194 protein-coding genes, 3 tRNA genes, 2 pseudogenes and 1 riboswitch (1 of these 200 cut by a window edge) are annotated in these 228,664 nt (G+C 73.3%); of the genes and pseudogenes, 82 read left to right on the top strand and 117 right to left on the bottom strand.

Annotated features, from left to right (window positions below):
• Positions 1–46 (bottom strand) — tRNA-Lys (locus FYW95_RS05730); it reaches 27 nt to the left of the window's first position.
• 116 nt (positions 47–162) lie between these two features.
• Positions 163–942 carry an MFS transporter gene (locus FYW95_RS05725; RefSeq protein ID WP_236567693.1) on the bottom strand — a complete coding sequence of 260 codons (780 nt, stop codon included), beginning with the start codon at positions 940–942 and terminating at the stop codon, positions 163–165.
• Here FYW95_RS05725 and FYW95_RS28025 point away from each other — a divergent pair.
• Complete coding sequence (locus FYW95_RS28025) at positions 932–1,477, top strand: hypothetical protein (RefSeq protein ID WP_236567692.1); 546 nt, start codon at positions 932–934, stop codon at positions 1,475–1,477. The two genes, FYW95_RS05725 and FYW95_RS28025, sit on opposite strands and share 11 nt — an antisense overlap.
• 453 nt (positions 1,478–1,930) lie before the next feature.
• Positions 1,931–3,073 (top strand): undecaprenyl-diphosphate phosphatase, encoded by a 1,143-nt coding sequence (locus FYW95_RS05720; RefSeq protein ID WP_159941733.1) that lies wholly within the window; start codon positions 1,931–1,933, stop codon positions 3,071–3,073.
• A 51-nt stretch (positions 3,074–3,124) separates the two neighbouring features.
• Here the strand turns inward: FYW95_RS05720 and FYW95_RS05715 are convergent, their stop codons facing one another.
• Positions 3,125–3,376, bottom strand: a complete 252-nt coding sequence (locus FYW95_RS05715; protein ID WP_236572061.1) for a hypothetical protein — start codon at positions 3,374–3,376, stop codon at positions 3,125–3,127.
• Between the two features lie 382 nt (positions 3,377–3,758).
• On the opposite strand from FYW95_RS05715, the gene FYW95_RS05710 reads away from it, so the two are divergent.
• From FYW95_RS05710 to FYW95_RS05680, 7 genes are all read left to right on the top strand, one after another.
• On the top strand, positions 3,759–4,163 hold the full coding sequence (locus tag FYW95_RS05710) for a hypothetical protein (RefSeq protein WP_236567690.1): 405 nt from the start codon (positions 3,759–3,761) through the stop codon (positions 4,161–4,163).
• Positions 4,164–4,633: 470 nt separating this feature from the next.
• The gene (locus tag FYW95_RS05705; RefSeq protein ID WP_159941731.1) at positions 4,634–5,437 is read left to right on the top strand and encodes an ABC transporter ATP-binding protein; all 804 of its coding nucleotides are present in this window, start codon (positions 4,634–4,636) and stop codon (positions 5,435–5,437) included.
• A 14-nt stretch (positions 5,438–5,451) separates the two neighbouring features.
• A complete protein-coding gene (locus tag FYW95_RS05700) occupies positions 5,452–6,291 on the top strand; it encodes an ABC transporter permease (protein WP_159941730.1) in 840 nt (279 codons plus the stop codon).
• A 9-nt stretch (positions 6,292–6,300) separates the two neighbouring features.
• Positions 6,301–7,413: an ABC transporter substrate-binding protein gene (locus FYW95_RS05695; protein WP_159941729.1), complete on the top strand. Its 1,113-nt coding sequence runs from the start codon at positions 6,301–6,303 to the stop codon at positions 7,411–7,413.
• Between the two features lie 159 nt (positions 7,414–7,572).
• The gene (locus FYW95_RS05690) at positions 7,573–8,661 is read left to right on the top strand and encodes an LLM class flavin-dependent oxidoreductase (RefSeq protein ID WP_159941728.1); all 1,089 of its coding nucleotides are present in this window, start codon (positions 7,573–7,575) and stop codon (positions 8,659–8,661) included.
• A 323-nt stretch (positions 8,662–8,984) separates the two neighbouring features.
• A complete protein-coding gene (locus FYW95_RS05685; RefSeq protein ID WP_159941727.1) occupies positions 8,985–9,320 on the top strand; it encodes a DUF2795 domain-containing protein in 336 nt (111 codons plus the stop codon).
• 75 nt (positions 9,321–9,395) lie between these two features.
• Positions 9,396–10,280: an aminoglycoside phosphotransferase family protein gene (locus FYW95_RS05680; protein ID WP_160050055.1), complete on the top strand. Its 885-nt coding sequence runs from the start codon at positions 9,396–9,398 to the stop codon at positions 10,278–10,280.
• Positions 10,281–10,528: 248 nt separating this feature from the next.
• On the opposite strand, the gene FYW95_RS05675 is transcribed toward FYW95_RS05680, so the two are convergent.
• Positions 10,529–11,431: an alpha/beta fold hydrolase gene (locus FYW95_RS05675; RefSeq protein WP_159941725.1), complete on the bottom strand. Its 903-nt coding sequence runs from the start codon at positions 11,429–11,431 to the stop codon at positions 10,529–10,531.
• A 236-nt stretch (positions 11,432–11,667) separates the two neighbouring features.
• Between FYW95_RS05675 and nhaA the strand changes: the two genes are divergently transcribed.
• Positions 11,668–12,939 carry a Na+/H+ antiporter NhaA gene (gene nhaA / locus FYW95_RS05670; protein WP_159941724.1) on the top strand — a complete coding sequence of 424 codons (1,272 nt, stop codon included), beginning with the start codon at positions 11,668–11,670 and terminating at the stop codon, positions 12,937–12,939.
• A 476-nt stretch (positions 12,940–13,415) separates the two neighbouring features.
• On the opposite strand, the gene FYW95_RS05665 is transcribed toward nhaA, so the two are convergent.
• On the bottom strand, positions 13,416–14,981 hold the full coding sequence (locus FYW95_RS05665) for an SLC13 family permease (RefSeq protein ID WP_159941723.1): 1,566 nt from the start codon (positions 14,979–14,981) through the stop codon (positions 13,416–13,418).
• A gap of 282 nt (positions 14,982–15,263) precedes the next feature.
• Here FYW95_RS05665 and FYW95_RS05660 point away from each other — a divergent pair, with 282 nt between their 5' ends.
• Positions 15,264–16,214: a TAXI family TRAP transporter solute-binding subunit gene (locus tag FYW95_RS05660; RefSeq protein ID WP_159941722.1), complete on the top strand. Its 951-nt coding sequence runs from the start codon at positions 15,264–15,266 to the stop codon at positions 16,212–16,214.
• A 36-nt stretch (positions 16,215–16,250) separates the two neighbouring features.
• Here FYW95_RS05660 and FYW95_RS05655 read toward each other — a convergent pair whose 3' ends face one another.
• The 4 genes from FYW95_RS05655 to FYW95_RS05640 all read right to left on the bottom strand — a co-directional run bounded on the left by FYW95_RS05655 (position 16,251) and on the right by FYW95_RS05640 (position 19,621).
• Complete coding sequence (locus FYW95_RS05655; RefSeq protein ID WP_159941721.1) at positions 16,251–17,648, bottom strand: HAMP domain-containing sensor histidine kinase; 1,398 nt, start codon at positions 17,646–17,648, stop codon at positions 16,251–16,253.
• A gap of 5 nt (positions 17,649–17,653) precedes the next feature.
• Entirely contained in the window at positions 17,654–18,331 is a 678-nt protein-coding gene (locus tag FYW95_RS05650; protein ID WP_159941720.1) for a response regulator transcription factor, read from the bottom strand.
• A 156-nt stretch (positions 18,332–18,487) separates the two neighbouring features.
• Positions 18,488–18,928: a DoxX family protein gene (locus FYW95_RS05645; protein WP_159941719.1), complete on the bottom strand. Its 441-nt coding sequence runs from the start codon at positions 18,926–18,928 to the stop codon at positions 18,488–18,490.
• 186 nt (positions 18,929–19,114) lie between these two features.
• The gene (locus tag FYW95_RS05640) at positions 19,115–19,621 is read right to left on the bottom strand and encodes a MarR family winged helix-turn-helix transcriptional regulator (protein ID WP_159941718.1); all 507 of its coding nucleotides are present in this window, start codon (positions 19,619–19,621) and stop codon (positions 19,115–19,117) included.
• Positions 19,622–19,694: 73 nt separating this feature from the next.
• Here FYW95_RS05640 and FYW95_RS05635 point away from each other — a divergent pair, with 73 nt between their 5' ends.
• The 4 genes from FYW95_RS05635 to FYW95_RS05620 all read left to right on the top strand — a co-directional run bounded on the left by FYW95_RS05635 (position 19,695) and on the right by FYW95_RS05620 (position 22,873).
• The gene (locus tag FYW95_RS05635) at positions 19,695–20,483 is read left to right on the top strand and encodes a dioxygenase family protein (protein ID WP_159941717.1); all 789 of its coding nucleotides are present in this window, start codon (positions 19,695–19,697) and stop codon (positions 20,481–20,483) included.
• Between the two features lie 156 nt (positions 20,484–20,639).
• Complete coding sequence (locus tag FYW95_RS05630; RefSeq protein WP_370462363.1) at positions 20,640–21,107, top strand: NADAR family protein; 468 nt, start codon at positions 20,640–20,642, stop codon at positions 21,105–21,107.
• A gap of 56 nt (positions 21,108–21,163) precedes the next feature.
• A complete protein-coding gene (locus FYW95_RS05625) occupies positions 21,164–21,910 on the top strand; it encodes an SDR family NAD(P)-dependent oxidoreductase (protein ID WP_160050054.1) in 747 nt (248 codons plus the stop codon).
• A 720-nt stretch (positions 21,911–22,630) separates the two neighbouring features.
• On the top strand, positions 22,631–22,873 hold the full coding sequence (locus FYW95_RS05620; protein ID WP_159941715.1) for a hypothetical protein: 243 nt from the start codon (positions 22,631–22,633) through the stop codon (positions 22,871–22,873).
• A 7-nt stretch (positions 22,874–22,880) separates the two neighbouring features.
• Here the strand turns inward: FYW95_RS05620 and FYW95_RS05615 are convergent, their stop codons facing one another.
• Positions 22,881–23,636 (bottom strand): SDR family NAD(P)-dependent oxidoreductase, encoded by a 756-nt coding sequence (locus tag FYW95_RS05615; protein WP_159941714.1) that lies wholly within the window; start codon positions 23,634–23,636, stop codon positions 22,881–22,883.
• Between the two features lie 123 nt (positions 23,637–23,759).
• Between FYW95_RS05615 and FYW95_RS05610 the strand changes: the two genes are divergently transcribed.
• Together FYW95_RS05610 and FYW95_RS05605 are read left to right on the top strand one after the other, a co-directional pair.
• Complete coding sequence (locus FYW95_RS05610) at positions 23,760–24,647, top strand: helix-turn-helix transcriptional regulator (RefSeq protein WP_159941713.1); 888 nt, start codon at positions 23,760–23,762, stop codon at positions 24,645–24,647.
• A gap of 485 nt (positions 24,648–25,132) precedes the next feature.
• Positions 25,133–25,741 carry a TetR/AcrR family transcriptional regulator gene (locus FYW95_RS05605; RefSeq protein WP_159941712.1) on the top strand — a complete coding sequence of 203 codons (609 nt, stop codon included), beginning with the start codon at positions 25,133–25,135 and terminating at the stop codon, positions 25,739–25,741.
• Positions 25,742–25,826: 85 nt separating this feature from the next.
• Here the strand turns inward: FYW95_RS05605 and FYW95_RS05600 are convergent, their stop codons facing one another.
• Positions 25,827–27,128, bottom strand: a complete 1,302-nt coding sequence (locus FYW95_RS05600) for a L,D-transpeptidase (RefSeq protein ID WP_201294715.1) — start codon at positions 27,126–27,128, stop codon at positions 25,827–25,829.
• A gap of 271 nt (positions 27,129–27,399) precedes the next feature.
• On the opposite strand from FYW95_RS05600, the gene FYW95_RS05595 reads away from it, so the two are divergent.
• Together FYW95_RS05595 and FYW95_RS05590 are read left to right on the top strand one after the other, a co-directional pair.
• Positions 27,400–27,723 (top strand): DMT family transporter, encoded by a 324-nt coding sequence (locus tag FYW95_RS05595; RefSeq protein WP_159941710.1) that lies wholly within the window; start codon positions 27,400–27,402, stop codon positions 27,721–27,723.
• 29 nt (positions 27,724–27,752) lie between these two features.
• Complete coding sequence (locus FYW95_RS05590; protein WP_255459331.1) at positions 27,753–28,331, top strand: TetR/AcrR family transcriptional regulator; 579 nt, start codon at positions 27,753–27,755, stop codon at positions 28,329–28,331.
• On the opposite strand, the gene FYW95_RS05585 is transcribed toward FYW95_RS05590, so the two are convergent.
• On the bottom strand, positions 28,270–29,079 hold the full coding sequence (locus tag FYW95_RS05585; RefSeq protein ID WP_236567689.1) for a helix-turn-helix transcriptional regulator: 810 nt from the start codon (positions 29,077–29,079) through the stop codon (positions 28,270–28,272). The two genes, FYW95_RS05590 and FYW95_RS05585, sit on opposite strands and share 62 nt — an antisense overlap.
• Positions 29,080–29,201: 122 nt before the next feature.
• On the opposite strand from FYW95_RS05585, the gene FYW95_RS05580 reads away from it, so the two are divergent.
• Positions 29,202–29,753 (top strand): TIGR03086 family metal-binding protein, encoded by a 552-nt coding sequence (locus FYW95_RS05580; RefSeq protein WP_159941709.1) that lies wholly within the window; start codon positions 29,202–29,204, stop codon positions 29,751–29,753.
• A 66-nt stretch (positions 29,754–29,819) separates the two neighbouring features.
• Here FYW95_RS05580 and FYW95_RS05575 read toward each other — a convergent pair whose 3' ends face one another.
• The 6 genes from FYW95_RS05575 to FYW95_RS05550 form a co-directional block, all read right to left on the bottom strand.
• Positions 29,820–31,823 (bottom strand): ABC1 kinase family protein, encoded by a 2,004-nt coding sequence (locus FYW95_RS05575; protein WP_236572060.1) that lies wholly within the window; start codon positions 31,821–31,823, stop codon positions 29,820–29,822.
• Between the two features lie 307 nt (positions 31,824–32,130).
• Positions 32,131–33,678, bottom strand: a complete 1,548-nt coding sequence (dacB, locus tag FYW95_RS05570; protein WP_159941755.1) for a D-alanyl-D-alanine carboxypeptidase/D-alanyl-D-alanine endopeptidase — start codon at positions 33,676–33,678, stop codon at positions 32,131–32,133.
• A gap of 322 nt (positions 33,679–34,000) precedes the next feature.
• The gene (locus FYW95_RS05565; protein WP_159941708.1) at positions 34,001–36,208 is read right to left on the bottom strand and encodes an ABC transporter ATP-binding protein; all 2,208 of its coding nucleotides are present in this window, start codon (positions 36,206–36,208) and stop codon (positions 34,001–34,003) included.
• On the bottom strand, positions 36,205–37,125 hold the full coding sequence (locus FYW95_RS05560) for an ABC transporter permease (RefSeq protein WP_159941707.1): 921 nt from the start codon (positions 37,123–37,125) through the stop codon (positions 36,205–36,207). The genes FYW95_RS05565 and FYW95_RS05560 overlap by 4 nt, the downstream gene beginning before the upstream one ends.
• Positions 37,118–38,128, bottom strand: a complete 1,011-nt coding sequence (locus tag FYW95_RS05555) for an ABC transporter permease (protein WP_159941706.1) — start codon at positions 38,126–38,128, stop codon at positions 37,118–37,120. The genes FYW95_RS05560 and FYW95_RS05555 overlap by 8 nt, the downstream gene beginning before the upstream one ends.
• A gap of 84 nt (positions 38,129–38,212) precedes the next feature.
• On the bottom strand, positions 38,213–39,910 hold the full coding sequence (locus tag FYW95_RS05550) for an ABC transporter family substrate-binding protein (RefSeq protein ID WP_159941705.1): 1,698 nt from the start codon (positions 39,908–39,910) through the stop codon (positions 38,213–38,215).
• 663 nt (positions 39,911–40,573) lie between these two features.
• On the opposite strand from FYW95_RS05550, the gene FYW95_RS05545 reads away from it, so the two are divergent.
• On the top strand, positions 40,574–41,047 hold the full coding sequence (locus FYW95_RS05545; protein ID WP_201294713.1) for a hypothetical protein: 474 nt from the start codon (positions 40,574–40,576) through the stop codon (positions 41,045–41,047).
• 121 nt (positions 41,048–41,168) lie between these two features.
• Positions 41,169–41,783: a rhomboid family intramembrane serine protease gene (locus FYW95_RS05540; RefSeq protein ID WP_159941704.1), complete on the top strand. Its 615-nt coding sequence runs from the start codon at positions 41,169–41,171 to the stop codon at positions 41,781–41,783.
• A gap of 48 nt (positions 41,784–41,831) precedes the next feature.
• Here FYW95_RS05540 and FYW95_RS05535 read toward each other — a convergent pair whose 3' ends face one another.
• From FYW95_RS05535 to dcd, 4 genes are all read right to left on the bottom strand, one after another.
• Positions 41,832–42,758, bottom strand: a complete 927-nt coding sequence (locus FYW95_RS05535; RefSeq protein WP_159941703.1) for a glycine betaine ABC transporter substrate-binding protein — start codon at positions 42,756–42,758, stop codon at positions 41,832–41,834.
• 40 nt (positions 42,759–42,798) lie between these two features.
• On the bottom strand, positions 42,799–44,016 hold the full coding sequence (locus tag FYW95_RS05530) for an ABC transporter permease (protein ID WP_159941702.1): 1,218 nt from the start codon (positions 44,014–44,016) through the stop codon (positions 42,799–42,801).
• The gene (locus FYW95_RS05525; RefSeq protein WP_159941753.1) at positions 44,013–45,008 is read right to left on the bottom strand and encodes a quaternary amine ABC transporter ATP-binding protein; all 996 of its coding nucleotides are present in this window, start codon (positions 45,006–45,008) and stop codon (positions 44,013–44,015) included. Before FYW95_RS05525 ends, FYW95_RS05530 begins: the two co-directional genes overlap by 4 nt.
• 403 nt (positions 45,009–45,411) lie before the next feature.
• Positions 45,412–45,987: a dCTP deaminase gene (dcd, locus tag FYW95_RS05520; RefSeq protein WP_159941701.1), complete on the bottom strand. Its 576-nt coding sequence runs from the start codon at positions 45,985–45,987 to the stop codon at positions 45,412–45,414.
• A gap of 138 nt (positions 45,988–46,125) precedes the next feature.
• Between dcd and FYW95_RS05515 the strand changes: the two genes are divergently transcribed.
• A tRNA-Gly gene (locus FYW95_RS05515) sits at positions 46,126–46,199 on the top strand.
• Positions 46,200–46,312: 113 nt separating this feature from the next.
• Here the strand turns inward: FYW95_RS05515 and FYW95_RS28020 are convergent.
• A complete protein-coding gene (locus FYW95_RS28020) occupies positions 46,313–46,804 on the bottom strand; it encodes a tyrosine-type recombinase/integrase (protein ID WP_236572059.1) in 492 nt (163 codons plus the stop codon).
• The gene (locus tag FYW95_RS28015; RefSeq protein ID WP_236567686.1) at positions 46,801–47,349 is read right to left on the bottom strand and encodes an N-terminal phage integrase SAM-like domain-containing protein; all 549 of its coding nucleotides are present in this window, start codon (positions 47,347–47,349) and stop codon (positions 46,801–46,803) included. The genes FYW95_RS28020 and FYW95_RS28015 overlap by 4 nt, the downstream gene beginning before the upstream one ends.
• On the opposite strand from FYW95_RS28015, the gene FYW95_RS05505 reads away from it, so the two are divergent.
• From FYW95_RS05505 to FYW95_RS28010, 3 genes are all read left to right on the top strand, one after another.
• Complete coding sequence (locus tag FYW95_RS05505; RefSeq protein WP_236567685.1) at positions 47,348–47,587, top strand: substrate-binding domain-containing protein; 240 nt, start codon at positions 47,348–47,350, stop codon at positions 47,585–47,587. The two genes, FYW95_RS28015 and FYW95_RS05505, sit on opposite strands and share 2 nt — an antisense overlap.
• Before the next feature lie 266 nt (positions 47,588–47,853).
• A complete protein-coding gene (locus FYW95_RS05500) occupies positions 47,854–48,492 on the top strand; it encodes a hypothetical protein (protein WP_201294709.1) in 639 nt (212 codons plus the stop codon).
• Entirely contained in the window at positions 48,489–49,052 is a 564-nt protein-coding gene (locus tag FYW95_RS28010; RefSeq protein WP_236567684.1) for a hypothetical protein, read from the top strand. Before FYW95_RS05500 ends, FYW95_RS28010 begins: the two co-directional genes overlap by 4 nt.
• Positions 49,053–49,429: 377 nt before the next feature.
• On the opposite strand, the gene FYW95_RS05490 is transcribed toward FYW95_RS28010, so the two are convergent.
• From FYW95_RS05490 to FYW95_RS05465, 7 genes and pseudogenes are all read right to left on the bottom strand, one after another.
• Positions 49,430–50,422 carry a YihY/virulence factor BrkB family protein gene (locus FYW95_RS05490; protein ID WP_370462366.1) on the bottom strand — a complete coding sequence of 331 codons (993 nt, stop codon included), beginning with the start codon at positions 50,420–50,422 and terminating at the stop codon, positions 49,430–49,432.
• A 220-nt stretch (positions 50,423–50,642) separates the two neighbouring features.
• The gene (locus FYW95_RS05485) at positions 50,643–51,044 is read right to left on the bottom strand and encodes a hypothetical protein (protein WP_236572110.1); all 402 of its coding nucleotides are present in this window, start codon (positions 51,042–51,044) and stop codon (positions 50,643–50,645) included.
• Positions 51,045–51,125: 81 nt separating this feature from the next.
• Positions 51,126–51,206, bottom strand: a pseudogene (locus FYW95_RS28005) (DUF3618 domain-containing protein); the annotation flags it as partial.
• Positions 51,182–51,592, bottom strand: coding sequence for a phage holin family protein (locus tag FYW95_RS05480; RefSeq protein WP_159941698.1), 411 nt, complete (start codon positions 51,590–51,592; stop codon positions 51,182–51,184). The pseudogene FYW95_RS28005 and the gene FYW95_RS05480, both read right to left, overlap by 25 nt.
• Positions 51,593–51,602: 10 nt before the next feature.
• Entirely contained in the window at positions 51,603–52,292 is a 690-nt protein-coding gene (locus FYW95_RS05475) for an ATP synthase subunit B family protein (RefSeq protein WP_201294707.1), read from the bottom strand.
• 105 nt (positions 52,293–52,397) lie between these two features.
• Positions 52,398–52,538: a hypothetical protein gene (locus FYW95_RS28000; RefSeq protein ID WP_236567683.1), complete on the bottom strand. Its 141-nt coding sequence runs from the start codon at positions 52,536–52,538 to the stop codon at positions 52,398–52,400.
• Between the two features lie 263 nt (positions 52,539–52,801).
• Positions 52,802–53,446 (bottom strand): NAD(P)H oxidoreductase, encoded by a 645-nt coding sequence (locus tag FYW95_RS05465; protein ID WP_159941697.1) that lies wholly within the window; start codon positions 53,444–53,446, stop codon positions 52,802–52,804.
• 81 nt (positions 53,447–53,527) lie between these two features.
• Between FYW95_RS05465 and FYW95_RS05460 the strand changes: the two genes are divergently transcribed.
• The 5 genes from FYW95_RS05460 (at position 53,528) to FYW95_RS05440 (ending at position 59,929) form a co-directional block, all read left to right on the top strand.
• Positions 53,528–54,454, top strand: a complete 927-nt coding sequence (locus FYW95_RS05460) for an AraC family transcriptional regulator (RefSeq protein ID WP_236567682.1) — start codon at positions 53,528–53,530, stop codon at positions 54,452–54,454.
• A gap of 51 nt (positions 54,455–54,505) precedes the next feature.
• Positions 54,506–55,099, top strand: a complete 594-nt coding sequence (locus FYW95_RS05455; protein ID WP_159941696.1) for a TetR/AcrR family transcriptional regulator — start codon at positions 54,506–54,508, stop codon at positions 55,097–55,099.
• A gap of 68 nt (positions 55,100–55,167) precedes the next feature.
• Positions 55,168–56,337 carry an SDR family oxidoreductase gene (locus tag FYW95_RS05450; RefSeq protein WP_159941695.1) on the top strand — a complete coding sequence of 390 codons (1,170 nt, stop codon included), beginning with the start codon at positions 55,168–55,170 and terminating at the stop codon, positions 56,335–56,337.
• Positions 56,338–56,428: 91 nt separating this feature from the next.
• Positions 56,429–57,175, top strand: coding sequence for a hypothetical protein (locus FYW95_RS05445; protein ID WP_159941694.1), 747 nt, complete (start codon positions 56,429–56,431; stop codon positions 57,173–57,175).
• 159 nt (positions 57,176–57,334) lie between these two features.
• Positions 57,335–59,929: a glycoside hydrolase family 9 protein gene (locus tag FYW95_RS05440; RefSeq protein ID WP_159941693.1), complete on the top strand. Its 2,595-nt coding sequence runs from the start codon at positions 57,335–57,337 to the stop codon at positions 59,927–59,929.
• A 116-nt stretch (positions 59,930–60,045) separates the two neighbouring features.
• On the opposite strand, the gene FYW95_RS05435 is transcribed toward FYW95_RS05440, so the two are convergent.
• The 4 genes from FYW95_RS05435 to FYW95_RS05420 are packed head-to-tail and all read right to left on the bottom strand — an operon-like array spanning position 60,046 to position 64,585.
• Positions 60,046–61,188: a PQQ-dependent sugar dehydrogenase gene (locus FYW95_RS05435; RefSeq protein WP_159941692.1), complete on the bottom strand. Its 1,143-nt coding sequence runs from the start codon at positions 61,186–61,188 to the stop codon at positions 60,046–60,048.
• A gap of 45 nt (positions 61,189–61,233) precedes the next feature.
• The gene (locus tag FYW95_RS05430) at positions 61,234–62,403 is read right to left on the bottom strand and encodes an FUSC family protein (protein ID WP_236567681.1); all 1,170 of its coding nucleotides are present in this window, start codon (positions 62,401–62,403) and stop codon (positions 61,234–61,236) included.
• A gap of 29 nt (positions 62,404–62,432) precedes the next feature.
• Positions 62,433–63,830, bottom strand: a complete 1,398-nt coding sequence (locus tag FYW95_RS05425) for a hypothetical protein (RefSeq protein WP_159941690.1) — start codon at positions 63,828–63,830, stop codon at positions 62,433–62,435.
• A gap of 8 nt (positions 63,831–63,838) precedes the next feature.
• The gene (locus tag FYW95_RS05420; RefSeq protein WP_159941689.1) at positions 63,839–64,585 is read right to left on the bottom strand and encodes an alpha/beta fold hydrolase; all 747 of its coding nucleotides are present in this window, start codon (positions 64,583–64,585) and stop codon (positions 63,839–63,841) included.
• A gap of 218 nt (positions 64,586–64,803) precedes the next feature.
• Here FYW95_RS05420 and FYW95_RS05415 point away from each other — a divergent pair, with 218 nt between their 5' ends.
• Positions 64,804–65,262 carry a hypothetical protein gene (locus FYW95_RS05415; RefSeq protein WP_159941751.1) on the top strand — a complete coding sequence of 153 codons (459 nt, stop codon included), beginning with the start codon at positions 64,804–64,806 and terminating at the stop codon, positions 65,260–65,262.
• A gap of 83 nt (positions 65,263–65,345) precedes the next feature.
• Here FYW95_RS05415 and FYW95_RS05410 read toward each other — a convergent pair whose 3' ends face one another.
• Positions 65,346–65,873: a DUF1360 domain-containing protein gene (locus tag FYW95_RS05410; RefSeq protein WP_159941688.1), complete on the bottom strand. Its 528-nt coding sequence runs from the start codon at positions 65,871–65,873 to the stop codon at positions 65,346–65,348.
• Positions 65,866–67,734 (bottom strand): glycoside hydrolase family 15 protein, encoded by a 1,869-nt coding sequence (locus FYW95_RS05405; RefSeq protein WP_160050053.1) that lies wholly within the window; start codon positions 67,732–67,734, stop codon positions 65,866–65,868. Before FYW95_RS05405 ends, FYW95_RS05410 begins: the two co-directional genes overlap by 8 nt.
• A gap of 171 nt (positions 67,735–67,905) precedes the next feature.
• Between FYW95_RS05405 and FYW95_RS05400 the strand changes: the two genes are divergently transcribed.
• Together FYW95_RS05400 and FYW95_RS05395 are read left to right on the top strand one after the other, a co-directional pair.
• Positions 67,906–68,925 (top strand): SDR family oxidoreductase, encoded by a 1,020-nt coding sequence (locus FYW95_RS05400; RefSeq protein WP_159941686.1) that lies wholly within the window; start codon positions 67,906–67,908, stop codon positions 68,923–68,925.
• Positions 68,926–68,961: 36 nt separating this feature from the next.
• A complete protein-coding gene (locus tag FYW95_RS05395) occupies positions 68,962–69,330 on the top strand; it encodes a DUF3140 domain-containing protein (protein ID WP_159941685.1) in 369 nt (122 codons plus the stop codon).
• Here the strand turns inward: FYW95_RS05395 and FYW95_RS05390 are convergent.
• The 6 genes from FYW95_RS05390 to FYW95_RS05365 form a co-directional block, all read right to left on the bottom strand.
• On the bottom strand, positions 69,281–69,646 hold the full coding sequence (locus tag FYW95_RS05390) for a hypothetical protein (protein ID WP_159941684.1): 366 nt from the start codon (positions 69,644–69,646) through the stop codon (positions 69,281–69,283). The two genes, FYW95_RS05395 and FYW95_RS05390, sit on opposite strands and share 50 nt — an antisense overlap.
• 96 nt (positions 69,647–69,742) lie before the next feature.
• Positions 69,743–70,777: an MFS transporter gene (locus FYW95_RS05385; protein ID WP_236567680.1), complete on the bottom strand. Its 1,035-nt coding sequence runs from the start codon at positions 70,775–70,777 to the stop codon at positions 69,743–69,745.
• A gap of 237 nt (positions 70,778–71,014) precedes the next feature.
• Positions 71,015–72,382, bottom strand: a complete 1,368-nt coding sequence (locus tag FYW95_RS05380) for a DUF4407 domain-containing protein (RefSeq protein WP_159941683.1) — start codon at positions 72,380–72,382, stop codon at positions 71,015–71,017.
• On the bottom strand, positions 72,372–73,583 hold the full coding sequence (locus FYW95_RS05375; RefSeq protein ID WP_159941682.1) for a hypothetical protein: 1,212 nt from the start codon (positions 73,581–73,583) through the stop codon (positions 72,372–72,374). Before FYW95_RS05375 ends, FYW95_RS05380 begins: the two co-directional genes overlap by 11 nt.
• Positions 73,580–75,949 (bottom strand): hypothetical protein, encoded by a 2,370-nt coding sequence (locus FYW95_RS05370; protein ID WP_159941681.1) that lies wholly within the window; start codon positions 75,947–75,949, stop codon positions 73,580–73,582. Before FYW95_RS05370 ends, FYW95_RS05375 begins: the two co-directional genes overlap by 4 nt.
• A gap of 9 nt (positions 75,950–75,958) precedes the next feature.
• Entirely contained in the window at positions 75,959–76,690 is a 732-nt protein-coding gene (locus FYW95_RS05365) for a hypothetical protein (RefSeq protein WP_159941680.1), read from the bottom strand.
• A 208-nt stretch (positions 76,691–76,898) separates the two neighbouring features.
• Between FYW95_RS05365 and FYW95_RS05360 the strand changes: the two genes are divergently transcribed.
• A complete protein-coding gene (locus FYW95_RS05360) occupies positions 76,899–77,360 on the top strand; it encodes a Pycsar system effector family protein (protein WP_159941679.1) in 462 nt (153 codons plus the stop codon).
• Between the two features lie 6 nt (positions 77,361–77,366).
• Here FYW95_RS05360 and FYW95_RS05355 read toward each other — a convergent pair whose 3' ends face one another.
• From FYW95_RS05355 to FYW95_RS05320, 8 genes are all read right to left on the bottom strand, one after another.
• Complete coding sequence (locus tag FYW95_RS05355) at positions 77,367–78,068, bottom strand: Crp/Fnr family transcriptional regulator (RefSeq protein ID WP_159941678.1); 702 nt, start codon at positions 78,066–78,068, stop codon at positions 77,367–77,369.
• Between the two features lie 475 nt (positions 78,069–78,543).
• Positions 78,544–78,675 carry a hypothetical protein gene (locus FYW95_RS28600; RefSeq protein WP_255495185.1) on the bottom strand — a complete coding sequence of 44 codons (132 nt, stop codon included), beginning with the start codon at positions 78,673–78,675 and terminating at the stop codon, positions 78,544–78,546.
• Between the two features lie 14 nt (positions 78,676–78,689).
• Positions 78,690–79,139 carry a helix-turn-helix domain-containing protein gene (locus FYW95_RS05345; RefSeq protein WP_159941677.1) on the bottom strand — a complete coding sequence of 150 codons (450 nt, stop codon included), beginning with the start codon at positions 79,137–79,139 and terminating at the stop codon, positions 78,690–78,692.
• A 105-nt stretch (positions 79,140–79,244) separates the two neighbouring features.
• The gene (locus FYW95_RS05340) at positions 79,245–80,399 is read right to left on the bottom strand and encodes a VWA domain-containing protein (RefSeq protein ID WP_159941676.1); all 1,155 of its coding nucleotides are present in this window, start codon (positions 80,397–80,399) and stop codon (positions 79,245–79,247) included.
• Positions 80,396–82,702: a DUF5682 family protein gene (locus FYW95_RS05335; protein ID WP_159941675.1), complete on the bottom strand. Its 2,307-nt coding sequence runs from the start codon at positions 82,700–82,702 to the stop codon at positions 80,396–80,398. Before FYW95_RS05335 ends, FYW95_RS05340 begins: the two co-directional genes overlap by 4 nt.
• On the bottom strand, positions 82,702–83,817 hold the full coding sequence (locus tag FYW95_RS05330) for an ATP-binding protein (RefSeq protein ID WP_159941674.1): 1,116 nt from the start codon (positions 83,815–83,817) through the stop codon (positions 82,702–82,704). Before FYW95_RS05330 ends, FYW95_RS05335 begins: the two co-directional genes overlap by 1 nt.
• The gene (locus tag FYW95_RS05325) at positions 83,818–85,377 is read right to left on the bottom strand and encodes a DUF5691 domain-containing protein (protein WP_159941673.1); all 1,560 of its coding nucleotides are present in this window, start codon (positions 85,375–85,377) and stop codon (positions 83,818–83,820) included.
• Complete coding sequence (locus FYW95_RS05320; RefSeq protein WP_159941750.1) at positions 85,374–86,618, bottom strand: SWIM zinc finger family protein; 1,245 nt, start codon at positions 86,616–86,618, stop codon at positions 85,374–85,376. The genes FYW95_RS05325 and FYW95_RS05320 overlap by 4 nt, the downstream gene beginning before the upstream one ends.
• A 536-nt stretch (positions 86,619–87,154) precedes the next feature.
• Here FYW95_RS05320 and FYW95_RS05315 point away from each other — a divergent pair.
• Positions 87,155–88,531: a cytochrome P450 family protein gene (locus tag FYW95_RS05315; protein ID WP_159941672.1), complete on the top strand. Its 1,377-nt coding sequence runs from the start codon at positions 87,155–87,157 to the stop codon at positions 88,529–88,531.
• Positions 88,532–88,619: 88 nt separating this feature from the next.
• Here the strand turns inward: FYW95_RS05315 and FYW95_RS05310 are convergent, their stop codons facing one another.
• Positions 88,620–89,240 (bottom strand): TetR/AcrR family transcriptional regulator, encoded by a 621-nt coding sequence (locus FYW95_RS05310; protein WP_159941671.1) that lies wholly within the window; start codon positions 89,238–89,240, stop codon positions 88,620–88,622.
• Between the two features lie 117 nt (positions 89,241–89,357).
• Here FYW95_RS05310 and FYW95_RS05305 point away from each other — a divergent pair, with 117 nt between their 5' ends.
• Both FYW95_RS05305 and FYW95_RS05300 read left to right on the top strand, forming a co-directional pair.
• The gene (locus FYW95_RS05305; RefSeq protein WP_159941670.1) at positions 89,358–89,963 is read left to right on the top strand and encodes a flavodoxin family protein; all 606 of its coding nucleotides are present in this window, start codon (positions 89,358–89,360) and stop codon (positions 89,961–89,963) included.
• Positions 89,960–91,081 carry an NAD(P)H-dependent flavin oxidoreductase gene (locus tag FYW95_RS05300; protein WP_159941669.1) on the top strand — a complete coding sequence of 374 codons (1,122 nt, stop codon included), beginning with the start codon at positions 89,960–89,962 and terminating at the stop codon, positions 91,079–91,081. Before FYW95_RS05305 ends, FYW95_RS05300 begins: the two co-directional genes overlap by 4 nt.
• A 64-nt stretch (positions 91,082–91,145) precedes the next feature.
• Here FYW95_RS05300 and FYW95_RS05295 read toward each other — a convergent pair whose 3' ends face one another.
• The gene (locus FYW95_RS05295; protein ID WP_159941668.1) at positions 91,146–92,114 is read right to left on the bottom strand and encodes a TIGR03557 family F420-dependent LLM class oxidoreductase; all 969 of its coding nucleotides are present in this window, start codon (positions 92,112–92,114) and stop codon (positions 91,146–91,148) included.
• Positions 92,115–92,143: 29 nt separating this feature from the next.
• Positions 92,144–94,234 carry a catalase gene (locus tag FYW95_RS05290; protein ID WP_159941667.1) on the bottom strand — a complete coding sequence of 697 codons (2,091 nt, stop codon included), beginning with the start codon at positions 94,232–94,234 and terminating at the stop codon, positions 92,144–92,146.
• 234 nt (positions 94,235–94,468) lie between these two features.
• On the opposite strand from FYW95_RS05290, the gene FYW95_RS05285 reads away from it, so the two are divergent.
• A complete protein-coding gene (locus FYW95_RS05285) occupies positions 94,469–95,323 on the top strand; it encodes an SDR family oxidoreductase (protein WP_159941666.1) in 855 nt (284 codons plus the stop codon).
• A 72-nt stretch (positions 95,324–95,395) separates the two neighbouring features.
• On the opposite strand, the gene FYW95_RS05280 is transcribed toward FYW95_RS05285, so the two are convergent.
• Positions 95,396–95,809, bottom strand: coding sequence for a ChaB family protein (locus FYW95_RS05280; RefSeq protein ID WP_159941665.1), 414 nt, complete (start codon positions 95,807–95,809; stop codon positions 95,396–95,398).
• A 405-nt stretch (positions 95,810–96,214) separates the two neighbouring features.
• On the opposite strand from FYW95_RS05280, the gene FYW95_RS05275 reads away from it, so the two are divergent.
• Entirely contained in the window at positions 96,215–97,153 is a 939-nt protein-coding gene (locus FYW95_RS05275; RefSeq protein WP_159941664.1) for a dienelactone hydrolase family protein, read from the top strand.
• Here FYW95_RS05275 and FYW95_RS27565 read toward each other — a convergent pair.
• The 7 genes from FYW95_RS27565 to FYW95_RS05240 all read right to left on the bottom strand — a co-directional run bounded on the left by FYW95_RS27565 (position 97,146) and on the right by FYW95_RS05240 (position 105,524).
• Complete coding sequence (locus FYW95_RS27565; protein WP_201294703.1) at positions 97,146–97,607, bottom strand: hypothetical protein; 462 nt, start codon at positions 97,605–97,607, stop codon at positions 97,146–97,148. The genes FYW95_RS05275 and FYW95_RS27565 overlap by 8 nt on opposite strands.
• A gap of 177 nt (positions 97,608–97,784) precedes the next feature.
• The gene (locus tag FYW95_RS05265) at positions 97,785–99,110 is read right to left on the bottom strand and encodes an ABC transporter substrate-binding protein (RefSeq protein ID WP_159941663.1); all 1,326 of its coding nucleotides are present in this window, start codon (positions 99,108–99,110) and stop codon (positions 97,785–97,787) included.
• Positions 99,111–99,142: 32 nt separating this feature from the next.
• Positions 99,143–100,228, bottom strand: a complete 1,086-nt coding sequence (locus FYW95_RS05260; protein WP_159941662.1) for a branched-chain amino acid ABC transporter permease — start codon at positions 100,226–100,228, stop codon at positions 99,143–99,145.
• Between the two features lie 3 nt (positions 100,229–100,231).
• Positions 100,232–101,083, bottom strand: a complete 852-nt coding sequence (locus FYW95_RS05255; protein ID WP_159941661.1) for a branched-chain amino acid ABC transporter permease — start codon at positions 101,081–101,083, stop codon at positions 100,232–100,234.
• An 11-nt stretch (positions 101,084–101,094) separates the two neighbouring features.
• Positions 101,095–101,814 (bottom strand): ABC transporter ATP-binding protein, encoded by a 720-nt coding sequence (locus FYW95_RS05250; RefSeq protein WP_159941660.1) that lies wholly within the window; start codon positions 101,812–101,814, stop codon positions 101,095–101,097.
• On the bottom strand, positions 101,811–102,632 hold the full coding sequence (locus FYW95_RS05245) for an ABC transporter ATP-binding protein (RefSeq protein WP_160050052.1): 822 nt from the start codon (positions 102,630–102,632) through the stop codon (positions 101,811–101,813). The genes FYW95_RS05250 and FYW95_RS05245 overlap by 4 nt, the downstream gene beginning before the upstream one ends.
• Positions 102,633–102,716: 84 nt before the next feature.
• Positions 102,717–105,524, bottom strand: coding sequence for a helix-turn-helix transcriptional regulator (locus FYW95_RS05240; RefSeq protein WP_236567679.1), 2,808 nt, complete (start codon positions 105,522–105,524; stop codon positions 102,717–102,719).
• Between the two features lie 432 nt (positions 105,525–105,956).
• On the opposite strand from FYW95_RS05240, the gene FYW95_RS05235 reads away from it, so the two are divergent.
• On the top strand, positions 105,957–107,150 hold the full coding sequence (locus tag FYW95_RS05235; protein WP_159941657.1) for a carboxylate-amine ligase: 1,194 nt from the start codon (positions 105,957–105,959) through the stop codon (positions 107,148–107,150).
• A gap of 243 nt (positions 107,151–107,393) precedes the next feature.
• On the opposite strand, the gene FYW95_RS05230 is transcribed toward FYW95_RS05235, so the two are convergent.
• Entirely contained in the window at positions 107,394–108,389 is a 996-nt protein-coding gene (locus FYW95_RS05230; protein WP_159941656.1) for a carbohydrate kinase family protein, read from the bottom strand.
• Entirely contained in the window at positions 108,386–109,672 is a 1,287-nt protein-coding gene (locus FYW95_RS05225; protein ID WP_160050051.1) for an AGE family epimerase/isomerase, read from the bottom strand. The genes FYW95_RS05230 and FYW95_RS05225 overlap by 4 nt, the downstream gene beginning before the upstream one ends.
• A gap of 225 nt (positions 109,673–109,897) precedes the next feature.
• On the opposite strand from FYW95_RS05225, the gene FYW95_RS05220 reads away from it, so the two are divergent.
• Entirely contained in the window at positions 109,898–110,734 is an 837-nt protein-coding gene (locus FYW95_RS05220) for an SDR family oxidoreductase (protein WP_159941654.1), read from the top strand.
• Between the two features lie 112 nt (positions 110,735–110,846).
• Here FYW95_RS05220 and FYW95_RS05215 read toward each other — a convergent pair whose 3' ends face one another.
• The 5 genes from FYW95_RS05215 to putP form a co-directional block, all read right to left on the bottom strand.
• Entirely contained in the window at positions 110,847–111,710 is an 864-nt protein-coding gene (locus tag FYW95_RS05215) for an alpha/beta fold hydrolase (RefSeq protein ID WP_159941653.1), read from the bottom strand.
• A 59-nt stretch (positions 111,711–111,769) separates the two neighbouring features.
• Positions 111,770–113,104: an acyltransferase family protein gene (locus FYW95_RS05210; RefSeq protein WP_159941652.1), complete on the bottom strand. Its 1,335-nt coding sequence runs from the start codon at positions 113,102–113,104 to the stop codon at positions 111,770–111,772.
• Between the two features lie 517 nt (positions 113,105–113,621).
• Positions 113,622–114,452, bottom strand: a complete 831-nt coding sequence (gene nadE / locus FYW95_RS05205) for an ammonia-dependent NAD(+) synthetase (protein ID WP_159941651.1) — start codon at positions 114,450–114,452, stop codon at positions 113,622–113,624.
• A 144-nt stretch (positions 114,453–114,596) separates the two neighbouring features.
• Positions 114,597–115,181, bottom strand: a complete 585-nt coding sequence (locus tag FYW95_RS05200) for a putative glycolipid-binding domain-containing protein (RefSeq protein WP_159941650.1) — start codon at positions 115,179–115,181, stop codon at positions 114,597–114,599.
• Positions 115,182–115,282: 101 nt separating this feature from the next.
• On the bottom strand, positions 115,283–116,851 hold the full coding sequence (putP, locus tag FYW95_RS05195; protein ID WP_159941749.1) for a sodium/proline symporter PutP: 1,569 nt from the start codon (positions 116,849–116,851) through the stop codon (positions 115,283–115,285).
• A 421-nt stretch (positions 116,852–117,272) separates the two neighbouring features.
• Between putP and FYW95_RS05190 the strand changes: the two genes are divergently transcribed.
• Positions 117,273–119,171: a S1 family peptidase gene (locus FYW95_RS05190; RefSeq protein WP_236567678.1), complete on the top strand. Its 1,899-nt coding sequence runs from the start codon at positions 117,273–117,275 to the stop codon at positions 119,169–119,171.
• 336 nt (positions 119,172–119,507) lie between these two features.
• Positions 119,508–123,299: an FxSxx-COOH system tetratricopeptide repeat protein gene (gene fxsT, locus FYW95_RS05185; protein ID WP_159941649.1), complete on the top strand. Its 3,792-nt coding sequence runs from the start codon at positions 119,508–119,510 to the stop codon at positions 123,297–123,299.
• A 36-nt stretch (positions 123,300–123,335) separates the two neighbouring features.
• Here fxsT and FYW95_RS05180 read toward each other — a convergent pair whose 3' ends face one another.
• Positions 123,336–123,551 carry a DUF397 domain-containing protein gene (locus FYW95_RS05180; RefSeq protein WP_159941648.1) on the bottom strand — a complete coding sequence of 72 codons (216 nt, stop codon included), beginning with the start codon at positions 123,549–123,551 and terminating at the stop codon, positions 123,336–123,338.
• 146 nt (positions 123,552–123,697) lie between these two features.
• Here FYW95_RS05180 and FYW95_RS05175 point away from each other — a divergent pair, with 146 nt between their 5' ends.
• Positions 123,698–124,036, top strand: coding sequence for a CU044_2847 family protein (locus FYW95_RS05175; RefSeq protein WP_159941647.1), 339 nt, complete (start codon positions 123,698–123,700; stop codon positions 124,034–124,036).
• Positions 124,037–124,221: 185 nt separating this feature from the next.
• Here FYW95_RS05175 and FYW95_RS05170 read toward each other — a convergent pair whose 3' ends face one another.
• The 4 genes from FYW95_RS05170 to FYW95_RS05155 form a co-directional block, all read right to left on the bottom strand.
• Positions 124,222–125,304 (bottom strand): ribonucleotide-diphosphate reductase subunit beta, encoded by a 1,083-nt coding sequence (locus FYW95_RS05170; protein WP_159941646.1) that lies wholly within the window; start codon positions 125,302–125,304, stop codon positions 124,222–124,224.
• A gap of 151 nt (positions 125,305–125,455) precedes the next feature.
• Positions 125,456–128,008: a ribonucleoside-diphosphate reductase subunit alpha gene (locus FYW95_RS05165; protein WP_160050050.1), complete on the bottom strand. Its 2,553-nt coding sequence runs from the start codon at positions 128,006–128,008 to the stop codon at positions 125,456–125,458.
• A gap of 158 nt (positions 128,009–128,166) precedes the next feature.
• Positions 128,167–128,348, bottom strand: a riboswitch (cobalamin riboswitch).
• 448 nt (positions 128,349–128,796) lie between these two features.
• Positions 128,797–129,369 (bottom strand): hypothetical protein, encoded by a 573-nt coding sequence (locus tag FYW95_RS05160; RefSeq protein WP_159941644.1) that lies wholly within the window; start codon positions 129,367–129,369, stop codon positions 128,797–128,799.
• A gap of 26 nt (positions 129,370–129,395) precedes the next feature.
• Positions 129,396–131,075, bottom strand: coding sequence for an NYN domain-containing protein (locus FYW95_RS05155; protein ID WP_159941747.1), 1,680 nt, complete (start codon positions 131,073–131,075; stop codon positions 129,396–129,398).
• 955 nt (positions 131,076–132,030) lie between these two features.
• On the opposite strand from FYW95_RS05155, the gene FYW95_RS05150 reads away from it, so the two are divergent.
• Complete coding sequence (locus FYW95_RS05150) at positions 132,031–132,249, top strand: hypothetical protein (protein WP_160050049.1); 219 nt, start codon at positions 132,031–132,033, stop codon at positions 132,247–132,249.
• A 77-nt stretch (positions 132,250–132,326) separates the two neighbouring features.
• Here FYW95_RS05150 and FYW95_RS05145 read toward each other — a convergent pair whose 3' ends face one another.
• The 6 genes from FYW95_RS05145 to FYW95_RS05120 all read right to left on the bottom strand — a co-directional run bounded on the left by FYW95_RS05145 (position 132,327) and on the right by FYW95_RS05120 (position 138,216).
• Positions 132,327–133,244, bottom strand: a complete 918-nt coding sequence (locus FYW95_RS05145; protein ID WP_160050048.1) for a hypothetical protein — start codon at positions 133,242–133,244, stop codon at positions 132,327–132,329.
• 903 nt (positions 133,245–134,147) lie between these two features.
• The gene (locus FYW95_RS05140) at positions 134,148–135,071 is read right to left on the bottom strand and encodes an ATPase (protein ID WP_159941641.1); all 924 of its coding nucleotides are present in this window, start codon (positions 135,069–135,071) and stop codon (positions 134,148–134,150) included.
• Between the two features lie 12 nt (positions 135,072–135,083).
• Positions 135,084–136,409, bottom strand: a complete 1,326-nt coding sequence (gene eccD, locus FYW95_RS05135; RefSeq protein ID WP_159941640.1) for a type VII secretion integral membrane protein EccD — start codon at positions 136,407–136,409, stop codon at positions 135,084–135,086.
• 136 nt (positions 136,410–136,545) lie between these two features.
• Complete coding sequence (locus FYW95_RS05130) at positions 136,546–137,523, bottom strand: TNT domain-containing protein (RefSeq protein WP_159941639.1); 978 nt, start codon at positions 137,521–137,523, stop codon at positions 136,546–136,548.
• A gap of 50 nt (positions 137,524–137,573) precedes the next feature.
• Complete coding sequence (locus tag FYW95_RS05125) at positions 137,574–137,870, bottom strand: pore-forming ESAT-6 family protein (RefSeq protein WP_159941638.1); 297 nt, start codon at positions 137,868–137,870, stop codon at positions 137,574–137,576.
• 16 nt (positions 137,871–137,886) lie between these two features.
• Positions 137,887–138,216 (bottom strand): hypothetical protein, encoded by a 330-nt coding sequence (locus tag FYW95_RS05120; RefSeq protein WP_159941637.1) that lies wholly within the window; start codon positions 138,214–138,216, stop codon positions 137,887–137,889.
• Between the two features lie 449 nt (positions 138,217–138,665).
• Between FYW95_RS05120 and FYW95_RS05115 the strand changes: the two genes are divergently transcribed.
• The 3 genes from FYW95_RS05115 (at position 138,666) to FYW95_RS28695 (ending at position 145,325) form a co-directional block, all read left to right on the top strand.
• Complete coding sequence (locus FYW95_RS05115) at positions 138,666–140,096, top strand: DUF6177 family protein (protein ID WP_159941636.1); 1,431 nt, start codon at positions 138,666–138,668, stop codon at positions 140,094–140,096.
• A 124-nt stretch (positions 140,097–140,220) separates the two neighbouring features.
• Complete coding sequence (eccCa, locus tag FYW95_RS05110; RefSeq protein ID WP_160050047.1) at positions 140,221–144,210, top strand: type VII secretion protein EccCa; 3,990 nt, start codon at positions 140,221–140,223, stop codon at positions 144,208–144,210.
• 299 nt (positions 144,211–144,509) lie between these two features.
• Positions 144,510–145,325: an RDD family protein gene (locus FYW95_RS28695; protein WP_159941634.1), complete on the top strand. Its 816-nt coding sequence runs from the start codon at positions 144,510–144,512 to the stop codon at positions 145,323–145,325.
• A 62-nt stretch (positions 145,326–145,387) separates the two neighbouring features.
• On the opposite strand, the gene FYW95_RS05100 is transcribed toward FYW95_RS28695, so the two are convergent.
• The 3 genes from FYW95_RS05100 to cutA all read right to left on the bottom strand — a co-directional run bounded on the left by FYW95_RS05100 (position 145,388) and on the right by cutA (position 147,056).
• A complete protein-coding gene (locus FYW95_RS05100) occupies positions 145,388–146,047 on the bottom strand; it encodes a GNAT family N-acetyltransferase (protein WP_159941633.1) in 660 nt (219 codons plus the stop codon).
• 86 nt (positions 146,048–146,133) lie between these two features.
• A complete protein-coding gene (locus FYW95_RS05095; RefSeq protein ID WP_159941632.1) occupies positions 146,134–146,718 on the bottom strand; it encodes a hypothetical protein in 585 nt (194 codons plus the stop codon).
• On the bottom strand, positions 146,715–147,056 hold the full coding sequence (cutA, locus tag FYW95_RS05090) for a divalent-cation tolerance protein CutA (RefSeq protein WP_159941631.1): 342 nt from the start codon (positions 147,054–147,056) through the stop codon (positions 146,715–146,717). The genes FYW95_RS05095 and cutA overlap by 4 nt, the downstream gene beginning before the upstream one ends.
• 73 nt (positions 147,057–147,129) lie before the next feature.
• Here cutA and pyrE point away from each other — a divergent pair, with 73 nt between their 5' ends.
• Positions 147,130–147,663 carry an orotate phosphoribosyltransferase gene (pyrE, locus tag FYW95_RS05085; protein ID WP_159941630.1) on the top strand — a complete coding sequence of 178 codons (534 nt, stop codon included), beginning with the start codon at positions 147,130–147,132 and terminating at the stop codon, positions 147,661–147,663.
• Positions 147,664–147,773: 110 nt separating this feature from the next.
• On the opposite strand, the gene FYW95_RS05080 is transcribed toward pyrE, so the two are convergent.
• Positions 147,774–148,151, bottom strand: a complete 378-nt coding sequence (locus FYW95_RS05080) for a RodZ domain-containing protein (protein ID WP_159941629.1) — start codon at positions 148,149–148,151, stop codon at positions 147,774–147,776.
• 406 nt (positions 148,152–148,557) lie between these two features.
• On the opposite strand from FYW95_RS05080, the gene fbaA reads away from it, so the two are divergent.
• From fbaA to FYW95_RS05025, 11 genes are all read left to right on the top strand, one after another.
• Positions 148,558–149,580: a class II fructose-bisphosphate aldolase gene (gene fbaA, locus FYW95_RS05075; RefSeq protein WP_159941628.1), complete on the top strand. Its 1,023-nt coding sequence runs from the start codon at positions 148,558–148,560 to the stop codon at positions 149,578–149,580.
• Positions 149,581–149,809: 229 nt separating this feature from the next.
• Complete coding sequence (locus tag FYW95_RS05070; RefSeq protein ID WP_201294701.1) at positions 149,810–150,232, top strand: hypothetical protein; 423 nt, start codon at positions 149,810–149,812, stop codon at positions 150,230–150,232.
• 141 nt (positions 150,233–150,373) lie between these two features.
• Complete coding sequence (locus FYW95_RS05065; RefSeq protein ID WP_159941627.1) at positions 150,374–151,171, top strand: ATP-binding cassette domain-containing protein; 798 nt, start codon at positions 150,374–150,376, stop codon at positions 151,169–151,171.
• A gap of 101 nt (positions 151,172–151,272) precedes the next feature.
• Positions 151,273–152,568 carry an ABC transporter permease gene (locus FYW95_RS05060; RefSeq protein WP_160050046.1) on the top strand — a complete coding sequence of 432 codons (1,296 nt, stop codon included), beginning with the start codon at positions 151,273–151,275 and terminating at the stop codon, positions 152,566–152,568.
• Positions 152,556–153,218, top strand: a complete 663-nt coding sequence (locus tag FYW95_RS05055) for a hypothetical protein (RefSeq protein ID WP_236567676.1) — start codon at positions 152,556–152,558, stop codon at positions 153,216–153,218. Before FYW95_RS05060 ends, FYW95_RS05055 begins: the two co-directional genes overlap by 13 nt.
• Positions 153,219–153,246: 28 nt before the next feature.
• A complete protein-coding gene (locus FYW95_RS05050) occupies positions 153,247–153,663 on the top strand; it encodes a DUF3151 domain-containing protein (RefSeq protein WP_159941625.1) in 417 nt (138 codons plus the stop codon).
• Between the two features lie 207 nt (positions 153,664–153,870).
• Positions 153,871–155,154: an adenylosuccinate synthase gene (locus tag FYW95_RS05045; protein WP_159941624.1), complete on the top strand. Its 1,284-nt coding sequence runs from the start codon at positions 153,871–153,873 to the stop codon at positions 155,152–155,154.
• A 41-nt stretch (positions 155,155–155,195) separates the two neighbouring features.
• A complete protein-coding gene (gene purD / locus FYW95_RS05040) occupies positions 155,196–156,446 on the top strand; it encodes a phosphoribosylamine--glycine ligase (protein ID WP_159941623.1) in 1,251 nt (416 codons plus the stop codon).
• 203 nt (positions 156,447–156,649) lie between these two features.
• Positions 156,650–157,555: a phosphoribosylaminoimidazolesuccinocarboxamide synthase gene (locus FYW95_RS05035; protein WP_159941622.1), complete on the top strand. Its 906-nt coding sequence runs from the start codon at positions 156,650–156,652 to the stop codon at positions 157,553–157,555.
• A gap of 368 nt (positions 157,556–157,923) precedes the next feature.
• A complete protein-coding gene (gene murA / locus FYW95_RS05030; RefSeq protein ID WP_159941744.1) occupies positions 157,924–159,219 on the top strand; it encodes a UDP-N-acetylglucosamine 1-carboxyvinyltransferase in 1,296 nt (431 codons plus the stop codon).
• A 250-nt stretch (positions 159,220–159,469) separates the two neighbouring features.
• On the top strand, positions 159,470–160,735 hold the full coding sequence (locus FYW95_RS05025; RefSeq protein WP_159941743.1) for a transcriptional regulator: 1,266 nt from the start codon (positions 159,470–159,472) through the stop codon (positions 160,733–160,735).
• A 114-nt stretch (positions 160,736–160,849) separates the two neighbouring features.
• Here FYW95_RS05025 and hisC read toward each other — a convergent pair whose 3' ends face one another.
• Positions 160,850–161,932, bottom strand: coding sequence for a histidinol-phosphate transaminase (gene hisC, locus FYW95_RS05020; RefSeq protein WP_159941621.1), 1,083 nt, complete (start codon positions 161,930–161,932; stop codon positions 160,850–160,852).
• 210 nt (positions 161,933–162,142) lie between these two features.
• Here hisC and FYW95_RS05015 point away from each other — a divergent pair, with 210 nt between their 5' ends.
• Positions 162,143–162,808 carry a hypothetical protein gene (locus FYW95_RS05015; RefSeq protein ID WP_159941742.1) on the top strand — a complete coding sequence of 222 codons (666 nt, stop codon included), beginning with the start codon at positions 162,143–162,145 and terminating at the stop codon, positions 162,806–162,808.
• A 102-nt stretch (positions 162,809–162,910) separates the two neighbouring features.
• On the top strand, positions 162,911–163,138 hold the full coding sequence (locus FYW95_RS05010; RefSeq protein ID WP_159941620.1) for a hypothetical protein: 228 nt from the start codon (positions 162,911–162,913) through the stop codon (positions 163,136–163,138).
• A gap of 99 nt (positions 163,139–163,237) precedes the next feature.
• Here FYW95_RS05010 and FYW95_RS05005 read toward each other — a convergent pair whose 3' ends face one another.
• Together FYW95_RS05005 and FYW95_RS05000 are read right to left on the bottom strand one after the other, a co-directional pair.
• Complete coding sequence (locus FYW95_RS05005; protein WP_236572105.1) at positions 163,238–164,299, bottom strand: MauE/DoxX family redox-associated membrane protein; 1,062 nt, start codon at positions 164,297–164,299, stop codon at positions 163,238–163,240.
• A 2-nt stretch (positions 164,300–164,301) separates the two neighbouring features.
• The gene (locus tag FYW95_RS05000; RefSeq protein WP_159941619.1) at positions 164,302–165,273 is read right to left on the bottom strand and encodes a hypothetical protein; all 972 of its coding nucleotides are present in this window, start codon (positions 165,271–165,273) and stop codon (positions 164,302–164,304) included.
• Between the two features lie 393 nt (positions 165,274–165,666).
• Here FYW95_RS05000 and FYW95_RS04995 point away from each other — a divergent pair, with 393 nt between their 5' ends.
• Positions 165,667–166,194, top strand: a complete 528-nt coding sequence (locus FYW95_RS04995; protein ID WP_159941618.1) for a SigE family RNA polymerase sigma factor — start codon at positions 165,667–165,669, stop codon at positions 166,192–166,194.
• A 186-nt stretch (positions 166,195–166,380) separates the two neighbouring features.
• Positions 166,381–166,469, top strand: a tRNA-Ser gene (locus FYW95_RS04990).
• An 849-nt stretch (positions 166,470–167,318) separates the two neighbouring features.
• Here FYW95_RS04990 and FYW95_RS04985 read toward each other — a convergent pair.
• Both FYW95_RS04985 and FYW95_RS04980 read right to left on the bottom strand, forming a co-directional pair.
• Positions 167,319–167,858 (bottom strand): TetR/AcrR family transcriptional regulator, encoded by a 540-nt coding sequence (locus FYW95_RS04985; protein WP_201294699.1) that lies wholly within the window; start codon positions 167,856–167,858, stop codon positions 167,319–167,321.
• A gap of 149 nt (positions 167,859–168,007) precedes the next feature.
• Positions 168,008–168,661 (bottom strand): TetR/AcrR family transcriptional regulator C-terminal domain-containing protein, encoded by a 654-nt coding sequence (locus FYW95_RS04980; protein WP_159941616.1) that lies wholly within the window; start codon positions 168,659–168,661, stop codon positions 168,008–168,010.
• A gap of 539 nt (positions 168,662–169,200) precedes the next feature.
• Here FYW95_RS04980 and FYW95_RS04975 point away from each other — a divergent pair.
• A pseudogene (locus tag FYW95_RS04975) lies at positions 169,201–169,967 on the top strand (transposase family protein).
• A 136-nt stretch (positions 169,968–170,103) separates the two neighbouring features.
• Here FYW95_RS04975 and FYW95_RS04970 read toward each other — a convergent pair.
• On the bottom strand, positions 170,104–171,699 hold the full coding sequence (locus tag FYW95_RS04970) for an MFS transporter (protein ID WP_159941615.1): 1,596 nt from the start codon (positions 171,697–171,699) through the stop codon (positions 170,104–170,106).
• 103 nt (positions 171,700–171,802) lie between these two features.
• Here FYW95_RS04970 and FYW95_RS04965 point away from each other — a divergent pair, with 103 nt between their 5' ends.
• The gene (locus FYW95_RS04965; RefSeq protein WP_201294697.1) at positions 171,803–172,036 is read left to right on the top strand and encodes a hypothetical protein; all 234 of its coding nucleotides are present in this window, start codon (positions 171,803–171,805) and stop codon (positions 172,034–172,036) included.
• A gap of 461 nt (positions 172,037–172,497) precedes the next feature.
• Here the strand turns inward: FYW95_RS04965 and FYW95_RS04960 are convergent, their stop codons facing one another.
• A complete protein-coding gene (locus tag FYW95_RS04960) occupies positions 172,498–173,334 on the bottom strand; it encodes an alpha/beta fold hydrolase (RefSeq protein ID WP_159941614.1) in 837 nt (278 codons plus the stop codon).
• A gap of 121 nt (positions 173,335–173,455) precedes the next feature.
• On the opposite strand from FYW95_RS04960, the gene FYW95_RS04955 reads away from it, so the two are divergent.
• The gene (locus tag FYW95_RS04955; RefSeq protein ID WP_159941613.1) at positions 173,456–174,067 is read left to right on the top strand and encodes a TetR/AcrR family transcriptional regulator; all 612 of its coding nucleotides are present in this window, start codon (positions 173,456–173,458) and stop codon (positions 174,065–174,067) included.
• A 103-nt stretch (positions 174,068–174,170) separates the two neighbouring features.
• Here the strand turns inward: FYW95_RS04955 and FYW95_RS04950 are convergent, their stop codons facing one another.
• From FYW95_RS04950 to FYW95_RS04930, 5 genes are all read right to left on the bottom strand, one after another.
• Positions 174,171–174,959, bottom strand: a complete 789-nt coding sequence (locus tag FYW95_RS04950) for an ABC transporter permease (RefSeq protein WP_159941612.1) — start codon at positions 174,957–174,959, stop codon at positions 174,171–174,173.
• The gene (locus FYW95_RS04945) at positions 174,956–175,921 is read right to left on the bottom strand and encodes an ATP-binding cassette domain-containing protein (RefSeq protein WP_159941611.1); all 966 of its coding nucleotides are present in this window, start codon (positions 175,919–175,921) and stop codon (positions 174,956–174,958) included. The genes FYW95_RS04950 and FYW95_RS04945 overlap by 4 nt, the downstream gene beginning before the upstream one ends.
• Before the next feature lie 19 nt (positions 175,922–175,940).
• On the bottom strand, positions 175,941–176,735 hold the full coding sequence (locus tag FYW95_RS04940; RefSeq protein ID WP_159941610.1) for a DUF4097 family beta strand repeat-containing protein: 795 nt from the start codon (positions 176,733–176,735) through the stop codon (positions 175,941–175,943).
• Between the two features lie 76 nt (positions 176,736–176,811).
• Positions 176,812–177,345, bottom strand: a complete 534-nt coding sequence (locus tag FYW95_RS04935; protein WP_201294695.1) for a histidine kinase — start codon at positions 177,343–177,345, stop codon at positions 176,812–176,814.
• Between the two features lie 315 nt (positions 177,346–177,660).
• Positions 177,661–178,911, bottom strand: a complete 1,251-nt coding sequence (locus tag FYW95_RS04930; RefSeq protein WP_159941608.1) for an FAD-dependent oxidoreductase — start codon at positions 178,909–178,911, stop codon at positions 177,661–177,663.
• 226 nt (positions 178,912–179,137) lie between these two features.
• Here FYW95_RS04930 and FYW95_RS04925 point away from each other — a divergent pair, with 226 nt between their 5' ends.
• Positions 179,138–180,733: an FAD-binding oxidoreductase gene (locus FYW95_RS04925; RefSeq protein WP_159941607.1), complete on the top strand. Its 1,596-nt coding sequence runs from the start codon at positions 179,138–179,140 to the stop codon at positions 180,731–180,733.
• A 127-nt stretch (positions 180,734–180,860) separates the two neighbouring features.
• Here the strand turns inward: FYW95_RS04925 and FYW95_RS04920 are convergent, their stop codons facing one another.
• Positions 180,861–181,172 carry a hypothetical protein gene (locus FYW95_RS04920; RefSeq protein WP_159941606.1) on the bottom strand — a complete coding sequence of 104 codons (312 nt, stop codon included), beginning with the start codon at positions 181,170–181,172 and terminating at the stop codon, positions 180,861–180,863.
• A gap of 76 nt (positions 181,173–181,248) precedes the next feature.
• Complete coding sequence (locus FYW95_RS04915) at positions 181,249–182,001, bottom strand: L,D-transpeptidase family protein (protein WP_236567675.1); 753 nt, start codon at positions 181,999–182,001, stop codon at positions 181,249–181,251.
• Positions 182,002–182,214: 213 nt separating this feature from the next.
• Here FYW95_RS04915 and FYW95_RS04910 point away from each other — a divergent pair, with 213 nt between their 5' ends.
• Both FYW95_RS04910 and FYW95_RS04905 read left to right on the top strand, forming a co-directional pair.
• Positions 182,215–182,919 carry a response regulator transcription factor gene (locus FYW95_RS04910; protein WP_159941605.1) on the top strand — a complete coding sequence of 235 codons (705 nt, stop codon included), beginning with the start codon at positions 182,215–182,217 and terminating at the stop codon, positions 182,917–182,919.
• The gene (locus FYW95_RS04905) at positions 182,903–185,014 is read left to right on the top strand and encodes a sensor histidine kinase (RefSeq protein ID WP_159941604.1); all 2,112 of its coding nucleotides are present in this window, start codon (positions 182,903–182,905) and stop codon (positions 185,012–185,014) included. The genes FYW95_RS04910 and FYW95_RS04905 overlap by 17 nt, the downstream gene beginning before the upstream one ends.
• A 101-nt stretch (positions 185,015–185,115) precedes the next feature.
• On the opposite strand, the gene FYW95_RS04900 is transcribed toward FYW95_RS04905, so the two are convergent.
• Positions 185,116–186,657: an ABC transporter substrate-binding protein gene (locus FYW95_RS04900; RefSeq protein WP_159941603.1), complete on the bottom strand. Its 1,542-nt coding sequence runs from the start codon at positions 186,655–186,657 to the stop codon at positions 185,116–185,118.
• Positions 186,658–186,685: 28 nt separating this feature from the next.
• Positions 186,686–188,737, bottom strand: a complete 2,052-nt coding sequence (locus FYW95_RS04895; protein ID WP_160050045.1) for a hypothetical protein — start codon at positions 188,735–188,737, stop codon at positions 186,686–186,688.
• A gap of 324 nt (positions 188,738–189,061) precedes the next feature.
• On the opposite strand from FYW95_RS04895, the gene FYW95_RS04890 reads away from it, so the two are divergent.
• From FYW95_RS04890 to FYW95_RS04880, 3 genes are all read left to right on the top strand, one after another.
• A complete protein-coding gene (locus FYW95_RS04890) occupies positions 189,062–190,816 on the top strand; it encodes an ABC transporter ATP-binding protein (RefSeq protein WP_370462976.1) in 1,755 nt (584 codons plus the stop codon).
• The gene (locus FYW95_RS04885) at positions 190,813–192,591 is read left to right on the top strand and encodes an ABC transporter ATP-binding protein (protein ID WP_159941601.1); all 1,779 of its coding nucleotides are present in this window, start codon (positions 190,813–190,815) and stop codon (positions 192,589–192,591) included. The genes FYW95_RS04890 and FYW95_RS04885 overlap by 4 nt, the downstream gene beginning before the upstream one ends.
• A 94-nt stretch (positions 192,592–192,685) precedes the next feature.
• Positions 192,686–193,249 (top strand): DNA-3-methyladenine glycosylase I, encoded by a 564-nt coding sequence (locus FYW95_RS04880; RefSeq protein WP_159941600.1) that lies wholly within the window; start codon positions 192,686–192,688, stop codon positions 193,247–193,249.
• A 13-nt stretch (positions 193,250–193,262) separates the two neighbouring features.
• Here FYW95_RS04880 and FYW95_RS04875 read toward each other — a convergent pair whose 3' ends face one another.
• Entirely contained in the window at positions 193,263–194,873 is a 1,611-nt protein-coding gene (locus FYW95_RS04875) for an ABC-F family ATP-binding cassette domain-containing protein (protein WP_159941599.1), read from the bottom strand.
• Positions 194,874–195,026: 153 nt separating this feature from the next.
• Here FYW95_RS04875 and FYW95_RS04870 point away from each other — a divergent pair, with 153 nt between their 5' ends.
• Entirely contained in the window at positions 195,027–195,638 is a 612-nt protein-coding gene (locus FYW95_RS04870) for a TetR/AcrR family transcriptional regulator (protein WP_159941598.1), read from the top strand.
• Between the two features lie 221 nt (positions 195,639–195,859).
• Here the strand turns inward: FYW95_RS04870 and FYW95_RS04865 are convergent, their stop codons facing one another.
• The 3 genes from FYW95_RS04865 to FYW95_RS04855 form a co-directional block, all read right to left on the bottom strand.
• The gene (locus FYW95_RS04865; protein WP_159941597.1) at positions 195,860–196,645 is read right to left on the bottom strand and encodes a LuxR C-terminal-related transcriptional regulator; all 786 of its coding nucleotides are present in this window, start codon (positions 196,643–196,645) and stop codon (positions 195,860–195,862) included.
• 270 nt (positions 196,646–196,915) lie between these two features.
• Positions 196,916–198,145 carry a cytochrome P450 gene (locus FYW95_RS04860; RefSeq protein WP_159941596.1) on the bottom strand — a complete coding sequence of 410 codons (1,230 nt, stop codon included), beginning with the start codon at positions 198,143–198,145 and terminating at the stop codon, positions 196,916–196,918.
• Between the two features lie 47 nt (positions 198,146–198,192).
• Complete coding sequence (locus FYW95_RS04855; protein ID WP_160050044.1) at positions 198,193–199,122, bottom strand: DUF6895 family protein; 930 nt, start codon at positions 199,120–199,122, stop codon at positions 198,193–198,195.
• A gap of 270 nt (positions 199,123–199,392) precedes the next feature.
• Between FYW95_RS04855 and FYW95_RS04850 the strand changes: the two genes are divergently transcribed.
• Positions 199,393–200,118: a class I SAM-dependent methyltransferase gene (locus FYW95_RS04850; RefSeq protein WP_159941594.1), complete on the top strand. Its 726-nt coding sequence runs from the start codon at positions 199,393–199,395 to the stop codon at positions 200,116–200,118.
• A 10-nt stretch (positions 200,119–200,128) separates the two neighbouring features.
• On the opposite strand, the gene FYW95_RS04845 is transcribed toward FYW95_RS04850, so the two are convergent.
• The 8 genes from FYW95_RS04845 to zwf form a co-directional block, all read right to left on the bottom strand.
• The gene (locus FYW95_RS04845; RefSeq protein WP_159941593.1) at positions 200,129–203,839 is read right to left on the bottom strand and encodes an ABC transporter ATP-binding protein; all 3,711 of its coding nucleotides are present in this window, start codon (positions 203,837–203,839) and stop codon (positions 200,129–200,131) included.
• The gene (locus FYW95_RS04840; RefSeq protein WP_159941592.1) at positions 203,839–204,996 is read right to left on the bottom strand and encodes a lanthionine synthetase C family protein; all 1,158 of its coding nucleotides are present in this window, start codon (positions 204,994–204,996) and stop codon (positions 203,839–203,841) included. The genes FYW95_RS04845 and FYW95_RS04840 overlap by 1 nt, the downstream gene beginning before the upstream one ends.
• Positions 204,993–207,953, bottom strand: coding sequence for a lantibiotic dehydratase (locus FYW95_RS04835; RefSeq protein ID WP_160050043.1), 2,961 nt, complete (start codon positions 207,951–207,953; stop codon positions 204,993–204,995). Before FYW95_RS04835 ends, FYW95_RS04840 begins: the two co-directional genes overlap by 4 nt.
• The gene (locus FYW95_RS04830; protein WP_159941590.1) at positions 207,950–208,912 is read right to left on the bottom strand and encodes an LLM class flavin-dependent oxidoreductase; all 963 of its coding nucleotides are present in this window, start codon (positions 208,910–208,912) and stop codon (positions 207,950–207,952) included. The genes FYW95_RS04835 and FYW95_RS04830 overlap by 4 nt, the downstream gene beginning before the upstream one ends.
• A gap of 189 nt (positions 208,913–209,101) precedes the next feature.
• Positions 209,102–209,281 (bottom strand): hypothetical protein, encoded by a 180-nt coding sequence (locus FYW95_RS04825; protein WP_159941589.1) that lies wholly within the window; start codon positions 209,279–209,281, stop codon positions 209,102–209,104.
• Between the two features lie 446 nt (positions 209,282–209,727).
• On the bottom strand, positions 209,728–210,360 hold the full coding sequence (eda, locus tag FYW95_RS04820) for a bifunctional 4-hydroxy-2-oxoglutarate aldolase/2-dehydro-3-deoxy-phosphogluconate aldolase (RefSeq protein WP_159941588.1): 633 nt from the start codon (positions 210,358–210,360) through the stop codon (positions 209,728–209,730).
• 37 nt (positions 210,361–210,397) lie between these two features.
• Positions 210,398–212,239: a phosphogluconate dehydratase gene (edd, locus tag FYW95_RS04815; RefSeq protein ID WP_159941587.1), complete on the bottom strand. Its 1,842-nt coding sequence runs from the start codon at positions 212,237–212,239 to the stop codon at positions 210,398–210,400.
• Positions 212,236–213,714, bottom strand: a complete 1,479-nt coding sequence (zwf, locus tag FYW95_RS04810) for a glucose-6-phosphate dehydrogenase (RefSeq protein WP_159941586.1) — start codon at positions 213,712–213,714, stop codon at positions 212,236–212,238. Before zwf ends, edd begins: the two co-directional genes overlap by 4 nt.
• A 201-nt stretch (positions 213,715–213,915) precedes the next feature.
• Here zwf and FYW95_RS04805 point away from each other — a divergent pair, with 201 nt between their 5' ends.
• The 3 genes from FYW95_RS04805 (at position 213,916) to FYW95_RS04795 (ending at position 218,160) form a co-directional block, all read left to right on the top strand.
• Positions 213,916–215,103 (top strand): ROK family transcriptional regulator, encoded by a 1,188-nt coding sequence (locus tag FYW95_RS04805; RefSeq protein ID WP_159941585.1) that lies wholly within the window; start codon positions 213,916–213,918, stop codon positions 215,101–215,103.
• A gap of 313 nt (positions 215,104–215,416) precedes the next feature.
• Positions 215,417–216,145 (top strand): hypothetical protein, encoded by a 729-nt coding sequence (locus FYW95_RS04800; protein WP_370462362.1) that lies wholly within the window; start codon positions 215,417–215,419, stop codon positions 216,143–216,145.
• 449 nt (positions 216,146–216,594) lie between these two features.
• Entirely contained in the window at positions 216,595–218,160 is a 1,566-nt protein-coding gene (locus FYW95_RS04795; protein WP_159941584.1) for an LCP family protein, read from the top strand.
• A gap of 323 nt (positions 218,161–218,483) precedes the next feature.
• On the opposite strand, the gene FYW95_RS04790 is transcribed toward FYW95_RS04795, so the two are convergent.
• Together FYW95_RS04790 and FYW95_RS04785 are read right to left on the bottom strand one after the other, a co-directional pair.
• Positions 218,484–219,623 (bottom strand): hypothetical protein, encoded by a 1,140-nt coding sequence (locus tag FYW95_RS04790; RefSeq protein ID WP_160050042.1) that lies wholly within the window; start codon positions 219,621–219,623, stop codon positions 218,484–218,486.
• A gap of 349 nt (positions 219,624–219,972) precedes the next feature.
• Positions 219,973–221,151 (bottom strand): hypothetical protein, encoded by a 1,179-nt coding sequence (locus tag FYW95_RS04785; RefSeq protein ID WP_159941582.1) that lies wholly within the window; start codon positions 221,149–221,151, stop codon positions 219,973–219,975.
• 315 nt (positions 221,152–221,466) lie between these two features.
• Between FYW95_RS04785 and FYW95_RS04780 the strand changes: the two genes are divergently transcribed.
• Positions 221,467–223,206, top strand: coding sequence for a sensor histidine kinase (locus FYW95_RS04780; RefSeq protein WP_160050041.1), 1,740 nt, complete (start codon positions 221,467–221,469; stop codon positions 223,204–223,206).
• 90 nt (positions 223,207–223,296) lie between these two features.
• On the opposite strand, the gene FYW95_RS04775 is transcribed toward FYW95_RS04780, so the two are convergent.
• The 3 genes from FYW95_RS04775 to FYW95_RS04765 all read right to left on the bottom strand — a co-directional run bounded on the left by FYW95_RS04775 (position 223,297) and on the right by FYW95_RS04765 (position 226,788).
• A complete protein-coding gene (locus FYW95_RS04775) occupies positions 223,297–223,968 on the bottom strand; it encodes a response regulator (protein WP_159941580.1) in 672 nt (223 codons plus the stop codon).
• 257 nt (positions 223,969–224,225) lie between these two features.
• Positions 224,226–225,734, bottom strand: coding sequence for an amidase (locus FYW95_RS04770; protein ID WP_160050040.1), 1,509 nt, complete (start codon positions 225,732–225,734; stop codon positions 224,226–224,228).
• 28 nt (positions 225,735–225,762) lie between these two features.
• Positions 225,763–226,788 carry a D-2-hydroxyacid dehydrogenase gene (locus tag FYW95_RS04765; protein ID WP_159941578.1) on the bottom strand — a complete coding sequence of 342 codons (1,026 nt, stop codon included), beginning with the start codon at positions 226,786–226,788 and terminating at the stop codon, positions 225,763–225,765.
• 315 nt (positions 226,789–227,103) lie between these two features.
• On the opposite strand from FYW95_RS04765, the gene FYW95_RS04760 reads away from it, so the two are divergent.
• Complete coding sequence (locus FYW95_RS04760) at positions 227,104–227,586, top strand: DUF3830 family protein (RefSeq protein WP_159941738.1); 483 nt, start codon at positions 227,104–227,106, stop codon at positions 227,584–227,586.
• 139 nt (positions 227,587–227,725) lie between these two features.
• Positions 227,726–228,517 carry a maleate cis-trans isomerase family protein gene (locus FYW95_RS04755; protein ID WP_159941577.1) on the top strand — a complete coding sequence of 264 codons (792 nt, stop codon included), beginning with the start codon at positions 227,726–227,728 and terminating at the stop codon, positions 228,515–228,517.
• Positions 228,518–228,664: the final 147 nt, after the last annotated feature.

Below are 228,664 nucleotides of genomic sequence, written 5' to 3'. Positions count from 1 at the left end.
CCCACGGATTAAAAGTCCGTTGCTCTGCCAATTGAGCTAGGGGCCCGCGATCGGGCCGGAACCGGGGTCCCGGCCGTCGCCGGGGACCACTCTACCCCAGCGGTAGGGGCCGTGGACGGCTGGTGGGGCCGTGCGGGGGACGCCTCCGGGCCCTGACGCGGGTCAGCCGCGTCGGGCGGACAGCGCGACGGCGGGCGGCACGGCCAGCGCCAGTACGCCCCCGGCGGCGGACAGCAGGGCGTAGCTGCCCGCGGCCACGACCAGCCCGGAGGCCAGTCCGCCTCCGGCCCCGGCCACGGCGATGGCCACGTCCACCAGCCCCTGGGTCCTGGCGCGGTTGGCCAACGGCGCGTTCGCGGTGACCAGGGCGGTGCCCGCGACCAGGCCAAGGCTCCAGCCCAGGCCGAGCAGGGCCAGCGCCAGGGCCAGCAGGGCCACCGAGTGCGGCGGGGCCAGGAGTCCGGCGGACAGCAGGGTCAGGCCCGAGGCGGCGACCACGGGCAGCGGGCCGTGGCGGTCGACGAGGAACCCGCTGATCGGGGACGGCAGGTACATCGCCCCGACGTGGACCGCGATGACCAGGCCCGCGGCGCCGACGGAGTGCCCGTGGTGGGTCATGTGCACCGGGGTCATGGTCATGATCGCGACCATGACGAGCTGGGACAGCACCATGACCGTGGCTCCCAGCAGGACCCCCCGGACGTTGCCGGGCACGTCCCCGGCGGCCTCGGGGACCGCCTCGGCGCGGGCGGCGGCCGAGGCGCGGGCGGTGGTGAGCGGGTCGGGGCGCAGCAGCACCCACAGGACGGCCCCGGCCGCTGCGTAGGCGAGCGCGGCGAGCAGGAAGGGACCGGCCAGGGCCGGGATCCCCAGGGCGAGGGCGATCCCGCCGAGCGGGGTGACGAGGTTGGGCCCCACGACCGCGCCGAGCGTGGTGGCCACCAGGACGGTACTCAGCGCCAGCCGGGGCCGACTCGGCGAGGGGATCGCGGTACGCACCGCCCACGGGGCCTGGGATCTCACCGGAGCCGGACGCGAGGTGGCGCTGGGGGTGCGGGACGTGGTCGGGGCCACCGCCGCCGAGGTGTGGTCGAGGCGGCCGATCGGGACCCTGCCGGGACCGGACGCGGTCGACCGGCTGTGCGAGCTGACCGGCCGCCTGCTGGCGGCGGGGAGGGCCACGGGCGGGCCCGCCTTCGCCGCGATGGCGCCTCCGTTCGAGGAGGGCGGGGACTCCGTGCCGCAGGTACTGATGTCCCGCCTCGGGGCGCTGCGCCACCACCGGGCCGACGCCCACCGCGCCGCCTGGGCGGCGGCGGGCCTGACAGCCGAGCAGGTCCGCCGGGAGCCGCCGCGCCCGGCGGTCGAGGCGGACACCGACCGGCGCGACGAGCCCGTCTACGCGGCCCTGAGCCCGTCGGAGCGGTGGGAGTTCCTCGCCGTCCTGGGCGCGCTGCCCGACGGCCTGGGCTCCTGACCGCTCAGGCGCGGCCGCCCCGGCCTCCTCGCGGTGGAGTATCCGCAGGGCGCGCGTGTTTCCTCCGTGTCAGTTACCCGGCGCGTCCGGTTTCCTGCGAAATCCTTCCGATTCCGCAAGGCCGCCGGCGGATTCCGGGCAAAGATCCGGCCCGTACGGCGCCGTGAGCTGCCCGGAAAGTCAATGGCGCTCTTTTTTCACCGCGAAAAAGACCCCTCCGGACCATCCGAAAAGCACCGCCGAGGGAGGAAACCCCACCTTTGCCCTCCACCCCGGGTTCTCCCCCGGGACACCCGGTGCCCGCCCTCCGGACACCTGAACCGACCACCGCGATGACGTGCTGGTCCGGAGTTCTCAGTAAGCTTCGGGGGCCGTCCCCCTTGAGCGCGCCGCGTCGCGCGCCGACAGCCGCCCCGGTCGGGGCATCCGAAGCGTCCTGGAGCAGACTCTGCCGTGTCCATCTTCGAAGCAATCGTCCTTGGCCTGGTCCAGGGGCTGACCGAGTTCCTCCCGATCTCCTCCAGCGGCCACCTGCGCGTGGTGTCCGCCTTCTTCGGCTGGCCCGACCCGGGCGCCGCCTTCACCGCCGTCACCCAGCTCGGTACGGAGCTGGCCGTGCTGATCTACTTCCGGCAGCGGATCTGGGCGATCGTGTCGACGTGGACGAGGTCGCTGTTCGACCGGGAGCTGCGCGGGGACATCAACGCGCGCATGGGCTGGTACGTGATCCTCGGCTCGATCCCCATCGTCGTGCTCGGCCTGCTCCTGGAGGAGCAGATCGACAGCGTCTTCCGCGACCTGCGCCTGATCGCCCTGACCCTCATCATCTTCGGCGTGATCCTCGGCGTGGTCGACAGGTACACGCGCAAGCACCGGGAGCTGGAGGACCTCACCGTCTCCCGCGGCCTCACCTTCGGTCTGTTCCAGGCGCTGGCCCTGATCCCGGGCGTCTCCCGCTCCGGCGGCACCCTCACCGGCGGTATGCTGCTCGGCTTCAAGCGCAAGGACGCGGCCGAGTACTCCTTCCTGCTGGCCCTGCCCGCGGTCTTCGGCGCGGGCCTGTACAAGCTGACCGACATCGGCAGCAACGAGTACGCCGGCTGGGGCGCCACCATCGTGGGCACGGTGATCGCGGGCGTCGTCGGCTTCGTGGTGATCGCCTGGCTGATGCGGTTCATCTCCACGCACAGCTTCATGCCGTTCGTCTACTACCGCGTCGGGCTGGGCGTCCTCATCCTGGCCCTGGTCAGCTGGGGCGTGCTCGACCCGGAGGGCGGTGCGCACTCCCAGCCGGGCCGGAGCGAGATCGTCGGTGTGGAGGAGACTCCCGGGGAGGAGGAGTCCGAGCCCGCGGCCGAGCCGAGCCGGGAACCCTCCGAGGCGCCCTCCGCCGAGCCCTCCCCGGAGCCGGAGACCGCGGCCGTGGACCCGGCCACCGGCTGGGAGATCGACCCCGACGTGGGTCTGCCGCGCAACCCCGAGACCGGGCTGTACCACGACCCCGCGCTGGGGATGGACGTGGACTACGACCACGCGACCGGCCTGGCCACCAACCCGATGACCGGGGAGGCCTACGACCCCCGGGCCACCGGCTGACCGGGGTTCTCCGGCCGCCGGCCGACCGGGCCGGGCTCCCCGGCGTGCGGCTCAGCCGCCGAGGTTGCTCACCGCGGCGTCCAGCCGCCGCGCCAGGTCCTGCGCCCGCTCCTCGGTGAGCGGCTCGCCGCCGACCTCGGCGCCGAGGTCGGCGCGATCGGTCACCCGCAGCGCGCCCGCGTAGCGCGGGTCGGAGAGCCGCTCCGCCTCCACGACCTCGGCCCGGCCCTCGTGGACGATCAGCACCGGGTTCCCGCCCTCGGGACCCAACAGCCGGGTCACGTGTTCGGCACGAATGGTCACCACGCCCGCCTCCCTGGTCACTCGTCGGTTCCTGCCCGCCGCCTACCCGGGCGGGCGGGGGCCGACACACGGCGGACTTTCCGGGCCCGCGGCAGACGAATTCCGCACGCGTTCCCCTCATCCTTCCCGGTGGTGCCCGAGCACTCCCCCAGAGGGCTCGGCGCGCCCGCCTCGGGATCCGTCCCGGGAACGCCTCCCATAGCGGAACCCGGTCCCCGGAGCCGCCGGTGTGAAGCGCACCACGAAGCGAACCCGAAAAGGCAGGTCGGGCCTACCGGAACCCCTCTTGACCGAAGTGCGCAGAGTTAACTCCGGTGCCCGTGGAACCGGTGTGCATTAAAGTCTCTTTGCTATGGGGCATTCAGCGAGGAGTCCGTCGTCGGTGGACATCAAAGCGACGCGGCAGGGTCATTCCGAACTCGCCCGGGCGCTCTCCCACCACCTGGGCATCGACCTCGTCCCGCGTGAGTTCACCCTGCCCGACGGGACACGGATCGGAGTCGACTGCGCCGACGCGGACCCGCCGTCCGTCCTGGTCCAGTTCTCACCCCTGCACGGGCCCGTGAAGTCGGCCCAGCGCAACAAGATCATCGCCGACGCCTTCAAGCTCGTCTGGCTGCGCGACCACCACTTCCCGAACGCACACGCCCTCCTGGTGCTGGGCGAGCCGCTGGCCCGGCTCTTCGGACGCGGCGCCTGGCTGCCTGCGGCGTTCGCCTCACAGCGGATCACCGTCGCCCTCACGGACGACCAGCACCGCATTCGCGCGCTTGATATCAGTATGTGATCAAGGCTTCATAACGCGTTAATAAGCAATCTCTAACGTTCGTCCCGTCAACGATCCCCGCGGGCCGTCGACCCACCTGCTTCCGCCCGCTCTCCATCGAAGGTCCCCGGTCCGTCGTGCCCGGGGACAACTGTCTGGAGGGTGTCCCATGGGCCGTCCCCATGAGGTTGCCGCCGGCGGTGCCCCCCGCACCGCCGCGGCCTCCCCCGCCGTGCGCCCGAGCGCGGCCGCGCCGCACCGCCCCGTTTCCGCCGGCCCCCCGTTCCGCCGATGACGCCCGAGGAACCGCACGCCCCTTTTCGCCCCTCCCACAGCCATTCACAGAGTGAACACGTTGTGCAATCATCCGATCACATGCCTCGAGGAGCAGGTATGGCATCCCCGCCACCCCGCCGAGTGACCGGAGGCGGCACCGCCCCGCACGGACCGGAGCACCCGCGACCGCCGAGGCCTCGACGCCGGGACAACGTGTGAGCGAGGACCGGATCGAGGTACACGGCCTCACCAAGACCTACGAGGGCGGCGATCCGCGCCGCCCCGCGCTCGACGACATCCACCTGGAGATCCCGCGCGGCCGCTTCGTCAGCCTCATCGGCCCGAGCGGCTGCGGCAAGTCCACGCTCCTGCGCGTGATCGCGGGGCTGGAGGAGCACGACACCGGCGAGGTCACGGTCTTCGGCTCCACCCCCAGGAGCATGTGCGAGGCCAAGGCGGTGGGCCTGGTCCCCCAGACCCCCGCGCTGCTGCCGTGGCTGAACGTGCGCCGCAACGTCTCCCTGCCCGCCCGGGTCAACCGCCGGGCCGGAAGGGGCAGCGAGGACCCCGACCACCTGCTGCGCATGGTCGGGCTGGAGGACTCCGCGCGCAAGTACCCCGGGGAGCTCTCCGGGGGCATGCAGCAGCGGGTCGCCATCGCCCGGGCCTTCGGTCTGCGGCCCGACCTGCTGCTGATGGACGAGCCCTTCTCCGCCCTGGACGAGTTCACCCGTGAGGCGCTCCAGCTGCAGCTGCTCGGGCTGTGGGAGCGCATGGCCACCACGGTCGTCTTCGTCACCCACTCGGTTCGCGAGGCCGTCACGCTCTCCGACCGGATCGTCGTGATGTCGGCCCGGCCGGGCCGGGTGCACGAGGTCCTGCCCGTCGACCTGCCCCGCCCCCGCGGCCGGGACGTCGTGACCGGCCCCCGTATGCACGCCCTGGAGGACCGCGTCCGCGCGTCCCTGCAGTCCGCCTGGGAGGCCGGAGCCGCCCCCGACGACCTCATCCCCCTGTGAGAGGAGGACAGACCATGGCCACCAGCGCACCCGTGCGCGCCCGCCGCGACGGCGGGGCCCCCGCGCGCCGCCGGGCGGCGCGCGGCAGCCGCCTCGGACCCGGCGTGTGGCTGCCCACCGCCGTGGCGGTACTGACCGTGGGCCTGGGCTGGTCCGCGGTCGCCGCGGACCAGCCCTACCTCCTGCCGCCGCTGTCGGAGGTCGGCGCGATCCTCGTCGAGGACCCCCTGCTGTTCCTCTCCAACGCCTGGTCGACCCTCAGCATCGCCCTGCTCGGCGTCGCCTGCGGCGCGGGGACGGCCTTCGTGCTCGCGCTGCTGATGTCGGAGATCCCGGTGCTGCGCCGCGCGGTCATGCCTCTGGCGGTGGTCCTGAACGTGACTCCCGTCGTCGCCCTGGCCCCCGCCCTGGTGGTGGCCTTCGGCTTCGGCATGACCCCCAAGGTCATCGTGACCGCGATCATCACGTTCTTCCCCGTGCTGATCAACGTCACCACCGGGCTTCGGTCGGTGTCCCTCCCCGTCCTGCACGTCTTCTCGACGCTGCACGCCTCCCGGCTGGAGGTGCTGCTCCGGCTGCGGATTCCCAGCAGCCTTCCCTACACCCTCGCCGCGCTGCGGGTGGTGTTCCCCCTGTCCATCGTGGGCGCCGTGGTCGCCGAGTTCGTCGCGGCCGGGTCCTCCAGCGGACTCGGCACGATGATCCGCAACGCGGCCGCGACCGCCCGGTTGGAGTACGTCTACGCGGCCGTCGCCTGTCTGGCCGTGATGGGCGTGCTGATGCTCGCACTCATCACCCTCGTCGAACGCCGACTGCTGTTCTGGCACGAGTCACAGCAGCGAACACCCTCCTAAGGAGACCCCTTGAGTACCCCGCCTCATCATCACCGGCCCCGCCCCCTGCGCCCCGCGCTGGCGACCGCGGCGGCTTCGGCCCTGCTGCTCACCGCCGCGTGCGGCGGAGAACAGGCTCAGGAGGAAGCACCGGAGGCCGCCGCCGTCGTGGTCGACGACGAGCGCTGTGAGACCAACAAGGCGGCCGGAACGGTCACCTACATCACCGGCTACCAGTACCAGGCCTCCGTCAGCATCCTGGAGGCCATCGCCGCCGACGCCCTGGGCTACTTCGAAGCCGTGTGCCTGGACGTGGAGATCCAGCCCGGCAGCGGCGACACCATCGGCAACTCCCAGCTGGTGTCGGCCGGCACCGCCCACTTCACCTCCCTGGGCAACGAGGCCGAGGTCCTTCAGGCCAACGAAGCCGGGCACGAGGTGATCGGCGTGGCCACCTACGGGCACGTCCCCATCGCCACGCTGCTGACCGGCACCGACATCGGGGAGCTCAAGGACCTGGAGGGCAAGACCCTGGGCCACAAGGGCATGCTCCCCGCCCCGCTGGAGGCCATGCTGGTCGCCGACGGCGTCGACGTCGACTCCATGGAGATCGTCGAGGTCGGCTACGACCCCAGCGTGCTGCCCCGCGACCAGGTGCAGGCGCTGACGGGCTTCCGCTCCAACGAGCCGTTCCTGCTCGCCGACATGGGCGAGGAGTACAACGAGTGGCTGCCCGAGGACTACGGGGTCGTCGGGTCGTTCGGGGTGATGGCCACCAACCCCGAGTGGGCCGAGGAGAACCCGACGGTGGTCGAGGACTTCCTGCGCGCACTCGCCCGTTCCTTCGACTACTGCCAGGACAACGGTGAGGAGTGCGTCGGCTACGCCGCGGAGCTGGACGAGGCCGGGTACGACGTCGAGCACAACCTGCGCGTGTGGAACACCGAGCACGAGCTGGTGAACGCCTCCACGCCCGACGACGCCGTGGTGGGCTACATCGACCTCAACCTCACCGAGGCCGAGGGCGAGACGCTCGTCGACAACGGCCAGCTCGACAAGCTGCCCTCCCTGGAGCCCCTGTTCGAGCCCCGCTACCTGCAGGCCGTCCACGTGGCCACCGAGGTGTCCTGGCCCGACCAGTAGGACCCCGCAGCATCCACAGACCCGCCCGGTGCCGCGCGCCGGCCCCACAACGGCCGCGCGGCACCGGGAACGCGCCGCGCGCACCAGAGCGCACCACGCGCACCAGAGCAGCACACCGCGCACACCACGCGCACCAGAGCAATGACCGAGGAGCCAAGGATGGCAGCAGCAGGCGAGCCGACGGCCGCCGACACCGAGTACGGAATCTTCCTGCCCATCGGGAACGGGGGGTGGATCGTCTCGGAGACCGCGCCGCACCCGGAGGCGACCTACGAGTACAACAAGAAGGCCGCGGTCCTGGCCGACGCCTACGGGCTCGACTTCGTCATGTCCATGGGCAAGTGGCGCGGCTACGACGGCGCGACCGACCACTGGGGGCGGACCCTGGAGTCGATCACGATGATGTCGGGCCTGGCCGAGGCCACCGAGCACGTCAAGGTGTGGGCGACCGTCCACACGAACCTGTTCCACCCGGCCATCGCCGCCAAGATGTACACCACGCTGCAGGACGTCAGCGGCGGCCGGGCGGGGATGAACATCGTCGTGGGCGCCTACGCGGACGAGTTCCGGCAGATGGGCCTGTGGCGGGAGGACCTGGAGCACGGCGACCGCTACCGCTACACGGAGGAGTGGACCAGCGTCCTCAAGCGGCTGTGGACCGAGGACTCGGTGACCCACCACGGCGAGTTCTTCCAGCTCGACGACTGCCGTTCGCGCCCGCACCCGACTCCGGCGCCGACCCTGATCAGCGCGGGCCGCTCCGAGACCGGCCTGGAGTTCCAGGCGCGGCACTGCGACGGCTCGTTCCTGACCGCGCAGGACCTGCCGGGCCTGCGCGACGCCAGCCGCGACGTCAAGGAGCGCGCCGCCAAACAGGACCGGCGCATCAGGACGTACTCGATGCTCACCGTCATCATGGCCGACACCGACGCCGCCGCCGAGGAGCGCAGGCTGACGTACGGACGGGGCGCCGACGTCGACGCGATCGTCAACCTGAAGATGTCCTGGGGCCTGCCCCTGGACCGGGCCCTGTCGCTGACCTCTGAGCGGCCCGAGGACGAGGCGTTCCAGACGCCCTTCGTCACCGGTTCGCCCGAGACGGTGGCCGCGCGGATCCGCGAGATCGTGGAGTACGCCGAGCTCGACGGCCTGATGCTGATCTTCCCCGACTACCACGCGGACATGGTGGAGTTCGGGGAGAAGGTCATGCCGCTGCTGCGCCCGGAGACGCAGGCGCCGCGGAGCTGACGGCGGGGGCGGTCCCGGCGGCGGCGGGGAGGGGCCGTCGACGGGACGAGGAGGCCCGCCGCCGGGAAGGCGAGTCCGCCGCCGCGTCGGCCGCGCGGCGGGCCCCCACGGCCGGGACCTCCGCGGTCGAACCCCCGACGGCCGGGACCCCCGCGCTCGGGCCCCGACGGTCGGTCCGCTGGCGGTTGGAGCCCCCACGGTTGAGCCCTCCACGGTTGGAGCCCCGCCCGACCGGGTAGCAACCCCCGTGTCCTGGCAGGTCGGGCCGCTCGCCGCCGCTGACGTGGGCGGTCCGGCCCGCACACGCGTCGGAGGGACCGAACATGAGCGTCAAGCACGGCATCAGGGGACTCCAGGAGATCCTGGGCGAGGTGGGCTTTCCCGCCGGCAAGGACCGCATCGTGGCGCACGCGCGGGACGCGGGGGCCGACGAGGAACTGCTGAGCGCGCTGCGGGCGATGCCGCCCGCCGACTACAACGAGCCCAACGAGGTCCTGCGCTCGGTGCCCCTGCCCCGGTCCGACACCGACTCCTCGCCCGAGTCCGCCCGCGCCCAGCACCGCAGGGAGCACACCAAGCCCGGTATGGCGGAGTCGATGAAGGAGACCCGGCCGGTCAACCCGATCGAGGAGGAGCTGGGCGAGAACCGCAAGGCCTGAGCCCGTTCCCCGGACCCGGCGGCGCGGTGCCGGGTCCGGCGGCGCCCTCCCGGGGCCTGCCCGATCATGGGGGGTATGGACACCCCCGCCGCGGAGTTCGCGATCACCGTCCCCCTCGTCCGGTGCCTGCTCCGGGAACAGCACCCCGACCTGGCCGCGCTCCCCCTCACCCCGTTCTCCAACGGATGGGACAACGCGATCCTGCGCCTGGGCGACCGGCTGGCCGTGCGGCTTCCGCGCCGTGAGCGCTCCGCCGGGCTGATCCTCGGCGAACAGCGCTGGCTGGGACCGATCGCCGACCGGGTCGGCGTCCCGCTCCCCGTACCCGTCCGCGTCGGCGTCCCCGGCAGCGGCTACCCCTGGCACTGGTCGGTCATCCCCTGGTTCGAGGGGAGCCCCGCCGCCGCGCTGCCGGTCGCCGCCCGGCGCCCACTGGCCGCGCCGCTGGCGGAGTTCGCGGCGCTCCTGCACGCCCCGGCGCCGGCGGAGGCGCCCGCCAACCCCTTCCGCGGCGTGCCCCTGGAGCACTGCCGCGACCGCGTCCACGAGCGCCTGCGCGGGAACACCGTGCCCCGGGCGGACGAACTCCTGGCCCTGTGGGAGCGGTTGAGCGCGACCCCGCCCTGGCCCGGGCCGCCCGTGTGGCTGCACGGCGACCTGCACCCCGCCAACGTCCTCGTCACCTCCGGGGACGAACCCCGACTGGCCGCCGTCCTGGACTTCGGCGACCTGACAGCGGGGGACCCCGCCACTGACCTGGCCGTGGCCTGGCTGCTGTTCGACGGCCCCGGGCGGGCCGCCTTCCGGGCCCGTCTGGAGGCGCTCCGCGCCGTGGACCCCGCCACCTGGGACCGCGCCCGGGCGTGGGCCGTCCTGTTCGGAGGCCTGCTGGGCGCGCTCACCGACGACCCCCCGCTGGCCGCGGTGGGCGCGCACGCCCTGGAACAGGTCCTGGACTGAAGGTCCGCCGCGTCGCGCCGGACGGTCCGCCCCCCTGCCCCGCTGCGGCGAGGACACCCCCGTGGCCCTCGGCGCGCGGGGGGACCGCCGCTCCGGACCTCGTCGGGGACGGGCCCGGCCGGGCCCGCGACCGGTGAGGCGGGGGCGCGAAGGCCCAGCTCATACGCTCGGCAGACATAACGGTCACCGTGCCAGGTGTCCGGACTCCCGTCCACCGGACGCGAGGCCCGTCCGCGGAACGCGGGCGGTCAGTCCACCGAGCGCAGCAGTTCGGCGATCCGCTCGGGCTGCTCGTCCGGGGCGAGGTGGCCCGCGCCCTCCAGGACCACCACGTCCGCGTCCAGGAGGCGGTGCGCTGGCCCGTGCAGGCGCGTGGGCGAGAAGAACGCGTCGTGGGAGCCGGTGGCCACGACGACCGGGGTGGACTCCCAGGGGCGCAGGCACTCCAACGGCAGCGGACCGGGTGCCAGGCTGGTCCGGCAGTGGCGGCCCACCAGCGTCATCCACTCGGCGTGGGGGTGCGTGCCGGAGGAGGCGTAGGCCGGGCCGCTCATGAAGTTGAGCATGCGGGTGCTCTTGTCCTCGCGCGGACCGATCATCCACGGGAGGGCGACCCGCATGAGTTCCGGGCTCTTGGCGGCCGCGGTCAGGCCGGCGGGGCCGACGAGGACCAGGGCGCGCACCAGGGGCGAGGGCCGGGCCGACAGGGCCACGGCGGCGCCGAGCGAGTGGGCGAGCACGGTGACCGGCTGCTCGGTGAGGCGGGGGAGCACTTCGTCGAACCAGGAGCCGTAGGCCGCGGCTCGGTCCGTGCGGGGGCGGAACCCGGCGCTGAGACCGGGCTGTCCCGGAAGGTCGACGAGGATGACCTCGCGGTCCCCGGCCAGGACCCGGGCGGTGCCCACTGAGGTGGCGGAGTTGAAGTTGGTGCCGCTCAGGACGACCACCGGCGCGCGCTCCCCGCCGCGGGCGTCCCCGCCCGGCCCGGCGGGGGCGCGAAAGGCCCGGGTGGCGCCGAGCGCCGTACCGCACTCGGGCAGGGCGGTGAGCTCCGGCCAGTCGGCGATCCTGCGCTCGCACCAGGCGCGTACGGCGCGCGCGCCGGCCTCGGAGCGGTAGATGCGCGCACCCTGGAGTGGGGAATCAGGCATGAGACACCTGTTGTTTCACGTTAGGCGACAGTGAGTGACCGCCGACCAGTCTTCCCGGCACACCTGGCGAAGACTGTACCGGTCCGGGTTCGGGCGTGCCGCACAGGACCGGACACATGCCCTCTGGGCTGGACATTTGCCCCACCTTGGGCGAGCATGGGCGAGGCGCACTGGCGCCTAGGTGTGCCGGGAAGACTGGTCGGCGAGTCCCTGCCAGCCGTACCCGAAAGGTGCATATGAGCATCGACCCGATCGAGCATTCCCCCAGTTCCGGGGTCACCTCCCGACTCGCCGACGCGCTCCGCAGTGACAGCGTCGGCGGTTTCTTGTTGATCGCCGCCGCCGCGCTCGCCCTCGTCTGGATCAACTCCCCGTTCAGCGAGTCCTACGAGAACCTGCGCGCGATCACCATCGGGCCGGAGTCGCTGCACCTGAACCTGTCGCTGGAGACGTGGGCGGCCGACGGCCTCCTCGCGATCTTCTTCTTCGTGGTCGGCAACGAGCTCAAGCAGGAGTTCGTCAACGGCGAGCTGCGCAACCCCAGGCGCGCCATGCTGCCGATCGTCGCCGCCATCTGCGGCATGATCGTGCCCGCCGGGATCTACGTCGCGATCAACATCACCTCGCCCGACACCATCCAGGGGTGGGGCATCCCGATGGCCACCGACATCGCCTTCGCCCTGGCCATCCTCGCGGTGGTCGGCCGCGGCCTGCCCCCGGCGCTGCGCACCTTCTTGCTGACGCTGGCGATCGTGGACGACCTCGGCGCGGTCATCGTCATCGCGGTGTTCTACACCTCGGGCATCAACTTCCTGGCCCTGCTCGCCGCCGCCGCGGGCCTGGGCGTGTTCTGGTACCTGCAGCGGGGCCGCGGCCTGGCCGCGAAGCTCAACGCCTCGGTGGTCCCCAACTGGGTGGTCTACGTGCCCCTGGCGGTGCTGATCTGGGTGCTGGTCCACGAGAGCGGCGTGCACGCCACCATCGCCGGTGTGGCCATGGGTCTGCTGATGCGCACCAACAAGCTGCCCGGTGAGCACCACGACCCCAGCCACGGCGTGGAGCAGCTGCTGCGCCCCTGGTCCGCGGGTCTGGCCCTGCCGATCTTCGCGTTCTTCTCCGCCGGTGTGGTCTTCGACGGCTTCGGCGACGTCCTCACCGACAGCGCCGCGCTGGGCATCATCGCCGGCCTGATCCTCGGCAAGGTGATCGGTATCGCGGGCGGATCGTGGATCACCACGAAGCTGACCAGCGCCGAGCTCAACCCGAGTCTGCGCTGGATCGACATCGTCGGCATGTCCCAGCTGGCCGGTATCGGCTTCACCGTGTCGCTGCTGATCAGCGAACTGTCGTTCCTCGACTCGCCGGGGCACCTGGCCCACGCCAAGACGGGTGTGCTGGTCGCCTCGCTGATCGCCACCCTCCTGGCCGCGGTCATCCTCGGCTCCCGTTCCCGGTACTACCAGAGGGCGGGCCGCCAGCCCGACCCGACGGGCACCCCCGCCGAGTAACCGGAGCGCATCCCCGCCGGGCTCTCCGTCTGGGAGGGCCCGGCGGAGTTCTGGAGGTCTCGGAGCGCGCCTTCCGATGGACGAGGGCGGTGCGCGAGAGGAACGAGGCTCTCCGGCCGAAGACGGCGCGGAGGGGGCGCGTCCCGCATCAGGGACGCGCCCCCTCCGTGCGTCACGGGCCCCGGAAGGGCGGCCGGGAAGGCGCCCAGGCCCGCCGCCAGACCTCGCGGCGCGGGGGCGCCCGGCCCGTCCGTGCGCAGGTCCCCGGCTCGGGGCGGTTCCGTGGGCGGGGCGGCCATGCGGTGGCCGTGGCCGGTGAGGGCCTCGGCCAGGGCGGGGCGACGGGCCCGGGCTCGAACGGGCCCTCCCACGCGAGGCGGCCGGGGATGCGCCCGCGTACGCGAACGGGCGCCCCGGCCCGGCGAACGCGCTGCGGGCGTCCACCGGGCCCCGGCGCCCGTCAGGGGCCGCCCCGGTCAGAGGGCGATGCCCAGCGCCCAGCTCATGAGGGCGTACATCGCGCCGAGGATGAGGACGAGGGCGATGAGGTTCAGCCACAGGCCGCCGCGCATCATCTGCCCGATCGTCACGTGGCCCGAGCCGAAGGCGATGGCGTTCGGCGGGGTGGCGACCGGGAGCATGAAGGCCATGGTGGCGGCCAGGATGGCCGGGACGATGAGCAGCATGACGTCGACGTTCATCCCGACCGCCACACCGCCGAGGATCGGGAGGAAGGTGGCGGCGGTGGCGGTGTTGCTGGTGAGCTCGGTCAGGCCCAGGACCAGGGCGGCGACCGCCAGGATGATGACCCACACCGGGACGCCCGCCAGAGCGGAGACCTGGCCGCCGATCCAGGTGCTCAGGCCCGAGGCCGTGAACTGCGCGGAGACCGCCAGGCCGCCGCCGAAGAGGAGCAGGATGCCCCAGGGGAGCTTGACGGCGGTCTCCCAGTCGAGCAGGCGGTGCGTGCGGTCGGCCGGGAGCAGGAACAGCACGATCGCGGCGGCGATCGCGATGACCGCGTCGCCGACGCTGCCCAGCCAGGGCGCGACGGAGGCGACGGCCCCGATGTCGGCCAGGATCGGGACGAAGATCCAGCAGAACGCGGCGGAGGCGAAGACGGCGAGCACCAGCTTCTCGGCGCGCGACATCGGGCCCATCTCGGTGAGCTCGTCCCGGATGAGCTGCTGGGCGCCCTCGACCCTGCTGATCTCGGGGCGGAAGACGCGCACCAGGACCAGCCAGGCGATGAGCAGGAAGACGGCGGCCAGCGGGACACCGGCCGTCATCCACTGCCCGAAGCCGATGTGGATGTCGTGGTTGTCGGCCAGGTAGGCCACCATCAGCACGTTGGGCGGGGTGCCGATGAGGGTGGCGACGGAACCGATCGAGGCGGCGTAGGCGATGCCGAGCATGAGCGCGGTGGCGAAGTTCGCGTCGGTCCTGCCGTTGCGGAACTGCGCGATGAGGGTGATCACCGACAGGCCGACCGGGAGCATCATGACGGCCGTGGCCGTGTTCGACACCCACATGGAGATGAACGCGGTCGCGAGCATGAAGCCGCCGACCAGCCCGGCCGTGTTGGAGCCGACCTTGGAGACGATGGTCAGCGCGATCCGCTTGTGCAGGTTCCACCGCTGCATCGCCAGGGCGAGCATGAACCCGCCCATGAACAGGAAGATGATGTCCGATCCGTAGGAGGTCGCCACGTCCTTGGCGCCCGTGCCCTCGACCATGACCGGGAAGAGCACCAGCGGCAGCAGTGAGGTGACCGGGATCGGGATCGCCTCGGTGGCCCACCAGACGGCGATGAACGCGGTGATGCCCGCGACGGCCGCGCCGTTGGCCGACAGGACCGGCTCGCCCTCCTCCCCCTCGCCGAGGGGCAGCGGCATGTCCGGCATGAGGAAGTAGACCAGCAGGCCGAGCAGCGGACCGGCGACCAGTCCGATGGCCCGGGAGCGGGGGAAGCTGTTCGCGGGCTTGCCGTCCTGTGTGGGCGACGTGGTGTCCGGCGTGTCGACACCCTTCTGGGACGCCATGGGTTCCTCCTGTTGTGGGCGGTGGGGGCGAACGCCCGCCCGGGATGAACCCGGCGTCTCTTCGGGTTTTCCGCCTGGTTTCTCCCGGGTTACTCCGACTTGATACAGCGATGGTGGTGATCTCACCGAGCTGTGTCCAACACCTCACCAAAACTTGGGATTCCTCTGACATTGGGCCACGGTGGGTCGGTGGACCTGGACGCAGGGTGATCCGCGGGCGGTACTCGGAAGGGGCCGTCTCCCCTGGTCCGGCCGCGTTCCCGCACTGTCTAGGCTGCACGTATGCAACCGAGCGGACCGGACCGGCGCACCGCCCTGAGGGGGGCCGCGGGCGCCCTCGTGGCGGCCGCGGCGGTCGGCTGCGCCTGGCGGGAGGATCCGTCCGCCCCCGCGACCCTGGTGGTGGCCACCGGCCCGCCCGGTGCCGTGTACCGGGAGATCGGCGCGGAGATCGCGCGCCTGCTGGACGAGCGGCTGCCCGACACGCGTGTGGAGGCCGTCGAGACGGGCGCCTCGCACGACAACCTACGCCTCCTCGACGCGGGCGGGGCGCATCTGGGCCTGTCCAGCCTGGACTCGGTGCTGGCCGAGGATGTGGCCGAAACCGACCCCCTCCGCGCGATCGGCCGCCTCTACGACAGCTTCACGCACCTGGTGGTGCTGGACGCCTCGCCCGTGCGGCGGCTGGCCGACCTGGAGGGGCGCAGGGTGTCGGTGGGCGCGGTCAACTCCGGCACCGAGTTCACCTCCGAACAGATCCTCACCGAGACCGGCGTGGAGCTGGAGGCGGTGCGCATGGACCAGGCGGCCTCCGCCGAGGCGCTGGGGCGCGGGGAGATCGACGCGATGTTCTCCCTGACCGGACTGCCGACCCCGGCCATCGCCGACCTGGCCGAACGGCACGTGGTCCGCCTGATCGACCTCTCCGACGCCGCGGTCGCGATGGCCGAGGCCCACCCCGAGGCGTACTTCCCCGCCAGCGTCCCGGCGACCACGTACGAGGGCGTGCCCGCGTGCCCCACCATGTCCGTGCCGAACCTGCTGCTGTGCTCGGCCGACCTGCCCGAGGACCTCGCCTACCTGGTCACCGACACCGTGTACACGCGCGCCGGACGGATCGCGGACACGCGGCCGGAGGCGGCGCAGATCAACGTGCGCACCGGCATCTCCACCGGTGTGGTCCCCCTGCATTCCGGGGCCGCGCGCTGGTACCGGGACAACAAGCCCTCCTGAGGCGGCCCGGGCCCGCCGGTCCGGTCAGCGCTCCGGTCAGTCGGCCCTCGGCGCGGTCGGCAGGGTGATGACCACGCCGAACCCCGGACCCGCCCCGCCGGGCAGGCCCTCCCCGAGCTCCAGTCCCCCGCCCGCCTCGCGGACCAAATCCGCGACGATCGCCAGCCCCATGCCGGTGCCCTCGACGTTCTGGTGCCGGGGTGAGCGCCAGAAGCGGTCCAGGGCCGCCTCGCGCTCCCGGGGCGGGAGCCCCTCCCCGTCGTCGAGCACACTGATCCGCGCCGGGCCGGCGGCCCGCGCGCGCACCTCCACCCGGGTGCCGCCGGACAGGCGCAGGGCGTTGCTCACCAGTTCGTCGAGGATGCTGCCCAGGCCCCCCGCGGGTGCCTGCACCCACAGGTCCCCGGGGACGTCGGCCGACACGGCGATCCCCCGGGCCCGGCCCAGGGCGCGCCAGCGCTCCACCCGTGTCTCCAGTAGCTCCGCCACCTCCACGGCCTCGGTCCCGGTGACGCTCTCCAGCCGGGTCGCGGCCAGCAGGGAGTTGAGCATCCGGTGCATGGCGGTGGTCTCCTCCACCGCCACGGCGTGCGCCTCCCGGGCCTCCTCCGTGGTCAGGTAGGGCGCGAGGTTCTCCACCGACAGGCGCAGGCTCGCCAGCGGGTTGCGCAGCTGGTGGGAGGCCTCCGAGACGAAGGCCCGCTGGCGCTCCAGGGCCCGGCTCACCACGCCGACCATCGTGTTGAAGGACTCCGTGAGGCGGCGCAGCTCCGGCGGTCCGCGCTCGGCGTCCACCCGCACGTCCAGGTCCCCCGACGCGACCGCGGTGGTGGCGGCGTCCAGCCCGACGATGGGGCGCAGCACCCAGCGCGACAGCGGCAGCGAGGCCGTCACCAGCAGTCCCAGGGGCACCAGGCTGAACAGGCCGAGCCAGCCCCACGAGACGAGGATGTCGGTGCCGAGGCGGTCGGTGGGGGCCGCCAGCACGACCGCGCCGACCACCTCGCTGTCACGGCCGATGGGCTCGGCGACCACCAGGGGCGCGGAGGTCCAGGGCCAGACGGTGGTCGGCGGCGCGGGGCGCTCGCCCGCCAGTGCCGCGGTGACCGGGGCGGACGACTCCAGGTCCGCCAGCACTCCGCGCAGGTAGGGGATCCCGCCCGAACCGGTGACGGTCTCCCCGTCGGGGGCGACCACGACCACCGGGATGCCGTACAGCTCCTCGTAGCGGGACATCTCCCGCACGAGCGCGTCCCGTCGGTCGGTCTCCAGGGCCGTTCGGGACAGGGCGGCGAAGCGGCCCGCGTCGCCCAGCCGGTCGACGTAGACCTCCTGGGTGCGCTGCTGGGCGATGACCCCGCCCACGGGGACGACGACCGCGGCGACCAGCACGAAGGCGGCGGGCAGGAGGACCGCGAGCAGGCGGCGGAGCACGTCCCTCAGCCCTCGTGCAGGACGTAGCCGACGCCGCGCACGGTGCGGATGCGCGCGGCGGGGCCCAGCTTGGCGCGCAGTGAGCCGACGTGGGTGTCCAGGGTCCGGGACGAGGTCTCCCAGGAGGCGCCCCACACCTGGTCGAGGATCTGGTCGCGGGGCACGACCGACGGAGAGCGGGCGGCCAGCAGGGCCAGCAGGTCGAACTCCTTGCGGGTCAACTGGAGCTCGGTGTCGCCGACCCGGGCCGCGCGGGAGCCGGGGTCGACGCTGAGCGTGCCGATCAGCAGCGGGGGCTCATCCTCCACCGCGCCGGCCCGCGCGGTCCGGGTCCGGCGCAGGACCGCGTCGATGCGGGCGAGGAGTTCGGCTACGCCGAAGGGCTTGACGACGTAGTCGTCGGCCCCGGCGCGCAGACCGCGCACGCGTTCGCGCTCCTCGCCGCGCGCGGTGACCGCGATGATGGCGGTCTGCGGGCGCTCGCGCAGCCGGCGCAGCAGGTCGATCCCGTCGGCGTCGGGGAGGCCGAGGTCGAGGAGCACGACGTCGGCGGGGGGCGCACTGAGGGCGCGCTCGGCGGTGGCGACCCGCTGGACGTCGAAGGAGGCCGACTTCAGGGCGGTCACCAGACCACGGGCGACACGGTCGTCGTCCTCGACCACGAGAATGCGCATGACCAGCATGGTAGGCAGTCGCCGTTCCGCCCGCGCCGCGGCGCGGGCGGAACGGGCCGGCCGAACCGGGCGAGCGCCGCGGGGCGGAGGCGCCCCGGCGGCGGAGGGTCCCCGGATCGGGACCCGGGCCGTCCGTTTCCGGCGACGGACGGTCCGGGCACCCGGTCAGGAGGCTGGCGCGGGCTCAGGGGTGCCGCGGCGGGGGCGCCCCCAGGGCGTGAGGCGGTCCAGCGCGTAGCGGCCGCCCGTGAAGCCGAGGGCGAGGGAGCAGGCGCCGAGGATGAGCAGGTACTCGTAGCCGCCGACCAGCGGGTCGCCGAGGTGGGCGAAGAAGTAGGCGTTGGCCATCATGAACGCCAGCAGCAGGCCCGCCAGGGGCAGGGCGATGCCGACGATGAGCGCCAGTCCGCCCCCCACCTCGATGAAGGCCCCGAGCAGGGCGGCGAACCCGGGGAAGGGGATCCCGAGGGCGGCGAAGCCCTGGGCGGTGCCGTCGAGGTCGGTGGCCTTCGGCCAGCCGTGGGCGATGAAGACGACGCCGACGGCCACTCTCGCGAGCAGTGTCGTGACGTCGCCGACGCGGGACACGAGCGTCTTCTCGGTCATGGGGATTCCTGTTCTGTGAGCGGGTACCCCAGGCGGAGGACGCACCCCCACATGACGCTTGAGGGTGCAACCTTTTCCCAGGAAGGTAAATGGTAATACCAAATCAGGCGAACACATAGGGTGCCAAGGCCCAATATTTTCCCCGTCCGCCGTCCGGCCTGGTCAGGCGGCAGAACAGAACGTGGTTCAGTCCTGACGCACGGTGCCGTCCGGGTCGTCGTACCGGAACCGCTCACCGCGCGGGTCGAGGGCGCCGAGCATGGACTCCGAGATGGCGCGCAGCTGGCGGACCTGCTCGTCGGTGAGCGTGTCGAAGAGCACCCGCCGGACCTCGTGGACGTGGCCCGGCGCCGCCGCGCGCAGCGCCTCCAGCCCGCGCGGTGTGAGCGCGGCGATGGTGGTCCGCCGGTCCGCCGGGCGCTTGAAGCGGCGGATCAGCCCCTCCTCCTCCAGGCGCGTCGCCGCGTGTGACAGGCGACTGGGCGAGGACCGCAGCAGCCGGGCCAGCTCGGTCATCGTCAGCTCGCCCCCCGGGGCCTCGGAGAGCATCGCCAGCGCCTGGTAGTAGGCGTGGGGCATGCCGGAGTCGCGTCTGAGCTGCCGGTCCAGCTCCCCCTCCAGCAGGCGGACGGCGGCCAGGAAGGTCCGCCAGGTGCGCTGCTCACCCTCGTCGAGCCACCTCGTGTCGGCCATCAGGCCCGTGCCCCCAGGAATAACTTGAGAGTTCAACTGTGTTCTGGTCAAAATAATCTCCCCGGAGGACGCCATGGCACAGCAACCACCACGTATGCCGACCCTGTACCTCAGCCACGGGGCGCCGCCCCTGGCGGACGACACCGAATGGACCCGGCAGCTGGCCGACTGGTCCGCTGGCATTCCCCGCCCGAGCGCGATCCTCATCGTCTCGGCGCACTGGGAGGACACTCCGCTCACCGTCGGCGCCACGGCGGACGGGGTACCTCTGACCTACGACTTCTGGGGCTTCCCGCAACGCTACTACGGAGTCACCTATCCGGCCCCGGGAGCGCCGGGACTCGCCCGGCGCGTCGGCCGACTCGTCTCCGGTCCGGGCCGGGAGCCGCACCAGGACCCGGGGCGCGGGCTCGACCACGGCGCGTACGTTCCCCTGAAGGAGATGTACCCCGAGGCCGACGTCCCGGTCCTGCAGGTGTCCATGCCGACGCTGGACCCGGCGGAGCTGCTGGCTCTCGGGCGTCGCCTCGCCCCGCTGCGCGACGAGGGGGTCCTCATCGTCGGCAGCGGGTTCACGACGCACAACCTGCGCGAGATGTCGCGGCAGGCGCACGGTCCGGCCCCCGCCTGGTCGGCGGAGTTCGACGACTGGGTGCACCGCGCCGTGGTCGGCCATGACGTGGACGCGCTGCTGGACTTCGGGAACAAGGCCCCGGCCGCCGCGATCGCGCACCCGCGCAGCGACCACTTCGCGCCCCTGTTCGTGGCGATGGGCGCCAGCCTGGACGGGCACGAGCGCTCCCTGTCCACGGTGGACGGGTTCTGGTACGGCCTGGCAAAGCGGTCGTTCCAGTTCGACTGAGCACCCCTGCCCCGGACGTGGCGCCGCCTGGGAGACTGACCGCATGACGGACACACACGCACCCGCCGGCGCGCGCACGGTCCAGGAACTGATCGCCGCCGGGGACGGGCCCGGTACCTGTTCTTCTGGAGCCACCGGCCGCCCGCGTCCGGCGGTGTGTCGGCGAGCTGCCTCTCCCAGTGGTGGCCCGCCGGCCTCACCGTGAACGGGGTCTCCTACCGCACCGCCGAGCACTACATGATGGCCGCCAAGGCCCGCCTGTTCGGCGACGGCGAGGCCGAGGAGCGGATCCTCGCGGCGGGGCACCCGCGGGACGCCAAGGAGATCGGCCGCCGGGTGCGCGGCTTCGACCAGCGGACCTGGGAGGCGCACCGCTTCGGGATCGTGGTGGAGGGCGGCGTCGCCAAGTTCGGCCAGAACCCGGACCTCCGCGCCTTCCTGCTCGGCACCGGTTCGCGGGTGCTGGTGGAGGCCAGCCCGCGCGACCGGGTGTGGGGCATCGGCCTGGACGCCCGGCACGACGACGCGGAGGTTCCGGAGCGCTGGCGGGGCCTGAACCTGCTGGGCTTCGCGCTCATGGAGGCCCGGTCCCGGCTCGCCGCGGACGGTCTCCGGTCCGGCTGAGAGCCACGTCCGTTTTCCGCCGGACTCGCGCGGCCCCGAACGCCATGATCGAAGCCATGACCGAACAGAATCTGACGAACAAGGTCGCGCTCGTCACCGGCGGCGGCCGCGGAATCGGTGCCGCCGTAGCCCTGCGCCTGGCGCGGGCGGGCGCCGACGTCGCCCTCACCTACCAGCGGGACGAGGACTCCGCCGCACGCGTGGTGGCCGGGATCGAGACGCAGGGACGCAAGGCCCTGGCCCTGCGCGCGGACGGGGCCGACGCCGAGGCGGTGGTCGCGGCCGTGGAGGGCACCGCGGAGACCTTCGGCCGCCTGGACATCCTGGTCAACAACGCGTCCGCCTTCCCGGTCGGCCCCTACCAGGAGGTCACCGCGGACGAGATCGACCGGGTCCTCGCCGCGAACGTGCGCGCGCCCTTCCTGGCCGCGCAGGCGGCCCTGCGCCACATGGGCGAGGACGGGCGCGTCATCACCGTGGGCAGCAACGTGGCGGAACGCGTTCCCTTCGGCGGCCTGACCCTGTACACCCTGAGCAAGTCCGCGCTCAGCGGGATGACCCGGGGCCTGGCCCGGGACCTGGGCGCGCGCGGGGTCACCGTCGTCCAGGTCAACCCCGGCCCCATCGACACCGACCTGAACCCGGCCGATGGCCCCAACGCCGACGGCGTCCGCTCGCTCGTGCCCCTGGGGCGGTTCGGCCTCCCGGAGGAGGTAGCGGAGACGATCGCGCACCTGGCCGGTCCCGGCGGACGGTTCGTCACCGGGACGGTGGTGAGCGTGGACGGGGGAATCAGCGCCTGACCGGCGTCCGGCCGGAAACCCGCCCCGACCGGACGCCGGTCGGGGCCTCGGACCTCGTACCCCCCGCAGACGCGGACCTGCGCGGTGTCGCGCGTGCGCACGCCCGGCGGCCAGCCCGCCACGCCGTCCCCGGTGGTCACCCGGTACAGGGTGGAGGTCCCGCCGCTCTCGTCCGTGACGGCCACGCCATCAGTGACCGGGCACGACGCCTGGAGGACGTCGCCGTGCCACACCCGCCCCGCCCGGTTTCCGGGGTCGGCGTAGGGCGCGTAGGGGTCGTGGACGATCCTCAGGCCGCACTCCCGGGTGCGCGGGGCCGCTGACGCCGGTGTCTTCCGCGCCGGCCCCGTCGGGGTCGCGCGCCGCCGTTGACGGCGGCGGTGCGGACCGCGGTGGTTCCCGGGGGCTCGCGGAACCGGGGCCACCGACAGTGCCGGCATCACAGGCGGACACAGGACAATGGGAATGGGATGTTTGTAGCTTCTCGCGCTTTATGCCGGCCTTTTTCCGAATCGCAGTCGGTGCTCACCGACGCATCACGCGAATTTCACCCGTCATACCTTCCGCGAGGGACGTGCCGTGCTGCGGACCGGAGTAGAGTCCGAGGACGCGGGCAGTACGCGACCGCGATTCCCGGCACTCTCGCCGTCGGACGGACCGCTCCGCCGCGTGTCACCGTCCTCATCCGACAGGACGAATCCACACTTCCAGGGACTTCCCATGGCCTATTACCGCATCGAGTTGCGCGACGGCTCTTCCCACACCCTGCAGGCGACGCGCCTGCGCACCGACGCGCGCAGCCTCTACCTCGAGGAGCGCACCGCCGGTGCGTGGACCGAGGTGTTCACGAACCCGCTCACCGACGTGGAGCGCGTCCAGCGCCGCTTCACCGAGAACGACGGCACCTGGACCTGGCTCAACGAGCGCCTGCCCGCGCCGATCGGCGGCGTCCGGTCCTGGTGAGGCCTCCCTACCAGGGCAGGACTCCGTAGCTCTCCGGGTCCGCTTCCGAGGCCAGGTGGCCCCACAGCACCCCGGTGGGCCCGTCGTCGGGCAGGTTCGCCAGGTGCAGGCTCACCCGCGCGCCCTGCTCGGGGGTGCGCGGCCCCGTGCGCGCGTTGAGGTCGGTCGCGCAGTACCCGGGGTTGGCCGCGTTGACCTTGGCTCCGGCGGGGGCCAGGGCCTTGGCGTACAGGGCCGTCACCATGTTCACCGCCGCCTTGGAGGCGGGGTAGCCCGCGTTGCCCCGCATCGCGAAGAACGGGCTGTCCGGGTCGGTCATCGTGCGGATCGAGCCGATCTCGCTGGACACGTTCACCACCCGCGCCGACTCCGAGCGGCGCAGCAGGCCGAGGAAGGCGTCGGTGACCGTCACCAGGCCCACCACGTTCACCTCCAGCATGCGCAGGAACGCGTCGGGGTCGGACTCACCGAACCCGCCCCACCCCATGGCCACGCCCGCGTTGTTGACCAGCACGTCCAGCCGCCCGAACTCCTCCCCCACACCGGCCGCGGCGGTCCGGACGCCGGCGGCGTCGGTGACGTCCAGCGCCAGCGCGCGGGCGTCCAGGCCCTCCTCTCGCAACGCCCTCTCTGCCTCGGCTCCGCGCTCCGCGTCCCGCGAGCCGAGAAGCACCGTCATCCCCTCCAGGCCGAGCAGCCGCGCGGTCTGGAATCCGATTCCCTTGTTCGCCCCCGTCACCAGGGCGATCCTCGTGTTCGTCATGGCACCAGCGTGCGGGGGGCCGGGACGGCGGGGAAGGCACAACCTAGGGTGGTATCGGCGGTACCACTGTCAGGGGCGCGTTCCCGGGGCATCCTGGAGGGAGGCGACCGAGGAGGCGACACCATGGTGGACCGCGGCGAACTCGCGGCGTTCCTGCGCGACCGACGCGCCAGGCTCGTCCCCGGTGACGTCGGGCTGCCCGACACCGGGCGCCGGCGCACACCGGGGCTGCGCCGCCAGGAGGTGGCCCAGCTGGCCGGGATGTCGGTGGAGTACTACGTGCGGCTGGAGCAGGCACGCGGCCCCAACCCCTCCCGGCAGGTGCTGTCGGCGCTCGCGCGGGCCCTGGTGCTCGACGTGGACGAGCGCGCCTACCTGTTCCGCCTGGCGGGCGCGCAGCCGCCCCCCGTCCGGGGGGTGAACCGGGAGATCACCAAGGCGGTGCGCTACCTGTTGCACGGGCTGGCCGCCACCCCCGCCTACGTGCTGGACGCCAAGTACGACGTCCTGGCGTGGAACCGGATGGCCACGTACTTCATCGGGGACATGGCGTCACTGCCGGAGGGCAGGCGCAACATCATCGGGTGGATGTTCTCCCGGCCGGACGACGACCCGCACTGGGACGACCCCAACACCGACTGCTTCACCCGCCACTCGGTGGCCGACCTGCGCGCCTCCTACGCCCGCTACCCCGGTGACCCCGACATCTCCCGTCTGGTCACCACCCTGCTGGGCACCTCGCCCCGGTTCGCCCGTATGTGGGAGTCACGTGAGGTGCGGGAGCGACGGGCGTTCACGAAGAGGGTGGAGCACCCGCTGGTGGGAACGCTGGAGCTGGAGTGTCAACTGCTCTCCGTGGCCGAGACCGACCAGCAGGTCATGATGTACTGCCCCGAGCCGGGCTCGGCCACGGAGCGGGCGCTGGAGCGCCTGGCCGCCGGGTTTCCCCCGCCCGCGCCCGAGCACGTCCCCCCGCTGTCCGCCCCCCTGGGCCCGGTGCGCCGCGCCTAGGACGGGCCGTCGAGACCCCGCCGTCCGCCGCGGAGTACGGGCGGGGTCCCGAAGGGCTCGGTCGGAGGCCCCGCCCGCGCGGGTCGGCCCCTGAGGGCGCCCGCGGTCATGCCCCGCGCCAGCGGCGCTCCAGCCGGGCCGACCCGGTCGCGGAGCCGGGTACCGAGGCGTCGGCGCAGACGCGGCACGGGTAGGGCCCGAACGAGTTGAACGGGTCCGGGGCGGACCTGGCCGCGGCCACCAACACCCGGCAGACCGGCACCGGGAAGTGGGCCGCGGCGACCGGGGTTCCGGATCGGGCGGAGGTCAGAGGCGCCCGCGCGGGTCTGCGGCCGCGCCCTTCTTTCCCGTGACGTACGTCTCTTGAGCCGGAACCATACTTACTTAATATTCATTAAGCAAGAGGGTGACGGAAATCTCGATACCGTAGAAAACGGGTCCCGGCCCCGGAACAGACCCGAAGCGCAGGAGGCGGAGAGCTACAGATGAGTGAGACGAGCCCGGAGCCGCGCAGGCGGGTGAACCGGCGCGAGCAGATCCTGCGCACCGCGGCCGACGTGTTCGCCGCGCAGGGGTTCCACAACACCTCGCTGGCCGACATCGCGGCGACGCTCGACATCACCCCGGCGGGGGTCCTGCACCACTTCGGTTCCAAGACCGACCTGCTCACCGCCGTCCTGGAGCTGCGCGACGACGCCGAACCGGCGCCCCGGGGCGGCCCGATGCTGGACCACCTGGTGGCCACCGCCGAGCGCAACGCGGCCCGCCCCGGCACCACCCAGCTGTACGCGGTGCTCTCGGCGGAGAGCGCCACCGACGACCACCCGGCCCAGGAGTGGTTCCGGGACCGCTACACGGTGCTGCGCCAGGAGATCGGGGAGGCCGTGCTGGACCGGCTCGGTCCGGAGCACCGCGAGGCCGCCAGCACCCCGGGGGCCGACGGGCGCACCCCGGCGCAGGCCGCGGCGGCGGCGGTCATCGCCGTGATGGACGGGCTCCAGGTGCAGTGGCTGCTGGACTCCGAGGCGGTGGACATGGCGGCGGTGACCCGGTTGGTGATAGACGCCCTCGTGGCCCGGCTGTCCGGGGACTGACCGCGCGGGCGGGGCCACGCGAACGCGAGGGGGCGCCGGGGAACCGTGGGGTTCCCGGCGCCCCCTCGCGGTGCGCGGCGGTCGGCTACTGCTCGCCGTGGACGGAGCCGGGGGTACCGGAGCCGTCGGTGACGTGCGGCTCACCGGTGGCGCTGCCCGCCAGCCACTCGTCCCAGGACTTCTGCCAGAAGCCCCAGCCGTTGTCCCACTCGAACTCGCGGTCGGTGCCGGTGGTGTCCAGGATGTCACCCATCAGGGTGTTGTTGAAGAACCACTGGGCGTCCTCCATGCGCAGGTTGGTGCAGCCGTTGGAGGTGTTGGCCGTGCCGATGTTGGGGTTGTAGGACGCCTCGTGCACGAACTCGCCGCTGTTGGAGGTGCGAACCGCGTACTGCACGTCCACGTTGTAGGCGCCGGGGTCGTCCTCGGGGATGCCCACGGTGGTGGAGTCCATGGTGATGTGCTCGTAGCGCTCCATGAGCACGTGGACGCCGCTGCTGGTGGTGTCGAAGCGGCGGTTGGCCTTGCCGTTGCTCACCTCGATGGTGCGCTCGTGCTCGCCGTCCACGGTGATGACCATCTCGTGGTCGGGCACGTGCATGGTGGCGATGAGCTCGCGGCCGATCTCGAAGTCGATCCGGTAGTTGCGCACGCCGTAGACGCCCTCGGAGGCCTCCACGCCCGCCAGGTGCAGGTCGACGCTGACGGCCTGGTAGGGGTCCCAGTACTCCTCGGGGCGGAAGACCGCGGTCTGGTCGTTGGTCCAGTTCCAGGCGCCTTGGACGCCCTGCTCGGAGACGACCTCCATGGAGTTCTCGACCTGGGCCTTGTTGGTGACCGGCAGGTCGAAGTTGATCACGATCGGCATGCCCACGCCGACGGTGTCGCCCGAGACCGGGTAGTTGGAGGCCAGCTCCAGGCGCTGCCCGGGAACCGCTTCCAGGGTGGTGAACTCGTGGACGAGTTCGGTGGTCTCACCGGCCTCGTTCTCGGCGGTGGCGGTGACCACGACCTCGGAGCCGGGGCGCAGGTTCCAGTCGCTGACCCACTCGGTGCCGTCGCCGTTGAGGGTGCCGGTCATCTCGTAGAGCGCGGGGTCGTCCTCCGCGGCCTGTCCGGCGGAGGCCTCGTCCACGACGGCCTGGTCGACCCTGACGTCGGTGATGACGCCGTTCTCCGCGGTGACCGTGACCGGGGAGTTGGGCGCGACCTCCTCGGAGCCGTCCGCGGGCGTGATCGCCAGCACCGCGGGGTCGGCCTCGGGCACCTCGGAACCGCCGCTCTGTGTCTCGGCCTCCCCGGACGTGCAGGCGGTGGCGGCAAGCGCCAGCGCGACCAGTCCGATACCGAACCGGCGCATCGCCACCGGGGGTGTCTTGCCCGTCACGTCTGGTACCTCCATGTCAAGCCTCGAACGCCGTGTACTACCACTAGGACGCGCGTGCGCCCGAAAGGTTCTGAAATCCCACGCATCGGTTATGGAGTGGTGACCTCCGGGGGCGGGGGTGAGGACACCGGAACCGACGACGATACACCTGAGGGGGTAGAGGACGGCCCCCGGGGTTAAGAGATTACGGCCATCCCCCCGCGGCGTTGTACTCCGAGGACCGCGAGCCTAGAATCTTGTTCAGATGCTCCACTTTCTCCCGGGAGGTACCATGCCGTGGCTCTGGCTGGCCGGGGCGATCGTCTCCGAGGTGATCGCCACCACCTCGCTGAAGCTCTCCGAGGGCTTCACCCGGCTGGTCCCCTCCATCGTGGTGGGAGTCGGCTACATCGGGGCCTTCCTCATGCTCAGCCAGTCCCTCACCCGGGGCATGGACCTCGGGGTGGCCTACGGCGTGTGGGCGGCCGCGGGCATCGCCCTGGTGGCCGTGATCGGCACCGTGCTCTTCGGTGAGACGCTCACCTGGATCCAGGTGGGCGGGATCGCCCTGATCATCGCCGGGGTGATGGCCCTGGAGCTGGGCGGCCACCGGTGAGCGGGGACGGCGCGCGGGACGCCGGGACGGTGACCGACGGACGCAGGATCAAGGGCGAGCGGCGGCGCAGGGCACTGTTGGACGCCACCATGCGGGTGGTCGAACGCGACGGCGTGGCCGCGGTCAGCCAGCGGCGCGTGGCGGCCGAGGCCGGGGTCCCGCCCAGTGCGGTGACCTACTACTACGCCACCGTCGACGACCTGCTCGTGGACGCACTCACCCGGGTCAACGACACCTACGTGGCCGCACTGGCCGCCCTGCCCGAGGACGCGGACGCCGCCCTGCGCGCCCTGGCCGGGATGGTCGCGGGGGGCCCGGGCTCCGACCGGGCCCACGTGATGGCCGAGTGCGAGCTGTTCCTGCTCGCCGCCCGGCGCCCGGCCCTGCGCCCGCAGATCGAGCGCTGGAACCGGGCCGTGGACGCCTTCTTCGCGCCCTACCTGCCCGACCCCGTCGAGCGCGCGGGCGTGTGCGCCGCCCTCGACGGCCTGTTCGTGCGGGGCTGCGCCGACCCGGAGCTGTCCGCGGAGGAGGTGTACCGCACGCTCAGCCTCCTGGTGCGGCGCGCGCGGCGTAACGTGCGGGCGGGGTCCCCAGAAGCGCGGTGAACTCCCTGGTCAGGTGGGCCTGGTCGCTGAACCCGAGCTCGGCTGCCAGCGCCCCCCAGGACACGGGGGCTCCCCGGCGGGCCCGCTCGGCCGCCTCGTACAGCCGGTACCTGCGGATGACCGTCTTGGGGCCCAGACCGAGGTGGTCGCCGAAGCGCCGCTGGAGCGAGCGGACGGTGACCCCCTCCCGGCGGGCGAGCCCGGACACGTTCACGGTCGAGGGGTCCGCGGCCACCCGTTCGGCGATGTCACGGGTCTCCTCGGCCGGGTGGCGGGCGTCGGGCAGCAGCCCGCCCAGAACCCGGTCCAGCTCGGCCCTGAGCGCCGCCGGATCCGTCGTGCGATCCGGGGACGCGAAGACCGGGGAGCCGTCGAGCAGCCGTGAGGCCGGGAGCACGGCGTCCACGAGGGCGCTCATCGGCCCCCGGGCCAGGGGGCGGAAGCCCGCCGGGCGGAACATCACCCCCAGCGCCCACCCCCGTCCCTCCAGCAGGCGCGAGGTCACCCCGGTGCTGGGTCCGTGCACCGTCGCGGTCCCGCCGGTGAACACCAGGTTCACCACCGGGTGGGCCAGGACCCGCTGGGTGTGGGGCTCGCGGCCGGTGAGGTCCCACGAGGCCAGCCAGTAGCGGTCCACGAAACGGGCCGCCTTGGCCGAGGGCGCGTACCGGTCCAGCCGGAACCGGGTCAGCCCGAACTCCGGATCGAGGATGCCGCGCGCGTCGGCCGTCACGGGGTGCGGTTCCACGGGCCCCACAGTAGACCCCTCCGGATCGAACTGGAGTGCGACGCGTCGCTTTTCTTCAAGACGCGCGGGGGCGGGGTCACGAGGATGGGGGTGTTCCGCGCGAATCCGGAGGTAACCCCGACATGAGCGACATCCGCGCACGCTACGCCCGCCTGTCCGAGGACTTCGCCGCGACGGTGGCGGCCGTGCCCGCCGACCGCTGGTCGGCCGACTCCCCCTGCCCCGGGTGGGACGCCCGCGGTGTGGTCCGCCACGTGGTGGACACCCAGGGCATGTTCCTCGGCCTGGTCGGCCGGGAACTGGGCGAGATCCCCTCCGTGGACGCCGATCCCGCCGCCGCGTGGGAGGCCGCCCGCGCGGTGGTCCTGGCCGACCTGTCGGACCCCGACCGGGCTGCCGCCGCCTTCGGCGGGTTCTTCGGCCCCACCACGTTCGCCGAGGCCGTGGACCGGTTTCTCAGCTTCGACCTCGTGGTGCACCGCTGGGACCTGGCCCGCGCCACCGGGCAGGACGAGCGCCTGGACCCCGGGGACGTGCGGTGGGCGCGCGAGGCCGCGGCGGGGTTCGGCCCCCACCTGCGCCGGGAGGGCGTGTGCGGCCCGGAGCTCACCCCGCCCGGGGGCGCCGACGAGCAGACCCGGCTGCTCGCCTTCCTCGGCCGCCGCGCCTGGTAGCCGACCGCCCGGTGGCGCGGCACCCGGCGGCGGGCCGCCCGGCGGGCGGCCTCGTCCTCTCCGGGGTCATCTCCCGCGCCCGGCACCGTCCCGGGAGACGCCCACCAGCAGGTGCAGGAGCATCAGCGCCGCCACCGCCAGCAGCAGCCAGGCCGACACGTTGAGGAGCTGGACCCGCACGGACAGCTCCCGCCACTCCACTCCGGGCCCGTCGGTGACGTGGAACAGCCCCACCGACATCAGCCCGGTGGCCACCACCAGCACCGTGAGGACCGCCCGGTGCGCGAGCACGCGGACGAGGTGGCGGTCCTCCGGGTGGGCGAACGGCCGCACCCGGACCGTGAACCGGCCCCGGTGCAGCTGGTCGGTGATCTTGTCGAGTCTGCGCGGCAGGCGGCGCAGCGTGGGCAGCATCGCCACCACCTCGTCCACCGCCAGTTCCCGCAGGTCCTGCGCGCCGAGCCGCCGGGACATCCGCTCCTCGGCGAACCGCTTGGCCTCGGTGACGGTGTCGAAGCCCGGCGCGAGGTGCACCAGCGTGCCCTCCAGGGTGGCCAGGGCCCGGAAGACCGCAGCGAGCTCACCGGGCAGTGCCAGGCCGAACCGGGTGACGATGAGCAGCAGCTCGGTGAACATCCGCGTGCTGGCGGTCATCCCCTGGTGCAGGTAACGCGCCATGAACTGGCCCAGGGCGCGCCGCAGCCGCTCCTCGTCCACCTCCCCGGGCTCGGTGACCACGTCCAGCAGGGTGTCGGTGAGCAGCACCGCGTCCGAGCGGTCCAGGGCCAGCAGCATGAGCTGGAGGGACTCGCGGGTCTGGCCGTCCAGGCGGCCCACCGACCCGTAGTCCAGCAGGCCCACGCCGCCGTCGTCGAGCAGCAGGATGTTGCCGGGGTGCGGGTCGGCGTGGAAGATCCCGCTGACCATGACCTGTTCGAGCAGGCACTCCAGCAGGGTGACGGCCAGGGCGCGCCCGTCGGTCCCGGCGGGGTCGGCCGCGCCGACGGGGACGCCGCGCAACCGCTCCATGACCAGGACGCGCCTGCTGGTGTGCGCCTCGTGCACCCGGGGGACGCGCACCGGGGAGTCGGGGGCGGCTCCGGCCACCGCGGCGATGTTGGCCGCCTCCACCTCGAAGTCCAGCTCCTCCCGCAGGGCCTCGGAGAAGCCCTCGGCCAGGTCCACCACGCCGATCGCCCGCCCCCAGTCGGTGCCCGCCTCGAAGCGCAGCGCCAGCCGCCGGATGATGTCCAGGTCGCGCCGCACGACCGGGCCGATCCCGGGCCGCTGCACCTTGACCACGACCTCCTCGCCGCCGCGCAGCCGGGCGGTGTGCGCCTGGGCGACGGAGGCCGCGGCGAGGGGCTCGGCGGAGAAGTCCTCGAACACCTCCTCCATCGGGTGGCCCAGCTCCTCCTCCACGACCCGGCGGACCTCGGCGAGGGGAACGGGGGCCACCTCGCTGTGCAGCCGCCCCAGTTCCTCGACGAAGACCGGGGGCAGCAGGTCGCGCCGCGTGGCGAGCACCTGCCCGAGCTTGACGAACACCACCCCGGCCTCCTCCATGGACCGGGCCAGGGAGCGGGCCAGGCGGCGCTGGCCGGAGGCGCCTCCGGCACCCTCCCCGCGGCCGGTGACATAGCCCCACAGCCCGTGTCTGGCCAGGATCCAGGTGATCTGCCGGTAGCGGCGCATCCGGCCGAACCCGTCCAGCGCCGCGCGGACCACGTGGACCGGCCGCAGCCGGGTGTGTCGGGGCAGAGCCAGCTCCAGACCCACGAAGACGAACAGGGCGCCGACCGCCGAGAGCAGCATGACGGTCACGCCGAACCCGGCCGGGAGCGGCCCCTCCGCCGAGATGTGCCGGGCGAACTCCTCGTAGGAGCCGTAGTACAGGGGCCCCGCGGCGGCGGGGCCCAGCACCGCGCCGAGGAACCCCGCCAGGGCCAGCCTCGGCAGGCTGAACGGAACGCCCATCATCCGGCTGGCCAGTGCGCCGAGCCAGAGCAGCGCACCCGCGAAGACGAACAGGGACAGGATCTGGAGCAGGACCTCGACGAGGAGGGACACGGCCGGGGGGCTCTCTTTCCGTCGTCTCCGCGGACGCGGAGCGGGCGGGCGGGGGTGAACGGGCGCGAGCGCTCGCGCCGACCCCCCACAATGCCATCGCGGAGGCCGTGGCGGCAGGGCCGCCCCGGATCCGTGGAGAACCCGGAGGGCCGCGGGGGGACTCCCCCCGCGGCCCTCCGGCGGCGGGCTCAGCGCTCCGCCGAGCCCGCCGTACGCCGGCGCCCGCGCACCGACGGCCCAGCGCCCCGGGCCGCGGTGCCTCCACCGCCCGGCACCTCGGCAGCCAGCACCTCAGCGGATGGGCGCGTCAGCAGGTCAGCTCCCACGAGCACTCCAGCTCACCGCCGCCCTGCGCGGGAGCGCTCTGGGAGCGCACGCCCAGGGGCGCCTGGTGGCCCAGGTGCTCGGCCAGGCGGACGGCGATCGCGTCCTGCACGCCCGTGGGCGCCGGGCCGCTGTGGCCGTTGTTGACGACGCTGAACACCAGCCCGCCGCCGTCCGGCCCGGGGACGTACCCCGACAGGGCGCTGACGCCGGACATGGTGCCGGTCTTGGCCTCCACGACCCCCTCGGCCGCGGTCCCGCCCATGCGGAACCTCAGGGTGCCGCCCGTGAACGGGTCGCTCGCGCCCGCCACCGGCAGGGACTCCTCCCACATGCCGTGCCAGTCGGCCGCGCGCGAGCGCACCAGCAGGTCCACGACCGTGTCGGCGGTGACCAGGTTGCTCCGGGACAGGCCCGAGCCGTCGTTGAGGACCAGGTCGGAGGTGTCCACCCCGAGCCCGGCGACGGCCTCCTCCACCCCGGCGAGCCCGGCGGCCCAGCTGCCCTCGTCCGCGACCTCGCGGCCGATGCTCTTGACGAGCATCTCGGCGTGGCCGTTGTTGCTGAACTTCATGAAGGGGACGAGGATCTCCTCCAGCGCCGGGGACTCGTGCTCCGCGAGCACCCGGACGCCCCGGCCGCCCTCGGGGGCCGCGCCGAACTCCACGCCGCCCCTCACCGCGACCCCGTGCCGTTCCAGGGCCTGCTCGAAGAGGTGGGCGGCCAGCCCGGCGGGTTCGTCCACGGTGCGCAGGACGCTCACGGTCGCACCGCCCGCGGGGATCGACCCGCTGACCGTGATGGTGTTGGTGCCCACCGGTCGGTCGACGACCAGGGTGTTGCCGCTGCCCGGGGCGCCGGTGACGGCCCGGTTGTCCAGTTCGGCGTAGCCCTCGGCCGCGCCGAGGTCCACCTCGGCGGGCTGGCCCTGCGCCGCCGGGGAGACCGAGACCTCCGTGACCCCGGTGTCGTAGCGGTCCCCGTGGGCGACCGTCAGGGCCGAGATCTGGGCCGAGTAGGCGTAGGGCTCGTCCTCGGGCCACCAGTCGCCGACGAGGCGCTCGGAGTCGAACCAGGTGTCGTCGGCGTACACGTCGCCCCGCACCGTCGTGACCCCGGATGCGGCCACGTCGGCGGCCAGCGCGTCCAGGTCGTCCGCGGACAGGGTCGGGTCGCCGCCGCCCACCAGGTACAGGTCCTCCACCGAGCCGCGGTGGCCGCGTCGCCCGTGGCGTCCGTCGCCGCCCCGGGCGACGACCTCGGTGGTGAAGGTGCGGTCGGCGCCCAGCACCTCCAGGGCGGCGGCCGAGGTGAACAGCTTGGCGTTGGACGCGGGCAGCAGCCGGGCGCCGCCGTCGCGGGAGTAGAGCGTCTCCCCGGTGCCGGGGTCGACCACGACCACACCGGACACCGCCCCCTCCAGTGCGGGGTCCGCCAGGAGGGCGTCGATGTCCTGGCGCAGGCCGCCCAGGCGGTCCTCGGGCGTGTCCGCGTGCGCGGGGGAGGCGGCCAGCACCGACGCCGCGAGCAGCGGGGCCGCGAGGAGCGCGGCGGTCGCGCGGCCGGGGCGGTGACGGTCGCCGGAGCGACTCGGGGACCCGGGGGTCCGGGTCGGGGCGAGGGCTTTCAACGGGGTGTCTCCTACCGGTCACGGGCAGAAAAGGGCACCGCACCCTAACCCGCGCGCCGCTCCCGTTGCCAGGACCTCGCGGGTGGGTCGCCCTGGAACGGCGCGCGCCCGGGTGGGTGGACCCCGCCAACCAGCGTGAACCCCGACCGCTAGTGGGAAAGTTGTCCGATTCCGGCCATCCGGGGGCCGCCGCAGGGGGCGACCCCCGCGGCGGCCCCGGGCCTCAGATGAGTTCGACCGCCTTGGAGTAGTGGCACGCGTCCTGGTGGCCGGTCCCCCGGTCCAGCAGCTCGGGGGGCTCCTCCACGCACTTCACGCGCTCGTTCTCGGACAGTTCGCCCGCGAACTTCGGGCACCGGGTCCGGAACCGGCAGCCCGAGGGCGGGTTGGCCGGGTTGGGGACGTCCCCGGTGACCACGATCCGCTCCCGGGTGCGCTCCTTGACGGGGTCCGGCAGCGGGATCGCCGAGATCAGGGCCTGCGTGTAGGGGTGCGCGGGCGCGCCGAACAGCTGGTCGGTGGTCCCCGTCTCCACGATCTTGCCGAGGTACATCACGGCCACCCGGTCGGCGATGTGCTTGACCACCGACAGGTCGTGCGAGACGAACAGGTACGACAGCCCCAGCTCGTCCTGGAGGTCCTCCAGCAGGTTGATGACGCCCGCCTGGATGGACACGTCCAGGGCCGAGACAGGCTCGTCCAGGATGAGCACCTTGGGGTTGAGCGCCAGGGCCCGGGCGATGCCGATGCGCTGGCGCTGGCCGCCGGAGAACTCGTGCGGGTAGCGCGAGCCGTGCTCGGGGTTGAGGCCCACCAGCTCCAGGAGCTCCCGGACCCTCCGCTTGGCGGTGCCGTTGCGCTGGCCGTGGATCCGCAGCGGTTCGGCGATGATGTCCGAGACCGTCATGCGCGGGTCCAGGGAGGCGAAGGGGTCCTGGAAGACCAGCTGGAGGTCGCGGCGCAGCGGCCGCATCTGGCGCGGGGACAGCGTGTGCAGCGGCTGGCCCCGGTAGCTGACCTCGCCCGAGGTCTGCCTGATCAGCTGGAGCATGAGCCGGGCGGTGGTGGACTTTCCGCACCCGGACTCGCCGACCAGGGCGAGGGTCTCGCGCTCACGCAGTTCGAGGGAGACCCCCGACACCGCCTGCACCTCGCCGATCCTCCTCCTGAGCAGGCCCTTGGACCGGATCGGGAAGTGCTTGACGAGGTCCCGGACGGTGAGGATGACCTCTCCGGTGCCCGGGTCCGCGGCCCCCTCCGGGTCCGCGCCCGGGGCTCCCTCGGCGACCTCGGCGAGGGCCTCCCCGGCCCCGTCCTCGGCGGCCTCAGTCGCCACCGCGGTGCCCCGGAACAGGTCGGTGGGCCGCGCGCCCTCCAGTTCGTCGCTGAAGTGGCAGGCCGCCGCGTGCGCGCCGGTGTCCTCCACGGCGACGGGGACGCGCTCCCCGCTCCCGTCGGCGGCCAGCAGGCGCGGCTCCTCCTGGTGGCACAGCTCGCGCGCCATCGGGCAGCGCGGCGCGAAAGTGCAGCCGGTGGGCAGGGAGAGCAGGGAGGGCGGGGTTCCCACGATGGGGGTGAGCCGCTCGTGCCGCTCCTCGTCCAGCCGGGGCAGCGACCCCAGCAGGCCGAGGGCGTAGGGCATCCGCGGCCGGTAGAAGACCTCCTCCACCGGTCCCGTCTCCACGAGGCGGCCGCCGTACATGACGCCGATCCGGTCGACGTGCCCGGCCACCACGCCGAGGTCGTGCGTGATGAGCACCAGCGCGGCGCCCGTCTCCCTGCGGGCCGCCTCCAGCGCCTCCAGGACCTGGGCCTGGACGGTCACGTCCAGGGCGGTGGTCGGCTCGTCGGCGATGATGACGTCCGGCTCGTTGGCCATCGCGATGGCGATGACCACGCGCTGGCGCATACCTCCCGACAGCTCGTGGGGGTACTGCCTGAGCCGCTGCTCCGGGTTGGGGATGCCCACCAGTTCCAGCAGTTCCAGGGCGCGGGCCTCCGCGGCCTTCTTGCCCACCTTCCGGTGCGCGAGCACGGCCTCGGCGATCTGGTAGCCGATGGTGTAGACGGGGTTGAGGGAGGTCAGCGGGTCCTGGAAGATCATCGCGATCTTGTCGCCGCGGACCTTGCTGATCTGCGCGTCCGTGAGGCCGATGATCTCCTGCCCCAGGACCTTGGCCGAACCCTCGACCCGGGCGCCCTTGGGCAGCAGTCCCATGATCGCCATGGAGGTCACGGACTTGCCCGATCCGGACTCGCCCACGATCCCCAGGGCCTCTCCCCTGCGCAGGACGTAGGACACCTCGCGCACGGCGGGCAGCGGCCCGTCGTCGGAGCGGAAGGTGACGCTGAGGTCGCGGACCTCCAGCACCACGTCCGCGGTGCCCGCCGCGGCGGTCCCCTCGTTGCTCGTGTGTTCTGTCGTGGTCATCGCCGCACCATGGTCTGTCGTGGGTCGAGGGCGTCGCGGAGGCCGTCGCCGATGAAGTTGATCGTCAGGCAGACCACCAGCAGCAGCACGCCGGGAGGGTAGAACAGCCAGGGCCGGGTGGACGCGGCCGTGCGGGCGTCACCGATCATCTGGCCGAGCGAGATGTCGGGCGGCTGGATGCCGAACTGGAGGAAGGACATGCCCGCCTCCAGCAGGATCGCCACGGCGATCAGCAGGGTGGCCGCGACGATGATCGGCCCGGCCGCGTTGGGCAGCAGGTGCCGGACGATGATCCAGCTGGGCGAGGCCCCGGCGGCCTTGGCCGCCTCCACGAACTCCTGCTCGCGCAGGGACAGGACCACGCCGCGCACGACGCGGGCGATCTGCGCCCAGGCGAAGAACCCGATGATCAGCGCCACCGCGTACCAGGTGGTGCCGCCGCGGACGTTGCCCGCGATCGCGGCCACCATCACCAGCAGCGGGACGATCATGAACACGTCCACGACGCGCATCATGAGGGCGTCGACGCGCCCGCCGTAGTAGCCCGAGGCGGCCCCCCACAGGGAGCCGACCACGGTGCCCATGATGGACACGGTGAAGGCGACCTTCAGCGTCTGCTGGGCGCCGCGCATGAGCTGGCCCAGGACGTCGTGCCCGGCGGTGGTGGTGCCGAGCGGGTGCTCGGGTCCGGGCGGCACGCTCGCCGGGATCTCCAGGTGGACCAGGTGGTCCCACCGCCAGAGGAACGGGCCGAGGAAGGCCCCCAGGACGATGAGGACCAGGACCACCAGGCTCACCATGGCGGCCCGGTGCCGCACGAACCGGGACAGGATCATCTGCAGCTGGGTGCGTTCGGCGCCGCCGACGCTCTCGGCGTCGGTGCTCCGGGGCGCCGGGGGAACCTTCGTCTCACTCATAGCGGATCCTCGGGTCGAGCACGCCGTACAGCAGGTCGGCGATGAGGTTGGCCAGGATGACCAGGACGCCGCTGAGCAGCAGCCAGGCCATCAGCGCGTAGGAGTCGTTCTTCTCCACCGCGGCGATGAAGAACTCGCCCAGGCCGCGCCACTGGAAGACGCGCTCGGTCAGGATCGCGCCGTCGATGATCCCGGCGATGCCGACCGCGGCCACGGTGGTCAGCGGGATCAGGGCGGTGCGCAGCGCGTGGCGGCGGATGACGACGCGGTTGGGCAGGCCCTTGGCCCGGGCCAGGCGGACGTAGTCGCTGTTGAGCACCTCCAGCATGGAGGTGCGCTGGTACCGGCTCCAGGAGGCGAAGCTGGTCAGCATCAGCACGATGGTGGGCAGGGTCATGTAGGCGAAGGCGTTGGTGATCCGCCCCCACAGGTCCTGGCCCTGGGCCTGGTAGGTGCCGTCCCCGATCGTGGCGAAGACCTGGCTCCCCACGAGTTCGTTGAAGCCCACCCCGGCCTGCTGCATGATGCCCGCGAACCAGAAGACCGGCATCGCCAGGGCGAGGAACCCGATGAACGTGAGGGTGTAGTCGAGCTTGGAGTACTGGCGCATCGCGCTGACCACGCCGGCGAGGACGGCCAGGCCCAGGGCGAAGACCATGGCCGCGCCGACCAGGCGCAGGGTGGTGCCCAGGCGCAGGAAGAGGTTCTCGCCGATGTCGTAGGTGGCGCTCTGGGTGGAGGGGCCGAACTTGCCCTGGAGCAGTCCGATGTCGCCGTTGCCGCCGATGCCGGTGATCCAGAGCCAGTAGCGCTCGGGCATGGAGCGGTCCAGGTAGAGCCGCTCCTCCTGGAGCTGGATGACCGAGGGGTCCGGCGGCGGCTGCTGCATCCGCAGGTCGGCGAGCGGGTCGCCGGAGACGTCGATGAGGACGAAGGTGAGCACGGAGGCCAGGAGCAGGATGGGTATCGCGCCCAGGACGCGCCGCACCGTGTAAACGAGCATGGGTGTGATCCTTCAGGGGTGGACGAGGACCGGCCCGGGTCCGGACGGGGTGGTCCGGACCCGGGCCTGGGACCTTGAGCCGAGTTACTCGGCGATGTCCCACTCACCGATGTTGTAGGTGGCGCGGTAGCTGGACTGCAGGTTGTCCTCGACGTTGGCGAGCCTGTCGCTCACGAAGAAGTAGTTGGGCTCGGCCATGATCGGCAGCGAGTAGGCCTCGGGCACCACGGCGGCCACGGCCGCGTTGGCGTGCTCGGCCGCCTCGTCCAGGCTGGGGGCCGTGCCGGCGGCGATGGCGTGCTCGTCGACCTCGTCGTTCTCCAGGCCGCCGAAGTTGCTCTCGCTCTCGCTGTGCCAGAACTGCTGGGGGCTGGAGGTGAAGTAGGGGGTGCCGCTCCAGCCGAACTGGACGATGTCGTACTCGGTGCCGCCCAGCATGCCGCCCAGGTCGTCGGTCATCTCGATGGTGGTCTCGATGCCGATCTCGGCCAGCTGGGCCTGGATGAGCTGCAGGGAGTTGCTGCGCACGACGGTGTCGGTGCTGCGCAGGCGGAAGGGGCCGACCTGCTCCCCGTCGAGGGTGAGGGTGTCCCCGTCGAGCTCGTACCCGGCCTCCTCCAGGATCTCGGTGGCGGCCTCGATGTCACCGCTGCCCTGGCCGCTGTCGGTGATGTGGTCCTCGTAGTACTCGCTGTCGCTGGAGAAGATGTGGTTGTTCTTCAGCTCGTAGTCGGGGTAGCCGGCGCCGAAGTTGCGGCTGGCGATCTGGTCGCGGTCGATCGCGGTGAAGATGGCGCGGCGCAGCTCGACGTCCGAGAGGAACTCGTTCTTGGTGTTGATGTCGATGTGCTCCCAGATGTTGCCCTCGCCGACGGTGAGGGTGGCGCCGATGCCCTCGATCTGGGTGATGACGTCCTCGCTGTACTGCGCGGGGTTGGCGCCGTCGATCTCACCGTTCTGGAAGGCGTTGACGAAGGTGCCCTCGTCGGTGTTGTACGACATGATGACGCGGTCGAGCTTCGGCGTCTCGCCCCACCACTCCGGGTTGGGCTCCTTGACGACCTGGTTCTCCAGGTCGCCGTCCACGATCTGGTACGGGCCGCCGGACCACTCGGGGCGCGTCTCGTGCAGCCAGGTGTAGTACTCGCCGAGCTGGTCGGGGTCGTCGACGTCCCAGCCGTTCTCCTCGGCCAGGTGCGCCGGGTAGAAGCCGCCCCCGGCGCTGTGGGCGTCGAACATGGCCATCCACTCGGGGTTGGCCAGGCCCTCCTTGAGGCGGAAGGTGGCGGTCTTGCCGTCGACCTCGACCTCCTCCACCATGTCGGGCCCGGTGGTGCCGCGGGAGTCACAGGTGGTGCAGTAGCCCTCGGTGGGGGAGGCGGACATCATCATGGTGACCCGCAGGTCCTCGCCCGTCATCGGGGTGCCGTCGCTCCACACCGCGTCCTCGTGGAGGGTGAAGCTGAACTCGAAGGGACCCGCCTCGGGGTCTTCGTTGATGAGCGTGGGCTCCTCGGCGAGCACGTTCAGGTCGTACTCGTACGTCGCGTCGGGCTGCCACTGTCCCGTGTAGGGCAGCACACCGGAGAGCATCTGGACGGTGTAGACGCTGCCCCCGGCCGCACTGATGGAACCCCAGGCGGCGGGAAGGCTGTTGATCACCCAGGTGACCACCTTCTCGCCCTCCCCGTCGCCGCCACCGCCGCCGGAGCACGCGGTCAGCGCCATCAGCGCGGAGGTTCCCGCGGCGGCGAGCGCGAGCGTCTTCCTTCGTTTGTGCATCAGTTACACCCTTGATCACTAATACGAGCCGAACCTGGGGGGTTCGCGTGGTTCGCACACGCCCCGCAGAACTTAGGCGATTAGTCGATCAGAAGACCATTGAGCGAAATGTCTGTATAGCCCCACTGCCGGATTCGTGACCCATCCGCAACCGGTTCGCGCCCATGGTCACCGGAGGCGGACACACACCCCTAACACCCTGGCAACACGAATGTCATCGCAGGTCAGAGCACCACAACAGGCCCAGATGCCCCGATTCTGGATTCGGACGTGCCAGAAATGCATTGCGGAAAGCCATCGCCCGTCAACACTGTTTATGGTAAAGTAAACGTCGTTTAACTACGGAATCACATCGAATAACTACACAGAGCGATACCGACAAAGGTGCCAAAGCTCTCACATAACGCCATACCTCCACCCGTCGAGGTCGGCGATCCACGCTCAGACTCCATGACAAGCCAGAACATGTCATCCATAGGATGATCTGATGATCACCAGATAAATCCGGCAAGGGACCCCTGGGCTGCCAAAGCACGGAGGAACCACGCTGGAATCCGCATACTCAGCTGTCCGAAACCACCTGCCGCACCCCGCGGGAGCCGATAGGGTTTCGTTCGGCGATCGCCGTCACCACCGCAGCTCCCAGCGAGAGAGGCCACTGCCGTGTCCGAAACAGTCCGCCTGGTCTGCCCCGCAGGCCGCAAACACGTGGAGCTGTGGGCTGGTTACGCTCTGGTGGCGCTGGGTGCCGCGGTGGTCGCGGTCGACCCCTCGCACTGGGCGAACATCACCCTCGGCGTGCTCCCGGCCCTGGTGGGCGCCGCGCTGGCCGTGCACGGCCACATGATCAAGTCCCCCGTCCTGGAGGTCTCCGACGGGGAGTTCCGCTACGAGCGCGGCCGCTACATCGTGCGGGTGCCCTTCCAGGACATCGGCTCCTACTACGTGCTCCCCGGCCGGATCCGCTCCCTGGGGCTGTGCGACACCAGCGGGCGGCCCAAGCGCTTCCCCTCGCTGAAGAGCCGCCGCACCTCGCGCACGTACCTGCCGCTGACCGGCCTGACCAGTCCGGCCAAGGTCGAGTCCTTCATGGCGATGGCGGGCATCCCGCCGCGCAACCAGTCCCTCACCTCCTGAGGAACCGCGTTCCGCGTGCCCGCCCGCTGAGCTGCGGACAACTCTGGGCACACACGACAATTACCTCCCACGCGCCTCACGGACATACCGTCGCAAGGCCGTGTCCTCTACCCTCGATGGGGTGAAGCAGTCCAGAATCACCGCCATCCTGACCGTAGCGGGGATGCTCGCGGCCATGTGGGTCTTCGAGATCCTCGACAGCTTCCTGCTCTTCGGGACACTCGACCAGCGGTTCGGCCTGCGGGCCTGGGACTTCCAGGGCCCCTGGACCGTGTTCACCGCGCCCTTCATGCACGGCAACCTGGAACACCTCATCGGCAACTCGCTGCCGTTCCTGGTGCTGGGCTCGCTCGTCGCCTTCAGCGGTCTGGGACGGTTCCTGCTCACCACCCTGATCGTCATCCTCGTCAGCGGTGTGGGCGTGTGGCTGTTCAGCGCGCCGTTCTCGCTCACGGTGGGCGCCAGCGGTCTGGTCTTCGGCTACTTCGGCTACACGGTCCTGCGCGGCATCATCGAGCGCAAGACCGTCGACATCGTCATCATGATCTGCGTGGTCCTCTTCTACGGGACGATGATCTGGGGCGTGCTGCCGCAGTACCCGGGCGTCTCGTGGCAGGCGCACCTGTTCGGCTTCGTCGGCGGCCTGCTCGCCGCCTACCTGCTCCCCAGACGCGAGCGCAGCCGGCAGCTCAACCAGGGCTACGGAGGCGCGCAGGGCGGTTACTACGCCCCCTGAGACACACGGACGGGCCGCTCCCGCGGGAGCGGCCCGTCGGCGTTCGCGCTAGAACTCCAGGCCCTCGGCGTCCTCGCCCAGGACGCGCTCCAGGAACTCGGGGTTCTCCGACAGCCAGACGCGGGCGCCCTCCTCGGGCTCGCCCTCGTACTCGTCCAGGGTCATCGACTCGAGGGTGGCCAGCTCGTCGTCGGTCATCTCGAAGTCCCCGAGCCAGCCCGCCAGCTCCGGGAAGTCCTCGGTGAAGCCCGACCGGCCGACGGCGTGGACACTCTCGGCGTCGCCCATGAGGCCCTCGGGGTCCTCCAGGTCCTTCAGGTCGTGCTTGGCGTAGGCCGGGTGCGGACGCCACAGGGTGACCACGATGGGCTCCTCGTCGGCGATCGCGGAGTCCAGCTCGGCGAGCATCGCCGCGGTGGAGGACTCGACCAGCTCGAAGTCGCCGTCCAGCCCGTAGCCCGGCATCGCCTCCTCCCGGGTCACCCGGGTCAGGCCCGCGCCCGGGTCGATGCCCACGATGCGGCCGTCCAGCTCCTCCGCGTGGTCGGCCAGGTCGGCGATGCTGTTCACGTCCTCCATGTAGGAGGGCACGGTGATGGTCAGCTTGGCGTTGTCGTACCAGGAGCCGAGGTCCTCCAGCTGGTCCCCGTAGTCCTCCCAGTAGTCGGCGTGGGTGACGGGGAGCCAGGTGTCGAGGAACAGGTCCACGTCGCCATTGGCGGCGCCCTGGTACATGGGGGCGACGTCGACGTCGGTGACGGTGACGTCGTAGCCCTTCTCCTCCAGGATGACCTTCCACATGTTCGTGGTGGCGATCGCCTCCTCCCAGGCGATCAGCGCGATGTTGACCTCCTTGGCGTCCTCGCCGCCGTCCGCGGGACCGGTGAGGTCCTCGCCGCCGCCACAGGCGGTCAGGAGGAGTGCGGCGCTCATACCGGCTGCGCTGAGGGACGCCATGCGCTTGCGGCTGTACATCTGGGGATTCCTTCCCTCGGGGAACTTCGGTGTGCGGGGTTCAGGCGGCCCGCGGGCTGTTGCGGGTGACGGCGGCGGTGAGGCGGTCCAGGAAGATGGCCAGGACGACGACGGAGATGCCGGCCTCGAAGCCGAGAGCGCCGTCGTTGCGGGTGATGCCCTGGTAGACCTCGCTGCCCAGGCCTCCGGCGCCGACCATGCCCGCGATGACGACCATCGACAGGCCGAGCATGATGACCTGGTTGACCCCGGCCATGATGGTCGGCAGTGCCAGCGGCAGCTGGATACCGGTGAGGATCCTGCGGTTGGAGGCGCCGAAGGACTCACCCGCCTCGACCAGCTCCCGGTCGATCTGGCGGATGCCCAGCTCGGTCAGGCGCACGCCGGGCGGCATCGCGAACACTATGGTGGCGACCACGCCGGGAACGGCGCCGATGGAGAAGAAGAAGATCGCCGGGATCAGGTAGACGAACGCGGGCAGCGTCTGCATCAGGTCCAGGACCGGCTTGACGATCTTGCTGACCGGGTCGCTGTAGGCGGCCAGGACGCCGATCGGGATCGCGATGACCACCGCGATGGCGCTGGCCACCAGCACGAGGCCGAGCGTGTCCATGGCGTTGGTCCACTGGCCGACCGAGGCCACCAGGGTGAGCGCGAGCAGGCCGAACAGGCCCATCCGCCACCCGGCCACGGACAGGGCCAGCAGGCTCATCAGCAGGATCATCAGCAGCGACTTGGGCTCGGTGACCAGGGCCGGGAAAACCAGCCAGCCGAGCAGCACCGCGACCAGCCAGCCTCCCGCGACGACGCCGGTCCGCACACGGGTGCCCCGGTCGAGCGCGCCCAGCACCGTGACGGCCGCCAGGAAGAGCAGCGAGATGCAGAAGTAGGCGTCCACGTACCGCTGGTCGAACAGGTCCATCGCCCACAGGAAGAGCTGCGGCGGCAGGCTGTTGACGACGGTGTTCCCGAAGGCGAACTGCGCGTGCAGGACGTACAGCGCCGAGACCGCCGCGACGACGACCGCCAGCGGCAGTCGGCGGGTGCGCAGCAGCGGGACCGCGAGGATCACCGCGGCCACGAAGGCGAGCTGGCCCGCCGCAGGATCGGTGAAGAACCCGGCCAGGGAGCCCACGGCCCAGCGGACGAACCCGCCGATGGCGTCGAAGACGGGACCGAAGCTGTTCTTGAGCCACGTGTTGAAGGCCTCGAAGCCCTCGCCGACGGGCAGGCTCGGCGGGAAGTCGACGGGGTTCACGACGTCTCCCTTCCGGTCGCGAGCGCGGCGAGCACCGACTCGCGCGTCACCGCGCCCAGGACGCTGCCGTCCTCGGCGACCACCCGGAGGCGGTCGGAGGCGGCGGCGCTGGCGTACAGGTCGGCGACCGGGGTGTCGGCGCCGACCTCGGGCGCCGAGGAGTCCGCGGGGGCCTCAGGGTCGATGGCCGAGGCCGCCGTGAGCACCCGGGTGCGGTCGACGTCCTCGATGAACCGCTCGACGTAGTCGTTGGCGGGCCGCCCGAGGATCTCCTGGGCGGTGCCGACCTGGGCGACGCGGCCGTCGCGGAGCACGCAGATCCGGTCGCCGATGCGCATGGCCTCGTTGAGGTCGTGCGTGATGAAGACGATGGTCTTGCCCAGGCTCGCCTGGAGCTCCAGCAGCTGGGTCTGCATGTCCCGGCGGATCAGCGGGTCCAGGGCGCTGAAGGCCTCGTCCATGAGGATGATGTCGGTGTCGGCGGCCAGGGCCCTGGCCAGGCCGACGCGCTGCTGCATTCCGCCGGACAACTGGTGCGGGAACTTGTCCTCCCAGCCGGCCAGGCCCACCAGCTCCAGGGTCTCGCGGGCCTTGGCGTGGCGCTCCGCGCGCGGCATGCCGCGCAGCTCCAGGCCGTAGGCGGCGTTGTCCAGGACCGTGCGGTGGGGCAGCAGCGCGAAGTGCTGGAAGACCATGCTGATCTTCTCGCCCCGCAGCTTCAGGAGGTCCTTCCTGCCGAGTCCGGTGAGGTCCACGCCGTCGATCTCGACCGTCCCCGCGGTGGGTTCCAGCAGGCCGTTGAGCATCCGGATCAGGGTGGACTTCCCCGATCCGGACAGGCCCATGACGACGAAGATCTCGCCCGGTTCGACCTCGAAGGAGACGTCGATGACGGCGGCCGTCACGTCGAGGTCGGCGATGGTGTCACGGTGGCTGCCGTCCGAGAGCCGCTCGACGGCGGCCCTGGACTGTCTGCCGAACACCTTGTACAAGTGGTCTGCGCGTACTGCTGGCACGGTCTCCTCGTGGGGCTGTCCCGGCCGCGTGGCGCGGCGGGGCGCAGTCCGCCCCATCGCCGACCCGCGGTTGTCACAGGTAGTCGGCTTGCGCAGAGCCCCCGTACGCGCCCCTTCACGAGGCCGAACCGCTACCTGGTTCACGTCGGGGCGCAACCTTACCGAGGCGTGTACACACAGGTCAGATCGGTAGATCACCGACAAATAACATGTTTAAACCGTGTAAAAACGGTCCGTCGACCTATGACGGCGGATGTCGGCCCCCGCGGACAGCGATATGTGATCTATACCACTGTCTTTTCAAACGTGACCTTGGCCACACTCAGAAGAAGCCCAGGTCAGACGACGGAACGTGGCAGTCCATGACCGTACCGTAGCCCTAGATCCGGGCGCGGGTGAAGTTCTGGTGCGACCTGGAGGGGGTCGGTCCGCGCTGGCCCTGGTAGCGGGAGCCGTACCCGGCCGAACCGTAGGGGTGCTCGGCGGGCGAGGAGAGGCGGAACATGCACAGCTGGCCGATCTTCATGCCCGGGTAGAGCTTGATCGGCAGAGTGGCCACGTTGGACAGCTCCAGGGTCACGTGCCCGGAGAAGCCGGGGTCGATGAACCCCGCGGTGGAGTGGGTGAGCAGCCCCAGGCGCCCCAGGGAGCTCTTGCCCTCCAGTCTGCTGGCGATGTCGTCGGGAAGGCTGACGACCTCGTAGGTCGACGCCAGCACGAACTCGCCCGGGTGGAGGATGAAGGCCTCCTCGCCGTCGGTCTCGACCAGCCGGGTGAGGTCCGGCTGTTCGGCCGAGGGGTCGATGTGCGGGTACTTGTGGTTCTCGAACACCCGGAAGAAGCGGTCCAGCCGTACGTCGATGCTGGAGGGTTGGACGAGGCCGGGGTCGAAGGGGTCGATCCGGACCCGCCCGGCGTCGATTTCGGACCTGATATCGCGATCGGAGAGCAGCACGCTCCGAACCTACCGCCTGGGGCAACGCACGGTAGTCGGGCGCCCCTGGGGTGCGGAGCTCCGCGCCGACTTGCCCACGGGACCCGGAGTTGGGCTAGGATGACATGCGTCGCCAGCCGGTACTCCCGGCGGTGCCACGCGGATGTAGTTCAATGGTAGAACTTCAGCTTCCCAAGCTGATAACGCGGGTTCGATTCCCGTCATCCGCTCCAGACACACAGACGGCCAGGTCGTTCGGGGTTTTCCGAACACCTGGCCGCACTGCTTTCCGGGGGTCTGGGCCGAGGTCCGTGCCACATACGTGCCACACGCGCGGACGCCGACCTCAGCGACGGGCACCTGTGGAGGACGGTTCGTCCCCGTCCCCCTCGGCCCGGTTCGCCCTCAGCTCCTCGGCCACCCTCTCCCCCAGACGGTCCGCGATCTCACGTTCGCGTTCGTCGCGCGCGTGGAGGTAGATCATCGCCGCGCGGGCACTGGAGTGCCCCATCCGCCGCATGAGTTCACGCACGGAGGCACCGGCCTCGGCCGCGTAGGTGTTGCCGGTGTGCCGAAGGTCGTGGAGGTGGACGTCCTCCAGGCCCACGGCCGCGCAGGCGTCGGCCCAGTACTTCGTGAAGTTGCCCCGTCGGAGCTGGTTGCCGCGTACGCCGACGAACACGAACCCGTCCGGCTCGGGTGCCGAGTACTCGTCCAGGTGGCGGCGCAGGTCCGGAACGACCAGTTCAGGAAGGGACACCGTCCGGTGGCCCGCCCGGGACTTGGGCCTGCCCCTGTAGAGCCCTCCCACGTCCGAGACCGTCTCGCGCACGGTCACAGTCCGCCTGTCCAGATCGGGGTGTCGGCGGCGCGGCCCGCCAGCTCTCCCCATCGCAGACTGCCGAACGTCGCCAGCAGCACCAGCGCCCGGTACCGCGGTTTGATCGCCTCGGCCAGCTCGAAGACCTCGGCCACCGACAGCACCGGGCGTTCCTCGGTCTCCTCCAAGCCCGCGCCGTCGATCTGGCAGGGATTCTCGCGGATCAGCCTGTCCTTGACGGCGGTGTTCAGTACCGCCCGCATGAGCCGGTACGCCTTGGGCACCTGGGCCTTTCCCCTCTTGCGCCGGAGCCGGGAGGAGCGCCAGCGGCGGATGTCGGCCTCCTTGATCTCGCTCAGGAGCATGGTGCCGAACGTCGGAGCCAGGTGGAGGCGGAGCAGGTCCTCATAGGTGCGCCGGGTCTTGCGCGTCAGGTCACGGTGCTCGATCCACTCGGCCGCGTACTCACCGAAGGGCAGGGCACCGGCCTCGGGGGCGAACCAGTCCCCCTGTGCGATCTCCGCCTCCTTGAGCGTCAGCCAGCGCTGGGTGCGTGCGGCCATGGACCGCGGCTGGAGCGTGCCGGGCGACCTCAGCGTGACGGGATGGGACAACAACCCGGTGGGCGCCTACCTCTCCCCCTCCCTGACCACGGTCGACGTGGACCTGGAGCGGCTGGGCGGCGGCGCCATGGATCGCCTGGTCGCCGCGGTCCGCGGCACCGAGCCCGCGACCTCGCGCACACCGCTCAACCGGATCCTGTGGCGTGAGTCCACCGGGCCTGGGCCCTGGCACCGGTAGTGCCGTCCGCTCACATCGGGGCTGGCGCACGGTGGACACCGTCTCCCCCGGCCGACTGGACCTGCGGACGGGCGGCGTTCGCGGAGCGGCACCGGAAGCGTGGGAAGCCAGCCTCACACGCGGCCGCGAGCCCCTGTGCGTGAGCTGCGAACGAGGCGCGACGGGCCCGGAGCACCTCGCGGACGGGGCCGGAAGCGGCGGCCCTACCACGAGAGCGTTTCGGGGCGCAACTCCGGGGCAGTGGGGGCCAACAGGAGGTGCCCCCCGTGGATACCACAACCATCATCATCGCCGTAGTAGTGGCGGTCGTCGTCATCGCCGCCGTGATCGCGTTCGCCGTGTTCTCCTCGCGCCGTCCGGCTCGGCGCACCGCACAGCTCAAGAAGCGGTTCGGGCCGGAGTACGACCACGCCGTGGAAGTGCACGGCGACAAGGGCGCCGCGGAACGCGACCTGTCCGAGCGGCTCCGCCGACACGACAACCTGAGGCTCCGCGAGCTCACCTCCCGGGAGCGGGAGGCACACTCGGTGGCGTGGTCCTCGGTCCAGCAGGAGTTCGTGGACGACCCCGTCCGCGCCATCAGGAACGCGCGCCGCGTGGTGGAGTCCGCCATGGCGGACCTCGGTTACCCCGAGGTCCGCACCACCGGCGACCCCGACCAGGCCTTCGAGCAGCGGGTCAGGGAACTGTCGGTGGAGCACCCCCGCGCGGTCGCCCGGTACCGCCGCGCGCAGGCCGCCAGACCCGCCGCGGACCCGAGCGGAACCGAGCACATGCGTGAGGAACTGGTGGCCTACCGCGGCCTGGTGGACGCCCTCGTGGGCGGTCTGCCGAAGGTCGGCGCCACCACTTCGGACCCGGCACGACGGTCCTCTCCGGGCAACGGAACGGAGGAGGCCCGATGACCAGATCGGACGACATGGGAACCCCCGAACACCGAACGGGCCGGAGCGCGCACGCGCGTGACGGCTATGAGGACGCGGGAACGACCGGAGCGACCGCGCCGGGACCGGTGGCGGTCGACGCCGAGGTGGCCGACGCCCCCGGCGGGTCCGCGGGCGACGACACGGTGGTCGCGGACGACCGCCGTGAGGCCGAGCGCCGGGCCGCGGCGGGCGGGACCGGCCGCGGCTCCGTGCCGCGCCAGGCCGGGTCCGACACCGGCCGCTCCGGCGGCCAGGAGTGGAGCCCGCGGCCGCGCGGCGTGGACCCCGGTGAGGTCCGCGAACGCTGGACCACGGTGCAGGGCGGGTTCGTCGACGACCCCGCGCGGGCCGTGCGGGAGGCGGACACCCTGGCCGAGGAGGTCGCGGCGGCCGTGGTCTCGGAGATCGAGGCGCGGCGCTCGGTGCTGCGCTCCTCGTGGAGCGGCGCGGGCGCGGCGGACACCGCCGACACCGAGTCGCTCCGGGTGGCCCTGCGCGACTACCGCTCCTTCGTGGAGCGCCTGCTCGCCAGCGCCTGACCGCCCTCGGCGGGGGCGGCCCTCTCGGACCGGACCCGGAAGATGCGGAACCGGGGCCCGGGGCGGCGCGACAGCCGCCCCGGGCCCTCGCCTGTACCCGGACCCCCGCACGTACGCGGACCCCCTCATGTGCCCGACGATCCCCACGCGCTCCCGGCGGCTCCCAGGCCGCGGCCCCTCTCGGACAGCGGGCCGCCCCCTTCCGGGTCACCGGCCGCACCCCGGGGCCTTCCCCGCACGGCTGTTCCTCCCCCGCCGCCCGGGACCGCCCCTCCCGGGACGCGCCCAGGCGACCCGGACACGACGGGGTCCCCGGTGCGGAAGACGTCTTCCGCACCGGGGACCCGCCGAGAACCCCGGTACCGGCCGCGAGGAGCTCAGTAGCGGTGCTGCCCCCGGTGCTGCCCCTCCTCCTCGCGGTTCCCCTGACGCGGCACGCTCCCCTCGCGCCCGCGCTCCTCCTTGTGGCTCCCCTGCCTCTCCTTGGGCTCGTCGCGCAACTCGACGTAGGGCTCCTCGTCCTCGGGGAGCCCGCCGGAGATGGCGCGTCCGCGCTCGATCTCGGCGTTGAGCTCCTCGCCGAACAGGATCGCGATGTTGGTGATCCACAGCCACACGAGGAAGATGACCACCGTCGCCAAGCTGCCGTAGGTTCTGCCGTAGGAGGCGAAGTTGGCGACGTAGAGGGCGAAGGCGGCGGAGGCGAGCATCCACAGCACGATCGCCAGGACGCTCCCGGGGCTGACCCACCGGAACCCTCGCCTGGCGTTGGGCGAGGCCCAGTACAGGAGCGCGATCATGAACACCACCATGAACAGCAGCACCGGCCACTTGGCGATGTCCCAGACCGTCACCACGATCGGCCCGAGTCCCAGCAGGTTCCCGAGCCACTCCGCCACGCCGCCCGTGAGGATGACGCCGACCACCGTCAGGCTCAGCAGCACGACCATCAGCAGGGTGACGCCGACCCGGATGGGCAGCGTCTTCCAGATGGGCCGACCCTCGGGAACGTCGTAGACGACGTTGGAGGCGCGCATGAAGGCCGCGACGTAGCCGGAGGCCGACCACAGGGCCACCGCGAGGCTGACCAGACCGAAGATCCCGGCCGCCGCCTGGTTGCCCTGCAGGTTCTGGATCGCCGTCGTCAGGAGCCCGCCGATGTCGGCGGGCATCGTCCCCGCGACGTTCTCGGTCAGGAACCGCGTCGCCTGGGGGCCCGCGAGGCCGAGCAGGGACACCAGCACGAAGAGCGCCGGGAAGACGGACAGGATCGCGTAGTAGGTGAGGCCGGCGGAGAGGTCGGCCAGACCGTCGGACCGGAACTCCTTCACGGCCCGGCGCAGGGAGGCCCACCAGGAGGTGGCGGGCATGTCGGTCGGTGCGTCGGCCTCCTCACGGGTCGAGCCCCGCTCACGCGCTCTGCCGGGGTCACGTTCCACCATCGTCTGCTCCTTCCCTGGCTTCTCCCCGGGGCGGACCGGGCGGCGGGCGGGAGCCGGACGGTCGTCGGTTCCCGCCCTCTCACATGCCGGTCCGCCACCGGCTCAGCGGTGACGGACCGGCGCGAACCGGTGGAAACGCATGGCGGGATCAGGAACCGCGCATCTCGTCGGCGGCCGACTTGGCCTCGTGCCGGGCGTGCTCACCGGTGGTCTGCGCGGCCTCGGTGGCACTGCCCTTGAGGTGTTCGCCCGCGGACCGCGCGGACTCCGCCGCCTGTTCCTTCACGTGGCCGGCGGACTCCGCCATCGCACGCCGGACCGGTTCCATCGCCTCTCCGGCGCGTTCGCTCACGCGCTGGGCGGCCCTCTGCTCGGCACGGCTCTCGGAGATGACCGAGGCGGCCAGCAGACCGGCGCCGAAGGCGATCAGCCCGGCGGCGATGGGGCTGCCCTGGGTCTGGCGCACGGCCCGCTCCGGCACCGACCTGGCCATGTCAGCGGTGTGCCGGACCTGCCCGGACATCTCCCCGCGCGAGTGTGTGACACCCATGACCCGCTCCCTCAGCCGACGGCCCCTGTCCCGGACCCGCCGGGTGCCCCGATGCGCGATGCTGCCGGGGCGGGCTCGGTCCACGAGTCGGTCGGTGTCGTGGACCAACTCGGTGCGGGTCCGGTCGATGTCCTGCCTTATCTGGTCGGGTGTTTCGCCCATTGGACATCCTCCTTCAGCGTCTCTATGGTGCGTTCGGGTTTGGGCGAGACCTCGCGCATCCGCTTGCGGCCCGAGGAGAACAGGACCGCGGCGGCGATGGCCCACAGCAGGGCCACGAGCAGCGCGGCCCAGGCCGGGCCGATGAGTTCCGCCAGCCCGAACACGACGGCGAGGCTGAGCAGCAGCACCGCCGTGTAGGCGGCGAGTCCGGCCCCGCTGAGCAGGCCCGCGGCCTTCCCGGCCTTGACCCCCTCTTCGCGGAGCTCGGCCTTGGCCAGGGCGATCTCCTGCCGGAACAGTGTCTGGAGGTCGCCGGTCACCTCACCCAGCAGTTCGGAGAAGGAGCGGTCCTCCCCGCGCGTCGGTCTCTCCGGAGCTGTCGCCATGTGGCCTCCCTCAGTACGGCCGCCCCGGCGTACCGGGGTCGGCGGGCGGCGGTGTGGGATCGTTCGACAGCGGCGTGCCGTATCCGGGCGACTCGTACCCGCTCGCCTCGGGACGGGACATCTCCGGGCGGTGGAACCGCGCGGCCACGTCGTCGGTCGCGGTGTCGCCCTGACGCGGCATCGGCGTCCGCTCATCGGGTCCGAGCGCCTCGGGCTGACCGTTCCCGGTCTGGTCGGAGACGGCCGACGACGCCTTGATCGCGCGCCCGACCACGAACCCGGCGAGCACGGCACCGGCCAGGAAGGCCACCGGCCTGCGTCGGGCGAACTCCTTGGTCTCCTCGACCAGGCCCTCGATTCCCCGCTCATCCAGGAAGTCGGCGGCGCTCTGCCCGCCCTGGGCCACCTGGCGCACGACGTCGCCCACCGGCGAACCGGGAGACCCCTGGTCCGCCATGGACGAAAGCTCGTCGGACCACTCGCGTAGGTTCTGCGAGGTGCGCCGGGTCTGTTCCCTGGCCTCCTCCCGCAGCCGCGACTGGACGTCCTCCGCGACGTGTGCGGCTTCCGAACGGGCCTCGCCGGCGAGGGAGCGTGCCTGCTCTCCGGCCGTGGACGCGACCTCTCCGGCCGCCTCTCGGGCGCTTCTGGTCAGCTGTTCAGCCTTCCCGGGTCCGCCCGTTCCCTCGTTCGAGTGCATCACCAAGCCTCCTCGAAGCCGGTTGTCTACTCGGTTGGAACCGCGCCTACCCCGAGCGCGCACGGCCATACATCGATTGCGGGATATATCCGCAAAATCCGCTGGTCAGCAGCGTGTCGAACGCGCCGCGGCGCGGCGGAGGGCGCCACCGGACGGCACCAGTTCCACCTGGTTCCCGTGGATGGGCGGCGCGGGCTCGTCGTCGGCGAGGAGCAGCTTGGGCCGGTAGGCCATCACGGCGGCCACCGGGGCGTCGCCGGGAACCCGCCCCTCCGTCCGGTCGGACCAGAGCCGGGAGTCGCGCCGGAAGGCGCGCGTCCCGGTACCGGACGGCGATCAGCGCGTAGTCGGCGACCACCCCGGCCCGGATCCGGGGAAGACGGAACCGCGCCAGTCCGGTGGCGCGGCTCCCTCCCCTGCCCTCGCGACCCCGCGTGGTCCGGGTCACGGCTCTCGTCACATCTCCTGGCCGCTCCCGGAGGAGCGGCCGGGGCGCACCGCGGCGCCGCTCACCCCGCGACGAGCTTGTCGACCGCCGCCTCGGCCTCGGAGAAGAGCTCTCGGTAGTGGCGGTCCCGGGCCCCGCCGGAGAGGTCCTCGCCCTCGCTGTCGAACAGCACGGCGGTGCGGACGTCGGAGACACCGCAGTACTCCGAGGTGCCCCGGCGCAGCGGTCCGTCGAACAGTCCGCGCACCAGGTCGGCGTTGGGGTCGTGCGCGGGGATTCCGGCCAGGCCCAGCCACAGCATCCGCTTCTCCGCCATCGGCGACCTGCTGCGCCCGTACGCGAGACCGTAGTTCCACACCCGGTCGAACCAGCCCTTCAACAGGGCGGGGAGCCCGAACCACCACACGGGGAAGACGGGGACGATGACGTCGGCGGCGCGGACCCGGCGAAAGTGCGCGTGTACCTCGTCGGAGTAGGTCTTGTCGCGGTTTCCGTAGTCGGGCTCGTCGGCCACCCGGTTGCGCGGGTCGAAGCCCTCGGCGTGCAGGTCCAGGAGGTCGACGGAGTATCCGGCCGCCTCCAGGCGGCTCGCGGCCCGTCCGGCCACGGCCGCGGTCAGCGAGTCCGGACGGTGGTGGGAGACGACGACCAGGGCGGTGCCGCCGTGCGCCGCGGGAGACTGCCCAACGGTGTTCTCGGAGTTCATGAACCCAGTACAGACCAGCGGCCGTGGACGGTCCATGGTCGAGAATCCGCGTTTTCTTGGTATCCGTCTACGCTCGTCCGCATGGACCCCCTGAGTGACATGCTCGGCGGCATCCGATCCGAGGGAGCCGTCGTGAGCCGCACCTCGCTGGAAGCGCCGTGGACGCTCCACTTCACCGGAGGCGCGCCGCTGACCATGCTGACCGTGGTCCGCGGCGGCGGCTCGGTACTCCTGGCCGACGGCACCGCTCTGGAGATCGCGGCGGGCGACACCGCGCTTGTGCGAGGCCCCGAAACCTTCCACCTGACCGACGGAGCCGACGCCTCCCGGGGCCCGCGCCGTACCGGCGAGATCGCCTGCCTGGGAACGGCGGATCCGCACGGCTGGGAGCCTGACGACCGCTGGGAAAGCGCCTCCGAGGGTTCCACGGCCCTGGTCGTGGGCGCCTATCGGACGACGCGCGGCCGCCACGAGCGCCTGGTGCGTACCCTGCCGCCCGCGCTGGTACTGCGCGAGGAGTCCGACGACGTCCTCTGGCTCAACGCGGCCAGGGACACCCTGTCGCGGTGGCACCTGCCGGGCAGCCAGGCCCTGATCGACCGCATCCTGGACTGGGGCCTGGTCTGCACCTTGGGCTGCTGGTTCGACCGCCGGGGCGACGACGCCCCGACGTGGTACCGAGGCGCCATGGACCCGGTGACCGGTCCCGCGCTCGAAGCCATCCACGAGCGCCCCGGCCACACGTGGACGGTGAGCTCCCTGGCCGCCAGGGCGAGGGTGTCGCGGTCGCTCCTCGCCAAGCGCTTCACCGAGGTCATGGGGCAGCCTCCCCTGACCTACCTCACCGACTGGCGCATGCACACCGCCGAGGAACTCCTGGCCGATCCGGACCTGAGCGTGGCCCAGGTGGCCGGGAGCGTCGGCTACGCCGATCCGGCCGCCTTCAGCACGGCTTTCAAACGATGGCGGGGGATGAGCCCTCGGGAGTTCCGTTCCGGGAGGGGATGACCGCCCCGAGACGGTCTTGTAAAAATATGCAGACCGGTTTACTGTTTTTTCATGGGAACCAAGGGTGCCGCGACCAGGGCGCGGATTCTCGACGGCGCGCGCGAACTGCTCGAAGTCCACGGGTACTCCGGAACGGGCCTCAACCAGGTGCTGGCCGCCAGCGGGGCGCCCCGCGGCTCGCTCTACTTCCACTTCCCCGGCGGCAAGGACGAACTCGTCACGGCGGCCCTAGAGGCGGCGGGCGCCGAGATCGACGCCCTGGCCCGGGAGATCTCCGCCGGGGCGGCGGACGCGGTCGGCCTCGTCCAGGGGGTGATCGACCTCTTCGCGAACAGGATGGAGGCGTCGGACTTCACCCGGGGGTGCCCCGTGGCCGCCACCGCGCTGGACGCCGCGGCCACCAACGACACGGTGTACGCCGCCTGCCGGAGGGCGTACGCCTCCTGGCACCGCACGCTCGCGGAACGCCTGGCGGCCGAGGGGCGCACCCCGGAGGCGGCCGGCGCCGACGCCTGGGCCGCGCTCTCCCTCCTGGAGGGGGCGCTGCTCCTCGCCCGTGCGACCCGCGACCGCGCCCCCCTCGACCACGCCCGGAACACCGTCACGCGCCTGCTGGGAGAGGCCCGCCCGCCGGAAGCGGGCTGATCCCGCACGCCCGGCGGGGCCTCCGCCTGGGCAAAAAATATGTAGACCGATCTATAAAAGGAATACACATGCCGAACCGACAGGTTCCGACACCGCCGCCCCCGCAGGCGCTCGTCCTCGGCTCGACCGGGTTCGTCGGCCGCTGGCTCCTGGCCGAACTGCTCCGCGGCGGGCGGCCCGTGGCCGCCGCCACCCGCGGCGGACCGCGCCGCGAGGAGCTCCTGGCCTGGCTGCGGGCGCACGGCGTCCCCACCGAGCGGCTCACCACCGTCGGCGTCGATGTCACCCGCCCCGACCTCGGCCTCTCCGGGAGCGACGCCCGGGCCCTGGCGGAGGTCCGCGACGTCTACAACTGCGCCGCGCTGTTCCGCTTCGGAACGAGCCGCGAGAGGGCCCGGGCCGCCAACGTCGACGGAGCCCTGCACGCCGCCGCCTGGGCCGCCCGCCGCCCCGGGCTCCGCCGCCTGGTGCACGTGACCGGCTACCGGGCGGGCGGGCTCCTGGCCGCCCGCCCCTCACAGGCCGAGCTGGCGCGGCTCTACCGCGCACACGGCGCCTACGAGTCCTCCAAGAGCGAGGCCGACGCGGCGGTCCGGGACCTCGCCGACCGCGAGGGCCTGCCGCTGACCGTCGTCAACCCCGGGTCGGTCATCGGGGACTCCGCGACGGGTGAGGCCGGGCAGTACATCGGCCTGGCCGAGACCGTACGTGACCTGTGGCACGGTCGGCTGCCCCTCCTGCCCGGCAGCGCCGCGACCTTCGTTCCGGTGGTCACCGTCGACCACCTCGCCCGGTTCATGGCCGCGGTACCCGAACACGACACCGGGGACACCCGCGCCCACTGGGTGCTCGACGAATCCACCCCCGCCCTGCACGCGCTCCTGCGCGGCCTCGCCGACCACCTGGGGGTGCGCCCGCCGCGCGGCTCCGTGCCCGTGGGGCTGCTGCGCCTGCTGCCCCGCGCGCTGACCCGGGTCGAACCGGAGACCCTGGCCTTCCTCACCGAGGAGCGCTACGACACCGCGTCGGCCGACGCCCTCGCACGCGCGGCCGGACTGGCCCACCCCCCGGTGTGGCCCTCCCTGACCCGCTGGGCCGACCGGCTGGTGGCCGAGGGCTTCGGGAACCCGCCGGCCGGGAGCGCCGACGGGGACCGGCCCTCCCGTGGGGCTCCCGGCTCCCGGAAGGGCGCGGTGGCAGGGGATCCTGGCGGCGCCCGCACCCCTGGTGAGCTGTAGCATCGTGGCCGGACTCTCCCCGCCCGCGTGCTCCCCGGTTCCGGAGAAAGCCGTGCGGCGGGGCTTTCGACACACACGGGAACGGACGTTGATGGACGCTGAAGAGACCCAGGTCATGGCCAGGACCGGCGAGTTCACCAGCACCACCCTGAGCTGGGACACCGCGGTCCACGGGCGCGTGGCCGCGGCGGTCGACCGCCTCTCCGGTCCGCTGAACGACCTCATCGAGCGCGACGCCAACGACGGCGACACCCGGATGCTCGTCGCCGACTTCTTCAGCGTCGGGCTCAACTTCAGCAAGTACCAGGACATGACCACCGAGTACCGCACCAGCGGCGACTCCATCGACTACGCGCTGGTGCTGGAGGGCGAGCTGTTCGCCCCCGTGGAGGTGCGGCGGGTCGGCCAGGACCTGGACCAGCGCAACATCCAGATGGCCCGGCGCCTGGCCGCGGAAAAGGGCGCCGAGTGGGTGGTCCTCACCAACGGCCGCCTCTGGCGCGTCTACCACCTGCGGCCCGACGGCGACGGCGGCAACCGTCCGGTGGAGGTGATCAGCGCCGACCTCACGGACCCCGAGGCCTACCACCGCAACATCGACGCCCTGTTCCACATCACCCGCGAGGCGATCGAGCACGGCCGCCTGGACGCGCTGCGCCGCTGGCGCGAGGCGGTCGAGGCGGCCCCGGTGGCCGAGGTGCTGCGCGGTGACGCCGTGGTGGAGACGGTCCGCGCCGAGCTGCGCGCCGCCACCGGCCACCCGGGGCACGCCGGGGACGCCGACGAGGTGCGCCGCCTCCTGGCCGAGGAGGTCATCACGCGGGGCCTGCTCGCGTAGTGAGCCCGGCCGCGCCCGGCCCGGGGCCGGGCGCGTTCGCCCCCGTGAACCACTTCTGTTACCCCCGTTGACATATGTGATGGCCGACACAACAATGGTCATACTTTTGGGAGCGCTCCCAGCGCTTCCGTCCGCTCACCCCCCAGCGGAAGGACCCCCGTGAACCCGGCACGCAGGACAACGGCGACGGCGCTCGGCGCCGCGGCCGCGCTCGGCGCGAGTCTTATCGCGGCCTCCCCCGTACAGGCCGACGACGAGCCCGTGGAACAGATCACCAACGGCGACTTCTCCGACGGCACCACCGGCTGGTGGGCCAGCGCGGGACTGGACCTGGCCGTCAACGACGACGGCGTCCTGTGCGTGGACGTTCCCGGCGGCACCAGCGACCCCTGGGACCAGATCATCGGGCAGAACGACGTCCCCCTGGTGGCCGGGGAGTCCTACGCCTTCTCCTTCACCGCCTCCGGCGCCGGACGCCCCGTCCGCGCCCTGGTCCAGGAACCCGTCGACCCCTGGCGGACCCAGCTGGACGAGCGGCCGGTGCTCACCGCCGACACCTCCTCCTACGAGTACGTCTTCACCGCGTCGGCCGACATGGACGACGCCCAGGTCGCCTTCCAGATCGGCGGCGCGGCCGAGGACTGGACCCTCTGCCTGGACGACGTGTCGCTGCTGGGCGGCGCCGAGCCCCCGGTCTACCAGCCCGACACCGGCCCCCGGGTGCGGGTCAACCAGGTGGGCTACCTCCCCCACGGCCCCAAGAACGCCACCGTGGTCACCGACGCCGAGGAACCCCTGCCCTGGGAGCTGGCCGACGCCGACGGCGCGGTCGTGGCCACGGGCAGCACCGTCCCGCACGGCCTGGACGAGTCCTCCGGCCAGAACGTGCACACCGTGGACTTCGGGGGCGTCACCCAGCGGGGCCGGGGCTACACGCTGACCGCCGACGGGGAGACCAGCCACCCCTTCGCCATCAGCGCCGACCCCTACGCGGAGCTGGCCACCGACGCCCTGGAGTTCTACTACACCCAGCGCAGCGGCATCGAGATCCTCGACGAGATCGCCCCCGGCTACGGCCGCGAGGCCGGGCACGTCGGGGTCGCGCCCAACCAGGGCGACACCGAGGTCACCTGCCACCCCTCCGCCCCGTGCGACTACGCCCTGGACGTGTCCGGCGGCTGGTACGACGCGGGCGACCACGGCAAGTACGTGGTCAACGGCGGCATCTCCGTTCACCAGCTGATGAGCGTCTACGAGCGCGCGCACACCGCGCCCACCGGGGACACGGACCGCGTCTCGGACTCGTCCCTGGCGGTCCCGGAGCGGGACAACGGCGTACCGGACGTGCTGGACGAGGCCCGCTGGGAGATGGAGTTCCTGCTGTCCATGCGGGTGCCCGAGGGCGAGGAGCTCGCGGGGATGGCGCACCACAAGGTCCACGACGAGCGCTGGACCGGCCTGCCCCTCATGCCCGCCGACGACCCCCAGCCCCGCTACCTGCACCCGCCCTCGACGGCGGCCACGCTGAACCTGGCCGCGACCGCGGCCCAGTGCTCCCGGGTGTTCGCCCCCTACGACGCCGGCTTCGCCGACGAGTGCCTGTCGGCCGCCGAAACCGCGTGGGAGGCCGCCGTGGCCAACCCCGAGCTGTACGCGGCCGAGGGCGGCGAGGGCGGCGGCCCCTACGGCGACGACACCCTGGCCGACGAGTTCTACTGGGCGGCCGCCGAGCTGTACCTGGCCACCGGGGACGACGCCTACGAGGAGGCGGTGACCTCCTCGCCGATGCACACCGGGGACGTCTTCACCGCCTCCGGGTTCGACTGGCGCTGGACCGCCCCGCTGGGCCGCCTCCAGCTGGCCGCCCTGCCCAACGGCCTGCCCGACCGCGACGAGGTCCGCGCCTCGGTGGTCGAGGGGGCCGAGCAGTACCTGGCCAACGTCGGGGAGCACCCCTACGGGCTGTCCTACGCCCCCGACGGCGGCGTCTTCGCCTGGGGCTCCAACAACCTCGTGCTCAACAACCTGGTGGTGGTCGCCACCGCGTACGACCTCACCGGCGAGGCCCGCTTCCGCGACGCCGTGCTGGAGGGCATGGACTACGTCCTGGGCCGCAACGCCCTCGACCAGTCCTACGTGACCGGGTACGGCACCAACGACGCGGTCAACCAGCACAGCCGCTGGTACGCCAACCAGCTCGACCCGGACCTGCCCAACCCGCCCGCGGGCACCCTGTCCGGCGGGCCCAACTCCGACACCGGCACCTGGGACCCCGTGGCCCAGGCCAACCTGGCCGGATGCGCCCCCCAGTTCTGCTACATCGACCACATCGACTCGTGGGCGACCAACGAGCTGACCATCAACTGGAACTCCACGCTGGCCTGGGTGTCCGCCTTCGTGGCCGACCAGGGCGACGCCTCCGCCCCGGCCGCGGCCTCCTGCGAGGTCGACTACGTGGTGCACGGTGGGTGGACCGACCGCTTCAACACCCAGGTCACCGTCCGCAACACCGGGGACGAGCCCGTCCAGGGCTGGAACCTGGCGTGGTCCTTCCCCGGGGCGCAGTCCCTGGACCGCCACTGGAGCGGTGAGCTCACCCAGTCCGGCCGCGCCGTGACCGCGGACGACGCCGGCTGGAACGCGAGGATCGCCCCCGGCGGGAAGGCGACCTTCGGCTTCATCGGCACGTTCCCCGCCGGTACCGCCAACGCCGCACCGGAGAGGTTCACCCTCAACGGAGCCGTCTGCGGCTGACCCGGCGCGGCGGACGCCGCCGCTTCCGAACCCCTCCCGGGAAACAGGGCGGGGCCCCGCAGGAGAGCGCGGGGCCCCGCCCGCCACCGTCGGCGCGGGCCCCCGGCACCGCCGGGCTACTCCAGCGGCACCCGCAGCACGCGGTCGTCGTCGGCCTCCGGGGACCCCAGGTCGTCGCGGTTGCTGGTGGTCAGCCACAGCTCCCCGCCGTCCGGAGCGGCCACCACCGTGCGCAGACGGCCGTACTCCCCCTGGAAGTGCGCCACCGGCTCGCCCACCTCACCGCCGCCGGAGAGGGGCACCTCCCACAGGCGCTCACCGCGCAGCGCGGCCACCCACAGGGAGCCGCCCGCCACGGCGGCGCCGCTGGGCGAGGCCTCCGCCGGGCTCCACTCCACCAGCGGGTCGGCGTACTCGTCCCCGCCGCCGGAGCCCTCGACCTCGGGCCACCCGTAGTTCTCCCCCGCCTCGATGAGGTTGACCTCGTCGCGTTCGTCGGACCCGAACTCGCTGGCGTAGAGGTTGCCCTCCCCGTCCCAGGCCAGGCCCTGCACGTTGCGGTGCCCGTAGCTGTAGACGTGGTTGCCGAAGGGGTTGTCCGGCGCCGGGTCCCCCCCGGGGGTCATCCGCAGCACCTTGCCCGCGAGGGAGTCGGTGTCCTGGGCCAGGTCCGGGTGCGCGGCGTCCCCGGTGCCCGCGTACAGCAGGCCGTCGGGGCCGAAGGCGATCCGGCCGCCGTCGTGCCTGGAGGCGGCGGGGATGCCGTCGAGGAGGACCTCGGGCTCCCCCAGGCTGTTCTCCCCCTCGTCGTACTCCATCCGGACGATCCGGTTGTCGGATCCGGTGGTGTGGTAGGCGTACACGTACGGTTCACCGGGGAAGTCCGGGTGCACGGCCAGCCCCATCAGACCGCCCTCGCCCTCCGACGAGACCCCTGCGACGGTGCCGACCTCCGTGGTGGCGCCGTCCGGCGCCACCCGCACGACGTCGGCCGTGTCGCGCTGGGTGACCAGGGCCGAGCCGTCGGGCAGGAAGGCCAGCCCCCACGGCACCTCCAGCCCCGTGGCCACGTCCCCGGGCTGACCGGGGTCGAGCGAGGCCGGGCCCTCATCCTCGGTCGCGCCGGGCGAGGCGCCCGGGTTCGCCGTGTAACCGCCGCCACCCCCCTCCGACGCGGAACCGCACCCCGCGGCCAGCAGCAGGGCACCGAACGCGAAGACCGCGCGCGTCCGGGACCGGCGGGTTCCTGGAACAGGCATGTTCCCTCCTTCGTACCGCGTCTTGCCGTCCTGTTCGGGGCGTCCTCACGCGGTGCTGTCGCGCTCATTCCACTCGGTGTCCTCGTGCCCCGCGTACAGCTCCTCGAAAAGGCGGGCCAGGTCGGTGAGCATGGCGCTGTGCACCGACCACAGTTCGCCGCCCCCGTACTCGTCGATGCGCTCCCTGGCCCGGGAGATCCGGTGGAACCCCTCCTCCAGGCAGGCGCTCAGGTCGGCGGAGAAGGTCTCCCTCGCGGGTTCCTCGGTCTGGCGGACGGTCTCCAGGGCGTCGGCCGAGGCGTCCAGGAGCGGGGCGAAGTCCCGCAGGAAGTCGTCGCTCGGTTCGGGGAAGCGGGAGTTGGAGCTGCGGGCGGAGGACAGGGTGCGGGTCAGGGACTGCAGGTGCCAGGAGGCCCGGCTCAGCGCGGTGATCCAGTCGCGGTAGGCCACCGGTGCGCCCGGCACCGGAGAGTCGTCGAGCAGCCGCCTCGGGTTCATGCGCATCCGGTACTCCTGCTCGGAGACCGACTCGCGGGCGTTGCGGGCGGTGTCGTCGAAGCCGTCGGCGTTCTGCCTCCAGTAGCCGATGCTGTGGAGCCCCCGCCTCCCCTCGCGGAACCCGTCGGCCATCTGGCGCGCGAGGTGGGCCAGGGAGTCGGCGAAGTCCAGCACGGCGTTCTCCGCGTCGCGGAAGCGGATGGCGGGAGCGAAGACCATGTTCGTCAGGACCGCGGAGACGGCCCCCACCAGGACCATGAGCAGCAGGGTTCCCAGGTTGGTGAGGTTGTCCGCGGTACCCCCGGCGAGCGCGAACGAGGCCACGACGGGGATCTGCTGTCCCTGTTCACCGAAGACCGGGAGCTGCCCCAGCACCATCGCGACCAGCACGGCCAGGGCGAACACCCACAGGTCCAGCGGTAGGGGCAGCCCCGACACCCCGGCGATCAGGGCCCCGACGAAGACCGCGGGAACGTAGCGCGCGGCCTGGAGCACCGAGCCGTACACGCTGGGTCGCACCATGAGCAGGGCGGAGAAGGGGGCGAAGCCCACCTGGGGGGAGTCCACCAGAAGAGCGCCCACGGCCCAGGCCGCGGTCGAGGCGATCACGCACTTGACGATGATGACGGCGGTCTCGCGTTCGCGCCCCCGCCGCCGCACGACCCGACTCAGCCGACCACACCACTGCTCCGCGTTCTCCCGCAGCCACTCCCTCACCACCTGATCCCCCGGACGCTCTCGCCTCTTCAGTCCCGCTCCTTGAGCACCTCGACGCCGTCGGCCTCCGCCAGGAACGCGGCGGCCTCCGACCACCGCATCGGGGGCGGCATGGGCTGCCTCCCGCGCACCCGGGTCAGCTCGCGGTGGAACCGGGCCAGGACCGCGAAGTCGCGCGGGAAGACCGACGGGTCGGTGCCCACGAACGACCCCACCTTGGTGGCCCGGTCCAGCACGCGCGCCCACTCCTGGGCCCGGGCCAGACCCACCGACTCCACCCCGTGGGAGAACAGCGCGAGCCGGATCTCCTCGTAGTCGGACACCCGGTCCAGGTACTCCTCCAGGTTCCGGAGCGAGGGCTCCTTGTTGAACACGGTCCAGAAGGGCACCGAGCCGGTGCGCAGCGCCCAGTAGGGCTCGACGAGCATGAAGGACTCCACCAGAAGCCGGTCCGGCGACAGCCCCCGGCGCCGGTACCAGTCCCGGTACAGGTCGGCGACGGCCGGGCTGGGCGACTCCGGTTCGGCGTAGCGCAGTCGCCGCAGCGTCCAGCCCTCCTCCTCGGCGAGCGCGCGCAGGTCGTCCATGAGCTCGGGGGCGAACCCCCACTCCGCCTCGGGGCTGTCGCCGTCCGGCTCCGGCCCGACGAAGCGCGTGTAGTCCGAGCCGTAGGCGCGCAGGAACTCGCGCACGCGCTCGCCGCCGTGCCGCAGCTCCTCCGGTTCCGCCCCGCCGAAGCCCCCGTGCTGGAAGACGTAGCGGTCCGAGACGCGCGTGGTGGGCCAGCGCATCGCGCAGTCCGGCACCACGAGCGTGCCGCCGGGCGCCAGCCGCGAGCGCAGGAAGCGGCGGTAGGCCTCGGGCAGGCGCAGCCACTTGACCCGGAAGTAGCACATGCCCGCGACCATGAGCCGGTCCTGGTTGGGGTCGTGCATGTGGTGCAGCCGCCAGTCCGGGTTGGCCCGCACCAGCTCCTCCCCGGTGGCGCGCATCTCGCGCAGGTCCGCGGCACCGTCCTCGGGCGGCACGCCGAACCGGCGGACCGGGATGAGCAGGGTCTGCGGCAGCCACGGCGCCTCCAGGGCGGCGGCCAGATGGGTGAGGGCCCCGTTGGTGGAGCCCACGAAGGCCACCTCGGACTGCCGGTCCGGGTAGTGCCCGGCGATCCAGGAGGCGAGCGCGTCGGAGTCGATCTCGCCGACCCTCTTCCGGGGCACGGCCTCGGCCCAGCCCGCGGCGGCGTAGACGCGCTCCTTGAGCCAGCGCGGCGCGTGGTTGGCGGCGCCCGCGAGGAGGTCCGCGGCCCCCTCCAGCGCGCCCGGACCCTCCCCGGTGAGCGGGACGTCCCGGCCCGCGTGGTAGGAGGCCAGCGCCCTGAGCATGGTGGTGGCGGAGTCGAAGCCCGCCACGGCCTTGTGGGGTCTCATCCTCCCCCTCACAGCACCGCCCCCTTCGCGAAGTCGTGCACCAGGTCGGCGACCCGTCCGGGAGCGGCCGCGGTGAGCGCGTGCGGCTGCCCGGGCAGGGTGACGAGCCGCCCGCGGGGCAGCAGGCGGGTGGCCTCCTCGGCCCAGGGCTTGGGGCACAGGGGGTCGCGCTGTCCGCGCAGGACGAGGGCGGGCTGGCGGGCCCGGGGCAGGATCCGATCGATGCGGTGGTCGCGGCTGGCCAGCCAGCTCCGGACCACCCGGCGCGGTCCGGCGTCCCGGTAGTCCACGAGGCAGGAGGCCGCCACGGACAGGCCCTCGCGGAAGTTGTCCCGCAGCAGACGCTCGGCCAGGACCGGCAGCGAGCGCCCCCGCGGGTCCACCGTCGGCCCCACCAGCACCAGCGAGCCCACCTCGTCGGGTGCGCGCACCGCCGCCTCGGCGGTCACCTGGGCTCCCATGGACACGCCCAGCAGGCAGGGCCGGGCGATCCAGCGCTGGCGCAGCCACTCCAGGAGCGCCTCCGCCAGCCCCGGAACCGTGGGCGCGTGGTCGGGGGCCGTCGCGGCGCCGAACCCCGGAAGGTCCACCGCCCACGCCTCCGACCGGCCCGCCAGCTTCCGGATCAGCGGCAGGGTCTGCCGGGAGGAGACGCCCGCGCCGTGGACGCAGACCAGCGGCGGGCCCTGCCCCCGCACCCTCCACCAGGCCATGCTCCCGCGCGTGAGCTGGTCCGTTCCCTGCTCCGGTTCCATCCGTCCCTCCGGCTCGCGTTCCGCCTCCGCGTGGTCGCCACAACTACCCAGGCGCCCCTGACTCAACCCAGTACCGGGTCCGGAGGTGTGGGATCCCACGCGGCGGTCAGGGGGACGGAAAGGCAGGGACGAAGGGAGAGCACGACATGGGCAGGAAGCCGAACAGTCCGCCCAGGCGCCCCTGGGCCCGGGGGCTCGCCCGGGGTGCTGTGGGCGCTATGACCATGACCGGTATGCGCCAGGCCGAGGTCGGGTTGGGCCTCGTCGAGCGCACGCCCCCCGAGGCCATCCTCAGGGAGGGCGCGCCCTCCCTCCTGGGGAGCGTTCCCGAGCACCGGAGGAAGGCGGCGATCGAGCTCGCCCACTGGTCCTACGGGGCCGTGGCGGGCGCCGCGTTCGCCCTCCTCCCCCGAGGGCTGCGGAGTTCGCGCCTGACCGGACCGGTCTACGGGGTGCTCTCCTGGGGTGCGTTCGAACTGCTCCTCGCACCCGCGCTCGGGCTGGCCCACGCCCGTGGGTCCCGCCCCCAGCAGCGGATGGCGCTCATGCTGGACCACGTCGTCTTCGGCCTCGTCGTCGGGGCTCCTCCGGAGGTCGCGGTGGCCGGTCCCGGCGACCCGGAGGACCACGAGGAGGGCGGCGAGGAGGGGAGGCGCCGCGGGCGCCACCGGACCTGACCGGGAACGGCGCGTCCCGGTGTACGGACGAGGGGCGGAGGGGGCCGGACGGAGTCCCCTCCGCCCCTCCCCCTTCTCCCGCGCTACTCCTGGGCCTTCTGCAGGCGCACGTACGCCAGCTGGAGCCAGTCGGAGACAGCCACGGAGCTGAACACCGCCCCGGCCCCCCGGGTGACCCGGGGAGCGAAGACCAGACCGAAGGCGTAGGCGGTGGCGACCCACTGGGCGGTGCAGAAGGGGCAGGTGATGAGCTCACCGATCGCCCGGCGGCCGCCCCGGCCGCGCACCTCCTCCGCCAGTTCGGCCGGTGCCGACACGCCCTGGTACCGGGTGAAGAGCGCGCGCAGCGGGCTGGTGACCGCGTCCTTGGCCAGCGTCCGGGACAGCTTGTGCGTGGTCAGCGCCATGAGCGCCAGGTCCCACGGCCCCACGTTCGCGGACGCACCGTCGCGCCGTGACGCGCGCGCGGCCAGGAGTCCGGCCCCCACCAGGGCCAGGTAGCCCGAGGCCATCGCGGTGTACCCGCCCAGGGGCTGGTCGCTGTCGTTCCGGTAGGCCTCCGCCTCCTGGTGGAGGGTCTCCTTGATCTCGTCCGTGGTGTCCTCAGCCATCGTCTGGTTCTCTCCTTCGTCTCGTCGAACCCGTCGACCTGCCGCGCACCCACTCGTGCAGCGCCTCCCGGTCCGCCGCCGTCTCCAGGTTGACGGCCGCCTCGATCAGCGCCAGGTGGGTGAAGGCCTGGGGGAAGTTGCCCAGCATGTTTCCCTCGGAGTCCATCTCCTCGGAGAGCAGGCCGAGGTCGCTCGCGCTCCCGCACAGTTCCTCGAAGCGCTCCCTGGCCTCCTCTGTGCGTCCGGCGAGCACCAGGGCGGAGACCATGTCGAAGGAGCACATGAGGAAGGCCGCCTCCGGAGTGCCGATCCCGTCGTCGGTCCGCTCGGGGTCGTACCTGTGGACGAGGCCGCCCACGTCTCCCAGGTCGGCGTCCACGCGGTCCAGCGTCGCGAGCACCCGCGGGTCGTCACCGTCCAGAAAGCCCAGGAGCGGGATCCGCAGCAGCGCCCCGTCCACGTTGGTGGAGCAGTAGGACTGTGTGAAGGACCCGTGCCCGGAGTCGTAGCCGCGTTCGAGGACCTCCGCGCGGACCGCCTCCATCTCCTTGCGCCACTGGCCCAGGGGAAAGTCGCCCTCCCTCCCGAGCTCGGTGACGAGCTGGATTCCCCGCTCCAGGCACACCCATGCGTAGACCTTGGAGTGGACCCAGTGGCGGGGGCGGGAGCGGGCCTCCCAGATACCCGAGTCCGGCTCCCGCCAGAGCTTGCACGCCGCGTCGACCACGGAGGCCAACTGGTCGACGTCCTCGTACCGGAGCCCTCCGGTGGCCATCTCGTAGGACAGCGCCGCGTCCAGGATGTGCCCGTACACGTCCAACTGGTGCTGGGCGTAGGCGTCGTTGCCCACGCGTACCGGCGTCGAGCCGCCGTAGCCGGCGAGGTGGTCCAGGACCTCCTCCCAAGGGGGCCGGGCCTCGTCGACCGCCTGCACCGGGGGGATCCAGGTGATCGGCTCGCCGCACATCCGGAGCAGGAAGCGCAGATAGCTTCCGGCCTCCTCGGCGTGTCCGAGCCGCAGGAAGGCCAGGACCACCAGTGCGGCGTCGCGGTGCCACACGTAGCGGTAGTCCCAGTTCCTGGGCCCTCCGGGCCATTCGGGCAGCGATGCGGTAGGAGCCGCGATCAGGGCGCCGCTCTCCTGGAAGAGCAGGCCGCGCAGTGTGAGGGCGCTGCGCCGCACGTGCGCGGCTCCGACACCGTCGTAGTCGGTCCGCCGGGCCCACTCCTGCCAGACCTCCACGGTCCGGCGCAGCAGCCCGGACGCCTCGCCCAGCCCCACGCGGCGGGTGCCGTAGAGGTAGTCCAGGGCGAACACGGCCGTGTCCCCCGCGGAGAGCTCCGCGCGAAACTCGGGGACGCCGTCCTCGGCCAGACCGGGGGCGGGCACGCCCGACAGCAGCGGCCCCGAGGCCTCCCGCAGGGCTCCGTCCGCGTACTCCCACACGGGGGCCGCGCGGCCGTAGTCGGGACGGGCCTCCATCCGGGAGCGCACCGAGGCGCTTCCCGAGCGGCACTCCACCACGCGCAGCAGGAGGCCCTCGCGGTACAGGCCCGCCCGCTCGCCGGTGGACCCGGCCACGGCGAGCAGGTCGCGGACGGCCACCTCCACGTCGGAACCGCGCCAGACGGTCTCCAGGACCATGCTGTCCGGCACGTAGGAACGCTCGGCGGGATGCGCGCCCCGCACCTCCAGGGTCCACCCGCCGCCCTGCGGGTCCAGGATCCCCGCGAGGAAGGCCGGGCCGTCGAACCGGGGTACGCACAGCCAGTCGACCGTGCCCTCCGGCGTGGTGAGCGCCGCGGTGTGGCAGTCCGACAGGAAGCCGTGGTCGCCGATCCGCGCCGTGTCGTGTCCCAATCCGCCCTCCGGGTGCTGTCGGGGGGAAGCCTCCCGCTAGCGACTGCCCACCGGAACCGCCCGCGAAACGGCAGATCACGGGCGTGCCGTGCCGTGCACATAACCGACGGTGGTCCCGGGTAGCGGGCAGTGGAGGAAGCGGGAACTCCGTGTGGACCTTGGAGGTGCCAGGTGGGGGCAGACGGCCGGATCGCGGTGATCAGCGGGGCCAGCGCGGGTGTCGGCAGGGCCACCGCACGGGAGTTCGCCCGGAAGGGGTACCACGTGGCCCTCATGTCGCGGGGGCAGGCCGGGCTGGAGGCCGCCGCGCAGGAGGCGCGCGCCGAGGGAGTATCCGCGATGTCGCTACAGGTCGACGTCAGCGACGCCGAGGCGGTGCGCGCGGCCCTGGACCGGGTCGAGACGGGGATGGGGCCGGTGGACGTCTGGGTGAACTGCGCGTTCGCCACCGTCATCGCACCGTTCATGGACGTGGAGCCGGAGGAGTACCACCGGGTGACCGACGTGTGCTACCACGGCTACGTGCACGGCACCCGCGCCGCCCTCCAGCGGATGCTGCCCCGGGACCGGGGGGTGATCGTCCAGGTCGGGTCGGCCCTGGCCTACCGGGGCATCGCCCTGCAGGCGGCCTACTGCGGCGCCAAGCACGCCATCCGCGGGTTCACCGACTCGGTGCGCGCCGAGCTGATCCACCGGGGGTCGAACGTCCGGGTGACGGAGGTGCACCTGCCCGCGGTCAACACCCCGCAGTTCACCTGGGCACGCGCGCGACTGGACGGGCACCGCCCCCGCCCGGTGGCACCGGTGTACCAGCCCGAGGTCGCGTCCCAGGCGATCGTGTGGGCGGCCGAGCACTCCCGGCGGCGGCGCTACTGGGTGGGGATCTCGACGGCGGCCACCGTCCTCGGGCAGCGGTTCGCGCCGCGTCTGGTCGACTGGCAGCAGGGGATCACCGGGCGGAGGAGCCAGACACGCGACGCGCCGCCGCCCGCACGCGACAACCTGTTCCGGCCCCTGGACGACACGTGTGACTTCGGCGCGCACGGGGAGTTCGACGACGAGTCACGCGAGTCCAGCCTCCTGCAGGAACTGAGCCAGCGCCGCCGCACCGCGGCCCTGCTGGGCGCCGCCGGGTTCGTGGCCGGGGCCGCGGGGTTCGCGGCCGCCCACAGCATCCGCCGGCGGCCCTGACCCGCCGGAACGAATCCGAAACGAAGGGGGAAGAGCATGGCTGAGCACGATCCCGTCATCGACGAGGTCTGGGAGGACTTCCACTCGGTGGTCAACATGACCGGCCAGGAGTTGCGCGAGTGGCTGCTCACCGACGCCTCCGGGGAGGAGGCCTTCGACAGCGACCCCGCCCGCCCGGTGTCCGGCCGGAAGGAGGCGATCGTGAACCTGCTGAACAAGCGGCGCACGGACGTGACCGAGGCCGACGTCGAGCTGATGCGCGAGGTGACGGAGTTCGTCCGCGACCAGCTCGCGGACCCGCGCCGGGAGGACCCCGCGTGGCGGCACCGGCTGATGTCGGTGGGCCACGATCCGCTCAGCCCCGACTCGGCCCGGCCCGACGAGGAGGCGGACCTGGAGCGGTAGCCGACCCTTCCGTCGGGGCGGGCCCCGGGCCCGCCCCGGCGCGTGTCCGGCGCCGGACCATGACCAGCGCGCCGCAGGACCAGTCCAGCAGGGACAGCCGCTCCCATCCCGGGTGCGACTCCAGGTCCCCGACCAGCCCCCGCACCGCCCGCTCGTGGCCCTCCGCAACGGCGCCCCCGGGCTGGGAGGCCAGGTCGTCGACCGCGTAGAACCCGCCGGGGGCGACCGGGGACAGCGCCCCGTCCCGGTGGTGGAACTTGCCCGGCCAGGTGTCGGCCTCCACCGCGTCCAGCGCCGGGGGTCGGAGGTCGCTCACGGGGGTCTCCTCACCCTCGGAGGTTCCACTGAGGAGGCCAGGGGCCGCCCGCGCCCCGGAACCACGGGTTTTCCGGGGCGCCGGGCGGCCCGCGCGTCAGGAGGAGGGCGCGTCCGCCCGCCGCTCGCCCGTCCGACCGGCCAGGGCCAGGACCGCGACCGCCGTGGAGGGCAGGCGCGCGGCCAGTTCCGCGCCCGGGGCGGGGAGCAGCAGGGTGGGCAGGGTGAGCATCAGCAGCCACATCCCGGCCTGGCCCGCGCCCAGTCCGACCACCGCGATCAGATACGACGGCAGGTACACCAGGAGGGGCACGAGCACCGCCATGAACGCGGCCGCGGCCAGGGCGTAGGCGACGAACCTGCGGTTGGCGAGCAGGGTCAGGTCCACCAGGGGCTCGCGCGCACGCCGCTCGACGAGCACGAAGGCCGCCGTCAGCACCGCCGACACCGTGAGTCCCGTGAGCACCAGGGGCAGCCCGTAGCGGGGGCCCTCCGCCAGGGCGGCGATCAGGGTGAGCAGGGCCAGGGTGAACAGGACGGCGCCCGGAACGTCGACCGCCCCGCCCGTGCCGCGCCGGGCGGGCAGCGCGCGCACCAGGAGAAGGACGAGTCCGGCGACCGCCGCCGGGGAGGCGAACGCGGCCCGCCAACCCAGGGTCTGGACGAGCGGCCCGGCCGCGGCCGGGCCGAAGGCGGTCCCGGCGCCCAGCACCGTGCCCAGGAGCCCGAAGGCCCGTGCCCGCGCGGGGCCGTCGAAGGCGGCGGCGACCATCGCGCTGCCCCCGGCCACCGCGGCCGCGGCTCCGGCGCCGCCCGCCGCGCGCAGCAGGTTCAGGACGGCGAGGTCCCGGACGAACAGGCACAGCAGTCCGCTCGCGCAGAACAGGGCGAGGCCGAGGGCGTAGACCCGGCGGCGGCCCAGGGCGTCGGCGACCGCCCCGGCGCACACGAGGAAGGCCGCGAAGCAGACGTTGTAGGAGTTGACGACCCACTGGACGGCGGTCAGCGCACCGCCGAGGTCGGCCCGGATCGCGGGCAGCGCCACCGAGGCGCCGGTGATAGCCAGGGGAATGGTGAGCGTGGAGAGCAGGACGGCGAGGAGCAGTACCCCGCCGCGGTTCCGTGTGGACAAGAAGGGCTCCGTGCGTCGCGTGCGGAGCCGGGCAGCACGGAGTGCCGCACCGGCGCGGTCGCTGATGCGGCGGAACGGACGTGGTGTCGGCCGCCGCTAGGCGGCCACGTCGACCGATTCGGGCACGGGTGGGAGTCTAGCCACCCGGCCCGGTACACCGGTTTTCGGAGCCCGCGAACGCGCGCGGGGCGGTGCGCCGCCGTCCCGGCGCACCGCCCCGCGTCTCCTCCGGGAAGGTCAGTCCGCCGCGCTGTGGCGGCTCTGGCGGTACTGCTGCGCCTGGCGGGCGATCTCGTCCTCCAGGTCGGCCCGCTGCCGGACCTTGTCGGCCCGCATCCGCTGGTCGTTCTCGTTGCGGTCGGCCTGCTGGCGGACCTCCAGCGCACCGATCTGACGATCCGTCTCCACCTGGAGCTCCTTGCGGCGCACACGGATCTCGTGGTCGTGGCGCTCGCGGTGGAGGTCGACCCGCGCGGTGTAGAGCTCGTCGTACTTGCTGGTGCCGCCGAACAGCTTGGTGAGCACGGGGAACAGGTCCACCGCGGCCAGCAGCGCCCGCAGCAGGACCACCCCCGCCATCACGTAGAAGCTGCCCTTGGCCAGCGTGCCCAGGGCCTCCATCTCCTCGATGACGCCGTGCTCGCCCTCCGCGGCGGCCCGCGCGGCGACCTTCTCCTCGATCAGCCGGGCGCGCTCGGTGGCGAAGTCGGCGGTGGAGGCGCCCGCCGCCGACGTGAGCTCCTCCACCTCGGCGTTCAGCTCCAACAGGCTGGTCTGGTGGTCGGCCAGGCGGCTGTCCTCGGCGAACGCGTCGGCCTCGGCACGCAGGCGCTGGCAGTTGACGCCCGCGCCCGCCCGTCCGGTCAGCCCGTCCCCGGGGGTGCCGTTGCACTCCAGCCGGGCCAGCTCCTGCTTCTCCTCCAGCTGCTCCTGGAGGGTCTCCACGTGCTCGCGCACCCGGTCGCGCTCCTCGACGGTCGAGGCCAGCGCGGTCTGGTCGGCGGTGAGCGTGCTCCCGCCCACGGTCAGCAGGAACTCCCGCGTGCACCCGGGGTCGGTGCTCCGCTCCCCCGAGACGGGGTTGCAGCGCTCCAGAGCCGACCGGAACTCGGCCGAGGCCTGCTCCCGTTCGAGCGTGATCTGGTGCTCGATGGAGGGGCGGAAGACGTAGAGCAGCAGGGGTTCGGCGACGACCAGGCTCACCAGCAGGGCGAGGACGATCCGGCCCGCGAAACCGCCCAGGCGGCCGCCCTTGCGCACACCGTGCATGGTCGAGAGCATCCAGCAGTCGAAGACCAGGATGATCCCGGCCCAGAACAGCGAGGCCAGGACGAGCAGCGGCCCCGGGGTGGGGGTGAACCGCTGGAGGGCGACGAACACCGCCACCCCGGCCATCGAGGCCGTGGCCAGGACCACCAGGCCCTGGAGGGTGTAGCGGGGACGCTCCTCCGGGACGAGGAAGAGCAGGTCCTCGTCCACCCCGGTCAGGCGGCGCAGCAGACGGGCGGCGCGTCCCCAGGGGGTGGCCCGCGTTTCGGGCGCGCGGTGGTCCGGCTCCGGTTCGGCGGCCCGCCCGCGGGGCGGCAGGAGCGTGCTAGACGTCATGGTCGTCCTCGCTCAGTTCCCTCGTACGCCGCCGCCCGGGTCCGCCGCCGTCCTCCCAGACCTCCCCCGACCCGCGGTCCTCCTCCTGCGCGGTCAGCGGCGGGGCGGCCGCCCCGCCGGGGGTCCCGTCCAGGGCCCTGCGCTCCGCGCCGAGGGGGGAGCCGCCCGGCAGGGGGGCGTCCGAGGCGACGAAGCCCACGACCTGCGCGGTGGTCATGGAACCGTCCACGTAGTTCTCCCTGATCGCGGTCTGCGCGAGCTGGGAGCGGATCTGCATCCGGCGGTGCTCGTCCTCACGGGCCCACGTCTCGCGGCGCAGGGCCTCCTCGCGCTCCCGCTCCAGGCGAAGCAGCCTCTCCTCCCGCTCGGCGGCCTCCCTCTGTGCCTCGTGGTTGAGCGCGCGGTCCCGCTCGGCGGAGATGCGGTTGGCGACCTCGGTCGGGGCGATGCTCCCGTCGGCCAGCGCCAGCATGATGGCGTTGATGGTGTCGTTCTGGACGGACTCGCTGAGACCGGCCATGATCCTGCGCGTGTGCTCCGTGACCTTCTCCTTCATGAGGTGGTCGTGGTCGGTACGCGCGACCTCCACCTCCTGCTCGTGGCGGGTGGCGCGCCAGGTGCCGCGTACCTCCCGCAGGCTGTGGGGCGTGAGCACCTCGGTGCCGACGTACTCGATCCGCATCCCCCGCACCTCCGGCGGGGAGAGGTCGATGAACGCCTTGACGTGGCTCCACACCAGCTCGCGGACCTCGTTGATGTCCTCCAACCTCAGGTGCTGGGCGATCTGGGGCAGCTTGTCGTAGCGCCGCATGTAGCCGCTCAGGAAGCGGTGCGCGTCCCCGCGGCCTTCGCTGACCACCGTGACCGGGTCCAGGACCGTGCAGAAGAAGGTCGTGCGCACCTCGAAGTCGTCGTCCTCCAGGGACGGGACCGTGAGGTCGACGGAGACGGAGACGTCGTGGCTGACGTCGACCAGGCACACGTGGTCGGCGTCCACCACCCGGCTGTCGTCGAGGGCGAGGCCGCCCTTGTCCACGTGGAAGGCTCCGCCGCTGCGGTAGACGAGGACCTGGTGGGCGGAGGCGCGGGGCAGCTCGGAGGGGTCCCGGCGGCGGCCGCGCAGGCCCAGGAAGCCGTGGCGGACCGGGGCACCCAGGGCCCGCTCCTCCACGACCGGGTAGGAGGGTGGCTGGGACGTCATGCTGGTGTCGCTTTCTCGGTGTGGCCGGAGCCGGGGCGCTCGCCCGTTCCGGGGTCGGAGCCGTCCCCGAACGCCTCCGGGAGGAGGGCGAGGAAGGCGTCGGTGAAGGGGTCGTCGCGGCGACGCGCCGCGCTGGTGAGGCTGGACCGGAACCCGACGTGCTCGTCGGGCCTCAGGGACCCGGCCAGGGCGGTGAGCAGGCCCGCCGCCCCGGCCTGCGCGTCGGCACCGCTGCGGTGCAGCGCGCACAGGGTGCGGCACAGCGCTTCCACGGCCAGACGCCGCACGGGCCGGTACCGCGCGGTCTCGGCCCAGAGTTCGGCCGCCAGGGGGAGCTGCTCGGGAACGAGGAGGAGGTGGCGGGCGATGGCGGGGTCGCCGCCCTCGGCCTCCTCCGGACCGGGGTCCTCACCGTCCCGTTCCCGGGCCTCGGGCCCGTCCGCGGCGCGATAGCGCTCCTCGTCCCCCTCTCCGGCCGGCGCCTCCTCCCCCGCTCCGTCGGTGTCGTGGGCGTAACCCTGCGGATGGGGTCCGCTGGTGGAGACCGTGAGCACGGAGCAGACGGCGGTGAGCACGAGCACCCGTTCGGGGCGGTTGGGGCCGAAGCGACGGGTGTCCGCCAGCTCCTCACCGAGTTCGCGGAGCAGGGCCCGTGCGCTGCCGCCCCGCTCGACGAGGCTGCCGAAGAGGCCGCCGACGGCGAAGGCCGCGTGGTCGCGGTGGCTCGCCTCGGGGTCGCGGAGCCGGGAGAGCAGCCGGTTCACGGCCTCGGTCGGATACATCACCCCCAGCTCGCCGCTCCACGCGTGCAGGGCGGTCTCGACCTGCCGCGGCGCGCCGCGGGACAGCCAGCGGTCCACCGTGCGCAGGGCCGCGGGAGCGTGTCCCTCCAGACACATGGACCACAGGACGAACACACAGGCCTCCCGCCGGTCCTGGGTGCCGCGCGACCACCGGTCCAGGTAGAGGTCGTGGACCTCCTCGAAGGCGATCCCGGCCAGCACCGCCAGGCCCCGGGCCAGGTACACGCCTCGCGTCCGGTGGCTGACGACGGTCCTGGTCCACGCCTCCACGGCGTCCCAGAAGTCGACGTCGTAGCGCTCCCAGAGCTGGCGCAGGACCTCTCGGCGGTCCCCCGCCTCGGTGAACCCGGGGAAGCGGCGGACCATCCAGCCGTCGTCGCGGTACTCGACGCGGACCAGTCCGTGGCCGCCCTCGCCCCGGTGCCGCCGCAGCTCGGGCAGGTGGGCGGGAACGGCCTCCTCGGCACCGGTGTCCTCCGGCCGGAGCGGTGGGGGGAAGGCCCTGCCCACCCGCTGGTGCAGGCGGTTGGCGAGGAGTTCGTAGTCGCGCTCGTGGATCCCGTGGAGAAGGGCCAGAGCGGCGGCGTCGGTGACGTCCCGGCGCTCCGGCCGGTGGTCGAACCACTCCCTGACCCGGGTGTGGGAGGAGGAGCGCAGGACCCGGTCGACGGCGTCCTGCGGCAGCTCGCCGCGGGCCAGCGCCCGGGCGACCGCGACCAGTTCGGTGACCGGACGGTCGTCGGGGAGCCGCTCCGCCGCCAGGCCGACGGCCTTGGCGTGCCCCTCGGAGAAGGCCCGGCCCAGACTCGCGCACTCCCTGCGCAGGTGCGCGCGGACCACGTCCGCGGCACGGGGGCGCGTCCAGGCCAGGACGGGCGCGGCCGCCCCGACGGGCGTGCTCGGCGCGCAGGTCAGGACCAGGCTCGCCTCCGAGCCCTGCACGTGCCGGAGCAGGACCGACCACAGGTACTCGTGCTCGGCCGGGGAGACCCGGGGGTCCGCCCCGAACCAGTCCAGGACGATGTAGCCCCGCCCGGACGCGAGCTCACGCGCGGCGAGGCCCTCCAGGGTCTGGGTGGGTGAGAGCACCGTGATCCTGTCGCTGTCGGCCAGCAGGCGGATGGCCCCCGTGCGCCGGCCGGTGCCGGAGGCGCCGCTGAGGACGAGGACGCGCTGGTCCTCCAGGAGCTTGCTCGCCTCCTCGAACCGTTCGGGCGCGGCGAAGGTGTCCACGGCGGCGCGGATCTCGTGCTCCCGGAGGGGCCCGGTGACCGAGGCCGCGCCCGGGGCCGCGGCGTGCCCGTCCGCCTCGGCGGCGCCGAAGACGCCGTTCTGGGCGTTGACCATCCCGTAGAAGACGTTGGTGACCCGGCTCCGCCCCCACCGTTCCTCCGGCTGGGCGGGGGCGGCCTCGGTCCGCGCGGCGGGGCGGGCGCCGGTGCCCGTCTCCGGGGAGGGCCGGTCCGACGGGGGCGGAGAGGTGCCGGCCTCGCCGCCGTCGCTTCGGGGAACGGCGGAGGCGTCCGCGGTCCGACCCGGGGGGTTGTCGGGGTGAGGGCTCACGCGCGCCTCCTAGTAGCGCACGCCGAAGGTGGCGTGGGAGGCGTCGACGTCGCCGTTCATGACGTTGGTGACCGCGGGGGACTCTCGCCGCTCCGGTCCGGGTCGCGCCGGTTCCCCGGCGGCCAGGGCCGCCGGGGGCGCGGCGGCGGGGGCGGATTCCGGGTGGCGGCCGGGCACGAGCACCCAGACCGGCTCCTCGTACTCCTTGTTGCGGACGGTGGTGAGGGCGAAGTCCCCGGGGCGCAGGCGCGTGTGCCCCTGGGCCACCACGTCCTGGTAGACGGGCGCGGTGACGGCCACGACCAGGTCGGCTCCGGAGTCCTTCAGAGCGGCGCGCAGGGCGTCGCTGTCCACGACCCGCGCGGCGGTGACGATGCCGTTCCCGGAGTACCCGGACGGGGAGGAGACCGCGGAGCCGTGGTGGATGACCATGCGCAGCCGCAGGCGGCCCGCCTCGGTCCGGTTGTGGTTGTGGCGGCGCAGGGCGTACTCGACCTCGGGCACGTACCGGTCGAGGAGGTCGGTCTCGCGCACGTCGACGGGCAGGACCGCCATCTCGCCGTCGCCGCCGGGGGCGATGTGCCACCGCTCGCGGTCGAGGCCGCTCCGCTCCGCCGCGCCGCGCAGCAGGACCGGGATGGCCTCCTGGAACTGGTGCTGGGTCAGCTCGTCGGAGCTGCCGTATCCCTTGGCGTCGCAGGTGATGATGGCGCGCCGCCCGAACTCGGGAATCTGGGACATTTCCTCACTACTTCCTGGGGGTGGAACGCGGAACGCTGCCAGTGTGGACCGCGGCGCGCACGCGAATGCCTGACCAGTCGGTAATTCGCCTCCCGGTCGCGCGTGAGGAGCGGCACAGGGCGGAACCCGGAGCAGTCCGGAATCCGACGGGTCAGCGCGGGGTGCAATACGGGGGAATTCGCTTTCCGGTTCCGCGGAGGGGGGAACGATGGAATCCCACGGGGGAGACGGTATCGACTCGGCCCTGGCCGTGGTGGCGTTTTGCCAGAACAACGTCGCCCAGGCCGACACGAAGAGCGGTTTCCTGTGCGTCGCCCAGGTCGGCTTCGCGATGGCCCTGGTCAACGGCGGGACCAGCACCGCCCCGGGGTCCCCCCCGGCGGTGGTGGCCCTGTTGGCCTGCGCGTTCGCCTTCGTGGTCTCGGGCTACCACCTGGTCGGGGCCCTGCGCCCCCGGGTGCGCTTCCACGGCGGCGGCAGACTGGTGACCGGTTTTCCGAGGCCGAACCCGGAGAGCCCGCTGACCTCCGACGAGGTGTGGCGGATGGCGGAGGTCCTGTCCGGAATCGCGATGGCCAAGAACCGGCACGTGCGGCGCTGCATTCCGTGGCTGGCCTTCATGCTCGTCATGATCGTGGCCAACGGTGTCCTGGGAAAGGTGTTCGGTTGATACCGGTCACGCGTTCTCGTACACCGAACGCAGTTTGTCCATTTCCACCACGACCACGCGTCGGTACCGCGACAGCACCAGGCCCGCGTCGCGGAACCGGCGCAGGGCGTTGCCGACCGCGTCCGTGCGCGCGCCGATGAGCTTGCCCAGGTCGGTCTGGGACAGGCGGATCCCGATGTCGACGCCCTCGGCGTCCTCCGCGCCGTGCCGCTCCGCCAGTTCCACCAGGACGCGGGCCAGCCGGACGTCCACCTCGTAGCCGACGAACTCGGCGCGCAGCAGGTCGGAGGAGGCGAGCCGGTCCCCCATGACCGCGCCCACCGCCTCCCACGCGTCCCGGTGGCGGGTCAGGAAGTCGCGGAAGGCGGCGTGGGTGTAGGCGCGGACGGTCATCGGCGTGCACGCGACGACCGTGGCGCTGGCCCCGGAGCCGCGGAACATGCCCATCTCCCCGACCATGTCACCGTGCACCCGGATGCCGAGCATCACCTCGGTGCCGTTGCGCAGCACCGAGGTGACCTTCGCGCAGGCGACCTCCCCGGTCCCGGCCGGGCACAGCAGCAGGACCTCCTCGCGGTGCTGCCCCTGGCGGAGGAGGACCTCCCCCTCCGGCGCGCGGCGGGGCGGGGCCATGGCGAGCAGGCGGGCCGCGGTGTCGGCCGCGAGCCTGTCCATGAACGTGCGGGTGGGCCAGTGGTTCGGTGTCATGGCGGTCCTCCCGCGACCCATGATGCCCGCTCCGCCCCCGCCGGGGGGAGGGTTCGGCCCGACAGGCCGGCGATGCGGAAAACGCGGGCCCCGACGGGGGCGGGACGGCCGCCCCCGCCGTCCTGTGCGTTGCCGCGTGCGCGACGGGGGTGACCCCGGTGCCCCCTGGTCTCGGTGCGCCAGCACCGGGGGCAGGTCCACGGCGAGGGGAGGCGGGGGTTCGGTCATTCGACTGCCCTCGCCCCGGTGAGTTCGGCCGCGATCGCACGGGCCACGGAACGTTCGCGCACCGCAGGCGCCGGCGAGGAAAGGGCCCTGCCTCCATCACACGGGGTAGGCTGCCGGAACCAGCGCCCGCCCACGGGCGCGACCGTCACCGAGCGGTTCCCCCACCGGGCTCAGAGGCCGCTTCCTCCGCAAGCGCGTGTCTGGCCGCCAGGAGTTCGATCAGCTCAACGGCGGGGTGCTTGTGCCCTCAGCAGCGCCGCGAGCGAGGAGTTCTGTCGGTCCAGTGCACCTCGTGGACCATGTCCTCGGTCAGGGCCAACACGAGGTCCATGACCGAGAAGGGGAAGAGCACGTTGGTGTCGACGCAGACGCGGGCCATGCGGGGCCTGTCACTCAGTAGGGGAGCTCTGCGGACTCAACTGCCTCGTTGATCCGGCGTCTGCCCTCGCGCCGCCTCTCCCGCCTGGCCTGGAACTCCAGGACGTCGTCCAGCCGGACGACACGGTGCCTGCTGTCCGGCAGGCGCTCCGAGGGGATCTCTCCCGCGTCGAGAAGACGGACGACGAACGGACGCGACAGGCCGAGCAACTCCGCCGCCTCGGCCGGGGTCAGGCTGGTCTCGGACGCGAGCACCCTGGCCGCGCGCCCCTCCGAGAGTTCACTGGCGGAGGCCAGGAGGATTTTCACCAGCGACTCCGGCAACGTGAGCTCGTCACCGTCGGCCAGCTTCAGCACCAGCCGCGATCCGCGGTCAGCCGCCTCCCGGACCACCTTCCTGGCCACCGAGCGGGCCCCGGCACCGGGTTCGATCCGGGGGGCGCCAGCCAGCACACTCGATCGCACCGTCGCAACCTCCCACCAGGGACATCTTCTTATCTGCAATAAGTGCAACCCAAGAGTGGGCGGATGGAGGGCGGGCGGGGACCGCCACGGCCCCGCCCGCCCGGATCAGGCGTCCTGGTGCGTGTCGACCCAGGACGTGAGGGGCAGCCCCTGGATGGCCGCGGCCATCAGCTCGGGGAACACGTCGGGCGTGCAGGCGAACGCGGGCACGTCCATCTCCGCCAGCGCCGCCGCGTTCTGCCGGTCGTAGGACGGCGCACCCTCGTCCGAGAGCGCCAGCAGCACCACCACCTGTACCCCGGCGGCCTTCATCGCGGCCACCCTCCTCAGCATCTCCGCTCGGACACCGCCCTCGTACAGGTCGCTGATCAGTACGAAGACCGAGTCGTTGGGCCTGGTGATGAGCCCCTGGCAGTAGGCGATGGCCTTGTTGATGTGCGTGCCGCCGCCCAGCTGCGTGCCGAAGAGCACCTCGACGGGGTCGGTGAGCTGCTCGGTCAGGTCCACCACGGCGGTGTCGAAGACGACCAGGGAGGTGCGCAGGCTCCTCATGGAGGCCAGCACCGCGCCGAACACGCTCGCGTAGACCACCGAGGAGGCCATCGAGCCGCTCTGGTCGATGGCCAGCACCACGTCCTTGTGCACGCCCCGGCTGCGCCGCCCGTAGCCCACCAGGGTCTGCGGCACGATCGTGCCGTGCTCGGGCAGGTAGTGGGCCAGGTTGCGGCGGATGGTGGCGTTCCAGTCGATGTCGGCCACCCGGCGGGGCCGGTGCGTGCGGACCGACCGGTCGATCGCCCCCTGTACGAGGGAGCGCGTCCTCTGCGCCACCCGGCGCTCCAGGTCCTCCACCACGCGGCGCACCACCGCGCGGGCGGACTCGCGGGCCCGGTCCGGCATCACCCGGTTGAGGGAGAGCAGGGTGCCGACCAGGTGCACGTCCGGCTCGACCGCCTCCATCATCTCCGGCTCCAGGAGCAGCTGGTGCAGGCCCAACCGGTCCATGGCGTCCTTCTGCATCACCTGCACGACGGAGGTGGGGAAGTACTCCCGGATGTCGCCCAGCCAGCGCGCCACCCGGGGCGCCGAGCCGCCGAGCCCGGCACCGCGCCCCCCGCCGCCCTCGGACCCGTTCCGGTTGTAGAGCGCCTCCAGGGCGGCGTCCATCGCCTGGTCGGCGGTGCTGAGCCCGGAGGGGCAGTGCGCCTCCCGGCCCAGGACCAGCCGCCAGCGGCGCGTGCGTTCGTCCACGGCGTTCAACCGAGGCTCCTTCCGGAGGTGAGGATGGCGAGCGCGGTGGCCAGGGCCGGTGCCGCGCGTTCGGTGTCCGCGTCCGCGCGGACCGGGGCCCCGGGTGCGGCGGCCGGCGCGGAGCCCAGGCGCTGGGCCGCCGCGCCGATCTCGGTCCGCTCGGGTCCGGTGAAGTTGCCGAAGGTGCGCCGCAGCAGCGGCAGCACGGCGGTGAAGCGCTCCTCGGGCAGGGCGAGCAGCCAGGTGTCGATCAGCCCGAGCAGGGCCTCGTCGTGCACCAGGATCAGCCCGCTGCCCTGGAGGAACCCCTCCAGCCAGGCGGCGGCCCCGGCGGGTTCGGCGCCCGGGGACATCGCCAGGCCCAGGCGCCCGCGCAGCTCGGCGGGTTCCAGGAGCCCGCCGTCGGCGAGCATCCGGTTGACCCGTCCGGCGATCCGGCCGGGCACGGCGTCCCGCCGGGCCAGGGAGGCCAGGGCCGCGGTCCAGTCGGCGAGGACCTCGCCGCCCAGGAGGGTGGCGGCGTTGTGCGTGGCGTCGACGTGCCGGACGAACTCGGCCGCCGCCTCGTCGTCCAGCCCGTGCACCGCCGGGGCCAGGCCGACGCACACCCGGCGGAGGAGTTGCTCGCCCACCTGGCGCAGGCGGGTGCCGTCGGTGCCGCGCACGTCCCCGTAGCGGGCCGAGCGGGCCAGCGGGGGCAGCGCCGCCATCAGGTGGGTGACGTCGCTGTCGGTGGCCGCGCGGTCGGTGAGCAGGGCCAGCACCCGGGGCAGGGCCTCGCCCAGGTCGGCGAGCAGGCACCGCTCGGTGAGCGAGGTCAGCGCGGGCAGGTCGGCCTCGGCGGCCAGGTCCGCCGCCCGGGCCGCGGCGGCCGAGGCCACGGTGGTGCCCCACCGGCTGGCCTCGATCAGGGCCACGTCCATCTCCGGTTCCCAGCGCAGCCGCCACGACTCCCGGAAGGTGCCCTTGGAGCCTCCCGCGGACGGACCCGGCACGCCCCAGGGCACGTCGAGCATCCGCAGCCGGTGCAGGAGCACCCCGCGTTCGCGGTCGTTCTCCTTGCGCAGGTCCAGGTCGAGGTCGCGGTCGAAGGGCTCGGGCTTGAGCCGCAGCCGCTTCTGGGCGGCGACGAGGTCGCGCTGGAGCGGCACCATGGGCGTGGACGGGGGGACCGCGCCCATCCGCTCGCCGAGGGCCATCCGGCGGTGCACCAGGGCGGCCCGGGCGGGCTCGCCCTCGCACAGCACGGAGGTGAGCGCCTCGGACACCTCGTCGAGCCCGGCGAGCGGGCGCCCGCGCAGCACGGCGAGGCTCTCGGCCAGCCGCACGCCCTCGATGACGTGCGAGGAGGACACCGGCTGCCCCTCCTCGCGCAGCAGCCGCGCGGCGTCGGTCAGCCACCGGTGCACCGGCAGGTCCGGCGCGGTGAACAGGTGGTGGTACCAGCCGGGGGCGGCCACCCCCGCGCCGTAGCCGCTGGCGGCGGCCAGCCGCCCGTGGGTCCAGGGCACCCAGGTGGTGTTGACCCTGACCTTGGGCAGCCCCCTGAGCAGGGCGGTGTCGTCCTTGACCGGGTGGTCGGCCACGTCGCGCAGGGCCGGGGCGTGCCAGGCGCCGCAGACCACGGCGACCCGCTGGTGCCCCTCGCGCAGGACGGCGCGCAGGGTCTGGCGCATGTACGCCTCCCGCCGGGCCTCCCGCCCGCTCTCGGGGGCGGACTCGGCGCGGACGGCGGCCATGGCGTCGGCGATCGCGGGGAACGGGGAGGGCTCCCCGGGACCGCGCTGCTCGACGACGTCGTCCCACCAGCGCTCGGCGTCGTCGTACCCGGCCGCCTCGGCCAGGACCCCGAGCGGGTCCAGGCGCACCCGTTCGGGCTCCTCGGCTTCCGGGGCCTCCCCGGCCGCATCCGGGTCCTCCTCGCGCTGGCGCCGCTCCTCGGCGGCGGCCATGCGCTCGGCGAGGGTGTGCGCGGCGGGCAGGTCGCAGAAGCGCACCGGAACGCCGTGGCCGACGGCGTAGCGCAGCGCCTCCCACTCCGGGGAGAAGCTGGCGAACGGCCAGAACGCCCAGCCCTCGCCCGCGTCCCTCCGGGGTCCCTCCTTCTCGGCGGCGTAGGCCAGCAGCGCCACCGGCGGTTCCAGCTCGCCCACCAGGGAGGTGAGCGCGTCCGCCTCCGGCGGCCCCTCGATCAGCACGGCCTCGGGCTTGATCTCCTCCAGGGCGGCCCGCACGGCCCGGGCCGACCCCGGGCCGTGGTGCCGTACACCCAGGACGTGCAGCCCGCTGGTGTCCAGTCGGGACCGGGCCATCAGGCGCCCACCTCGCGGCAGGCGCGGTAGAAGTCGCCCCAGCCCTCGCGCCCGCGGGCGACGGTCTCCAGGTACTCGCGCCAGACCACGCCGTCGGAGACGCGGTCCTGGACCACGGCCCCCTGGATCCCGGCGGCCACGTCGGCGGGGCGCAGCCGGCCGTCGCCGAAGTGCGCGGCCAGCGCGATCCCGTTGGTGATCACGGAGATCGCCTCGGCGGTGCTCAGGGTCCCGCTGGGCGACTTGACCTTGGTTCCGTTGTCCTCGGTCACCCCCGAGCGCAGTTCGCGGAAGACCGTGACCACCCGCTGGATCTCGGTGAGGCTGGCGGGCACCTCGGGCAGGTCCAGCGCGCGGCCGAGCTGCTCGACCCGCTGGGTGACGATGCGCACCTCGTCCTCGGCGCTGTCGGGCACCGGCAGCACCACGGTGTTGAACCGGCGGCGCAGCGCGCTGGACAGGTCGTTGACGCCCCGGTCCCGGTCGTTGGCGGTGGCGATGATGTTGAACCCGCGCTGGGCCTGCACCTCGATGCCCAGCTCGGCCACGGGCAGGGCCTTCTCCGACAGCACGGTGATGAGGCCGTCCTGGACGTCGGAGGGCATACGGGTGAGCTCCTCGATGCGGCCGATGGAGCCCCGGGCCATGGCGGTCATGACCGGGCTCGGGACCAGGGCTGCCTCGGAGGGGCCCTCGGCGAGCAGCCGGGCGTAGTTCCAGCCGTAGCGGACGGCCTCCTCGGAGGTTCCGGCGGTCCCCTGGACCAGCAGGGTGGAGTCACCCGAGACCGCGGCGGCCAGGTGTTCCGACAACCAGGTCTTGGCGGTGCCGGGGACGCCGATGAGCAGCAGCGCCCGGTCGGTGGCCAGCGTGGCCACGGCGATCTCCACGACGCGGCGCGCGCCGATGTACTTGGGGGTGATCTCGGTGCCGTCGTCCAGGGTGGTGCCCAGCAGGTACTGGGTGACCGCCCACGGGGAGAGCTTCCAGCCCGGGGGCCGCTGCCGGTCGTCGGCCTTGGCCAGCGCCTCGAGTTCGGCGGCGTGGGTCTGCTCCGCGTGCGGGCGCAGGGCCTGGGCGGCGTCGGTGCGGATGGCGGGGGCGGAGGTGGTCAACTAGAGCTCCCTGTGCATGTCGAGTCGGAACCGGAGGGTGTCGCGGAGGCGGTCGTAGGCGTGGACGGCGGCGTTGCCGTCGAACGGGGCCGTGTCGGGCAGGGCGGTGACGTGTGCGGGGCGCATGTACAGGGCCGCGGCCGCGCAGAGGGCCTCGTAGCCCGCGACGGGGGCGTTGGCGCGCCGGGGTTCCCGGAGGAGCCGCAGCGCCTCGGCCGACAGGGCGTCGGTCCAGGGGCCGCGGGTGGCGCCGAACAGTTCGCCGCGGCGGTCCGAGGACCTGACCGCGGGCAGGGCCCGGAGGGTGAGGTCGCAGCGCTCGGCGACCGGCAGCAGGTCCAGGAGCCTGCCGGTGTCGAGGGGCCCCGACCTGGCGGAGGCCGTCGTCCGCGACGGTCCGGGGCCGAGCGCGCCCAGGACGGCCCGGGCCCACGCCGCGTCCCGTTGGACCACGGCCGCGTTGGCCAGGGCGGCCAGGAGCCGGGAGCGCGGTTCGGCGTCGGCCGTCCTGGTGGCCGCCGCGACGACCCCGGCCGGGTCGGTGCCGAGCAGCTCGGGCCACACGTCCAGCGGTGTGTGGGTGACCAGCGCCCACAGGCGCTCGGAGTAGCCGTTGGCGCTCTCGGCGTCCGGTGCGGGCATGGCCAGGGCCAGGTCGCGGCGGAGGGCGGCGTCGCGCCCCTCGGGCGGGTCCACCCGCAGGGAGCCGTCGTCCCTCAGCGAGGCGTGCGCGCGGACGTGGCCGCGCAGGCGCTCGGCGTGGGCGCCCCCGGGCAGCCTGGTGAGAAGGGACAGCGCGCTTCCGCGCACGACGGCGCTGCGGTCGTCCAGGGCCTGTTCGAGGAACTCCTCGTCCGCGGGGCCCAGGCCGGTGGCCAGCGTCTCCAGGAGCTCGCGGCGCAGTTCGGCCTTGGCCAGGCCCGGCCAGACCGCGGTGAGGAGTTCCCGGGCGCGGTCGGGGTCGGCGGTGCGCAGGGCCAGGAGGGCGCGGCGCCGCTCACCGGGGGTGCCGCACCCCCAGTCCCGTTCGCTGAACCGGTCCCCGGGCAGGGGCACGCCGGTGGCGTAGGACCACCGGGGGTTGAAGGCGGCAAGCCACCGGCCGCGCGTCCCGGCGGCGGCGACGATCGCGGGGCGCGTCTGGCTGTGCCGCGCGCCCTCGTCGAGCAGGAGCGGAAGGCTGGCGCGGGCGGCGCACCGGCCGCGGGCGGCGACCCGTTCCAGCCACTCGGGCAGGAGTTCGGGCCGGTCGGCGATGATCCGGTCCAGGAGGCGGGTGGCGCCCGGGCCGGCCTCGGCGCTCTCGTCGGAGGTGCCGGGATCGGGGGTCAGGGGGGTGGTCCCGGTGGCGGGGACGTATCCGGCGGCGCGGCGGACGGTGGCCAGCGCGGCCCGGTCCAGCAGGTCGGACGCGTCGTTGCCGCCGGGGGTGGCGGGCAGGTCGGGGGTGTCGGGGACCTCGCGCCGGGCGGTGCCGACCAGGGCGGCGGAGACCAGGCGGTCCCAGGAACCGGTGGGGGCCAGGGGGTCGAGGGGTTCGGGGGCGCGGGTGCCGGTCACAGGGAGACCGCCTTTCCGTTCCGGTCCCACACGGTGATGGGGGTGAGGCCCTCCGCCGGCGACCACTCGGCGGCGACGGTGGCCGGGTGGCCGCCGGTGACGGCGAGCAGGCGCCAGGGGTCGCCGGCGGTGAGGGGGAGCGCGGTGCCGTCGGGGTCGGCGAGGTACCACCGGTCCTCGCGGGCGGGCGCGGCGCGGTCGAGCACGACCGGCCAGGTGTCGAGCCAGGGGTCCTCGGCGGCGGCCGCGGCGAAGGAGTCGAGCGCCTCGGCGACCGTGCCTCCCCCGGGCGGTCCCGCGGGCGCGGTGTCGCCGTCGTGGACGGGCACCGCGCGGTGGCCGTCGGGGTAGAAGGCGAACTCGGCGGTGACCTCGGTGCCGGACCGGAAGGCGGTGGCGGGCGCCTGTCCGGAGCGGGCGAAGGTCAGGGACAGGGCGGTGCGGCCGGTGTCACGGCCGCGCAGCCACAGGCGGCGGGCGAGCATGCCGGCCTCGGGGGCGGCGGTGTCGCGCCAGCCCAGGACCCGCCACGTGTCACGGACGCGCTCGCCCTGTTCGAGGACCTCCTCGGCCTTACTGGCGATGCCCACCCGGGCGCGCACGGCGCCGCGGACGCGCGGGTCCAGGGCCTCCCCCGCGCGGTGGCCGCAGGCCAGCAGGTGGAGGAGGCTGAGGCGTTCGAGCAGGCGCTCGGGCCACCGGTCGCCGCGGGCCACGGCGGGCAGCCCCGCGACCAGGGCGGAGGCCCCGCCCGCCTTGGCGTCCACCAGGCGCTTGGCCATGCGGTCCCAGTGGTCGTAGCCGTACTTGGGGACCTCGGCCAGCCCGGCGTCGATCTGGTCGTTGAGCCAGAGCCGGAGCTCCTCCATCCCTGCCGCGACCGCCTCCTCCCGCTCCCGGAGCGTGGCGGCGGCCCTGGCCGGGTCCACGGGCCTGCGGGTGCTCGCCCGGTTCCGGCGCGCGACCCGGCCGGAGAGCCACGTGGCCACCCACTCGGGCCGCTCCTCGCGGAGGTCGACCTCCTCCTGGGCCCACAGGGCGAGCAGCCCCAGGACGTGCTTGCAGGGGATCTTGCGGCTGGGGCAGCTGCACTTGTAGGCGGTCCCCCCGTCGCCGTCGAGGTGGACGGCGGCCAGGTAGGGCTTGGATCCGCTACCCTTGCACTCCCCCCACACGGCGGAGGTGCCGCCCGCGGGGGCGGCGACCGCTCCGCGCTCGGGCCAGGACCCGGCCTTGGCCACCTTGAGGGCGGCCTTACGGGAGGCGGGGTCCGGAGCCAGAGCCCATACGTCGTCGGTACTCCATCGATCGCTCACACGGGAAACACTACGGACGGGGTATGACAGAACCGGTGCCTTCGCGCGGCGCCCGGGCGACCCTTTTCCGAACGGCCTTACGAGCCCCGGACCGCCATCGCGAAACCGTCGCACCTTCCTGGCATACTCGCGGCGCGGAGCGTCCGTGACCGGGCACGGACCCCCGGCGCACAGGACCTTGCACCCCTGTGCCGCATTACGCCCTTTGGTGAACTAACGCCCCTTTATCCGAATGACCAAAGGCCCGACTTCCGCATTTCCTGCCGGGTATTGAAAAAGGAACTCCACCACTCCTACAATGCCACGACCGGGGCGCCGGACCAGCACCTCCAGCCCACCTTTTCCGCGTAACGAAATCCGCGCGCCCTGGACGTCCCCGCTTCCCCACCTCCCGCAGCACCAGCACGTCGTCTCCCGAAGGGAGGGAAGCGGTTCCCGCGTATCCGGGCTCCGCGTACCCGATGACCACAGTCCGCCCCGGCGACCCCGCCGCACCCCCGGACCACCGCCGCGAGGCCTTCCGGCTCTACAGCACCACCCCCGACACCGGACGCGACGCACTCTGGGCCCAGCTGCGCGAACGCCACGGACCCGTCGCCCCGGTGGAACTGGAGAACGGGGTGCGGGCCTGGCTGCTGCTCGGCTACCACGAGAACCTCGCCGTCCTGCAGAACCAGCACCTGTTCTCCCGCGACACCCGACGCTGGCGCGAGGTCGTGGAGGGCCGCGTCGACCTGGCCACGGCCCGGCCCGCCCTGTCCTGGCGCCCCAACGCCCTGTACGCCGACGGGAGCGAGCACACACGCCTGCGCTCACCGATCGTGGACGCCCTGGCCAGAGTGGACATGAACGCCACCGCGCGCACGGTCCGCCGCATCGCCGACTCCCTGGTCGACTCCTTCACCGCCTCCGGCCGCGCCGACCTCATCGCCGAGTACGCCAGCCCGCTGCCCGTGCTGGTGGTCAACAGCCTCTACGGGCTGCCCGACAGCTACGGTCACATGCTGGGCGACCTCACCGCCATCGTCTTCGGGGAGGACGCCAGACGCGGCGAGGAGGCCGTGGGCCGCATCCAGCAGTTCTTCTCCGACCTGGTCGCCCGCAAGCACCGGTACCCGGGCCCGGACCTGGTCTCGTGGATGCTGGAGCACCCGGCCGGACTGAAGGACCACGAGGTGGCCCACCAGGCCGCGCTGATCAACAGCGCCAGCCACCAGCCCACCACGCACCTCATCGGCAACACGATGCGCACCCTGCTCTGCGACGACAGGATCCGCGCGGCCTACGCCGACGCCCGACTCTCCGTCCAGGACCTGCTCGACCACGTGATGTGGACCGACACGCCCTTCCAGATCCTGCCCGCCAGGTTCGCCCTCCAGGACACCCGGATCGGCGGCGCCCAGGTCCGCGCGGGCGACGCCCTGCTCATCGGCTTCGACCCGGCCCACCGCGACCCCGCGGTCCAGTGCGGCCGCGACGTGGTCACCGGGGTGGTCAGCGGGAGCCGGGCCCACCTCATGTTCGGCGCCGGACCGCACGCCTGCCCGGCCCGGGAGCTGGCCAGGATGATCGCCTCGATCGCCGTCACCACGCTCCAGGAACGGCTGACCGGCCTGCGGCTGGCCGTGGAACCCGAGGAGCTGCGCTGGGTGCCCTCGCCGTTCGTGCGCGGACTGGCCGCCCTGCCCGTCGCCTTCACGCCCGGCGAGCCACCGCGCCCGGAGCGCTCCCGGCCCGAGGCCCCCGAGCCCGTAGCCGAGGCCGAGGAGCTCGACAGCCCCGAGGGCGACCTGCTGGGGCGCCTGCTGAGCTGGTGGCGCGGCCGCCGTACCCAGTGAGCCCCGCCGGGCGCCCGGCGGTGGTCCGTCCCCGGCGGGAGCCCCCGGATCCCGGAGCGCGCGTGGGACCGCGGGCGGAGTCCGCCCGCTAGGGGGTCGCGGCCGGTTCCCCGGACACGATCCCCAGCAACCGCCGGACGCCCGGCCAGACCAGGTCCAGCAGGTCCGGCGCGTCGTGGACCCGGGCCAGCAGCACCCCGCCCTCGACCTGGGCGAGGAAGCTCTCGGCCAGGAGTCGGTCCGGGGTCTCCTGGTCCAGTTCCCCCCGTTGTCGTGCCTGCCCGACCACCTCGGTGACCAGAGCGGCCTGTTCGGCGAAGACCTCGGACAGCCGGGCCCGCACGTCCGGCTCGTGCCCGCTCAGTTCCAGCGCCAGGTTCCCGTAGAGGCAGCCGTGGATGCGGCCCCGCTCGGCGTACTCGGCCCGCTGGTCCTCCACCAGGTGGGCGACCAGCGCCCGCAGCCGTTCCACGGGGGTGCCCGGCCCCCGCAGGGCGCGTTCCCACTCCTGCCTCTGCTCGGTCCAGTGGGCGTCGACGGCGGCTGAGGTCAGGGCCTGTTTGGAACTGAAGAAGTGGTAGAAGCTGCCCTTGCGCACGTCGGCGTCGGCGCAGATCTCCGCCACGCCCAGGGACGCGTACCCCCGGGTGAGCATCAGTCGGCGCGCGGAGGAGACGAGTCGGTCGCGCGCGGTGCTGGTCCTTCCCATGCGCCCAGGGTATACGGACGGTCAACTATGTGGATCCGATCCCTTGTTAATAGTTGACCGGTCGTCTAGTGTGACGGCGAACGCGGGCGACGGGCCCGCCGAATCCGGAGTACACACATGCCAGCCGACATCACCGTCGCCGTCGCCTTCCACAGCGGTCACGGGCACACCGCCCGTCAGGCCGCGGCCGTGGCCCGGGGCGCCGACGCGGTTCCCGGGGCCCGCGGCGACCTGCGCGACGTGTCCCGCCTGGACGCCGCGCTGTGGGAGGCCCTCGACGCCGCCGACGCCATCGTCTTCGGTTCGCCCACCTACATGGGCGCCCCCTCGTCCGTCTTCCAGGCCTTCGCCGAGGCCACCGCGCCCGTGTGGGCCGCACGCGGCTGGCGGGGCAAGCTCGCCGCGGGCTTCACCAACTCCGCCGGGGTCAACGGCAACAAGGACAACGCCCTGGTCCGCCTCGCGGTCCTGGCGGCCCAGCACGGCATGGTCTGGGTACCGCTCGGCCTCGCGCCCGGTGGGGACTACAGCACGTCCGGGACCGCGGGCGACCCCAACCGGCTCGGCGCGTTCCTCGGCGCCATGGCCCAGTCCCCCTCCGACCTGGGACCGGAGGCCGCGCCCCCGCCCGCCGACCTGACCACGGCCGAGCACCTGGGCACCGAGGTCGCGGAACTGGCACTCGCCCTCGCCCGCGGCCGCTCGGCCGAGGTCGCGCGATGAGGCGGCCCGGCGCGCTGCGGCGCCTCCTCGGCATCCGGCACCCGGTGGTCCAGGGGCCCTTCGGCGGCGGGCTGTCCACGGTCGCCCTCGCCGCGGCAGTCTCCAACGGTGGAGGGCTCGGCTCCTACGGCGCCCATCTGCTCTCCCCGGAGGAGATCACCGCCCTGGTCGGCCGGCTGCGGTCGGTCACGGACCGGCCCTTCGCGGTCAACCTCTGGGTGCCCCAGCCGGGTGAGGAGCGGGCTGGAGGCGTCCGCGCGGACGGGCACGCCGACCGCCTCGCCCCCTACTACGCCGAGTTCGGCCTCCCCGCCCCCGGGGGGAGGGCCCCCGAGCGGGAGTGGGCCTTCGAGGACCAGGTGGACGCCCTCCTGGCCGACCCGCCCCCGGTGGCCAGCGTCGTCATGGGACCGCCGCCCGGGCGGCTGGTCACCGGCCTGCACCGGGCGGGCGGCCTGCTCCTGGGCACCGCGACCACGGTCGATGAGGCCCGTGCGCTGGAGGAGGCCGGCTGCGACGCCGTCGTGGCCTCCGGAAGCGACGCCGGAGGGCACCGCGGCTCCTTCCTCGCCCCGGTCCGTGAATCCCTCGTGGGCACGTTCTCGCTCGTTCCCCAGGTGGTGGACGCGGTCACCGTGCCCGTGGTCGCCGCGGGCGGCGTCGCCGACGGGCGGGGCGTGGCCGCGGCTTTCGCGCTCGGAGCCGACGGGGTGCAGGTGGGAACGGGTTTCCTCCGTACCCGGGAGTCGGGTGCGGTCGACGCCCACCGCCGTGCGCTGGCCGCGGAGTCGGCCCGGACGACGGTCCTGACCCGCCTGTTCTCGGGCAGGCCCGCGCGCGGGATCGCGAACGACCTCGTCCGCTCCCTGGCCGACGCGGAGGACCGGGTTCCGCCCTATCCGATCCAGAACGCGCTGATGGCGCCGCTGCGTGCCCGGGCCGCCGAGCTGGGCCGGGCCGACCGGCTCAACCTGTGGGCGGGCCAGGCGGCGCTGCTGGCCGGGGAGGGTCCCGCGGCGGAGTACCTGGCGCGGTTGGTGGCCGAGGCCGAGGAGGTGTACGGCGGCGTAGGCGGTGGTGCGGAGGGGCCCGCGGCCGCGGACCGTCGGGGAGGGTAGGGGCGACGGGGCGACGGGAGGCCCGGGAGCGCGGGCGCTCCCGGCGCCGCGTCCGCGGCCGGCGTCAGGAGGGTCGGACCAGGTCGCGGATCGGTCCGGACAGCTCCCGCTCGAAGAAGGTGAAGAACCCCTCCGGATCGGGTCCGGCGTTGATCAGGCACAGGTGGTCGAACCCCGCGGCGGAGAACTCGCGCACCGCCTCCACGTGCCGCTCCGGGTCCGGGCCGTAGGCGAACACGTCGCGCATCGCGTCCCGGTCGATCAGCGCGGTGGCCGCCTCGAAGTTGACCGGGTTGGGCAGCTCGGCCTGCACCTTCCAGCCGGTCAGGGCGAAGCGGAACAGCTCGCGCGCCGACTCCAGGGCGTCGCCCTCGTTGGTCGCCCAGGCCAGGGGCACCTCCGCGTAGCGCGGCCCGGTGCCCCCGGTCTCGGTGTAGGCGCTGACGAGCGCCCTGCTGGGCTCGGTGCAGAACATGCCGTCGCCCTCCCGGGCGGCGAGGAGGGCCGCCTCCTCGCCGCCCGCGGCCACGATGATCGGCGGCGGCTCGTCGGGCAGGTCGAAGACCCGGGCGTCCTCCAGGGTCAGGTACCTCCCGTCGTAGGAGTGGTAGCCCCCCGACCACAGCAGGCGGATGATCTGGATCGCCTCGCGCAGCATCTCGTGGCGCCTGGTCGCGCTGGGCCACCCCTGCCCGACCACGTGCTCGTTGAGGCGTTCGCCCGCGCCCACCCCCAGCGTGAACCGCCCCTCGGACAGGATGGCGGTGGTGGCCGCGGCCTGCGCGACGATGGCCGGGTGCACGCGGATGATCGGGCAGGTGACACCGGTGGCCAGCTCCACGCTGTCGGTGCGCTCGGCGATGGCGGCGAGCATCGACCACACGAAACCGGAGTGCCCGTGGCTGTGCAGCCAGGGGTGGTAGTGGTCGCTGATCTCCACGAAGTCGAATCCGGCCTGCTCGGCGCGGATGGCCTGGTCCACGATCTCACGGGGTCCGAAGCCCTCGGCGAAGAGCTTGTATCCGACCTTCATGACGTCTGGTCCTTCCCTGGGTCTGTCGGTCAGGCGGGTACCGACGCGGTGGGCCGGTCCCAGCGGCGGTGCGCTTCCAGCAGTCGGGCGAACGCGTCGACGGCGTCGTCCCCGGCCACGGGCGAGACGACCACGCCCAGGTCGGTGCGGGTGGCGGGGGCGGGTGCGGTCACCTCGGCCGGCAGCGGGGGCGCGAGCAGCCCGGTCCCGGCGCCGACCGCGGCCACCGGCTTGTGGTGCTTGTAGGCCTCCAGGACGAAGTGTCGCGCGATGCCGTCCCCGGCCAGCGTGCGCGCGGAGTCCGCGCCGTCGGGGACCACGACCGCGTCGTAGAGCACCGAGGAGACCGTGGTGTGGGCCCGGTCGACGTTGAGCACTCCCCCGGCCGAGGTGCGGACCGCGCCGTCGGTGGCGGCGAGGACCTCGACCACGGCGCCCCGGCCGACGAGGGGCTCGCGGAACGCGTCCACGGACGCCTCGTCCACCCCGTCGGCGACCAGCACGGCCACCATGCGCCCGGTCACGGAGCCGAAGGCGGTGTTGGCCTGGCTGACCGCGGGAGAGGAGCGCCCGTGGTTGGGCGTGCCCTCGTTCCCGGGGGGCTCGACGCCGATCCCCTCCGCCACCCGGACCGCCAGCCCGTGGTCCACGTGGTTGAGGTTGGCGACCACGCGCTGGCGCACCTCCAGCTCCTCGCACTTGCCCAGCTCGAAGCGGAACGCCTCCACCAGGTGGTCGCGCTCCCAGTCGGCCAGGCTGTTGTAGAAGAGCGTGGCCTGGGAGTAGTGGTCGGCGAAGCTCTCGCTGCGCACGCGGATCTTGTCGCCCTCCACCTTCTCGGTGTAGTGGCGGTAGACGCCCGCGCCGTGGCCCACGGCCGGGCAGCCGCCGCCGAGGCTGTTGCGGAAGTAGGAGGTCCTGCCCCGGTGCACGCGGTGCTGGGCGAAGCCGTCGCGCTGGTTGTTGCTCACGGGTGCGACGGGGCGGTTGACCGGGATCTGCTGGAAGTTGGACCCGCCCAGGCGCAGCAGCTGGGTGTCGAGGTAGGAGAAGTTGCGCGCCTGGAGCAGCGGGTCGTTGGTGAAGTCGATGCCCGGAACCAGGTTGGCTGTGTGGAAGGCCACCTGCTCGGTCTCGGCGAAGAAGTTGTCCGGGTTGCGGTTCAGGGTCAGCTTCCCGACGGGACGGACCGGAACCTCCTCCTCCGGGATGATCTTCGTGGCGTCCAGCAGGTCGAAGTCGAACCTGTGCTCGTCCTCCTCCGGCACGATCTGCACCCCCAGCTCCCACTCGGGGTACTGGCCGCGCTCGATGGCGTCCCACAGGTCGCGCCGGTTGAAGTCGGGGTCCTTGCCCTGGATGCGCTGCGCCTCGTCCCACACCAGGGAGTGCGTGCCCAGTAGCGGCTTCCAGTGGAACTTGACGAAGGTGCCGCGCCCCTCGGCGTTGACGAACCGGAAGGTGTGGACGCCGAAGCCCTGCATCGTCCGGTAGCTGCGCGGGATCGCCCGGTCCGACATCAGCCACATCATCATGTGCGTGGTCTCGGGCTGGAGCCCGACGAAGTCCCAGAGGGTGTCGTGCGCGGACTGGGCCTGCGGGATCTCGTTGTGCGGTTCGGGCTTGACCGCGTGCACGAAGTCGGGGAACTTGATGCCGTCCTGGATGAAGAAGACGGGCATGTTGTTGCCGACGAGGTCGTAGTTGCCCTCCTCGGTGTAGAACTTCACCGCGAACCCGCGCACGTCGCGCACGGTGTCGGCGGAGCCGCGGGACCCGGCGACCGTGGAGAAGCGGACGAAGACCGGTGTGACGACGTCGGGGCCGCTCAGGAAGTGCGCCGCGGTCACGTCGGAGAGGCTCTCGTAGGGTCGGAAGTGCCCGTAGGCGCCCGCGCCGCGCGCGTGCACGACGCGCTCGGGGATGCGTTCGTGGTCGAAGTGGGTGAGCTTCTCCCGGGCGTGGAAGTCCTCCAGGAGTGTGGGGCCGCGCGCCCCCGCCCCCAGGGAGTTGTCGGTGTCGCCGACCCGTACGCCGGTGTCGGTGGTCAGGGGCTGGTCGGAGTCGACCCGGTCCCCGTCGAGCTGGCGGTCCTTGGCGTCGCGTTCCTGGGGACTCACGGAAAACCTCCCTCACTGGCGGGCTGTGCGGGCTGGGGGTCGCCGCCCCCGTCCCCCTGACCGAGGCCGGTCGCGGACAAACGTGGTTGACCGCCTTTTGGAGCGGCGTTCACCGCCTCGGGCCGGATGGGGCGCGGGAGGCTCCGCCTCCCGCGCCGACGCCGCATCCGGACGGAGCGGAACGGGTAGGGGCGGGCACACCGGGCGACCGACCGGCAGACGAGGGGAGATGACATGTCCGAGACCCAGCCCCCGGCGCAGAGCCAGCCCTACCCGGGCCGCACCGAGCCGATGGAGCCGCGGCCCAGGGACGAGATGCGCGACTACGAGGGGCGCGGCCTGCTGGAGGGCAGGCGGGCGCTGATCACGGGGGGCGACTCCGGGATCGGCCGGGCCGTGGCCGTGGCCTTCGCCAAGGAGGGCGCGGACGTGGTCTTCGGCTACCTCAGCGAGGACGACGACGCCCAGCACACCGTGGACCTGGTCGAGGAGCAGGGCCGCCGGGCCGTGGCGGTGCGCGGCGACCTGGCCGACGAGGCCTTCTGCGCCCACCTGGTCCGGCGCGCGGTGGAGGAGATGGGCGGGATCGACGTCCTGGTGGAGCACGCCGCCACCCAGGCCCCGGTGGATGACTTCACCGACCTGACCACCGAACAGCTGCGCCGCACGTTCGACGTCAACGTGATGGGGGTGTTCTGGACCGTCCGCGAGGCGCTGCCGCACATCCCCGAGGGGGGTTCGATCATCATCACCGGCTCGATCAACGGCCTGCGCGGCAACAAGTCGCTGATCGACTACGCGTCGAGCAAGGCCGCGGTGATGAACCTGTCGAACTCCCTGGCTCAGACGCTGATGGACCGGGGCATCCGGGTCAACTGCGTGGCGCCCGGTCCGGTGTGGACCCCGCTCATCCCCGCCACGCTCGGGGAGGAGGGGGCCGAGGGGTTCGGCCAGCAGGCGCCGATGGGCCGTGCCGCCGAGCCGGACGAGATCGCGCCCTCGTACGTGTTCTTCGCCAGCGGCCGCATGTCGTCGTACTACACCGGCGAGACGCTGGCCCCGACCGGCGGGGAGATCCAGTCGAGCTGAGGCCGCACGCGCAGAGAACAAGGGGGCGGGACCGTACGGTCCCGCCCCCTTCGCTCCGTTCGGGGCGGCGGGTCAGGAGGAGCGCGCCCGGGCGGTGCGCCGGTCGTTCTCCTTGCGCAGCGCCTCCACGAGCTCGTCCTTGTTCATCGAGGAGCGGCCCGGGACGTCGAGTTCCCTCGCCCTCTTGTAGAGGTGCTCCTTGGAGGCGTTGGCGTCCACTCCCCCGGCGGTCTTCTTGTCCTTACCCCGTCCGGGCCCGGCCCCGGGGTTGGACGCCTGCTCGTCGGAGGGACCCGAGCGCTGCTTGGGCACCCAGCGGTCGCCGTGCTTCTCGAACTCGTGCTTGAGCGCCGCGAAGGCGACGCGGTGCGCGCGCTCGCCCTCCCCGTACTCCTCCACGGCCGAGTCGTGCGCCTTGATCCAGGTGCGCTGGGCCTTGTCCGGAGACCGCTGGAGGGTCGACGGAAGTTCGTTGGCACCGGGCATGGTTCTCAACTCCCTCCTCATGTGCCTGTACGTTTCGCCTGCCCGAGCGGGCGCCGACGGAAACACGGGCCGTTCACCAGCCGTCACCACGCTGGGTCACCGGTCGCCACCGCACACCGTTACCGTCGGTACCACGCCCGTGAGCTGCCCTATGTCACTACTGGTGATTCAACGGATGCAGCTTTACCGAAGCGACACCATAGTTAACCCACGAGTGAAGGGAGGATGACTCCAGGTACCCGGTACCTTTCCTTCCCCTGGGAGGGGACCGGGTGGCACGACCGCCGACCGCCGCGCCAGAACCCCTGTGGTGACGGAGGAACGGCGTACCCCCCACGGGAGACCCCCGTCCCGCCCGTCCCCGGACGAACGCGGGTCCCCGATGCACGAGAAAAGGAACAAGGCGTGCGAACGTACCCCCTTTCCCCCGAGACCGAGACCGAGAGCACGCGCCGCCCCGGCCTGCGCTCCCGGGTGTCCCGGTTCGCCGCCCGGGCGGCGATGACCCTCACACTCGTCGCCGGCGTCACCGGCGGTGTCGTCGCCCCGGCCCAGGCCGCCAACCCCTACGAGCGCGGTCCGGCGCCGACCGAGGCGAGCGTCACCGCCGCCCGCGGCTACTTCGACACCGCCAGCACCTCCGTCTCCTCGCTGGTGAGCGGCTTCGGCGGCGGCACGATCTACTACCCGACCACCACCAGTCAGGGCACCTTCGGCGGCGTGGTCGTGGCCCCGGGCTACACCGCGAGCTCGTCCTCGATGTCGTGGATGGGCCACCGGTTCGCCTCACAGGGTTTCGTGGTCTTCACCATCGACACCCTCACCCGCTACGACCAGCCCGACAGCCGGGGCCGCCAGATCGAGGCCGCCCTGGACTACCTGGCCAACAGCAGCTCGGTCCGCAACCGCGTCGACGGGAACCGGATGGCCGTCATGGGCCACTCGATGGGCGGCGGCGGCACGCTGGCCGCGGCCAACGACCGCCCCCAGCTGCGCGCGGCGATCCCGCTGACCCCCTGGCACACCCAGAAGCGGTGGCCGAACGTCCAGGTCCCGACCATGATCATCGGAGCCGAGAACGACAGCGTCGCCTCCGTGAACTCGCACTCCATCCCGTTCTACGAGAGCCTGAACAGCAATCTCGAACGGGCCTACGTGGAGCTGGACGGCGCGAGCCACTTCGCGCCCAACACCTCCAACACGGCGATCGCCAAGTACAGCATCTCCTGGCTGAAGCGCTTCGTCGACGACGACGTGCGCTACACCCAGTTCCTGTGCCCGCCGCCCCGCACCGGGTGGGGCTCGGACTTCTCCGACTACCGGGACTCCTGCCCGATCACCTAGGACCCCGCCCGGACCGCGCACGGCACAGCGCGCGGCCCGGGCCTTCCACCCCCCACACAGCGGCGGCCCGGAGGGACACCCTCCGGGCCGCCGCCCCGTGCGCGGAAGGAGCCGCGGGCGGGGCCCCGAGGGCCTCCCCGGCGGTTCGGGACGGTTCGGAAAGCGCCCGGACGAGCTGGTCGACGCTCGGAGCGCCGCCGGGGCCGTCCGGGGCCGGGTAGATCCGGCAGGTCATCCCGTACGCCCCCTCGGGAGCGGGGAACGGGTCCCGCCCGTCGACCCGGATGGCCGGCGAACCGGGGAGGCGGAGCTCGCGCGCCCGCTCGTCGGTGTCCACCGCCACCAGCGCGATCCACTGGTCGGCGTGCCCGGCGGCCCGCAGGGCCCGCGCCAGGCGGTCCCGGGGCACCCGCCAGTTCGGGCACCCGGCGAAGTACAGCAGCTCGACGTCCAACCCCCATGGTGGACCCGGCCGGGGCGTGCGGGCCACCTCCGCCCGGCGGGGCCATCTCCTCCGGGACCGAACCGCCGGGCCGGTCCGGGCACGCGAACGGCCCCGGGACGCGCGGTCCCGGGGCCGAAGGGGGAAGGGGGTCCGGGCCGGCGCCCCGGGCGGGGCGCCGGCGGTGGATCAGTCGTGGAAGTCCAGCTCTCCGGGGCCGAGCGGCTCGAAGTCGGTCTCCTCGATCTCGCCGCCCTCACGGTCGGTCACCCGCGGCTCCTGGACCATCTCGATGGAGCCGCCCGCCTGGTACTGGAGGACGTAGACGCCCTGGTGGCCGCCGTGGTCGCCGTCACTGGAGGAGAAGGGGACGGGGCTGGGGCCCTGCCACTCCTGGCTCTCCAGGGCGTCGATCAGCGCCTGCCGGGTGAGGTCCTGACCCGCCGACTTCAGGACCTGGGCGAACATGACGGCCTGGGTCATGCCGAAGACGTGCGTGTTGGTGAGGGTGCCGCCCTCGCCGTACTCCTCCCAGACGTCGATGAAGAACTGGGCCCACTCGTCGTTCTCGTCCTCCACGCGCGGCATGTAGCTCGTGATGAGCATGCCGTCGAGGAAGGCGTCCGCGGGGACGCCCTCGGCGTCGGTGCCCTCGGTGAACTGCGCCAGGAGCGCCTGGAGGGTCGCGGTGTCACCGCCGATGCTGGAGACCACCCACTGGGGCTGGTACTCGATGCGGGCCGCCTCCAGCATCGCGAGCGCGACGAAGGCCGGGATGCAGGAGCACACGACCACGTCGGTGTCGGTGCGCTCGAACTCGGCGATCTGGGCGCTGAGGTCGGTCACCTCGGACTCGTAGTGCTCCCGGGCCACGACCTCGTCGGCCAGGTACTGGTCGAGTCCGGCCTGGGAGTCCTCGCCGATGTCGTCGTTCTGGTACAGGTAGCCGACGTTGTCCCCGGAGAAGTTCTCGGAGATGTACTGGCCCTGGATCTTGGCTTCCTTGGTGTAGTCGGTCTGCCAGCCGTAGGTCAGCGGGTGTTCCTCGGGGTTGTTCCAGGCCAGGGCGCCCGAGGACGGGAAGACGTCGGGAACGCCCTCCTCGTTGAGGTAGTCGAGGACACCGCTGTGCGTGGGCGTGCCCAGGCCGCCGACCATCGCGAAGATCTCGTCCTCGATGACCAGTTCGCGGGTGACGTCGATCGTCTTCGAGGGGTCGTAGGCGTCGTCCTCCACGCGGTAGTCGATCTGGCGCCCGTTCACACCGCCCTGGGCGTTGACGTAGTCGAACACGGCGCCCGCGCCCTGCGAGACCGCCATGTACCCGGGGGCGGCCGGGCCGGTGAGGGGCTGGTGGGTGCCGATGACGACGGTGTCGTCGGTGACGCCGGTGGAGACGTCGAGGTCGACCTCGTCTCCCCCGGTCACCTCCCCCGCGCCACTGCACCCGGTGGCCAGGAGGGCCAGGGCCAGGGACGCCGCCAGCGCGGCGTGGGTTCCACTGCGGTTTCGCATGGTGTTCTCCTTCTGTGGGGGGCCGAAAGCGGTTAGCGGGTCTTGGTGGGAAGGCGGGCGGCCAGGCGTTGCAGCGCGCCGTGGACGCCCAGGGGCCAGAAGCGCAGGACGAGGATGAGGACGACGCCGAAGAACACGACCGGCAGGTTGTTCTCCGCGTCCCGGCTCAGGTTCATGGAGCCGGCCAGGTCCGAGGCCCAGATCTCCAGGTAGACGATGGCGACGGCGGCCCACAGCGCACCCCACAGGCTGCCGATGCCGCCCAGGACCAGGGCCGCGAGCAGGGTGAGGGACAGCGCGAGGGTGAAGGAGCTGGGGGTGACCGTGCCGAGCACGTAGGCCTGCAGGCCCCCGGCCAGACCGCCCGCCGCCGAGGCGATGACGAAGGCGACCACCTTGGTCGTGCCGACGGGGATCCCGGCCATGGCGGCGGCGGTCTCGTCGTCGCGGATGGCGCGCATGCGGCGGCCCAGGCGTCCGGTGGAGACGGTGGCCAGCACCGCCAGGCCCAGGACCACGGCGGTCCACACGACCAGGGCCTTCCACTCGCTGTTGGTGACCAGTCCCTGGAGGAGGGGCGGGGCCCCCGCCGTCCGGATGTTGATGCCGTTGCTGCCGCCGAGGAACTCGTGGTAGCGGTGGGTCAGCCCGGGCAGGCCGACGGCGAGGATGAGGGTGGCGCCCGCGAGGTAGGGGCCGTGCAGGCGGGCGGTGGCGGCGCCGACGGCGATCCCGGCGACCACGGACACCGCGATGATGACCAGCATGTTCACCGCCAGGGGGAACATGGGCTGGTACAGCACCAGCAGGGCCATGGAGTAGGCGCCGATCATCATGAACGCGCCGTGGCCGAGGGAGATCTGGCCGCTGCCGCCGACGAGCAGCTGCAGTCCGGCCACGGCCAGCATGGTGTAGCCGACGGCCGCGATCCGCAGCGCGGTGAGGTCCCCGGTGACGAGGAGCAGGGCGGTGACCGCGGCCAGGCCGAGGGCGGCCAGGACCAGGTGGCGCAGCGGCGAGGGCAGCGAGCGCCAGCGGCCCCCGGCCGGGGGCGCGGGCGGTCTCGGGGAGTCGGGGGAGTCGGCGCGCTCCGCGCGCTGTCTGGTGGGCGAGGACATCAGCTACACCTTTCGCGCGGCGGGGCGGGACAGGATGCCGTCGGGGCGCACGCTCAGGACCGCGACGACGATGACGAGGGCGGTGAGGGTGGCCAGCTCGGGACCGGCGTAGCCGGACACGTAGGACATGCCGAGTCCGATGAGCATGCCCCCGAGGACCGCGCCGAAGGGGTTGTCCAGCCCTCCGATCACGGCCGCGGTGATGCCGTAGACGAACACGACGTCGAAGACGTTCGGGGAGATGAACGGGGGGCCGGCGAGCATGCCCGCCAGGGCGCCGATGAAGGAGGCGATCGCCCACCCGGCGGTGAGCATCAGGCCGACCCGCACGCCGCTGAGCCGGGCCGACTCGGGGTGGAAGGCGGCGGCGCGCATGCGCAGCCCCAGGGGCGTGAACCGGTACAGGGCGAACAGCAGCAGCGCGACGGCCGCGACCGAGGCCAGGGCGAAGGCGTTGGCGGGCGAGAAGCGGCCCACGTAGCTGAACGCGTAGCGGAACCCGTGCTGCTCGTTGCCCCAGATGACGCCGACCAGGCCCTGCACCACCAGCAGCAGGCCCAGGGTGACGATGATGGCGTTGAGCTGGGACCTGCGGGCGATGGGCCGGATGATGACGCGTTCGACGAGGGCTCCGGCGGCCAGGCCCGCGGTGAGCGCGGCGGCGAAGCCGAGCCAGTAGGAGCCGGTGAGCTGGGTGACGCTGTAGGCGGTGTAGACCGCGATCAGGGCGAGCGCGGGCTGGGCGAAGTTCACCAGGCGGGTGGCCTGGTAGATGATCACCAGGGACAGCGCCAGCGCGGCGTAGATCGCCCCGGCTGACAACCCGTTGAGGGTCAGGTTGAGAAAGTGGGTCATGGGGGGCTCCTCTAGAAGCCGAGGTAGGCGTGGCGCGTGCGGTCGTCGGAGAGCAGGTCGGCGGAGGCGCCCTCGGCGGCCACGCGTCCCTGGTTGAGGACGAACCCGGTCTCGGTGACCGACAGCGCCCCGGCGGCGTTCTGCTCGACGAGGACGACGGTGAGCCCGGTGCGGTCGCGGAGGTCCCGGAGCAGGGTGAAGATCTGCTTGGTGATCAGCGGCGCCAGTCCGAGCGAGGGCTCGTCCAGCAGCAGCACCTTGGGCCGGGCCATGAGGGCGCGGCCGATGGCGAGCATCTGGCGCTCGCCGCCGGAGAGGGTGCTGGCGGGCTTGCGGCGGCGCTCGACCAGGGGCGGGAAGAGCTCCATGACCTCGTCCATGGCCGACCTGTCGCGTCGGTCGGAGCGCCACAGGCCGCCCAGGCGCAGGTTCTCCTCGACGGTGAGCTCGACGATGACGCCGCCGCCCTCGGGAACGTGGGCCAGGCCGCGGGTGATGACCTTCTCGGCGGGCAGGCGGGTGATGTCCTCCCCGGCGAGCCGGACCCGCCCGGCGGCGGCGGGGTGGAGCCCGGTGAGGGTGCGCAGCAGCGTGGTCTTGCCCGCGCCGTTGGCGCCGAGGACCGCGCACACCCCCTTCTCGGGCACGGTCAGGGACACGCCGTCCAGGGCGCGGACGGCGCCGTAGGAGGCGCTGAGCTCCTCCACTTCCAGGATGGGCTGTGCGGTCATCGGGCTGCTCCGTTCACGTCGCCCGCGGCGGACTCCCCGCCGAACGAGTCGGCGGGCGTGCCGAGGTAGGCCTGGGTGACGGCGGGGTCGGCCTGGACCTGGGCGGGGGTGCCGGTGGAGATGACCCGGCCGAAGTTGAGGACGACGATGTGGTCGCAGACCCGCATGACCAGGTCCATGTGGTGTTCGACGAGGACCACGGCCATGTCCTGGCTGAAGCCGCGGATCTGGTCGGCCAGGGCGTCGATCTGGGCCCCGGACAGGCCGCTGGCGGGCTCGTCGAGCAGCAGGAGCTCGGGGTCGCTGACGCAGGCGCGGGCCAGGGCGACCTGCTTCTGCACGCCGTAGGGCAGGGTGCCGGGCAGCCGGTGGGCGTGCTCGGCGATGCCGAAGCGCTCCAGGGCCCCCAGCGCGCGGGCGCGCAGGTCGCGCTCGTCCCGGTGGTGCCTGCCCAGGCCGCTGACCAGGGAGAAGGCTCCTCCCCGGGCGAGCCGGTCGGCTCCGGCGACGACGTTGTCCAGGACCGTCATCATCGGGAAGAGGTTGAGCCCCTGGAAGGTGCGGGCGATCCCGGCGCGGGCCAGGTGGTGGGTGCGCCGGCCGGGGGGCGGCGCGCCCTTCCAGGTGATGGTGCCCGCCGTGGGGCGCAGGACCCCGGACAGGACGTTGAACAGGGTGGTCTTGCCCGCGCCGTTGGGACCGATGAGGCCGACGACGGACCCGGGTGCGACCTGGAGTCCGACGTCGTCGAGCGCGGTCAGTCCCCCGAAGCGCACGGTGACCCCGTCCGCTGTCAGGAGGTGCTCGGTCGTTGTCATCACTGCCTTTCTCACGGGTCCGTACCGACCAGTTGGTATGAGGGGGGTGCCCGGGGTCGGTGGGGCCGCCGGACCTCCCCGCGGTCAGTTGAACAGGCGGGCCAGGTCCACGCGGGACCTGATGTTGAGCTTGCGGAAGATGCCGCGCAGGTGGTGTTCGACCGTGCGCGGGCTGATGAACATGTGGGCGGCCACCTCGCGGTTGGTCGCGCCCTCGGCGACCAGTCGGGCGATTTGCTGCTGTTGCGCGGTCAGCTCGCTGGTGGAGGCGGGGTCGGGTCCGCGTTCGGCGGTCCCGATCGCGCGCAGCTCGGCGCGGGTCTGTCGCACCCACAGCCGTGCTCCGAAGCGCTCGAAGGACTCCAGCGCGTTGTACAGGTGCTCCCGGGCCCGGCCGGGCAGGCGTGCGCGGCGCAGATGGGCGCCGAAGAGCAGCTGGGTGCGGGCGTGCTCGACGTCGTCGTCGCCGCAGGCCCGGTGCAGGGCCAGGGCGTTCTCGAAGTGGTCGGCGGCCTCGTCGGCGGCGGCGAGCAGGCCCGCCCCGCGTGCGGCCAGGGCCCGGGCGCTGGGGCTGTCCACCGAGTCGGCCCAGCGCTGGTACCCGGCCAGCGACGTGCGGGCCCACTCGGTCTCGCCCATGCGGGTGGCCGCCTCCACGAAGTGCGGCGCCGTGAGCAGCCGCATGGTGGGGTGGCCGTGCCCGGGGGCGGCGTGCACCAGGGCGCGCAACCGGAAGAAGGCCTCGGCGGCGTTGCCCCGGGACAGCTCCAGGACCGCCAGCGCCCACGCGGCCAGGGCGGCGGCCAGGCCGAGGCTGTTCTCGCCCGCCTGGGCGGCGACCGCCCGGGCCCGGATTCGGCAGGTGTCCACGTCTCCCTGGATCGCGGCGATCATCGCGAGCGAGGCCAGGTGCTGGGTGGCCCAGACGGTCTGTCCGCTCTCCCGGGAAACCCGCAGGCCGGTGAGCGCGGTCCCGGCGGCCGAGGGGAATCGTCCGCTCCAGAACTCGGAGAAGACCAGGAAGCCGAGCGCGGCGGGGACGGTGGCCCGCTCCCCCCGCTGCCGGGCGACCTCGACCGCGCGGGAGGTCACCGCGCGCACGAACGGCGCGTCGGCCAGGCGCAGGCCGCTGACGCCCGCCCAGACCAGTTCCGAGGGCTTGGGGATGTCGGCCAGGCCGGTGGCCTGGCGCAGCAGCGGCGTGGAGCCGGGGTAGTCGCCCCGGAAGGAGACGGCGCAGCCCTCCAGGAAGGCCGCCACCTGGCGCACGGGCTCGGGGTCGTCCGGGCGGACCAGGGGCAGGGCGAGTTCGGCGGCGCGGCCGTGGCGCACGGCGTCCCCGGCCAGGGAGGCGGAGTCGGCCGAGCGGACCAGGGCGCGCAGGGCCAGGAAGCGGTCGTGCGGGATGAGCTCGCGGCCCACGGTGAACAGACGCTCGGCCACGTCCAGGGCGTTCTCGCCGCGCATGGCGATCTGGGCGTCGATGAAGTCGGCGGTGACCCGGCGCCGGTCGGACACGGCCAGGGGGCGGGCGCGGGCCAGGAGGCGGGTGGCCCGCTCGGAGCTTCCGGCCATGTAGGCCTCGTAGGAGGCGGTGGTCAGGCGGCAGGCGCGCTCGTCGGGGTCGGGGGCCAGGTCGGCGGCGCGCTCGTAGGCGTGGGAGGCGGCCAGGCGCCCCGCGAGCCGCTTGACCCGGGCGGCCGCGTCGGCGACCGCGTCGGCGAGGTCGGCGTCGGGGGCGTCGGTGCCCGCGGCGGCGTGGCGGGTGAACTCCACGGGGGAGAGTTCGGGGTCGCTCACCGCGGCCAGGGCGCGGTGGGCCGCGCGCAGGCGGCCGACGGGGGCGTCCTGGGCGACGGCCTCGCGGAGGAGGGGGTCGGGGAAGACGACGGTGTCGCCCTCCACGCGCACCAGGCCGCGCTCCTCGGCCGGTTCGAGCACGGTGACGTCCGGGTCCCCGGAGGCCTCCAGCAGCAGGTGGACGCGCGGGTCCCCGCTGAGCGCGGCGAGCAGCAGCAGGTGGCGGGTGCGTTCGGACAGCTCGCGGTAGGGGGCGAGGAAGTCGGCGCGCAGGCGGCCGGGCAGGCGCGGCCGGTCGGGCAGCGGGTCCTCGCCCAGGAGCTGGGCCCGGGACAGGGTTCCCAGGAGGCCGAGGACCACGGCGGGGTTGCCGTGCGAGGCGCGGACCAGGGCCGCGCGCACGGCGGCGGGGAGGGTGACCGGTGCGCTGTCGGTGAGGATGTCGTGCACCGCCCGCTCCTCCAGGGGCCGCAGGAGGTGCTCGCTGACACCGGGGACGAGCGCCTCGGGCGTCGGCTCTGCGGGGGTCTCCGGCAGCCGGGGGCCGCCGGGTTTGCCGTGGCCCCCGCGGGCGGTGAACAGGGCCGCGACGGGGGCCCCGCCGAGGCGGCGGGCGACGAAGGCGAGGGCGTCCAGGGAGGGGGCGTCGAGGCGGTCGGCGTCGTCCACGCACAGCAGGAGGGGCCGCTCGGCGGAGGCGGTGCGCGAGAGCAGTTCGAGCAGGCCCGTGTAGAGCGCGAGGCGGTCGGCGTCGGCGACCGCGCCCCGGGCGAGTGCCTCGCGCAGGGGGCCTCCCCAGGGGTCGGGGAGCGCGTCGGCGCCCGCGGACAGGGGGCGCAGGAGGCGCTGGAGTCCGGCGAAGGGCAGGGACTCCTCGTCGGCGACCCCCGACACGTGCAGCACGGTGAAACCACCTGCGGTGACGCGGGCGTGGTCCAGAAGTGCGGTCTTGCCCCGGCCCGGGCCGCCGGACACGAGAAGGGAGGCGCCCTGTCCGGACCTCGCGCGGTCCAGGGCGTCGGCGAGGATCCGCTGCTCCGTGTCACGACCTCGGAGGCGGACGCTGAGGGGTTCGGTGTTCCTGCCAGCCACGTGCTCACATTCGCACAGCCGGGGCCCGTCGCGGCAGGTGCGGGCGGGCACACTGGTCGTTTCACCGATACCCGCACGGAGTCGCACGTACCTGTTCACAGGCGCCCGGAGAGGGGTACTGGAGTGGTACGCGGGGCGCCTGTACGAGCACGGTATCCCAGCAGCCACCTGCGTTTCCGCCTCTCGCCAGGGTGACGGTGCTCACTCCAGACGGGGGTCGCGGGCGCCTCCGCGGGCCTCCGACGACACGGGGCTCGGTTATCAAGCCGTAACGTACGCGCAACGGCACTCCCGCGATACCGGCAAAAGGGACAAATAACAACACGGATAGCTTTTTGTCTTCTTCAGGACACTGTCGCGACCGCACCTGTGGGAGATATCCAGTCCGGTGACACCCCGAGGGTGCCCCGACGGCAGGAGGGACCGACGCCCATGGAGAACCGCTCCACGGCGGCAGAGAACCGCTCCACGACAGCACACGACACGCGCCGGCCGGCGGTCGGCGCCGTACCCCGCGCGAGGAGCTTCGAGACGCCCCCCACGTTCGGCGTGGAGGAGGAGTTCTTCGTCATCGACTCCGACACCCGCGCCATCACCTCCCGGGCGCCCGAGGTGCTCGCCGCCACCCGGCTGATGCCCGGGCACCTGTGCGGCGAGTTCAGCCGCGCCCAACTGGAGACCAACACCCCCGTGTGCGACGACGCGGACGACGCCCTGCGCTTCCTGCGCGCGGCCCGCGGTGAGCTCGACCGCGCCGCCGGGGACTCCGGGCTCGCGGTGGTGGCCTCCGGCACCCCGGTCCTGGGGGATCCGACCGCGGTTTCGATCAGCGGACGCCGCTACGCGGACATCGCCTCCAACGTGGGCTTCCTCAGGGAGTCACTCGTGGTGTGCGGCTGCCACGTGCACGTGGGCATCCCCGACCTGGACGCCGCCGTGGCGGTGAGCGACCACCTGCGCCGGTGGCTGCCGTTCCTGGTGGCGCTGTCGGCGAACTCGCCGTTCCAGGCCGGACGCGACACCGGGTACGCCAGCTGGCGGACGATGGCCTGGAACCACCTGCCCTCCGCCGGGCCGCCGCCGGTGCTGCGCTCGCAGTCCGGGTACGAAAGCGCGGTACAGGTCCTCTTCGACACCGGGGCGATCCTGGACCGGCACATGGTGTACTGGGACGTCCGCCTCTCCGACCACCTCCCCACCCTGGAGATCCGGGTGGGCGACGTGGCCGCCACCGCGGAGGAGGCGCTGCTGCTCGCCTGTCTGACCCGCGGCCTGACGACCCGCCTGTTCGCCGACGCCAAGGACGGGATCCCGGCCCCGGAGATCCCCGAGCAGGCGGTGCGCGCCGCCGTGTGGCGGGCCGCCCGGGACGGACTGGAGGGCGTGGTGCCCGACCCGCTGACCGGGGAGCTCCTGGACGGGCAGCTGGCGGCGGACCGGCTGCTGCACGCGGCCCTGCCGGGGCTGCTGGTCAACGGTGACGCCGACCTGGTCGTCTCGCTGCTCGACCGCGTGCGCGCGGCCGGGACGGGCGCGGCGCGCCAGCGCGCCGCCTACGCCCGGCGCGGCAGCCTGGCGGACGTGGTGGACCACCTCGTCGCCGAGACCCGCGCGGGGCTGCCCTGAGGCGCGGCCCGGTCCGGTGCGGGCTGCCCGGTGTGAAGGCGCGCCCCGCCCGCCGGAACCGCGGACACACACCCTGCGGACGGCCGCGGCCCGCGCCGCGGTCGTCCACAGCCCTTCGCGGGGGCTACCGCGGCGCGGGCGCGCACGGTTTCCTGGAAGACGGGGGGTCCCACCCGCCCGGCTCCATCGCGCTGCCCGGACCCGGGCTTCCGGACCCTCCACGGCTTCCGGGCCCCGGCCTCCTCAGCGGTCCGCCAGCTCCGCCGTGGTCGGCGGGTCGGCGCCCTCACGGGTCACGGTGACCGCGGCGACGGACACCGCGAACCCCAGCAGGTCCGCCAGGTCCGCCTCGTCCAGCCCGGCCAGCCGGGCCCGCGGGTCCTCCCCGAGCAGGTCGCGGCGGTCCAGCCAGTTCAGCAGCGCCCCCATGAACGAGTCGCCCGCGCCCACGGTGTCGGCCACCTCCACCCGGGGCGCCTCCACCGACACCTCCGTGCCCCGGAACACCGCGAGGGCCCCCTCGCCGCCCCGGGTCACCACCACCAGCGCCGGGCCCAGCGCGGCGAGGGCGTGCGCGGCCCGCACCGGCGACAGGTCCGGGTAGAGGAACTCCAGGTCCTCGTCGCTGGCCTTGACCAGGTGCGCCTGCGCCGCGTGCCGCAGGGCCAGGGCCCGGGCGGCCTCCGGGTCGCCGAGGACGTCCCGCCGGATGTTGGGGTCCAGGGTGAGCGTCACCCGGCCCCGCCCGTGCTCACGGCGCAGCATCGCCTCGATCAGGCTGGCCCCGGGCTCCCGGAACAGCGCGAGCGAGGCGGCGTGCACGGCGCGCACCCCCGGTTCCAGTTCCTCGGGCAGCTCCTCCGGGCGCCACCGCCAGTCGGCGGCGTCGTCCATGCGGAAGTCGTAGCGGGCCGATCCGTCGGGGCCGAGCGTGGCCAGGGCCAGCGCCGTGGGCTCCTCGGCGGCGAGCAGCCCGGCCGGGTCCAGCCCCTCGGCGAGCAGCCGCTCGCGGATCAGCGCGCCGAAGCCGTCCGCCCCGATCCGGGCGAGCAGCCGGGTCGGCGTGCCCAGCCGGGCCGCCGCGACGGCCGTGTTGGCCGGACCGCCGCCCGGCGCGGCCCTGAGCACGTCGGGGCCCTGCGCGGTGGGCAGCAGGTCCATGACGTTCTCGCCGATCACCACGAGCCGGGGAGCGTGCCCGGCGGAACCGGGCGGGAGCGGGGTGTTCTGGTCGGTCACGCTTCCCCTCCTGGGGTGTGGTCGGGCTCGGGGGACGGCGCGAGCGCGGCCGCGAGGGAGGCCGAGAGCTCGGTCTGGGGCAGGAGTACGGCCTGGTAGGCGTGGTAGACGTCCGGCTTGCCCGGCCACACGGCCGCCGCGGGCCGGTTGCCGGGGTCCAGCTCGTGGTGCCAGCTGCCGCGTTCGCGGTCCACGTGGTACCGGTCGGCGTAGGCCCACCAGCCGCCGTAGAGGTCGGTGTAGGAGGGGTCGCCGGTCCGCCTGGCCAGCGCCCAGGCGGCCATGACGGCCTCGGCCACCACCCAGTGCATGCGCTCGCGCACCACCGGGCGGTCCTCCCAGTCGAGGGTGTAGACGAACCCGTCGGCGCCGTCCACGGCCCAGCCCCGGCGCACGGCGTGGGCGAACAGCTCCTCGGCGTCGGTGCGCAGCCAGCCGGGGACGGGCTCCCCCGCCCGGGCGAGCGCGGTCTCCAGGTGGACCAGAAGGCGCGCCCATTCGAGCAGGTGGCCGGTGGTGCTGCCGAAGGGCCGGAAGGGGTGGTCGGGCCGGTCGCGGTTGTAGTCCGGCAGGGGCTTCCAGTCCGGGGTGAAGTGCTCGGGCAGGCGCCAGCCGTGGTCGGCGGCCACGCCGTGGATGAGCCGTTCGGCGACGGAGAGCGCGCGGCGGGTCCACCGGGGGTCGCCGGTGGCGTCGGCGGCGGCGAGGAGGGCCTCCACCGCGTGCATGTTGCTGTTCGCGCCGCGGTACTCCTCGGTGGCGGTCCACCCGCTGTCCCAGCTCTCCCAGAAGGCGCCCGCGGACTCGTCCCAGAAGCGCTCCTCCAGGACGCGCAGCGCCCCGTCGAGGAGTTCCCGGGCCCCGGGACGTCCGGCCAGGGTCGCGCTGGAGGCGGCCAGGACCACGAAGGCGTGCTCGTAGGCGGACTTGCGCGGAAGCTCATGGGAGCGCTCCCGAACAGCATCGGCGCTGGTGGAGACGGGCACCTGGTCGAACCACCCGCCCGCCTCGGCGTCGCGCAGCGGCCCGTCCGCCAGTGCGGCCACACCGTGGTCGGCCAGGCGCGCCGCTTCGGCGTCGCCCCGCAGGTGTGCCAGGGAGAACACGTGCGTCATCCGGGCGGTGATCCACGCGGCGACGGGGCGCTCCTCCACCCGGCCGTCGGCGTCCAGCCAACCGAAGCCGCCGGGAACGGCGGATCCGGCGGCGAAACCGGTCAGACGCCGCTCCTCCGCACGCAGCCACCCGGGGCTTCCCGGGACCGGTGGTGTCGATGCTGTCACTCCACTGCCTCCTCGAAGGGGGTCGGTTCGCGGGTCCACGCTATCCCGCGGTCTCGACACCGCGATAGCCCGGGGACCCCGTGGAACAGAGCACGCCAGCCCTCCCGGACCTGGGCGTTCCGGGCGCTGCGGCACGGCGGGACGGCCGAAAACCCCGTGCGGCGGGCGCCCGGCGTCTGGCAGAGTTCCCGCGGCGCCGTACGTCCACGACCCCAGGGAGCCGCCATGCCCCAGCACCCCCCGGCACCGGACCCCGACGGGGAGGACCTCTCCCGCGACCCGCTCCCCCTGCGCGGCCGGACCGCGCTCGTGACCGGGGCCAGCAGGCGCGGCGGCATCGGCTACGCCGTCGCCCGGCGCCTGGCCGCCTACGGCGCCTCCGTGGTGGTACACCACCACCGGCCGCACGACGCCGGACTGCCGTGGGGCGACGACGACCTCGGCGCCGTGCTCGGCGGCGTTCGCTCGGTCCTCGGCGACCCGGACGCCCGCGTCGCCGACGTCGGCGGGGACATGGCCGACCCCGAGGTGCCCGGGCGGGTGGTCACGGCGGCCGCGGCCGAGTTCGGGCACCTGGACGTCCTCGTGGCCAACCACGCGCGCAACGGCGGCGACGCCGCGCTCGCCGATGTCACCGTGGAGATGCTCGACGGGCACTGGGCGGTCGACGCCCGCGCGCCCCTGCTGCTCGCCCAGGCCTTCGCCGCCCGACACGACGGCCGCCCCGGCGGCAGGGTCCTGTTCGTGACCTCCGGACAGATGCACGGCAGCATGCCCGGTGAGGTGGCGTACGCGTCGGCCAAGGCGGTCCTGGCCCAGATCACCCCGACCCTGGCCGCCGAACTGGGCCCCCGGGGCATCACCGTGAACGCGGTCGACCCCGGGCCCGTGCAGACCGGCTACATGGACGAGGAACTCCTGGGCCGACTCGCCCCGCGCTTCCCCGGCGGCCGGGTGGGCGTACCGAACGACCCGGCCAGGCTCATGGCCTGGCTGACCACCGACGAGGCCGTCTGGGTCACCGGGCAGGTGATCAGCACCGACGGCGGGTTCAGCTGTTAGGCGCCGCGGCACCGGCACCGAGCCCCGGCGGTTCCGGACGGCGGGGTGCGCGGTGCTCGGGGCGGAGCCCGGCGCGCGCGACCGCGCGGAGCGCGTCGGCCGGGCGACACCGCTAGGGGGCCGTCTCCCGCCGCGGGCTGACCCTGCCCGCCGCGTTGCGCGCTGAGGCCCGGGCGTTGCCGAGGTCGGCGGCGCGGCAGGTCCACCGGATGTGCTCGGCGACCGTGACCGGGTCGTCGGCCATGGGGATGTGCCCGCTGCCGATCAGCGAGACCATGCGCGCGTTGGGCACCCTCCGGTGCGCGTGCACGGCGCTGGACGGCAGCAGCGTCCGGTCCCGGTCCCCCCAGGCGATGGTGACCGGGCACTCGATCGGCCGGGCGGTGAACACGTACTCGGCGACCCTCGGCACCAGCCGGACGTAGGGGGCTCCCTTCTCCAGCCCCCGGACGCTGAACCTGGTGGCCCTGGCCCGGGGCGAGGAGGGGTCCCCGCGCAGCGCGACCCGTGCGGCGGCCCGGGCCGGGGCGGTGTCGGCGAGGCGCTCCTTGACCGGCATGGGCACCCGGGTGGCGAGTCGGGACAGGCCGCCGACCGCGCGCATGGCCCACCGGGCGAGGTTCTCGGAGAACCCGGCCGGGGAGAACACCGTCACCGACGAGGCCAGGCCCCGCACGCCCAGTTCCAGGGCGATCGACCCGCCGAGCGAGTTGCCCGCCAGGTGCGGGCGGTCGAGCCCGTGCAGCTCGCAGAAGGCGCGGACGTCCTCGGTCAGGGTGAGGATGTCGTAGGGCTCGTCCGGGCCGGGAGCGGGCGTGGCCCCGAACCCGGGCAGGTCCACGCAGATCACACGGTGGTCGGCGGCCAGGCGCACCATCACGGCGTTCCAGCTCTGGCGCCGGTCCCCGAGCCCGTGCAGGAGGACCAGGGGAGTGCCGCTGCCGTGTTCTTCGAAGGCGATACGTGTCGGGTCCATGAGGCCTGGTCTACCCGATACGCTGCGCGCTACCACCTTCCCGCGCCCGGGGACGGCCGTCAGCGGTTCCGCGGGTCCCGGGTCAGCGTCACCCCCGCGAGCACCGCCACCAGACCGAGCAGCGGGGCCAGCCCCGGGCCCAGGCCGGACACCGTGAGCGCCAGCATCCCGCCGCCGATCAGCGCCGCCGCGGCCAGGGCGCGCACCATACCGGGCGAACCGCCCAGCGTCCGCGGCGGGGTCTCGAACCGCACCGCCCAGTGCGCCAGCGGCACGATGAGTGGCAGCAGCACCACCGCGCCCAGCACGCCCCACAGCAGCCACAGGCCCGTCATCGGCTCCGGGGTGTTGATCCCCAGGCCGAACACCAGCACGCCCGCCACCACGCTGATCGGCAGCATGTGCCACAGGTAGACCGTCATCAGCTGGGGGCACACCCGGTCCAGCAGCCGCGCCGGTCCGGGGCGCTCCGACCACGAGCTGATCCGCTCGCGCAGCAGCAGCGCGACACCGACCTGCAGCGTGCCGACGGCCGCGAGGACGAGGGTCGGCGGGGCCACGTTCGAGGCCTCCGAGGCGAAGACGCCCGTCATGTTCAGCGAGTACGGCCCGAGGGCGACGAGGGCGAGCGCGACGGCGGCGCCGCCCGCCGCCATGCCCGCGGCGTGGCGCGTCCGCACCGCCCCGGTCGCGTAGCGGAACCCCAGCTGGTGCACGCCCAGCCACACGAAGGCCACGTTCAGGTAGCCGATCCACTCCACACCGGCGCCGAACCGGACCAGGTCCACGACGACCGCCCCCGTCAGGAGCGCGACCGGAACCCACCAGCCGAGCCTCTCCTGGGCGCGGACCAGCACCGGGGTCGCCACGACCACCAGCACGTACACGGCCAGGAACCACAGCACCATGCCCGCGGCCCCGGCGCCCACCAGCACGGGCTGGACGGGGGCCCCGCCCAGCACCAGCAGGTGGGTGGCGACGATCCACACGGTCGCCAGCGGCACCACGGGCCAGGCGAGCCTGCGCAGCCTGTGCGCGAACCAGGTGGAGGCGTTCACCCCCCGGGCGGAGGCCGACCGCCAGCTGATGAGGTTGGCGGCGCCGCCGACGAAGAAGATCAACGGCATGACCTGGGAGACCCACGTGAGGAGGAAACCGCCCTCGGCGGCCAGGACGCTGCCCGCCTCCAGGCCGCCCTGCTCCTGGACCAGGACGGGCAGCCACCAGTGCTGCAGGACCACCAGGGCCATGACGAAGAGACGGATGACGTCGAGGAACCTGTCCCTGCCCGCCCCCGGGCGCGGTGCCCGCGGCCGGGAGGGGGTCGTCGCGGTGGCGCCGGAGGGGTGCGCCGACGGCGTCCCCCCGGGCTCCTGGTCGACGGTCACGGTCATCGGTCGCTCCTTGGTCTTCCCGTACGCGAACGCCCTGGCGCGCTGAGGGCAGGGTGTTCCGCCGGATCGGGATCAGGGGGTGGCGACGCGTCCTCGAACGCGCCCGGTGGGGTGCTCACGTCCGCTCGGCGACGAATGAACGCGTGACAACGACCCTAGGGCTGGCCGGTGGTTGGTCGCGATGGCTCTGACGCCCCTCTTCGGCCGGTGGTACGCCCACCCGGAAGAGGTGGTGTCTGCACCACCACGGGCGCGGGGGGAGGGGGACCGCTCTCGGGACGGCTCCGCCCGGCGAGGGGCGCGGTCCCGGCCGGTCCGGGAGCCCGAGGAGGTCACCGCCCACGGTACCGCCTACGGAGCGCTCCGGGAACGCGTTCGCGGAGGAGATCACGCGGAGGAGATCACGCGGAGGGGACGCGCTGAGGGGGCCCTGCGGCGGCCGCGCCACGCGGCCCCGGCCCCGCCGCGCGCCGGAGAGGGCGCCGACGGTTCCGGGGCCGTGAGGGGGCGGAGCGCCTCAGGGGGCGGTGGGCAGCGCGCGCTTGTGCGCGGTGGCCCGGTACCGGTCGACCAGGGTGGTCTCCACGTGCTCGGGCACGGGCAGGCCCTCCAGGAAGTCGTCGATCTGGTCGTAGGTCAGACCGAGCGCCTCCTCGTCGGGCTTCTGCGGGGTGAGGGTCTCCAGGTCGGCGGTGGGCACCTTGTCCACCAGGTCCTCGGGGGCGCCCAGCGCCGCGGCGACCGCGCGCACGCGGCGCTTGGTCAGGCCGGTGAGCGGGACCAGGTCCACGCCGCCGTCGCCGTACTTGGTGAAGAAGCCGGTGACCGCCTCGGCCGCGTGGTCGGTGCCGACCACCAGGCCGCGCAGCCCGCCCGAGACCGCGTATTGGGCGATCATCCGCTGCCGTGCCTTGACGTTGCCCAGGACGAAGTCCTCCGAGGAGGCGCTGGCGTAGGTCATCCCGGCCGCGGCGAGGGAGGCGGCCATCGCGTCGGTGGCGGGTCTGACGTCGACGGTGAGGCAGCGGTCGGGGTCGGTGAAGGTCACGGAGCGGGCCGCGTCCGCCTCGTCCCTCTGCTCGCCGTAGGGAAGGCGCATGGCGACGTACTCGCAGGTGTGGCCGCCCTCGCGGGCGCGGTCCACGGCCAGGCGGCACAGGCGGCCGGCGGTGAGCGAGTCGACGCCGCCGCTGATGCCCAGGACCAGCGCGGCGGCGCCGCTGGAGACCAGCTGGTCGGCGAGGAAGGCCACGCGCCGTTCGATCTCGGCGCCCGCGTCGAAGTGCTCGGGCACTGCGAGGTCGCGGATGATGTCGCGACGGGCCTGGCTCAGCTCGGTGTCGGTCACTGCGGTCCCCCGTTGGATGTGAACGGTGTTGCCCGCCGATTATCGCTCGTCCGCGGTGGCAGAACGCGACCGGGGGGCGGGTGCGGACGCGGCCGGAGCCGACGGGGAGGGACCCGTGGGCGGAGGGAAGGGGCGGAGGGGGGCTCAGGCGCCCGTGCGCAGGCGCCGGGCGAAGCGCTCGTAGTCCACGACCACGCCGTCGCCGTCCACCGACATCCGGTACTCGCCGTGCAGGGGGTCGCGGTAGGTGTAGCGCTCCAGCCCGTCCTGGGCCGGATGGCGGGTGTAGCGCTGTCTGACCCGGCGCACGCGCAGCGAGGGGATGTCGATCCAGGCCACCACGATGTCGCGGTACTCGCCCGGGCGCAGGCCCAGGCGGCGGATGGGGAGGGTGTTGGTGAGGGGGGTGGCGGCCACGTCCACGTCCAGGCAGCCGACCAGTTCGGGCAGGGGGATCCCGTCGGCGTCGGTCCAGTGGCCGCCCTGGGCGTTGAGGACGACCGACTCCAGACCCTGCGAGGACAGCACCTCGGCGCTCACCTGGCGGGTGGTCCAGGCCAGGTCGGTGCGGACGGTGAACCTGGTGAGGAACCGCTCGTCGCCCACGACGACGGTCTCCCCGGCCTCCAGGCGGTAGCCGTCGGGTTCGGGGAGGAGCGTGCCGAGGCCCAGCCCCTCGGAGACGTCGGTCCGGGTCCACACGGCTGGGTGCCCTGTCAGTGACGACATGTCACCGTTCTACCGGTCAGGGCGCGGGTACGCCAGAGCGGCCCCCGGGCCCGTATCGCGGTCGCGGTACGGGCCCGGGGGAAGGGGGTGTCGGGTCGGGCTCAGACCCGGGCGGCCTCGTCGGCGGCGGGACCGGACCGGGCCTGGCGGACCTCGGCCTCCACGCGGTCGAAGTCACCGGCCATCTGCGGGGTGACCCTGGCCAGGCCGTTGAAGAGGACGATCGCGGCGAAGCTCAGCGCGACCGCCGGGACCATGGCGTACAGGCCGATGCCGAAGACGTGCTCGTCGAGGACGTCCCACAGGATCGCGGTGGCGCCGCCCGCGATCATGCCCGCCAGCGCGCCGGACCAGGTCATGCGCTTCCAGAACACGGCGAGCAGCAGCACCGGGCCGAAGCCCGCGCCGAACCCGGCCCAGGCGTAGCCGACCAGGTCCATGACCGACTGGTTGCCCCACAGGGCGATGCCCGCGGCGGCCAGGGCCACGGCCACGACGGTGGCGCGGCTGGTCCACAGCAGGGTCCTGGGGTTGGCGTCGCGGTCCACGAAGGCCTTGTAGCCGTCCTCGGTGAGCGCGGACGCGGCGACCAGCAACTGGGAGTCGGCGGTGCTCATGACGGCCGCGAGGATGGCGGCGAGCAGCAGGCCGGCCACCAGCGGGTGGGTCATGGCCTCGATCAGGCGCGGGAAGACCTGCTCGGGGGCGCCGAGCGGGGTGTCGAAGTAGGCGATGCCGATGAAGCCGACCACCACGGCCAGTGCCATCGCGGTGACCGCCCAGGCGACGCTGATGATCCCGGCCTTGGGGATGTCCCGGACCGAGCGGATGCCCATGTAGCGGGAGAGGATGTGCGGCTGGCCGAAGTAGCCCAGGCCCCAGGCCAGACCGGAGACGATGACCACCCAGCCGAGGGTCTCGGTGCCGACCCACTGGCCGAGGTCGGTGTCGAGCGAGGTGCCGCCCACGGCCGAGAGCAGGCCGGTGCTCTTCTCGGAGATGCCCTCGGTGACGCCGCCGAGGCCGCCGAGCGCGGTGACCGCCATGACCGGGACGACGAGCAGGGCGATCCACATCATCGCCGCCTGGATGACGTCGGTGTAGGAGACCGCGAGGAAGCCGCCGAGCACGGTGTAGAGCACGACGATGCCCACGCCGATCGCGATGGCGGGCGCCGGGTCCAGGCCGAAGACCTGGTCGAACAGGGCGGCCATGGCCACGAGGCCGGAGGCCACGTAGAAGAAGTAGAAGACGAGGATGAGCAGCGCCGAGACCCCGCGCAGCAGCCGGGTGGGGTCGTTGAAGCGGTTCTCCAGGAAGGAGGACAGTGTCAGGGAGTCGGAGTCACCGCCGGCGCGGGCGTCGGTGACGCGCTCGGTGTACACGCGCAGGCGGGGTGCGAGGAGGATCCAGCTCCCGGCGAAGCCGCAGGCCAGGCCGACCGCGATCCAGGCCTCGCCCAGACCGGAGACGTAGATGGCCCCGGGCAGGCCGAGCAGCAGCCAGCCGCTGAAGTCGCTGGCGTTGGCGCTCAGGCCCGCCACCCAGCTGTTGAGCTGCCGTCCGCCGAGCACGAAGTCCGACTGCGAGACAGTGCGCTTGTAGGCCCAGAGGCCGATGGCCACCATGATGGCGAGGTACACGCCGAAGGTCGCGATGGACCAGAACACGGAGTCGCCCAAGACCGTCCCCTCCTCTCCCTTGCGCGCGTGGTCGAACCCCTTACGCGCTGGTTGTGAACATTGTGGGAGATCATCGCTCTTTGTTTGGCGCGTCACAACGCCCGTTCGTGGAACCACACCTCTTTGAGATCTCGCCGAGTCTTCGACCAGGCACGATTGTCCGTCAGGCCAGCCCCCGGCGCCGCGGTTTGTCCTCCCGAACATACGCGCGCGCCGCCGATCGGACATCGGTTCATCCCATGACTGTCCGCCGCCGGGAACTCCCGCCCCGAGCCCCTCTCCCCCGCCGTGCCCTCTTCCCCCCGGCCCGCTCCGCTTCCTCCCGCCCCTCTCCCCGCGCGCTCCGGGTTCACCGCTGTCCGAGCGGGAAGGACCCGGGCAAAGTGGATACGAGAGAGGCCCCCCGAACGTGACCATCCCCTCCGCCCCGCGCGGCCTGCAGCCCCACGAGCCGCCATGGCAGATGCGGGTGCTCGACCAGTACGACACCGTGGGGGGCGCCGTGCTGCTCTCCCCCGGTCTGCTGGTCACGTGCGCCCATGTCGTCAACGCCGCGCTGGGCCGCGACGGCGACAAGGAGGAGCATCCGGGCACCGGCCCGGAGGCCACCGTGCTCCTGCGCTCGTTCGACGACCGGGTGTGGCGGGCCGAGGTCGACATGCGGCTGTGGTCGGCGGGCCCGCACAGCCGGGACCTGGCCCTGCTGCGGCTCACCGACCGGGGGCAGCCCGACACCGCCTTCCCCGTGCTGGCGGACTGCGCGGATCTGGCCCCGGACCAGGCCCTGACCACGACGGGGTACCCGGAGGGGATGCGCTCCCTCCAGGCCTCCCTGGTGTACCGGGGGCCGGGCGGGCCCACCGGGTTCACCCGCCAGGTCGAGACGCCCGCGTCCCGGCCGGTGCAGATCACGGGCGGCTTCAGCGGCTGCGCCGTGCGCACGGGGACCGGCGAGATGGTGGGCATCGTGCAGAAGAACCACCACTACGTGTGGAACGACCCCGACCAGCCCTCCGGGGTGGCGTTCATGCTTCCGGTGGAGGAGTTCGTCGGCCCGCGGGAGGACGGCGGCACCGTCTCGGTCCGGCGCCTGGCGGACGAGTCGCTGTGCGGCGGGCCGACCTACGACAGACTGCACGACCTGCTGGACTCGGTCACGGTGGAGGAGGTTCCGCCGGGGGGACTGCTCCGCCCGGCCGAGATGCACACGCTCAGACGGCACGGCTCGGGCCCCACCGCCTGGCGCGTGCTCACCGCGCTGTGGGACGTGGTCCCTCCCTTCGGCGAGCCGCCGCCCCGGGTCGCCTGGGTGCACCACGTCTACCAGGAGATCCGGCAGCGGCGGCCGATGCCGCCGACGGTCTGGTCGTGGATCCGCCAGGAGGCCGCCCCGCTGGGCCGGGACTGGGAGGGGATCCTGACCCGCGACCGGGACCGCCGCCTCCTCAGCCGCCGCGAGCCCGGCGGCCCGGCCGCGGCTCCCCGGGCCCCCGGCCACGACGAGGAGCCGCCCGACACGGTGGTGCTCTTCGAGTTGGAGCCGGTGACCGGCGGCTACCAGCTCTCACACGGCATCGCCCACCTGGACGAGGGCGGCTACCGGCTGCTGCCCCAGGGCACGAAGATCGTCAGCGAGGAGCGGATCTGCGACGAGGTCGGTGACCTCATGGGGGAGGTCACCATGCAGAGGCTGGTCACCCCGAACGAGGAGTCGCTGCGGCTGCGCGTGCTGTTACCCAAGGACCTGCTGCACCTGAGCGTGGGCCAGGCCACCCCGCACCGCGACCTGCTGGAGTTCCCGCCCCGGCTCTGCACGATGTACGAGATCGTCTACCACGTCCGCGAGCGGGTGCGGTTGCCCGGCTACCTGGGGTCCACCCCGAACCGCTGGCGGCTGCGGTCGGAGCGGCAGCGGACCAACGCGCTGGTGGAGGACCGCAACGTGCTCGCCACCTGGCAACGCGAGGTGAGCGAGGTGGCGAACGTTCTCGCCGATGAGAGCGTGACGATATGCGTCACCGACTCCGACAACGCGCACATCCGCCACGTCTACGACGCCGCCCTCTACCACGGTATTCCCACCATTATCAGGGGCCCCAAAGAAGCACTTCTCAGCCTTGTCGCCGAACTCCTCGAACGGGAGCCCGACGCGCGTCTGAGGATCAGCGGGCTGGCCCGTTATCTGCGCGACCGAGCCCGGGAGAATTCCGACAGCCGAGAAATAGCACTCATACATGACACTTTTGGAGATGCCCTGTTCCAGGAGGTACTGAGGAGGCCGGAAGGCACGGACGAACCGGAATCCTGATCCGGGCGCGGAGGAGACTTGATGGATCCGTCCGCTGATGGATCATGGAGGGAAAGGAAACCGGAAGCGCGTGTGGCCGGGCCCCGCTCCGCCCGCTCCCGCCGAGCCCGGCGAGGGGAGTACCGCACCCACGAACGGGAGTTCCACCGGAAAAGAATCAGGGCGTGCGGTGACCACGCCCGGAACCGCCTCGGTGCCATCGGCGACCTCCGCTTGGATAGGATCCCCTCGGTGGGTGCTGACGACTCCGCGGAAGTCCGCATTATTCAAGGGTAACCAGGGGAACACGTTCACCAATATACTTTTGGAGTCCATAAGCGGGGCAAAAACGACATCATGGATGATTTGTCGCACAGGTATCGCAACGCGCTCAGCAACCTGACGGGCGGGCCGTCCCGCCTGGTCATCCTTGTCGACTCGGCCCCCCTCATGGCCCTGCACCGGCGTACCGTGGAACGGCTGGTCGAGGCGGCCGAGGAGGCGGGCACGCCGGTCGTGCGCTTCCGCCCCGACCGCCCCGGGCTCCCCGCGGTGGAACACGGCGCGGCCGCCGCCGTCCTCGTCACCGACACCCAGGACCGGGGCTGGCGCCAGGCCAGGACGCGCTCCTGGGCCGCCTCGCTCGCCGCCCGCACGCCGACCGCGCTCCTGCACCTCCTCGACCGCTCCGTCTGGTCCCGGGGAACCCTCGCGCCGCTGCCCATGCGCCTGACGGGTCCGGACCCGGCCTCCCCCGGCTCCTGGGCGCTCGCGGGTGCTCCGGACGAAACCGAGCGGAACTCCGTGCCCCCCGGCGCCGCGGTACTGCCGGTCCTGGAGCTCGGCCCGTCGGCCCTCACCCAGTGGGACGCGGTGGTGGACGGGCACGGCGGCGCGTGGGAGGCCGACGTGTGCGTCCTGGCCCCGGACGGCGCCCGCCCTCCGAGCAGCGTGCCCTGGGATCCCGACCCGGTGTCGCGCTTCCTCTCCCACGCCTCACGCGGGGCCCGTGAACTCGCCGTGCGCCTCACCCAGGCACCGGTGAACCTGCCGGTGGCCGAGCTGATCCAACGGGGCCTGCCGCGGGCGCCCCGCGACGAGCGCGCCGCCGTCACCGAGATCGCCGAGGTCTTCGGCGGCCCGCTGATGGATCCCACCGTCCCGCTGGGCGACCTGGACGACCCCGCGAGCCCCGCCCTGGACTTCCTCCCCGGGGTACGGCGCGAACTCCTGGGCAGGTTCGGAGACCTCAGCGTCATGCGGTCGGTGTTCTACGCGCTGAGCGTCGAGTTCAAGGACTCCGCGCAGATCTACCGCTGGCTCTCCCGGATCGAGACCGGAGCGCCCCTGGTCCCCTCGCTCGACGGGGAGGAGGACCTGGCCAGGGCCGTGCTGCCCGCGCTCTCCGAGATGCCCGGCGAGTACCGGCGCTTCGCCGATCACCTGCGCGCCGCCCTGGGCGGGTCCCCGGGCCAGGACTACGTGGCCCCCCGGAGCGCCACCGCCCCTCCAGCCGTCCCGTCCGCGAAGCCCCGCACCCCCCGAGAGGAACCGAGTCCGACCGTGACCGACGCCCGGATCCCAGACACGGAGCCCACCCCCTCCGAGCCCAGCACCCGCCGTGCCCGCGTCAGGCAGGCGCGGCCCAGGTCCCTGGCCAAACTCCGCGGTGTGCCGCCGCACAACCGGAACTTCACCGGACGCGAGGAGATCCTCGAACGCGTACACACCCTCCTGGCGGAGTCCTCCGGCGGCGTCTACCTGCTCTCGGGCGGGGGCGGTATCGGCAAGACCCAGATCGCCACCGAGTACGCGCACCGGTACCGCGACGACTACGACCTCGTCTGGTGGGTTCCCTCCAACAGCCCGGCCGACGTACAGCAGTCCTACATGCGCCTGGCCCAGCACCTGGGGGTCATCGAGGAGAGCGGCAACCTGGAGAAGACCACCCAGCTGGTCCGGGACGTGCTGGAGACCGATCCCCAGGTGGGGCACTGGCTCCTCGTCTTCGACGACGTCACCGACCTGGACCGGCTGGGCGGGGGCGACCTGCCCCTCAACGGCCCCGGCGACGTCCTCATCACCTCGCGCGACCAGAGCTGGATACCCAGCGGGCGCAGTGAGGGCTCCGTGGTCCCGAGCCTGACCCCGCAGGAGAGCGTCGCCCTGCTGCGCAAGGTCTGCCCGCAGGGGCTGGAGGACGACGGCGACGCCCTGCGCATCGCCGAACGGCTGGAGTACCTGCCGCTGGCCCTGGCCCAGGTCGGCGCCTACCTGCGCGACTCGCTCATGAGCGTCGACGAGTTCCTCCCCCTGCTGGAGGACAAGTTCGACGAGCTGGTCACGCACGTGGAGCCGGAGGACCTGTACCCCCTGCCGCTGGCCGCCGCCTGGAACATGCAGCTCGACGACCTGCGCCGCGGCACGGGAGGGGACCGCGCGCTCAAGAGGATGGTCCGCGAGTTCGTCCAGCTGTGCTCGTTCTTCGCCCCCCGGCCGTTGGCGCGCACCCTGTTCCACCGGGCCCGGGGCCTGAGCGCCAACCCCGAGCTGTCCCAGATCCTGGGCAACGAGATGGCCCTGTCCCGTGTGCTGCGCTACGTCAGCAGGCACAGCCTCGCCGAGTTCGACCGCACCAGGCACACCTTCCAGATGCACGTGACCTTCCAGACGGTCGTGCAGGGCACGCTCAGCGACGAGGAGCGCGTGCGCTACCGTGACCTGGCCCACCGCCTCCTGGCGCAGAGCGACCCGCTCGGTCCCGACCTCCCGCAGAACTGGGACGAGTACCAGCTGCTGTTCACCCACGTGAAGGCCTCGAAGGCGTGGCGCAGCCACGACCCCCAGGTCCGAGGGCTGGTCCGCAACGTGATCACCTACCTCGTGGAGACGGGCAATCAGGAGGAGGCCCTGGAACTGGCGGACCGCGCCATCGAGAGCTGGTACGACGACACCGCCCAGCGGTTCCAGGTCCAGCTGCTCCGCACCAAGATCCTCCAGATCCAGGGCGACAACGAGATCGCTCTGGCCGAGGCTGAGCGGATGTACGCCGAGCAGGCGGAGCTGGAGGGGCCCGAGAGCGAGGAGGCCCTGGAGGCCCACAGGATCCGGGCCATCGCGCTCAGCAACTTCGGCCGCTACGAGCAGGCCCTGGCCATGTTCGAGGAGATCTACCGGACCAGGACCGCCCACTTCACCGAGGACGACGAGAACACCCTGGTCATCGCACACGACATCGCGGGCTGCCTGCGCCGCCTGGGCCGGTTCCGGGACGCGCTGGAGCTGGACCGCCGCACCCTCGAACAACGCAGGTACCTGTTCGGCCCGAACGGCATCCCCACCCTGCGCACGAGGATGTCCATCAGCCTGAGCCTCATGGCCCTGGGACACCTGGAGGAGGCCATGACAACGCTGGAGGACTGCCAGCGGCGGTTCGAGGCCACCGAGGCGGACGCCAGCGCCCACACCGAGGAGATCCCGATCTTCCTCTCCGTGGTCAACCGGAGGCTCGGCAACCACGAACTCGCCCTGGAGCTGTCCGAACGGGCCCGTCTGGCCCATGCCCAGCGGTATCGCCCGGGTACGCGGCCGGTACTGCACACGAACAGCATCCACATGGTGAACCTGGCCCTGACCGGCCGTGTGCACGAGGCCAGGGAACTGGCCGAGGACCTCTTGTCCCACATGGACGACAGGTTCCCGAGCCGCCACCTCTTCCCCTGGGCCTCACGGGCGAACGCCGCCATCGTGTTCCGGATCGCCGGCGAGTACGAGCGCGCCCACGAGCTCGACCGCACCGCGCTGACGGAGATCCGCGCCCTCTTCCCCGGCGCACAGATCACCCTCGCGGCGGTCGAGGTCAACCTGGGCAACGACCTGTTCGCCCTGGGACGGCTCAAGGAGGCCAGGGACCAGGACAGGGCGAGTGTGGAGCTGTGCCGGGAAACCCTGGGCGAGCACCACCTCTACCTCACCACCGCGCGACGCAACCTGCTGATCAGCCGCCGTGCGCTGGGGGAGGACGTCCAACGGGAGTGGGAGGCCCTGCGCGACCTGTACGCGGCCCAGTTCGGCCCCGACCACCGGTTCGTGACCACGATGGCCGAGTTCCTCAGGCTGGACACCGACATCATCCCCATGAGGGACTAGGGCGCGGCGGCCCGGGCCGCCGGATCCGCACGGTGTTCAGGGCAGGGACGAGAGCAGCGCCAGCCACTCTCCGGCACGGAACCGCAGTACGTGCCCGGCCGGGTGAAGGGAGTCTCGGAGCAGGATCCCGTGCGTCCCGTTCAGGGAGGCCTCACAGCATGACCCCGTATGGCTCGACCTCGATGACTTGCGCCATCCGGTGCCCTCACGCCCGTCCTTCCACGTAGCACGTGCGTCGTTTCGCCCGGTCATAACTGGTACGTCCCACCGTTTCCTCCGCGCGGACGGCCGCGGAATCTCCTCTTTTCCGGACATCTATCGGTATTTTACTTTCCGAATCCTCCCACAGGAATGGCAACTTCTCCCTCGGAAGAACGCGTGAGGCCAGCGTGAACAAAGTGATCGACTTCGTGACCGAAGACGGAACCGTGGTCAGTATCGAGACCGCACCGACCCGGCGCGAGGGCGCCGCCAACGTGTCCAGAAAGGGTCAGAACGGCACCGGGGACAAACGCCTGGACGCGGTCCTTCTGCGCATCCGGAAGGTCGCCGAGGCGGTGTCCGACCAGTTGCGGGAACTCTCCGCCTCCTCGCTCGCCCCCGCGGAGACGGAGGTGGAATTCGGCGTGAGCGTGAGCGCCGAGGCCGACGCGGTCATTGTCCGGGGAAGCGGCGAGGCCACGTTCAACGTCCGGATGACCTGGACCAACAACGGAACCGCGGAAAACGCGGGGTGAGAACGGTCCGGAAAAAGGACGGCGGTCCGGGTCGCGCGCCTCGGCCCGGACCGTCCGCGGGGGAAGGAGTCCCTCGGGGGTCCTGAGAGATCCTGCTGGGGAATCCCTGCGGGAGGCCCTCCCTCAGGGCCCTCCCCGGAAAAAGGGCCCCCCGCTCCGCCGACGCGGGGGACCCTGGCCTCCGGTCAGTCCCAGTCCAGGCCGCCGCCGGTCTGGTACTCGATCACTCGGGTCTCGAAGAAGTTCTTCTCCTTCTGCAGGTCCATCATCTCGCTCATCCACGGGAACGGGTTCTCCGTCTCGCCGAAGATGGGAGCCAGGCCGATCTGCTCGGCGCGGCGGTCGGTGATGAAGTGCATGTACCTCTCGCACAGCTCGGCGTTGAGGCCCAGCACACCGCGCGGCATGGTCTCGCGGCCGTAGGCCACCTCCAGCTCACAGGCCTCGGTGAGCATCTGCCGGACCTCGGCCTGGAACTCCTCGGTCCACAGGTGCGGGTTCTCGATCTTGATCTGGTTGATCACGTCGATGCCGAAGTTCAGGTGGATCGACTCGTCGCGCAGGATGTACTGGTACTGCTCGGCGATGCCGACCATCTTGTTGCGGCGGCCCAGCGACAGGATCTGCGCGAAGCCGGTGTAGAACCACATGCCCTCGAAGATCACGTAGAAGGCCACCAGGTCGCGCAGGAAGGCCTGGTCCGCCTCCGGGGTGCCGGTGCGGAAGTCCGGGTTCTCCAGGTTCTGCGTGTACTTGAGTGCCCAGGCGTCCTTGGCCGTGATCGAGGGGATCTCCCGGTACATGTTGAAGAGCTCGCCCTCGTCCAGGCCGAGGCTCTCGCAGATGTACTGGAAGGTGTGCGTGTGCACCGCCTCCTCGAAGGCCTGGCGCAGCAGGTACTGGCGGCACTCGGGGTTGGTGAGCTGGCGGTAGACGGCCAGGACGATGTTGTTGGCCACCAGCGACTCGGCGGTGGCGAAGAAGCCGAGGTTGCGCTTGAGCATCAGGCGCTCGTCCTCGGTCAGCCCGTCGCGGGACTTCCACAGCGCGATGTCGGCCTGCATGGCGACCTCGGTGGGCATCCAGTGGTTGTTGCAGCCCGCGAGGTACTTCTCCCACGCCCACGTGTACTTGAGCGGGAGCAGCTGGTTGACGTCGGCGCGGGCGTTGATCATCGCCTTGTCGTCGACGTTGACGCGCGCGGCGTCGCGCTCGATCTCACCGAGGCCGCTCGTGGCGCTGGCGCTGTTCTCCGAAACTGCGGTCATCCTGGGGTTTTTCCGTTCTCCGGTCGTGCCGGACACGTCGTTGCTGCTGGGTACGGGGGTCGCGGGCCGCCGCTGGCGGGGCGGCCCGGCCCGCGGGAGCCGGGGCGGCCGTCCGCCCGCCGGGGGGCGGACGGCCGCCGGGAGCACGCGGCTACTGGCAGGCCTCGCACTCGGGGTCGTCGATCGAGCAGGCCTGGCCGTCGACGATCTCGAACTCGTCCCGCTCAGCGGCGCCGGACGCCGGAGCCGGGCTCGGGCTGGGCGACGGGCTCGGCGCGGGGCTGGGGGCCGGGCTCGGCGCGGCGGCCGCCGGGGTGGCGGCGACCGCGTTGAGGCGGCCGTCGGTGCCCTTGAGCGTGCTCTTCTCCACGTGGGTGGCGCTCTGCGAACGCAGGTAGTAGGTGGTCTTGAGACCGGAGCGCCACGCCCGGCGGTACAGGGCGTCGAGCTTGCGGCCACTGGGCGCGGCCATGTACAGGTTCAGCGACTGGGCCTGGTCGATCCACTTCTGGCGGCGCGAACCGGCGTCCACCAGCCACTCCGGGTCGACCTCGAAGGCGGTGGCGTACAGCGCCTTGAGGTCGTCCGGGACGCGGTCGATGGCGCCGAGGCTGCCGTCGTGCATCTTCAGCGCGGAGACCATGTCGTCGTCCCACAGCCCGCGGGCCTTGAGGTCGCGGACCAGGTAGGGGTTGACCACGGTGAAGTCGCCGGACATGTTCGACTTCACGTACAGGTTGCGGTAGACCGGCTCGATCGACTGGCTCACGCCGGTGATGTTGGCGATGGTCGCGGTCGGGGCGATGGCCATCACGTTGGAGTTGCGCATCCCGGTCGCCATGACCCGCTCGCGCAGCGAGTCCCAGTCCAGGGTCTCGCCCCGGTCCACGTCCAGGTCGCCGTCGCGCGCCTCGGCCAGCAGCCGCAGGGAGTCGATCGGCAGGACGCCCTGGCTCCACAGCGAGCCCTCGAAGGTCTCGTAGGAGCCGCGCTCGGCGGCCAGCTCCATGGAGGCCTCGATGGCGTAGTAGCTGATGAGCTCCATGCTCTCGTCGGCGAAGGACACCGCACCCTCGGAGGCGAAGGGCGTGCGCAGCTTGAACAGGGCGTCCTGGAAGCCCATCAGGCCCAGCCCCACGGGGCGGTGGCGCATGTTCGCGCGGCGCGCCTCGGGGATCGTGTAGAAGTTCACGTCGATGACGTTGTCGAGCATGCGCACGGCCGTGCGGACGGTGCGGCGCAGGCGCTCGGCGTCCAGGCCGTCCGGCCCCACGTGCTGGGCCAGGTTGACCGATCCCAGGTTGCAGACGGCGACCTCGTCGGCGCTGGTGTTCAGGGTGATCTCGGTGCACAGGTTGGAGGAGTGCACCACGCCCACGTGCTGCTGCGGGGAGCGCAGGTTGGACGGGTCCTTGAAGGTGATCCAGGGGTGCCCGGTCTCGAACAGCATGGTGAGCATGCGCCGCCACAGGTCGACGGCCGGGATCTTCTTGGAGACCCGGATCCGCCCGGCCTCGGCCTCGGCCTCGTAGCGGGTGTAGGCCTCGGCGAACGCGGCGCCGTAGGCGTCGTGCAGGTCGGGGACCTCGTCCGGCGAGAACAGGGTCCAGGTGCCGCCCTGCTCCACGCGCTGCATGAACAGGTCCGGAACCCAGTTCGCGGTGTTCATGTCGTGGGTGCGGCGGCGCTCGTCACCGGTGTTCTTGCGGAGGTCGAGGAACTCCTCGATGTCGATGTGCCAGGTCTCCAGGTAGGCGCAGACCGCGCCCTTACGCTTTCCTCCCTGATTGACCGCTACGGCGGTGTCGTTGGCGATCTTCAGGAACGGGACGACGCCCTGGCTCTTGCCGTTGGTGCCGCGGATGTGCGAGCCCAGGCCGCGCACCGGGGTCCAGTCGTTGCCCAGGCCGCCGGAGTACTTGGACAGCATCGCGTTGTTGCTGATGCCGTGGAAGATGGCCTGCAGGTCGTCGCCGACCGTGGTGAGGAAGCAGGAGGACAGCTGCGCCCGCACGGTGCCCGAGTTGAACAGGGTGGGCGTGGAGGCCATGAAGTCGAACGAGGACAGAAGCTCGTAGAACTCGATGGCCCGGGCCTCGCGGTCGTCCTCGTTGAGCGCCAGCCCCATGGCCACGCGCATGAAGAACGCCTGCGGCAGCTCGTAGCGCACCTCGTCGCTGTGCAGGAAGTAGCGGTCGTAGAGGGTCTGGATGCCCAGGAAGGTGAACTGCTCGTCGCGCTCGGGGCGCAGGGCGGCGCCCAGGCGGGCCAGGTCGAACTTGGCCAGCGCGGGGTCGAGCTGGCCCAGGTCGATGCCGCGGCCCACGTAGGCGGCCAGGTAGGCGGCGTAGCGCTCGCCCATCTCGGCCTGGCTGGCGGCGTCGGGGGCGCCGCTGATGAAGGTCAGGGCCTCGCGGCGCAGCTTGTCCAGCAGCAGGCGGGCGGCCACGTAGGAGTAGTCGGGGTCCACCTCCACGAAGCTGCGGGCGGCCATGATCACGGCCAGCTCCACCTCGGAGTCGGAGATGCCGGGGTAGAAGCCGCGCCGGGCCTCCGTGAGGACCTTCTCCGCCGAAACACCGGTGAGCCGTTCGCAGGCCTCGGTTACGACGTGCTCGATCCGGTCGACGGCGGCGGGAGGGTTGCCGTCACGGGTCGGCTCAGGCCGAACGGATGCGGGCACGGCCTCGACGTCAAGGGTCATACAGCGGCTCCAACCTCGATAGAAGAGTCCCGGCGGGGAGGGGACACGAGAAGCAAGGTGCGCGGCACTCACCGGTGGACCGGCGCACTGGGTGCGTCCGGTCGTCTGACCGGCGGGTCGCGGCGGCTCTCGCCCTCGAAGCCCCGTCGTCGGCACACGCTCAGGTGCGCGCCGGTGGCAGGTCCTCGGGCGCGTGGAGGTCACTTCGCGGGAATTCCTCGGGGGTTCCCGGCCACTCGTGGCGGTCGTGTCCGCACGCACCGCCGCGGGCGGCCCCGGATGCGTACCGGGTGCCCTCCTGCCTCACCCCGGGGGGTGAACCACCAGCGGGAGAGATACTACATCTAGGGGATGGCGGCTCGGAACACCGCAAGATGATGGCGTGTCACGAATTTCTCAGATTCTTCGACGAACGTCGAACACGCCTCGGGGACGTGGTATGAGGGGTCCGCGGGCCCGCGTTCAACGGGGACTCTCCGCCGCGCCGGGACCGTCCGCGGGCGGCCCGACCCAGCCTAGATCGTTCGCCGGGCGGCCCGTACCCGCCCCGCCCGGCGTCCGGTCGCCCGGACGCCGCGGAGCCGCCGTACGGTGGTGGGACGCGCCCGCCAAACCTGGCGTACCCGGTCAGTCGGCCCTCGGTCCGGGTGGCCGGGAAGGTCCCGGCGGGGGTGTCCGCCCGGGTGTGTCGGGACGCGGGCCGACGTCGCGAACCTCACTTCCCGCCGCGCGCCGGGCCGTGCGGGGTCACACCGCGGCGAACCGCCCCGGGCCCCGCTCCGCGGGGGTCACGCGTCGTCGAGCAACCGGTCCAGGGCGTCCTCGTCCAGGCCGAGGTCCACCCGGATGCGGAACCGGATCCGCAGCAGTTCCATGAGCAGGTCGTGGACGTAGGGCGAGCGCTCCAGGTCCAGGAAGCGCCGCGCGCCGGCCGTGGCCCAGCGCTCGGCGCCCCGCAGGTCGTCGTGGGCGTAGAGGGCCTCCGCGACGTGGACGTAGGTCTGCAGGCCCGGCGAGTCCTCCGCCTCCAGGCGTTTGAGCTGGGCCCGGGCCCGGTCGACCTCGTCCAGCTGAAGGAGCGCCCCCGCGCTCAGGGCGCGCGCGTCGATCACGGTGGGCCCGCCGTCGTCGATCGCCCGCTGGTAGGCGGCGCAGGCGCGCTCGAACTCCTGGGCGATCTCCCACTGCTCCCCCGCGCGCACGAACAGCTCCGCGCGGGTGATCTCGCTTCCGGCGTCGACCCGGTTGGCCAGGTCCAGCAGCTCCGCGGCGACCCTTCCGTGCTCACCCGACCGGACGGCGTGGAATTCCAGGCGGTCGAGTTCCGCCGTCGTCACGTGGGTCAACCGCATCGCCCCCATCCCCTACTTGCACTCCCATGCCCACGTCAGGGTCTGGCGCGTTCCAGTGCCTGCCAGAACCCCTGGCGCAGTCCGTCGCGGACCTCGTCACGCAACAAGTGGTCGATCGGCAGCGAGGAGCCCTGGAGCAGACGCGCCTCCAGGTCGGAGGGCATCCGGGGTCTGCGGGCGAGGACGGCCTCGACCCACAGCGCGGGCGCCTCGCGAGCGATCGACTCCGCGAAGTCGTTCCCTTCTCTGTGCGCAACATGCACCGCTTCGTCAACGGTATGCGCGGCGGGCCGTGTCTGCTGGGGATATCCGGGACTGGAACGCGGTTCCTGGTAGTTGCCGGTGTCGAACCGGCGGTCGTGCTCGGGACCAGTAGGCGGCGGTCCCCCGTAGGAGGGGGCCGCCCCACCGCGGTACGCGGTGTCAGTTTCCGTACTGGTCCCATAGGTAGGGTTTGCGTCGGACGACCCCCCGTAGCCGGAGTTGTCCCCCGGGCCGAACCTCGGGTCTTGGGGTGGGGCGCTTCTCTGCGGTGGCGTGTGCCCCGGCTGCCCGTGCGCCCCGTGCTGTCCGTGCTGCGCGTCCGGGGCGAAGGAGCGCTGCGGCCCGGTCCCGCCCGCGAAGGACTGCTGGGGCCCCGTTCCGCCCCCGAAGGACTGCTGGGGCCCCGTCATGGACTGCCCCGGACCGGCCCCCGGCCTGGAGGGCAGTCCGTAGCCCTGGTCGGCGCCGCGCAGCGACTGGTGGGCGCCGGTGGCGGGGTAGCCCCCCTGCCCGCCCGGTGCCGGGTGCGCTCCGGGCATCGGACCGCCGGGGTAGGAGCCGCTGCTCCCCGCGCCGGGCGGGACCTGCCCGCCGGAGGGGAAGCCGTTGGCGTCGATCCCGCCGGACTGCTGGTTGTCCCCCGACGGTCCGGCCAGGTGGTCGCCGCCCCCGCGCTGCTGGGCCAGGGAGCGGCGCATGGCGCGCAGCTGCTCCATGGCGCTGCCCTGGGGCGCGGGCTGGCCGCCGGTCCCGGCGAACATCGCCTCCAGCTCCGAGGCGGAGGAGGCCGGCTCGACGCGGCCGCCGCCGGGCTGGGCCGAGACGGGCTGCCTGGGGGTCTCGGGCGCCGAGCGGGCGCGGCCGTTGGCGAAGGGCGTGGTGGTCTTGGCCGCGGTCTCCTGGGAGGATCCGCCGCTGGAGAGCAGGTTGACGTGCGGACGCAGGTGTCCCGCGCCGATCTCGATGAGGTCGTCGCACTCCCGGCGCAGGGCGCGGGAGATGGTCCAGTTGCCCTCGACCGAGATGTGCACGACGGTGACGCGCACGCCCATGTCCTGTACGTCCGCGACGACGGAGGCCATGTCCTCGTCCCCGCTGACCAGGACGGCGTCGCACAGGACACCGGTGCGGGCCAGCGTGGTGAGGTCCCGCTGGACATAGCTCTCCACGCCCTCGCGGCGGCCGGGTCTGATCCGCGCGGCACGGAACTTGATGCCGGGAATGTCGGCGATGCCGTCCTGTTCCTGGGTTCGCCGATCGTCGGCGACGGCCTCGTACCAGTAGCAGCGCAGGAGCGGCAGACCGGTGCGGTCCCGCGCGACCTCGTTGAGGAACTGGACGAGTCCGGTGTAGTCCCAGGAGACGGAGTCCCGGTTGCGGGTTCCGTGCACGGCCATCGCGCCGTCCGCGAGAAGGTATCCCGCGTCAACGAACAACGCGCAACGGTCCACTGACACCGCCCCCTTCCCTGTTTTGTCTCTGGGCCATATCCATGACCGGGCACAGCCTAGCCAAGTCTGTATGGTTTTGCGTGCCCTTCGCGAATACCGAGAGTTACGGTCCAGCTACGGAAAGGCGGAAAAGGGAAGCGCCCACGGGCTTTCCCCCGCCCCGGCGGGCCGGAAGAAAAGGGGTACGAATCCGGATCTCAGGTACGCACGGGGGCGGTGAGAACTACGGCGCCCACCATCACGGCGTCCTGTTCGGAGTGGATTCGGATATCCGTTTCCCGACCGACTACGGAGTCGAATCGGACCACGTCGGTGCCGAAGGCGTGCGGGTCGCCCTCCGCCCCCGGGCCGAGCCAACGCGTTCTCCGGCGTCCCGTAGCCGTCGGACGGCGCGGCCGCGGCGCCGTCCACGGTCACGCGGTCCCCGTGCAGCCCGGGGTCGCCCTCCCGGGCCAGGGCGTCGAAGCGGGCGGGCGCGTCCGCGGCCCACCACCGGCCCGCGCCGTGCTCCCGCACGAGGTCGGTGACCTCGGCGAAGGCCTGGTAGGCCGGGTAGCCGGGCAGTTCGGCCACCCGGGTGTCGACCGCCGGAGCGGTCCGGTAGGCGGCCATGCCGGGACCCCGGACCCTGGCCGCCGGGGCGTCGGGGCGCCCGGCCGCGGAGAAGCAGGGACCGGCCCAGCGCACCCGGCCGCCCTCGGCGCTCACGCCCCTCTCCCCGGTCGCCGCGGCGGTCACGCCCCCCGAGGAGACGGTCACCGAGGAGGGCACGCCGGTGCCGGCGTCCGGGGCCACGCGCACGTCGACGAACTGGGTGCTGTTCTCTCCCGCCGCCGTCGCCGGGCGTACGCACCGGCCGCCGCCTGCTGCTGGCCGCGCCCCATCCGGCCCCACCAGGCCCCCGGCGGCTCCGCCGGGGAGGTCGGACGGGTAGCCCGCCGCGGGGTACCGGCTGGTGGTCGTGGTGCTGGACGCGTCGGACGGCCCGTGGCGGAGGGCCGCCCGGATGGTCGTGCTCAGCCACGAGCTGGGCCGGTTCTTCACCCCGGGCGAGTCGGTGTGTGTGCTCGGACGGCACCGGATCGCGGTCGTGGCGCCCGACGCCGGGGGGCTGGACGCACGGCTGGACGAGCTGCGCCGGGGGAGCGTCGGGGAGCACGGGGCCGCCCTCTGATCGGTGCCCCTGCCCTCGGAGGCGCGTCCGCGAGGGGAGGCGGGCGCGCCTCCCCGTCCTGTCAACCGGCCACCGGTTCAACCGAGGTTGAGACGTCCCCCGGTCGCGGCGAAGACCGCGCGCCGCAGGGGCGAGGCCGGCACCGGGCGCACGGCGGCGATCCGCTGCTCGTACCCGTCCGGCACCGGGGTGTGCCCGTGGGAGGCGGCACCGAGCCACGACTCGATCCCTTCCGGAGCCCGCGGCTGGTCGGGCGCCCCCTCCATCCGCGGGGTGCCCTCGGGACGCTCCCCGGCGTCGGAGGGAGCGTTCTCCACGGAGGCGTAGGGCGCGGCCGGGACCGACCAGGCCCCGACGCCCTCGGCGTCGTCCCCGTCGGGAGCGGTCGGTGAACCTCCCGGGAGGCCCGTCTCCGCGGTGACGGGATCCTCCCCCCGCGGCGGCTCCGGCGCGCGGGCGGCGGCGGGGGCGTCCGGTTCCACCGCCTCGGAACCGGCCTCCGGCGGGTTGGGGACGAGGGGCGCCGCCGGTGCCGCCCCGACCGGCGCGGAGGCGTCAGCCGCCTCGGGCCCGACCGGCCCGGACGAGGGGCTGCGTTCCTCCTGTTCCGCGCTCCCTTCGGTCGCTTTGTCCCGGTTCTCCTTCTCCTTGCGGGCCCGCCGGTCCGCGCTGAGGATCAGGAAGACGTCCGTCTCCTCGGCGTCCGGGTTGGGCGCGTCCGGCTCGCCCCACGGATTGACGGTCGCGGCGTCGGCGGGCCGTGGCGGACCGACCTCGCGGGGCTCCCGAGTGGGGCCGCCCTGGGGACGGGTGTCCCGCGGACCCGAGGCGCCGAACCAGGCACGCGCGGGCGCGGTGGCCGGACGCGGTTCGGGAGCGGGCGGCCGCGGGGGATGCGCCGCGGGCGCCGCCGACCCCTGGGGCGCGGCGGGTCCCGGCTCGGGCCGGGGCGGCTGCGGACCGTACTGCGGAGGCTGCTGGGGTTGTGGTGACACCGGTGGCTGCGGTGCGGGCATCGGCGCCCCGGACAGGAAGGCCTCGGCCACCGAGTCCTGGGCGAACGCGCGCGGCGGCGGAGTGCCGCCCGGCGGCGTCGGGGGTCGCTGAGGGCCCGCGTGCCCCGACCACGGTGCGTGGTTGGGGCCGGTGGGCTCGTGCGGTCCGGGGGGCTCCACGGCGTAGGGCGCAGGCGGGAACGGCCCCGGCCGCGGAGGCAGCTGGCCCGGAATACCGCCGGGAGGCGTGCCCTCCGGGAACCACGCACCGGCGCGGGGAGCCTGTTCGGCGGGTGGCTGCGGGCCCCTGGGCCCGGTGTGGCCGTACGGCTCCCGCGGGCCGCCGTGTGCGGCGTGGGGCCCCGAGGGCGCGGACCAGCCGCCCCGGGGAACGGCCTGCCCGCCCGAGGGCGCCTGACCGGATCCCCCCTGCGCGGCGTGCGGCCCCGAAGGGGTGGCCCATCCGCCCGACGGGGACCCCTGCGGAGCGGCCTGCCCGCCCGGGGGCACCTGGCCGGAGCCTCCCCGAGGACCGCCGTGCCCGGCGTGGGGACCCGGGGGCGCGGACCAGCCGCCCGGTTGGCCGGGAGGCCGCACCTCCGGCGGGGCGGTCTGCCGCCGCGGACCGCCGGGTTCCGGGTACCCCTGGGCCGGGGGCGGCCCCGGGAGGGGCCGCTGACCGCCGGGCGGTGTGGCTCCGGGCCCGTGGGGCGGGACGGCTCCCCGGTGCGGGGCGTTCTGGCCGGAGGCGGAGGCCGACGAGGGCCCCGGCGCGTCGGGGCGGCGCCCCGGGCCGGCGCTCCGGGCGTCGTGTCCGCCGGGCGCGGGCGTTTCCGGCCCGCCGTCCCCCGGCTGACCGTCGGCGGGGGCGCCCCGCTCGGTTCGCTGGTGCTCGTCCATGGCCTACTCCCCTCCTGCCGCGTGTGCTCCGCCGGACCCGGGCGCGGCGGTGCGGACCGCCCGGTCCAGGGCTTCGGCGGCCACCAGCTGGACGGTCCGGTGGGTGGCCTCGCCGATCAGGCGCGGACGCACCGCCGTACCCTGGGCCAGGTGCCGGTCGTGGGGCAGCACGATCACCCCCGCACCGCTCTCGGCGAGGATGCCGACCGTGCGCCCTACGTCCAGTCCGGGGTCCTCCCGGCGCCGCTCGTCGAAGACCACCACCACGGTCCGCTCAGTCTCCTCCGGCCGGCCGTCCCGGACCAGGGCGTCCAGCTCGCGGCCGACCCGCAGCGCGGCCTCACGGGTCGCGCGGACCACCCGGACCCGGGCGTGCGCCCCCTCGCCGACCGCCTCCACGAGGGCCCCGCCCGTCTCCCCCGCCACCAGGGTCACCCCGAAGAAACGCGAGATGGGCAGCAGCCCGGACACGTAGGCGTCGGCCCCGCCCGGATCGGCGCGCACGGTCCACAGGTGCTCGTTGACCTGGCCGAGGCTGGCGCACACCGACTCGAAGGTGGTGGCGTCCACCCCGTCGAGGTCGCCGGGCTCCGCCGCGCCGAGCCGTTCGGCCAGCGACGGCGTCCGCCCGGCGGCGTCCACCGCCAGGACCCGGTCGTGGCGGAAGTGCGCCAGCGACCGGGCGACCAGGGCCGCCACCACCGCCGCGTCGGCGCCGGTGCCCAGGTCGTCCACGACGATCCGGCGCCCGGTCGACGTGGGCCGCTGGAGCCGCCCGGCCAGCGCGATCGCGTCGGCCACCTCGTCCACGGGCCGGAACGGCCGCAGGAGGGCGCGGCCGAGGCGGCGCGCCCAGCGGTCGCCGGGCAGCGGCCGGGGAGCACCCGGCCCGGTCCCCGGCGCGGTCGCGGTCTGGGAAGTGTTCATCGTCCCCCCCGCTCAGAAGGTCGTGAGGAGGCGCTGGAAGGTTCCGAACGCCCCGATGGCCAGGGGCACCAGCACCACGACGGCGATCGCCTCCAGCCGGCTGGTGACGCCGCGCAGACGCGCCCGGACGTGTTCGGGCTGCTCGATGGACAGCACCACCGAGGGGATGGCCGCCACCGCCACCGCGATCCCCAGGGCGGCCCACACGCCCCACGGCGGCACCTGCGCCCAGGAGAACAGGAAGGCGACCAGCACCACCAGGCTGGCGGACACGAGGGAGGTCTTCTGCGCGATCAGCGGGAACAGCCGGGCCCGGCTGGCCACCACCACGGCCAGCACCACCGACAGGCCCGCCGTCCACCAGTCGAAGTGGGTGGCCAGGCCGATTCCGGCGGTGGCCGCGGCCACCGCGACCGACACCGTGGCGATGACCAGGCTGCGGTGCGCACCCGCCACCGAGGTGAGCACGTCGGTCCGGGCCACCGGTTCGCCGGAGCTGCGCTGGTCGTCCAGGGCCGCCAACCCGGAGAACATCAGCGCCAGCCGCAGCAGCAGGCTCAGCAGGATCACACAGGCCACCGCCATGATCACGGCCACCTGGTGGGTGGGCAGACCCAGCGCCGCGCCGACCGACCACACGGCGGCCAGCGCCAGCCCGACGCCGCCGCCGGTCAGACCGCCCCGGCCCAGGCCCGAGGTGAGCCCGAGCAGCAGCACGAGCCCGGCCACCAGGGCGGCGCCGCCGCCCCAGCGCACCCACTCGGGCCAGCCGAAGTGGTCGCAGGCCGCCCACAGCGTCAGGGCGCCGACCGCCGTGCCGCTGACCGCCAGCGCCGTGCCCAGGGGCTCGCGCCAGGCCGGTCCGATCACCGCGCCCGTCGCCGCCAGGAGGGCGGCGACCACGGCCAGCCCGACCAGGCCCCCGCTGCCGGAGAAGTGCTCCTGCGTGATCCAGGCGGCGCCCAGGGCGAGGGCCACCAGGGAACCGGTCGCGGTCCACCGGGCCGCCCGCGGGGTCCAGCGCCCGTGGTGGTCGTCCAGGGCCATGGAGACCGCCTCGGGCACCTCGTGCACCACGGGCGCGGGCACCGGCTCCTCGGCGCGGACCAGCCGCAGCACCGCCCCGTCGGCCACCTGGCGGTCGGCGAGGGTGGTGTCGCCGTCCAGGACGATCCCGGAGGCGGTGACCAGGTGGCGCAGCTTGGCCGGGTTCTCCACCTGGTCGCCGAGGAGGTCGAGCACCTCGGGCATGAGCGCGCCCACGGGTTCGCTGGCGGGCAGGACGGCGTCGACCCTGCGCTCCTCACCGACGAGCGTCACCCGGCTCCAAGCGGTCATTGCTTCCCATCCTCGCTGCTGCTTCTGCGGTGGCGCGGGGCCACGTCGTCGGGTCCGGGCCACCGCGTCCGGGCCCGCACCCGGGGCGGGCGGGTGCTCGGGAGGTCGCTCCGCACGCGCGCGAGCACCCGCGCCCCTAGTCGGGCACGTCGTTCACGGCGACGCGCTCCAGGTAACCGTGGCCGATCAGCCATCGCACGGTCGGGGCCGGGGGCACCTCGCTGAACCCGGCGGTGTCGAGGGTGAACCGGACTCCGCCGCCGGGCTGGTCCCCGGAGGCGGGCGCGCTGGTGGCGCTCACCTGGAAGGGGTGGATGACCCGGTAGCGGTGGTAGAGGTCCGCGCCGTCGGCGCCGGTGCGGGCGTACCCGGGCAGGCCGCGCTCGGCGAAGGGGGTGCCGTCGGGGAACAGGTAGCGTCCGCTCTCCTGGCCGAAGGCGTCCACGACGTCGCCGACCTCCAGGGTGTGCAGGTAGGAGCCGCCGCTGCGGCGTTCCAGGTTCTCGCGCACCTCGGTGACCAGCTCCGCGGAGGCCCCGGCGGTCTCGGCCTCCTCGGTCGCGGTCAGCACGGTGGGGGCGGGTTCGGTGGTGGCCAGCTCCTGGAAGAGCCAGCGGGCCGCCTCGTCCTCGGTGCGGAACTCCATCCCGGGGCGGCCCTGGTCGAAGTCGATGACGGCGGCGGACAGGTAGCCCTCGGCGTCCTGGGTGAGCAGGTAGTAGCTGTCGACGGTCTCGGGCTCGGGGCGGGGCTGCCCCGGCAGCACGTACAGGCTCTCGGGCACCCCCGCCTCGTCGAGTTCCGCGCGCAGGTCCTCGAACGTGACCTCGGAGCCGACCCAGTCACCGGGGATGGGCGGGACGGTGTTGCTCGCCGGTCCGGACGACGCCTGCTCCTGCTCGACCCTCTGGTTGACGAGCTGGTTGCTGACGAAGGACCAGCCGACGGTGGCACCGCAGATGACCGCGGCCAGGCAGGCGCTGATCGCCACCTTGCCGAGGTTCTCGTCCAGCCGGCGCCTGGTGCGCTGCCCGCCGAAGAGCACCGCCTCGCGCAGGCGCTGTCGGCGCACGGCGACGGACTCCAGCAGCTGACTGTCGTAGTCGCGTGCCAACCGTGCTCCTCACTGCTCCTCGTGGTGCCGTCCGTCCCGCCCGGGACCGGTCAGATGTTCTGGACCGCGGCGTTGGCGCGGCTCAGGGTCTCCTGCGCGGTGCTGTCGTTGGTCTCCAGGGTCTCGCGCACGAGCCGGATGATCTCGCGGACCTCGTTACCGGCGTTGTGCCACTTGAGCTCCTTGGCGCTGTACTCCTCGGAGACGCCGGTGGCCTCGAACTCGGCCATGGCCTGGCTGACGTCGGTGTCGTGCTCGCCGATCAGGGCCTCGAGCCGGTTCATGATGTTGTTGATGTTGCCCTGGGCCTCCTGGGAGGCGCCGAGGTCGTAGGCGTTGTTGCTCACGTGTGCTCCTCGGGGGTCAGCGGAACTTGGCGGCGTCGAAGTTGGCCGCGCCCATCTTCTGGTTGGCGTCGTCGGCCATGGTCTGGGCGCCGGTGGTGAACGCGGCGTTCATGCCCGACTGGCCCTCCTGGATGGAGCCCAGGCCGGCGCGCAGGTCCGCGGCGATGCCGTCGGCCCGCATCTTGAAGGAGTCGAAGGCGGCCTTGCCCGCGCCGTCGAACTTGCCGGAGAGGGGTTCCGCGGCCTGCACGAGCTGCTGGATGAGGTTGGTGAGCTCGTCACCGACGGTGGCGGTGTTCTGGGACAGGGTGTTCAGGGTGTTGCTGCCGATTTCCCAACGTGACAACTCTTCACCTGCTTTCCTGGGGGTCCTCACGAGGCTGTCGCCTCCCGCAGGGGAGGATGCGCGCGGCGTGCCCGCAGTTCGGAGGAGTTCCCGCGGCCAGACGACGGACTCGGTCCCGCCATTGAGGGAGGATCTGCATCATACAAGCGGCCGATGACGGAGAAACAGACACGTCACGCGCCTGTGGACAACGGGTGCGCACGGCATCCGGAACCCTCCCAGCCGCGGCCTGCGGCTTCGCCCCGGCGCGGCCCCGGTCCGCCCTCCACCGGGCCCTCCGCTCCGCGCGCTCCGCGCCGGGAACCGCGTGGCCGCATCCGGCCAGAACCCGCGTTCCCCCGCCTCCCCGGGGCCGGGGCGCCGGACCGCCCCGCCCTCCTTCGGTAGTGTTTGCCAGCCGGACGGTGACCGCGCCGGCGGCCGCCCCCGGGAAGGAAGGTGGAGTCCCCGTGAGCCACGACGTGGTCGCCCTGCTGGCCCAGACCCCCGCACGGCGCAGCCTCATCGACGCCCTGGCCGAGGCCGGGCCCGGGCTCCGGGTGCGCTCGGTCGCCGAGGGCGCGGTGATCGAGCTGCGCGACGACTCCGGCAGGCTCGTGGCCGCCATGCAGGCCGCGCAGCGGCTCGCCCTGTCCGCGGAGGCCGAGCGGCTGCTCGGCGAGGGCCTCGGCGACGACCTGCCCGCCCAGCCCTACTGGGTGGAGGCCCGCGGAGCCGAGCTCACCGACACCGACACCGCCGCGGTGGTGCGGCGCTTCGCCCGCCACCTGGTCGACCGGCACGGCGGCGCGTTGTGGGAACCCGAGCCCCGCCTGCCGCGCGACGACGACCGCCTCACCGGCGCCACCGACCACCCCGCGGTCAGCGCCCTGACGGAGAAGGCCTTCGTCGTCGTCCAGGACCGCCCCTTGGTCCCGCTCTCCGGATGGCTCGTCGACGCCATGGCCGCCTACGGCCGCGACGGCCGCCCCATGCAGCTGGTCACCCCCTCCGCCAGCCGCCTCACCCACGCGCTGCGCTCCCTGCTCGGCAAGCCCGGGGCGCGCTGGGTGGTGCGCGGCGGCGACGGCGGCCACTACGACGGCTTCTCCGGGGTGCCCCTGGTCTGGGACCCGGAGGCCGCGTTCACGGTGGACCGCGACGCCTCCGCCGGGGACGGGCCCCACGCCGACTTCCGCTGGTCCGGGGCGGACGGCGAACCCGGCACCCAGCTGCTGGTCGACCTCCAGGTCGTCCACCCCGCCAGCCGGGGCCTGCTCCTGGGCGGCGCGGCCGAGCTGCTGGCCGAGCACCTGGCGGGCGGCGCCCCCGCCCTGTGGGGCACCGCCGAACCCCTCACCCACGCCTGGGACCGGGGTCGGATGACCGAACTGTGCCGCCGCCGCGCGCCGGGGGCCACCTGGCTGGCCTTCACCGGCCAGCCGGAGGGCGTGCGCGAGGACGGCGTACCGGCCTTCGCCGGGACGCAGCGGGTGAGCACGGTCCCCGACGGCGTCCGCGAGGGCGTCACCTTCGCGGTGGGCCGCCCCCACGGCGAGGAGGCGGACCTGTCCGCGCTGACCGGCCTGGTCCGGGCCCTCACCGCCAACGAGGGCCTGCGCGGCATGACCGTGCGGCGCCTCCTGGGACGCGCCGACCTCACCTACGCCCCGCAGTGGTCGGGGGTGCCGACCCCGGTCGGCCTCGCGGTGGGCGTGGAGGGCGTCTCCTCGATGGGCCGGGACCGCGCCCTGTCCGCCCCCGTACGCGGCGTCCCGATCGGCCCGCCGATGACCCCCGCCTTCTGGTACCCGATCGGCGACGGCACCGAGCCGGACGGCTGGGACCGCTTCCACGACCTGATGGCCCACCTGCGGCCCGGGGACGCCTCCGCCACGTGACGGCCGCCCGCACGGAAAAGCCGGTTTGACACCGACTTCGATAGGGTTCTCTTCCGCGTACCGGCGTTGCTCCAGGCGGCCCCCGCCCTCGCCTTCCCGCCTCCGCGCCGAGAGAGGAAAGCCGATGAGTCTTCGCGTCGTGCACCGGCCGACACGGACCGTGCATCCCGCTCCGGCCCAGGAGGCCCACGAGGTGGAGGCCCCGCCGACCCTCCCCGACGGCAAGGCTCAGGGCAACCCCCTGATGACCATCCTGCCCATGGTCGGCATGATGGCGTCGATGACCATCATGATGGTCATGCGCAACCCGGCGTTCATCGCGCTGGGCGGCGTCGTCCTGGTCGTGGCCCTCCTCGCCGCCCTGGCCATGCTCTTCTCCCGGCGCGGCCAGGTCGGACGGCAGCGGCGCAACGAGCGCGAGCTGTACCTGCAGTACCTGGAGGAGCTGCGCGAGGAGCTCACCGGCTGGGAGCAGAGCACCCGCGCCCACGCCCGCCTGCTCGACCCCCCGCCCGAGGCGCTGTACGACATCGTCCGCGACCCCACCCGGCTGTGGGAGCGCAGGCGCAGGCACCGGGACTTCCTGAGGGTGCGCGTGGGCACCGGGCTGACCGAGGGCCGCCCCCTGCGGCTCGCCGAGCAGGGCACCGCCCTGACCCCCACCGACCCCTTCATGCTGTCCGAGGCCCAGGCCGCCATCCGCCGCTTCGCCTCGGTCCCCGAGATGCCGCTGACCCTGCCCCTGGACATGGCGGGCAACGTCAGCGTCATCGGCGAGCGCGAGGACGTCATGCGCCTGGTCCGGGCCCTGGCCGCCCAGTTCGGCGCCTTCCACGCCCCCGAGGACGCCGGGCTCGCCGTGTCCTACCCGCCCGAGAACGCCGACGACTGGTCCTGGCTGCCCTGGCTCCCCCAGGTGCTGGACCCCCAGCGCCGCGAGGGCGGCGCCGCGGTCCGGCTGATCGCGCCCGACCCCGGCAAGCTGGGCGGGCTGCTCGCCGACGAGCTGCGCTCGCGCACCGACTTCGCCTCCGAGGTCCGCCGCGGCATGGGCAAGCGCGAGGCCTACCAGATGATGCGGCGGTTGCTGGTCATCCACGACACCCACGGCGGGGTGGCCGCCGAGCTGGTGCGCCCCGACGACGCCGTGGACCCCGCCTCCCTGGGCGTCACCGTGCTGCACCTGGTGTCCCGGCAGGTCGACGAGCCGGGGGACGTGAACGTGCGCGTCACGGTCAGCGGCGACCGGGTCCGCGTCGAGGAACTGCGCGGCGCCGACCCGGTGGTGACCACCGGCACCGTGGACGACGTCTCCGCCGCCACCCTCACCGGACTGGCCCGGATGCTCGCCCCGCTGCGCCTGTCCCCGGAGTCGGTCGAGGAGACCGCCCAGGAGGGCGGCAGCGTCGACTTCCCCCAGATGATGGGGGTGCAGGACCCGGGGGCCATGGACGTGCAGCGGCTGTGGGCACCGCGCAGCGAGCGGGCGTTCCTGCGGGTGCCCATCGGCGTGGACGACATGGGCCAGCCGGTGATCCTGGACCTGAAGGAGTCGGCGCAGCTGGGCATGGGCCCGCACGGCCTGTGCGTGGGCGCCACCGGTTCGGGCAAGAGCGAGATGCTGCGCACGCTCGTGCTGGCGCTGGCCGCGTCCCACCCGCCCGAGCGGGTGAGCATGGTCCTGGTCGACTACAAGGGCGGCGCCACGTTCGCGCCCTTCGAGGACATGCCGCACGTGGCCGGGGTGATCACCAACCTGGAGGACGACGCCGCGCTGATCGAGCGGGTGTACGCCAGCCTGTCCGGCGAGGTGCAGCGCCGCCAGCAGGTGCTGCGCGACGCCGGGAACGTGGCCAACATCGGCGACTACACCTACAAGCGCGAGCACGATCCCAGCCTGCCGCCGCTGCCGCACCTGCTGGTGATCATCGACGAGTTCGGCGAGCTGCTGACCGCGCGCCCCGACTTCATCGAGCTGTTCCTGTCCATCGGCCGGATCGGGCGCAGCATCGGCGTGCACCTGCTCCTGTCCAGCCAGCGCATCGAGGGCGGCAAGCTGCGCGGCCTGGACACCTACCTGTCCTACCGGCTGGGCCTGCGCACCTTCTCCGAGGAGGAGAGCCGCACCGTCCTCAACACCCCGGACGCCTTCCACCTGCCCTCCCTGCCCGGGTTCGGCTACCTGAAGGTGGACACCAGCGTCTACCAGCGCTTCAAGGCCGGATACGTGTCCGGCCCCTACCGGGGCCCGGTGGCCGAGGAGGAGCCCGCCGAGGGCACCCCGTCGGTGCGCCGCTACACCGCCTACAACAGCGGCGGCGAGGAGTCCGCCGCCGTCGAGGCCGCGTCCGCCGCGGAGGACACGCCGATGCCCTCCCGCACGGTGGGCCCGACCCTTCTGGACGTGATGGTGGGCCAGTTCGGCCGGCACGGGGAGCGCACCCGCGAGATCTGGCTTCCCCCGCTGCCCGCCACGACCACCCTGGACCAGGTGGCGGGCGAACCGGAGGAGTCGGGCCTGGGCCTGCGGCTGCCGGGCGAGCACGAGCCGATGCGGATACCGCTCGGCCTGCTGGACGACGCCACCAAGCAGTGGCAGGGCGTGTGGAAGCTCGACCTGACCGCGTCCGGCGGCCACGCGGCCGTCATCGGCGGCCCGCAGAGCGGCAAGACGACCCTGCTGCGCACGCTGGTGCTGTCGCTGGCGCTCACCCACACGCCGGAACAGGTGGCCGTGTACTGCCTGGACCTCATGGGCGGCGGCCTGCAGTCCCTGGCGGCGCTGCCGCACGTGGGCGGGGTGGCGGTGCGCACCGACTCCGAGCGGGTGCGCCGCACGGTCGAGGAGCTGCAGGGGATGCTCGAACACCGCCAGGAGGTGTTCCGCGAGCGCGGGATCGACTCGGTGGCCCAGCTGCGCCGGATGCACGCCCGCGGCGAGGTCCCCGAGCTGGCCAGCGCCGACGTGGTGTTCTGCGTGGACGGCTTCGGCGCGCTGCGCAAGGACTTCGAGGACATCGACCCGATCGTCACCGAGCTGCTGCAGCGCGGCGGCGGGTTCGGCGTGCACGTGGTGGCGGGGATGCTGCGCTGGAACGACGTGCGCATCGCCGCCCAGTCCAACTTCGGGCAGAAGGTGGAGCTGCACCTCAACGAGGCCTCGGACTCCACCATCGACCGCAAGCTGGCGGAGACGATCAGCGCCAAGACCCCGGGCCGGGTGCTCACCGACGCCGAGCTGTTCGGCCAGGTGGCGCTGCCCCGGATCGACGGGGTGGCCGACGGCGACAACCTGGGCGAGGTCGTGGAGAAGGCCGTGCGTTCGGTGGACCAGGCCTGGCGGGGCAAGCGGGCCCCCCGGGTGCGCGTGCTGCCGCACCGGCTGTCCGTGAGCACCCTGCCCACGGCGGAGGCCGAGCCCGTGGCGGTGCCGATCGGCGTGGACGAGCGCGCCCTGGAGCCGGTCCTGCTCGACCTGTTCGACCGGGACCAGAACCTGCTGGTCCTGGGCGACGGGGAGTGCGGCAAGACCAACCTGCTGCGCCTGGTCGCCGAGGGGCTGGTGGAGCGCTACTCCTCCGACGAGGTCGTGTTCGCGGTGATGGACCCCCGCCGGACCCTGCGCAACGTGGTGCCCGAGGAGTACATGGGCGGGTACGCCAGCAGCCCGCGCGTGTGCGCGGGGCTCGCGGGCGGCGTGGCCAAGGAGGTCGAGGGCCGCCTGCCCGAGGACGGGGACGTGGACTCCATGGAGCCCGGGTCGTTCAAGGGACCGCGCATCGTGGTGATGGCCGACGACTACGACGTGCTCACCACCGCGGGCCAGAAGCCGCTGGCGCCCTTCGTGCCCTTCGTGCCCAACGGACGCGACATCGGTCTGCACTTCGTGGTGGCGCGCCGGGTGGCCGGCGCGGGACGCGGCATGTACGACCCCCTGGTGCAGGCGATGCGCGAGATCGGCACGAGCGCGCTGGTGATGTCGGGCGACCGCAGTGAGGGCCAGATCCTGCCGCGGGTGTACGCGGCCCACCAGCCCGCCGGACGCGGCAAGTGGGTGACCCGGGGCGGCAGCCCGAGGCTGGTCCAGACCGCGCTGCGCGACGTGCGGGGCTGACCGGAGCGGCCGGGAACGTCCCGGGACCCGCGGGCCGCGCCCCGGCCTCCGGGCGCCGGGGAACCCGACCGCGCGAATGACGGTCGCGCCCCGTACCGTGGACACGTCGTGCCGTGACGGCCGCGTGCGGAGGGGTTCCCACGGTCCCTCCGCGGGCGGTCCCGGCACCCGGAGACCACCGCGCCCCCGCGCACACCGGTTCCGCCCCCTCGGCCCGTGCGCGAGCGGCTGGCGGCGACCGGCCGCGCCCCGGCGCCACCACGCGACGAGACCAGACCACGACGGACGGCAGGAACCCCATGCAGCCCCCGTACCAGCCCCACCCCCGGGCCGGCCAGCGGGCCGACGGCCCCGCGCAACCGGGCGGGAACGCCCAGCGGGGTCCGGCGACCCCCTATGCCCAGCCCGGGTGGCCGACCCCCTCCGCCCCCCAGGGCCCCGAGGCTCCCCACCCCCAGCCCGGGTGGCCCGGCGGGAACGCCCGGCAGGGCCCGGTCCTCAAGGCCCCGCCCTTTCCCGCCGCCCCCGCCCAGGGCCCGGTTCCGGGTCAGCAGGGCTACCCGGGGCACCCCGGCCCCCACGCCCCGCGGGGCCCCTGGCTGCCTCCGGTGCTCAGGGACCCCGGCGAGTGGAACCCCGCCCGGCCCGAGGTCGGCCGGCCCGAGCTGGGGCTGCGCTTCGTGGCGAGGCTGATCGACACGATCCTCTTCGCCGTCGTCTGGTACCTGATGATGATGCTGGGAACCGCCATCAGCATGATCGTGGGCGGCGGCGTTCTCGAGGGAGCCGCCGAGGCGGTCTTCGCCGGGACCTACGTCTTCAGCTTCTTCCTGCTGCCCATCCTGCTGGAGTGGCTGCAGACCCTCCTGTGGGGCCGGTCGGTCGGCAAGATCATCTTCGGCCTGTGGGTGGTGCGGGCCGACGGGAGCGGGAGGGTCACCGCGGGCCGCGCGCTGGTGCGGGCGCTGCTCTACGCCCCCGGGCACACCAACCTGGTCAACTGGGTGCTGCCCTGGTCCCTCACCAACGTGCTGTGGCCCCTGCGGGACAAGACGCTCCAGCGGTGCCTGCACGACAAGGCCGCGGGCACGGTGGTCGTCCAGGTGCGCCGCTAGGCGAGGCGGCGCACCGGTCCCCGGGCCGGGGATCCGGGCCGGAGATCCGGGCCGGGCGCGCGTCACTCCCCCTCGGCGTCCCCCAGGCCGAAGAAGGGCAGGCACGGCTCCAGACCCGTCACGGTGACCGGAACACGGCGGTGCGCCTCCCAGCCCTCCCTGGTCAGCCGGTAGCGGTTCTCCACCGCCCTGCTGCCCCGGAGCTCGATCAGGTTGATCCCGTCGGGCCGGTACCCCAGGCGTTCGGAGACCCGCTCCGAGGCCCGGTTCCCCTCGATGGCCGCTGACACCGCCGCCACGGCTCCCAGGCCCTCGAAGGCCAGGTGCAGCACGGCCGCCCGCATCTCGGTGCCGATGCCCCGGCCCTGGTGGGCGCGGCCCAGCCACGAGCCGGTGTCCACCTGCCGGGTGGCCGGGAACCGCCTTCCCCGCATGTCCTGGACGCCGACCACGGAGCCCTCGTGGACGACGACCAGGTTGAGCCCCCAGTCCTCGGGGGTCCACGAGGCCAACTGCCCGAGGTTGTGCTGCACCACCCCGAGGGCGAGCCTGTCCGGAGGCTGGTCGGTCCACGGTTCGGCGAACGGCATCGTGTCCGGGTCGTGGATCCCCCCGAGGGCCGCCTCGGCCAACTGGCCGAGGTCCTCGTAGGACGGGATCCGCAGCTCCAGGCGCGGCGTGCGCAGGCGCAGTCCCAGCGGCGGGAAGTGATCTGTGAGCATGGGCTGATTCTCCGTAGCCCGCTGCCGCGCTGTCACCCGGTTTTCCGGTTCCGGAACCCGGTCGCACCGCGGCCGCCCCGGAGGGCTCAGCCGGTGCCGCGCAGCTCCACCAGGAGTTCGGCCAGGGCCGCCGGGGCCTCTTCCGGTGCCGTCTCGCGCACGCTCCACCCGCGCAGCCGCGACAGCCGCGCCGTGTGCGCCAGCGCGGGATCGGTGAGCAGGTAGCCGCACGGCGCGTCCGGCCAGTCGGAGAGCATCGGCAGCGGCTCGGTCCGGTAGCCGGCGGGTGTGTCCGGCCCGGCCGCCGCGGCGCCCTCGGGGCTCTGCGACCGGAGGATCTCCTCGCGGGTGGGGCTGCCGGGCTGGGGCAGGTAGGAGTCCACCAGCACGTAGCCGAACACCGGCCGGTGCGCGGCCCGCTGCGCCTGCCCGACCGCGCCCAGCAGCGGCCCGGCCCCGCCCTCGGCGACCAGGGCGACCGGGGTGTCCGGGGCGACCAGGCGGTTGATCTCCAGGCTGGCGCGGGCGACGTAGCGGGCCGCGTGCGGCGGGTGCTCGTCGCCGCCCACCTCGGGGCGGACGGGGGTGAGGCCGCGCGCGGGCAGCCGTTCACCCAGGTGCGGCAGCCGGGTGGGGGCGCCCAGGGTCGGGGGGAGCAGGACGGCGATCACGCGGGGGCGCCTCCCCGCGTCTCGTCGCGCACCCACTCCAGGTAGGCGGGGTTCCCGCCGGTGACGGGCACGGCGACCACCTCCGGGACGTCGTAGGGGTGCACGGCGCCGAGGTGCGCCACGAGCTCGTCCAGGCGGTCGGCGGCGGTCTTGATCACCACCGTCCACTCCTCGTCGGCCTGGACCCGCCCCTCCCAGCGGAAGTAGCTGGTGATCGGCCCGCCCACCTGGGCGCAGGCGGCCAGGCGGTGCTCGATCACCGACCGCGCCAGGTGTTCGGCGCCGTCCCTGGTGTCGACGGTGGTCTCGACCCGCACGGTGGTCCCGGGGTGTGGCACGGCCGTCCCTTCCGACTTCGACCCGGGTGCCTCGGTGCCGTCCGTCCCACCCGGTGTTCTAGGCTCGATGATCATGAGCGAACGTGATGAACTCCTGCGTCGGATCAACGATAAGGCGGTCGTGCGCGGGAAGGTGACCCTGTCCTCGGGTATGGAGGCCGACTACTACGTCGACCTGCGCCGGGTCACCCTGGACGGGGAGGCCGCGCCGCTGGTCGGTTCGGTCATGTTGGACAACGTCGCGGACCTGGAGTTCGACGCGGTGGGCGGCCTGACGCTCGGCGCGGACCCGGTGGCCGCCGCCATGCTGCACGCCGCGCACGCGCGCGGGCGCAGGCTGGACGCCTTCGTGGTGCGCAAGGCGGGCAAGGCGCACGGGCTGCAGAAGCGCATCGAGGGTCCCGACGTGCGCGGGCGGCGCGTGCTGGCCCTGGAGGACACCTCGACCACCGGCGGCTCGGTGATGACGGCCGTCGAGGCGCTGCGCGAGGCGGGCGCCGAGGTGGTGGCGGTCGCGCTGATCCTGGACCGGGGCGCGCGCGAGCGGATCACCGGGGAGGGGCTGGAGTACCGCGCGGTGTACGACGTGTCCGACCTGGACATCTGACCGGTGGCGCGGCGTCGGTCCGGACGGCCGGCGCCGGAGCGCGGATCCGCCGCGCGGACCGCGGGGGCGGTTCCGCCCCGGCCCGCCGGGCCGGAGGCGAACGGGAGGGTCTAGCCCTCGACCGTGAAGCTGTGGCCGGGTTCCTCGTCGGAGATGTCGCGCTGCTCGCCGTGGACGTAGACCTCCACGGCGGCGGGGTCGCCGATGGTGACCTCCAGGCCCTCGTCGGCGTTGACGTAGTTGACCGACTGTCCCTGGCTCAACTCCTGGTCGAGCAGGACGTCGCCGCCGGGGACGCGGACGAAGACCTCGCTGGACTGGCCGATGACGCGGATGTAGAGCACACCCATGTTGTTCGGTTCCTCGCCGTCGGAGACGGTCTCGGAGGAGCTGGCGCTGACACCGGTGCCCGGAAGCGAGCGGTACAAGAAGAATCCGCCGAGGGCCAGGAGCGTGACCAGGAGCACGACGGCCCCGACGATGGCCATCACCTGGCCAACGCCGCGAGGATCATTCCTATGCCTTCCCACGGCGTTGAATGTAGCGCGTATCACGGCAAAAAGCGACAGCAGTCGCCCGAACGCTCCCGACTCACCACAATTCGTCCGTGCAGGAAGCGGAGGGTCCGCGCCCCGTCGCCGCGTGTGCGCGACGGCGGGACGGAGGGGCCGCCCCCGGCTCCCCGGCGGACGACCGCGGGCAATCTGGTCTAGACCTTTTCAAGGGCTCCGGGTATTCGGGATACTTGGACGACACCTGGTGGACACGTCCGGCCGCACGGCCCCCGCGGGGGCCGTCCTCCGAGGCCCGGGCGCCACCGGGGCAACGCACGTGGGGTGCCGTCGGCCAGGCCGGCGGCCGCTCGCTCCAGGCCGAACCCAGGGAGAGTCCAGCATGCCCATCGCCAGCCCCGAGGTCTACACCGAGATGCTGAGCCGCGCGAAGTCCGAGGGCTTCGCCTACCCGGCGATCAACGTGACCTCCAGCCAGACGCTGCACGCCGCCCTGCGCGGCTTCGCCGAGGCGGAAAGCGACGGCATCGTCCAGATTTCCACCGGTGGCGCGGAGTTCCTGTCCGGGGCCACCGTCAAGGACATGGTCACCGGCTCGGTGGCCTTCGCCGAGTTCGCCCGCGTCGTGGCCGACAAGTACCCGGTGAACATCGCCCTCCACACCGACCACTGCCCGAAGAACAAGCTGGACGGCTTCGTCCGCCCGCTGCTGGAGATCTCCAAGGAGCGCGTGGCCAGGGGCCAGGAGCCGCTGTTCCAGTCCCACATGTGGGACGGCTCGGCCGTCGAGCTGGAGGAGAACCTCCAGATCGCCGAGGAGCTGCTCGCCTCCTCCAAGGCCGCCCGCACGATCCTGGAGATCGAGGTCGGCGTGGTCGGCGGCGAGGAGGACGGCATCGTCGGCGAGATCAACGAGAAGCTGTACACCACGCCGGAGGACGCCCTGCGCACCGCCGAGGTCCTGGGCCTGGGCGAGAAGGGCTACTACATGACGGCCCTGACCTTCGGCAACGTGCACGGCTCCTACAAGCCGGGCTTCGTCAAGCTGCGCCCGGAGGTGCTCAAGAACGCCCAGGACGCCGTCGCCGAGAAGTACGGCAGGGCCAAGGCGTTCGACTTCGTGTTCCACGGCGGCTCCGGCTCCACCATGGAGGAGATCCACGAGGCCATCGAGTACGGCGTGGTGAAGATGAACGTCGACACCGACACGCAGTACGCCTACACCCGGCCCGTGGTCGACCACATCATGAAGAACTACGACGGCGTGCTGAAGATCGACGGCGAGATCGGCAGCAAGAAGGCCTACGACCCCCGCGCCTACGGCAAGGTGGCGGAGGCCGGCATGGCCGCCCGCGTCGTGGAGGCCGCCCAGCACCTGAAGTCCGCCGGCAACAAGATGAAGTAGTCGCCTCCCGGCTCCCCGTGGTGCCCGGCGGCCTCGGCCGCCGGGCACCGCGCGTGTCCGGACCGGGTCGGGGCCCTCTCCCCGCGCCGCGCCTTGTCCTCATCTTCCACAACAAAACGCCGCCAAATACCCCAAAACAATATTCCGAGGTTATCCACAGCCCCGTTTCGCGAAGAGGCCCTGAGAAATATCCTGAAGGCCCTCACCCCCCGAAACGGAAGAAGAACCAGTGAAGGACGACAGCAGGAACGGAATCGGAACCGCGCGCATTCTCGCGCTCGGAATACTCGCACTGGGCGCGGTGCTCGTGGGGTCCTCGGCGGCGGGGACGGCCTGGGCCACCGGAGAGGACGCCGCGGCGCGCTCGGCCGCGGCGTGCGGCCTGGGCGCCGACAACCCCACCAGCTCGGGCAACTCCCTGTCCGGAACCGGGACGCGCACCGGATGCGGCGGCACCGCCACCCTCACCGTCCAGGTGCGCAGGCACCGCACCGCCTGGCCCGACCGGGTCGTGGCCGAATCCCGCCGCAGCGGTTTCGGGAACGGCAGCCTGGCCGCCCACGGAAAGTGCGACGGAAACGGAGTCTATTTCACCGAGACGCGCAGCTCGACCGGAAACAGGGTCACCTCCGGAAGGGTCAACCGATGCTGAACCGGAGCGGGCGGACCCGCACACGCGCCCGGACCCGCACCCGGGCGGAGCGGACCTGTCGCACGGTGCGCGGAGCGCTCCCGCGGCGGGGCCGCACGGACAGCCCGACGCGCCCCCGTGCGGGGAGGAGCGGGTGGTCCCATGCGCGTCACCGCTGAGCACCTGGAGTTCGGTTACCGGGGCCGCGGCAAGGCCCTCGGAAGGGCGCCCGGAAAGGACCGCGGACGGGTCCTCGACGACCTGTCCTGGACCGTGGGCCCCGGTGTCACGGGGCTCCTCGGCCCCAACGGCTCGGGCAAGACCACGTTCCTCTCACTCGTGGTGACCCTGCTCCCTGTCCGCCGGGGGCGTCTCCTGATCGGCGGGCACGACCTGTCCACCGCCTCGGGCCGCGCCGGAGCGCGGCGGGTGCTGGGCTTCCTCCCCCAGCGCTTCACCCTGGCCGGGGAGCTGACCGTGGCGGACACGATCGCCTACGCCGCGTGGGCGCACGGTGTCGACCGCCGCGCGTGCGCGGACGCGGCCGGGTGCGCCATGGAGCTGGTCGGGCTGGCCGACCTGGCCGGCCGCCGCACGCGCACCCTCTCCGGGGGCGAGCGCCGGCGGGTGGGCATCGCCGCCGCGCTCGCCCACGACCCCCGGGTGCTGGTCCTGGACGAGCCGACCGCGGGGCTGGACCCCGGACAGCGCCTGCGCGTCCGCGAGGCCGTCGCCCGGCTGGGCCGGGACCGGACCGTCCTGGTCTCCACCCACCTGGTCGAGGACGCCGCGCACCTGTGCGACGGCGTCGGCGTCCTGGCGGGCGGGCGGATCGGGTTCCACGGCACCTTCCCCGAACTGGAGGCGCTCACGGCGGACGGCTCCGGCGGCAGCGCCTCCGGCTCGGGGTTCGAGCGGGCCTACGACCGGCTGGTCGCACGGCTGGGGGAGGGTTCGTGAACACCGCCTCCTCCCGGATCCCCCGGTCTCGGCCGCGGGCGGCCCCCCGGCCGGCGCGTCCCGCCGGTCGGAGGGCGCCCGGGTCCGCCGTCCTCGGCCGGGTGCGCTTCCGTGCGCTCCTGTGGCCGGTGCCGCCGGTCCTGGTCCTGGTCCCGGCCGCGCTCATCCTGGTCCTGACCCTCGCCGACACCTGGGGCCGACTCGGCTGGCGGGCCCTGGACTGGGTGTACCTGTCCTCGCAGGTGGGCGCCCAGGCCAGGCTGCCGGTCACGGTGGCGGCGGGGGCGGCGGCCCTGGTGGCGGCCCGGCTCGTCCGCCCGACGCTGGTGTTCGCCCAGCCCTGGCAGCCCCGGACGGGGCGGGACCTGCCCCTGCGGCACGCGATGGTGGTCACGGGCTGGTGCCTGGGCGCCTATCTGGCGGGAATGCTGCCGCTGACCGCCGCCGTGGCCGCGGCGGGCGCGGGTTCTCCCGACCCGGTGGCCGTCCTGGGAGCCCTGGCGGGGTTCGCGGCCCTGACCCTGCTGGGCTACCTGTGCGGTGTCCTGGCGCGCGGCCCGCTCGGCGTGCCGGTCGCGGTCGGCGCGGTGTTCCTTCTCACCAGCCTGCCCCTGGTCGCCGACCCCTGGGCCGCGCTGTCCCTCCAGCTGCCCTTCTCCCCCTTCCTGGGGGTACGCGAGTCCGGCCCGCTGGGCGCGTACCGCCTGGGGTTCCTCCTGCTGTCGGGAGTCGCGGTCGGCTGGACGGCGGTGTGGCTGACGGGCGCCCCGAGACGGCTCTCGGCGGTGCACGGGACGGCCGTCGCCGCGGTGGCGGTGGCCGCGGTACTGCCGCACCTGCACCCGTTCCCCCTGGTGGTCCCGGACCCGGAGGCAGCCGAGGTCTGCGCGGAGCACGCGGGCGTGCGCTACTGCGTGCACGAGGGGCACGCACGCGAACTCGCCGCCGTCACCGCGCTGGCCGCTCCGGTGTTCGCGGCGCACGGGCTGGCGGAGGCAGCCCCCGGGCAGGTCCGCGACCTGAGCCTGGCCCGGGGGGAGGAGGGGCCGTTCGACGGTCCCGACGAGGACGTGCTCTGGCTCTCCGTCCACCCCGGCTGGAACCCCGGGCACGAGGTTCCCGCGGCCGTCGCCCACGGGCTGGTACCCGATGTCCGGCGGTGCGGTTCCGACGGCGTGGCCAGCCGGGAGGCGGGCGCGGGGCCCCGGGAGCGGCGGGCCTCCGTCGTGGTGGACCTGGAGGCCTGGCTCGCCGCGCAGGCCCTCGACGGTGGTGTGCACGGCGACAACCTCTTCGCCGGCGCCGGGCCAGAGCGGGTCCGCGCGTGGATCCGCCACGACCACCGGCGCCTCGCCGCGTGCGAGGTGGACCCCGGGGAGCTGCCGTGGCGCACGTGATCTGGCGCCTCTCCCTGCTCCCGATGGCGGGGGCCCTGGCCGCCGCCGTCGTGGCTGCGGCGCTCGGCCTGGCCGCCCAGGGGGTCGTGCTCCCGGTGGCGGTGTCCGACCGGCCCCACGGGGAACAGCGCATACCCGTCGTGGAGCTGCTGTGCGTGTGCGCGGCCACGGCGGGCGCCTGGTCCACCCGTCCCCGGCTGTGGGCCTGGGAGCGGCTGGGCGGCGCCCGCACACGCGTGCGGGCGGCCGTGGTGGCGGCGTTCGGCGTGGGCCTGCCGGTCGCGGCGGGAACCGCGGTCGTGCTGACCGCCGCGCCGCCCGCGGAGAACACCGGGTCGCTGGCGGCCAACCTCCTGCTGGGCGCCTCCGCCGTGTACCTGCTGGCGCCCTTCGCGGGTGCGGTGCCCTCGGGCCTGACCGTGCTGGCCGGGGTCCTCCTGGGCGCCGCGGCCTGCAACGCCGTGCCGGGGCTGAACCGCGTGAGCCCGTACGCCTACGCCGGAACCGACGGGTGGGTGGCCCCCGACCTCCTGGCCGCCGGGGTGGTGCCCGCCCTGGCCGCGGGCGCGGCGGTGGCGGCGCTGGGGGCGCACGCCCTCACCCGGGGCGCCACGGCGCGCGCCTCCCGGGCCGGGGAGGAGTCCGGATGAGTCGCGGCCCCAGTGGCAGGATGGGGGCATGAACCTGCACCAGAACCTCCTGAACGAGCCGCCCGAGACACGCCTGGCCGACAACCCCGAGGCCCGCGAGGCGCTCGCCGCGGCCGACGACCCCACGCCGGTGGCCGGGCGCTTTCCGGAGTACTCGGCCGCGTGGGCGCGGCTGGCCGAGCTGGCCCTGGCCGACGGCCAGCCGGTGACCGCCTACGCGTACGCCCGCACCGGTTACCACCGCGGCCTGGACCAGCTGCGCCGCTCGGGCTGGAAGGGCCACGGCCCGATCCCCTGGGAGCACGAGCCCAACCGGGGCTTCCTGCGCTCCCTGCACGCACTGGGCCGGGCCTCCGCCGCGATCGGCGACACCGAGGAGGCCGAGCGCTGCGCGACCTTCCTGCGCGAGTCCAGCGCCGAGGCGGACGAGGCGCTCAACGGCTGATCCGGGACACGGCCCGGTGCCGCTCCGGGCCTTCCGCCGCGCGTGGGCGCCCCGTTGCGCGGGCGCCCCGGCGCCCCACTTAACCCGGATGCCCAGGTCGTGTACCCTCAATACGCAACGGCCCCTGTCGCAGCCTTGCGCCAGGGGTTTTCCGTGTTCGGGGCCGGAAAAGCCCCGGTCAGGTGTCGAGCGAAGAGGTAGAGACCAATGCCGGCGATCACGCTCGTGGGTGCCCAGTGGGGCGACGAGGGCAAGGGCAAGGCCACCGACCTTGTCGGCGACCGCGTGGACTACGTGGTGCGCTACCAGGGCGGAAACAACGCCGGCCACACGGTGGTCATCGGAGACCAGAAGTACGCGCTCCACCTGCTCCCCTCGGGCATCCTGTCCCCGAACGTGGTGCCGGTCATCGCCAACGGCGTGGTCATCGACCCCGGGGTGCTGCTGGAGGAGCTCCAGGGGCTCGACGAGCGCGGCGTGGACACGTCCCGCCTGCTCATCTCGGCCAACGCGCACCTGATCATGCCCTACCACCGGGCCCTGGACAAGGTCAGCGAGCGCTTCCTGGGCAAGGGCAAGATCGGCACCACGGGCCGCGGCATCGGCCCCACCTACGCCGACAAGGTCTCCCGCCAGGGCGTGCGCGTCCAGGACATGTTCGACCCCAAGATCCTGCGCAAGAAGATCGAGCTGGCGCTGAACGACAAGAACCAGCTGCTCACCAAGGTGTACAACCGGCGCGGCCTGGAGGCCGAGCCGATCATCGAGGAGTACCTGGGCTACGCCGAGCGGCTGCGCCCCTACGTCGCCGACACCGCGCTGATCCTCAACAAGGCGCTCGACGAGGGCAGGACCGTGTACCTGGAGGGCTCCCAGGGCACCCTGCTGGACATCGACCACGGCACCTACCCCTTCGTCACCTCCTCCTCGCCCACCGCGGGCGGCGCCGCGGCCGGTTCGGGTATCGGCCCCACCCGCATCAGCAAGGTCGTGGGCATCCTCAAGGCCTACACCACCCGCGTGGGCTCGGGCCCCTTCCCCACCGAGCTGCTCGACGAGCAGGGCGAGTGGCTGCGCAGCCAGGGCGGCGAGTACGGCGTCACCACCGGCCGCAACCGCCGCTGCGGCTGGTTCGACGCACCCATCGCGCGCTACGCCACCCGGATCAACGGCATCACCGACTTCTTCCTCACCAAGCTCGACGTGCTCACCGGCCTGGAGCGCATCCCCGTGTGCGTGGCCTACGAGGTCGACGGGGTCCGCCACGACGAGATCCCCATGACCCAGACCGACTTCCACCACGCCACGCCGGTCTACGAGTACCTCGACGGCTGGACCGAGGACATCACCGAGGTCCGGAGTTTCGACGAACTCCCCAAGAACGCGCAGACCTACGTGCGTACCCTTGAGGAGATGGCCGGAGCCCCGATCTCCGCCATCGGTGTCGGTCCGGGCCGCGACCAGACCCTCGAGCTGCGTTCCCTGGTCTGACACCACGTCTGTCCGCCTTCAACACGAAGAGGCCCCCAGTAGTGAAAGCCCTCGTTCTCGGCGGCGGAGGCCGCGAGCACGCCCTCGTCCGCGCCCTGTCCCTGGACCCGGGTGTCACCAGCATCCACAGCGCCCCCGGCAACCCGGGCATCTCGGAGCTGGCCGAGAACCACGTCATCAACGTGACGGACGGCCTGGCCGTGACGGAGCTGGCCGCGCGCATCCGCGCCGAGCTGGTCGTGATCGGCCCGGAGGCGCCGCTGGTCGCCGGTGTGGCGGACGCGCTGCGCGACCGGGGCATCCCGGTCTTCGGCCCCGACCAGGAGGCCGCCCGCCTGGAGGGCTCCAAGGCCTTCGCCAAGGAGGTCATGGAGGCCGCCGGCGTGCCCACCGCCCGGGCCCGGGTGTGCCGGACGGCCAGCCAGGTGTCGGAGGCGCTGGACGAGTTCGGCACCCCCTACGTGGTCAAGAACGACGGTCTGGCCGCGGGCAAGGGCGTCGTGGTGACCGAGGACCGCGCGCTCGCCGAGCGGCACGCCCGCGAGTGCGGCCGCGTGGTGATCGAGGAGTTCCTCGACGGCCCCGAGGTGTCCCTGTTCGTGCTCAGCGACGGCCTGCACGCGCTGCCGCTGCTGCCCGCGCAGGACTTCAAGCGCGCCTATGACGGCGACCAGGGCCCCAACACGGGCGGCATGGGCGCCTACGCGCCGTTGCCGTGGGCTCCGGCGGGCCTGGTGGACGAGGTCATGGAGTCGGTCGTGCGGCCGACCCTGGTGGAGATGAACCGGCGCGGCAAGCGCTACCAGGGGCTGCTGTACGTGGGGCTGGCCCTGACCTCGAAGGGTCCCCGCGTGGTGGAGTTCAACGCGCGGTTCGGCGACCCCGAGACCCAGGTGGTCCTGGACCGGCTGGCCACCCCGATCGGCGCGGTCCTCCAGGCCACCGACACCAGCGGCCTGAAGGAGATCGGCTCGCTCCAGTGGAGACCGGGCGCCGCGGTCACCGTGGTGGTCGCCGCCGAGAACTACCCGGGCGACCCGGTCCGGGGCGACGTCATCGGAGGGCTGGAGGCGGCGAACGCGCTGGACGGCGCCTACGTGCTGCACGCGGGCACCGCCTGGGAGGGCACGGACGGCGTCAAGGCCAGCGGCGGACGGGTGCTGAACGTGGTCGGTACCGGCGCCGACCTGCGCCAGGCGCGGGAGCGGGCCTACCGGGCCGCGTCGCTGATCGAGCTGCGGGGGTCGTTCTACCGCACCGACATCGCCGAGCGGGCCACGGCCGAGCTGTAGCCGGGCGGCGGCCGAGGGCGGGCACGACCGCGGGCGGACGTGCTGAGGGCACCCCGATGGGGAGGGGGCGCGAGGCCCCCTTTCCAAGTCCATCACGGGGCGGGTCCCCGTCCGCGGTCCCCGCGTGAACCTGTGGACGACCGCGGCCGCCCCGCGCCCGCCCCGGTACGCGCCGGGTACGAACTCCCAGAAAGGCAGGAACCGTGAGCGGTTTCGTCGTCAAGCCCGAACCCGTCCGGGTCGAGGGCCTCACCCACCTGCACACCGGCAAGGTGCGCGACCTGTACGCCACCGCCGACGGTGCGCTGGTCATGGTCGCCAGCGACCGTGTGTCGGCCTACGACTGGGTGCTGCCCACCGAGATCCCGGGCAAGGGCCGGCTGCTCACCCAGCTGTCCCTGTGGTGGTTCGACCGGCTGGGCGACCTGGTGCCCAGCCACGTCGTGTCCGACGCCGTGCCCGAGGGCGCCCCGGCGGACTGGGCCGGGCGGACCCTGGTGTGCCGCAGGCTGGACATGGTGCCGGTGGAGTGCGTGGCCCGCGGCTACCTGACCGGCTCCGGCCTGGAGGAGTACCGGGTGGACGGCACCGTGTGCGGGATCGCGCTCCCCGACGGCCTGGTCGACGGCTCGGAGCTGCCCGAGCCGGTCTTCACCCCGGCGACCAAGGCCGAGGTGGGCGACCACGACGAGAACGTCTCCTTCGGGACCGTCGCGGCCCGGCACGGAGAGAAGCTGGCCGCCGAGCTGCGCGACCTCACCCTGCGGGTCTACGGGCGCGGCCGGGAGCTGGCGCGTGAGCGCGGCATCATCCTCGCCGACACCAAGTTCGAGTTCGGCCGGGACGCGGAGGGCGGCCTGGTCCTGGCCGACGAGGTGTTCACCCCCGACTCCTCCCGCTACTGGCCCGCGGACGCCTGGTCCCCGGGGCGGCCCCAGCCCTCCTTCGACAAGCAGGTGCTGCGCGACTGGCTGCGCTCGCCGGAGTCGGGCTGGGACCGGGCCTCGGAGACCCCGCCGCCGGAGCTCCCCGCGCACGTGGTGGAGCGCACGCTGGGTCGCTACGCGGAGATCTACGAGCGTCTGACCGGGGAGGAGCCCGCCCTGTGAAACACCACGCGGCGGTGATTCGGCGCACGTGAACGCCGATCGGCATCCGGGAGCGCGTATGGTGGTGACGTTGTGCGCGACGCCGGTACCGGCGGGCAGCCACGCGTGCGGCATCCCAGGACCTTCTCATCGGGCGAATACCGCTTCGGCCGTTTGACGGGACTCCGTCCGCGATCCGCGGGTATACCACGTCTCGGACCGGTACTCGCAGGTGATTGCTATAGGGTTCTCGCGAACATCGGTTCACTGGCCGCGTAGGTCCCACGCACGATGGTCGCAACGTTTCAGGGGAAACCCGCGTCCAATACAGGCGAAACCCGACGAGGGTGACCTTTTTTCACATCTGCCTCACAAAGGAGCACATGAGCATGGGCCAGGAGGTTCGTTACCGCGTCCGCGGCGGACGCCCCCTCAGTGGAACGGCGTTCATCCAAGGCGCGAAGAACGCCGTCCTGCCGATGATCGGCGCCGCCCTCCTCGCGGCCAGGGGCCGTACGGTGCTACGGAACGTTCCGGTCATCGAGGACGTCTACCGAGCTCTTGAGCTCGCCGAACACGTGGGCGCCAAGGTCGAGTTCCACGAGGCCGAGCGGACCGTCGTCATCGACGCCTCCCGTCTCAACGACCCCGAGCGCGCCGTCCTGCCCGCCGAGATCGCGGCCCGCTTCCGCGGCTCCGTGCTCTTCGTTCCCGCGCTGATGCACCGCACCGGCCGCGCCCGCATCGAGGGTGTCGGCGGCTGCAACCTGGGCAGCCGCAACCTGGACTTCCACTACCGGGGCTTCGCGCGCCTGGGCGCCGAGGTCACCGAGGACTCCGAGCGCAACCACATCAACGTCGAGGCCAGCAACCTGCGCGGCGGCCGCCTCTACCTGGACACCCCGTCCCACACGGGCACCGAGAACCTCATCATGGCCGCCGTGCTCGCCCCCGGCACCACCGTGATCGAGCACGCGGCCCTGGAGCCCGAGGTCCTCGACGTCATCGAGTTCCTGAGCGCCATGGGCGCCAAGATCAGCGGTGGCGGCACCGGCCTGATCACCGTGGAGGGCGTCAAGGAGCTCACCGCCGTCGAGCACACCATCATGTCCGACCGCATCGACGCGGGCGTGTTCGCGATGGCCGTCGCCGCCACCGGCGGCGAGGTGAGCCTCGTGGGCGCCCAGCTGGACCACCTGGGCGTGGCCCGCTGGAAACTGGAGCAGATGGGCGTGGCCTTCTCCCAGGAGGGCGCGGTCCTGCACGTCCAGCGGGACCCCTCCGTTCCGCTGCGGCCCATCAACGCCGTCACCTCTCCCTTCCCGGGCTTCGCCACCGACCTCCAGTCTCCGCTGATGGCCCTGGCCACCCTGGCCGAGGGTGAGAGCTACATCCACGAGGCCATCTACGACGGCCGGTTCGCCCTGGCCGACGAGCTCACCAAGATGGGCGCCAAGATCGAGGTGGAGGGCACCCGGGCCATCGTGCACGGCTCCACCGACCTGCGCGGCGCCGAGGTCATCGCCCACGACCTGCGTACCGGCGCCGCCCTGGTGCTCGCCGGACTGGTCGCCGAAGGTGAGACAATCGTGGCGCCTGGTTATCTGGTGGATCGCGGTCACGCTCAGTTCGCGACCCGGCTCGCTGCGCTAGGCGGCGACGTGGAGCGCGTCACCGTCTCGTAGGGGGCCGAAGGCGCAGGTCAAGCCGGGGTGGGGGCGCGCTCCCACCCGGGCTTTCGGCGTTGATATGGAAAACGATCTTCTTTGGCCCCGCACAATGGGTACGATCTCGGCAATCATGCCGTGACAGAGATCGGGTCGGGAAACCAGTGGGCGCACATAGTGAAGAGCGTGGAATGGTAGCGGGGAGCAACCCGAGGTGAGTGCCCAGCGTACTGGCGATTTGACGATCGGCGTCATAGGGCCCCATGAGGTGGTCGAACGGGTCATGCTCATGGGTCCGGGGTCCACTGGGCCCCTCAACGCCAGACTCATCGCCGCCGCGTACCGAGATGAGCAAGAGGCGACGGACAAGGTCGTCAGGCTGGGTTCGGCGATCGACGCCTATCTGTTCGCCAGCCCTGTCCCCTACGAGTTCGCACGCAAGGCCGGGGTGCTGACCATGCCCGCCACCTTCGTGCCCCTCGGGGGGGCGAGCCTGCACGAGGCCCTGCTCCGGGCGACCCTGGACGAGCGCTACGACCCGACCAGAGCCAGTCTGGACGTGCTCAGCCGCGCCGACGTCGTGGAGGCCTACTCCGAGGTGGACCTGCCCGTGGACGGTATCCACGTGCACGAGGAGCTGACCAACACCGCGCAGTTGACCTCCTTCCACGAGGGCCTGTGGCGGCGCAAGGCCACCAAGATGGCGATCACCTGCGTGCGGGGGGTCGCCGAGCGCCTGGAGGCCATCGGGGTGCCGGTGGTGCGGCTGCGGCCGACCAACGCCGGTGTGCGCAGCGCCCTGCAGACCGCGGGCCTGCTGGGGGCCCACCACCGCCTGGAGGAGGCGCAGCTGGGCGTCGTGGTGGTGGACGTGCCCACCCTGCGCGACTCCACCCGCCGCTCCACCCCCCGCTACTGGCGCGAGGAGCTGCGCCTGTCGCTGCACCGGCTGCTCCTCCAGGAGGCGCACCGGATCAACGCCACGGCGCACCGGCTGGACGACCACTCCTTCATGATCACCGCGACCCGCGGCTCGCTCGTGACCGCCACCGAGGGTTTCCGGCAGCCGCCCTTCGTGGAGCGGATCAAGGCCGAGCTCGGCATCGCGATCGAGGTCGGGATCGGCATGGGGCGCACCACGCAGGACGCCGAGGCGCACGCCCGGGCGGCCCTGAACCGCGCCCAGGCCTCCCGTCAGAGCTTCGCGGTGGACCGCGAGGGGCGCTCCCTGGTCCCCGCCCAGCGCGCCCCGGCACGGCAGTCCTCGGAGCCGCTGCGGACCAAGGGCCGCGAGACCCTGGTCCGGCTCTCGGAGAAGATCGCCGAGGAGGACGGTCCGCTGGTGGTCGACGCGGAGAACGCCGGGCGGATGCTCGGGGTGACCTCCCGGACCGCGCGGCGGCTGCTGCGCACCCTGGTGGAGGAGGGGCTGGCGTGGCCGCTGCCGCCCAACCGCACCCTCCAGCCGGGCCGCCCCCGCCAGCTGTACCGGCTGATCGTGGAGAAACTGGACAAGGACGCCGCCGGCAAGTAGCCGCACGGCGGGCCGGGCGGGTCGCCGCCCGGGTCGTGGCCGCCGCCGGCTGGTGAGACACCGTCCGCGGGCCCGGTCCGGGTGGTTCCGGACCGGGCCCGCGGACGGGGGACGTCAGCGCCGCTTGCCGTAGGCGGTCGCCACGGACAGGAACACGTCGTTCTCCTCGGGGGTGCCCAGGCTCACCCGGGCTCCCTCGCCGGGGAACGGGCGCACCGCGACGCCCTCCTTCGCGCACTCGGCGGCGAAGTCGTTCGTGTCCTCGTCCACGCGCAGCCAGACGAAGTTGGCCTCGGTGGGCGGAACCGTCCACCCCGAGGCGAGCAGTGCGTCGCGGACCCGGTCGCGCTCCTTCACCGTGGCCGCCACGCGCTCCAGCAGCTCGTCCTCGGCGGCCAGGGAGGCGATCCCGGCGGCCTGGGCGAGGTGGTTGACCGCGAACGGCACGAGGGTCTTGCGGACGGCACCGGACACGTGCGGATGCCCCACGAGGAAGCCCAGGCGCACGGAGGCCAGGCCGTAGGCCTTGGAGAAGGTGCGCAGCACCGCGACGTTGGGCCGGTCGCGGTACAGCGAGAGGCCGTCGGGCACCCGCGGGTCGCGCACGTACTCGCGGTAGGCCTCGTCCAGGATCACCAGGACGCTCTCCGGGACCCGGTCCAGGAACGCGGTGAGCTCCTGCTCGCGCACCGTGGTGCCGGTGGGGTTGTTGGGGTTGCACACGAGCACCATGCGGGTGTTCTCGGTGATGGCGTCCGCCATCGCGTCGAGGTCGTGCGTCTCGTCCTTCAGCGGTACCCGGACGGAGGCGGCCCCCGTCAGCTCCACGAGGAGCGGGTAGGCCTCGAAGGAGCGCCACGCGTAGACGATCTCGACACCCGGCTCGCCGACCGCTTCGAGGAGCTGTTGCAGGAGGCCCACGGAACCGGCACCGAGGGCCACGTGCTCCTCGGGGACCTCCAGGCGCCGGGCGAGGGCGGCGGTGAGTTCGACGGCCCCGGGGTCCGGGTACCGGTTCAGCTCGGTCGCGGCCCGGGCGATGGCCTCGCGCACCGACGGGAGCGGCCCGTAGGGGCTCTCGTTGGAGGACAGTTTGATCGACCGCCCGCCGGGTCCGACCACCTTCAGGCCGGGCTTGTACTCCGGGATGCTCTCCAGCACCGACCGCAGATATGGCGATTTCGACTCCGACACCATTGTCCTTCCTCAATACTTTGTGCTAACCCCGCGACACGCTCAGCAATATCGCGTCCGGGTCGGTCACCGCTCCCAGCGGAAATATCGCACAAACGAGGAGATATCACCATGTGCTTGCGCCCCCGTCCCGCCAATTCGGCACGAATCGTTGCAGGTCAGGGCGCATCCGCCAGAAGCAGGCAGGGATTCGTCCGGTCATTGGCCCTTCCCATGGCCCTGCCCGCGGCGCTCCTGCTCAACGCGTGCGGGGGCGGGGCGGCGGAGCCCGCCGACCCCAACGCCGAGGCCGCCAGCGAGCTGCACCAGGCCCAGCCCCTGCACGTCCGCAACGTCACGCTGCTGCCCGAGAGCAGCGAGAGCGGCACCTACTCCGAGCTTGTCACAGTCAAGTACAGCGAGGAGGTGCTGGCCACAGCCGAGGCCGACAAGCCCGAGTGCCTGGCCGCCGCGAACCGGTGGGGCACCCTGGAGGGCGTGCGGAAGGCACCCGCCTCCGTGGCCGCCTACGAGTGGCCCGAGGGCGCGGTGACGCACATGCTGGTGCGCACGGACGAGGACACGGCAGCGGAGGCCCTGGCCGCGAAGGCGCCGGAGGACTGCGACGAGTACACCGCCACCTACGAGGACGGCACCTCCTCCACCTACGGGATGGCCGACCTGGAGGACGTGCCGCGGATCGCTGACGAGTCCCGGGCCTTCACCATCGTCGTGCACTCCGCCGGAACGGAGAACCGCATCGTCAGCCTCATGTACCGCAACGGCGGCGTCGTCGGCACCACGACCATCCTCGGCGGCGGGGAGGCGGAGGAGTACGAGGAGATGCTCGTGGAGTTCAGCGAGGCCGCCGTGGAACGGCAGCGGCAGATGCTGGGCTGACGCGGGGGCCGGAGCCGTCGTGGAGCCCGGCCGCGGCCTGTGGGAGCCTGGTGTGGCGTATCACCCGAACACCGCCGCGAGGGCGACCGATCTGGAGGGCTCGTGCGTTTCAAGGTTCTTCTGGGCGTGGTGCTGATCCTGCTGGGTGCGGCGCTCTCCCTGTTCCTCTGGGACGCGCGGTTCCACTGGTTCCAGGGCGGCCCGCTGGGTCTGCTGTTGATCGCCGTCGGCGTGTTCGAGGTGGCGGAGGAGTTCCTGCGCGGGCGCCGACGCCCGGAAGGCCCCGAACCGGGCGGGGACGAGGCGGACCGCGGCCAGAACCGGGACTGAGCGGCCCCGTCCAGGTGGCGGCGGTGAGGACCTCCCGCTCCGGACACGCCACCGGCCCGGTCCCGGAGAGCGGGACCGAGCCAGCGGGGACGGGTCGGCTCAACCGGTCGGCGTCGGTTGGCGCCCGTCCGGCTCACGGCCGTCCGGCCCGCGCTCGTTCGGGCCATGGCCGTCCGGAACGTCCCGGTCCCGGCCGGACCCCTCCAGAGCGCTCACCATGGGATGCTCCCGCGCGGCCCGCAGGGTCTGGGCGGCCCTGACCGCGTCGTAGCCCTCCTCGTGGCTCCTGGCCGCCTCGCGCGGGTGGGGCAGCCTGCGCGGCGCGGCGGGCAGCCGGCTCTGGGCGACGGAGCCGAAGGAGGCGACCACCGCTCCGCTGGCGCGGTCGACCAGGACCGCGCGCACGGCCGTGCGGCGCCTGCCGCCGATCCGGACCGCGTACACCACGTCCACGCGGCGGCCGTGCCGCTCCCCGTCGTAGCGCAGCAGCCGCCAGCAGCCCTGGCGCCACACGTCCCCGGGTTCGTCCTTGGTCATCACGGGCGTGTTGGTGCGCCACACCTCGCTGCGGCGCAGGATCCGCTTCGTGCGGCGCAGGGAGACCTCGCGCAGCTCGCACGGCTCCCTGTGCAGGGCGCGCGCCGACGCCTCCCGCAGTTCGGGGCTGAGCACCGCCAGGAGCAGCAGTTCGCCCGCCGCCACCCAGCCGTGCGTCGGCGTGGCCGACAGGACCACCTGCCACCCCGCGGGCTCCACGCCGAGCGCGGCCAGGGCGGCGGCCGAGAACAGCCCGGCCCGGGTCAGCGCGCGCCAGCCGACCGGCGCGCGGCTCAGACCGCCGAAGCAGCCGCAGCCCGCCTCCGGGTCGCGCCTGCGCACCAGCACCAGGACCACGACCGAGACGGCGAACACCGCGGCGGTGAGCGCCCGGGCAGCCTCGCCGGGCAGGCCGGTCAGCCCCAGCAGTCCGACCGCCAGGGCGGCCTCCAGCAGGCCCGTGGCCACCGTGGAAGGGCGGCGCAGGCGTTGCGGCACCAGGACGGCGAGACCGCCCGTACCGGCCGCCCGCCTGGTCATCTTGGCCGCGGCACCGAGCAGGAGCAGCACCGCCAACAGCGGTAGCTGGACCTCGCGGGCCACTGCGACGATCTCCGGGAGCATACTCATTCCTCCCCGTCGTGGACGGTAACGGTCGCGTTGAAGCAACCGTCCTCCAGTCGCCCGCCGAGGGCGACGAAGCCGGTCATGGTGAGAGAGGCGACGCGGCCCGCCGCCTGGCCGCCGCAGGCCGGGCACAGGTCGCACAGCCAACTGTCGGCCGCGGCGCAGTCCAGGACCGGAAGCGCCGCGGCGTCCTTCGTGCAGTCGTTGCGCAGGCTCAGGGTGGCGCCGGTGGACAGCAGCGGAAGCGGAACGCAGGACGTGCGCCGGTCGCACCCGGGATCGTGGCCGACCGGGTCGAGCGCCGGATAGGCGACAGCGTCGACGCGGGCGCGCTCGTCCAGGTGGGGAGCGCGTCCGCAGGCGGGGTCGTACCAGGTGGCGATGCCGCTGAACGTGCTGGAGTAGCGGCGGGTGGGCGGCCGGTGCGGTGCGGCGCTGAGCGGATGGGGCGGCTGGGTGGTGGCGGGCCGCGCCGCCCACACGGCGCCCTCCTGCCAGACACCGACCGCGTCGAAGACGTAGCCGGGTTCCAGTCGCGGGTGGCGGACCCTGATCCGGCCCGAACTGCGGTAGGGCAGGACGACGGTCACCCGGGGACGCCCGTGTCCGGGGTCGATCTCCAGGGTGTCGCCGTCGCGGCTGACGATGACGCCGGTGGCGCGGGCCGCCTGGGCCCACACGCCCTTGGCGACGGGATGGCCGCCGGGGAGGCGCAGCACCACGGCGTCGTCGCCGGGCCGCAGTTCGTTGGGGCCGACGTCCCGGCCGCGCCAGAAAGTGGTGTCGTGGTCGTACATGAACCGTTCCTCGCCGCCGGGAACGGCCATGCAGAGCATGCGGGTGGTGGCGCTGACGACGACGCCGCGCACCACGCGGTTCCCCAGGGGCGTGGGCGCGGGCGCGCTCTCCGGGCCGAGGATCGCGGAGGTGAGCCTCCTGCGGTCCGGCCGGACCTGGTTGGACACTGACATGACGGCTGAGCCCCCTCGTTCCACGACCCGTCGCTCCGCCCCGTGTTCCGGTGCGCACGGCCCCTGTGGCGGAACCTCATGCAACCAGAGAAGGATCCCGTGCGTACCGGCCCTTCTCGGACGGCGCCGCCCGGGATCACCCACCACAGCCTGTCGTTACAAAGCTACGCATAGGGCACATAAATCGCGAAAGATTGACAAACACCAACAAGAGCGCACGTAATGCCCCCACTGGCCGCTCCGGAGGCCCCTCCCGCGTTCCCCGGACGCCCCGCGGAAGGTTGTGCCGTTTGTCGGCACATGGGGCAGATGTGCCTGGTCGTTTGCGTTCCCTGTGTGAGAGTGGGAAGGGAGGAATGACGACGAAAGCCCACGTAGCGCCCGCGAAAGTCGGTGATCGGCGTGACGGGAACGGCCCAGAGTCCCAGATACGACGAGTTCAGCCGCTACGTCGCCGAGCGCGGTCCGGCGCTGCTGCGCATGGCCCGGTCGCTCACGGGCAACCACGCCGACGCCGAGGACCTGCTCCAGGCGGCCCTGGTCAAGACCTTCCTCTCCTGGGACCGGATCGCCAACCCCAAGGCCCGGGACGGGTACGTGCGCCGGGCCATGGTGAACACCCAGATCTCCGAGTGGCGGCGCAACCGGCTGGACGTGTTCCCGACCGACGAGATCCCCGAACAGCGCGTGGACGACCCCACCTGGCGCATCGACCTGGCCGACGTGGTGGAACGGGCCACCGACCGCCTCCCGGAGCGGCAGCGGACCACGGTGGTGCTGCGCTTCTACGAGGACCTCACCGAGGCGCAGATCGCCGCGCGGATGGGGGTGACCATCGGGACCGTCAAGAGCACGCTGTCCCGGGCCGTGGAGAAGCTGCGCCGCGACGCGGACCTCGTCATCGAGCGCGCTCTCGGCTGACCCGCCCCAACCGCCGGGGGTACAGGGCTCCGGGAACACGGTCCGGCGACCCCGCTCTCCCCGCGTGGACCCCCGCCGCGCGGGCGGTCCGATCGGCCTCCCGTCCCAGGTCCGACGGCTCGCGGCCCCCGGGACGGGATTCGTTTTGCACAACCGTCCGTCGTGTCTGTAGTCTGGTCCCAGCCAGGAGGATTCGCCTAGTCAGGTCTATGGCGCCGCACTGCTAATGCGGTTAGGGAGCAATCCCTTCCGGGGTTCAAATCCCCGATCCTCCGCGCTCCGACCTGGGGCTTCTCTCATCGCAACAGCGGGAGGGGCCCCAGGTTTCCTCATGTTCAGGGGGTGGTCGGCACAGGATCCGTGCCGGCCGCGCACGCCAGCCGTCCCTCGTCCCGGCCGCCGAGCTGCCGAGTTCGCGCCAAACACGAGTGACCTGCTTCGCGGCGAGACGGGCCGCTCCTCCAACCACTGCGTGTGACGACTCCCGACACCTCGGGCACGGGGTTACTCGGCGGTGAGCAGCCCCGGCCCAAGACCGATCCCGAAGTCAGCGTCGGTTTTCTTCGCACCGGCATCACAACCAGGACAGACCCAGCGAGGTCGGCTCGTTTTTCGCCAGCCTCGCTGGGGTGCCTGTTCGCGATGTGCCGTCTGACCCGGTCCTGCTCCTGCTTCGGGGTTCCCGGGTGTGGCCTGGCGGGAGCCCGCCCGTTCCACCTGTCCGACTGAGGTGTGCCCGCTCGCGAGCCCCGTTGCCGCTACCGGAGGCCAAGGGGCCGGCGGAGCTCACCGGCGGGGCCCGGGCCGAGGGGCACCGGAAGATCCTCGCCTGGCTCACCCGGTTCGAGGACATCCGGCACGAGACAGGCCCGCCCGGACGCACGGGACGAGCCGGGGTCGAGGGTCCCGTCCGTACACCGGCGCCTTCCTCGGCACGGCCTTCGCGGGTGTGCCGCACGAAAGTGTCCGACGTGCCGAACGTGGCACCGTGGTCCCCTCGAGGGACCGAGGGGCGTACCTGGACCACCGGGGTCGCCCAGCACGCCCTCCACCCCGACGCCCCCTTCCCCTCGGCTACACGGTGGGGGACGTGTGGGGTGGCTCGACCCCGTTGAGCAGCCCCTTCAGAGCGAAGAGGAAGTCCTCGTGGCCGGCGTCCCGACCACGGGGAAGGCAGCACGCGGCATGGCCGCCAGACGACGTACGGGGGTCCACCGTGTGCCGGTGACGGTCCTCCAGACCGCAGACCGCCTCGGCCACGCGTGTCCCAGCGCGAGCGCGACGATCGCTCCGACGAGGCGTTTGACCCGCGCCCGATCGTCGCGTTCCGCGCGAAGCCTCCCCGCGACGCCGTCCAGGAGCCGCACCGACTCCGGAGAGCAGATCGGCCGGCTCACCAGGATGGGCAGGGCCCCGGGACGGAGGAGTAGTTCACCGTGGAGCGCCAACGCGAAACGGTACAGCCGGTCATTCCTCGTCCGCCCTCCGTCGGTGGCCGCAGAGGCCTTCCTGACCGCGTTCTCGACCACGGACTGGCCCAGATCGACCAGCAGAGCCGCCTTGGTCGGAACATAGTGGTAGAGAGCCATCGCCTCCACGCTGAGATCAGAGCCCAGACGGCGCATGGAGAGATTCTCGAGACCGTCCCTGTCCACCAGGTCCAAGGCCGCCCTCAACACTCGTTCTCGGGACAGGGATCCGCGTTGTCGAGTTGCCACGGTCTTCCTCTCGAATCTGTCGCCGTCACGCCTCCTTCCCTAGGGTAACCGCATGACTCTTACGAGGTAAGAGTCAATTTGGGTTCCGGATGTGCTCAGGACCTGGACGCCGAACGCGCCATCTCGAATCCTGTGATCAGAGCGTTCAAGGCGAATTCGAACCGTGTGCCCCTCTCCGACACCTTGTCCGCCTGGGCGAGCAGGGGATAGCGTTCCTCGTCGATATCGAGTGCGCGCCCCTCGGCCGGCCGCCCGTGCGACCGGACGCCCTGAATGCCCGCTTGGACCGCGACGTGCCCGAGGACGAACCCGGTCAGTGTGTAGACCACGTCCACGGCCTGCTGCAGATCGAACCCGGCCGAGTACAGCGACTGGAGCATGGACTCCATGGTCTCCATGTTCCGTGAGGTGACCGCGGGCTGGAGCATAACGAGGGGCACGACGTTCGGATGGGCCGCCATAACCGAGGCGAGCGAACTGGCGTAACTCCTCAGCTTTTCCTGCCAGGCCGCATCGGTGAACCGGGGAGGAATGGCCTTTGAGACGACGCATTCCACTATGCCGTCCAGAAGTGCGTCCTTATTGGGGATGTAGTGGTACAGGGTCATGGCCTCCACGCCCAGTTCGGCGCCGAGGTGCCTCATGGACAGGGCCGCGAGACCCTCGCGGTCGGCCAGATCGAGCCCGGCCTCGAGGATGCCCTGTCTCGTTAACCCCGCCCGCTGACCACGTGTGCGCTTGACCGGCATGGCCCTCCTTCGGCCCAGCCGTCGCCTTTCGGCTTGACGGCCAGCTCGTGGTTTACGTACTCTTTCCTTGAGGATCTTACAGGGTAAGAAAACGCGTCGACCTGCGAAGATCGGCATGATTCCAGGTAATCCGGTTGCGGAACAGCGTACGTGGAGACAGCCTCCGCCCTCGCTCTGACGCGGGGCCGATACCCGACGCACGACCCGCCGAGATGCCGAGAGAACAGATACCGAACGGCCCGACCGCGCGTCCGGGCCAGGAGGAGGACCCGCGCATCAGCCGAGACCGGAAGGACAGGATTCGCACAGGCCAGGCCCCTCACGGGTAGGCACATGCGCGCTTCGGAGCTCCCGCACACCCGCTCTTCCTTGATATCGGGTTCAGGTGCGGATCAACTACCCCATTGATTCAGTGAGCCTTTTTCATCCTGAAGGTGCAGGTCACAGGCCTGTACCACTCGCGCTGAACCACCCCTGACAGCAAGAAGCCCCTGGTAGACGGGTTTTCGACCAAAAAGAACCAGCACCAGAGACTTCACATGCTGTTGTACCGTGCCGCCCTGCCGTTGTCAGGTCGCGCCCTGAACCTGGCCGCCCGCACCATGCGCACCCACCGCAGGAACACCTGCTCCCGATGGCGGCGCCTGGATCCCGCGCAGCAGGCCCTACTCGTGTTGGTCCACCTCTACAAGGGCGAGCCCTTCGCCCAGATCGCCGCGGGGTCCGAGGTAGGCACCACGACCGCCTGGCGGTACGTGCGCGAGACCACGGCCCTGCTCGCCCAGCAGGCACCCCACCCTCGAACAGGGCCTACGCCGCGCACGCCGGAAAGGGTGGGCCTACGTGGTCATCGACGGCACCCTGATCGCCTGCGACCGTGTGGGAGCCGACCGGCCGTTCTACTCCGGCAAGCACAGACAACACGGCATGAACATCCAGGTCGTCGCGGCCCCGGACGGTGAACCCCTGTGGACCTCATGGTCGCTGCTGGGATCGGTACACGAGACCAGAGCCGCACGGGTGTGGGGGGATTGCCGAGCGCATCAAGGCCTCGGGTCTGCTCGGCCTGGGCGACAAGGGGTACGTGGGTCTGTCGGAGGTGGTGTTGTGCCCGTTCAAGGGCCGGGGCAAGCCGCAGTGGAAGAAGGACGCCAACTCCGAGCACGCCAAGCTTCGCAGCCCCGGCGAGCGGGCCATCGCCCAGCTCAAGAACTGGGACATCCTCCGTCGGCTGCGGTGCTGCCCGCACCGAGCCGGAGAGATCACCCGAGCCGTGCTAGTGCTTCAGCTCCGCGAGACAGGATGAAAAGCGCTCAATAATCGGATTCCACTGGGCTCCGCCAAAGATATACGAATGCGGTCGAGGAATCGAGCGCTCTCCGGCCCGGGATCCGCGGCCGGACCGGGGGTACTGGGCCGGAGAACGGCACGGGCGTGCCCGCTCACCGAGAATGGGTCAGGTCCGCCTCGGAGGTGGTACCGCTCCTCACGCCGAGGGCGACGCAGGCGCCCACGAGGGCGACGCCCGCGGCGACGAGGAACGCCGTGGTCATCCCATCGAGGAAGGTCGCCTGCGCCACCGCGGCGATCTGGTCGGTGAGCTGCGCCGAGGCCCCCTCGGGGACCGGGGCGGCGCCGACGGAGACCACTTCGGCGGTCTCCCGCAGTTCGTCGTCTTCCAGCGGCTCCAGGCCCGCGTCGGCCCACCGTTCGGGCAGGGCCGTGGACACGCGCGCCGCCATCACGCCGCTGAGCACCGCGGTACCCAGGCTGCCGCCGAGCTGGAGGGCGGACTGGTGCAGACCGCTGGCCACCCCGGCCAGTTCGATGGGCGCGTTGCCGACGATGACGCCGGTCGCCCCCACGATCACCGGTGCCATGCCCAGGCCCAGCAGGGCGAACCAGCCCAGGGTGACGACGGTCGAGGAGCCCGCGTCCAGGTTCGCCACGCCCACCAGGGCCGTGGCGGTGAAGAGCATGCCGACCACCATCGGCACCCGCGCACCGACGGCGGTGATTAGCCGTCCGGCCAGGGGCGCGGCGACGATCATCATGCCGGTCAGCGGCAGCAGCCGCAGCCCGCTCTCGCCTGCTCCCAGCCCTTGGATGTTCTGCAGGTAGAAGGTCATGAAGAAGAGTCCGCCGACCAGGGCGAAGGCCATCAGCGTGACCAGCACCACCCCGGCCAGGAGCGATCCGGAGGCGAACAGTCGGCGCGGCAGCAGTGGTTCAGCGGCCCGCCTCTCCACCAGGACGAACAGTGCCAGCAGCACCGCGGACGCGCCCAGGAAGGCCCAGGTCCCGGCCTCGCCGCGGCGCAGGGCCTCGGCGTTCACCAGTGGCCAGAGCAAGCAGAACATGGCCGCGCTCAGCAGGGCGATCCCCGCGACGTCGAAGGTACGGGTGGCCTTCTCCGCACGGTGCGCCTTGAGCACGGCCAGGCCCAGCGCCAGGATCACCACGCCGATCGGGACGTTGAGGAGGAACACCGACTCCCAACCGACGTGCTCCACCAGCAGGCCGCCCACCAGGGGTCCGGCTGCGGTGGAGGCGCCGATCACCATGCCGTAGACGCCGATCGCCATGGTCAGCCGGTCGGCCGGGAAGGTCGCTCGCAGCAGGCTCAGGCCGGAGGGCATGATGAGCGCGCCGCTCACCCCCTGGAGCACGCGCAGCGCGATCATCACCCACATGTGGCCGGAGACGGCGATGAGCGCCGCGGTGACCGCGAAGCCCGCCACCCCGACGAGGAAGATCGTCCGGTGTCCGAACCGGTCACCGAGCCTGCCCGCGGGAATGAGCGAGATCGCCAGGGCGAGCAGGTAGGCGTTGGTGATCCACTGCACGTCCGTCAGGGACGCGCCGAGATCGCGCTGCAGCACCGGATTGGCCACCGCGACGATCGTCATGTTCAGGTCGGTCATCATCACGCCGAGCGCGACGGCGATCAGCGTCCACCAGGGGTGCCCGCGCAGACGGCGTGACACGCCACTCCCGGCTGCTTCGGGCGGGTCGGCGTTGTCGCCCTGAGACGTCATCTCTTCCTCCTCGCAGAGACTTACGACGTAAGAGCAGTGTGGAACTTAAACATACACCGTAAGAGACTCGTCGGCAGAACGCATGAACAAACGGAGGGTTCCGATGGACGTGCAGAACAAGACCCGCACGGGGCGCTGGCAGTCCGTGGTCCAGGCAGCGCAGATCGACGCGGGCCTGCAGTTGGTCTGCATCGTGCTGCCGCTCCTCGACCTGTGGATCTTCGGCTCGATCGAGCGGCACGTGGCTGCCGCCTATCCCGACTGGGGGTCGGCCGAGATCGCGGGCGACCGCAACGCGATCGTCATCTACCTCGTGACCGTGTGGAACCGGAGGTGATGACCGGGGACGGCCGCGAGGAGCACCGGGCCATCGAACCGATACGGGCGATTTCGCCCTGGTCCTCCTACCGCACGGGTGTCGACGCGCCCCCTCGGGTGACATCACCGGCCGCCGCGGACACGGCCCGCCCGAGTCCTGCCCCGGGCAGGGCGGACACCGGCCCAGGAAACGTCGGCGGGGGAGTCCCGAGCGGTCGGAGTATGAGGAGCCCATGGCCGGGGTCGGCCCGGGAACCACCACCGCGAACGGCGGCCCGCGCGGCGGCGGGCCGGCACCGATGACTCGCCCGGGAGCCCGCTTGCGGCGGCGTTGCGCATACGCGGTGAAGGGTGGCTTCCGCGCCCTCGACGGGGTATTGGTGACCTGGGGTGACACAGTCGACCACGGTCTGACCGCGGACACCGCGCGCGGCAGGGGCCCCGGGGGCGCGGTCGCTCCCGGGGCCCTGTGGTGAGGGCCTACTTGGCGAGGAAGGCCAGCAGGGCCTCGTTGACCTCCTCGGCGTGGGTCCACAGCAGGCCGTGCGGGGCTCCCTCGACCTCGACGTAGTCCGCCGACGGCAGCGCCGCGGAGAACGCGCGGCCGGTGGCGTCGATCGGCAGGATGTTGTCCGCCGTGCCGTGCAGGATCAGCGCGGGGACGTCGATCCTGGGGATGTCGGCGCGGAAGTCGGTGAACCAGGTCAGCGGCGCGGCCGCCGCGGCGACGGCTCCCGAGCCCGCGGCGACGTTCCAGCTGTTGCGGACGGCCTCCTCGCTGATACGGGTGCCCAGGTTCTCCTCCAGGTTGTAGAAGTCCTCGAAGAAGCCGGTGAAGTAGGCGTACCTGTCGGCCTTGACCGTGACGACGACGTTCTCGAAGAACTCGCGGGGCGCGGCGCCGTCGGGGTTGTCCTCGCTCTTGAGGAGGAAGGGCTCCAGGGAGGCCAGGAAGGCGGCCTTGGCCACGCGGGCCGAACCGTAGGCGCCCAGGTAGCGGGCGACCTCGCCGGTGCCCATGGAGAAGCCGACCAGGACGGCGTCGGTGAGGTCGAGCGTCTCCATGACCGTGTTGAGGTCGGCGGCGAAGGTGTCGTAGTCGTAGCCGGTGGAGGGCTGGGAGGACTGGCCGAAGCCGCGGCGGTCGTAGGTGATGACCCGGTAACCGGCGTCGAGCAGGGCGGCGGTCTGCTTCTCCCAGGAGTGGCCGTCGAGCGGGTAGCCGTGGACGAGGACGACGGGCCGGCCGGTGCCCTGGTCCTCGTAGTACAGCTCGATCGGGGTGCTGTTCTCGGTCCCGACGGTGATGCGTCCCATGGTGGACTCCCTCTCTCGTTGAGAATGATCGTTCTCATTCGAGGCCGTGTGCGAGAACGATCGTTCTCGCCTACTCCGAAGCCTAGAGAACGATCGTTCTCAGCGCAAGTACACTGGTGGCATGGACAATGAGGAGTACCGTCAGCGCATCATCGCCGCGGCCGACCGGCTCTACTACACGCGGGGCTTCTCGTCCGTGGGCATGGACCAGCTGCGGGACGCGGCGGGGGTCTCCCTGCGCCGCCTCTACCAGCTCTTCCCCTCCAAGGACGACATCGTCATGGCGGTCCTGCGCCACCGCAGGCGCCTGTGGGCCGAGGGGCTGGACGCACACGTGGACGCGGCGGGCACGCCCCGGGAGAAACTGCTGGCGGTCTACGGGTTCCTGTCCGACTGGTTCTGCGAGGAGGACTTCCGGGGGTGCGGGTTCATCAACGCCTTCGCCGAACTGGGAACGGTCAACTCCGACGTCGCCGGCATCGCACGCGAGCACAAGGTGTCCTTCCAGCGCTACCTGGGCGAGCTGGTGGAGCGGATCGGCGCCGACCCCTCGCTGGCCGCGCAGCTGGCCCTCCTGGCGGAGGGCGCCCAGACCACCGCCGCGATCACCGGTCAGGCGGAGGCGGCCGACCGGGCACGCGAGGCCGCCGAGGTGCTCATCGACGCCGCCCTGGCCGCAGCGGGTTCCGGCACGGAGCAGAGTGCGGAGATCCGCTCGGCGCCCGGCGCGTGAGCGGGAATCCGCGCGGCGGGACGGGGCTCCTCTCCTCGGAGGGAGGAGAGGAGCCCCGGGTTCTCCCTGGTCCGGAGCCGGGGAGCCCCGGCCGGGACCGGCCCTAGGCGGCCGGGTCGCGGTTGTAGAGCCTCTTCGCCCAGAGGTAGGAGAGCAGCGCGATGCCGAGGCACCAGGCGACCGCGAGGGTCCCGCTGTTCCCGGTCCCGGTCCCCATCAGCAGCCCGCGCAGGGTCTCGATGATCGGCGTGAACGGCTGGTACTCGGCGAACCAGCGCAGCCCGGCCGGCAGCGTCTCGGTCGGCGCGAAGCCGCTGCCCAGGAAGGGCAGGAAGACCAGCGGCATGGGTAGGTTGCTCGCGGACTCGACGGTCTTGGACACCAGGCCCAGGGCCACCGACAGCCACGTCAGGGCGAACGAGACCAGCGCCAGCAGGCCGGCGGCGGCCAGCCACTCGGCCGGTCCGGCCGTGGGACGGAAGCCGATGAGCAGCGCCACCCCGGTGACCAGGGCCGTGATCAGCATCGTCTGGACCAGGCTCCCGACGACGTGGCCGGTCAGGACCGACACCCGGGCGATGGCCATGGTGCGGAAGCGGGCGACGATGCCCTCGGTCATGTCCATGGCCACCGAGATGGCCGTTCCCTGCGCCGCGCTCGCCACCGCGATCAGCATGATCCCGGGGGCGACGTAGTCGAGGTAGTCGGCGCGGCTGGCGGCGGCGCCCGCTCCGGTGCCCATGGCCCCGCCGAAGACGTACACGAACAGCAGGAGCAGGAGGATCGGCGTCCCGGCCAGGATCAGCGTCATGGACGGGTAGCGGAGCATGCGCCGCAGCTGGCGGGAGACCATCGTGGCCGAGTCGCCGACGGCGTGGGTGAGGGCGGTCATCGGTTCACCTTCCGTGCGTTGTCGTCCGCGTTCCGGTGGCCCGTGAGCGCGAGGAAGACGTCGTCGAGGTCCGGGGTGTGCACCGACAGCTCCTCCGGGGTGACCGACGCGGCGTCGAGGCGGTCCAGGAGGTGGCGCAGCGAGGCGACGCCTCCCCCGCCGGGGACGTCGAGCGCGAGCGCTTCGGGGTCGGCCTCTCCGCCCAGGGTCCGGGCCGCCGACTCCAGCGCGTCGGCCCCGGCGAAGCGCAGGCGGACGTGGCCGCCGGGAACCCGGCGCTTGAGCTCGGCCGCGGTGCCCTGGGCCACGATCGTGCCGTGGTCCAGGACCGCGATCCGGTCGGCGAGCTGGTCGGCCTCCTCCAGGTACTGCGTGGTGAGGAAGACGGTGACGCCGTCGGCCACGAGCTCGCGGATGATCTGCCACATGTCGCGGCGGCTGCGCGGGTCCAGGCCGGTGGTCGGTTCGTCGAGGAAGATCAGCCGCGGCTCGCCCACCAGGGTCATCGCCAGGTCGAGCCGGCGGCGCATGCCCCCGGAGTAGGTGGAGGCCGGCTTGCCCGCCGCGTCGGCCAGGTCGAACCGCTCCAGGAGCTCTGTGGCGCGGCTCCGGGCACGGGCCCGGCCCAGGCGGTTCAGCCTCGCCATGAGCACCAGGTTCTCCCGGCCGGTGAGCAGGCCGTCCACCGCCGAGTACTGCCCGGTGACGCCGATCGCGGCGCGCACCGCGTCGGGGTCCTCGGCCACGTCGTGCCCGAGGACCCCGGCCCGGCCGCCGTCGGCGCTGATCAGGGTGGACAGGATCTTGACGATGGTGGTCTTGCCGGCGCCGTTGGGGCCGAGCAGCGAGAAGATCGTTCCCGCGGGGATCTCCAGGTCGATTCCGTCCAGGACGACGTGGTCGCCGTAGGACTTGCGCAGCCCGGTGACCGTGACGGCCGTGCGGGGGGTGTGCTGGGTCATTGTCCGTCTTCTCCTCGGGTCAGGACCGGTGGACCGTGATGTCGCCGTGCACCGTGCGGGCGCGGACCTGGACGGTCTCCTCGGCGGGGGCGGGCTCCTCGGCGGCCTCCAGGGAACTGCGCACGACGCCCTTGGTGGAGACCACGTCCAACCAGGCGGCGGTGCCCTCGCGGACGCCGATCTCCAGTTCGCCGTAGGAGTTCTCCAGGTCGACGCGGCCGCTGACCACCTGGCCGAGCCGGACGCTGCCGTAACTGTTGCGGACGGTGGCGGAGGCCAGCGCCCGCTCGACGGCGATGTCGCCGTGCGCGGACTTCGCCCGGAGCTCTCCGGCCACCGTGCCGAGGGTGATGGTGCCGGTGGTGGTCTTGACCTCGGCGGAGCCGCCGACCTCGCCCACCCGGATCCAGCCGTGCCCCGTGGTGAGCTCGACGTCGCCGGTGGCGCGGTCCACGGCGATGTTGCCGGTGGAGTTGGTGATCGCCGCGGCGCTCAGGAGGCCCTCGCAGCGGACGTTGGCGTAGTCGCCCGTGAAGCGGACGCGCGAGCCCGCGGGCAGTTCGACGGTGATGTCGACCGTGCCCTTGCGGAACATCCGGCCCAGGGCCGAGGTGGAGGAGTCCCGCACATGCAGGCGTCCTCCGGCGTGGTCGACCTCGACCTGCTCGGCGGCCCGCACGTCGCTCTCCTTGGCGGCGTCGCGCGGGCGGACCTCGACGGTGGTCTCGGTGTGGTCTCCGGCGTGGATCTGGACGGCTCCGGCGATCAGGTTGATGTCGGCGGTGACCGGTCCGGGGGTGTCGAAAGTTGGCATGGCTGTCTCCCTGGAATGGCGGTGGTGGATGTCTCCGCTGATGGGAGACGTGGTGGAGGAAGTCGGTCGGGTCCGGTCAGCGGGCCCAGCCGGTGTAGCCGCGGCCGACCTGGCGCGCCCGGCCCTCGGGGCGGCGCCTGCCGCCGTCGAGCGCCGCTCCCACGGCGCGCACGAGCCAGGCGTTGACCGAGAGCCCCTCGGCGCGGGCCGCCTCCTCGACCCGCGGCTTGAGGCGGTCGGGCAGGCGGAGGGTGATCCGCGACGTGCCCCCGTCCTCGTCCCCGGCCCGGAGCTGCCCCCCGGGTTCCCCGGCGTCACCCAGGTGCGGATGTGGCGTCGTGATGCCACCCTCGTCGACGTCGTCGAACTCGGGTGACGTCACGATGAAGTCGGGCTGGCGCCCGCGCAGCCGAAGCTCGACCGATCCGGGGGCGAGGTCGCGGGTGATCTCGTCCGCGGCGGCGGACAGGGCCTCCAGCAGGGTCAGCCGCGCGGCGGATTCCAGGGCCGCGCTGAGGCGCTCGGCGGTGGCCCGGGTGTCCTCGTCCCCGGCTTCGGCGGCCACCATGAGCTGGCGGCGGAGTTCGTCGACATACGGCATCAGATCCATGATGTCATCATGGCGCCATAAGTGACGTCATGTCAAGCGTCATTGCGGGCAGGGAGACGCCATCGGCGCCGCGCCCCGGGCCGCCACCCGGACTCCTCCAGCGCGCGGACCGCGTGTTCGGCGATATCGGTGCGAAGCCCTTCCTCCTCGGTGAAGTCCGCCGCACCGGCGCCCCGCCCCCGCCTCCCGGCCATCGTGACCTCGACCGGCGTAGCAGGAGGCACTCGGCAGGCGGGCGGAGACGGCGCCGAGCCGGTCCCGGGGCACCGTCGCGCACGGTGCCCCCCGGAACGGGGACCGGCCCGGAGCGGTCGCTCAGTCCCCGGCGAGGTCGGCCAGCACCGCCGCGGCGGCCCGTCCCCCGCTGACCATGGCCCCCTGGAGCGAGGGCGTGTCCCGGTGGTCCCCAGCCACGTAGAGGCCCTCCGCCAGGGTGACGGGGCGGCGCAGGTCGCCCATGGGCGGCGGCGCGGCGGGCAGGGCGTCGGGGACGTGCACGGTGTCCAGGTGCTCCCAGTCCCCGCCGCCGGTGCCCAGGATCCGGGCGGCCTCGGCGCGCACCGCGGCCTCCGGCGGCTGCTCCGGCCCCACGGTGGAGGAGGCGATGAGGGCGCGTCCGGGCGGGGCGTAGGACGGGGCGGTGGCCGTCATCACCATGACGCTGGTCAGCTTGGTGGTGCCGCGCCGGGAGCGGCCGTCCACGTGCAGGAGGGGTTCCTCCCTCGGGCGGACGGGCCGGGTGTGGAAGTAGGTGGTGGCGGGCCGCAGCACCGGGGCGGGCAGCGAGGGCAGGAGCCGGTGGACCGCGCCCGGGCCGACGGCGACCACGACGGCGCGGGCCCGCACGGTCCCGGCCTCGGTCCGCACCCGTCCGGGCGCCACCTCGTGCACGGGCGTCCCCAGCAGGAACCGCGCTCCCCCGGCCCGGGCGGCCAGCTGCTCGGACACGGCCTGGATCCCCGCCTCGGGCACGGTCAGGCGTCCCCGCGCGAAGCTGCGCCAGACCAGGTCGTTGACCCGGCTGGAGGTACTCAGGGACTCGTCGAGGAAGACGCCGGTGAGGAAGGGACGGACCAGCGTGTTGACCGCCCGCCGGCCGAGGCCGCGCTCGCGCAGCGCGGTGAGCGTGTCGGTCTCGGGCCGCCTCTTGAGCCGGTCGGCGGGCTCCAGGGCGTCCCCGGCCACCATGGCCAGCAGGCGCAGGAGGTCGGAGGTACGCACGAGCGATCCGGAGAGCAGGGACAGCGACGACAGGGCTCCGGAGGGTGTCGCGCGCAGGCGCAGCAGCCCGCGGTCGGTGCGCACCGCCATGCCCTTGGGGAAGGACCGCAGCCGCAGGGCGTCCAGGTCCAGGCGCCGGCGGACCGCCGGGTAGGCGGTGTTGAGGACCTGGAAGCCGCGGTCGAGCACGTAGCCGTCCCGCACGGTGCTGCGGACGCGTCCCCCCACGCTCTCCTCGGCCTCCACGACGGTGACGTCGAGTCCGGCGGCGGCGAGGTCGACCGCGGCGACCAGCCCGGCCACGCCCGCTCCCACGACCACGGCGTCGCAGCGCAGATCACTCATGCGGCCAGCGTAGATCAGCGGTGCCCGCCGGTCCGGTACTCCGCCCGGCGCGCCGTGCCGGGCGGGGGAGCGTGCGTCCGCGGCCCCTTTCGGTGCCGGAACCGGCCCGCTTACGGACGCCCGCCACCGTCCGTAACTCCGGAGAAGCGCATGATTGCTTTTCGCGTCCCCTCACGCAGGGTAACGAAGGGGTGTCTTGTCGCACCTCTCAGCACAGGCGGCCCGCATGACCCGTGACCACGGCATTCCTCCCCTGACCACCGTTTCGCCCTCCGACAGCCGCTACCCGGCGCTGAACCGGGGGTTCAACCAGCGCTGGATCGCCCGGCCCGACTACGTCCGGCTGGTGGGCTCGCCCGAGGGCGCGGCGCGCGCCCTGTCCGAGGCGGTGAACCAGGACGGCGGGGACGGCTCCCGTACGCGCGTCACCGTGCGTTCGGGCGGCCACTGCTACGAGGACTTCGTCTGCGGTGACGACGTCCGCGTGATCCTGGACGTCAGCCCCATGTGCGGGGTCTACCACGACCCCGGCCTGGAGGCGTACTGCGTGGAGGCGGGGGCCACCAACTGGCACGTCTACAGCCACCTGTACCCGCTCAGCGGGCGGGCCCTGCCGGGCGGATCCTGCTACTCGGTGGGGACGGGCGGCCACGTGACCGGCGGCGGCTTCGGCCTGCTCTCGCGCCAGCACGGGCTCACCGTGGACTACCTGTACGCGGTGGAGGTGGCGGTGGTGCGCCCCGACCGCTCCGTGGAACTCGTCCTGGCCACGCGCGACGACCCCGACCCCGACCGGCGCGACCTGCTGTGGGCGCACACCGGCGGCGGTGGCGGCAACTTCGGGCTGGTCACCCGCTTCTGGTTCCGCGACCTGCCCGAGCCCCCGTCCCACGTACTGCTGACCGGCCGCTCGTGGCGGTGGTCCGACTTCACCAAGCGGCAGTTCGCCGACCTGGTCACGGCCTACGGCGAGTACTTCCGCGACCACCAGGACCCGGACGAGGCCTCCGGCAAGCTGTTCGCGATGCTCAAGCTCAACCACATGAGCAACGGCGAGATCGGTCTGGTCGTCCAGGTCGACGCCGACGACCCCGGAGGCGGGCGCGCCATGGAGGAGTTCCTGGACACCGTCGACGGCCCGCTCACCCCGGAGTCCGCGCAGATGGCCGCGCCCATGGGCGAGCACCCTCCGGTCCAGGGCATGCTGACGCCCCGGCGGCTGCCCTGGCTGACGGCCACGCAGGTGCTGAACGGCTCCGGTGAGAACCGGTGCGGCAAGTACAAGTCGGCCTACCTGCGCAGGCCCTTCAGCCCGGCGCAGATCGAGGCCATGTGGGACTACCTGGGCAGGGAGCACTACACCGACTACGTCAACAAGGAGGCCCTCATCCAGGTGGACTCCTACGGCGGTGCCGTCAACCAGCCGCCGCGGGACACCGCGGTACCCCAGCGCGACTCGGTCCTGAAGCTCCAGTACCAGGTGTACTGGAAGCGCACCGAGCCGGAGTCGGCGGTGACCAGGCACATCGCGTGGATCCGCGACATCTACCGCAAGACCTTCGCCGCCACCGGCGGGGTCCCGGTGATCGGTGAGGCGACCGACGGCTGCTACGTCAACTACCCCGACGCCGACCTCAACGACCCGGCGTGGAACCGCTCGCGGGACCGCTGGTCGACGCTCTACTACAAGGACGCCTACCCCCGGCTGCGGCGGGTCAAGGAGCGGTGGGACCCGCTCAACGTGTTCCGCCACCGGCAGTCGGTCGAGCCGCCCGAGCCGGCGTCCGCTCCCGCGAACGGACGGGGGGCGGACGCCTCCTGACCCGGCCGGCGGAGGGCTCCCCTCCCGCCGGAGGCGCCCCGTGCGCGGCGGCGGCCGCGCCGGTGCCGGCGCGGCCGCCCGTCAGCCCGGGTTCCGCGGCGGGGAGGCCCCGACGCGGGGCGGCGGGTCAGCCGGTGTAGGTCGGGTCCTGCTCGACCGGGGCGGCCGGGGCGGCCTCCGGCGGAGCCGGGGTGGCCTCCGGGGCGGACGGTTCGACCTCCGGGGCGGACGGCTCGGCCCCCGGAACGGCCGGAGTGGGCTCTTCGCAGGGCCCGGCGGGCGCGGGGGCCCCGGAAGCCTGCTCCTCCTTCTCCTTCGGCACGCAGTGGGTCTCCTCGGCGGGAGCGGGGGACGGGGAGTCGTCGGCGGAGGCGGGGGCGGCGCCGAACAGGGCGGTCGCGGCGACACCGGCGATGATCAGGTAGGCCTTCAGGCGCATGGCGGTTCCTCGGTGTTGTGTGTCGGGTTCGTGCGCGCGGGGTGCCGCCCCGCGCCGCGGTCCGGCGGCGGCCGGCTCAGTCGGAGATCTCGACCGGGGTGCCGATCGGCAGGTTCTCGGCCATCCAGGTGACGTCCTCGTTGGAGACCCGGACGCACCCGTGGCTGACCTGGCGGCCCAGGGCGTCCTCGTCGTCGGTGCCGTGCACGGCGAGCTGGCCGGGGCCGCCCGCGAAGGTCTCCAGCGTCTCGGAGAACCCGCTCAGCCCGAAGGCGTAGACCCCGTAGGGCCCGTCCGGGTCCTTCGGCCGGAGCAGCTCGGTGAAGTAGTAGCGGCCCGGAGGGGTGGGCGTCTCGCCCTCCCCCGTGCCGATCACTCCGCCGCGCACCTCCTCCTCGCCGTCGAAGACGGTGAAGGCGAACTCGGAGAGGTCGACCTCCACGCGGAACGGCGTGGAGCTCAGCGACACCTCCTCGCTCCGGATCCAGCCCGTGGTGCCGTTGGGGCGGACCGGCAGCAGCACCCGGAGCCACTCGCCCCGGTTCTCCTCGACCAGGAACACGCGGTCCACGCCGAAGTCGTTCGGGCTGGCGAGGGTCTGCAGCACCTCGTCGCCCCCCGGCTCGGTGCGGACGGTGATCCCGTCACCGACGACCGTGGCGATCTCCGCGCCCCCGGGGCCGGAGGCCGACACGGCGGTCTCCGTTCCGTCCTCGGCCGCCGGGGCGGACGAGCAGGCGGCGAGCGCGGCCAGGGCCGCGGCCGCGGCGAGCGGCGCCAGGGAGCGGTGGGGTCGTCGTGCGGTTGTCGTGGCTCGACGCATGGACATCCATCCGGGTTCTCGGGGAGTCGTCCGGTGGCCTGTTCCGTGCCGGACGACAACGAAGACTGGTCCACGGATGTGAAGAACCCGTGTGCCCGTGGTGTGGGTCCCGTGTGCTGACCTGGGACGGCTTCCGAAGGCCCGGCCGGGGCCCGTACGGGGGCGCGTACGATCGAGCCGCACCGAGGCCCCCGGGCCGCGAGCCGAACGGAGGACACCGTGTGCGCGCATGTGCTGGTCGCCGAGGACGACGTCAACCAGGCCGACCTGATCCGCCGCTACCTGGAGCACGAGGGGCACTTCGTCCGCGTGGTCCACGACGGTCGCGCCGTGATCGAGGAGCACCACCGCGAGCGCCCCGACCTGGTGGTCCTGGACGTGATGATGCCCGTCATGAGCGGCCTGGACGCGTGCCGGGCGCTGCGCGCGGAGTCCGACGTGGCGGTGCTGATGCTCACCGCGCGCTCCACCGAGGACGACCTGCTGGCGGGGCTGGACCTGGGCGCGGACGACTACGTCACCAAGCCGTTCAGCCCGCGTGAGCTGATGGCCCGGGTGCGCACCCTCCTGCGCCGGACCCGCAGGGAGGCGGAGGAGCCCGATCCGGTGCTGCGCGCGGGCCCGGTGGCGGTGGACACGGCGCGCCACGCGGTGCGGGTGGACGGCTCGTCCGTGCGCTGCACCCCGGCCGAGTTCCAGCTGCTCGCCGCGCTGGCCGTGCGGCCGGGGCGGGTCCTCAGCCGGGCCCAGCTGTTGGAGCACATCCACGGCATGAGCCGGTTCATCACCGAGCGCACCATCGACGTGCACGTGAAGAACCTGCGCCGGAAGCTGGAACCCGACCCGCGCAGGCCGGTGCGGCTGGTCACCGTCTACGGCGTCGGCTACAAGCTCGTCGGGACCGCCGATGACCGGTCCGCCTAGGCGCGCGCTGCGGCACAGCCTGCTGGCCCGGACGCTGGCGAGCTCGGTGCTGGTGGCGGTCTGCTCGATCACCGCGACGGCGTGGCTGGCGGTGCAGCGGACCACGGAGTCGCTCACCGTGCAGCAGGGCGAGACCCTGGCCGTGGACACCCGCATCCACGACACGCTCGTGGCCTACGCGGCGACCCACCCCGAGTGGGACGGCGTGCAAGCGACGGTCCGGGAGCTCGCCGAGGAGACGGGGCGGCGCATCGTCCTGACCACGGAGAACCGTGGGCTGGTCGGGGACTCGGCGGACGGCGCCCAGCCGCTGCCGCCGCGCACCTCGTCGGTGGTCGACCCGCTGGCGGTGGACGTCACCCTGGCCTCCGACGTCGTGGGGCGCATCGACCCGCGCGCGGTGGGCCCGTTCGCGCTGGCGGAGGAGGAGTCCGCCCGGCTGCTGGATGCGGCCGAGACCGGCGCGGCCTGCCTGAACGGGTCGTACGGCCTGGCCGTGACGGCGGAGGCGGGGCCCAGCGGGCGCCCCGTGGTGACCGGCGCCCAGGTGGACCCCTACCTGTGGGAGGACTGCGGTCTGGCGGTGCTGGACGGGCCCACCGGGACGGAGCGGGAGGCGTTGGCGGAACTGAACCGGCTGGTCCTGGACTGCCTGGGTACCGCGGACTCCGAGGAGGCGCGGGCCGAGTTCCGGATGGACGTGGCCACGGGGCTCCCCGCGGCCTTCCCTCCGGCCGTGGAGCCCAGCCCTTCCGCGAGTGCGGACGAGGCCCGCGCGCCCGGGGACCCCTCGCCTCCGGAGGAGGCGTTCCCGGGGGCTCCGGTGGAGGAGGACGGCGTCTCCGCGGACCCGCCCCCGGAGGCCGTGGAGCACGTGGACGTCGGCGGGGCGCCCTCGGAGCCGCCCGCGGAGGAGCCTTCTCCGGGCGGGGCCGGGTACCCGGTCCCGGAGGAGGCCCAGCCGACCCCGGGTCGGGGCCCGGACGTTCCGGAGGCGGAGCCCGAGCCCCTCCCCCAGCCCCCGGTGTTCGACGCGCGGACGTCGGCCTGCCTGGACTCGGCCCGCCGCGACCAGCTGGACCCCTACGTCGCCCCGGCCGCCCTGTTGTTCATCGACGACCCGGACCGGGAGGCGGCGGGCGTGTTCCCGCTGACCGGGGAAAACCTCACGCGGGTGGCCAGTGTGGTGCTGCTGGTGCTGGTGCTGACGGTGGGCGTGAGCGTGGCGGTGTCGGCCCGGCTGGTCCGGCCCGTGCGCGCGCTCACCGACGCGGTGCGGCGGATGCGCGAGGGGCGCGGGGGTTCCCGGGTCGAGGTGCGCGACTCCGGGGAGATCGGGCAGCTGGCGGACGCGTTCAACGAGATGTCAGAGCACCTGGAGCGCCTGGAGGGCCAGCGCAGGGCGATGGTCAGCGACGTCTCGCACGAGCTGCGCACACCGTTGAGCAACCTGCGCGGTTGGCTGGAGGCGGCCCAGGACGGGGTCGCCGACCTGGACCGGGACCGGATCGGGATGCTGGTCGGCGAGACTCTGCTTCTCCAGGACATCGTCGACGACCTGCGGGACCTGGCCCAGGCGGACGCCGGGGAGCTGCGGCTGTCCCCGGAACCCCTGGACGCCGGGGCGCTCGTGGAGCAGGTGGTGGACGGCCAGCGGCTCCGGGCCGGGGAGGCCGGGCTGCGCCTGGTCGCGGACGCGGAGGAGGGCGTGGTGGTCGCGGCCGACCGGACCCGGCTGGCCCAGGTGGTCGGCAACCTGCTGGGGAACGCGCTGCGGCACACCCCGGCGCCGGGGACGGTCACCGTGGCGGCGTACCGCGCGGACGGGGACGCGGTCATCGAGGTGGCGGACACCGGGGTGGGCATCGCGGCGGAGGACCTGCCGCACGTGTTCGACCGGTTCTGGCGGGCGGACAAGTCGCGCAGCCGGCGCACCGGCGGCAGCGGCCTGGGGCTGGCCATCGTGCGCAACCTGGTGGAGCTGCACGGGGGTTCGGTGGAGGCCGCCAGCACACCGGGGCGGGGTACGACGTTCACGGTGCGGCTGCCGGTGGAGGGGCCTGAACCGGGGTCGGGGCCGGGCGCACGGCCCTGAGCGGAGGTGGAGGCGGTGCGGAGGGGAACCGTCCGGGCCGGGCGCCCCGCCCGCGGCCGTGCCCGGGCGGCGGGAGGGCCCGGCGCGGACGCGGCGCGGGTTCACCGGTCCCCGGCGCCGCCGATGACGTAGGGGTCGGGCGCGGGCAGGTCGCCGTCCAGCGGCAGCTCGACCACGGGCACGTACCTGCCGATCGCCTCGCCCCCGTACTCGCCGCTGTAGCTGAGGACCCCGCCGCCCGCCCTGACCTCGTGGGCGCTGTTGAGCAGCATCAGCTGGGCGCCCACCTCGGTCGCGGTGGGCGGCCCCTCCAGGTCCATCCCGTTGGTCATCCGCACGGCGCTGGCCGCCACGGCGAAGGCGTCGTGGTTGACCAGGGCGTACCCGTTGTTGAACGCGCTGGGGTCGTCGTCGCCGACGTACTCGTGGAAGGCGTTGACGAAGGACGCGTAGTGCGGCGGCGCCTCGGCCGAGGGGTCCCCGGACGCCCAGCGGGGGTCGGTGGCCGAGGCGTAGACCAGGGTGAGGTTCCCGTCCCGCAGGTGGGCCATGACCTCCTCGTCGTCCAGCGGCGACAGCCCGATGACGGCGAACAGCACCCGCAGGGGCCGGTCGGAGCAGGCCCGGCTGGCCAGGGAGCCCAGGAACTGCCGCAGGTCCGGGGCGCGGCCCGCGAAGAGCACCGTGTCGGTGCCCGAGGCGCACACGTTGAGGGTCACCGTGTGGAACAGGCCAGAGCGGGGCGGGGTGTCGCCGGTCGTGCCGACGTACTCCTGGGCGTGGCCGGTGAGGAAGCCGCCGAGCTGGTCCCGGTAGGCCTCGCGCAGGGTGGTGACGAACAGGTCGGGCTCGGTGGTGTCGTAGACCAGGGTGGCGCGCACCGGCTCGTCCAGCGCGTCCAGGTAGGCCCTCAGGGCGCGCACGTACTCGGTGTTGCTGGGCGCGGCGCGCACCAGCCCCTCGGTCTGGTCGTGCGCGAGGCCGTCGGCGGTGACCGCGGCGGAGACCATGGGGATGTCGTGCTCGTTGAGGACCCGGGCCACGTCGCGGGTGGAGTCGATGCTCACGCCCATGCCGATGACGGCGACCAGGGGCCGCTCCTCGTCCTCGGACAGGGCGACGAGGTCGTTCACCACCGGCTCCCACTGCCGCTGCCGTCCGCCCATGTTGGCCAGGAGCAGCTGGATCTGGGGTTTGCGGTCTCCGAAGTGGTGGGAGTGGTTGGCGCGCATCTGTGCGGTGTAGGCGCCTTCCAGGGACCGCCGCATACGGGTGGGGTCCATGGGACTGACGTCACCGAAGGTGAGGGTTCCCAGCAGGGCGATCCGGACGACGTGCCCGTCGGCCTCCTCGGCCACGCGGGCGTTCTCCCGGGCGATGTCGGCCTGCACCTCCTCGTACGCCTCGTGGTAGAGGTGGGCGCCGTCGGTGACGCCGACGCACTGCCCGTCGATCCGGCGCACCCCGTTGAGGGGTCCGCCGCAGGTGAAGACGTTCCAGTAGAGCAGGCCCAGGACGAGGAGGAGGGCCACCGCGGCGGGGGCCAGGAGCTTCCACCACCGTCGCAGCCACCGCGCGAGGGGGGAGCTCGGCCGGTGGGGCGAGCGGCCCCGGGTTCCCGGCGCGTCGAGGGGGGCGGTCATGTTCGTCCCTTCCGTGTCAGGCTGCCGCTCACACCGCGGTCCCGAACCTGGCGGCCATCTGCAGGTGCCAGATCGCCTCGTCGTAGAGGTGGTTGGCCCCGGTGGGGACCCGCTCCGCGAGGTGGTTGAGCGCCATGTGGCAGGCGGAGTGCAGGGCGCCGGAGGAGAAGAAGTCGGGATCGGCGAGGATCTGGCGCGCCGTGACGAGTTTGGCCACGGTCTCGGTCTCCTCGGAGTCCTCCGTCCTCCCCTCCGGCACCGCGCCGCGCCAGGTGTGCGCCCAGGAGTCCAGGAGGGGGTAGGACGGCCGGGTGCGCCGGGGAGCCGAGGTCACGGCCCGGAGCCTGCGGACCCACTCCCGCCCGTCGACGTCGGGGGAGACGAGCCAGCCCTGGAGGTGCCAGGCCACGCGTTCGAGCTGTCCGGCGCAGAGGCGGTGGTAGATCTCGAACTCGACGGAGTCGCCGGTACCGGCCTCTCCGCTCTGGTAGTAGTCGGCGAGCCTGCGGTGGACGGCGTCCCAGGCGCCGGGGGACCCGGTGGGGCGCCTGGCCAGGCTCCGGAACAGCAGGCGGCGCAGGACGGTGGTCGCCTCCGGGTTCCGCGGATCCCAGAGGGGGTGGGCGAGGAGGCGTTCCTCCTCCACCCGTTCGGTGAGGTCGCCCGCCCGGTTCAGCCACAGGGCCGCGTCGACGCTCCGGGCGGCGGAGCAGGTCACGAGCGCCTCCCGCAGGCGGTGGTCGAGCTGGTCGGGGGCGGTGCCGAGCGCGGTCGTGAGCATGTGCTCCTCGACGGTGGAGGCCGACCGCATCCGGGTGGCCGGGTCGACCGGCCGGTGGGAGAGCGCCTCGTGCAGGCCCTCGCCGCCGACCGCGACCCAGGCCCCGGCGAGCTGGGCGGTGGTCCCGGGGTGCCCGCCGGTGAACTCCAGGAGGATGTCGGCGATCTCCTGGGAGACGTGGCCGCCACCCCCGGAGCGGGCGCGGGCCCGGGAGACCAGCTCCTCGACGTTTCCCGGGTTCAGGGGGCTCAGGGGGGAGAACAGCATGTTCCTGGCGCTGTCCCCGTAGAAGGATTCGAGCGGCAGGCCGTCGACCGTTCCGGCGCTGGTGGCGACCACGGTCAGCGGTTCGGGGAAGCCCGCGCCGCCGAGGAGGGACGGTCTGCCGTAGGGGACCGGCACCTCCGCCAGGGAGCGGAGGAGCACCGGTCCCACACCCTGGTCGGCGTTGTCCAACAGGACCACGGGGGTCGGCTGGCGGGTGATCTTCCTGGCGGCGTTGCGCAGGTCGGCGAACAGGGCGTCGGCGAGGAAGCGCGCCACCTTCTCCCGGTTGGAGACGCGGGAGACGGGGTCCACGGCGTCGGGGTCCCTGGCCTGGCACCACAGGTGGTAGAGGGAGTCGGTCACCTGCTCCCGGGGCTGGGCGCCGTGGCCCTGGCCGCGCATCCACTCGAAGACGCGTTCCAGGGCGTGGGCCCCCATCCCGGAGACCGCGGCGACCCACTTGGCGATGTCCACGGGAAGCGGTTCGACGCCGATCAGCTCGGCGGGCGGGATGAGGTCACCCGCGCCGCCCAGGACCCTGCCCAGTCCGCCCAGGCCGGTGGGCCAGACCTCGTTGACCAGTTCGGCGATCCTGGCGTGCGCCCCGTCCGTCCCGGTCTGGAGCGCGCCCTCGGCCGGGGCCTCCTCCGGGTCGATGTCCAGACGGATGGTGACGAGGGCGGTCCAGAGCCGGGGGAAGCGCAGGCGTCCGTAGTATTTCAGCGCCCGCGCGAGCCCTCTCTCCTCGGGGGAGGCGATGGCGGCGAAGACGTCCGGAACGCTGGAGTGGTATCGGGCGGAGGCCAGGTCCAGGTGGGCGTAGGGGACACCGTAGTCCTCCAGTTCGCGCGCCTTGTGCCGGAGGAAGTGGGATTTCCCGCTGCCCTGCGGCCCGTGCACGACCAGGACGGGCCGGCGGCTTCCCCGCGGGCCCGACCACCCGGGGTCGGTGAGTGTGTCGTAGCAGGTGGACTGCGCCGCCTGTCCGACCGGTGGTGCGTCACCGTCCGGCGCCTCCGTACCCGTAGCCACGCCCGCGCCGCCTCCCGTTTTCTCTTGTCGGTTTCGGACTTCCCGCACCATGATGCGCGTTCAACGCGGATTTATGATCCTAGCCGTTTTTTGTGACACATGCGTTATGTGAATGATCCGATGTATGACTCGTTTGATAACTTTAATGCTTTTTGTTGAAGAAGTTAATGATGTTACTGAAGGGAGTTCAGCAAGACGAGCGGGAAAGGTGAGCGGGATCCGCCCGGACCGCTTTTCCCCAGCGGCACAAAACCTCTTTCGCCACTGATCCGGTCCTGGTGTGATGGGACGAGACTCCCCAAGCGAAACGGAGGGTTCGTGACGATCACCGGGACCGCGGCGACCGCCGACGCGCACACACCCGCGGCCTCCCCGCCGCTGCCCCCGCCCGGTCCTCCCGACGCCCGCGGCCCCTGGCACTACCTGTGGTGGATCATCGTCTCCCAACGGCGCAGGGTCCTGACCGGCGCCTTCTGGAGCATCGTGTGGATGGCCGGGCTGATCGCGGCGCCCTACCTCCTGTCCCGGGCCGTGGACGACGGCCTGCGCGCCGGGGACCCCGGCGCGCTGCTGCTGTGGGCCTCCGCGCTGGCGGCGGCGGTGGTGCTCAACGCCGCGACCTCGATCATGCGGCACCGCACCATGACCTTCGTCCGGATGGACGCCTCGCTGCGCACCATGCGGGCGGTGGCCAGGCACGCGGCCCGCCTGGGGTCGGCGCTGTCCCGGCGCCTGACCTCGGGCGAACTGGCCGCGGTCCAGGTCCTGGACACCGTCCGGATCGCGCAGATCCTCACCATGACCGGTCCGGGGGTGGGCGCGGTCCTGGCCTACTGCGGGGTCGCCGCCCTGCTGCTGACCGTGTCCCCGCTGCTGGCGGTGGTCGCGGGGGTCGGGGTGCCGCTGCTCGCCCTGGCCGTCGGCCCCCTGCTGCGCGGCATGCACGCCAGGCAGGCGGAGTACCGGCGGCAGGAGGGGGCTCTGACCACCCTGGCGGCCGACATCGTGACCGGGCTCCGGGTGCTGTGCGGGATCGGCGGCAAGGAGCGGTTCCTGACCCGGTACCGGGAGCGCTCGGCGTCACTGCTGCGGCAGGGGTACCGGGTGGGTGCGGCCACCAGCTGGTTCGAGGCGGTCAACCTGTGCCTGCCGCTGGTCTTCCTGGCCGCGGTCACCTGGATCGCCGCCCGGCTGGCGGCGGCCGGGGAGATCACCCCGGGCGAGGTGGTCGCCGTGTACGGGTACGTGGCGGCGCTCGTCTACCCGGTGTTCTTCCTGGCGACGGCGGCCAGGGACCTCGCCCAGGGGTACGCCTCCCTCGAACGGGTGGCCCGGCTGCTGAGCACCGAGCCCCCGGCGCGGGGCGGAGGCCGCGCGCCCTGCCCCGACGGCCCCGCCTGGCTGGAGGACCCGGCGACCGGCACCCGGATACCGCCGGGCTCGATGACGGCCCTGGTGTCCGTGACGCCGGGGGAGGCGGCCGCGGTCGCGCGGCGGCTGGGCCACCACGAGGACTCCGACGCCCTCTGGGGCGGGGCCCCGATGCGGGACATGGACCTGGGGCCCCTGCGCGACCGCGTCCTGCTCAGCGACGACGAGGACTACCTCTTCCCCGGGCCGCTGCGCGAGGTGGTGGCGGTGCACGGCGACCGCACCGACGAGGAGGTCACCCGGGCCCTGCGCACGGCCGGGGCGCTGGACGTCGTCTCCGCCATGCCGCACGGCCTGGACTCGACGGTGGAGGCCCGGGGCCGCAACCTGTCCGGCGGACAGCGCCAGCGGGTGCGGCTGGCCCGGGCGGTCCTGGCGGACCCCGAGGTGCTCCTGCTGGTCGAGCCCACCTCGGCCGTGGACGCGCACACCGAGGCGCTGGTCGCCGACCGGTTGCGCGAGGCCCGCCGGGGGCGCACGACCGTGGTGGTGGGCACCTCGCCGCTGCTGCTGGCCCGCGCGGACCGGGTGGTCCTGCTGTCCGCGGGACGCGCGGTCGCGGCGGGCACGCACGGGGAGCTGGTGCGGGAGCGGTCCGACTACCGGGCGCTGGTCCTGCGCGGAACCGACGAGGGGATACCGGGATGACCGCTCCGACACCGGCCGCGGACGGCGGGCGGCCCGACCAGCGGCTGCCGGTGGCGGATCCCGCCACCGTGCGCGGGGACGCCTGGCGGATCCTGCGCGCGGACCGCCGGAGGCTGTCCTGGGCCGTGGTCCTGACCTGCCTGGCCAGCGTGGTGGGGCTGGTCGGCCCCTATCTGCTGGGCCGGATCATCGACCTGGTGGAGGACGGCGACGCCTCCGTGGCGGCGGTCGACGGCCTGGCCGCCGGGGTGCTGGCGTGTGCCCTGGCACAGCTGGTGCTCACCCGCTACGCGCAGCTGGGTGCCTACCGGTTCGGGGAGCGGGCCCTGGGCCGGGTGCGCGAGGAGTTCGTCGACCGGGCCCTGGCCCTGCCCACCCGGGTGGTGGAGCGCTCGGGCACGGGAGACCTGACCAACCGGGCCTCGGGGGACGTGGGCGTGGTCGGCCGGACCCTGCGCGGCGGGATACCCGAGGTGTTCCCCGCCCTGATGCAGATCCTCTTCCCGCTGGCGGCGCTGTTCTGGCTGAGCCCGCCGCTGGGTGCGGTCGTGCTGGTGGCGCTCCCCCCGGTCTGGTGGGCGCTGCGCTGGTACCTGCGCCGGTCGCGGGCCGCCTACCTGGCCGAGGGGGAGGCCACCTCGACCGCCCTGGAGGGGGTGACCGCCACCGCCGAGGGCGGGCGCACCGTGGAAGCGCTCAAGCTGGCGCGCACGCGGGTGGCGCACACCGACGGGGACGCCTGGCGGCTCCACGAGGCCCGGCGGCGGACCCTGCGCCTGCGCTCGGTGCTGTTCCCGGTCAGCGACGCGTCCTTCGCCCTGCCCACCGTGCTGGTGCTGCTGGTCGGCGGGTTCCTCCACCTGGACGGCGCGCTGGGCCTGGGCACGGTGGTGACCTGCTGCCTGTACACCCAGCAGGTGGGCCCTCCGGCCAGCCAGATCATGTTCTGGGTCGAACAGCTCCAGAGCGGTACGGCCTCGTTCGCGCGGCTGCGCGGGATCGGGCGGGCCGCGACCGCCCCCGCCTCCGCGCCGGCGTCCCCCGTCGACGACCGGATCGAGGTGCGCGGAGCCCGCTACGCCTACACCGACGGGGAGGAGGTCCTGCGCGGAATCGACCTGACCCTGCGACCGGGGGAGAGACTGGCGGTCGTGGGCCCCTCCGGGGCGGGCAAGACCACCCTGGGCCGCCTGCTGGCGGGGGTGGACGTCCCGCGCTCGGGGAGCGTGCTGGTGGGCGGGGTCCCGGTGGCCGACCTGCCCACCGAGGAGCTGCGCAGACGGATCGTCCTGGTCAACCAGGAGCACCACGTGTTCGCGGGGACGCTGCGGGAGAACCTGGCCATCGCCCGCGAGGACGCCGGCGACGCGTCCCTGCTCGCCGCGCTGGCGGCGGTGGGCGCGGACTGGGCGCGTGGGCTGCAGCAGGGGCTGGACACGCCGCTGGGCGCGGGCGGTGCGGCGCTGGACCCGGCGCGGGCCCAGCAGCTGGCCCTGGCCCGGGTGGTGCTGGCCGACCCGCACACGGTGGTGCTGGACGAGGCCACCTCACTGCTGGACCCCACCACCGCCCGTGACACCGAGCGTTCCCTGGGCGCGGTCCTGGAGGGCCGGACGGTGGTCGCGATCGCGCACCGGCTGCACACGGCGCACGACGCCGACCGGGTGGCCGTGGTGGAGGACGGCCGAATCACCGAACTGGGCACCCACGACGCCCTGGTGGCCGCCGACGGCGCCTACGCCGCCCTGTGGCGGGCCTGGCACGGCACCGGCTGAGTGCGCCCGGCCGTGGGGGTGGGCCCCCGCCGTCTGTCACCGGGGCCGGGCAGGATGGGCGGCAGACCGCCGCCACACCCCGCGAGGAGCCGCCATGTCCGATCAACGCTGCGCCTGGGCACGGGGGCCGTCCGACCTGATGCGGGACTACCACGACCAGGAGTGGGGCAGGCCCTCCCGCGACGACGCCCACCTGTTCGAGATGCTCGTCCTGGAGGGCGCCCAGGCCGGGCTGTCCTGGTCCACCGTGCTCAACAAGCGGGAGAACTACCGGCGGGCCCTGGAGGGCTTCGACCCCGACCGGATCGCGGCGTACGGCCAGCCGGACACCGACCGCCTCCTGGCGGACGCCGGGATCATCCGCAACCGGCTCAAGGTGGCCTCGCTCCCCCGCAACGCGCGGGCCTTCCAGCGGGTGCGCGGGGAGTACGGCTCCTTCGCCGCCTACCTGTGGGGCTGGGTGGACGGCGACCCGGTGGTCAACCGCTGGACCGAGCAGTCCCAGGTGCCGGTGAGCACGGCGCTGTCCGACCGCGTCAGCCGGGACCTCAGGAAGCGCGGCTTCACCTTCGTCGGCACGACCATCGTCTACTCCTACCTCCAGGCTGTCGGCGTGGTCGAGGACCACCTGGTGGGCTGCCCGGCCAAACCGGGCTGAGCGCGGCCGGGGCTCAGCCCGGTTCCGGCGCCTCGACGGGAGGGCGCCCGCGCTCGGTCCGCCACCAGCGCCGCACCCCCACCTCCCGCAGGAACGCGTGGTCGTGGCTGGCCACGAGCAACGCGCCCCGGTAGTCGGCGAGGGCCTCGGCGAGCTGGCGCTGGCTGTCCAGGTCGAGGTTGTTGGTGGGCTCGTCCAGGACCAGCAGCCGCGGCGGCGGGTCCGCCAACAGCAGCCGGGCCAGGGCCACCCGGAACCGCTCCCCGCCGGACAGGTCGCCCGCCCGCTGCCCCACCCGGTCGCCCCGGACGAGGAACCGGGCCAGGTGGGCCCGCACCCGCTGCGGCGAAGCCGAGGGCGCGGCCGCCCGCACGTTGTCGAGCACGCTCCGGTCCTCGTCCAGCACGTCCAGCCGCTGCGGCAGGTACCCGATCCGCTCCGTCGCGTGCGCCACCCCGACCGCGGGGTGGTCCGCCTCGCCGACCACCGCGCGGAGCAGGGTGGTCTTGCCCGAGCCGTTGGGCCCGACCAGCGCCACCCGTTCGGGGCCTCGCAGGTACAGCCGCCCGTCGCCGGGGCCGCGCAGCTCCAGCACGGTGTGGCCGGCCGGGACCTCGGTGCCGGGCAGCGAGACGCGGATGGTGTCGTCGTCGCGGACGGCCCCCTCCGCCCGGTCGAGCTCCTCGCGTGCCCCGGCCAGCTTCTCCTCCTGCATGATCCGGTGCTTGCCCGCCGCAACCTGGGCGTCGCGCCTGCGCTGCTTCATGACCACGCGGGGTTCGCGCTTGGTGTCGTACATCTTCTTGCCGTAGCGCACCCGCCGGGCGAGCTTGACGTGCGCGTCGGCGAGCTGGCGCTTCTCCCGGCGCACGTCGGCCTCGGCCACGCGCACCATGCGCCGCGCCGCCTCCTGTTCGGCGGCCAGCTGCTCGGCGTAGGCGGAGTAGTTGCCGCCCCACACGCGGACCCGGCCGTCGCGCAGTTCGGCGATCTGGTCGACCCGGTCCAGGAGCTCCCGGTCGTGGCTGACCACGATGAGCACCCCCCGCCAGGAGGCGACCGCCTCGTGCAGCCGTTCCCTGGCCCGGCGGTCCAGGTTGTTGGTGGGCTCGTCGAGCAGGGTGACGGCGGGGCGGCGCAGGGCCAGTCCGGCGAGCGCGGTCAGCACGGCCTCCCCTCCGGAGAGGGTGCCGACGGGCCGGTCCAGCGGCCGGTCCCCGGCCAGGTCGACGCCGAACCGTTCGAGCTGGGCGAGCGCGCGCTCCTCCACGTCCCAGTCCTCGCCGACGGCGGCGAGGTTGGCCTCGGTGGCCGCGCCCGCCTCGATGGCGTGCAGTGCGGCGCGGACGCGGTCGACGCCCAGCAGTTCGGCCACGGTGCGGCCGGTGTCCAGGGCCAGGCCCTGGTCGAGGTAGCCGACGTCGCCGCGCACCGTCACCGTGCCCGAGGCGGGGGTCAGCCGCCCCGCGACGAGGCGGAGCAGGGTGGACTTGCCGCTGCCGTTGCGGCCGACGAGCCCGGTGCGACCGGTGCCGAAGGCGGCGTCCAGGCCGGTCAGAGCGGGGGTGCCGTCGGGCCATGCGAAGGACAGGCCGGTGCAGACGACGGAGAGGGACGGGGACAAGCGGACCTCCAACGGGCGGGGAGCTGTGCCTGGGAACGGGGGATCTCGTGTCCTCGGCCCATCGGACTCTCCTCCTTCGGAGCACTTGATGCGACTGTTGTCGCAATAGCGAGCATGACAGGAGTGGCCAGCAAATGCAACTACAGTTGCGTTATGACCCCCGACACTCCCGGGACCGCCAGACCCGGCGGCCGCACCGCGCGCAACACCGCCGCCGTACTCCAGGCCACCCTGGACGAGCTGGGCGAGCACGGCTACGCCGCGCTCACCGTCGAGCGCGTGGCCGCCCGCTCCGGCGTCCACAAGGCCACCGTCTACCGGCGCTGGGGAGGGGCGGACGGGCTCGTGGCCGCGGCGCTGGAGTGGTCCGCCTCCCGCACCTGGGAGCCCGAGCGCACGGGCTCTCTGTACACCGACCTGCTCGCCCTGGCCCGGGCCGTGCTGCACGGCTTCACCGAAGCGCCCGAGGGCGCCGTGTCGGCCGCCTCCGTCGCGGCGGCCTTCGCCTCCCCCCGGGTGGCTGAGGCGCTGCGGGTGTTCATGGTCGACCGGCACGAGCGGGCCGCCGTGGTGGTGGCCGAGGCCGCCGCCCGGGGCGAGGTTCCCGAGGGCACCGACCCCGCGCAGGTGGTGCGTTCGGCGATCGCCCCGGTCTACTACCGGCTCTTCGTCAGCCGCGAGCCCGTGGCACCGGCCGACCTGCGCCTGGCCGCCCGGGTCACCGCCGACGCCGCGGCCCGGGGCGCCTTCGTGCCCGGCGGCTGACGCCGCGGGGCGGGAGCGCACGTCGCGGCCGCGCACGGACCGTGTGCGGTGGAGGGCCCGCGGGTCCGGACGACACGGAGTGGAACTCGACGGTCGTCCCGGCGGAGGGGGCGCGCGGGGCCCGAGACGGCCGACGGGCGGTGGCGGCGTGCCCACGCGCCGCCGAACGGGCGGTCCTGCGGGGGAACCCCGGGGTCAGGGGGCGGTTCCACGGAGCGCGGTCAGGCCACGCTGGCCCTGCTGCGGACCGGGACCAACCCGCTCCGGAAGGCCCAGACCACGAGCTGGACGCGGTTGCGCAGCCCCCGTTTGGCCAGCACGCTGGACACGTGTGACTTGATGGTCGTCTCGGACAGCCCGAGGATCTGCGCGATCTCGGCGTTGCTGGCTCCGGTCGCGACCAGCGCGACGACGTCCTTCTCGCGGGAGGTGAACTCCTCCCGCCAGGAGGACTCCGGATCCTCGTCCGGGCCCACGCGCACGGCCGCCTCGTAGCGGACGAACTCCTCCACGACGGTGCCGACCACGGCGGGGTCCAGCACGGTGTTGCCCTCCCGAAGCGAGCGCACGGCGTCGGTGATGACGCACATCTCGCTGCCGGTGAGGATGTATCCGCCCGCTCCGGCCCGCAGGCAGGAGACGAGGTTCTCCCTCTCGTTGGGCACCGACAGGGCGAGAACGCGGACCCGGGTGTCGCGCAGCTCGGCGAGCTCGCGGACCACCTCGTTCCCCCTCTCCCCCAGGGCGACCATGTCGACGACGGCCACGTCCGGACGGAGATGCCGGGCCTTGGCCACGGCTCCCCGCAGGTCGCCCGTCTCTCCGACGACCTTGATGTCGTCCGTCGCGTCGAAGGCCGTACACAGCCCCAGTCTTACTACGTCCTGGTCACCGATAATGAGTACGCGGGTAATCAGTGGACCTATCCCCTTTTGCGTCGGGACCGCCGGGCGTGGGGGAGGAAGTTGACCCCGGAGGCATCCGTGCCGAAACAATCCAACCGTCATTAAATCCCCGATCCCGTACCGGTACACCCTCGCCCCGTGGCCACATGTGGCCACGGGAACCGAAATACGAGGCGCCACCAGGGGAAAGGGCAAGGTTTGACGATCCCACGCCAGGGACATTTCAGACATATAGCATTAATTTTTGTTTGAGCAGGTCAGGGGGCCGGAGAATTCCCAACAGGTCCAGTGGGTCTTTTCCAGCCGAACATCCAGGGTGCCGTTAGGGGCACCCCATCCTTCGGGGCACCCCGTTCCGCGAAACTTACCTACTCACGCGCCCCAGGCCACCGGAAGGGATTGCACCCCGTACACCGCGGAGGCGTCGCGCATACGGACGTTCCGCGGCGCGACGGCCAACCGCAGATCCGGCAGGCGCCGGAACAGCGCGCCGTACCCGATCCGCAGTTCCATCCGGGCCAACTGGTGGCCCAGGCAGTGGTGCGCGCCCACCCCGAAGGCCAGGTGCATGGGCCGCTCCCGGTCGGGGTCGAGCGCGTCGGGTTCGGGGAAGGCCCTCGGGTCGCGGTTGGCGGCGGCCAGGGAGACCACGACCGCCTCGCCCGCCCGCACGCGCTCCCCGCGCACCTCCAGGTCCTCCCGCGCCACCCGCATCGCCCCGAACTGCATGATCGTGAGGTGGCGCAGCAGCTCGTCCACGACCCGCTCCGACCGCCGCCGATCGGGGCCGGTGAGCGCCCCACGCCACCCGGCGGGCCCGGTGAGCAGGGCGAACACGCCCAGGGAGAGCATGCTCGCGGTCGTCTCGTGCCCGGCGACCAGCAGCAGGAAGGTCATCGCGGTGACCTCCTCCTCCGTCAGGTCGCCGGTGCCCAGCAGCCCGCTGACCAGGTCCTCCCGGGGGCTGCGGCTCCTGGAGCGCACCAGGTCGGCCAGGAAGGCGCTGAGGTCGGACAGCGCCGCCGTGACTCGCTCCGCGGGCTGCTCCACGTCGAAGGCGACCGCCGTGTCGCGCTGGAACCGGTCCCGCTCCGCGTAGGGGACGCCGAGCAGCTCGCAGACGACCAGGGACGGCACGGGCAGGGCGTAGTCGCGCACCAGGTCCGCGGGGGCTCCCCCGGCGGCCATGCGTTCCGCGTACTCCTCCGCGATCTCCGCCACGCGCGGCTCCAGCAGCGCCATGCGCCGCCGGGTGAACTGCCCGGCCAGGTGCCTGCGGTAGCGCGTGTGCTCGGGCGCGTCCATCCGGACGAAGAAGCCGGGCGCCGCCGGAGGCGGCGGCTCCTGGCCGCCGGGCGGGACGCGCAGGTCCTGGCGCGCGCTGAACCGCTGGTCCGCCAGGACGTCGCAGGCCAGCTCGTAGTCGGTGACGAGCCACCCCTCCGTGCCGTCGGGGAGGGCCAGCCGGGTGATCGGCGACTCCTCCCGGAGCTCGGCGAACCGCCGAGGCGGGTCCAGGGCGTGCTCGCGGGCGGTGGGCAGGCTCACCGGGCACGCCGGGCGGGTCGGGGTGCCGGCCGTCCGGGTCGGGCTGTCGGCCATGGACTCGTTCCTCTCTTCGCCGACCCCGCCTTCGCCGGACCCCGCGTTCACGGGCGGGCGGCGGGCGCCCCGGCTCTGGCGGCGGCCATCGCGGTGACCAGGGTCGTGTGGTAGCAGGTGCGGAACACGTAGGCGGTGGCCCGCTCCCCCGCGCGCCCGGCCAGGACGGCCGCGTCGAAGGGGGGTCCGGGCAGGGAGCCGTCGGGACGCTGGGCCGCGGCGAGCTCCTCCCAGCCCCGCCGCTCCAGGCCGGGGTCGGCGCCTCCGGCGATCCGTGCGCACAGGAGCAGCTCGGCGGCCAGGTCCAGGTGGCCCTCGTCCAGGTAGGCGCGCAGGAGCCCGGTGAGCACCCGGGCCATCCGCGAGGCGTCGCCCGGCAGGGGCCGCGCCCCGAAGTCGGTGGCGTACAGGACGGTGTGGGTGACTCCGTAGGCGTCGTACTCGCCGGTCCGCCCGGCGTGCTCGGCCACACAGGCGTCGTAGAGCGGCTCGGTGCCGGGCAGCTCCGGGGGGGCGGGCAGCCCGGCCAGGCCGAGGACGTGCCGCAGTTCCAGGGCGTGCACCGGTGAGGTCCCCGGCCCGGGCACGGCCGGGGGGTGCCGCTCGGCCAGGGCCGTCACGGTCCCCGTGGGGCGGCCCAGGTCGGCGAGCAGGGCGAGCAGCCACAGCCGGTGGGCGGGACCGGCGGGACCGGGCGCGTCCCCGGCCTCGGGGAGCACGTCCAGGGCCGCGGCCACGGCGGCGCGCTCCAGCCGTGCGGCCCCGGGGTGCGCGGCCCCCGGGCCGCCCCGGCGCAGGAGGCGGCAGAGCATGAGCAGCTCCAGAACGGTGGCCCCGGCGAAGTCGCGCGGCGGGAAGTGCTCGTCCCACCGCGTCCCGAACCACGGTGCGTGGTCGGTGAGCCAGGCCAGGGCCCCGTCCAGCACTCCGGACGCGGTGCCGTGCTGCGGGGTCGGTGTTCCCGTCTCCGTGCCCATCGGTCCTCCCCGTGGTCTCCTCCCCGACCCTAGGGCGGGCGCCGGCGGCGCGCCTCGGTCCGGGGAACGAAACGCGCGCCCCTCCCGCGGACCGGCCGGGGCGGGCCGAAGGTCGGTCCCTCCTCCCTGGGGAGGAGAAAAGCCCGTGTTCGCCGTGACGCGCGGTGGGGAGGCTGGTGTGAGCGCCCCCTCCGAGGGTACGGTCAAGCCCGCCCGGCGCCGGGAACGCAGGCGCCGGACGACACCCAACGGACACTGGAGGGGGACGGTATGGGGGATATCGACCTGTCGCTGATCGGGGACCTGTACCGCAGGTACCGGGACCCGCTGGCCGAGGTCCGCGACGCGCAGCGCGCGTTCCTTCGGCGCACTCGCGGCACCATGACACCGCAGCTGGACGACCTCGAAGCCGAGATCACCTACCTGCTGCTGCGCGAGGCCCGGCCGGACACGGTGATGGAGCTGGGCACCTTCCACGGCTGGTCCACCACGTGGATCCTGTCGGCGCTGCGCGACAACGGCGCGGGCACGCTGCACTCCTTCGACATCGTGGACAACGTGGTGGCGAACGTGCCCTCCGACCTGGCCCTGGGCCGGTGGGAGTTCCACAAGGGGGACGTCCGCCAGAACACGGAGCGGATCCCGGAGGGCATCGGCTACCTGTTCGTGGACGCCGCGCACAACGGCCGGTTCGCCCGGTGGTACCTGTCCGAGCTGTTCCCCCGCGTCGCCCCCGGTACCCCGGTGAGCGTCCACGACGTCTTCCACGGCAAGCGTGCGCTGCCGTTCACCGAGGGCGCCGTGGTGCTGTCGTGGCTGCGCCGGACCGGCACGGACTTCTTCACCGCCTCACGGAAGAAGGCCCCCGCCCCCTACACCGCCCTCCTGGAACTGCGGGAGGAGCTGGGCCTGGGCGAGCCGGTGCGCACCAGCACCGACAACCCGATGATCTACTTCCGGATGCCCGACCACCGGGTCCCCCAGACCACGCGCTGACCCCCGCCGCTCAGACCGGGACGGGCCCGGCGCCGCTGCCCTCCCACAGGCGGGCGTAGGCCCCTCCCGCGGCCAGGAGGTCCCCGTGCGTGCCCGTCTCGACCACCCGGCCGCCGTCGAGCACCGCGATCCGGTCCGCGCGGGCGGCCGTGGCCAGGCTGTGGGTGACCACGAAAGTGGTCCGCCCCCGGGACAGGCGCTCCGCCGCGTCGAGCACGGCGCGCTCGGTGGCCGGGTCGAACGCGGCCGAGGGCTCGTCCATCAGCAGGACGTCCGGTTCCACCAGGTGGGCCCGGGCCAGCGCGACGAGCTGGCGCTGTCCCGTGGACAGGCCGCGCCCGCGCTCGCCGACCGGGTGGCGCAGCCCGCCGGGCAGGGCGGCCACCGCGTCGAGCGCGCCGACCGCCCGGACCGCCGCCTCCACCTCGCGGTCGGTGGCGCCGGGGCGCCCGTAGCGCACGTTGTCGGCCACGGTGCCGGTGAACAGGTGCGGTTCCTGGGGCACCAGGCCGAGCCTGCTCCGGTGCTCGGCCGGGTCGAGGTCGCGCACGTCCGTCCCGTCCACGAGGACCGCGCCCCGGTCGGGGTCGTGGAACCGGGCGACGAGCCGGACCACCGTGGACTTCCCGGCCCCGGTCTCCCCGACGAGGGCGACCGTCTCGCCCGGGTCGGCGGACAGGGTGACGTCGCGCAGGGCGGGCGCGCCCGCGCCGGGGTAGCCGAAGCACACCCCCTCCAGGCGCACCCGGCCGCCGCCGCGCCGGACCGGTACGGGGACCGGTCGGCGCGCGGCCGCCGCGGTGGGCGGCGTGCGCAGCAGGTCGCCGACGCGGTCCACGCCCACCCGCGCCTGCTGGTAGCTGTCGAAGACCACTGACAGCTGCTGGAAGGGGGCGTAGAACATGCCGAGGTAGAGCAGGAAGGCGGTCAGGACGCCGACCGACAGGCTCCCGTCCGCCACCCGGTAGGCGCCCACGCCGAGGGCGGCGGCGGTGGACACGTCACCGAGCAGGGTGACGAACGGGAAGTACAGGGCGATGTGCCGCTGGGCGGTCAGCCGGGTCCGGCGGTAGCGGTCGGACAGGGCGGCGAAGCGCTCGCTCGCCCCGGCCTCGGCCCCGGCCGCCTGGGACTCGCGGGCGCCCGCCACCTGCTCCTGGAGGTCGGCGTTGACCTCGCCGATCCGCTCCCGGGCCAGGGTGTAGGCCACCGACACGCACCGGCGGAAGTACAGGGTAGCGGCGAGCAGCACGGGCAGGGCCGCCAGGGCGACCAGGGCCAGGGCCGCGTCCAGCACGAGCATCGCCACGACCATCCCCAGCACGGTGGCGCCGTTGACCACGACGATGGTGAGACCGCTCTCGACGAACGTGGACAGTGCGGTGACGTCGGTGGTCATGCGGGTCATGGTCCCGCCGCCGCGCTCACGCTCGTGGTAGTCCACGCCGAGCCGGTGCAGGTGCCGGAAGACGCGCAGGCGCAGGGCGTACAGGGCGCTCTCCCCGGTGCGGGTGACCACCCGGGGCTGGAGGGCGAGCACCCACCAGTTGGCCGCGACGAGCGCCAGGGCCGCCGCGCCCGCGCCCGCGACCGCCCTCCCGTCGCCGGGGGCGACGCCGTGGTCCAGGCCCCAGCGCAGCACGACGGGCAGGGCGGTGGTGGCCAGCGCGTCCGCCAGGACCAGCAGGACGGCGAGGGCCAGCAGCGTCCGGACCGGCGCCAGCACCTGGCGGACGCCGAACCGGGTCCCGGCGTCCTCCTCGGGGATCCGCGACAGGCGTTCGGCGGGCCGGTCGCCGGCGGCGGGCAGGGCGGCCTCGTCCGGGTCGGACGGCGCCGGTTCGGGTTCGGGTTCGGGCCACAGCCGGGAGGCGCCGTCGGCGGGAGCCCGGTCAGCGGCGCCGCCGCTGCCGGAAGCGGATCCGGCGGAGACCGCGTCGGCGGGGTCACCGCCGCCGGGGCCGTCGTCGGCCAGCAGCTCCGTGAAGAGCGGGCAGCGCCCGGAGAGCTCGGCGGCGGTGCCCACGTCCACCACGCGGCCGCCGTCGAGCACGGCGACGCGGTCGGCCAGGGCGAGGGTGGAGCGGCGGTGCGCCACCAGGAGTACGGTGCGGTCGTCGGCGGCCTCGGCCAGGGCGGCGAGCATCGCCTCCTCGGTGGCGGCGTCCACGGCCGAGGTGGTGTCGTCCAGCACCAGGACGCGGGGGTCGCCCAGGAGCGTGCGGGCCAGGGCCACGCGCTGGCGCTGCCCGCCGGACAGGGTCAGGCCGCGCTCGCCGACCGGGGTGTCGTAGCCGTCGGGGAGGCCCGAGACGAAGCCGTCGGCCCCGGCGGCGCGGGCCGCCGCCCGGACCTGGTCGCGGGTGGCCTCCGGCCGGCCGTGCGCGATGTTGTCGGCCACCGATCCGGAGAAGAGGAAGGGCTCCTCGAAGGCGACGCCGACCGCGGAGCGCAGCGAGCGCAGCCGCAGCGACCGCACGTCCACCGCTCCCCCGGGCGAGCCGATCCGGACGGCGCCCCCGGTGGCGTCGTAGAAGCGGGGCAGCAGCAGGGCGACCGTGGACTTGCCCGAGCCCGGCGGGCCGACCAGGGCCAGGGTCTCCCCGGGGCGCACCGTGAGGGACAGGCCGTCGAGCACCGCGGCGTCGCGGGTGTAGCCGAACCGCACCCCGTCCAGCTCCACCCCGAGCGGCCCGTCCGGCACGTCCGCGGCGTCGGGCGCGTCGGCGACGTCGGGGCGCGAGTCGGCGAGGTCGAACACGCGCAGGGCGGCGGGCCGGACCAGCTGGGCGCTCATGACCAGGTTGGACAGGGCGGCCGAGGGCGCGGTGAGGGTGACCATGTACCCGGAGAAGGCGACGAGGGCGCCCAGGGACACCTCCCCCCGCATGACCAGCCACGCGCCCGCCACCAGGACGGCGGTCTGGCCGAGGTAGGGCAGCACGCCCAGGGTGGCGCCGGGCCCGGCCTGCATGCGGGCCACCCGCATGCGCTCGCCGAACAGGCGCGCGGCGAGGTCGGCCAGGCGCCGGGTCTCGCGCTCCTCCTGGCCGAACGCCTTGACGACGCGGACACCGGTCACGGTCTCCTCGACGTGCTGGGTGATCTCGGCGGTGCGCCGCTGCACGGCCATGGTCGCGGGCGGCATGCGCCGGCTGACCCGCACGGTCACCACGACGAGGGAGGCCAGGACGGCGGCCGCCACCACGGTGAGCACCGGGGAGAGCCACAGCATCACGGAGAAGGCGAACACGACGAGCACGAGGCCGCCCAGGGCGTGCGGCGCGGTGGCCAGCAGTCCCTGGACCAGTTGCAGGTCGACGTTGGCCCGCGCCATGACCTGCCCGGTGCGCAGGGTGTCCTGCTTGCCCCCGTCCAGACGCTGCACCGAGTCGAACACGGCCGTGCGCAGGTCGTGCTGGACGCCCAGGGCGAGCTTGCCGGACAGGAACTGGCGGGCGAAGGTGCCGGTGAACTGGAGGGCGGCGGCGCCCAGCAGGGCGAGGGCGAGCAGGACGATCCGGTCCGTGCGCCCCCGGACGGCGTCGTCCACGGCGATCTGGGCGGCCAGCGGAGCCAGGGCGGTCAGGCCCGTACCCAGGACCGCCGCCGCGACCACGGCGGCGGTCAGTCCCGGGTGGCGCCGACAGGCGGACAGCAGCCGCAGGGACCAGTGGCGGCCCCGGGCCGCCTGGGCGGCCGGTGGCGGGGAGTCGGTCATCACGCCTCCGGGGTGACGGGGCGCGCCAGGACGAGCTGCTCCCACGCGGGGCGCGTCCCGGTGGCCGCGTAGAGCAGGGCCAGGGCCACGCCCCCGTCCCCTTCCAGGAAGGAGGCGTCGCGGATCATCCCGGCGGGGTTGAAGTAGGTGAGGGGGCCCCGCTCGCGCCGCTCGGCCAGCCAGGCGGTCCAGTGCCGGGCGCACTCCAGCCCCTCGGCCAGGCCGTGGTCGTCGTGGGCGCGGCGGCCGAACCAGACCAGTCCGGCGGCGCCGTGGCAGAGGCAGCCGTCCGTGATCCCGCAGTCCTCCTCGGGCCGGGTGGCGACCGCCAGGGCGGTGGTGCGGGCCAGGTCGGCGTCGCGGGCGTCCCCGGTGACCCCGGCGGCGGCGGTGAGCGCCAGCGCGACGCCCGGGTCGCCCGAGCACCAGGTGGCGCGGGCTGGGGAGTAGCGGGTCTCGACGCGGTGCGGGAAGACGGAGTGGGCGAAGCCGACGCGCTGGGCGCGCAGCCAGCGCGCGGCGTCGTCGAGCAGGGGGCGGGCGCGCGGCGCGGCGGCGGTCCCGGCGGCCGAGGCCAGGTAGGCCACGAGCCCGGCGGTGCCGTGGGCGGCGCCGAGCACCCGGCAGAGCGCGGACTGGTCGGCGCGCCGGGCCGGGGAGTCGCCCAGGCGCAGGAGGAGGCCGTCGCCGTCGCGCTCGACGCGCTCCTCGACCACGTCCAGGACCCCGGAGGTGGCCTTGTCCCGGAATCCGGCGTCGGGGTGGGCCAGGGCGTACACGCCGAGGCCCAGCAGGCCCATGGGCAGGTCGACCCCGCCCTCGGCCGGGTAGTCGGCGATCCACCGCAGCACGGCCTCGTCCACGGCGGCGAGCCCGGCGGGCTCGGCGCCGCGCGCACGGGCGAGGCGCAGCGCGGTCCACCCGGCCTGGGCGGCGCCCCGGTACAGCCAGGGTCCGGTGCCGCCGCCGGAGCGCAGCAGGCCCACCGCCTCGCGGAAGGCCTCCTCCGCGCCGTGCTCCTCTCCGGTGGCCCGGGTGAACTCCGCCCGGGCCACGGCCAGGTCCAGCAGCAGCGGGAAGGCGGGCGCCTCGCGCACCCCGGCGTCCATGTCTGCCAGGAACAGCCGCGCCAGGCGCAGCGTGTCCTCCTCGTTCATCGCTTCCCCTCCAGGGCGTGCAGGCGGCGCAGGTGGCGCAGGGCGAGTTCGTGCGCCAGGTACTCCATCCGGACCGCGTCGAAGGCGAAGGTCCGGTTCAGGTGCAGGTGCAGCGCGGAGCCGAACACCGACCAGCGGCTCCGGGACGCGGACCCGGGCGCCTGCGCGGCGGCCAGCGCGACCAGGGCCTTGGCCACGTCCTCGTCGGGGCGGGCGTCCGCCAGGTGGGCGCGCAGGTCGCGTTCCCGGCCGCGGACGAACTTACCGAGGCGGTTGCCCTCCCGGGTGGGGGACACCCCCAGGCCGTCCCGGCACGCGCGCAGGAACCCCTGGCGCTCGTCGAAGGAGTCGAACAGCTCGGCGCACCAGTGGGTGGTGTCGGCGACCGCCTGGTGGAGGCGGGCGGACTCGTCGGCGAGGCCGGGCAGGGCGGCGGCCACGCGGTCGCTGGAGGCGGTGAAGAGGTGCTCGGCGGCCCGCAGGCCCTCAGCGCCGCCGTAGCGCGCCACCTCGGGCACGTACTCGTCCAGGACGACCCGGCTGACCACCCCCTCCTCTGACAGGCCGCCGCCGAGCGCGTCCACGGCCGCCAGCACGTCGGGGCGGGCCGTGCGCCGCGCGGGGCGCACGCGCACCCGCACGTGGTAGCCGTCCGCGTCCTGGTAGCGGAGGAAGAACCACTGGTCGGCCGTTCCGGCGGCGCGCAGCTCGGCGGAGAGCCGGTGGGCGCGCGCGACCACCCGGTCGGCCGCGGCGGGCCCGCAGTACAGGCGTGCGTAGACCCAGGCGCGGCCGTGGTCGCGGTCCAGGGCCACCGTGCCGGGCGCGGGGCGGGGCGGCTCGCGCAGAACGGGTCCGGCGGGCACGACGACCTCGGCGACGTGGCGGCCCGTGGGGCCGCGCACGGCGGGCGCCTCGGCCTGGGGCATCTCCACGAACGCGGTGTCGCGGCCGCCGGCGCGGTCCAGGGCGGCGCGCACCGAGGCGTCCTCGCGCAGGTCCACGGGGAGCACGTGGTCGTACTCGCCTGTGCCCACCCAGGTGCGTCCGCCGATCCCGGGCAGGCGGCGGCGCAGCTCGGCGGCCGGGGAGGGGGCCGCCAGGACGGCGGCGACCTCCTCTCCGGTGAGCAGCCACCGCTCGGGGCTCACCACGACCCGTCCGCAGGTGACGCGCGGCAGGCGGGGCAGGCGGGCCAGCGGGCCCCACGACCAGCCCGCGCCGCCGGACGCGGCGAGGTGGCCGAGGACCGCGTAGACCGGGTCCAGGCCGTGGAAGTCGACGTTGTGGGCGGTGTTGAGCTCCACCAGGACGGGGCGGCCGGTCAGGGAGTCGCGCAGCCGGAAACCGTCGGGGCGCAGCTGCAGGAGCAGCCGGTCCAGGTGCAGGGTGCCCGCGTGGGCGCCGGTCAGCGCGATGGTCTCGTCCAGCAGGCGGGGGCGCACCAGGACGTTGCCGATGCGTCCGCCGGGGTGGTAGACGAGTTCGGCGTGGATGGGGTCCTCCTCCGGGCCGCCCGCGCGGCGCTCCTCGCGGGCGCGGGCCACCTCCTCCCGGATCCGGTCGGCGACGGCGGGGCGCCGCAGGCCGAAGCGGGCCAGGAGTGCGTGCGGCGCCCGGCCCACACCGCCCACGAGCATGCTGTGCGGCCCGTCGTGGGCGGCTGGGTCGGCGTCGCCGAGCAGGACGGCCAGCAGCGCACGGGAGCCGTCGGCGTCGGCCTCGGGCAGGTGGGAGATGTCCACGGAGCCGCCGTCGTCGGGTCCCCGGTCCGACCTCCAGCGCCCGAGGAGGTCGAGCAGCTCCGGGGTGACCGCGGGCGCCGCGGCCGGGGTTTCGGTGCGCAGCCCGGCCCTGGCCGCCAGCTCGGAGGCGCCCCGCCCGGCGGGTCGGAGCACGCCCGACTCCAGGTCCAGCGCCTGGAGCAGCGGCACCTCGGCGTCCTCGAAGCGCTGGGCGAAGGCGGCGCGGAAGGCGGCCATGTCCAGGCCCGGGGCCGGGCCGGGGGAGGCGAGGGAGGCCACGCGGCGCACGGCGGCGCGCAGGTCGGCGACGGTGCGCCGGTCCAGGCGCGCGGCGCGCATGGCGAGTTCGGGGTGCAGGTCGAAGCGCTCGGCGTGGCGGACCGGGGCCAGGGCGGGCGCGTGTCCGGCGGCGCGCTCCCAGGCCGCGTCGAGGCGGTCGCGCAGCCCGGTGTCGAAGGTCCGTTCCCCGGCGGCGTCGGACAGCAGGGCGCGCACGGCGGCGGCGCGGTCGCGGTCGCCGACGGCGTCCAGGAGCCGGACGGCCCGGTCGGCGGGCTCGGTCCCGGGGGCGACCAGCCCGTCGGAGGGCTGGAGCAGTCCCCTGCCGCGCAGGCCGCGGACGAAGCCGAGCAGGCGGTCGGGGGCGGCTCCGGGCAGCCGTTCGGCGAGCGCGCCGGCCAGGGCGGAGGCGCTCATCCCGGCGTCGCCGAGGACGGCCAGCGCGGTGTCGATCGCCTCGGTGCGCCGGACGCTCACCACGGCGGCGGTGGCGTCGCCCGGGGCGGCGAAGCGCACGGCGGTGTCCCCGACGCGGGCCACGGGGTTGCGGCGCAGGGGGACGTCGTCGGGGTCGGCGTCGGCGAGGGCGGCGGCGACCGTGTCCTCCAGGGCGCGCACGTCCACGCGGACGCGCACGCGGTGCCGGTCCCGGGAGTCGGCCTCCAGGTCGCGTTCCTCCCCGACGGACAGCGGGGCGGTCCCCGCGAACAGCCCGTAGGGGGTGGCCCGGCCGCCCATGCGCGCGAGGTAGCGCAGCAGGGTGGCCCGGGCGCGCTCCTGGGTCCGGGCGGCGGTGCGCAGGTGGGGGTCGGCGGCCAGGTCGACGGCCATCGCGGCGACGGGGTCGTGGACGTCCTGCGCGGCGACCATGCGCGCGGACTCCTCGACGCTGAGCACGGGGACGCGGACCAGGCCGAATTCCGCGCCGCTCACCGGGCACCGCTTCCGGCGGAGGCCGCGGGGGCCGGGGCGGCCCCGGAGGGCTGGGCGGCCCCGCGGCGTACGGCGGCGAAGACCTCCGACACGGCGCGCAGGTGGTCGTCGGGGTCGCTGGAGAGCTCGGTGACCACCGCCTCGTCGGCGCCGGTGAGGGCGAGGACGCGGTGGACCGCCTCGGCGCACTGGTCGGCGGTGCCCGCGCAGTTGACCCGCACGCCGTGGCGGAGGCTGTCGGCGCGGGCGGTGGCGGCGTCGTCGTTGGCCACCAGCGCCAGGGCCACGGCCGTGCGCCCGGCGGGGTGCGCGGCGCGGTAGGCGTCGAGGGTGCGCACGCAGGCGTCCACGTCGGTGTTGAAGAACAGGGCGTGGCAGTAGTTCACCCCGGCCTTGGCGGCGATCCCGGCGGAGCGGGTCCCGGCGCCGTGCGACCAGAGCTGGAAGCCGGTGTCCACGGGGTCGATCCACTCCGCGCCGCCGCGCAGGAGGGCGAGGGTGGTGTCGATGGCGGCGCCGACGTCCTCCCCGCGTTCGCGCAGGTGGGCGAGGTCCGTGGCGGCGGCTCCGCTCACGTCGCCGCGCCCGAAGCCGACGTCGAGGCGGTCGGGGCAGAAGTGCGCGGCGGCGGCGACGTCCTCGGCTGTCAGGTGGGGGTCGCGGACCCGGGACAGGGTGACGGCGGTGCCCACGCGCACGCGCCGGGTGTGGCTGCCCAGGACGGCGGCCAGGAGCAGGGGGTTGGTGCTGGGCACGCCCCGGGCGTGGTGCTCGGGCAGCCAGAGGCGGGAGTAGCCCAGCCGTTCGGCGAGCAGGGCCGCGGCGAAGGCGGTGTCGCGCTTGTCCCTGACCGGGCGGTTCTCGGTGAGGTCGAGGTACTCCAGCAGGCCCAGGGGCGGTGGGGCGTCCGCGCCGCCGGGCGGCGCCCCCTTCCGGTGCCGCGCTGTGTCTTCGTGCATGGGGACTGCCTCCTCGGCCCGGTCCGCGCCCGCGGCACCGCGCTCGCACAGGGGTGGGGACGCCTCGGAAGGTGCCGCGGGGCGGCGGTCGGCGACCGCCGCCCCGGGCGTGGTCCTCGGGGGACCGCGGCGGGCTCGGGCGGGGACCGGCGTCGGGTCCCCGTCACGGCCGTGTGGGGTCCGCGGTTCTCAGCAGGAGACGGTGTTGGCGCTCGGGCAGGGGGTGCCCCAGCAGGTGGTGCCGAAGGTGATCGGGCCGGGGGCCTCGGCGCCGTTGTTCTCCACGGACTGGCCCGAGCCGGGGGTCTCGAAGGTCTCGGCGTCGACGTCGAGGTTGATCTCGGGGCGGTTGCTGGCGGGAATGGCCATAACAGTGAATTCCTTCGAACACGGCGACCGTTTTGTCGGTAACGCCTGTTGTGAAATACACATTAGGCTTAGCACCCGACTCCGTCTTCATTCGCGCGGACCATTTTTCCGCCCTTCTTCGGGACCGTCCGGGCGCCTCCTGCGGGGAGGGGTGCCCGCCCCGTCGTACGGGGTCCGCGGAGAGGAGGCGCCCTCCCGCCGGAGAAGGAAAGTCCGGTACGCGGGAGAAGATCGGCATTCACCAGGCCCTTCCCCGCTCCTCCCCGGGTCCGGGGAGGTTGCGGCCCGACCTCCCCGGGAACCGCGTCCGCACCCGCCGCCCCCTCCCCGGGGAGGAGGCGCCCCTCCCCGCGGCGGAACGGCGACGGCCCGGGAGAACCGGAAAACCGCCGGGAAAAGGAAAAGCCCCCGGCCGCCGGAACGGCGGCCGGGGGCGGGGAAAAGGGCTACAGGGCCGCGGCCCCGCGGGCCAGTTCCGTGATCCGGTCCCACCGGCCCGCCGAGACCAGGTCGGCCGGGGTCAGCCAGCTGCCGCCCACGCAGCCCACGTTCGGCAGGGACAGGTAGGAGGGGGCGGAGTCCGGGGTGATGCCGCCGGTGGGGCAGAACCGCACCTGCGGCAGCGGGCCGGCGAGCGACTTGAGGAACGCGGCGCCGCCCGCGGCCTCGGCCGGGAAGAACTTCAGCTCCGAGATCCCGCGCTCCAGGAGCGCCATCGTCTCGGAGACGGTGCCCACGCCGGGCAGGAAGGGCAGGCCGGTGTCGGCCATCGCCGAGGCCAGGCCGTCCGTGCAGCCGGGGCTGACCAGGAAGCGCGCACCGGCCGCGGCCGCCGCCTTGGCCTGGTCGGGCGTGACCACGGTGCCCGCCCCCACCACGGCCTCGGGCACCTCCGCGGCGATCCGCTCGATGGCCTCCAGCGCGGCCGGGGTGCGCAGGGTCACCTCGATGCCGGGCAGCCCTCCGGCCACCAGCGCGCGGGCCAGCGGCACGGCGCTCTCGGCCTCCCGGACGACCACCACCGGCATCACCGGGGCCAGGTCGAGGATGTCGGCACCCGAACGGGGGCTCGTCGTCATGTCGTGTTCTCCAGGTTCGGTGGATCGGGAAGGAACGTCAGACGCCGAAGACGCCGGCACCGGTCTCGGCGGGGCCGACCGCGGCGCGCATGGCGGCGAACAGCTCACGCCCGGTACCGGTGGAGGAGTCCGTGGTGGCCCGCGCGGGCTCGCGCCCGGACAGGTCGGCCAGCACCTCCAGGGTGCCCGCGACGGCGTCCAGTCGGATGACGTCGCCGTCGCGCACGTAGGCCAGCGGACCGCCCGCCTCGGCCTCGGGGGACACGTGGATGGCCGCGGGTACCTTGCCGGAGGCGCCGGACATGCGCCCGTCGGTCACCAGGGCCACCTTCTGGCCGCGGTCCTGGAGCACGGCCAGCGGCGGGGTGAGCTTGTGCAGCTCGGGCATCCCGTTGGCGCGCGGCCCCTGGAAACGGACCACCGCGACGAAGTCGCCGGTCAGCTCACCGGCGGAGAAGGCCGCCTGGAGCTCGGCCTGGTCGCCGAAGACGCGGGCGGGGGCCTCCACCACGTGGCGCTCGGGGGCCACGGCGGACACCTTGATGACGGCGCGGCCCAGGTTGCCCGAGAGCATGCGCAGGCCGCCGTCGGGGGCGAAGGGGTCGTCGGCGCCGCGCAGCACGGTGGTGTCGCCGCTCTCCTTGGGCCCGTCGACCCAGGTCAGCTCGGTTCCGTTCAGACGGGGGGTCTGGCGGTAGCGGCTCAGCCCCTCCCCCGCCAGGGTGCGGACGTCCTCGTGCAGCAGCCCGGCGTCCAGCAGGGAGCCGATGAGGTAGGCCATGCCGCCCGCCTCGTGGAACTGGTTCACGTCCGCGGCGCCGTTGGGGTACATGCGGGTGAGCAGCGGCACCACCTCGGACAGCGCGGTGAAGTCGTCCCAGGTCAGCTCGATACCGGCGGCGCGGGCGATGGCCACCAGGTGCAGGGTGTGGTTGGTGGAGCCGCCGGTGGCCAGCAGGGCGACCACGGCGTTGACCACGGCGCGCTCGTCGACCTGGTAGCCGACGGGGTTGTAGTCCTCGCCCAGCGCGGTGCGGGCGAGCACGCGGCGGCCGGCCTCGGCGGTCAGGGCCTCGCGCATCGGGGTGCCCGGCTGCTCGAAGCTGGCCCCCGGCAGGTGCAGGCCCATGACCTCCATGAGCATCTGGTTGGAGTTGGCGGTGCCGTAGAAGGTGCAGGTGCCCGGCGAGTGGTAGGCCGCGGACTCGGCCTGGAGCAGCTCGCGGCGGCCCACCTTGCCCTCGGCGAACTGCTGGCGCACGCGGGCCTTGTCCTTGTTGGGCAGGCCCGAGGGCATCGGACCGGCGGGCACGAAGGCCACGGGCAGGTGGCCGAAGGACAGGGCGCCGATGAGCAGGCCCGGCACGATCTTGTCGCACACGCCGAGCATCAGCGCGCCGTCGAACATGTCGTGGGACAGGGCCACGGCCGTGGACATCGCGATGACGTCCCGGCTGAACAGGGACAGCTCCATGCCCGCGCGGCCCTGGGTGACCCCGTCGCACATCGCGGGCACGCCGCCCGCGAACTGGGCGACGCCGCCCGCCTCGGACACGGCGGCCTTGATCACGGCCGGGTAGGACTCCAGCGGCTGGTGCGCGGAGAGCATGTCGTTGTAGGAGGAGACGATCGCCAGGTTCGGCGTGACGTTCCCGGAGAGCTTGAGCTTGTCGCCCACGCCGCAGGCCGCGAACCCGTGGGCCAGGTTGGCACAGCCCAGGGTGCTGCGGGCGGGCCCCTCGGCGGCGGCCGCGTCCACGCGGGCCAGGTAGGCCGCACGCGTCTGGGCGCTGCGCTCGGCGAGGCGCCGGGTGACGTCGGCGACGACGGGGTGGACGGCGGGCCCGTGCCCGGTGCCGTCGGGATTGTGCGCGGTCATCGGTGTCGCTCCTCTTCGTACCACGTACGGCCGGTACGGCCGATGAGCCGGTGCGCGCCCGCGGGGCCGGCGCTTCCGGCTGGATAGGTCTCGGGGGTGGTGCTCAGCCCGTTCCACGCCTCGATGACGGGGTCCACCCAGCGCCAGGCGGCCTCGACCTCGTCGCGGCGCATGAAGAGAGTGGAGTCCCCCGCCAGGACGTCCATCAGCAGCCGCTCGTAGGCCTCGGGCGAGCGGGTGGAGAAGGTGTCGGCGAAGCTGAGCTCCAGGGGGACCGGCCGCAGCCGCAGCGCTCCGGCGCCGGGCGTCTTGGCCAGCATGGTCAGGTGGATGCCCTCGTCCGGCTGGAGCCGGATGACGAGGCTGCCCGCACCGGGCAGGTGGGTGCCGGGGAAGATCGGGTGCGGCACCTCGCGGAAGCGGACCACGATCTCGGAGCGGGAGTGGGACATGCGCTTGCCGGTGCGCAGGTAGAAGGGCACGCCCGCCCAGCGCCAGTTGGCGATCTCCGCGCGCAGGGCCACGAAGGTCTCGGTGTCGCTGGCGGCCGGGCCGCCCGCCTCGTCCAGGTAGCCGAGCACCTCGGCGCCCTGGACCGTGCCGCGCCCGTACTGGCCGCGCACGGTGTCCTCGGCGACGCGGTCGCCCTCCAGCGGGCGCAGGGACTGCAGGACCTTGAGCTTCTCGTCGCGCACGGCGTCGCGGTCGTAGCTGGAGGGGGGCTCCATGGCCGTCAGGCAGAGCAGCTGGAGCAGGTGGTTCTGCACCATGTCGCGCATGGCGCCGGAGGTGTCGTAGTAGCCGCGGCGCCCGCCCACGCCGACGGTCTCGGCCGCGGTGATCTGCACGTGGTCGATCCAGCGGGAGTTCCACAGGGGTTCGAGGAAGACGTTGGCGAACCGCAGCACCAGCAGGTTCTGGACGGTCTCCTTGCCCAGGTAGTGGTCGATCCGGTAGGTCCTCGACTCGTCGAAGACCGCGCCCACCGCATCGTTCACGGCCTGGGACGAGGCCAGGTCGCGGCCCAGGGGCTTCTCCATGACCACGCGGGCGGCGGGGGTGACGAGTCCGGCGGCGGCCAGGCCGCGGCAGATCTCCCCGGAGATCATCGGCGGGACGGCGAGGTAGAAGACGCGGTCGCGGTCGGGGGCCAGGACCGCGGCGAGGTCCTCCCAGCCGGAGGGGTCGCCGCCGACGTCGACGGTGGTGTGGGAGAGGCGCTCCAGGAAGCGGCGCAGCACGTCGGGCTCGGTCACCTGCACGGCCTGGTGGCCGCGGACCGCGGCCGCGGCCTTGTCCCTGAAGTCGGCGTCGGTGAGGCCGTCCCGGGAGACGGCGACGACGCGGGTCCTCGCGTCCAGGTGGCCGTCGCGGTCCAGGAGGTAGAGGGAGGGGAGGAGTTTGCGCATGGACAGGTCGCCGGTGCCCCCGAAGACCACCAGGTCGGCGGGGCGGGGCGCGGACTGCTGCGACATCTTCGGTCTGCTCCAGCGGAGAGGGAAGGGGTGTGGGGGATGGGGGGGTGGAGTGTGACGCGAGGGAGCGGACCGGCCTGGTGGGCCCGTTCGCCCCTTTCGACTCTAAGCCTGACTATGGTAAAAAACCAAGCACACTTGAGAACAATTATTTACATAACCTCCCAGCCTTCATGTCGTAACCCCATGGTTGAATGAGATATGGCCAGAACCCCGGGACGCCTGTCCTCCTCCGCCACCAGCGGGCACATCCTGGAGCTGATCCGTTCGGGCGCCGCCGCCAGCCGCACCGAGATCGGCCGGGTCACGGGCCTGTCCCGCCCCTCCGTCGCCCTGCGGGTGACCGAGCTGATCAACAGCGGACTGGTCACGGAGGAGCCGGGGGCGGTCTCCAGCGGCGGCCGGCCGCCCACCCTCCTGGAGTTCAACGCCGCGAGCGGCCTCATCCTCACCAGCGCCCTGGGCATGGCCCGCAGCCAGGCGGCGGTGTGCGACCTCAACGGGGAGGTGCTGGTCCGCGCGCCCGGCTCCCCGGACATGGAACAGGGCCCCGACGCCACCATCCCCTGGCTGCTGGAGACGTGGTCCGAGCAGATCGCCGCGCTGGGCCGCACGCCGGCCGACGTACGCGGCGTGGGCATCGGCCTGCCCGGCACCGTCGAGTTCCACGCGGGGCACGCCGACGACCGCCCCTTCCTGGGCAAGTGGGCCGGGGTGCCCCTGGCCCCGCTGGTCACCGAGCGCTTCCCGGTACCGGTCATGGTGGACAACGACGTGAACGTGATGGCGCTCGGCGAGCACATCGCGGGCGGGCACGGCCACCCCGGCGACATGGTGTTCGTGAAGGTCTCCACGGGGATCGGCGCCGGTCTGCTGTCCGGCGGCCGGCTGCTGCGCGGGGCGCTGGGCGCCGCCGGGGAGATCGGGCACATCCCGGTGCGCGACGGCGGCGGTCTCCCCTGCCGCTGCGGCAACACCGACTGCCTGGAGGCGGTCGCGGGCGGACGGCGGCTCCTGGAGGAGGCCGTCCGGCAGGGCCGCGAGGTGGACACGCTCAAGGACCTGGTGGCGCTGGCCGCCGCGGCCGACCCGGTGGCGGTCACCCTGGTCCGGTCCGCCGGGCGGCGGCTCGGCGAGGCCCTCGCCGGCGCGGTGAACCTCCTCAACCCCGAGGTGATCGTGCTCGGCGGCGACCTGTCGGAGGCCTACGACCACCTGGTCGCGGGGGTGCGCGAGGTGGTGTTCCAGCAGTGCACCGCCCTGGCCACGCGACAGCTGCGCGTGGTGTCCAGCTCCCTGTGGGACGACGCGGGCGTGCGCGGGTGCGCGGCCATGGTGACCGAGGAGATCCTCTCCCCGGAGGCGGTGAACAAACTCCTGGCCGGGTGAGTCCCACTCCCCGCGGGACCCGCTCCGTCCGCAGCCTGTGGACGGACGTTACCCCCGCGCCCGACCGGGAATGCCGAAGGGGGAGACCGAGCTCTCCCGGCGAAGCCCCGGGCTCTGCCGACGCAGTCCCGAACACCTCCGTCGTACGGCCGACCCCCGCCCCGTCCCCTCCGGTTCCCCCGTCCCCGCCGACCTGCGCCGACGCCGCCGCGAGCGGGCGGAGGCCCCGCACCCACACTTGACAACCGCCCCGGATGTGGCGAATAGTCGCCCCGCATCGGTCCCGCCCCACCGCACACCTTCCGTCACTCCCGTGACCGTGCCCGTGCGGACCCCCGGAAAGGTCTCCGCCGTGCCCCTCGACAACCCCCTCCTCCTGATCCTGCTGGGTGCCGGAATCAGCCTGGTCACCAGCGTCGTCGTGACCGCCCTCCAGGCCCGCCTCGTCCGGCGCGACGGCCTCCGCGCCTCCTCCCGGGCCTCCGCGCGCACGCTCACCAGCGCCTTCATCGCCGAGCGCGACTCCGGTGACAGCCAGGAGAGCTTCCTGGCCGAGGCGGAGCTGACGGTCATGTCGATGACCGACCGCAAGACGCGGGAGCGGCTGCGCGACGTCATCCGCCTGCTGCGCGAGCGGAACCTGCCCGAGATCGAGGAGCTGAGCGGGGTCAGGGCCGCGCGCGCCCGCCAGCTGCTGTGCGACCACGCCCTGGAGGTGCTCGGCGCGCACCTGCGCTCGGAGCGGCTGCCCGAGGTGCCCGCCCCGGTGCGCAAGATGCTGTCCGTGGAGGAGGAGGCGCTGAGCATCCACTCCGGCGAGACCCCCAAGCCCACGGAGGCCGCGGAGCCCATCGCCAAGAGCGCCGTCACCCCGCGCCCGCGGCACACCGGCGGCACCAGGACCGCCTCCTCCACCCGCAAGACCGCCAAGGCCGCCACCGGCAAGGCCGCGGCCAAGCCCGCCGCCAAGGGCGGGCGCTCCTCCGCCGCCGACGCCGAGGAGGAGGACCCCCCGAAGGAGAGCGCCTTCTGGGATGACTGATCCGTGAAACGCCGGATCGTTGCGTGCATATCCGATATACAGGCACCGAACGCACGCCAACATGTCACCCCATAGGGGTTTCATGCGGACATCCAGGGGAAAGTCAGGCGCACGGGCTCCGGACGACGACCGTGGAGCTGATGAATTGTGCGGCGCAATTGTGGTCAGGTCCGCCGCTCACGGACAACCCGAGCGCGCGACCGACGGGAACTTCACCTAGGATCACTGCCACACGCGGATTTCCCGTGTCGTAGGGCGGCGCTCGTTCCCCCGCGCCGCCGGTGCCCCGCGGGCCTCCCCCGACGAAGCGCAGGCCCCGGATTCGGCGACCGCCCGCCTCCGGTACCCCGCGCGGCCCCCGCCCTTCCCCGGACGCGGACGCGTGACCCTCCCGGGCCGGTGTCCGACCGTTGGCACGTCCCGCTGTCCGAACTCACCGAGATTGCACGATGCCCGCTGACGAGAACCCCGCCGCAGACCCAGGCGCGGACCACACACCAGACGAGACGCCCGAGAGCGGCCCGCACGAGGCCGACCGAACCGGAGACGACCCCGGCGGCCGGGACGAAGGCGAGGGCCGGGCGGAGACCGGGCCCGCCGGGAGCACGGGGGAGGAGGATCCCGGCGAAGAGGCCGCGACGGACTCCCCGGAGAACGGGGACGAGCCCCGGGAGACCGCAGGGGGCGAGGAGTCCTCTGAGACTGACGAGGTTGGCGGGGGCGCAGAGGCGGAACCGTCCGCAGAGCCCGAGCAGAGCGGGGGAACCGAGCAGTCCGGGGAGCCCGCGCAGGCCCCGGAGCCCGCGGACGCCGCCGGCGCCACCGCGGTGGCGCCCCCGCCGCGCGGGCGGCGCCGGGCGCGCAGGTTCCTCGTGTGGGCCGCCGCTGGCCTGGCGCTCGTCCTGACCGCCGGGGTCGCCACCGCCTACGGCTACTACCACTCGCTGCGCTCGGGGATGGTCCAGCACGACATCGAGTCGCTCCTCAAGGAGGAGGAGCGGCCCGACCGGATCAACGACGCGGTCAACATCCTCTTCATCGGCACCGACGGCTACGAGGAGGGGACGACCGCCTACACGAGCGAGTTCGAGGGCGAGCGCTCGGACGCGATCATGCTGGCGCACATCTCCCCGCAGAACCGGGTGTCGGTGATCAGCTTCCCCCGGGACTCCCTGGTCAGCCTGCCGCAGTGCGACCCCTACGGCGAGACCGAGGGCACGCAGGGCTACTTCGGCATGATCAACGCGGCGATGTACCACGGCGGTCCGCCCTGCGTGGTGCGCACCATCGAGTCGCTCACCGACATCCGGGTCGACCACTTCGTGCACCTGAGCTTCATGAGCTTCCGCGACGTCGTCAACGCGATCGGCGGGGTGGACATGTGCATCCCCGAACCGATGCGGGACAGCCGCTCCAAGCTCGACCTGGAGGCGGGGCGGCAGACACTCGACGGGGACCAGGCGTTGTCCTTCGTCCGGGCACGCTACGAGATCGGCGACGGCGGCGACATCGGCCGCATCGACCGCCAGCAGATGTTCCTGGCCGCCCTCGCCGACCAGGTGACCAGCGGCGACGTGCTGGCCAGTCCCACCAAGCTGAACGGCATCCTGCGTGCGGTGGCCCAGAACAGCGCCACCGACCGGGCCCTGACCTTCGACCGGATGCTCTCGATCGCCGTGACCCTGGCCGACGCGGACCTGGAGGACATCGAGTTCCACACCGTGCCCTGGTACCAAGCACCCGCCAACCCCAACCGGGTCATGTGGTTCGAGGAGGAGGCGGCGAAGCTGTTCGCGGCGGTGCGCGAGGACCGGCCGCTGCCCGTGCTGATGGCCGACGACGCCGCGGCGCCCCAGGATCCGCCGGGGGCCTCCCCCTCCCCGGTGGACGAGGACTCCGCGAACGCCTCCCCGCCCGAGGCGGCGGAGCCCTCGCCGCCGGGCCGGGGGCGCGACGCCACCTACGACCCCTGCTCGGACGGCCTGGGCTTCGGCACGGACGAGGACGGCGAGTAGCGGCGGGAGGACGCGGAGCGCCTGGGACAGGATACGGGCCCCGGGCGGGACGGACACAGGTCCGTCCCGCCCGGGGCCCTCGTCGTCGGTCCGCTCCCCAACGGGATCGGACCGGCCCCCGACGTGGAGGACCGCGGCTCCGGATCTCCCCCATATCCGGAGCCGCGGTGGTGCCTCGGGCGGCGGGGACACACGCCGTTCCCGCCGGTACGCGCCTGGAACCCCCACAGTTCCGTACGGCGCCCCAGTCAGCGGGTGGCGGTCACGCGCACCGCCCGAGGCCGGTGCGTCCGCCCACGGGGCGGACGCACGTTCCAGGAAGGTCAGACGAGGCCGCCGGACAGCGTGTCGTCCAGCGCGCCGGTGTCGAGGCTGGGCTCACCCAGCTGCGGCATCCCCTCCACCCCGACCAGGTCGTTGCCGAACGTGTCGGCGCCGGGGTCCAGCTCGGTCATGCGCACGGTGTCGACGACCAGCCCGGTGGCGGCGGCCGTCTCGGGACCGGCCACGGGCAGGGCGTCCTCGGGCACCGGCAGCAGCTCGATCGGCGCGTCGCCGACGGGCTGGGGCAGCGGGCTGCGCTCGGCGGACATGGGCAGCGCCACGTCGTCGGAGAGCACCAGGTCGGAGACGATCCCCGCGGTTCCCCCGGTCAGGTCGGCGTTCTGGCCGTTGATCGGGGCGACGGGGGTGTCCAAGGCGGCGGCCAGGGGCAGCGTGTCGCCGGAGGCGGGCACGGTGGCGTCCAGGCCGTTCAGCTCACCGCCCACCTCGTGGGTGCCCCGCTCGACCGCCGAGCCCAGCTGGTTGAGCGTGGAGCGGCTCTCGCCGTTGGCGTTGCCCAGCGGCAGGGTCGACTTTCCGCCGCCCAGGCCGTGGGTGCCCTGCTTGACCGCGGAGTTCACCCGGTTGAGCGTGGAGTGGGTCTTGCCGTTGGTGTTGTTGACCGGCTGGCTCAGCGGCAGGGTCGACTGGCCGCCCGTCAGGCCGGAACCGCCCAGGCCCAGGCCGCTCAGCGGGTTCGTGTCACCGAGGCCCAGGCCGCTCAGCAGGCCCGAGACCGGGTCACCCGCGACGGGGCTCGCGGAGCCCTGCGCCAGTGTGTCGGCCGACGGGACCAGGTCCAGCGGGCCGAGGTTGGTGGAGTTGCCCTCTCCCGTCTCGATCGGGGTGTTGACGCTGTCCCCGACGATGCCGCCGAGGGGCTCGGGGGCCGACTGGCGGCGCACGTCCGGCTGGGCGGAGATCTGGCCGGGCTCGACCTTGGCCAGGTCGCCCAGGGGCGTGGACAGGCCCTCCGTCAGCGGAGCGGGGACCTGGCTGCCCAGGTCGTCCAGGCGCAGGCCGTCGGTGGCGCCGCCGAGGGCGTCGGCCCCCGCGATCCCAGCGCCGAGAGCGACGAAACCCGCGGTGCTGGCGGCCACCAGCAGGGTCCTGGCAGAGCTGCGGGCGTTGTTGAACATGTGGGTGGTCCTTCCGGAGTGTCATATGTGGCTGTCGGGTGGACGTCGGGGCGGGTGTCGTTCCCCTTGGTCCGGCGCCTCCGCTCCCCTGGCCGGGGGGAGGAATCCGCCTGGTGCGAGCTTTCCGGTGGGAGGGCCTGCCGCTCCTGGAGGGAGCGACCGGCCCGGCCGGTCATCAGTCGTGGTTCTGGATGGCCACTGACTGACGTGAACCTCGCTGTCGAGGTGCGCGGCTCACGTCAATCCCCAGAGGTGCCGGGATCGGTCGCGCACGGTGGTCGTCCGTGCGGTCCCGGTGCTGGGAGGGGTCGTGCCAGAGAGGGGTCGCGGTGCGACCGGGAGAAGCCCGCTAGTCGGGCGAGAAGGTCGGCTCGTCGGCGGACTCGGCGGGAACCGAGCGCAGGACGTGCCACGCGGCCTGGACCTGGCCGGGAGCCGGGGCGGGAGCCCCGGTGGCGGGCAGGTAGCCCGCGACGGCGGTGCCGCCCGCGGCGCCCCCGGACGCGGTACCGGCGCCGGACGTGCCCGTGACGGTACTGGTCACCGGGGAGGAGGCCTCAGCCGTGAACGGCTCGGTCCCGTCCTGCGGAGCGGCCTCGTCGGGGGCCTGCGCCGTGGCGGTGACGGCCGTGTGCAGCGGCACCAGGCCGGGAGCGGCGCCGCGGGACTCCGTCGCCGCTGCCTCGCGCGCCGGTCCGGACCGGCGCCCGGGCTCGGCGGAGGTTCCGGCGCAGTCATCGGTGCCCCGGGCCCCGTGGGCCAGGGCCTGCCAGGGCAGGGTCCGGCCTCCGGGGTTGGTGGCCCCCTCCAGGGCGTCGCGGACGTGCTGCGCGACGTCGGAGTTGCCGGGGCCGACAGTCGGGACGGCGGCGGGCACCGAGGAGTCGAACAGCATCCGGGTGGTGCCCTGCCCCACGGCCGCTACGGTTCCGGTCAGGGGGGTGTCGGGCCCGCTGACGGCGCTGGTGGCGGGAACACGGCTGGCGGCCTCGGCGCGTACGTCTTCGGCGCGCGCGGTGCCCGCCGTGGCGGACCGCGCCACCGTGGAACGCGCCTCCCCCGCCCGGGACGCGGTCCCGCCGCGCTGACCCGCGCTGGCGTCGGCCGTCTCCGGCCGGGAGCCGCCCTGCGGGGCGGTGCTCCGTGAGGCGGTGCTCTGTTGTGAGGGAGCGGCCTGCGGAGCGGCGCTCTGCGAGGGAGCGGCCTGCTCCGGCCGGGACTGCTGCTGCGAGCCGCCCTGTCCGGAGGGCTTCTGGCCCGGGTGGTCCGAGCCGCTCCGCCCCTGAGCCGACTGGGCCGCGGGGGCCCCGGCCGGCGCGGCGGCGGTCTCGGGTCGGTTGCCCTGGGCCCCCTGGACGGCGGCGGCGTCCGGCCTCTCCCCGGCCCGGGCGGGCTCGGCGGAGGCCAGCCACGCGGCGCCCAGGACCCCGCAGAGCAGGGCGGCGAGCAGCAGCGCCCTGCGGACCGGCGCGGGGAGCACGGCGGAACGAACGCCGGAGGCGCTCGTGAGACCGTGGACTCCAGACACCGGGGCTTCCTTCCACCGTGGGGTGCGGGACCGACACGCGGGGGGCGGTCGGGGTCGGCAACGGCGCCGTGGGCAGCGCGTTCCGTACCGCGGGACGCGAGGCCGGAGACCTTGGTGCGTCCGCTGAACGCGACGTTAGCATGAATTAGGCGACCGGAACCCTGAATCCCCGGTAATTCGCTCCCTCCGGAACCGGTTTCCTAACGGCCCGATGTGGCAAACCGGGAAAAAACCAACGACAATTCGACCATTACACCCTAGGAATAGCCTGCATTGCCAGACCGTCCGACCGGCTCTGTGGAGGTTGACCCACCCATGACCGAGTTCCCCCAGAGCCCCTCCCCGTCCCTCCTGAGCGACCTGCTGACCGAGACGCACTCCCTGGACGCGCGCCTGTCCGCGCAGGGCCGCGTGCGTTCGCTGCTGCAGGCCGTCCTCAGCATCGGCGGCGACCTGGACCTGGCCACCGTCCTGCGCAGGCTGACCGAGGCGGCGGCGCAGCTGACCGGCGCCCGCTACGCGGGCCTGGGCGTGGTGGACGAGGACGGCGGCTTCAGCGAGTTCATTCCCGTGGGGATGAGCGAGGAGCAGTCCGCCCGCATCAAACGGTTCCCGCAGGGCAGGGGCGTCCTGGGGGTGCCGCTGCTCAAGCGCACCCCGCTGCGCCTGGCCGACCTGCGGGACCACCCCGACTTCGAGGGCTTTCCCGAGGGACACCCGCACATGGGGAGTTTCCTCGGCGTACCCATCCAGGTGCGGGACGAGGTGTTCGGCAACCTCTACCTCACGGAGAAGGCCAGCGGCGGGGAGTTCGACGAGGAGGACGAGGCGATGGTCACCGCGCTGGCCACCGCCGCCGGTGTGGCGATCGAGAACGCCCGCCTGTACGAGGAGGCGCGGCTGCGCGAGCGGTGGCTGGCCGCCTCCACGGAGATCACCACGCGCCTGCTGTCGGGGGCCGGCACCGCCGAGGTGCTCGCCCAGATGGCCGCCCAGGCCCGGGAGATCGGCGACGCGGACGCGGCCGTGGTCCTGCTGCCCGACCCCCGCGCGCGGGGGCACCTGTTCGCGGAGGTCGCGGACGGGCCCGTGGCGCGGGAGGTCCTGGGGACCGCCGTGGAGATCCACGACTCGGTGTGCGGCTGGGTATACGAGTCGGGCCAGGCCAAGGGCGTCCCCGACCTGGGCGGGGCGAACGACCCGATGCTGTCCCACCGCGGGTACGGGCCCGGGCTGGTGGTGCCCCTGGGCACGCCGGGGAACACCCGCGGGGTGCTCCTGCTGGGCAAGCTGGCCGACCGCGCGCCGTTCACCTCGACGACACGGCGGATGCTGCACGGTTTCTCGGTACAGGCCGCGGTCGCCCTGGAACTGGCCGAGGCACGGCGCGACACCGAGCGCCTGGCGGTGCTGGAGGAGCGCGACCGGATCGCCAAGGACCTGCACGACGTGGTGATCCAGCGGCTGTTCGCCTCGGCGATGACGCTGATGAGCACGATGCGGCTGATTACCTCCCCCGAGGCCGGGGAACGGGTGCAGCGGACCATCGACGAGCTGGACGGCACCATCCGGGAGATCCGCTCCACGATCTTCGACCTCCAGAACCCGCCCAGCCGCATGGACACCTCGCTGCGCGAACGCATCCTGAGGCTGGCCGAGAACACCGCGCACAGCCTGGGCTGCCATCCGGGGGTGAGCCTGGACGGGCCGATCGACGCCTCCGTGCCCGACGAGACCGGCGAGCAGCTGCTCGCGGTGCTCGGCGAGGGGCTGACCAACGTGGCCCGACACGCCAGGGCCACGGAGGTGCACGTGTCGGTGTCGGTGGAGCGGGCCGCCGCCCCGGAGGGCCCCGCGACGCTCACCCTGACGGTGACCGACAACGGCGTGGGCCTGCCCGAGGAGGGGCGGCGCAGCGGGCTGCGCAACCTGGAGCAGCGGGCCCTGGCGCTGGGCGGCGGGTTCAGCGCGCGGCGGCAGGAGGGCGGGGGCACGGTGCTGGTGTGGCGGGTGCCCGTCCCCGACGCCCCGGTGCCGCCCGAGGAGTACCGCTGAGCGCCCGGCCCGGCGCACCGGGGCGGGCGGGCCGGGACCGACGTGCTCGCCGGGGCGGCGGGCGCGTCCGGGCCGGCGGGCGCCGCCCGGTCAGTAGCGGCGGCCCCGCAGCTCGGCCACGAGCACGGCCGCCTGGGTGCGGCGCTTGAGGTCCAGCTTGGACAGCAGGGCGGACACGTAGTTCTTGACGGTCTTCTCCGCCAGGTACAGGCGCTCGCCGATCTGCCGGTTGGTCATGCCCTCGCCGATGAGGTCGAGGATCTGCCGCTCCTGCGGGGTCAGCTCGGCCAGCGGGTCCGGCTCGGCCTGGGAGCCGCGCAGGCGCTCCAGCATCGCGCCGGTGCTGCCCGAGTCGAGCAGGGAGCCGCCGGAGGCGACCGTGCGCACCGCGCCCACGAGGTCGGCGCCGTGGATCTGCTTGAGCACGTACCCGGCCGCACCGGCCATCACCGCGTCGTACAGGGCGTCGTCATCGGCGAACGAGGTGAGCATGAGGCAGGCGATACCGGGGTGGTCCGAGCGGATCTCCCGGCACACCTGCACGCCCGACCCGCCGGGAAGGCGCACGTCGAGGACGGCGACGTCGGGGAGCACCACCGGGATCCGCGCCAGCGCCTGTTCCGCGGTCCCGGCCTCGCCGACGACGGTCATGTCGTCCTCGGTCTCCAGCAGGGCGGCCACACCGCGGCGGACCACCTCGTGGTCGTCCACCAGGAAGACCCTGATCCGCTCACGAGCGCTCCCGGTTCCTCCACCCGTCATCGGCCCAACCTCATCCCTGCGTCACCGCGATCCACACACCGCTCCAAGGGAGACGGTAATACGTGCGGAGGGCAACGTGGAGGCCGTTAGGCACCGAACCGCCCGGGCGAAGGTCCCTTAAACGGACAATCCACCCTCGCCCGGGAGACAAAGCACCTGATCACAATGGGTACAGGCAGGATCACAGGCATCAATGGACACAGAATGAATTCCGTGCCGCGTCGCGTGTCACGTGTCCCCGCGCCGCGGTCCCCGGATCACGGCCTCCGGTCCGCCCAGGGCCGGGCGATCTCCAGGGCGCGGCAGGCCGCGAGCACCCGGGCGTCGGCGTGCCGGGGACCCACCACCTGGAGGCCCACGGGCAGCCCCGCCGGGGTGAACCCGCACGGCACGCTCGCCGCGGGCTGCTGGGTCATGTTGAACGGGTAGCTGAACCCCGCCCAGGAGGTCCACCGCTCACCCGCCAGCGCGGGAGGCGACTCCAGCCCGGCCTCGAAGGCCGCCACCGGCGTCGCCGGGGTCAGCAGCAGGTCGTACTCGGCGTGGAAGCGCCCCATCAGGACGCCCATGTCCATCCGCAGGGCCATCGCGGTCAGGTAGTCCTGCGCCGAGTAGGTCAGCCCCTCCTCGACGATCTTCCTCAACCCGGGGTCGAGCAGGTCCCGCTGCCGCTCGGTCAGCCGGTCCGTGGCCTTGGCCGCGCCGGAGTACCACAGCACGTGGAAGTCGTCCCGGCAGTCCGGCAGGCCGGGGTCGGCCTCCTCCACCCGGGCGCCCAGGGAGTCGAGGACGGCGACCGCGTCGGCCACCACCGCGGCCACCTCCGGGTCCACGTCCAGCCCGCCCAGCGTGGGGCTGTAGGCGACGCGCAGGCCCCGCACCAGGTCCTCGGCGTCGGCGCGCAGCCGCACGTCGCCGAGTCCGGGCGCGGGCGAGGCCAGCGCGGCCCAGTCGCGCGGGTCGTGGCGGGCGATGACCTCCAGCATGAGCGCCATGTCGCCCACGGTGCGGGTCATCGGGCCGGTGTGCGCGAGCGACCCGAAGGGGCTGGGCGGGTAGTGCGGTACCAGGCCCCACGTGGGCTTGATGCCGCAGACCCCGGTGAAACTCGCCGGGATGCGGATCGAACCGCCCCCGTCGGTGCCCGTGGCCAGCGGACCCATGCCGGAGGCCACCGCCGCCGCGGACCCGCCGCTGGATCCGCCCGGAGTGGTGGACAGGTCCCACGGGTTGCGGGTGACGCCGGTGAGCGGGCCGTCGGTGACGCCCTTCCACGCCAGTTCGGGCGTGGTGGTCTTGCCGACCAGGACCGCGCCGCTCTCCCGCAGCCGGGACACCACCGGGGAGTCCTCCTCCCAGGGCCCCTCCTGGTCGGTGGTGACCGAGCCCTTGAGCGTGGGCCACCCCTGGGTGAGGTGCACGTCCTTGATCGAGGCCGGAACGCCGTCCAGGGCTCCGCAGGGCTCACCGCGCCGCCACCGCTCGGCGGAGTCGCGGGCCGCCTTGCGGGCCTCGTCCGGGCGCACCAGGCAGAACGCGTTGAGCGCCGGGTTGTCGCGCTCGATGCGCTCCAGGACCGCGTCGACGGCCTCCACCGGGGACAGCTCCCCGGAGGAGTAGGCCGCGATCAGCTGCTCGGCGGACAGGTCGGCCGGTGTGGCGGGGCCGCCGGGCCGCGCGTACGCGGCCGCCCCGAAGGCGTCCTCGGCCTTACCGACGGCCGCTCCCGCGTCCTCGGTCCCGGCCCGGTCGGAACGGATCGTCACTTCAGCCTCCCATGTCACGCCATCAGGGTCAGCCCGGCACGTAGCCGCGGCTCTTGTCGACCACGTTGAGCAGGTCCCGCCCGTCCAGGTGACGAGCGAGGTTGTCCAGGAACAGGTCCATGAGGTCCTCGCGCCAGCCGACGACGTCGCCGGACATGTGCGGTGAGACCACGGAGCCGGGCAGCCCCCACAGCGGGGAGACCGCCTTGAGCGGTTCGCTGTCGAACACGTCCAGCGCCGCGCCGGCGATGACCCCGTCGTTGAGCGCCCGCACCAGGTCCTGCTGGACCACGATGGGGCCGCGGGCCACGTTGACCAGGCGCGCGGTGGGTTTCATCAGCTCCAGGAAGCGACTGTCGACCAGCCCCCGGGTGTCCTCGGTGAGCGGCGCGGCGACCACCACGTAGTCGGCCTCGGGCAGCGCGTCCACCAGGGTCGGGCCGCCGTCGGCCCCCCGCTCGGCGAGGCTGGACTCCGCGACGGTGCCGAAGTCGGGGTCGCCGCCGCGCGCGCGGCTGCCGGAGGCGCTCACCCGCATCCCCACGGCCGTGAGCGTGCGGGCGATGCGGCGGCCGATGGGGCCGGTCCCCACCACGAGGACCCGCCTGCCCGCGACCCGCTCGGTCTCCCGGTGCTCCCAGCGGCGTTCACTCTGGTAGCGCCAGGTGCGGTGGAAGTCCTTGGCGAAGGCGAGGATCTGGCCGAGCACGTACTCGGCGATCGGCTCCTCGAACACCCCGCGCGAGTTGGTGACCACGACGCCGCTGTCCACCAGGCCGGGGAACATGAGGTTGTCCACCCCGGTGGTGGCGGCGTGCACCCAGGCCAGGGAGTCGGCCTTGGGCCAGGCGGAGACGAGCGCCTCGGTGAACAGGTCCCACACCAGCAGCACGTGGGTGCCGGGCAGCCGGGCGGGGAGCTCCTCGGCGGTGGCGTAGGCGACCCCGCCCAGACGGGGGTCCCCGTCCAGCCGCTCCCGGCCGGGCGGCAGGACGTCTCCGTGCAGGACCAGGAGCCTCGGTCGGTCGGTTGCGGAAGGGGTGGAACGGTTCACGGGCGTGCACTCTCCGGTTGGCGACGGCGGTTCCGAGAGGTGGTCGGGAATGCGGGGATCGCCCTGCACGGGAAACGCTAGGGAGCCGACATAGGATTGTCAACAATCAACAAATCGACTCTTACCTACCGAAACCCACACCTCTCACACCACCTCTGACCTGCCCGGGATACCCACACGCACCGGGGTTATTGCCGCACCCCCGTTGTGGACCCTAGGATTGTCGACAATCAACAGCCCCGCGCCGGGGCTGTGCGCACCGAGCCCGTGCGCCTGTCCGCCGTCCGTCGAAGGGACGTCCCATTGCCCCGGTACATAAGCATCACCCTGGCCAGGCGTGGGGTCTCCTGCGTGGCCGAACTCCTGGACAAGGACGCGCCCCGCACCTGCGCGGCGGTGTGGGACGCGCTGCCCCAGGGCGGCGCCGTCCAGCACGCCAAGTACGCGCGCAACGAGGTCTACACGATGGTGCCGAGGTTCGCGGAGACCGAGCCCGGCCAGGAGAACCCCACGGTCACGCCGATCCCCGGGGACGTCGTCTACTTCTCCTTCGACGGCGGGATGCTCGACCGCGCGTTCAAGGAGGACAAGGGGATCGACCACCTGCCCGGGGTGATCGACCTCGCCCTGTTCTACGGGCGCAACAACCTGCTGCTCAACGGGGACGTCGGCTGGGTTCCGGGCAACGTGTTCGCCACCGTCGTCGAGAACCTCCCCGCCATGGCCGAGGCCTGCAACGACGTCTGGCGCTCCGGAAGCGTCGGTGAGCGGCTGCTGTACGAGCGCCTGGACCGCTGACCAGGCCCGGCGCCGCACGGCACCCGCGCGCTCCCGCCGCGGCCGGCGGTTCCACCCCTCTCACCCCGCGCCGGTCGGCCCGGGACGAACACGACACCGCACAGACCAGGACAACACATCCCCGGGAGGTGAGTGACCGATGCGGACCGACGGAGAACAGGACACCGGCGCGCGGCAGGTCGTCGAACTGGCCGCGACCACGCGGACACCGTGGCAGGCGGGGGTCGGCGTCATAGCACCCTACGACTTCGCGCTCGACCGCGAGCTGTGGCGCTGGACGCCGGACGACGTCTCGCTGCACGTGACGCGGTTGCCGTACGTGCACGTGCCGGTGACGGTCGACCAGGCCGCCGCCCTGTGCCGGGAGGAGCACGTGGCCCCGGCGGTCCGCGCCCTGCTCGCCCCCGAACCCCTGGCGATCGGCTACGCGTGCGCCTCGGGCAGCTTCGTGCACGGCCTGACGGGCGAGCGGCGGCTGCACCGGGCCATGGTGGACGCCGGGGCGCCCGCCGCCGTCACCACCTCCGGAGCGCTCCTGCTGGCCCTGGACGCTCTCGGGGTGGACCGGGTCGCGGTGGTCACGCCCTACGTGGACAGCGTGACCGACCGCCTCCTGTCCTACCTCGCCGAGCACCGCGTCGCGGTCACCTCCAGCGTGGGGCTGGGCCTGCTCAGCCACATCTGGCGGGTGACCTACGCCGAGGTGTCCGAGGCGGTGCACTCGGTGGACCGGCCCGACGCCCAGGCCGTGTTCATCAGCTGCACCAACGTCCTCACCTACGACATCATCGCGCCCCTGGAACGGGAGCTGGGCAAACCGGTGATCGCGGCCAATCAGGTCACCATGTGGGCGGTCATGAGGGCGGCGGGCCGCCAGGCCGTGGCCCACGGACAGCGCCTGATCGACGTCGCCGCGCCGAGCGCCGCCTGACCCCGGGCCACGACCGAAGGAGATTCCCAATGAAGTTGTCAAGCCGGAGCGGTGACCGACCGTGAACGGTTCAGGCAGCCGTGGCCAGCTTCACTGGAGGCGCCGCCACGTAGGGACGCTCGTCGCGCAGCATCGCCCAGAGCACGT

This window comes from Nocardiopsis sp. FR4 (assembly GCF_009830945.1).
Classification (GTDB): Bacteria; Actinomycetota; Actinomycetes; order Streptosporangiales; family Streptosporangiaceae; genus Nocardiopsis.
This window is presented reverse-complemented; position numbering and strand designations above follow the sequence as displayed.

Excerpts from the sequence above, each read along its gene's own strand:
- FYW95_RS05700 (WP_159941730.1), top strand. The coding sequence starts at position 5,452 with ATGGCCACCAGCGCACCCGTGCGCGCCCGCCGCGACGGCGGGGCCCCC.
- FYW95_RS05690 (WP_159941728.1), top strand. The coding sequence starts at position 7,573 with ATGGCAGCAGCAGGCGAGCCGACGGCCGCCGACACCGAGTACGGAATC.
- FYW95_RS05685 (WP_159941727.1), top strand. The coding sequence starts at position 8,985 with ATGAGCGTCAAGCACGGCATCAGGGGACTCCAGGAGATCCTGGGCGAG.
- FYW95_RS05680 (WP_160050055.1), top strand. The coding sequence starts at position 9,396 with ATGGACACCCCCGCCGCGGAGTTCGCGATCACCGTCCCCCTCGTCCGG.
- FYW95_RS05675 (WP_159941725.1), bottom strand. The coding sequence starts at position 11,431 with ATGCCTGATTCCCCACTCCAGGGTGCGCGCATCTACCGCTCCGAGGCC.
- nhaA (WP_159941724.1), top strand. The coding sequence starts at position 11,668 with ATGAGCATCGACCCGATCGAGCATTCCCCCAGTTCCGGGGTCACCTCC.
- FYW95_RS05665 (WP_159941723.1), bottom strand. The coding sequence starts at position 14,981 with ATGGCGTCCCAGAAGGGTGTCGACACGCCGGACACCACGTCGCCCACA.
- FYW95_RS05660 (WP_159941722.1), top strand. The coding sequence starts at position 15,264 with ATGCAACCGAGCGGACCGGACCGGCGCACCGCCCTGAGGGGGGCCGCG.
- FYW95_RS05650 (WP_159941720.1), bottom strand. The coding sequence starts at position 18,331 with ATGCTGGTCATGCGCATTCTCGTGGTCGAGGACGACGACCGTGTCGCC.
- FYW95_RS05645 (WP_159941719.1), bottom strand. The coding sequence starts at position 18,928 with ATGACCGAGAAGACGCTCGTGTCCCGCGTCGGCGACGTCACGACACTG.
- FYW95_RS05640 (WP_159941718.1), bottom strand. The coding sequence starts at position 19,621 with ATGGCCGACACGAGGTGGCTCGACGAGGGTGAGCAGCGCACCTGGCGG.
- FYW95_RS05635 (WP_159941717.1), top strand. The coding sequence starts at position 19,695 with ATGGCACAGCAACCACCACGTATGCCGACCCTGTACCTCAGCCACGGG.
- FYW95_RS05625 (WP_160050054.1), top strand. The coding sequence starts at position 21,164 with ATGACCGAACAGAATCTGACGAACAAGGTCGCGCTCGTCACCGGCGGC.
- FYW95_RS05620 (WP_159941715.1), top strand. The coding sequence starts at position 22,631 with ATGGCCTATTACCGCATCGAGTTGCGCGACGGCTCTTCCCACACCCTG.
- FYW95_RS05615 (WP_159941714.1), bottom strand. The coding sequence starts at position 23,636 with ATGACGAACACGAGGATCGCCCTGGTGACGGGGGCGAACAAGGGAATC.
- FYW95_RS05610 (WP_159941713.1), top strand. The coding sequence starts at position 23,760 with ATGGTGGACCGCGGCGAACTCGCGGCGTTCCTGCGCGACCGACGCGCC.
- FYW95_RS05605 (WP_159941712.1), top strand. The coding sequence starts at position 25,133 with ATGAGTGAGACGAGCCCGGAGCCGCGCAGGCGGGTGAACCGGCGCGAG.
- FYW95_RS05595 (WP_159941710.1), top strand. The coding sequence starts at position 27,400 with ATGCCGTGGCTCTGGCTGGCCGGGGCGATCGTCTCCGAGGTGATCGCC.
- FYW95_RS05580 (WP_159941709.1), top strand. The coding sequence starts at position 29,202 with ATGAGCGACATCCGCGCACGCTACGCCCGCCTGTCCGAGGACTTCGCC.
- FYW95_RS05565 (WP_159941708.1), bottom strand. The coding sequence starts at position 36,208 with ATGACCACGACAGAACACACGAGCAACGAGGGGACCGCCGCGGCGGGC.
- FYW95_RS05560 (WP_159941707.1), bottom strand. The coding sequence starts at position 37,125 with ATGAGTGAGACGAAGGTTCCCCCGGCGCCCCGGAGCACCGACGCCGAG.
- FYW95_RS05555 (WP_159941706.1), bottom strand. The coding sequence starts at position 38,128 with ATGCTCGTTTACACGGTGCGGCGCGTCCTGGGCGCGATACCCATCCTG.
- FYW95_RS05550 (WP_159941705.1), bottom strand. The coding sequence starts at position 39,910 with ATGCACAAACGAAGGAAGACGCTCGCGCTCGCCGCCGCGGGAACCTCC.
- FYW95_RS05535 (WP_159941703.1), bottom strand. The coding sequence starts at position 42,758 with ATGTACAGCCGCAAGCGCATGGCGTCCCTCAGCGCAGCCGGTATGAGC.
- FYW95_RS05505 (WP_236567685.1), top strand. The coding sequence starts at position 47,348 with ATGGACCGCGGCTGGAGCGTGCCGGGCGACCTCAGCGTGACGGGATGG.
- FYW95_RS28015 (WP_236567686.1), bottom strand. The coding sequence starts at position 47,349 with ATGGCCGCACGCACCCAGCGCTGGCTGACGCTCAAGGAGGCGGAGATC.
- FYW95_RS28010 (WP_236567684.1), top strand. The coding sequence starts at position 48,489 with ATGACCAGATCGGACGACATGGGAACCCCCGAACACCGAACGGGCCGG.
- FYW95_RS05490 (WP_370462366.1), bottom strand. The coding sequence starts at position 50,422 with ATGCCCGCCACCTCCTGGTGGGCCTCCCTGCGCCGGGCCGTGAAGGAG.
- FYW95_RS05485 (WP_236572110.1), bottom strand. The coding sequence starts at position 51,044 with ATGGGTGTCACACACTCGCGCGGGGAGATGTCCGGGCAGGTCCGGCAC.
- FYW95_RS05480 (WP_159941698.1), bottom strand. The coding sequence starts at position 51,592 with ATGGCGACAGCTCCGGAGAGACCGACGCGCGGGGAGGACCGCTCCTTC.
- FYW95_RS05475 (WP_201294707.1), bottom strand. The coding sequence starts at position 52,292 with ATGCACTCGAACGAGGGAACGGGCGGACCCGGGAAGGCTGAACAGCTG.
- FYW95_RS05465 (WP_159941697.1), bottom strand. The coding sequence starts at position 53,446 with ATGAACTCCGAGAACACCGTTGGGCAGTCTCCCGCGGCGCACGGCGGC.
- FYW95_RS05460 (WP_236567682.1), top strand. The coding sequence starts at position 53,528 with ATGGACCCCCTGAGTGACATGCTCGGCGGCATCCGATCCGAGGGAGCC.
- FYW95_RS05455 (WP_159941696.1), top strand. The coding sequence starts at position 54,506 with ATGGGAACCAAGGGTGCCGCGACCAGGGCGCGGATTCTCGACGGCGCG.
- FYW95_RS05450 (WP_159941695.1), top strand. The coding sequence starts at position 55,168 with ATGCCGAACCGACAGGTTCCGACACCGCCGCCCCCGCAGGCGCTCGTC.
- FYW95_RS05445 (WP_159941694.1), top strand. The coding sequence starts at position 56,429 with ATGGACGCTGAAGAGACCCAGGTCATGGCCAGGACCGGCGAGTTCACC.
- FYW95_RS05435 (WP_159941692.1), bottom strand. The coding sequence starts at position 61,188 with ATGCCTGTTCCAGGAACCCGCCGGTCCCGGACGCGCGCGGTCTTCGCG.
- FYW95_RS05425 (WP_159941690.1), bottom strand. The coding sequence starts at position 63,830 with ATGAGACCCCACAAGGCCGTGGCGGGCTTCGACTCCGCCACCACCATG.
- FYW95_RS05420 (WP_159941689.1), bottom strand. The coding sequence starts at position 64,585 with ATGGAACCGGAGCAGGGAACGGACCAGCTCACGCGCGGGAGCATGGCC.
- FYW95_RS05415 (WP_159941751.1), top strand. The coding sequence starts at position 64,804 with ATGACCATGACCGGTATGCGCCAGGCCGAGGTCGGGTTGGGCCTCGTC.
- FYW95_RS05410 (WP_159941688.1), bottom strand. The coding sequence starts at position 65,873 with ATGGCTGAGGACACCACGGACGAGATCAAGGAGACCCTCCACCAGGAG.
- FYW95_RS05395 (WP_159941685.1), top strand. The coding sequence starts at position 68,962 with ATGGCTGAGCACGATCCCGTCATCGACGAGGTCTGGGAGGACTTCCAC.
- FYW95_RS05380 (WP_159941683.1), bottom strand. The coding sequence starts at position 72,382 with ATGACGTCTAGCACGCTCCTGCCGCCCCGCGGGCGGGCCGCCGAACCG.
- FYW95_RS05375 (WP_159941682.1), bottom strand. The coding sequence starts at position 73,583 with ATGACGTCCCAGCCACCCTCCTACCCGGTCGTGGAGGAGCGGGCCCTG.
- FYW95_RS05365 (WP_159941680.1), bottom strand. The coding sequence starts at position 76,690 with ATGTCCCAGATTCCCGAGTTCGGGCGGCGCGCCATCATCACCTGCGAC.
- FYW95_RS05360 (WP_159941679.1), top strand. The coding sequence starts at position 76,899 with ATGGAATCCCACGGGGGAGACGGTATCGACTCGGCCCTGGCCGTGGTG.
- FYW95_RS05355 (WP_159941678.1), bottom strand. The coding sequence starts at position 78,068 with ATGACACCGAACCACTGGCCCACCCGCACGTTCATGGACAGGCTCGCG.
- FYW95_RS28600 (WP_255495185.1), bottom strand. The coding sequence starts at position 78,675 with ATGGCCCGCGTCTGCGTCGACACCAACGTGCTCTTCCCCTTCTCGGTC.
- FYW95_RS05335 (WP_159941675.1), bottom strand. The coding sequence starts at position 82,702 with ATGGCCCGGTCCCGACTGGACACCAGCGGGCTGCACGTCCTGGGTGTA.
- FYW95_RS05315 (WP_159941672.1), top strand. The coding sequence starts at position 87,155 with ATGACCACAGTCCGCCCCGGCGACCCCGCCGCACCCCCGGACCACCGC.
- FYW95_RS05310 (WP_159941671.1), bottom strand. The coding sequence starts at position 89,240 with ATGGGAAGGACCAGCACCGCGCGCGACCGACTCGTCTCCTCCGCGCGC.
- FYW95_RS05305 (WP_159941670.1), top strand. The coding sequence starts at position 89,358 with ATGCCAGCCGACATCACCGTCGCCGTCGCCTTCCACAGCGGTCACGGG.
- FYW95_RS05300 (WP_159941669.1), top strand. The coding sequence starts at position 89,960 with ATGAGGCGGCCCGGCGCGCTGCGGCGCCTCCTCGGCATCCGGCACCCG.
- FYW95_RS05295 (WP_159941668.1), bottom strand. The coding sequence starts at position 92,114 with ATGAAGGTCGGATACAAGCTCTTCGCCGAGGGCTTCGGACCCCGTGAG.
- FYW95_RS05285 (WP_159941666.1), top strand. The coding sequence starts at position 94,469 with ATGTCCGAGACCCAGCCCCCGGCGCAGAGCCAGCCCTACCCGGGCCGC.
- FYW95_RS05280 (WP_159941665.1), bottom strand. The coding sequence starts at position 95,809 with ATGCCCGGTGCCAACGAACTTCCGTCGACCCTCCAGCGGTCTCCGGAC.
- FYW95_RS05265 (WP_159941663.1), bottom strand. The coding sequence starts at position 99,110 with ATGCGAAACCGCAGTGGAACCCACGCCGCGCTGGCGGCGTCCCTGGCC.
- FYW95_RS05260 (WP_159941662.1), bottom strand. The coding sequence starts at position 100,228 with ATGTCCTCGCCCACCAGACAGCGCGCGGAGCGCGCCGACTCCCCCGAC.
- FYW95_RS05255 (WP_159941661.1), bottom strand. The coding sequence starts at position 101,083 with ATGACCCACTTTCTCAACCTGACCCTCAACGGGTTGTCAGCCGGGGCG.
- FYW95_RS05250 (WP_159941660.1), bottom strand. The coding sequence starts at position 101,814 with ATGACCGCACAGCCCATCCTGGAAGTGGAGGAGCTCAGCGCCTCCTAC.
- FYW95_RS05245 (WP_160050052.1), bottom strand. The coding sequence starts at position 102,632 with ATGACAACGACCGAGCACCTCCTGACAGCGGACGGGGTCACCGTGCGC.
- FYW95_RS05235 (WP_159941657.1), top strand. The coding sequence starts at position 105,957 with ATGGAGAACCGCTCCACGGCGGCAGAGAACCGCTCCACGACAGCACAC.
- FYW95_RS05220 (WP_159941654.1), top strand. The coding sequence starts at position 109,898 with ATGCCCCAGCACCCCCCGGCACCGGACCCCGACGGGGAGGACCTCTCC.
- FYW95_RS05215 (WP_159941653.1), bottom strand. The coding sequence starts at position 111,710 with ATGGACCCGACACGTATCGCCTTCGAAGAACACGGCAGCGGCACTCCC.
- FYW95_RS05210 (WP_159941652.1), bottom strand. The coding sequence starts at position 113,104 with ATGACCGTGACCGTCGACCAGGAGCCCGGGGGGACGCCGTCGGCGCAC.
- FYW95_RS05200 (WP_159941650.1), bottom strand. The coding sequence starts at position 115,181 with ATGTCGTCACTGACAGGGCACCCAGCCGTGTGGACCCGGACCGACGTC.
- fxsT (WP_159941649.1), top strand. The coding sequence starts at position 119,508 with ATGGATGATTTGTCGCACAGGTATCGCAACGCGCTCAGCAACCTGACG.
- FYW95_RS05180 (WP_159941648.1), bottom strand. The coding sequence starts at position 123,551 with ATGACCGGGCGAAACGACGCACGTGCTACGTGGAAGGACGGGCGTGAG.
- FYW95_RS05170 (WP_159941646.1), bottom strand. The coding sequence starts at position 125,304 with ATGACCGCAGTTTCGGAGAACAGCGCCAGCGCCACGAGCGGCCTCGGT.
- FYW95_RS05165 (WP_160050050.1), bottom strand. The coding sequence starts at position 128,008 with ATGACCCTTGACGTCGAGGCCGTGCCCGCATCCGTTCGGCCTGAGCCG.
- FYW95_RS05160 (WP_159941644.1), bottom strand. The coding sequence starts at position 129,369 with ATGGGGGCGATGCGGTTGACCCACGTGACGACGGCGGAACTCGACCGC.
- FYW95_RS05140 (WP_159941641.1), bottom strand. The coding sequence starts at position 135,071 with ATGAACACTTCCCAGACCGCGACCGCGCCGGGGACCGGGCCGGGTGCT.
- eccD (WP_159941640.1), bottom strand. The coding sequence starts at position 136,409 with ATGACCGCTTGGAGCCGGGTGACGCTCGTCGGTGAGGAGCGCAGGGTC.
- eccCa (WP_160050047.1), top strand. The coding sequence starts at position 140,221 with ATGAGTCTTCGCGTCGTGCACCGGCCGACACGGACCGTGCATCCCGCT.
- FYW95_RS28695 (WP_159941634.1), top strand. The coding sequence starts at position 144,510 with ATGCAGCCCCCGTACCAGCCCCACCCCCGGGCCGGCCAGCGGGCCGAC.
- FYW95_RS05100 (WP_159941633.1), bottom strand. The coding sequence starts at position 146,047 with ATGCTCACAGATCACTTCCCGCCGCTGGGACTGCGCCTGCGCACGCCG.
- pyrE (WP_159941630.1), top strand. The coding sequence starts at position 147,130 with ATGAGCGAACGTGATGAACTCCTGCGTCGGATCAACGATAAGGCGGTC.
- FYW95_RS05080 (WP_159941629.1), bottom strand. The coding sequence starts at position 148,151 with ATGGCCATCGTCGGGGCCGTCGTGCTCCTGGTCACGCTCCTGGCCCTC.
- fbaA (WP_159941628.1), top strand. The coding sequence starts at position 148,558 with ATGCCCATCGCCAGCCCCGAGGTCTACACCGAGATGCTGAGCCGCGCG.
- FYW95_RS05065 (WP_159941627.1), top strand. The coding sequence starts at position 150,374 with ATGCGCGTCACCGCTGAGCACCTGGAGTTCGGTTACCGGGGCCGCGGC.
- FYW95_RS05050 (WP_159941625.1), top strand. The coding sequence starts at position 153,247 with ATGAACCTGCACCAGAACCTCCTGAACGAGCCGCCCGAGACACGCCTG.
- FYW95_RS05045 (WP_159941624.1), top strand. The coding sequence starts at position 153,871 with ATGCCGGCGATCACGCTCGTGGGTGCCCAGTGGGGCGACGAGGGCAAG.
- murA (WP_159941744.1), top strand. The coding sequence starts at position 157,924 with ATGGGCCAGGAGGTTCGTTACCGCGTCCGCGGCGGACGCCCCCTCAGT.
- hisC (WP_159941621.1), bottom strand. The coding sequence starts at position 161,932 with ATGGTGTCGGAGTCGAAATCGCCATATCTGCGGTCGGTGCTGGAGAGC.
- FYW95_RS05015 (WP_159941742.1), top strand. The coding sequence starts at position 162,143 with ATGGCCCTGCCCGCGGCGCTCCTGCTCAACGCGTGCGGGGGCGGGGCG.
- FYW95_RS05005 (WP_236572105.1), bottom strand. The coding sequence starts at position 164,299 with ATGCTCCCGGAGATCGTCGCAGTGGCCCGCGAGGTCCAGCTACCGCTG.
- FYW95_RS05000 (WP_159941619.1), bottom strand. The coding sequence starts at position 165,273 with ATGTCAGTGTCCAACCAGGTCCGGCCGGACCGCAGGAGGCTCACCTCC.
- FYW95_RS04980 (WP_159941616.1), bottom strand. The coding sequence starts at position 168,661 with ATGCCGGTCAAGCGCACACGTGGTCAGCGGGCGGGGTTAACGAGACAG.
- FYW95_RS04970 (WP_159941615.1), bottom strand. The coding sequence starts at position 171,699 with ATGACGTCTCAGGGCGACAACGCCGACCCGCCCGAAGCAGCCGGGAGT.
- FYW95_RS04965 (WP_201294697.1), top strand. The coding sequence starts at position 171,803 with ATGGACGTGCAGAACAAGACCCGCACGGGGCGCTGGCAGTCCGTGGTC.
- FYW95_RS04960 (WP_159941614.1), bottom strand. The coding sequence starts at position 173,334 with ATGGGACGCATCACCGTCGGGACCGAGAACAGCACCCCGATCGAGCTG.
- FYW95_RS04955 (WP_159941613.1), top strand. The coding sequence starts at position 173,456 with ATGGACAATGAGGAGTACCGTCAGCGCATCATCGCCGCGGCCGACCGG.
- FYW95_RS04950 (WP_159941612.1), bottom strand. The coding sequence starts at position 174,959 with ATGACCGCCCTCACCCACGCCGTCGGCGACTCGGCCACGATGGTCTCC.
- FYW95_RS04945 (WP_159941611.1), bottom strand. The coding sequence starts at position 175,921 with ATGACCCAGCACACCCCCCGCACGGCCGTCACGGTCACCGGGCTGCGC.
- FYW95_RS04940 (WP_159941610.1), bottom strand. The coding sequence starts at position 176,735 with ATGCCAACTTTCGACACCCCCGGACCGGTCACCGCCGACATCAACCTG.
- FYW95_RS04935 (WP_201294695.1), bottom strand. The coding sequence starts at position 177,345 with ATGGATCTGATGCCGTATGTCGACGAACTCCGCCGCCAGCTCATGGTG.
- FYW95_RS04930 (WP_159941608.1), bottom strand. The coding sequence starts at position 178,911 with ATGAGTGATCTGCGCTGCGACGCCGTGGTCGTGGGAGCGGGCGTGGCC.
- FYW95_RS04925 (WP_159941607.1), top strand. The coding sequence starts at position 179,138 with ATGACCCGTGACCACGGCATTCCTCCCCTGACCACCGTTTCGCCCTCC.
- FYW95_RS04920 (WP_159941606.1), bottom strand. The coding sequence starts at position 181,172 with ATGCGCCTGAAGGCCTACCTGATCATCGCCGGTGTCGCCGCGACCGCC.
- FYW95_RS04915 (WP_236567675.1), bottom strand. The coding sequence starts at position 182,001 with ATGTCCATGCGTCGAGCCACGACAACCGCACGACGACCCCACCGCTCC.
- FYW95_RS04905 (WP_159941604.1), top strand. The coding sequence starts at position 182,903 with ATGACCGGTCCGCCTAGGCGCGCGCTGCGGCACAGCCTGCTGGCCCGG.
- FYW95_RS04900 (WP_159941603.1), bottom strand. The coding sequence starts at position 186,657 with ATGACCGCCCCCCTCGACGCGCCGGGAACCCGGGGCCGCTCGCCCCAC.
- FYW95_RS04885 (WP_159941601.1), top strand. The coding sequence starts at position 190,813 with ATGACCGCTCCGACACCGGCCGCGGACGGCGGGCGGCCCGACCAGCGG.
- FYW95_RS04880 (WP_159941600.1), top strand. The coding sequence starts at position 192,686 with ATGTCCGATCAACGCTGCGCCTGGGCACGGGGGCCGTCCGACCTGATG.
- FYW95_RS04870 (WP_159941598.1), top strand. The coding sequence starts at position 195,027 with ATGACCCCCGACACTCCCGGGACCGCCAGACCCGGCGGCCGCACCGCG.
- FYW95_RS04865 (WP_159941597.1), bottom strand. The coding sequence starts at position 196,645 with ATGACGGTTGGATTGTTTCGGCACGGATGCCTCCGGGGTCAACTTCCT.
- FYW95_RS04860 (WP_159941596.1), bottom strand. The coding sequence starts at position 198,145 with ATGGCCGACAGCCCGACCCGGACGGCCGGCACCCCGACCCGCCCGGCG.
- FYW95_RS04855 (WP_160050044.1), bottom strand. The coding sequence starts at position 199,122 with ATGGGCACGGAGACGGGAACACCGACCCCGCAGCACGGCACCGCGTCC.
- FYW95_RS04850 (WP_159941594.1), top strand. The coding sequence starts at position 199,393 with ATGGGGGATATCGACCTGTCGCTGATCGGGGACCTGTACCGCAGGTAC.
- FYW95_RS04845 (WP_159941593.1), bottom strand. The coding sequence starts at position 203,839 with ATGACCGACTCCCCGCCACCGGCCGCCCAGGCGGCCCGGGGCCGCCAC.
- FYW95_RS04840 (WP_159941592.1), bottom strand. The coding sequence starts at position 204,996 with ATGAACGAGGAGGACACGCTGCGCCTGGCGCGGCTGTTCCTGGCAGAC.
- FYW95_RS04830 (WP_159941590.1), bottom strand. The coding sequence starts at position 208,912 with ATGCACGAAGACACAGCGCGGCACCGGAAGGGGGCGCCGCCCGGCGGC.
- FYW95_RS04825 (WP_159941589.1), bottom strand. The coding sequence starts at position 209,281 with ATGGCCATTCCCGCCAGCAACCGCCCCGAGATCAACCTCGACGTCGAC.
- eda (WP_159941588.1), bottom strand. The coding sequence starts at position 210,360 with ATGACGACGAGCCCCCGTTCGGGTGCCGACATCCTCGACCTGGCCCCG.
- edd (WP_159941587.1), bottom strand. The coding sequence starts at position 212,239 with ATGACCGCGCACAATCCCGACGGCACCGGGCACGGGCCCGCCGTCCAC.
- zwf (WP_159941586.1), bottom strand. The coding sequence starts at position 213,714 with ATGTCGCAGCAGTCCGCGCCCCGCCCCGCCGACCTGGTGGTCTTCGGG.
- FYW95_RS04805 (WP_159941585.1), top strand. The coding sequence starts at position 213,916 with ATGGCCAGAACCCCGGGACGCCTGTCCTCCTCCGCCACCAGCGGGCAC.
- FYW95_RS04795 (WP_159941584.1), top strand. The coding sequence starts at position 216,595 with ATGCCCGCTGACGAGAACCCCGCCGCAGACCCAGGCGCGGACCACACA.
- FYW95_RS04790 (WP_160050042.1), bottom strand. The coding sequence starts at position 219,623 with ATGTTCAACAACGCCCGCAGCTCTGCCAGGACCCTGCTGGTGGCCGCC.
- FYW95_RS04780 (WP_160050041.1), top strand. The coding sequence starts at position 221,467 with ATGACCGAGTTCCCCCAGAGCCCCTCCCCGTCCCTCCTGAGCGACCTG.
- FYW95_RS04775 (WP_159941580.1), bottom strand. The coding sequence starts at position 223,968 with ATGACGGGTGGAGGAACCGGGAGCGCTCGTGAGCGGATCAGGGTCTTC.
- FYW95_RS04755 (WP_159941577.1), top strand. The coding sequence starts at position 227,726 with ATGCGGACCGACGGAGAACAGGACACCGGCGCGCGGCAGGTCGTCGAA.